This is a genomic window from Bradyrhizobium sp. AUGA SZCCT0177 (genome assembly GCF_018130125.1).
Taxonomy (GTDB): domain Bacteria; phylum Pseudomonadota; class Alphaproteobacteria; order Rhizobiales; family Xanthobacteraceae; genus Bradyrhizobium.
The window spans coordinates 1-174,555 of record NZ_JAFCMA010000015.1; the positions used below are offsets into that span (position 1 = coordinate 1).

A 174,555-nucleotide genomic window follows, 5' to 3' on the forward strand; every position below is an offset into this window, starting at 1 on the left:
CCCCTCGTCATGACGACGGCCGACGCCCCTCTGAGTGGGACGGGATGGCTATTGATGTGCAGGTGATTTGGGGTGGAGGGAAAGGGAAATATTTTTGATTTTCGGAAATTCTGGACTTGACATGATTTCTGACAATCGGAAGTGATTTGCCCGTCGTGCCGTTTTGTCGCAGTCCGATGTCGTCCCGGCGAAGGCCGGGACCCATACTCCGTGTCGCTTATTGTTGCAGAAGGTCTCCAACGTCAGTGCTCTTGCCGACAGGCCGCGGCGTATGGGTCCCGGCCTTCGCCGGGACGACAACGGGACGACGACACAAGACAGGACGACGACTAAAGCAGATGCGACAGATCGCTCCAGTCGGGATTCTCTTCTTCGATCAACCGTACCTTCCAGTCGCGATGCCAGTTCTTCAACTGCTTCTCGCGCGCTATGGCTTCCTGCGGCGAGGCATACGTCTCCATGTAGACCAGGCGCGTAACGCCGTACTTCTTGACGAACTCCGACCCGCGTCCGGCGCGATGCAGCGTAAGGCGATTGCTGAGATCGTTGCAGACGCCGATGTAGAGCGTTCCGTGGCGGGCAGAGGCGAGGATGTAGACGTAGTAGGTGCGGGGGGTGGTCATGGTGTCAGCAACTGGCTGTTATGGAGTCGTCGTCCCGGCGAAGGCCGGGACCCATACGCCGCGGCGGGTGTTGTGAAAAATACTGTTCGACGATTGTGCCCAAAATCCAATCCTGTGGTTATGGGTCCCGGCCTTCGCCGGGACGACGCAAGATGTTAGGCCTCACACTTCCGCCGGCATCTCCACCGCTTCCGCCTTCACCGGCATCGGCCACGTCTCGTATCTCTCCGGCAGGTTCACCGGCCGATAATCCTTCACGTCAGCCATCCGCTTCACCACCGACTCATGCACAACCGCGCCTTCCGGAATCACCCTTGGCTCCGCATCCGGAATGTAAAACCCAAAATACACCTGCCGCTTCGGCCACTCCCTGTACTTCGCGCTCTTCGGCAAGAATTCGAGCAGCCACCACGCGCCCGTCAGCGACGTATGCACCTCGCCGCGCACATCAGGCGCGACATAGGAGAACGGGCTGTTCTTGCGCGGAATCCCCCAGGCGAGCTGGTTGACATTGGCGTGGTTGAACTTGAGGCCGGCTTTTTCGGCCTCGTCGATCATCCAGAGCAGCGGATATTTGGAGAGGCCGGATTGCTTTTCGGGATAGCCGCCGCCGATATCGGCGTGCACGCCTGAAAACCACACCTGCAAGATATCCTGCGGCGCGTTCTTGATGTCGTTGAAGCGGACTGGCTTGTAGGTCTGCGGCGCGTCCCACTTCTTTAACCGGAACATGCAGCGCCGCTCGTCGATCGAGATCGCCTGCCGGAATGTCTGCACGCTCGGGTTCTGCAGCGTCCAGGCCAGTTCCTCCAGACTCGGGAGATAGAACCGGTCGGGCCGCGGCACGATCACGCTCGCCACCGTATCCCAGACGCCGACGAAGCGGATGACAGGCCAGCGCGCCGAGGTGATGCGCGCGAACTGCGCGGCGTTGTCGAACGGCGAGGGCGGCTCGGCATCCTCGGCGGCGGCGGCGTCGACGCGCCCCCTGAATTTTTCGCGCAGCTTCGGCGCCTCGTCGCTGGAGAACGCCTTGTAGGCGATCAGGCCCGAGCCTGCGAGATTGGCCTGCTCTTCCGTGATCAGGCCGATCTTGTGGATCAGCCCCGCCAGCACCCGCACGGTGTAGGCGCCGCGGGAAAAGCCGAACAGGTAGATCTGGTCGCCCTCGCGCCAGTTCTGCACCAGGAAGCAATAGGCCGCCAGCACGTTGTCATCGAGCCCATAGCCGGTGGCGAGCCCCAGGATGGCGTTGAAATTCTGCCTGAGCCGGTGCCACGTGTTCGGCCGCGCCAGCGTGCCGACCCCGGGATCGTAAAACACCAGCTGCCGCGGCTCGGTCTTCTCGGTCTTGCGCAGGCAGCGATAGAGCTTCAGCACATTGGAGATGTTTTCGGAAATCTCGTTGCCGGTGCCGTCGCAGCAGATGACGATGTTTCTGGATTCCATGAAGGGTGCCCCGGAGAGATGCAGCCGGAAGTTTAGCCGGGGATTCGCGGGGAGGCGAGGGGACTGGTGGGCGGTCGAAGGAGATTTCATACGCTACCACGGGCGGACTTAGTCTTTAGTCATGAGTCGGAGCGCGAGAACGTGCGATGATAAGCGGGAGCTTGACCCTCCACCCATGGTTGCGCTTTGATGAGGGTTGCTGGAGGAATTGATGACCCAATACGAGATAATAATGGGGGCCACGCTAGAGCCATCAGAAGATGAGATTGTTGCTGTCATCGAAGCTGCCCGACGCGACGTGCGTTATCTGGTCACGGACTATCCTGTCGAGCTTCTAGTTTCAAAGTTCAAAGAGGAACCGAAGCAGGAAGGGGACATTTACATTCCGGAGTACCAACGCAAGCTTCGCTGGACCGATCAAGCTCAGTCGTACTTCATTGAAAGCGTCATCTTACGCATCCCTGTCCCGCCGATTTTTTTCTACGACGTCAAAGGACGACTTGAAATAGTCGATGGCTCGCAACGAGTTCGAACTCTTGCTCGTTTTGTGAATGATGAGTTCACTCTAGGTGAACTAGAAAAGCTCGATATATTGTCCGGGCTAAAGTATTCGGAGCTCCCAAGTACGATCCAAAAGCGCTTATTCAACACTCCTATTCGATCGTTCGTTCTTGACGAAGGCACGGACGAAAGCACTCGGATCGAACTGTTCAGACGATTGAACACGACCGGCAAGACGCTGCATGATGCTGAGATTAGAAAAGGGGCGTTTCGTGGCGATTTTCTGGATTTGATTCTTGAGTGTGCTGCCACGCCACTATTTAAGTCCCTTTCACCGAGAATCTCAAAATCGGCTGACCCGGAAAGCGAGCGACAAGAACTTGTTACTCGATTCTTCGTGTATTCCGATCATTACTTAGAATTCAAGCACGACGTCCGTCGCTTTCTTGATCTTGAGGTCATCCGTCAGAACAAGACAATTTCCGCAGGCGAAGTGCAGCAGAAGCGCGTCGAGTTCAACAATACAATGACGTTTATTGAAGCGAACTATCCCACTGCCTTCTATCGAGGTGGAAAGGGCGGGACTTTGCCACGGGTTCGGTTTGAAGCGGTAGCCGTTGGGACCTGTTTGGCACTCCGCGAAAAGCCTGACCTTGCCTTCGATGGCAACGCGGATTGGATGTTCGGCGACGAACTGAATGCGCTGGTCCGAACTCACGCGAGTAATAGCGGTCCACGATTGCGCGATCGCATTGAGTATGTGAAAAAACAACTGTTGGCGATCGAATGATCGAGTCTGATTTTCGTGCTCGCATCTCCGGCGTTTCGTACTACCTCCGCTCTCTACGAGAGTTGGAATTGAGTCATCGAACTCCGGGGCGCGGCTTTTATCGCGCGGCTGCTACGCTTGCGGCGTCAAGAGCTGCATCATTCATCATGATCTATAATTGCGTTGAATTTGCCACGCGAGAGACTGTGATCAATGTCCGAAAAAAGATGCAAGCCGAGTCCGCGCTATTCCACGAGCTTAACGGATACTGGCAGCAAGAGATCGTCCACGCCCACTTTAGGAGCAAATTACAGGATGGTGTCAATCACACCTCGCTCATGAGCGAATTCGTTCAGTTCGTTCCGGGTAAGGTCACTTGGCTAAACAAAGGCGATGCGATTCCATTTTCTGGAAACATCGATCATGAAAAGCTTATCAAGTTTGCTCGCGATATCGGCGATCGTCGATGGCGGCCGCCAAGAGATACGCTTGGAGGGTCCGACCTTCTGACAGTGAAGACTGCGCGCAATAACTTGGCTCACGGGGAAGAGACATTTGAGGCCGTTGGAGGCAATTACTCGGTTGCAGATATTGCCGATAAGCTGCAGCGTGTTAAATCGTTCATGTGCTCTTACATTCAAATGATGGAGCGGTACGCGACGAGACGTACTTATATCAGCTAACAAAGTCGCGCAGGTCGGGGATAAAGCGTGGATGTGTTTTTAGGGAGCTCTTTTCAATCCGTGACAAAAACCCTGCGGCCGCCCGTAACGACAATTCCGATGCATCGCTAAGCTTAAAGTCTTTTAGGCTGCCAACGGTGGGTGCATCTGGTCCCTCAGAATTGAAAGAGAAAAAGGATGGTTCGCTCCCTTGCTCTCCAAATGCAGCGGTTGGCATTTTTGGAATCTGACGAATCGGTTTTGCCTTAACGTCGACTGTCGCTTGCTCGATCAAGCAGCGCCCGATCCACTCGACCACAGGAACGCTTACCGCATTGCCGATCAGTTTCCAGCGATTGCGTTTTCTCTCCTTCTTCAATGGGCCAACAGCAGTCCAATTAGCAGGAAACCCTTGCATTCGTTCGGCGTCCGATATGCCGGGCGTTATGAAGGCCCGAGTTTCCTTTTTCCAAATTGCGGGTGGCGAGGGTATCGAGAGGGCGGAGCCACCCTTTAAGGGAGGGACGGCTTCCGGTGACCATCCCAAGCCTGTATTCCCCTCAGTCCAATAAAAGCCAAACGATACGGGTGAGGAAGTATCTTCCGAGCTTGTGTTGTCGCTGCCACGAAAGAGAATCGATTGCGGAGAAAGATTACGCGATCCGAGTATGAAAACGCGGCGGCGTCTTTGGGGGACACCAAACTGGCGACTATCTAGAATACGATAGGCCCACTTATAACCAAGGCGCTCAAGATTCGACGTAACGAATTTGAGCGCTGCGCCTCCTTGCAAATGAAGAGCAAATGCAACGTTCTCCAGCAATACAAACTCGGGCTTTTCGCTGGCCGCTTCAAGAATTCGGAAAACCTCTGAGATAAGACCCGATCTATGTCCCTCAATTCCGGCCGTCCTACCGGCTTGACTAAGGTCCTGGCATGGCCAGCCCGCCGTTAGGATATCGCACTTCGGAAGGCGCCTTATTTTTGTGACGTCGCCACGAATTGGAATACGTGGAAATCTACGAAGTAGTACGGAGCGAGCGAGTGGATCGTTCTCGCACATCATCACGGTTTCAAAACCGGCGCGCGATAGACCGAGTTCAAAGCCTCCGATGCCACTAAAGAGACTTGCGACGCGCATGCAGTGTTCGCCCTTTTCCGAATCGTAGCATCCTTTTTGTCAAAACTCGAGCTTTTGTTCTAGCCGCCAAAGCTACGGTATTCGCGACGTCCCGAGCCGCATTGATGCTCTTAACCTCGCACTCCCATACGACAAAAACCTTCCATCCCGCGGCTCGAAGCGAGGCTTGTGCCCGACGATCCCGAGCAACGTTCTTCTCGAATTTATCAAGCCAAAACTCGGCCCTGGTAGCCGGGGTGGTGGTCTTTGGGCATCCGGCATGCCGATGCCAAAAGCAGCCATGCACGAAGACAGCGACGCGCGAAGGGGCAATTACAATGTCGGGTGTCCCGGGTAGGTCACGCCGGTGTAATCGGTAACGGAGGCCTGCTCGGTGAAGGGCTCTCCGAAGGTTGAGCTCTGGCTCCGTCCCTTTCTGTCGAACGGCCGCCATCATCGACGAGCGTTTTTCCTTGGAGACAATATCGGACACTTGAAACTCCGGTCATGAATATTGAGTCCAGATGGGGCCGACAATTCGGGACTGCACGGGCCATCCAAAAACAAAAACGGCCGGGTCCTTCGACCCAGCCGTTCAAAACTCTAAAGCCCGCCAATGAAGCGGAGCTAACCCCTCAGCTCGCCTTCTTCACGTATTCCGGCTTGCCGACCTTCTTCTGGATCGCGCGCTTGAGATCCAGCGCGCGGGGCGACAGCACGTCGGCCTTGGCCTTGAGAAGGTAGCCGTCGAGGCCGCCATTGTGGTCGACGCTCTTCAGCGCGTTGGTCGAGACGCGCAGGCGCACGTTGCGGCCGAGCGCGTCGGAGATGAAGGTGACGTTGACCAGGTTCGGCAGGAAGCGCCGCTTGGTCTTGATGTTCGAGTGGCTCACCTTGTTACCCACCAGCGGGCCCTTGGCCGTCAGTTCGCAGCGCCGAGACATCGCACAAAATCCTCTTCCATCCCCGCAATCAGCAAGCGCATCATGGCGCCGCGCGGGGGTCCAAAATCATGTCCATTTCCAGGAACCGCGGACGTATAGGGCGGCAGGCCCTAGGCGTCAAGGTTTTGCGGGGTTTCGCTTAAGATTTTGCGCACTCCTAAGAGGGCGGCATTGCCGGTTTGGAAGCCATTACAAGGGTTTAAGGATATCAAGACGTTAGGACCATATAAAGGGCGCAATCCCCGCCGACATGAGTGTTCCCCGCGGATTGAGCCGCCGCGAGGAGGCCATTACGCGTTGTTTGCCGGATATTTCTGACTACATAAGCAAGAGCTCACGCCAGCAGGACCGTCAGTTACGTGACCACACGTGCCATTTCGCATCGTTTCGGCCTGGTGGGCAGTCTTGCGGCCGGCGTCCTGCTGTGGCTGGCGCCGCTGGAAGCCTCCGCGCAGGGCCGGCTCGATGCCCATTACGAGGCGTCGCTGGCCGGCATTCCTGTCGGCAAGGGCACCTGGACCATCGAAATCGGCGATGATGCGTTTTCCGCGTCCGCGCAGGGCGGTTCCACCGGCCTGTTGCAGGCGTTTTCGGGCGGCAAGGGTTCCGGCGCCTCCCAGGGCCGCGTCGTGGGTGGCGCGCTGGTCGCCAACGCCTATACCGCGACCACCACGAGTTCGAAGAAATCCGAGACCATCCGCCTCGTGATCGCGAACGGGGGAGTGAAGGATTTTTCCATCGATCCGGAACCGCCTGTTGATCCCGACCGCATCGTCGTGACCGAAGCGCATCGCAAAAACGTGCTCGATCCGATGACGGGCGCGATGATCCGCGTGCCTGGAACGGGCGATCCGCTGTCGCCGGAGGCCTGCCGCACCGGCACCGGCATCTTCGACGGCCGGCTGCGCTACGACCTCAAGCTCGATTACAAGCGCATGGAAAATGTGAAGGCCGAGCGCGGTTATCATGGGCCGGCGGTGGTCTGCGCGGTCTATTTCACGCCGGTCGCGGGCTATATCCCCGATCGTCCGGTGATCAAGCACCTCGCCGCCCAGCGCAACATCGAGATCGCCTTCGTGCCGATCGCCGGCACCCGCATCCTGGTTCCATTCCGCATGACGATTCCGACCCCGTTCGGGCCTGCGATGCTGGAAGCCACGAGTTTTGTCACAACGGCGGCGCCGCCAAGGGTGGCGAAGACGCAGTAACGGCCGTCGTCCCGGCGAAGGCCGGGACCCATAACCACAGGCATTCATTGTTGCAGCAGGTGCAACTTCGACCGGCTCAAAACGGCACGGCCGCGGCGTATGGGTCCCGGCGTTCGCCGGGACGACGAGAGAATGAATCCCATTGACTCTTCACCCTTTCTGATTCGACTCCGAGCCCTCTCAACCTTTAAGGAATTCGCCTGAAAACCCCGCCTTGTGGAGCCCAGGCAAACTTGATCTAGTGCCGCATCATGAGCGCTAACGCTGGATGTTGCGGTGAACGAAGCCAGTTTAAGTAAGAGTCAGCGATTCGGGCGCGATTCGTTCTAGACTCGTTCCATAGCTTAAGCCGCGACCGCATCACCGTCGCAAACTGACACACATAGCAAGCCGCGCGGCGCCGCTGAGAATCAAAGAAACACCTGCAAATTATGGCTTTCTCCTACTCGTCCACGTTTGGACATGAACGCGCTCCCGGCGCCGGCGTTACCGCGGTGCTGGGGCCGACCAACACCGGCAAGACGCATCTGGCGATCGAGCGGATGCTCGGGCATTCGTCGGGGATCATCGGCCTGCCGCTGCGGCTGCTCGCGCGCGAGGTCTACAACAAGATCGCCGCGCGCGCGGGAGCAGATAGCGTCGCGCTGATCACCGGCGAGGAGAAGATCAAGCCGAAGAACCCGCGCTACTGGGTCTCGACGGTGGAAGCGATGCCGCGCGACATCGACGTGTCGTTTCTCGCGGTCGATGAAATCCAGATCGCGGCGGATCTCGAACGCGGGCATGTGTTCACCGATCGCATCCTGCACCGCCGCGGCCGCGACGAGACGCTGCTGCTTGGCGCTGCGACCATGCGCCCCATTATCGAGCGGCTGCTGCCGGGCGCGTCGATCGTCACGCGGCCCAGATTGTCGCAGCTTGAATTCGCCGGCGACCGCAAGATCACGCGGCAACCGCGAAGGACCGCGATCGTCGCGTTCTCGGCCGATGAAGTCTACGCGATCGCCGAGTTGATCCGCCGCCAGCATGGCGGCGCGGCCGTCGTGCTGGGCTCGCTGTCACCGCGCACACGCAATGCGCAGGTCGAGATGTTCCAGAACGGCGACGTCGATTATCTCGTCGCGACAGACGCTGTGGGAATGGGCCTCAACCTCGACGTCGATCACGTCGCGTTTGCGTCCGACCGCAAATATGACGGCTACCAGTTCCGCCGCCTCAACCCTTCCGAGTTTGCACAGATTGCCGGCCGCGCCGGCCGCGCCACGCGCAACGGCACCTTCGGCACCACGGGCCGCTGCGCGCCGTTCGAGCCGGAACTGGTGAACGCGCTGCAGAACCACACGTTCGACAGCGTCAAAATGCTGCAGTGGCGCAATTCCAAGCTGGATTTCGCCTCGCTCGGCAGCCTGCAGGTCTCGCTGGCGCTCTCGCCGCAGCACGAAGTGCTGACCCGCGCGCCGATTGCCGAGGATTTGCGCGTGCTCGATCATGCGGCACGCGACGCCGAGGTCCGGGAAATGGCCCACGGGCCGGCCGCCGTGGAACGGCTGTGGGACGCCTGCCAGATCCCGGATTATCGGCGCCTGGCACCCGCCGCCCATGCCGAACTCGTGACCACGCTGTACGGATTCCTGATGAAAAAGGGCCGGATTCCCGACGAATGGTTCGCCGCCCAGGTCGACCAGGCCGACCGCGTCACCGGCGATATCGACACGCTGTCGGGCCGGATCGCGCAAATCCGCACCTGGACCTTCGTCGCCAACCGGCCGGACTGGCTGGGTGACCCCGATCATTGGCAGGGGATCACGCGCGAGGTCGAAAATAAATTGTCCGATGCGCTGCATGAACGGCTAACGGAGCGTTTCGTTGACCGCCGTACCAGTGTATTGATGCGCCGCCTGCGGGAGAACAGTGTTTTGAATACGGAAATCGGCAAGACCGGCGAAGTGATCGTTGAAGGCCATGTGATCGGCCGCCTCGACGGATTCACCTTTGCACCAGATGCGGCGGAGGCCGGAAGCGACGCCAAGGCGTTGCAGGCGGCAGCACAGCAGGTGCTGGCCGGCGAGATCGACACGCGCGCCGAGAAACTCGCCGCAGCGCCCGACGACGCGTTCGTGCTGACGTCAGACGGCACCATCCGCTGGACCGGCGATGCGGTGGCGAAACTGGTCGCGGCCGACGACGCGCTGCATCCGCGCCTGCGCATCATTTCCGACGATCGCCTCAATGGCGCCGCGCGCGAAGCCGTGCAAACGCGGCTCGATTTGTGGCTCAAAACGCATATCGAAAAGCTGCTGGGCCCGCTGTTCGGCCTTGCCAAGGCCGAGGACATCACCGGCATTGCGCGCGGCATCGCGTTCCAGTTGATCGAGGCGCTCGGCGTGCTCGAGCGTTCGAAGATCACGGCCGAGATGAAGGATCTCGACCAGCCCTCGCGCGCGACGCTGCGCAAGTACGGCGTGCGCTTCGGCGCCTATCACATCTATTTCCCGGGCCTGTTGAAGCCTGCCGCGCGCTCTCTCGCCTCGCTGCTGTGGGCCGAGAAGCAGGACAATGTCGATATGTCGGCGCTGTCAGGCGCGCAGCATCTGGCGAGTAGCGGCCGGACCTCGTTCGCGGTCGACAAGGCACTGGCGCGCGATGCCTATCGCGTGCTCGGCTATCGCCAGTGCGGCGAGCGCGCGGTGCGCGTCGATATTCTGGAGCGTCTTGCCGATCTCGTTCGGCCCGCTTTGGCCTGGCGCGAGAGTTCGCCGGGCGAAAAGCCCGCCGGCGCGTTCGATGGCCGCAGCTTTGTGGTGACGCAGGCGATGACCTCGCTGACGGGATCAGCCGGCGAAGATTTCGCCTCGATCCTGCGCGCGCTCGGCTATCGCTCCGAGCGCCGCGCGCCGCTGCCGCCGAAGCCGGTCGCGGCGACTGAGCCGATCGTTGCAGCGGAAGCCGCGCCGGTTGAGGGCACTGATGCTGTGACCGATGCGGCCGCGCCGACCGAAGCCGCGGCAGACGCTCCGGTGGAAGCCGCGGCTGAAGCGTCGGCTGAAGCGCCCGCGCAAACCGCTGACGAGACCGTGGCCCAGCCGGTCTCCGGCGACCCCGCGCCATCGGCCGCCTTGCTGCCCGAGGTCACGCTCGCGCCGGCGCCGGCCGAGGAGCCCGCGGTGGAAGCTGAACCCGTTGTCGAGGCCGCCGCAGAGCCCGCGCCGGCCGAAACGCCAGCCGAGGTGCTGAGCGCACCCGAGGTGCCCACCGCGGCCGACGTGACGGCCGCTGTCGAGGCGGCCACGGCGCCCGACGCAATTGCTCCTGAAGCCATAACAGAAGCTGTCGCCGGCGATGCCGCAGCGACGGAAGCCGCCGCCGAAGCCAAGCCCGATGCGCCTGTCGTGCCCGAAATGGTCGAAGTCTGGCGGCCCGGTGGCCGTTCGGAAGAACGCCGTCCGCACCACGACCGCAACCGCCAGCGTCATCGCGGCCATCAGCAGAACAGGAGCGCCGACGGTGCTACGCCCGCGGCGGGTGCCGCCGGTGAAGGCGGCGAGGCTGCAGCGCCCGGACGCGAGCAGCGGCATCGCCGCGGCCGCCGTCACAACGAGTTCCGCAAGCCGCGCGAGGGCGCACCCGCTGATGCCAACGCCACGCCGCCGGCAGAGGGCGCACCGCAAGAAGCCCGTGCCGACAGCCGTCCGCCGCGCGAGCGCTTTGAAGGCAAGGGCCGCGACAATGACAACCGCCGCGACAACAAGGGCGGTGGTCGTCCGGAGAAATTCGGCGGCGATCGCAACAAGGGTGACCGCAACAAGGGCGGCGGGCGCGATAAAGGTGGCCGCGATTTCGGTGGGCGTGACAAGGGCGGCCGCGACAAGCGCGACTCTGGTCCGTCGCATCGGCAATACGCCACCAGCGCCGCGCCGCGCGAGCGCGACCGGCCGATCGATCCCAATTCGCCATTTGCAAAACTGGCGGCGCTGAAGGAACAGCTCGCCGGCAACAAGGATCGCTGATTCATCATTTTTTGACGCGTTTTCTTTACGCGAACCGGTACCCACTTCGCTTGAAAACGCTACGTTCGAGCAGGTTGATTGGATCGACAGCGTCTCGATAAATGGCTGTGGCATGCGCGGGTGGTGAAGGCCCGCACAAGTGCTGCCGCATTGGTCGAAGCCGGCCACGTCCGCATCAACGGCGTGCGCGAGAAAGCTCCGGGACATGCCGTGAAGCTCGGCGACGTCGTCACCATCGGGCTCGACAATTCGGTGCGGGTGCTGAAAGTAGCCGGCTTCTCCGAGCGGCGGGGCGATGCCGCGGCCGCGCGCGTGCTGTACGAGGATTTGCAGAACCGCAGGGAATGACTATCTGCAAACGAGCCCGTCGGGCGCTTGAAAACCCAAGCTCTCCGGCGCTGCGCCCTGCTTGTTGTTGCCTTGCTCTTCCCTTGCGGCTGCGCAGTTCATGCGCTACGCAAACCCCGGAAAAAGTTGACCGTTTCGGAGCCCTGGATGACTTACGTCGTCACTGATGCCTGCATCAAATGCAAATATACCGACTGCGTAGAGGTCTGCCCCGTGGACTGCTTCTACGAGGGCGAGAACATGCTGGTCATCCATCCCGACGAGTGCATCGACTGCGGCGTCTGCGAACCCGAATGTCCCGCCGACGCCATCAAGCCGGACACCGAGCCGGGCCTGGAGAAGTGGCTCGAGGTCAACACCGAATACGCCAAGGCCTGGCCCAACATCACCCAGAAGAAGGACCAGCCGCCCGACGCGAAAGAATTCGAGGGTGTGGAAGGCAAGTTCGAGAAATATTTTTCCAAGGAACCCGGTAGCGGGGACTGATTCGGATCGCCCCTTCCAGACCAGTTGAGACCGCTCCGGACCTAATTTGAACCTAATTCGGAGCCACCAGACCCATACACAGCCTGCCGATTTAACCTTGTTGACGGACTTATGACCGAAAGGTCCCTGCGAAGGTCCGAAACAGGGCGTAAATCATTGATTTTTGCGGAAAATGTGCTATATTGGGCACATTACAAGCCGGATTCGGCCTTGCGTAACTTTGGCCCTCCCGGTGGTTCCGTAAAAACATCGAACAGGGGCGTGGCAGTTCCGCGCGCAGGCTGTGTCACAGAAAACGCGTAAAAAGAGTGTTTCAAAGACTTCGAAAAAAGCCGCCGCGGCCAGCCGCAGCGCAACCAAAGGCCGTGCCAAGGCGTCTGTAAAGGAAGCCAAGAAGGCTGCAGCCACAAAGTCCTCGAAAAACAAAAGAAGCTCAATGCCAGATAAGACAAAAACCGCCGCGAAAGCGACGGCTTCGAAGGCCACTGCCTCGAAGGTCGCCGCCAAGACTGCCCCCAAGGCTGCCGCTGCTGCTCCCAAGGCTGCCGTTGCTGCGCCCAAGGCCGCTGTTGTGGCTCCGAAGGCCGCCGTGGTGGCCCCGAAGGCTGCCGCCCCGCGCGTGGAGGAGCCGAAGAAGGTCGTGACCCAGCGTCAGGGCTTCAAGGCCAATGAATTCGTGGTCTATCCCGCTCACGGTGTCGGCCAGATCCTGGCGATCGAGGAGCAGGAGATCGCAGGCGCCAAGCTTGAGCTGTTCGTGATCAATTTCATGAAGGACAAGATGACGCTGCGGGTGCCGACCGCCAAGGTCGCCAATGTCGGCATGCGCAAGCTGTCCGATCCGGCGCTGGTCAAGAAGGCCCTTGAGACGCTCAAAGGCCGCGCGCGCGTAAAACGCACGATGTGGTCGCGCCGGGCGCAGGAATACGAAGCAAAGATCAATTCGGGCGACATCGTTGCGATCGCCGAAGTGGTGCGCGACCTCTATCGCTCGGAATCGCAGCCCGAACAGTCCTACAGCGAACGCCAGCTCTATGAAGCGGCGCTCGATCGCCTGTCGCGCGAAATCGCCGTCGTCCAGCATTCGACGGAGACCGAAGCGGTCAAGGAAATCGAGAGCCAGCTCGCCAAGAGCCCGCGCCGCGGCGCCAAGACCGAAGCCGGTAGCGAAGCTGACGGTGAAGGTGATGAGGCCGACGCCGACGGTGACGATGCTGCCGTTGCGGACGAGGCGGCGTAAGCTACGCTACACAGATTGAATTGCGAAAAGCCCGGTCGAGAGACCGGGCTTTTTGTTTTGGGGCGATATCTAACCCCACGTCGTCCCCGCGAAGGCGGGGACCCATAACCACGAATGCGTGTTGTTAGAATTCGCCGTGGCTCCAGCTTCGCGGGATAATAACCATCGGTGGCTATGGGTCCGCCGATGCGCAATTGCGCATCTGAGATCGCACTCGTTACGCTCGCTTGTCCGGGACGACGGAGATCTTACGCAGTCTGCGGTGCAGGCCTATTGCGTGCGCATTTGACGCGATGTCGATGCCGACGCCGGCATTTCTTTGCGGAAACCCTATGTTCGCTCTGGCGTTGTCAATCAACGCAACTGATTGGAGCAAGAATGGCCACGGAACTCACACCGCAAGTTCCCCACAACGCGCTTATCTTGGTCGGCGACGGTCAAAAGGCGCTCTTCCTGCGCAACAAAGGCACCGCGCATCAAGTCCACCTTGTCGTCGAACGCATTATCGAGCGCGACAATCCGCCGACCCGCGAGCAGGGTACCGATCGTCCGGGGCGCTCCAACGCAAGTGTTGGTGTGGCGCGCAGCGCCATGGAAGAAACAGACTGGCACCACATTGCCGAGGAGCGATTTGCCGGCGAGCTTGCCGACGCGCTCTATCGCCATGCCCACGCCAATCTTTTCGAGAAGCTTGTCATTATCGCCCCGCCGAAAGTGCTGGGCAATCTTCGCAAGGCCCTCCACGCGGAGGTCATCGCGCGCGTGATTGCGGAAATTCCAAAGGAACTGACATCGCATCCGGTTGCCGAAATCGAGCGGCTTGTCGCTGCTTGAGCCGCTTGCACCGTATTCGGCAGGCTCGCGATCAGGAGCGAACGTGTCCTGAAATTTACCGTGAGAAGCCGGAACGTTTTCAGCGCGGATTCATTCGAGGCATGTGGCCGGCAACATTCAGAGCTTTGGCTGCACCCCGATCCACGATCGCACGCCCGGGAACGAATTGGATTTGCCTTGCCCTTGCCTTGGGCTTGTCCGATGCACGCGGGAACAGACAGGAGGGGAACACACCCAGACAGGGCAAAATCGCGCACCAACAAAATCGCGCACTAGATGGAGCAGATCATGAAGTTGAGCTCGACACAGGTTAAACAAACCCTGAGCCAGTTCCAGGCCGAGGTTCTTCCCGACGATCATCCGGCGGTCCCGCAGCTGAACAATCTGTTCGGGAACCACACGTTCTTTCTGGATACCCGCGGCCTCAAGGTTCTCGAACCTACCGGGGCGCCGGAGACGGAGGCTCAGAGCGGCGAAGTCGTCAGTCTCGCCGACTGGAGCGATGCGACGCTCACCAGTCTGAGGCCGCATGAACCGGAAATGACGGGTGTGGTCGTGGTGCTTGAGCCGAGCAGGCACTGAGGCGCAATTGTCCTCGGGTGAGCGAGTAGACCGCAGCGCTTGCCATACATTGATGCGTCGTCCCGGCGAAGGCCGGGACCCATAGCCACCAATGCGCATGGTCGGATCGGCTGTGGCTACAGCGTCGTGCAACAACGCACATTTGTGGCTATGGGTCCCCTGATGCGCAATTGCGCATCTGAGATCGCGCTTCGCTTGTCCGGGACGACGCTTGAGAGGAGGCCAGACTCGTCGCACGAGATCCCGGATTCGCGCTAAAGCGCGCTCCCAGATGCGCAATTGCGCATCAGGGATGACGCGCTTTTCGCGCGTCAATCCACCACGATCTTGACGCGGTCGCGGGTTTTGACCTGGGCGTTGGCGTCGAGGCCGTTGAGGATGCGGAAGCGCTGGGCCGGGCGGTCGACGCCGGCCATGCGGTGCGAGAGCGATTCCACGGTGTCGCCAGGTTGCACGGTGATGACTTTTATGCGCAACGGACGTGCCGCCTGAATCTCCTCGAGCGTCAGGCGGCGGAACGAGTTGACGGTCTCGCGCGCGTTGCGCTCGCTTTCGGTGGTCTTCTGCTTGGCGGCAAAAATGAAGCGGTAGACGTCGCTGCCGAAGCGCAGCGCGTAGACCTTGAACTGCCACTGGTCGCCACTCGCCGAGGCCGACGCCGCCGGGAAGCCGTTGATGGTGAGGTCCTCGGTCGAGGCCTTCTCGACGCCTTCCATCCAGCCGGAATTGAGGTAATCGCCGAGCGTCTGCTCGGCCGGCACCCGCACCACGTCGAAGCGCATCGCCTGCGAGCCGCCCTCGCGGACGCCGATCACGGCCTGCGCGGTGTTGTCGAGCGTGAAGGTATCGGGGGCGGCAAACGTGAAGCCGAGCTTGGGATGCAGGAAGCGCCGCCCGCGCACAAAACCTTCGCTGGGGTCTTCGCCATAGACGATGTTGTCGATCGCGGCGAGATAAGTCTCGCGGTCGCGCTCGCCGCCTTCCGGCGACGAGAATTGCCGGGCCGAGTTCTGCGCATTCTGCACGCGCTCCGGGGTTGCCGGGTGCGACGATAAAAAGTCCTGCGCGCGGGGATCGAGCGAGGTCTTGCCGGCCTTCAGCGCGGCGTTGCGCTCCATCGCGCTCAGGAAGCGTGAGGCGCCATAGGGATCGAAATGCGCGCGCGCCGAAATGCCGACGCCGATGCCGTCGGCCTCGAACTCCTGGGCGCGGGAGAAGCTCGCCATCGTCAGTTTTGTTTTCGCAAGCGCCAGCGCGGTCAGATCCGGATCGTTGCTCATGTCGGTGACGACGCGGGTGACGACAGCGGCCTGCCTTGCCTTGTCGTCGCGGATCGAGGCGTGCTTGGCCAGCACATGCGCCATTTCGTGGCTCAGCACCGAGGACAATTCCGAGGTGTCGCTGGCGAGCGCGATCAGGCCGCGCGTCACATAGAGCTGGCCGGTCGGCAGTGCGAACGCGTTGACCGCGCCGGAGTTCAGGATCGTCACCCGATAGGCCTGGTCGGGACGGTCGGAGGCCGCGACCAGCCGATCGACGGTTTTGCTGATCAGCGCTTCCAGCTTCGGATCGTCATAGGCGCCGCCATAGGAGGAGAGGATGCGCTCATGCTCGCGCTCGCTCGCCGGTGTCTGCGCCACGGTGCGGTTCGGTTTGGCAGGCGACGTGGCCGTCGGCGCTGCTGTCTCGAACCGGCCGCCGACGCTGCCGCAGCCCGACAGCGTCAAAGCAGCGCACAGCACGGCCGACGCAGCCAAAAGGCGGCGGCCTGTACTTCCCTCGCGCCGTCCTGAACGCTTCGTCACGTCAGTCCACTCTTCTCTTCTGAAACGAGGGCACGGTCCGATTGGATGCAATCAGCTCGTGCAGCCCGTGCCCAATTCCTTCTTTGACGCGTTTTCTTCACGCGAACCGGTACCCACTTCGCTCGAAAACGCTTCAGTTCCCACCCAGCACTTCAATTTGCCCCACCCGCAGCAAGTCGATCCGTGGCCCACCCCGCGCCTCGACATAGCCGCGGACACGAATCCGTCGATTTTCGAAGGACTTAGGCGACAGTCCGGCCGCCTCGAACGCCGGCATCATGCGCCTTGAAATAGTCACAGCAAAGTCCCGTGTCCAGTTCCGGCCAAAATTCAGATAGGTCGTTGCCCCTGCCTGCCGCACGGACAAAACCTTGCCCTCGACCACCGAAAAGCGCCCAATCCCGGCCAAAATATCGCCGGGACTTTCCGCGTTTTTTATGGCCGCCGGGTCGGCCCAGGTTCCCCTTTTGGCCCGCCGCGCGTCGGCCTCGGCGGCGGCCAGTTCCGCGGCGCAGTCCTTGTCGGCCATTTCGGTCGAAACCAGCGCCTCGCCACGGCGCAGCAGCTCGCTTTGTACCGGCGTCTCGGAACCCGGCAGGAATACGAAGGCGGACTGGCGGCCATAACGGTCCGGCGCGTCGTCGTCGCCGCGCAGCGTCACGTCGCGCCCGGTGACGATCGATGCCAGGGCTGCCGCGCCGTTCGCCTTGTCCGTGACTGACGGCACGATGCCGGCGAGGCGGATTTCGCGGCCGTCATCGAGGCGAAAGCTGCGCGCGTCGATCACGGCGGCGACGCGGCCTTCGCCTTGCGGTTCGAAGATGCAGCCGGCGGCGTTGACGGGAGAGGAGGTCATGACGACAAAGCCACATGTCAGCATGGCTGCGATGTGCGAACTGTGATGGTTTTGGTCCACGCGTCTCATACCGTTGGTGTCGGCTCCTTGTGATAGCATCATACCGCATCATCAATCCTCATGGTGAGGAGGCGCCCATGCGCCGTCTCGAACCATGGAGGCCCCAGTGGTCGCTCCTGGCCTTTATCCTTCGAGACTTGCTTTGTAGGCCCCTCAGAGTCTCTCTCAAAAAGAGATCCATGAAATCGCGCGTTGGTACCGAGCGTCGTCATGCCCGGCCTTGTGCCGGGCATCCACGTCTTTGCTTTAGTTGAACGCGAAAGAAGACGTGGATGGCCGGGACAAGCCCGGCCATGACGAGCTTCTCCCATCATCTCCATTCCGCTTAACGGAAAAACGCATGCGAGACACGCTTCGCACGCGCCTTGCCGCTATGGGTGCCATGCGGCATGATCGCGCCGAGTAAATTTCAAAGCCGCAGGTAATGCGGCAGCCAAGAAAAGGGAGGCCTTCATGAAGCGGGTTGTCACGGGCATTTTCGCCGCTGTTCTGGCGATGTCCAGCACGGCTGCGCTGGCGCAAGCCAAGCCGCCGCTCAAGCTTGGCGGCATCCTCGACATGTCGAGCCTGTACGCCGACATCACCGGGCCCGGCAGCGAATATGCGGCGAAGCTGGCGGTGGAGGATTTCGGCGGCGAGGTGCTCGGCCGCAAGATCGAGATCATCGCGGCCGACCACCAGAACAAGGCCGACCTTTCCGCCAACATCGCCCGTGACATGTTCGACAATCAGGGCGTCGAAATGCTGTTCGACGTGGCGGCGTCCGCGACCGCGCTGGCCGCCGGCGAGATCGCCAAGACGCGCAACAAGATCGTGATCTTCAACGGCCCCGGCTCGATCCGGCTCACCAACGAAGCCTGCGGTCCCCTGACCGTCCACTACGTGTTCGATACGTTCGGCCAAGCCAATGTGACCGGTTTGGCCTCCGTCAAGCAGGGCCTCGACAGCTGGTATTTCCTGACAGCTGACTACGCCTTCGGACATGATCTGGAAAAGGACACCGCCAATGTCGTGACGAAGTCCGGCGGCAAGGTCGTTGGCAGCGTGCGCCATCCGCTCAACACGTCCGACTTCTCCTCGTTCCTGCTGCAGGCGCAGTCTTCCAAGGCCAAGGTGATTGGCCTCGCCAATGCCGGCGGCGACACCATCAACGCCATCAAGCAGGCATCCGAGTTCGGATTGATGAAGAGCGGCCAGAAGGTCGCGCCGCTGCTCGCCTTTGTCACCGATATCGACAGCATCGGGCTCGAGACCGCACAGGGCCTGCTGCTTGCCGAAGCCTTTTACTGGGATCTCAACGACGATACCCGCGCGTTCTCAAAACGTTTCATGGACCGCATCAAGCGCGTGCCGACGTCGGCGCAGGCCGGCGTCTACTCCTCCGTCACGCATTACCTCAAGGCGGTGAAGGCCGCAGGTACCACCGATTCGGCGGCCGTCATGAAAGTCATGAAGGAGACGCCGATCAACGACATGTTCGCCAAGAACGGCAAGATCCGTGAAGACGGCCGCATGGTGCACGACATGTATCTGTTCGAGGTCAAGAAGCCGTCGGAATCGAAAGGCCGCTGGGACGACTACAAGCTGCTGGCGACCATTCCCGGCAATGAGGCGTTCCAGTCGCTGGAATTGTCGCGCTGCCCGCTTGTCAAAAAGTAGCCCCCTCATTGCCTGCAACAAACGCGAAGCGTTTGTGCAAGGGAGCGTAAGCGACGAAGCAATCCATCTATCCGTTATGCCGAGACATGGATTGCTTCGCTACGCTCGCAATGACGTCGAGAGAGCCAACCAATAACCACGAAAGAACCCGCAAATGAGCCAGAACGAAATGGTCCTCCAGCAGCTCGACCAGGGCTTGCTCACCATCATCATGAACCGTCCCGACCGGCGCAATGCGCTCAATCCCGACATGACGCGTGGTCTCGTCGAGGCGGCGCGGCGCGCGGCCGAGGATCACGAGGTGCGCGCGGTGCTGCTGAAGGGCGCCGGCGGCACGTTCTGCGTCGGCGGCGACGTCAAATCGATGGCGGAGGGCCGGGCGCCGCTGTCGTTCGAAGCCAAGATGGTCAATCTCCGCCGCGGCATGGAAGTCTCACGCATCCTGCACCAGATGCAAAAGCCCGTGGTGGCGCAGGTCGATGGCGCCGCCGCCGGCGCCGGGCTCTCGATCGCGCTTGCCTGCGATCTCCGTGTTGCCAGCGCGTCTTGCAAGATCACGACGGCGTTTGCAAAAGTCGGACTGTCCGGTGACTACGGCGGCACGTATTTTCTCACCCAAATGCTTGGGAGCGCCAAGGCGCGCGAATTGTACCTGACCTCGCCGGTGCTCAGCGCGCAGGAGGCCTACAATCTCGGCATGGTGACCAAGGTGGTGCCCGACGCGGAAGTCGAGGCGGTCGCGCATGATCTGGCGCTGTCGCTGGCGCAGGGCCCGTCGATCACGCTCGGCTACATCAAGCGCAACATCAACAACGCCGAGACGATGTCGCTGGAAGAATGTTTTGACGCCGAGGCGATCCACCATTCGCGTTCGGGCGAGACCCTCGATCACAAGGAAGCGGCAAAGGCGTTCGTCGAGAAGCGCAAGCCCGTATTCCAGAATCACTGAGAGGGTCGCGATATGGCCGGCTATATGAGGCTGCGGCAGATCTGCCTGGTGGCGCCGCATCTGGAGCCCGTGATTTCGGACATTGCCGCCATCATGGGCCTGAACGAGTGCTTCCGCGACGGCAATGTCGCCAAATACGGCCTCGAGAACGCGCTGCTGCCGGTCGATACGATCCTGCTGGAAGTGGTGGCGCCGTTCCAGCCGGGCACCGCGGCGGGGCGTTTCATCGACAAGAATGGCGGCCGCGGCGGCTATATGGCGATCTTCTGCTGCGATGATCCCGATGCCTATGGCAAGCGCGCGAACGAGATGGGCGTGCGCACCGCAAACGTGATCACGCACGCGCCGTACCACGGCGTGCAACTGCACCCGCGCGATTGCCGCGCCGCCTTCATCGAGTTCAACCACACCGAAGGCAGCGACGACATTCTGGGAACCTATCCGCCGGCCGGTCCCGACTGGCAAAAGTCGATCGCTAAGGATGTGACGCTGGCCTTGCTCGGGGTCGAGATGGAAAGCCCGGAACCGGAGGTGCTGGCCGCGCATTGGGGCAAGATCATCGGCGTCGCCGTCAGCAAGAACGCGAAGGGCGAGCCGGAGCTGAAACTGCCCAATGCCAGCTTCCGCTTCGTCAACGGGCCTGCCGATCTGATGAGCGGGCTGACGTTCAGGGTCGCCGATATCGCCAAGGTGCGCGATGCAGCCAGGGCGAAGGGTTGCAAGGTGACCGGGGACGGGTTTGATCTGTGCGGGGTGAGGTTTAGCCTTACCGCGTGATTGACGCGCTTTCTCCCAGTCGTCATGCCCGGGCTTGTCCCGGGCATCCACGTCTTTAAGGTCCAGCGCATCAGGAAGACGTGGATGGCCGGGTCAAGCCCGGCCATGACGGAGTTGAATCATGCCGCATCCGCTCGACAGCTTCTTCGCGCCCGGCAGCATCGCGCTGATCGGCGCCTCGCGCGATCATGAGAAAATTCCGGGGCGGCTGCTATCGATGCTGCGCAAGAACGAATATCCGGGCAGGATCTATCCGATCAACCCGAACTACCCCGATATCGACGGGCTGAAATGCTACAAGACCATCGCCGAGGTCGGCGCGCCGGTCGATCTCGCCATCATCATCATTCCCGCCCGCGCCGTGGTGGGCGCGCTGGAGGAATGTGCCGCGGTCGGCGTGAAGAATGCCGTCATCATCTCCTCGGGCTTTGCGGAGGAAGGCGGCGACAGCGCCGCGATGCAGGACAAGATCGTAGCGATTGCGAAGCGCACCGGCATGCGGATTTCAGGTCCCAATGCCGAAGGTTTCCTGAGCGAAGTGCAGAAGGTCGCGGCCACCTTCAGCCCGACGGTCGACGTCAAGCCGGGTCATGTGCCGCTGGTCGCGACCACAAGGCGGGTCGCCATTGTCGCGCAATCCGGCGGCATCGGCTTTGCCATCAAGCATCGCGCCAAGGCGCTCGGTGTTGCGATCAGCTATTGCGTCAGCGCCGGCAATGAAAGCGATCTCGGCGCCGGCGAATTTCTGGATTACATGGTGCAGGACCCTTCCACCGATGTGATCCTGCTGTTCATCGAAGGCATCCGCGACGTCGACAAATTTCTCGCCGCCGCGCGCCGCGCCGCGGAAATGCGAAAGCCCGTGATCGTCACAAAAGTCGGCCGTTCCGGCGCGGGCGAGCGCGCCGCGGCCTCGCACACCGCCAGCATGGCCGGATGGTCGGCCGCCTATGACGCGGTGTTCGCCAAATATGGCTTTATCGTCTCCAACGATCTCGATGAGGCGGTGACGATCGCATCCGTGCTGGCGACGAATCCGCTGCCGAAGGGCGACCGCGTCGCGGTGCTGACCGTGTCCGGTGGCGGCGGGATCTGGGGCGCCGATACCGTCTCGATGCAGGGGCTGAAGGTTCCGGAGCTGTCGCCTTCGATCCAAAGCGAAATCAGGAAGTGGATGCCGTCCTATGGCGCCGCGGGCAATCCGATCGACGTCACCGCGCAAGGCGCCAGCAGCGGCGGATTGCAAAAGAGCATCGATCTGCTCGCCGCCTCCGACGAGGTCGACGCCATCCTGGTGGTGCTGTCGCTGTCGAGCGAGGTGCGGATGGCGTTCAAGGAGGCCGAGCTGAAGCCGGTGATAGCGGCGCAGAACAAGCCGATCGTGTTTTATTCCTACACGCTGCCGTCGACGTTCGCGCGGACGGAGCTTGCGAAATCCGGCGTCGTGGTGTTTTCGGGCCTCACGCATGTCGGCGTCGCGATGCGGCGGCTGGTTGAAGTTGCGAATTTCAGACTGGCGCCAGCGGCGGATGTGGCGGCCTTGCCCGCGCGCGATCTCTCCGCATATCTGAAATCACTGGCGCTGTCGGAGTTCGACAGCAAGTCTTTGCTGCGTGGCGCTGGCATCGCGCTGCCGGACGAGATGCTGGTGACTGATCGAGGCGAACTGGATGCCGCGATCGCACGCGCGGGCTTTCCGCTGGTCATGAAAATCCAGTCGCGCGACATCCCGCACAAGAGCGAGGTCGGCGGCGTCCGCGTCAACATCGCGACCAAGGGCGAAGCGTTTACGGCCTATGGCATGCTGCTCGACAACGCGCGAAAACACCGGCCGGACGCCGCGATCCAGGGCGTGCTGGTCGGCCCGATGGCCAGAAAGGGCGTCGAGATCATCGTCGGCACGCTGACGGACAAGGTGTTCGGGCCGGTCATCATGGTCGGCCTCGGCGGCATCACCACGGAATTGTTTCGCGACGTGATCTACCGGCCGGCGCCGGTGAGTGCGGAAGAGGCGACGGTGATGCTGGGAGCTCTGAAAGCCGCGCCGCTGCTGAACGGGTTTCGTGGCGCGGCGAAGGCCGATGTCGCCGCGCTGTCGCGATTGATTTCAGAGCTGTCGGTGCTGGCCGCGCAATATGCCGAGAAAATTTCGGAGATCGAGATCAATCCGGTGCTGGTGCACCCGGAGGGGCAGGGCGTGACGGTTGTCGATGCGTTGGTCGTGGGGAAGGCGTAGTGTCTCTGCTCCCTCGCCCCGCTCTTCGCGGGGAGAGGGTTGGGGTGAGGGGCTCTATCCGCAAAGTTGGTGCATGTTGATAGACCGGTACCCCCTCACCCGGATCGCAAGGGCGATCCGACCTCTCCCCGCAGGCGGGGAGAGGTAAGAAGACCTCACCGCCCCTTGAAATTCGCGACCCTTCGCTCGGCCGTCGCCTTGACGCCTTCCTTGAAGTCCTCGGTGGCACGCAGGCGGGACTGTTCGGCGAGTTCGTGATTGGTCGCGGCCAGCACGCGGTCGGCGAGGCCAGCGCGCATGGTGGCGCGGGTCGAGAGCAGGCCGAGCGGTGAGCATTCGGCGATTTCAGCTGCGAGCTTCATGGCCTCGGTGCGCACCTGATCCTGCGGCACGCAAATATTGGCGAGGCCCATTTTGGTGGCCTCCTCGCCGGTAACGCGGCGGCTGGTGTAGAAGATCAGTTCGGCGTTGTTCTTGCCGACCAGTTCGGGAAGCGTCGTCGTCAGCCCGAAGCCCGGATGAAAACCGAGTTTGGTGAAGTTGGCGGCAAAGCGCGCCTCCGGGCAGGTGACGCGGAAATCAGCCGATACCGCAAGACCGAGGCCGCCGCCGATGGCCGCGCCCTGCACGGCTGCCACGATCGGCTTTTTGGCGCGGAAGATGCGCACCGCGTGCAGGTAAAGACTGTTGATCGAACCGAGGCTGTCGGCGGGATCGCCCTTTTTGGCTGCTGCCGCCTCGGCGGCTTCCTGCTCCTGCCGCTTTGGATCGCTGAAATTGGCGCCGGCGCAGAACGCCTTGCCCTGGGCTGCGAGAACCGACGCGCGGATTTCGATATCCTGGTCGAACTCCTCGAGCGCATCCGCGATCTGGTTGATCAGCGAAATGTCGAAGAAGTTCAGCGGCGGCCGCTGGATTTCGATCAGGCCGACATGGCCGTGCTTCTCGACGCCGATATCCGTGTATTTTGTCATTTTGTTTCCTCGTTGAATGAGCGCAAGCCGGGCCGCGCGCTAGCGCAAACCGAGCCCACGGGCGATGATGCCGCGCAGCACTTCGGTGGTGCCACCCTGGATCGTCAGTTTTGGTGCGGTCTTGATCGCAAATGAAAGCTGGTTTTCCAGCGTCTCGCGGTTGGTTGCGGTTTCCTCGACGAACGCCGCAAGGTCGCGCACCCGGTGCGGCAGCGCCTGCTCCCACACCGTGCCGATATCCTTGACGATGGAAGCTTCCACCACCGGCTCCTTGCCGGCCTGCAGCATGCCCGCCACCGACACCGACATGCGCCGCATCGTGTGCAACTGCGCGACCAGGCGGCCGATGCCCTCGGCGCTCCGGGTGTCCGGGTTCTTGCCGACGGCGCGGACCAGTTCGGTCAGCACGTAATAGGTCTCGAGAAAACGTTCGGGGCCCGAGCGTTCATAGGCGAGCTCCGAGGTCGCCTGCTTCCAGGCGCCGTCGACTTCGCCGAGCACGTGATCTTCGGGGACGAAGAAGTCGGTGAAAACAACTTCGTTGAATTCGTACTGGCCGGTGATCTGCTGGATCGGGTTCACCTCGATGCCCGGCTGCTTCATCTTGACCAGGAACTGGGTCAGGCCGTGGCGGCGGTTCTCTTTCGTGGGCGGTGACGTCCGGAAGATCGCGATCATGTAGTCGGCGATATGGGCCGAGGAGGTCCAGATCTTGGTGCCGTTGATCAGGTAGCCGCCGTCGGTCTTGGTGGCGCGGGTCTTGGCCGCGAACAAATCGGAGCCGGAGTTGGGCTCGCTCATGCCGATCGCAAAGCAGACCTCGCCGCGGCAGATGCGCGGCAGGATGTCCATCTTGATGTTCTCGGGCGCGTATTTCAGCAGCACCGGGCCGCTCTGGCGGTCGGCGACGAAGAAGCGCCGCGTCGGCGCGTTGGCGACGCGCATCTCTTCGGTGACCACATAACGCTCGAGGAACGAACGCTCATGGCCGCCATATTTCTTCGGCCAGGTCATGCCGAGCCAGCCCTTGGCGCCGACCCGGCGGGAAAATTCCGGCGCGTCGGTGTCTTCGCGGTTGGGCTGGTGCGGATCGAAGGTGCCGGCGGCGATCTCTTCGGCAAGGAAGGCGCGCACTTCCTTGCGAAGCTGTTCGCATTCGGGCGGCAGGCGGATCGGATCGAAACGGAGGGCTGCGGTCATGGTGCGTCTCTATGCAGGCAAACGGTTATGAAAAATCAGCGCGAGGCCACCAGCGGCCACAATTCATCGGCGCCGCGGTTAGCCACAAGCTTGCCGAGCTCGACCGCCCAGTAGCTTTCGGAGCCGAAATCGTCGCGCCATCCCAGCGCCCGCAGCGAGTAGCGATGCAGGATGTGTTCGATAGTGAAGCCGATCGCGCCATGCACCTGATGGGCGATGCCGCCGCCCTTTTCGGCCGCTTCCGAACAGCGGATTTTGGCGGATACCGCTTCGAGGAACACTTCGTCGTTGAATGAAGTGGCGTTGGCGATGGCATCTGCGGCCGAGGTCGCTGCGGCAAGCGCCGCTGCCGACTCGCCCGCGAGCCGCGCCAAATTGTGCTGCACCGCCTGGAATTTCGAAATCTTCTTCTCGAAGGCGACGCGCTCGTTGGAATAGCGCACGGAAATTTCCAGCATCGATTCCAGCGCACCCGCGATCTGCAGGGAGCGGGCGACGCCGCCCATCAGCATCAGATGGGTTTGCTCAAAACCTTTCGGCGCCGGCCGGGTCGTGATCGGCTGCGCCTTGTCGAAGGTCACGGTGTCGCTGTGGTCACCGCCGAGGCCGAGGCCGGCATCGATCCGGCATTTGGCTGCCTCAACGAGCGCGATCGAGAGCCCCTTGGCATCGCTTACGACGACCGCGATATGTTTGGCGGCTTTCGCAAACGGCACGCCGCGGGCCTTGCCCGACAGGCTGCCATCGGCGTTGAGCGTGATGCGGTCTTTCGGGCTTGCGGGCGCGACCGTCATTTCGCCGTCGGGCGAGGAGATTTTCGCCTGCGCCAGCAGCCATCCCGCCAGCATGGTTTCGGCCAGCGGTACCGCGACCGCAAAACGTCCGGCGGCGCTGAGAACGGAAAAGCCTTCGGCAAGACTCGCGCCCGAACCGCCGCAATCCTCCGGCACCCAGGACAGCGGCAGGCCGGACTCGCTCAGCGCCTGCCAAAGCGGGGCCTTCCACGCGCCGTCCTTGTCGCGATTGATGGTTTGTGCGTCGGCGAGATCGGCGAAGATCTTCTCCGCGGTCTCGGCAACGATGTTCTCACTCTCCGCCACAGCGTTCCTCATCTTGATTGGCACAGCTTATTGGCACTGGGCCCGGCTGTTCCGCCAAGCTTGGGTGCGGTCTTTTCTTGCGCTTTATGATGCGGAAAAGCCATAGCCCTGACAAGCGCTGCCCGCAGGGCTGCCTGCGGCGGCGGCATGCGGAGCGACAGGCGAAGAATAAATTCCGCGCAACGGATTTCCCGATTTGCAGGGACTTTGCCGCGCGATATGGTAGACGCGGAAATAGGTTCGAACAAAGTTTCAAAACAAAAAGAGGAAATGCGGATGTCGAAGGATGGTTTGTGCGCGATCATAACGGGTTCGGCATCCGGCCTTGGGGCTGCGACCGCGGCCATTCTGGCCAAGGGCGGTGCGCGTATCGTCGTCAATTATTCCAACAGCAAGGCCGAGGCCGAAGCGACTGCTGACCTTTGCCGCACGGCGGGCGCCGAAGTCATCGTGGTGCAGGGCGACGTCTCGCGCGACGAGGATTGCAAGAAGATCGCCGCGGCTGCCGCATCCTGGGGACGGCTCGATGTGCTGGTCAACAATGCCGGCACCACCAAGCATGTGCCGCACGACAAGATGGATGATCTGACGGCGGAAGATTTCCAGCGCATCTATGCCGTCAACACCATCGGCCCGTTCCAGATGATCCGCGCCGCGCGTGCGCAGCTCGAAGCGGGCGCCAAGGCCTCCGGGCGGGCGTCCGCCGTGGTCAACGTGTCGTCGGTGGCCGGCATTTCCGGCGGCGGCTCGTCGGTCGCCTATGCCGCGAGCAAGGGCGCGCTCAACACCATGACGCAATCGCTGGGGCGCGCGTTGGCGCCGTTGATCCGCGTCAATACGGTATGCCCGGGCTACATCGATACGCCCTGGTTCACCAAGGGCCGCGGCGAGGCCGGCGCCAAGGCGGTACGGGATTCGGTGATTGCAAAAGTGCCGCTGAAGACGGCCTCAACGGCTGACGATATCGCGCAGCTCGTCTGCTTCCTCGCCTCGCCGGCGTCGGGACAGATGACCGGCGAGTTCGTGCGCATGGATGCGGGGATGCATTTGGTTTTGTGAGGCTCGTGCAATTATTCGTCGTCCCGGCGTTCGCCGGGACGACGGGATAGTTACCGATTACCCGGATCCGAAATCACGCGGCTGGCCACCAGCCGGTTCCAGATGAACAGCACGATCAGCGCGCCGATGGTGGCGGTGACGAAGCCGGCGCCCTGACTGGCACTGTAATAGCCCATCGCCTGGCCGATGAAGGTTGCGAGAAACGCGCCGGCGATGCCGAGCACCGTGGTCAGGATGAAGCCGCTCGGATTGTTGGGGCCGGGCGAAAGCAGGCGCGCGATAATTCCGGCGACAAAGCCGACGACGATGACCCAGATAATGCCACCCATGGTGATGGTCCTTTGCAATGTTCTATGAGGGAGAATGCGGCGCGCGAGCGCGCCGCGGTATCAAAGCCGGCCTGAGATTTCGTTCTCGTCCGGCAGCCTTCCGTCCGGCGTCAGGTGATTGATCACGTCGGGCAGATACTGGCTGAGACCCTGCAGCAGATCATCGCGCGACATACCGGTCTGCGAGGACAGCGATTCGATCTGGTCGGCGCCGAGCGCACTGGCGAGATCGCCCGGTGCGATCTCCTTGTTGGGGCCGTTGCTGACCCATGAACTCGCCGCGTCGCCCTGGCCCTTCTCCTGAAACTGCTTGAGCAGGTCGCCGAGACCGCCACTGAGGATGCTGCCGGCGGCGCCGCCAGCGAGCAAGCCGCCGAGGCCGCCCTTCATCAGATCGCTGAGGCCGCCTCCGCCCAAAGCACCACCTAAGCCGCCGGGCAGGCCCGCAGTCACGTTACCGGGCAGTTTCGGCGGGGCAGAAGGCGCCGAGGGCGCTGCACCGGGCTGACTGCCGCCGAAATGTTTCATGGCTTTCCAGGCCAGCAGAGCCAGGATCGCCATGGTCATCGGCGACATGCCCTCCTTGCTGTCCGATTGCGCGTTCGGGTTGCCGGGGCCGCGCGGGCCGTTCTGCATGCCGTTGAGTATGTCGAGTAAACCCATGGTAGTCTCCTGCAGCGTGTCAGCCCCCGGGCGAAACATAACGGTGGCCCATGACGGTTACAAGGCGCGCCCGGATAAGCGTTTGCGCCTTCGATAGGCACCGGGCGCCGGTTCTGCTATCGAACGGCCGGCAATAGAGGCAATTGAAGATGAACGCAGGCCGAACGATTGGCGTGGCGGGCGCGGGCAGCATCGGCTGCTTCGTCGGCGGCATGCTGGCGGCCGGCGGCCGCCGTGTCGCCTTGCTGGCACGCCCGCGCGTGATCGCCGAGATCGAGGCCAAAGGCCTGCGGCCGACGAGCTTTGAAGGCTTCGATCAAACGCTTGATGCCAGGAAGCTCACGCTGTCGGATAATCCCGCAATCCTTGGGGATGCCGGCGTGGTGCTGGTGTCAGTCAAAAGCGCCGATACCGCTGACATGGCGGATATCATCGCACGGCACGCTCCATCAGATGTCATTGTCGTCAGCCTGCAGAACGGCGTCGGCAATGTTGCGGTGCTGCGCAATCGCTTGCCCGGCCGGCGCGTGCTCGGCGGCATGGTGCCGTTCAATGTGATCACGGCAGGCGAGGGGCGGTTTCATCGCGCGACGTCGGGCGACATCGTGATCGAACAGGACGCCGCCGGTACCGCCGAAAAGCTTTCAGTGCCCGGATTGAACATGCGTCCGACCGGCAACATCGACGGCGTGCAATGGGGCAAGCTGCTGCTCAATCTGAACAACGCACTCAATGCGCTGGCCGATCTGCCGCTGCGCCGCCAACTCGCGCAACGGCCTTGGCGGCGATTGTTTGCCGACCAGGTGACGGAAGGATTGGCGGCGATGCGCGCAGAGGGCATCAGGCCGGTTTCGCCGACGCCGCTGCCGGCGGGCTGGATGCCGCATTTATTGCGTTTGCCGGATATGATCTTCGAAGCCGTGCTGGGGCGGACGATGAAGATCGATCCCGAAGCGCGCTCCTCGATGTGGGAGGATCTGCAACGCGGCCGCCGCACCGAGATCGACTATTTTCAGGGCGTCATCACCGAGATCGCCGAGCGGCGCGGGCTGGATGTGCCGCTGTCGCGCCGGGTCGTCGAACTGATCCGCAAAGCCGAGGCCGCCGGCCAGGGCTCGCCGGGGCTGACACCGGACCAGATCCGCAGCTGAAGCGGTCGGTTGCCTTGAAATGGCGCCGATGCTGCGCGAGTTTTGCTTGGGAGCGTTCACTGGGAGAAGCGGCATGAAACCGACACGCGCAGCACCTCTGGCGATCGCCGCCTTTCTCGGCTGGGTATCCGTGCTTCCCGCTTATGCCGTGCCGCCCGTTGCGACGCCGTCGCCGGGCTATGAGGCACGGCTGCAGGAGCAGCGGGCCGCCTCGACGCGGCTCCATAGACCGGTCGCGCCAGTGACAAAGCCTCCGCGCCGGACCAAGCGCGTGCCTGCGAACTGATCCTGTTGATGCTGACGGTATCTACGGCGCGATGGTGAAGACGGATTGACGTTGTCGTCCCGGCGAAGGCCGGGACCCATACGCCGCGGCCACGATTGTGGGAAGGGGAAGACAACAACCAGCGTGCAAAACGATGACCGCTGGTGGTTATGGGTCCCGGCCTTCGCCGGGACGACGGAAGAAATCAGCTTCGCTTCGGCTTGGTCGGCGGCGGGTTGAACAGCTTCTTCAAATCGTCGATGCTTTGCGACAGCCGCGGCCATTCGCAGGAGAAGGAATTTTTTGCGCAGTTGGAAGCCTTGATGCGCGCGGCCTGCTTGACCGGGCTTGCCACCGGCACCGGGATTTTTTCGACCTCGGTTCGCAGCGCCACCTGCTGCACGTCGCGTTGCGGTTCCGGTTGCTGCTGCTGTTGTTTGGCCGTGAAGGCCGCCGCGATGCTGCTGCGGCGCTGGCTTTCCAGATAGGCGGTATATTGCTGGTCGATCTTCTTCTGCTCTTCCGGCGTCGGGTTGGGCCCCGCGATGTCGAAGGTTCGGTCCTGCATGAAGTCGTAATAGGTGTAGCCGCCGCCAGGCTTGCGGCGGCCGGCGAACTTCGCGTTGCATTCGGCAAGCGCTGACGTCTTGTCTTCCTTGGTCTTCGCCTTCTCGGCGGCGTCAGCGCAAGATTCGAAGTCGACCGGCGTGCCGCGCCACCACTGCGCATGCGCATGCACCGGGCTCAGCACGACGAGGCCGGCGACGGCTGCGATAGCGAGCAGCGATGATGGTAACGCAATCACGGACGAAGTTTCCTCAACGTGAGTTCCAAAGTTGATTTGCGGTCATGGATTAAACCGATTGTCGCCATTTTGAGAGGCCTTGTCACCCCCGGAACCCGGCGATTCTCCAGCGCTGATTTCTTGCCTGTGAATGATGGAACCCACCGGCGGTTCATTGGAATTTATTCTGGAAATTCAACGCGAAAGGGGTTTGGACCCAATTGGGCGGAAGCCGGTCGGAGGCGGCTGCGCCGCAGTCAGCCTGTTGACGCATTGTGGCAGGACTTTGCCATTTATTCCCTGTGCGGGTCCGGTGCGGTTTCGCCGAACAGCGTGCACAACGAAGGGGCGCGAGCTCACATCTGATGAAAATCCGTTCGACCGGCTGCCGATTTCCCGGCGAGCTCACGCGATCCCGATTCCAATACAGCCCAATGGAATAGAATTTTGGCATATCAATCTGTGCAAAAAGGTATTTGATTGCCCGGGTTTGGCGCTATCAAAGATGTCCGCGAACAAGAAGAAGCATCAGGGGAAACCAACTGCATGAGCGTCACCATTGCCATGGATAGCGTGCCAAAGCCGGCGTCTGAGTTGATCGAGGCATTCAGGAGCGCGTCGACATCGATCATCAGCGACAACCTTGCCCGGCTGTCGGGCGCCGTGGGGCTGCGGCCGTTCCATCGCAGCGGCAGGCTGGTGGGCGTTGCCTTTACCGTCCGCACCCGGCCGGGCGACAATCTGGCCATTCACAAGGCGCTTGAGCTGGTTGGACCCGGCGACGTGATCGTGGTCGATGGCGGCGGCGACGAGAGCAGGGCGCTGGTCGGCGAGATCATGAAGAACATTGCCGAGTATCGTGGCGCTGCCGGCTATGTGATCGACGGCGCGATCCGCGACGTCGCCGCGTTTGCCGCGTCCGACTTTCCATGCTTTGCCCGCTCGGTCATTCACCGCGGCCCCTACAAGAGCGGCCCCGGCGAAATCAACGTGCCGGTCTCGATCGGCGGCTCGGTGATATCGCCGGGCGATATCGTGGTGGGGGACGAGGACGGCGTGGTGTCCTTTCCGGCCGCGATCGCACCCTCGTTGCTCGAGGCGGTGCGCGCCCAGACCAGGCGAGAAGAGGAAACGTTGGTGGCGATCCGCGAAGGCCGCTATCAGGGCTCCTACGGCAAATCATGATCGAGACGCAACGGACATTGGGACAACTGACGTTGAGGAAGCGACGATGAGTCAGAGGGACGAGTTTCACAATCTGGACAACCCGGATGACGGCCTGTTTCGCGATCTCGCGCCGGGTCTCACCACGCGCATTTTCGCCGGCGAGCAGGCCATGCTGTCGGTGGTGACGCTGGCGCCGCATTCGCAAGGCACCCTGCATCATCACCCCGAGGAGCAATGGGGCGTGCTGCTCGAAGGTTCGGCCGTGCGGGTGCAGGGCGATGAGGAAATCACGGTGAAGCAGGGCGATTTCTGGCGCACGCCGGGAAACGTGCCGCACACCATGCGCGCCGGACCGGAGGGCGCCCGCGTGCTCGATATCTTCAGTCCGCCGCGGCCGGAATACAAAAAGCCGGGATCGGGCTTCGGTAATCAATAGACCTGCGAAACAAAAAACAAACGCAGCAACAATCGGGGGGATAGAAATGAAGAAGATCACGCGACGGTCGATGCTGGCGGCGTCGGCCGCATTCACTTTCGCGCCGTCGCTGGCCTTGGGGCAAGCGGCGAAGAACATGACGCTGGTGGTGCCATTCCCGCCGGGAGGCTCCACTGACGCGCTGGCGCGGCTGCTGCAGTCTCATTTGCAAACCAAGCTCGGCCGTATCGTACTGGTGGAGAACAAGTCGGGCGCCGCCGGTTCGCTCGGCGCGGCGGCGGTCGCGAAAAGCCCGCCGGATGGTTCGTCGTTTCTGGTGACCTTCGATTCTCACGCGGTGATCCCTGCCATCCTCGAAAAGCCGCAGGTCGACGTCGAGCAGGACCTGATGCCGGTGTTTCTCGTCGGCACCGCGCCCTATGTGATCGCGGCGAACGCCGGCCGGCCGTTCAAGACGTTTGCCGATATCGTTGCCGCGTCGAAAAAAGAGCCCGGCTCGATCAAATACGCATCCGTCGGCATCGGCACGCTCGGTCATCTCGCGATGACGATGCTGGCGAAGCAGGCCGGCGTGGAAATCACGCATGTGCCGTATCGCGGCGGCGGTCCGGCCATGAACGACGTGCTCGGCGGACACGTCGACCTGATCGCGGGATCGGCGGCGCTGATCATGGCGCAGCTGGGGACCAATACGCTACGTCCCATCCTGCAGCTGGGGCGCGAGCGGATGCCATCGCTGCCGGACACGCAGACGGGGATCGAAGCAGGCTATCCCGATTCCGAGACGCTGGCCTGGTGGGGCATTTTTGCGCCCAAGGGTACGCCGCCTGATGTAATCGACGGCCTCGCAAAGCCGGTCCGCGAAATTCTGAGCGACCCCGCGGTCGCGGCGCAGCTGCGCGAGACGCAGCAAATGACGCTGCTGCTGGCCGACGCCAAGGATTTCGGCACGTTCTTCGCCAAGCAGGTCAGCGCATGGGGCAAGGTCGTGCGCGAGAACAACATCAAGGCGTAGGGACCGGTTCTCATCCTCCTGATTTTTCGGGACGCAGTCCGGCGGCCGCCCGGCAGGTCGGCTGCGGCGCCTGCCGCAACGTGCCCGTATGATTCCGGACCTATCCCAAAGACGCATAGGAAAAACGGCCGACTCGTGGCGAAGTTCCGGGAACCGCGCCCAACCTTTATGACTTCCGCGCGTTGTCAGACTACGAAAAGTCACCGTTTCGGAGATCGTTGTGAACAGCACACTCACGTTGAAGCCCCGTCCCAGCAATACGGCCCTGATCGCCTGGCGGTTCACCGGGCAGCCGCTCTACGAATGGCCGAGCTGGGTGCAGTCGAGCTGCTCGCTTCAACGCAGCGACGACGGACAGCTCGAGCTTCGACACGAGCGGCGGAGCGGCGCGCAGATCGTCTATCTCGGTGAGTGGCTGGTCCACGATCTCGACGGCGGCATCTGCTTCTACACCGACGCCGAAATCCGCAAAGAGTTCGAGATCGCCTGAGCGCTATTGACCCTGAGCGCTATTGCCGCAGTCAAGTTCGCGGCGAAGTGTGAACCACGCAACAATCTGCCGCAATCTATAGGTTTATAGCTGTTGTCATTCACCCAGAGGGGCAATGCTGAAATTTCGAATCGTATTTTAAGGAACTGAGACGACTCAACTGGCGCCCCTCTCCTCATGGTATTTCTTGATTGGAGAAAGCGATGGCAACAGAAGTGAATGTCCAGCCCGGCCATGGCAAAGCTGGCCGTCATCCGACCCGACAATTTCTCGATACGCTTTCCGGGCACGACGATCCCGGCATGTTCGGTCGGATGTTTCCGAACCTCGATCCGCTGGCGGTCGATGACACGCCGCTGCAGGAACTCGCCGACGCGATGAAAGACCCGAACCCCGGCGATCCCGCCGGGAACAATACCAAGGTGCCGGCCGGCTTCACCTATCTCGGGCAGTTCGTCGACCACGACATCACGCTGGATCTGACGTCGTTCGGTGAAAAGGAAGCCGATCCCAACGCGGTCGAGAATTTCCGTACGCCCGCGCTCGATCTGGACAACGTCTATGGCCTCGGTCCGGATGGCAGCCGGCATCTTTACGCGCGCAATCCTGGCGATCCCGATGGCAAGGGTCCTGGTCCGAAACTGTTGATAGGCAAGACCATCAGCGTGCCGGCCGGCAATGTAACCATCACCCCTCGCAATGATCTGCCGCGCAGTCCCGAAGGCTTCGCGCTGATCGGCGATCATCGCAACGACGAAAACCTCGTGGTCGCGCAGACGCATCTGGCGATGCTGAAATTCCACAACAAGGTGTGCGATCAGCTGGCTGCGGCGGGCACGCCCGCCGACGAGATATTCGTGCAGGCCCGCCAGATCGTGACCTGGCACTATCAGTGGATGGTGCTGCACGATTTCGTCGAGCGCATCACCGAAAAGGGGATCGTTGCGAAAATCCTCGAACAGGGCCGCCGCTTCTATCGCTTCAAGAAGACGCCCTACATGCCCGTCGAGTTTTCCGGGGCCGCGTACCGGCTCGGCCACAGCATGGTGCGCGAGGTCTATAGCCACAATCGCATCTTCACGCCCGGTCCCGGCGGACTAATCCCGGCCTCGCTCGACCTGCTGTTCAAGTTCACCGGTTTGTCCGGCGGCATTGTCGGCGATCTCGCGCCGAATCCTGTCGTGCCTCCGCTGCCGATTCCATTGCTTTCCAGCAACTGGATCATCGACTGGCGGCGCTACTTTGAAGTGCTGGCCACCAATCCGGCTGACGTCAGGCTCAATCCCTCGCGCAAGCTCGATCCGTTCGTGGTGCCGCAATTGCATACGCTCCCGGGCGGCGGCCCCGCCGCCACCCGCAGCCTGCCGTTCCGCAATTTGAAGCGCGGCGTGCTGCTCGGATTGCCGTCGGGACAGGATGTCGCCAAGGCGATGCGGATCAAAAACCCGCTGACTTCGGCCGAGATCGCCAAGGGCACCGACGGCGCGGTGGCGAAGAAGCATGGCCTGCACGAGCACACCCCGCTCTGGTACTACATCCTCAAAGAGGCCGAGCAACGCGGCGGCGGCGAAAAACTCGGCCCGGTGGGCGCCACGATTATTTCGGAAGTGTTCGTCGGCCTCGTGCATGGCGACCGCCAGTCGTATCTCTGGCTCAAGGGCAAGAACTGGAAGCCGACGCTGCCCTCCAAGACACCGGGCGATTTCACCATGGCCGACTTGCTGCGGTTCGTCGGCGATGTCAGCCCGATCGACGGGATTTCGACGGTGTAGAGCGTTTTCCAGCGAAGTGTCCGGTTCGCGCGTCAAGAAAACGCGTCAAAACAAGAATCTGGAGCCCCGTTTCGACTCCCTCGGAACGGTGCTCCAGGTGGCAGAATCACCAGAAATCCTGCGGTTGCGCGTTCCAGATCACGGCGCAATCGCAGGCTGGCGATCAGGCTTCCGCTCTGGTATGGAATCGCGAAGCCTGCCTGTTCGGTGGGTTCGCGGTCCCGTAGCTCAGCCGGATAGAGCGACGGTTTCCTAAACCGTAGGTCGCATGTTCGAGTCATGCCGGGATCGCCAGTTTCAGAATCCAACAACCCAGATAAAGACGGGCATATCTCACCGTACGCGCTCCGGTGCATGCCGCGTTTGGGGTGTGAACGGGCCTTCCGGCGGTGACGTCATCAATGCGACCAGCATAAGCCCCAGAAGCGCAGCCCAGAACGTCAGCCAGAACCCGTCGATGTAGGCGAGAACATTGGCTTCGCGCCGGACCAAAGCAGCCAAGGTGCTGAGCCCCCGAGCTGTTGCAATATCCGATCCATGGCTGAGGAACGGCGCGGTGATCCGAGAGAGGGCCTGCGTTACACCGGCGTCACCGGCGACGACGTGTTGACCGAGCAGGTTTGAGTACGTCTGTTCGCGGACACGCAGCCAGGTCGTGATCAGCGCAACGCCGATTTCCGCGCCGCCGAGGCGCAAGACCTGGATATAGGCCGAGAACGCCGTCGCGCGAGCCGGATCGGCATTGGCGAAGGCATACACCATGATCGCAAGGAACGTCAGGCCGTAACCGGCAGACTGAAAAAGTGCGACGGGCACGAAGGCCGCGGGATCCCAGTCGCTGGTCAGCTTTGTGCCGAGCAAGCCTGCGGCTGCAAATGCCGAGAGACCGAGGACCAGCACGAACCGGGCGTCGATCCGTCGCAGCAGGACGACGGCAATCGGAACCAGCAGCACGAGCGGCAGTGCGACGTAATTCAGCAGCAGCGGGCCGATTTGTTCGGACCTCAACTGCCGAACGGTCGTGAGGAAGTTGGGTATCAGCGCGACGTTGGACAGGCTGGTCACGATGAAGCAAAGAGCAGCGAGCAGCATCAGTCCGATGTTGCGCGAAAAGATCACGCTCGCTTGGGCCCAAGGCTCCGGCACGACGGCCTCGTTCACCAGGAATGCCGCGATCAGCGCCGCGCCGCCGCACAGAAGGGCGAGGACCGTGCCGGAGGAGAGCCAGCCGAGCCGATTTCCCTGATCGAGTCCTGCGAACAGCAAAGTAAGTCCTGCGCCGAACAGCAGCATGCCGCCCCAGTCCGCCCGGCGCAGCAGATCGTAATTGATCGGCTCGGAACGGGCGCCCAGACAGGCGCACAGGGCCATCAGGGGAGCGAGCAGCGCGTCGCCCCAATAGACCCATTGCCAGCCGAGGGCCTGAACATACACGTCAACCAGCGAGATCCCGGCATTTGCCGTGAATGCCAGGCGAAACGCATAGAGCGCCATGGCTGGCAGCCACCATCGGGGTGGCAGGCTGCGCAGTATCACCATCATGGTGGCCGGCACGAAGACGCCGAGACACAGCCCGTGAACGATGTGCAGCGCAAGCAGCACATCGTACGAGCGCACGAAGGGGATGGCGAGCGAGACGATGGTGTAGAGCAGCGTCGGGGCAACGAACAGCCGTCGGATGCCGACCGTGGATGCGAGCCAGGCGACGGCCGGCGCGATCATGATCTGTGACGCGGTTCCGGCCGTGCTGAGCCAGGCGCCCTCGTCGAAGCTCAGGCTCAGCGCGCCTTTGATGTCGGCGAGCCCGATCGCGAAGAAGCGGCTGTGAAAGCTGACGATGAACGGGCCCAACAGGACGGCGGCCACCGCGAAGAGTGGGCGGTACTGCGAAGCAGGCTTGTCGGCGGGGCCGGTATCGGCTGTCTCCGCGGAATCGCTCACGGTTGTGCCCGCTGATTTCGGGGCGCTTCGGTATGGATACGCGTCGTGACCGACATGCCCGAGCGCAGGCGTTCAAGCAGCTTCTGGTCCGGCGCAAAGCCGATCCGCACCGGAATCCGCTGGACCACTTTGGTGAAATTGCCCGTCGCATTGTCGGGAGGCAGCAGCGCGAACTGCGAGCCGCTCGCGGGAGAGAGGCGCTCGACATACCCGCGCAGCAACTCGCCGGGGAACGTATCGACGGCGATGTCGACGGCCTGTCCCTCGGTCACCCGCGTCAATTGGGTTTCCTTGTAATTGGCGATCACATGGAGTTTGGGGAGCGCCGTAACCGCGATCAGCAGGCTGCCGACGTTCACATAGTCGCCCTGCTGCACCTGGCGTTCGCCGACGACGCCATCGAATGGCGCGGTGATCCTTGTATAGCCGAGGCGCAGCTGCGCTGCCGCGAGAGCGGCCTCGGCGGCCTGCAGGTCAGACGCGCGTTGCGCCTTTGTGCCGGTCAGCACGTCGAGCTGTCGTCGCTGCGCGTCCACGGCAGCTTCGCTCGCCCGCAGGTCATTCTGGGCCTTGACGTGCTCGGCTATGACCGTTTCGATTTTTTGCTGCGTGCTGAAGCCTGACTGTGCGAGCTTCTCTTGCCGCTCGCGTTCCTGGCGTGCCTGAATTTCGTACGCCACCGCAGATGCCTGTTGCGATTCGGCCTGGGAAATCGTGGCGCGCTGCAGCGCGATCTGGTTATTGAGGTTGTCATGCGCCGTTCTGGCTGCGGCAACGGCGGCCTCGGCCTGTGCGACCTGGACGGCATAATCAGCGGGATCGATTTCCGCCAGCAGGTCGCCCGCCTTGACACGCTGGAAGTCTCTGACCGCGACCGTGCGCACCATGCCTGCGACCCTGCTCGCGAGGCGCGTCATCTCCGTTCGAACGTATGCGTTGTCGGTTTCCTGAACCGCAGCCTGGCCGGTCCACCGGTCCCATCGCGTGATCGCGATGGTGACAAAGCCCAGAACCATCGCAAGCGCGAACAGCGGGATGCCAAATCGTCCGAGCGCGCCCCACGAGGTGGGCGCCTTTGTCTGTTCCGCTTTCGGATGCGACGTGTGCTCGGATGGCGGCGGCTGCACCTCGGCGGACTGTGCGGGAAGCTGGGGCAGGGGCGTAGACATTTTTTGCGCCGATCATCCGCCGCTGATGGTGCCGGCTCGCGTGGCGGGCGCATGGCGATCCACGAGAAAGGCAACCAGGGTGGAGGGACGAATGGCCTTGATGGCCGGAAGCGGGGTCTCGTCGTCGGCGAGTGCATCTCCCTTCAAAAGATGTGCGGTGCCGGCATTGATCTCTCCGTCGAAGACATACAGCAGCTGATCCATGCCATCGGCCCGGGGGATCTCGATCTCGCGGCCGGCCGGCAGGTGCGCGTCATAGACCGTGACCTGCTGGCGGACCTTGAGCGGCGCGTCGCTTGCCTCCGGCGCGGCGATGAGATGCCAGCTGCCGTCGGCAAGAGTGTCGTCGCGGTCGTGGAACTGAACTTCGCCGGGCAGATCCGCCTCGCGGGGGCGGATGAAGATCGGAAGCATTTCGATGGGGTCTGAAGGCGCGGATTCCTCATGCCAGAAGCTCCGGCCCGCGTTCATCATCATCAGCCTGTCCGGCGATAGCGCCACGCGGTTGCCCGACGAGTCCTCATGCACCATGGTGCCGCGCCTCATGTAGCTCAGGATCTCGTCGTTGACGTGCTCGTGGAAGCGCACCACGGTGCCGACGCCAAGATTGGCGTGATCGAGGACCGCGAGCGGCCCGAAGGCCGGATCGGCGTTCGATCCGAGGACAAGGCCAGGCCGCACGCGCCGGATCTTGAACGATCCGTGCTCGAAGCCGCGGCTGCGCTCTGCGCGTAGAATTTTCAACATTCGGCAACTCCATGCTGAGACTCGTGGACAGGGGTCCCGGCGTTGTTTGAGCCGGGATCATGTCGAATGAGCCGTCCTGATTTCGTGCGACCTCAACGGTGGTTACGACTGGATGGCCGGGCGCCGGTGGTGGTCAGTCGAGGGGCGGGCCGACGAATTCGACGCTGTATTTCGCAGCGATCTCGTTCACCCGGTCCATTCCGTCCTTCGATGACAGCCCTTCTTTCTCGACCTCGCGGAAGAAGCCTTCGCCTTTTCCCGGGGACAGCATGACGAGCACGCGGGAAGTGCCGGGGCCGATGCCCTTGAAGGCGTGGCACGCGCCGGGCGGGATCAACGCGGTCGTCCCCGCCTCAGCCACGGCTTCCGTCCCGTCGCAGTGAAACTTCACCGACCCGGACAGCACCGTGAACATCTCGTGCTCGACATGGTGGATGTGCAAAGGAGGGCCTGCCCCTTCTTCGACTTCCTCCTCGAACACGCAGAACGCGCCGCCGGTATCTTCGGGTGTGATGCGAAAATAGCGTTTGAATCCGAAAGCGCTGTTGGCCTCACCTGCGGCGGGCGCATGGACGATCGGCGTCTGTTTTTGGGTCATGTTCCGTTCAGCCTTCTTGATCTGTGGTGGGATCGAGACGCGCGTTCTTTGACAAACACGTCTCGTCACCGGTTACGACTGGATCGGCGGAAGCACCTCGGTGAACAGCAACTGGATCAGCTGTTGACCGTGGGGCGTGCCCCAGTTCTGGGCCAGTTCCGCGAGCATGGTGTTGGTGGCGGTCAGGACGACGCCGGCGTCCTGCATGCGGCGGCGCGACATGTCCTCGGACAATTCGAACGGCGATCCCGAAGCGTCCATCACGGCCTGCACGTTGTAGCCTTCGGTCACCGCATCGATGGCGGGGAAGACGAGGCAGACGTCGGTGGTCACGCCGGCCATGATCAGGTTCTTCCGCCCCGTTGCTTCCACAGCCGCCTTGAAGTTGGCGTCGGTCCAGGCGTTGACGACGCCTTCGCGCTTGACGCGCTTCTCGAAGGCGTCCGGCAGAATGTCCTTCAGTTCCGGCAGCAGCGGCCCCTGCAAACGATCCTCCTGGCTGGAGGTCAGCACGGTCGGGATGCCAAGGATTTTGGCGGCCTTGGCCAGCACGAGCGACATGCGCTTGGCCCGCGCGACGTCGATATTCTTGATGAGCTGCATGGTGCCGACCTGGTGGTCGATCAGCAGAAGCGCCGAGTTCTTCGGGTGAATGTCGTGGTCATAACCAGTCTCCGGTGCCCGTTGCGAGCCTTATTGCTCGCATGGAGGCTACATTTGGAACGAATTGCTGAGGAGACTTGATGTTTGCTACCTTATGTTCCAAAAATGAAACATGAAAACCTTCGGTGATTTTGACGGCCTCGCGCTGTTCATCCGCATCGTGCAAGCTGGCGGCTTCGCCTCAGCTGAACGCGCGACGGGCATCCCGAAGGCCACGCTCTCGCGCCGGCTGTCGGCGCTGGAAGAGACCCTGAATGTCAGGCTTGCGCGCCGGACCAAGAAGGGCGTGATACTCACCGAACAGGGGCAGCAGCTGTTCGAGCGCGGCCGGTCTGCCTTCATGCTGGCTGAGCAGGCTGTCGCCGAGGTTCAGGACGAGCGCGTCGCGCTGTCGGGCACCGTTCGCTTGTCGCTTCCCCCTGATATGGCGACCGCGGTTCTTGGCCCCGCACTGATCGGCTTCAAGACCAGATATCCCGACGTTACCATCGAGATGACGCTCACGGATCGCAGGGTCTCGCTGATCGAGGAAGGCTACGATCTCGTGGTTCGCATGGGGCCGGTGGCAGACTCCGAATTGATGTTCCGTAGAATCGCCGATTTGCCGCGCGCCTTGGTCGCAAGCCCCGCCTTCCTCGCTGCACATCCCGATCTCTGCACGCCACAAGATCTGGAAATGCTGCCGGCGCTCGCGATCCGCCGCGATCTCATCGAATGGGATCTGAAAGATGCTCAGGGGATGCGCGCCATCATACGTCCCGCGATCGGCTTTGCCGCAAACCGCCAGACCATTCTCGTCGACGCTGCCCGCGCCGGTCTCGGCATCGCCAATCTGCCGAAATTCCTGATCGAGGATGCCATGGCAACCGGCGCACTCGTTCCCGTCCTGCCGGATTGGGAGCCGTCACCCGTAGAGATGACTGCGCTGTGGCAGAAGGACAGGATCAGCGGACGTCTGATCAAGGCCATCGTCAGCGCATTTGAGGAAGCGCTACGCGCCAAACCGATCGAGGTCTAGAGTGTGGCGCTGTGCGTAGGCGGACCTTCACGGGACCGCAATCCACGGCGCTTCTTCCCGGCCGCCGTCAACGCTCGTAGCTTGCCGGGTCCGCGCTGTCAGACGGATTTGCGAATGCGTTGCGCAAAACCACCGGCATCGGATTGCGAAAATTGAGGCCGCTCGGCGGCACCGGTGATTCGAACCACTTCTTGTAGATCACCTCGATCTCGGGGCTGCGGTACAGGTTAGCGGTCGCGCGATCCGCTACGGTCTTGAACGGTGCATCATCCTTGCGCAGCATGATCCCGTAGGGTTCGGCCTTCGAAAATGCCTCTTCGCTGATGATGTAGGCCGACGGGTCTTTCGATCGCGCGATCGCGACGGCGAGTTGCACGTCATCGAGGACGTAGGCGGCGGCGCGGCCGGTCTCCAGCATCAGAAACGCCTCCGCCTGGTCCTTGGCGGCCAGTACCGCAACGCCGAGATTTCGTGTGGTACTGGCCTGGGTGAGCTGCACCATATTGGTCGAGCCTGAGATCGCGACGACAGGCTTGCCTTTCAGCGCGTCGATCGTGGTGATGTTGTCGGCCTTCCTCGCCGCAAAGCGTGTCGCCGACAGGAAATGCGAGTTTGTGAACGCCACCTGGCGCTGGCGCTCCGCATTGTTGGTGGTGGACGAGCAGACCAAATCAACCGTTCCATTCATCATCAGCGGAATGCGATTGGACGACGTTACCGGGCTTGTCTCGACCTTCAGGCTGGAAAGCTTGAGCTCCTGCTTCACCGCGTCCACGATTTTCATGCAGATATCGACGGCGTATCCAATCACCTTCTGGTCGCCGTCCAGATAGCTGAACGGCACCGAGGCTTCCTGGATGCCAAGCACGACCCGGTTGGTCTCCTTGATCTTCTGCAGCGTCCCGGTCAGCTCGCTCGCATTTGCTGAGACGGTCATCAGAATAGCTGCAACCATGATCGCTGGCAGTCGCATCGGGTTTACTCCATGGATATCGACAAGTCGGGAAGGACGTGATGCGGGGTGAAAACCGAGTGCATCAACCCATCGTGTACTTCTAGCCGACACCGCCCGATCGGGATACCGAAGCCTGCACATAGCAGCTATAGAGCTATTCTATCGTGGAGTTGCGGCCAGGAACGATACGGTGGTGGGCAAGGTCGCTGCTGCCGGGACCGTGCGCCGATCCGCTGCCGGGCTCGCGCCAACGGATAATCCGGCCAGGCCTCGCCACGCGGCCCAATTTGCTGGCGATGGTCGTTTCGACCCCGCGGGATCAGTATCTGATGACGGCTATGATGGCGGCGACAATGAATGCCGCGACAAGCGAAAGCGCGCGATCGAGTGTTTTCGATCGGGGCGTTGCGGGCGAGTCGGGCGGTTTCATGACGTTACGCCGGCGGTCGCAGTTCGCCAACGAGCCAGCCAACATCGCCGGACTTCATGGGATCTGACGCGATAACGATTTTTTCGACGTTGCCGCATCTGGAACAGTCGAACGTGCGAAGCTCAAACCCGGTGGGTCCAGGCGATATCTGCGCAAGGTTCATGCGCGTTTGACATGTTTGGCAGCGGAGGCGCTGTATGGCGAGCAGCGGAATTGCGGCTGGGTAAGCGGTCATTGCAATCCACCCTTTGAGTCAGGCGGGAGCGCAAAGCTCTCAGTCACCGGAAGATGCCGAGGCGGGCGGTGATGGAACCAGCATGCTCGCCTTGTATTGGGAGCGCTGGTCAATATCGCTCAGGTTCCGAAATAAATTAAACGCAAACCATGTTCCGTTTCGAAGCCGAGGCCATGGCCCCGACTTCGGTCATCGCAAACGCCGGCCAGGAAATTTGCCCGCATGATCAAAATTGAACAGACAGTTTAGATCCCACCGCCGAAGATGGATTTGGCGGCGGGTAGGCGCAATGAGGAAGAGATGGACACCGCCAACGCGCCATCTGCATAGCACTGAGACGGCCCCAAAGTGCAACCGGGCAAGACAGACTGCCGCCAGTGTCTTGTCAGGCCTACGAGGGAGTCCTGCATTCACCTGCAGGACTCCCTCTGGCCGCTTAAATCCCGCTCGTTTCCGTTGGTGGTGGCCCTAGGTGCCATGCTGCCGGTAATCGAAAGCGGTCAGGTCATGGATCGCACGCGCGCATATTTTGTCGGCGTCGCGCTCGCCACTCTCGGCGGCCTGCAAAACCTTTCGGGCGATGATCTCACGATCCACTTCGAGCTGACCGATGTTCTGAAGCGTTTGACATGCAAGGTCGTACGCCTGGTTCACGGCCAAGACCTCCTCTGGATCGAGCGAGCGATTCCGGGAACGTGGATTGGATATGGTCATGATGCTCCTCGTGACAGCTGCGAGCGCAGTCTCTCGCATGCTGGAAAAATGAACGAATTGAGGGGCATCGGAAAAGGTCCCGCGATGCACAGGCGACGTTGCTCTGACATCGCGGGGCAAGATCTTTCGATTTGCAGTGATCTAACGAATTACAAGAACTATCGGTTCGTCGAATTGGTCCCAACGCCGAAGCCGCCGAATGGCTTGTAGGACTGCTTGGCAAGATCGCCGTACAGCGCGCCAATCTTCTGCGACTCGGTTACGAATGTTTCGTAAGCCGTCTTCGCGTACTCGGTTTGAATTTCAATCGCCTTCTCGAACGACTTCACGCCCGAGAGCTTCTCGACGAACGACCTGGTGTCTTCAAACGATTTCTTGGTGTAGTCGCCGTACGCCGTGGCAAGCGCCTGAAAGCCGGCGGGGAAGGTAGTGGATGAAGCGGTCGCTACGTCGACCCGTTCTTTATCAGCTTCTTGCGTAGAGTTCTGATTCGAGTTGTTGCGGTTTACATTCGACATTTTTGATGTCCCTTCGTTTCCTTGACAGCGAACCAATGGCTCGCATCGGCAATGGTTGCCCCAAAGCAGCAGTTCCCGCTTGGTCATTGGGCGTTGCTTCTGTGTTCGTATGATGATTCCGGAACCCTCGTGCATGCGGGCCGCGTCGCACCAGGGCAATCGCCGCTCAATCCGGGGCAATCGCAGAACGCGGCAAAACGAACGGAAGCGACAAACGCGAATGCGCCCGCCTCGCCGTCACATCGTGGCGGCAACGCGAACTGCGGATTTTCTTTGATCGGAACGTCGCGGGCTTCGATCCGTTGTTACGACGTTCCCATGAAAGGAAACGACATGACGAACCAAAACCAACCCGGTCAGCAGAATCAAACGCCGGGTCAGAAGCCTGGTCAACAGCAGGGCGGCGGTCAGAATCCGGGCCAGCAGAGTCAGGCTCCCGGCAAGGGTGACAAAGATCCCAAGCTGGCGCCCGATCAAACCAGCGACACCGATACCTAACTGAGACTGAAACACTGAGACTGAAACGGCCCGCCTCGGCGGGCCGTTTTCGTTTGGCTGAGCCAAATGTCGTTGCGCAGTATTGCGCGCCCTCACGCTCGCGGCTCGGCGCACTCCCGTAATTATACCGTTCGTCCATTAAGCCCGCCTTAGCCCCTGTTTGCGTATTTTGGCGGTCTCCACGGCAACGGAAACAGAACATGCGAATCGGTCGGCTCTTTGCGGTATCAATGCTCTCGGTGACGGCCCTGTCGGTGATCCTTGGTGCAGGGGTTCTCGTTCCGCAATATCGTACCTTTGCAAGCAAGAATGAAGCGATCAAGGCCGTGGAGGCATTCGGCGCGGTTCTGGCTGTTGGTCAACAGGTCGCGGCCTATCGTGCGCCGTATCTCAGTCCGCTGTTCCAGGATGGGACCGCAACCCCGGCTCAGCTCGAAGCGATTGCAAAGGCCGTGCATCAGGCCGATGCCGCTTTCGCGAACGCCCGGACGGCGGTCGGCGCCCTCAGCGATGGCGCCACGATCGTTGCGGGCCTCAACCAGGCGGCGACCAAGCTTGCCGATATTCGCGCCGCGAACGATCGCGCGCTTGTCGTACCCATGGCTGCGCGTGATGCGGCGGTGGTCAAGGGCTTCCTGCCCGGCGTTGCCCAGGTCGTCGCGATTGTCGAACCGCTCTTGAACCGCCTTGAAAATCAGGTGGCCACCGCCGACGCGTCGCTGACGGCGCTGATGAGCATCGCTCGTACAGCCCAGGATATGCGGATCTCCGCCGGCGGCCGCGCCGCTTCGATGTCTCCTGCGATCAGCGCGCGCCGCCCAATGACAGTGGCCGAAATCTCTTCGTTCGACCGTGCCCAGGGCCGCGTGGACCTGAATCGCGAGCGAATCGAAGCCGGCGTGGATCAGATCGGCAGCCCGGCAAGGCTCGTCAAACCGCTGAAGGATGCGATCGATCTCTATTTCGGCAAGGCCGCGCCCTGGCTTGAGAAAGAGATGTCGGCCGCGCGCGGCGACGGCAACTATGGAATCAAATCCGATGTTGAACTCGCCGCCACGATTGTGCCGGCGGTGCAAAGCTTCTTTGCCGTGCGCGACGCGGCATTGGCTGAAGCCGCCGAACGCGCCGGCGCCGCGCGCGATGGGGCGCTGACGATGCTGGCGCTGGCAGGCCTTGCCGTTGTGGCACTGCTCGGCGTGCTCGCCGGCGTCACAATGATGCTGCGCCGCCGGGTGATTACGCCGCTCGCCAATCTGACCGACGTCGTCGGTGACCTCGCCGCCGGCCGCCATGATGTCACTATCCCGACGATCGAGCGCGCCGATGAGATCGGCGCGATGGCAGGTTCATTGCAGGTCTTCAAGGAAGCCCTGATCGCCAAGAAGGCCGCCGATGAGGCGGCGGCGGTGGAGGCCGATGCCAAGATCCAGCGTGGCCAGCGCGTCGACACGATTACCCGCGACTTCGAATCGATGATCGGCGAGATCGTCGAGATCGTCTCGACGGCCTCGAGCGAGCTCGAAGTATCGGCCGGCACGCTGACCTCGAACGCGGACCGTTCGGAGAAACTGGCCACCACGGTGGCGGCAGCCTCCGAAGAAGCCTCCACCAACGTGCAATCGGTCGCCTCCGCCACCGAAGAGATGGCATCGTCGGTCAACGAGATCAGCCGTCAGGTGCAGGATTCGGCGCGGATCGCCTCTGAAGCGGTGGAGCAGGCGCAGCGAACCAACGATCGCGTCGGCGAGCTGGCGAAAGCGGCGGCCCGGATCGGCGATGTGGTCGAGTTGATCAACACCATCGCCGGCCAAACCAATCTGCTGGCGCTGAACGCCACCATCGAGGCGGCGCGGGCGGGCGAGGCGGGACGCGGTTTTGCCGTCGTGGCCTCGGAAGTGAAGGCGCTGGCCGAGCAAACGGCCAAGGCGACCGGCGAGATCAGCCAGCAGATCAACGGCATCCAGGCCGCGACGCAGGAATCGGTCGGCGCCATCAAGGAAATCGGCGATACCATCGGGCGGATGTCCGAAATTGCGTCCGCGATCGCGGCTGCGGTCGAGCAGCAGGGCGCGGCGACGCAGGAAATTGCCCGCAACGTGCAGCAGGCCGCGCACGGCACCCAGCAGGTCTCCTCCAACATTGCCGATGTGCAGCAAGGCGCCAGCGAGACCGGATCGGCCTCGTCCCAGGTGCTCGCTGCGGCAAAATCGCTGTCCGGTGAAAGCAGCCGCCTCAAGCGCGAGGTCGGCCAGTTCCTGAGTTCGGTCCGGGCGGCCTGAAGACGCGACGGCCTCAGGACTTTTCGCCGAGCCGCGCGCCGCGGGCGATGGCCGCGGCCGTCTCCAGGCCGACGTGACGGACAAGTGGATCGGCATGGCGATGGACCAGCTGCCATTCCGAACCGTGCTTGCGATAGACCTGGGTGACGCGGAGTGACCAGTCCTGATCGGGCAGGCCGCCGACCTCGCCATGCTGGCGCTCGATCATCACGAGAACCACCAGATCGTGGGATGCGTAGCTCTGCACAAGCTCGAGTTTCGCATCGCCATTTCTGAAGTACTTGGCGAGCTGTGTCAGGCGTTCGGGGCTGGCATCAAAGCCGTGGCTGGCCGGTCCGCCGAACGGCTGCATCAGCGTGAAGTCATCGGCGATACGAACCATCCTGGACCATTCGTCCATCTCGCCGCGCATGAAGGCGACCGCTTGCGCTTCGGTGCGCTGGATCAGCTCAACGGGCGGGTGTCCCGCGCTGGCGGCTGAATTGGCCAGGCATTCCGACGGCCGGAAAGACAGCGATGCGCTCAGCGCGGCCGTCATCGCCGCGCGCCTCGACATGCCGGCGAGCGGGCAAGCAGAAGGTTTACCTTGGTCCAATGGCCGTCGTGTCCTGCGCAAGAATCCGAACATGTGAGCACTCCCTTTGATTTCGGCCGGATCCTGGACGTCCGGCGGGGTGCATTTGCCACTTCATCGCAGATGAATAAAATGATATGATTTCACCGATATGATGAACAAAACTGATCTATCCAGGGCCGACCTGAACCTGCTGGTGCTGTTCGAAATCCTGATGGAGGAGCGCCACGCCGGGCGATCCGCCGAGCGGCTGAACCTGTCGCCATCGGCGGTCAGCCATGGCCTTGGACGCCTGCGTAAACTGCTTGCTGATCCCTTGTTTCTCAGGACGCCCAAGGGCGTGGTGCCGACCGCGCGGGCCAGCGAACTCGCGGCGCCCGTTGCCGAAATCCTGACCCGCATCCGGGGCGTGGTGTCGAGCGGTGCGCCGTTCGATCCGGCGCGCTCGACGCGCCGCTTCGTCATCGGCGCGCCGGACGGAACGTCGGCGGTGTTCCTGCCGCCATTGCTCGAAGCGTTACGGAAGACCGCGCCGGGAATCGACATCGGCATCCGCCAGATTCTGCCGACGCAGGGCCAGCCCACGCCCGACCTCGCCTGGAAGGAAGCGCTGGCCGATCTCGAAGCGCGCGACATGGATATCGCCGTGATCCCGTTCGACGATGTCCCGGTGCGCTTCCACAAGCAAACGCTCTATGAGGAAGAGTTTGTCATCGCGGCGCGCGCGGGCCACCCGTTTCAGAAAGCACCGCGCTTGCGGAATTACTGCGAGATGCAGCATCTCGTCGTCTCGCATACCGGGGATGCCTATGGCTTTGTCGATGTCGAACTCGCCCGGCAAGGGTTGTCGCGCCGCGTCGCATTGACGGTGCCAAACTTCATCTTTGCCCTCGGCGTGCTGGCTGAAACCGATCTGGTCTCGGCGTTGCCGCGACGGTTCGTCGAGATGCACGGTCCGCGTTTTGGAATCGTCGCCACCAAGGCGCCGATCGCGCTGCCGCACTTCGCCATCAATGCGGTTCTCCCAAAGGTTGCAATGATGGATGCTGGCGTTGCCTGGCTTGTCACGGAGCTTGAGCAGATCAAGGCGCCCAGGACACGCAAGCCGAAGCACTCCATTTGAGCGATCGGGCGCGAAAACACGTCCTCATACCTGGCTGCCTGCGCGAGATGGCAACGGCGGCCGGGTATTCAGGTGTTCCAGGTCCACTACAAAGCTCAACAATATCAATACAACCGAGTCCCCGGTCCAACCAGCGCATACTTAAAACTTCGCTAACAAGTCCCGGCTATGTTGAAGCGGTTATTTTCCGTCCCAGGCCAGGATTTGACCCGATGTTCTTTTCCCGCATCAGCTTCAAGCTTGCCGTCATGATTGGTCTCAGTCTTGCCGGCATGGTCGTGATGGCCCCGATCGCGCTCTACACGATGCGCGGGCAGATGATGACGGACCGCCAGGTCAAGACGCAGCAGATGGTCGACATCGGAAATGGAATCCTGACCCATTACCAGAAGCTGGAAACCGACGGAAAGCTGTCGCGCGACGACGCGCAGAAGGCGGCGATCCAGGAAATCAAAAGCCTGCGCTACGACAAGGTCGAGTATTTCTGGATCAACGACATGTCGCCGAAGATGATCATGCATCCGATCAGGCCCGAGCTTGACGGCAAGGACCTCGGCGAGATGAAGGATCCGAACGGCAACCGGCTATTCATCGGATTCGTCGACGTCGTGAAGTCGAAGGGCGCCGGCTTCTACAGCTATCTCTGGCCAAAACCCGGCTTCGATCAACCGGTGCCGAAGATTTCCTATGTGAAAGGCTTCGCGCCCTGGGGCTGGATCATCGGCACCGGCATCTATCTCGACGACGTCGATGCGGTGTTCCGGCAGACCGCCCAGATGTTCGCGCTGGTTTGCCTGGCCGTGTTTGCGCTGGTGCTGATCAGCTCGTTCTTCATTGGCCGCAGCGTGACGCGGCCGCTCACGACCATCACCAACCTGACCGACCGGCTGGCGTCCGGCGATACCGCTTTCGAGGTGCCCTATACGCAGCGCAAGGATGAGGTCGGCGCGCTCGCCAAATCGCTGCGCGTCTTCAAGGACAATGCCGAGGCGGTCACCAAGATGCACGCCGAGCAGGCGCAGCTGAAGACCGAGGCCGATGCCGAGAAGCGCAAATCGATGATGGATCTGGCCAGCAAGTTCGAAGCCAGCGTCCAGGCCGTCGTCGGTGACGTCATCAAGGATGCGAGCGAAATGCAGGGCACCGCGCAAGGGATGTCCCATACCGCGAGTCAGGCCAGCGACCGCTCCAAGGCGGTGGCGATGGCTTCCCAGGAGGCGTCGTCGAACGTGCAGACCGTGGCGTCGGCCGCCGAAGAACTTTCCGCGTCGATTTCCGAGATCACCCAGCGCGTCGGTCACGCCGCCCAGATCGCCGACAAGGCCGCCGCCGACGGCCAGCGCACCAACGAGACCGTCCAGGGTCTCGCGATTGCCGCCCACAAGATCGGCGAAGTGATCGGCCTGATCAACGACATCGCGTCGCAGACCAATCTGCTGGCGCTCAACGCCACCATCGAGGCGGCGCGTGCCGGCGAGGCCGGCAAGGGCTTTGCGGTGGTCGCCAGCGAGGTCAAGTCGCTCGCCAGCCAGACCGCCAAGGCCACCGAAGAGATCAGCGCGCAGATCAACGCCATTCAGGCCGAGACCCAGCAGGTGGTCGAAAACATCCAGAGCATTCGCTCGACGATCATGGAAGTGAACGAGATCTCGTCCTCGATTGCGGCCGCTGTCGAACAGCAGGGCGCCGCGACGCAGGAAATCGCCTCGAGCGTGCAGAAGGCCGCGGCCGGCACCAATCAGGTCTCGCAGAACATCTCCGACGTCACAGCGGCGACGACGGAAACCGGCGCGAAGGCGCAGATGGTGTTGGAGTCCGGCGACCGGCTCGGCCGCAAGCTAAAGGCGCTGCAGGACGAAGTGTCGAGCTTCCTGGCCGGCGTAAGAGCGGCGTAGGCGGCGCTCACGCCGCCGCTCATTCCTTCGCGCGCGGTTTCGATCGCGCGCGGTTCGGCGGCGATTTCCGCTTTGGCTTCGCGGCGGCTTTCGTCGCTTCGATCTCGGGTTCGATCGATCCCAGGCTCTGATAGATTTCGCGGAACACGATCTTGAGGCGCGCGACTTCGGCTTCCGAATAGTTTGATACCGCAACCTCTTCAAAATGGACGGCAATCGGCATCAGCTCCTCCAGCAAGAGCTTGCCCTTTGCGGTGAGATTGATCGCAACCGTGCGGCCGTTGTCTTCCAGACGGCTGCGCGAGACCAAGCCCCGGCGCTTCATGTCGCCGACAAGCCGCGACAGTGTCGAAATCTCAGTCGTGGTCACGGTGGAAAGATCGCTCAAGCGCTGGTCGCCATTTTCCCAAAGTGCCGCCATCACCCGGTACATCGGCAGCGTCACGTCGTATGGCGCGATGCGCCGCGAGAACAGCTCGCCCATCCGCACGCCGACCCGGTTGAGCAGATACGGAAACGAATTCGAAAGTCTGTACAAGGCTTTGGCTCCGACATGCCGCAACAATTGCGCGCTGAGAAGTAGCCGAAATGTCCCGATTCCAGCAAGTGAATTGCATTCGTAATTTTTGGTTGACAAACATTTGCGTTTGCAAATATTGTTATTGAAATCATCCGACACAGAAGCGGATCCTTTTGAAAAATTGGGAGGGGACCATGTCCCTGGATGCCGCAACCGACGACCTCCGTTCATCGTTCAAACTTGCGATGCGCCGCTTCCCCGCGGCCGTCACCGTCATCACGTCGGCCGACCAGACCCGCCGTCACGGCATGACGGCGACCGCGGTGACCTCGCTGTCGATGGACCCGCCGTCGCTGGTGGTCTGTGTCAATCAGTCGAGCCTGCTTCACGACATCATGCTGCTGGCGCGCCGGTTCTGCGTGAATCTGCTGCGCCGGGACCAGACGGCGCTGTCGGCCGCCTTCAGCGGCGCGCTGCCGCCGGAAACCCGCTTCGGCCTCGGCGACTGGGCGATTTCGCCCGATGGCATCAGCTATCTCGAGAGCGCCCAGATCAACATCTTCTGCCGAAAAGCCGCCGCCGTTCCCTACGGCACGCACACCGTATTCATCGGCGAGGTCGAGCGCGTCAACGTGCACGATCCCGTCGATCCCCTGATCTATCAGGACGCGACCTACTGCTTTTCCGTGCCGACCGAAACCAAAGCCGCCTAGCCGAGCGGCCTAACGCCGCCTGAAAACCATGGACTACGGAGGAACCGACATGAACGTTGCCGCGCAGACCATCGAAAGGCGTCCGAGCCAGCCGCTCGGAAAACGCCCGACCGTCGCCGAACTCAAAGCCCGCGTTCAGGGCGTCAGCCCGCAAATCAAGGCGCGGGCGCACACAACGGAAAAAAGCGGACGGGTGCCGGCGGAGAACATGCTGGCGCTGAAGAACATCGGCTATTTCGAGATCGTCAAGCCGCGCGCCTTCGGCGGCTACGAATATGATTTCGACGTGCTGGTCGATCTGAACATCGAACTCGCCAAAGTATGCGCATCGACCGCCTGGGTTGGCGGGCTGCTCGCGGCGCATCAATGGCTGATCGCGAGCTTCCCCGAACAGGCCCAGCGCGACGTATGGGATGCGAATCCCGAAGCGCTGGCGTGCGGCTCGTACGCGCCCGCGACCAAGGCCGTCTCTTCCGACGGTGGCTACACCTTATCTGGACGTTGGTCGTTCGCCAGCGGCTGCGACAACGCGCAATGGTCGCTGTGCGCCGCGCTGCTGCCGTCGCGGACCGAAGCGGACCGGTTCACGCCGGCGTTCCTGCTGGTGCCGGCATCGGATTATACCATCGACGACAACTGGAACGTGGTCGGCCTCGGCGGCACCGGGAGCAAGACGCTGCAATTGAAAGACGTGTTCGTTCCCGAGCACCGCGTCCTGACGTTTCAGGAGACGACATCGGGCAAGACGCCGGGCGCGTCGCTGTATGCGGACAATTCCACCTTTTCGATCCCGATGCTGTGCAACATTCCGTCCTGTCTGGCCTCAGTCGCGGTCGGTACCGCCGCGGGCGCGCTCGAGGATTATCTTGAAGTCACCAGCAAGCGCGTCACGCGCGGCGCAGTGGCTGGCAGTAACAACCGGATGGCGGAATTCCCGACCATCCAGCTCCGCGTCGCCGAAGCCGCTGCCTCCACCGATGCCGCCCGGGAAATCCTGCTGCGCGATCTGCGCGATCGCGCGACGGCGGTTCGCGCCCACAAGCCGGTCTCGATCGAAGACCGGATCACCAGCCGCCGCGGCCAGGCGTTTGCGGTATCACTGGCGATCCGGGCCAGCGAAGCGCTCAATGCGTCGACCGGCGGGCAGGGGCTTGATCTTGCGAATCCGGTGCAACGCGCCTGGCGCGATGCGAACGCGGTCGGGCGCCACATCAGCATGAACTGGGATGCCGTGGGCACCATGTACGGCCAGCTCGCTTTGGGCCTGCCGCCGCAAGGTCAGTACTGAAAGAAACCGAAAGGGAGAATGGCAATGCAAGGCAAGATCGCGCTTGAGGAACACTTTGCAATCCCGGAAACGCTGATGGATTCGGCGGGCTTCGTGCCGGAAAGCTACTGGCCCGAGCTGAAAGACCGTTTGCTGGATATCCAGGACAAGCGGCTGAAGCAGATGGACGAGCAGGGCGTCGAGATGATGATCCTCTCGCTCAATGCGCCGGCGGTGCAGGCGATTCCCAACGCCAAGAAGGCGAACGAAATCGCGGTTCGCGCCAACGACTATCTGGCCGAACAGGTCGCCAAGCGTCCCGATCGCTTTCAGGCGTTTGCGGCGCTTCCGATGCAGGATCCCGATCTTGCCATCGTCGAACTGGAGCGCGCGGTCAATACGCTCGGCTTCAAGGGCGCGCTGGTCAACGGCTTCTCGCAGGTCGGCGACGCCAGGAACGCCGTCTATTACGATCTCGACCGCTATTTGCCGTTCTGGGCCAAGATCGAGGCACTCGACGTGCCCTTCTATCTGCACCCGCGCAATCCTCTGCCCGAGGATTGCAAGATTTATGAAGGCCACGAATGGCTGCTCGGGCCGACCTGGGCCTTCGGCCAGGAAACCGCCGTCCATGCCTTGCGCCTGATGGGCTCCGGATTGTTTGATCGCCATCCCGGCTTGCGCATTATTATCGGCCATATGGGAGAAGGGCTGCCCTACAGCATGTGGCGCATCGACCATCGCAACGGCTGGGTCAAGACGCCGCCGCGCCACAAGGCGAAGAAGAAGATCTGCGAGTACTTCCACGAGCATTTCTACCTGACCACGTCGGGCAACTTCCGCACCCAGACACTGATCGATGCGCTGCTCGAAGTCGGCTCCGACAAGATCCTGTTCTCGGCGGACTGGCCGTTCGAAAACGTCGATCACGCCGCGCAATGGTTCGACAGCGCCAGCATCAGCGAGGCGGACCGCAAGAAGATCGGACGCGACAACGCGCGCAAGCTGTTCAAGCTCGACGACAATCTTTCGCAGCAATCCAGCAAGGTCGCTCAAGCCGCAGAATAGCCGGCAGGCGTCTTTCAAGAGTCAAAACGACATCGGGAGGGTAATATGAGTTCGCAAGCAATCGACGTTCACGAGGAACTGGCGGACGCCAAGGTGGGGGCTTTCCACTGGCGTCTCGGCGCCATCATGGGGTTGCTGACCCTGTTCGACGGCTACGACACCTTCAATCCGGCTTACGTCATCCACTATGTCGCGGGGCCCTGGGGCCTCAAGGCAGGACAAGCCGGCCTTCTGATCTCCAGCGGTCTGGTCGGCTTCCTGCTCGGTGCGGCCCTGCACGGGGTCGCGGCGGACAAATTCGGGCGCCGCGGCACGCTATTGGCGGGACTCTGGATCACCAGCATCTTCACGCTGTTGACGGCGGTGCTGGCGAACTCGTTCATATCCTTCTGCGCGTTGCGGCTGCTCACCGGCCTCGGTCTCGGTGTGCTGTTGCCGCTGGCGACCACCTACATCAATGAACTCGCGCCGCGCCGGGTGGCCAACACCTTCGCGCTATGGGGCGTCGCCCTGGGCTGGGCGGCCGGCGGCACACTGGCCGGCGTCGTCGGCGTGTTCGCGACGCCGACGCTCGGGTGGACCAGCCTGTACTGGATCGGGTCGCTCTCGTTCCTGTTGCTGCCGTTCATGCATGTGATGCTGCCGGAGTCGCCGAAGTTCCTGGCAATCCAGGGACGGGTGACGGAGATCCGCGAAATGCTGGCCAAGCTGCGTCCCGAGCGCGCCCATGTCTATGCGTCGGCGACCATTGCCGCCGACAAGAGCCAGGCCTCGGGCAATTCGATCCTCGAATTGCTGCAACCGAAATATCGCAGGACCACCATCGCGATCTGGGCCACCGCCTTCCTCAGCCTGTTCTGCATCTTCGGGCTGTCAGGATGGATCCCGACCGTCATGATCCAGCGCGGCGAGACCTTTGCGGCGAGCTTCGGCTTCGGCGCGCTGATGCAGATCATGTCGTTCGTCGGCGGCATCGTCCTGGGGCATCTCGTCGATCGCTTCGGCCATAGCAGAGGCCTGCTCGGCCTGTGGTGGGCGTTCGGCGGCGGCGCGGTGCTGACGCTTGTGTTCCTCAATGATCATGTCGTGAACGTGACTTGCGTGGCCGCAGCCGGCTTCTTCATCATCGGCGCGCAGTTCGTGCTCAACAATTTCACGGCGGCTGCCTATGAGACCAATGTGCGGGCGACCGCCGTCGGAATGGAATTGGGCGTCGGCCGTGTCGGCGCTATCCTGGGGCCGTTCGTGGCGGGCGCGCTGCAACAGAATTACCAGAGCTCGCTGCCGATGTTCGTCTCGATCGGTCTTGCGGCGCTCGCCGCGGGCGGGATCATCCTGCTGGCCAACCGCTCGAGCGCAAAGGCAAGCACCGAACGCCTGGCAACGTCCACGGCGGCGTAGTCGGACACGCTAACGGGTGCGGGCGTCCGTCGTTCATCGGGCGTCCGCCCAGCTTCCGCAAGGAACGATCCGATGCAAAACTTCACGTACCAGGCCGCCCCGATGCGGGTGATATTTGGAACGGGAACGCTTCGTGAGCTTCCAGCCGAGCTGGCGCGCCTTGGAATTGGGCGCGCGCTGATCCTTGCAACGCCTCATCAGGCGCGGCAGGCCGAGGGGATCGCGGCCATGATCGGCCAGCGCGCCGTCGGGACATTTGCGCAAGCCGAAATGCATACGCCGGTGCATGTGACCGAGCGCGCGCTGCTCCGCGTCAATGAGCTCGACGCCGATGGCGTGGTGGCGATCGGCGGCGGATCGACCACGGGGCTCGGCAAGGCGATCGCGCGGCGCACCGACCTGCCGCAGATCGTGGTACCGACCAGCTACGCCGGCTCGGAGATGACGCCGATCCTCGGCGAAACACAGGACGGATTGAAGACCACGCAATCCAGTCCGAAGGTGTTGCCGGAGACGGTCATCTACGACGTCGACCTCACCCTGACCATGCCGCCATCGCTGTCGGCGACGTCAGGGCTCAATGCAATCGCGCACGCGGTCGAAGCGCTCTACGCCCGAGATCGGAATCCGATCATTTCGCTGATGGCGGAGGAAGGCATCAGCAGCCTGGCCCGGGCGCTACCGAAGATCCACGTTGACGCCGCCGACGTCGAAGCGCGCACCGATGCGCTCTATGGCGCCTGGCTATGCGGCTGCTGCCTCGGCGCGGTCGGGATGGCTTTGCATCACAAGCTTTGCCACACGCTCGGCGGCACCTTCAATCTGCCGCACGCCGAAACGCATGCGGCGGTGCTGCCGCACGCGCTCGCCTATAACGCACCGGCCGCACCGCAAGCGATGGCACGGATTGCGCGGGCGATCGGCCGGGAGGATGCGGCCGGCGGGCTGTTTGAACTTGCCGGAGCGATCGGCGTTCAAAGGTCGCTGCGCGAACTCGGCATGCGGGAACAGGATATCGACCGGGCAGCCGGCCTCGCCGTCACCAATCCCTACTGGAATCCGCGCCCCGTGGAGCGCGAGGCAATCCGCGGGTTGATCGCGCGCGCCTGGGCTGGAACAGCACCGGTCGACGACGCCAGGCATTCCTGACCGTTAGCTTGGGGGAAGACAACAAGTGCGCAACTTTGATGAGTTCACGATCACGGAAGCCGTGCTGCAGCGCGTGGCCGCGGCAAAAGACCTGCGTACCCGGCAGATCAGCGAAGCGCTGGTCCGGCACCTGCATGCCTTCGTCCGCGAAATCGGACCGACGCAGGGCGAATGGGAAACCGCGATCGATTTCCTGACGCGAACCGGCCAGATGTGCGACGACAAGCGGCAGGAGTTTATCCTGCTATCGGATACGCTCGGCGTCTCCATGCTGGTGGATGCGATCAACCATCGGATGCCGGAACAGGCGACCGAGACGACGGTGCTCGGTCCGTTCTTTGTCAAGGACGCGCCTGAACTCGCCTGTGGCGCCGATATCTCCGGCGGAATGAATGGTGAGCCCATGCTCGTCACCGGATCGGTGGCCGACGCCCGCGGCAAGCCGATTGCCGGTGCTGTCGTCGACGTCTGGCACTCCGACGATGATGGCTATTACGACGTGCAGCGCAAGGACGCCGTGGCGGCCGCGATGCGCGGAAGATTCCATACCAACAGCGACGGCCGGTTCTGGTTCTGGTCGATCAAGCCGGCGGCCTATCCCGTTCCGCATGACGGGCCGGTCGGCGAGATGCTCGAAGCCCAGGGCCGTCATCCCTGGCGGCCTGCCCATGTGCATTTCATGATCGGCGCACCCGGCTGCGAGCAGCTGGTGACGCATCTGTTCGTGGCCGGCGACCAGTATCTCGATTCAGACGTAGTGTTCGGCGTCAAGGACAGCCTGATCCGCGAGTTCAAGGACATGCCCGCCGGCATCGCCGCCGATGGCCGGAAGATGGATCAGCCGCATTGCCATCTCCGGCACGTCTTCAGACTCAAGGCGCGCGCGTCCATGCGCCCTGCGCAAGCGGCGTCTTCCTAACCGTCGCTCGATAATCCCTATTTTTCGAAAGCGCCGTAGACGATATTTTTCAGAGCGATGCGGAGCCTGCCGCGGTGCACGACCGTCTGCGACATGAAGACGACGAACATGTTTTCCTTCGGATCGACCCAGAAGGTCGTGCCGCCGGCGCCTGACCAATTCATCTCGCCGACCGATCCCTCGATCGGACTGACGCCAGCGTCGGTGCGGACGGCAAAACCCAATCCAAATCCGAAGCCGGGTCCCGGCGAATAGACGGGTCCCGGGGTCACGCCTGATCCCGGCCCGATGTGGTTCGAGCCCATATAGGTGACAGTCTTCGGGCTGAGATATCGCTTGCCAACGAGCGTGCCGCCATTGGCCAGCATCGCGGCGAAGCGCGAATAATCGCCGATGGTTGACATCAGGCCGCCGCCGCCGGACTCGTACCTTCGCACGACGCGCGGGTCGCCCATTTCCGCACCGGGACCGATCTTGCGGTCGCTCGGAAAGGGTTCGGCGATCAGGGATTGCTTGGCCGTATCGGTGACGTAGAAGGTCGTATTGGTCATGCCGAGCGGATCGAGCAGGCGCTCCTTCATGAACTGAAGGAGCGATTTTCCGGAGACCACCTCAATGACGCGGCCGAGGATATCGGTCGATTGGCTGTATTCCCATGTCGTGCCGGGCTGATAGACCAAGGGCAATTTGGCCAGCCGTTCGGCAAACAGGGCGTTGTCAGGATCGCCCTCGGACAGGTTTGCCTCGCGATAGAGCTTCTTGACGGCGCCGTCACCGAAGACCCCGTAGGTCAGGCCAGAGGTGTGGCGCATCAAATCCTGAATCGTCATCGGTCGCCTGGGAGCGACCAGATCGAGTCCGATCTTGCCGTCTTCGCCCTTCTTTTCGACGCCGACCTTCACGTCGGCGAAAGCCGGGATGTATTTGGACACGGGCTCGTCGAGCTGGAGTTTGCCTTCTTCGACCAGCATCATCGCAGCGACCGTGGTGATCGGCTTCGTCATCGAATAGATGCGGAAGATGGTGTCAGGCGTCATCGGCGCCTTGGTGCCGGGATCGCGCACGCCAAAACTGTTGAAATAGGCGGTCTTGCCGTTGCGCTGGATCATCATGATCGCGCCGGGAATCTTGTCCGTGGCAATTTCGTTCTTGAGATAGGCATCGATGCGCGCGAGCCCCACGCTCGAAAACCCCGTCTCCTCAGGCTTGGCGGTGATGGGGCCTTCGGCGTATGCGCCAAAGATGGATGCGAGCAACAATGCGGCGACGGCAACGCCGCGCAAGCGGATGGATGCGAGCATGTCTATCCTCCCTGGTCGGATCTTGACGTCCGAACGCCCCCGGCCGCACCTGACGGTGGCCCGATGATGCGGGATAGTTGCCTAGCTCGATGGCGCTGACAAGGGCCCGCCGTGTTTATGCGCCTGCTTCCAGCAGCGTCTTGAAATCGGCGCGGGCGCGTTGCGCTTCGCGTCGGGCCGCCTCGGAGGCCTCCCCGAGCCCGAAATAGCCGTGGATCAGGCCTGGGCCGTCATAGTATTTGGTGGCGACGCCGGCGGCGATGAGCGCATCCGCATAGGCCTTGCCCTCGTCGCGGAGCGGATCGAACCATGCCGTGGTGACGATCGCGGGCGCCAGCCCGGCGAGGCTTTTTGCGCGGAGCGGCGAGACGCGCCAGTCGGCGCCATCAGCGGCGCTCTCAAGATAATGGCCGCAGAACCATTCCATGACGGCGCGCGACAGGAAGTAGCCCTCGGCGTTTTCAGCGCGGGAGGGAAAGCGCGCGTTCTCTTTGCTATCCGCGAAATTGCCGAAAACATCGGTGACGGGATAGACCAGCAATTGCGCTGCGAGCCTGATGCCGGCATCGCGGCAGGCGATTGCGGTCACCGCCGCCAGATTGCCGCCGGCGCTGTCACCGGCGACGCCGACGCGCTTGATGTCGCCGCCGAACTCGGCGATGCGCTCGATGATGTCCCTGATGGCGGCGAACGCGTCCTCGAACGCGCCGGGGAAGCGCACCTCCGGCGGCCGCCGGTAGTCGACTGAAATGACGACGGCGCCGGTCTCGATCGCAAGCAGGCGGGCTTGCCGGTCATGCGTTTCGAGATCGCCGGCGACCCAGCCGCCGCCATGGAAGAACACCACCGTCGGCGATTTTTCGTCTGTGTTGCGATAGACCCGCGCGGCAAGGAAACCGGCAGCACCCTTGACCTTGATGTTTTCAGCAGCTGCGACCGGAGGCGGCGGCACCGCGGCCCGGGCATCCGCCAGCGCGCGAAGCGCATCGCGCGCGCTCTGCGGCGTCATCGTCGTGGGATCGCGCAGCGGCAACAGCGGAATGATCTGGGCGATGACGGGATCGAGCGGCGTAACCATGCAGACTGCCTCGCGTTGGACAGGCCGCACCTTAGGTCGCGCGCAAAGCTGCCGCAATTACGTTTGCCGCATGGCCGGACGCCGAACTGCCGCGCCCGCTCATTTTGGCGACGCAGCATCGAATGGAAATGCTGCCGAGTTTGCTAAATTGCGAAGAATTCCATCAAGCAGAATTTGCGCGCGCCTTGGTAGGCTGGTTCCCCGTTTACCGCTGATTATCCATCAGGCCTGAGCACGAGGAACGCTCGGTCCTGCCGTTCATTGCTCCTCTGAAGGAGACGCGCGATGAAGGAAGTTGCCGCGATAGACCGTGCGATCGATGAATTGCTGGTGCAGCTCGGGCAAATGGTTCTGAGGCTCTCCAGCCCGCAGGTGACGAAACGGGCGGACGACCGGCGCGCGCTGGTGCGTTCGGTCAATCAATACTCGGTGTGTGCCGCGCGTTCCGACGATCCGCGCGTGCACGAGCTCAAGGCCGAACTCGACGAGACGATCAAGCCGCGATTGCGGCTGGTGGTCTCCAGGTAAGCGCTCCAAAGTAAGCGCCTCAAACCACGGGTACGCGCCGGGCGGCGACCGCCGCGGGCGAAATGACGTCGATGTCGAGCGGGACGCGCCAGCGCTCGGTCAGCCGCACGCGCGGTGCTTCGTTGCGCGGGTCGGCACCGTCGATCACAAAACCCTCAAAACCGTTGCTCATGACCTCGTTGCATTTCTGCACGTAGATCGGAAAGCCGCCGATATAGGGCATGAAGACGCGCGGCCGGCCGGGGATGTTGGCGCCGACATACCAGGAACTGCAGGTCGAGCGCAGCGAGATTTTTGACACTTCGTTGACGTGCTCGACCCATTCATCCTGATATTGCTCGATGGGCTCGATTGTATCAGCACCGATGTCGCGGATATGCGCCATGCAGTCGGCCATCCAGTCGACATGCTGTTCGATAGCCTGGATCATGCTCGCCAGCACCGACGGGCTGCCCGGCCCGGTGATGGTGAACAGGTTGGGAAAGCCCACGGTCGCGACGCCGAGATAGGCGCGGGGGCCGGCGCGCCATTTCTCTGATAGCGTCTGCCCGTTGCGCCCGGTGATGCGGATCTTGTCGAACGAGCCGGTCATGGCCGCAAAGCCGGTCGCGGAGACGATGGCGTCGAATTGATATTCTGACCCGTCGACCTCGATGCCTTTGCTCGTAAAACGTTCGATCGGCGTCCTGGACACGTCGACCAGTTTCACATGCGGCAAATTATAGGTTTCGAAATAGCCGGTATCGACGCACAAACGCTTGCAGCCGAACACGTTGGAAGGGCACAGCAGCCCGGCGGTCGCGGGATCCTTGACGATGCCGCGGATCTTGTTGCGCGCGAATTCGGCGATGGTGTCGTTGGCCTCCTTCTCGAACAAGAGGTCGCCGAAGGCGCCGAGAAACGGCAGTCCGCCGCGTTCCCAGGCTTCTTCATATTGCCGCTCGCGTTCCTCCGGTGAGGCTTCCAGCGCCGGCTTCATGTTGAACGGGAAATAGAAGCCGGTCGGCCGCGCCCGCGCTTTCGCCCGAAGCGCCGGATAATCCGCCTTGATCGATTGGCGGTATTCCGGCGTCAGTTTCGCGTTCCAGGCCGGCACGGAATAGGTCGCGGTGCGCTGGAATACGGTAAGCGCGGAGGCCTGCTGCGCGATGATCGGAATCGACTGGATCGCCGATGAACCGGTGCCGATGATGCCGACGCGAAGCCCGGTGAAATCGACCCCTTCATGCGGCCATTCGCCGGTGTGATAAACCGGTCCCCTGAAATCCTCGCGTCCTTTGAAGGGCGGATGGTTTGCCGCCGACAGGCAGCCGATCGCCATGATGCAGAATTTGGCGAACACCCTGTCGCCGCGGTCGGTTTCGATGCGCCAGCCTTTGGCGGCTTCGTCAAAACTTGTGGAGGTGACGCGGGTGTCGAACAGGATGTGTTGGCGCAGATCGAAGCGGTCGGCGACATGGTTGGCGTAGGCGAGGATTTCCGGCTGCGGCGCGTATTTCTCCGACCAGTCCCATTGCTGGTCGAGTTCTTCCGAGAACGAAAACGAATACTGCATGCTCTCGACGTCGCAGCGCGCGCCGGGATAGCGGTTCCAGTACCAGGTGCCGCCGACGCCGCCACCGGCCTCATAGACCCGCGCGGTAAAGCCAAGCCCGCGCAGGCGGTGCAGCATGTACATGCCGGCAAAACCGGCGCCGACGATGACGGCGTCAAACACCGCGTCAACCTCGGCCGGACGTTGTTGTTGATCTTGCTTGCCCGCAACCATGCGCTTTTCCCGGTGAAGACGAAAGCTGCGCCTACATCAGACCAAAGCGCTGGAAGCGTCAATCGCGCCACCGCATGGGCGGGTTGCGCACGGTCGCGGCCGTTCGTTTCCGCAAGCGTGTTGCAGCGCGGCCGGAGTCGGTCCGGCCTGCGCGGCATCATGTCTCAGAGCGTCTTAAGGTACTCGATGATCGCCTTGCGCTCGTCGGGAGCCAGTTTCTTGCCGATCACGCCCTTGGTTTTCGGTGGCTTGTCAGCGAATTCGTGGCCTGTGTTCCAGTTTCCGCGGATCGAGGTGTCGAATTCGAAGCCGTTGGTGAGCTTGTCGTATTTGTAGCCGAGATTCACCGGGTCGTACTCGCGGTTGCCGAGATAGAATTTCTTCGGCCTTTCGTCGACCGGAGACAGCAGCGCGTAGACGTTTGGAACCGAACCGTTGTGGAGATAGGGCGGGGTCGCCCAAACGCCGTTCAGCGGACGGACCTTGTATTCAAGCTTGCCCTGGATTTCGTTGGGCATGTTGCCGTTCAGGGCATTGCGTTGCTTCTCGTCCAGTTTCCGCTGGTCATAAATGACGTCGACGGTCTTCTGGACCAGTTTGCCGAGCGCGAATCCGAATCCGGTCTCGGTGATTCCGAGATGCGGTGGGGTCGCGACCGTCCGGGCGATCATATCCGCCGCCTGGGCCGGATCAGTGCCGATGTGCTCGATCGGGATGTTTTCGATCTTCAGGACTGGCTGGCCGACCTCGTTCTTGGTCCACCAATCCTTGTTGTTGAAATCGAAGAACGCCTTGGTCGAAACCGGCGGACGGTGACATTCCTGACAATGCACCTTGTAGAGTTCGCCGCCCTGGGCCGCGAGCTTCTCGTCGATCGGCGGCAGGATGTCGCTCGGCCAGCGCGGTGACTTCAGGCCCGAGAAGCCTTTTTCCAGGCTCGGCGGATCGCCTGCGATCATTTGCTCCATTTCGTTGAGGCTGTCGACGTTGACGCTCGATTTGAACAGGCCCTTCGACGGGTCGAGCAGATTGAGCTCCGCCGATACGCCCAGCGATTCGCCGGCATTGCGTACCATCGGCTGCATGATGGAGCCGTTATACTGCACCCAATCGAACCAAGGCGTGTTCCAGATCCGCGGGTAATGCACCGGCGCCGAGGAGCCCGCGTAGTTTTCCGGCTTCTTCAGGTCGATTGAAAACACCTGATTGCCGATCCGGTTCAGCGCGTCCAACCGGCCATAGCCTTCGAGGACGCTCTGGGAAGCGACGGCCTCCTCGAGATTCTTGACGGCCTTCAATTGCGTGAGGACCTGGTCGATCTGGTATTTCAGGATCTCGCGATCCGCGACCGCCGAGTCCGGCCCCAGGATCCGTTCGGCGAATCGATCGAAGCGCGTGGGGATCAGTCGCGTAAAGAGCAGCGCCACGCCCATTCCCTGCTTCAGCTTGAACAGATCGGTCAGCGCCGGCCCGCCATCGATGATGACAGCCGTATCCTTGTAGGTGAACCGCCCGGTATGGCAGGCCGCGCAGGTCAGGCCGACGCCGGTCATGTCCTGCTTGCTGCGTGGATTGCGCCATGGCGCGCCCGACGGGTCGAGCATCGGACCGCCCTGCGCAATGCCGATCGGAAGCGCCTTCTTGCCGGGGATGATGGTGTCCGGAATGAAGCCGTAGCGATCGAGATAGGCCGGGTCGCTCAACGGGTCAGCCTCGGTGAAGACAAGCCACGGAATCGTCGGCTGCTCCAGGGCCATGAACCATTCAAAGGGCATGCCGAAGGTCCGCGTTCCCTGGTCGGCGTGATAGAACCAGCTGAGTTTTTCTTTGCTGATGCCCTGGTCGAGCCAGACGGTCTTCTTCGGCTGCGGGTACTCCGCGATCCTGACGTGAAGGTTTTCCCAGAGTTTCGCGATGTCGTCCTTGAAGGCGACGTAACCGGCGGCGGCGATCAAGGCTGCGATAACAATTTTTGTCCTGCCCCGCATGATCAGCCCCTTGTTCAATTGCGCCGCCTGAGCGCGAAATATGCGTATCTCATTAAAAAATCGCCAAACACGTACTCAGCCTTGGCGTGCGATCAAGTATTGCACCATCTTATAGTAGCATAACTCGGCTGTCCATAAAGCCGGTTTCGCGGGTCGTTCCATTTTGCGGGAGCGGAAGGGCGCCGTTTTCGAATCCGCCGGGTGGGTTCGCGCGTTTGCACGCGCCGCCCCCGAATGTAGAATCAAGCGATAGCATAACCCGGGATCGCCGATTTGAAAGCCGCCACAGCGCAACCGCTCAAAATCGAAATCACCTCTGCGGACCCGGTGTCCGCGTTGCTGATCCATCCGCCGCAGGCGCGCGCGTGTTACGTGTTCGCGCATGGGGCAGGCGCCGGCATGGCCCATGCCTCGATGGAGACGATTGCGACAGGTCTTGCCGACCGCGGCATCGCGACGCTGCGCTATCTGTTCCCCTATATGGAAAAGGGCAGCAAACGGCCGGATGCGCCTGGTGTGGCGCACGCGGCCGTGCGGGCCGCGGTGGCGGAAGCGGCGCGACGTTACATCGGGTTGCCGCTGATCGCGGGCGGAAAATCGTTCGGCGGGCGCATGACCTCGCAGGCGCAGGCGATCGATGCCTTGCCGGGCGTTCGCGGGCTCGCCTTCTTTGCCTTTCCGCTGCATCCGGCGGGAAAGCCGTCCAGCGACCGCGCCAAACATCTCGCCGCGGTCGATATACCCATGCTGTTCCTGCAGGGAACGCGCGATGCGCTGGCCGAATTGAGCCTGCTCGAACCCGTGGTCAAGAAGCTGGGCAAGCCGGCGACGCTGCATCTCGTGAAGGAAGCCGATCATTCCTTCCACGTGTTGAAGAGTTCAGGCCGCAACGACCGCGAGGTGATGACCGAGGTGCTGGATGCGTTCGCGGCGTGGGCCGGCAAGATCGACGCAGGATAGCATTGGCAGAACGGCGCAGCGGATGCTAATCAGGCCGAATGGCCAAGATCCTCATCGTTAATCCCAACACGACCGCGTCGATGACGAAAACCATCGGCGAGGCTGCGCGCGCGGTCGCGGCATCAGGCACCGAGATCGTCGACGTGACGTCGGCGATGGGGCCGGTCTCGATCGAGGGATTTTATGACGAGGCCTTCGCCGTTCCCGGCTTGATCCAGGCGCTGTTGAATGCAAGGGATGCCGATGCCGGCATCATCGCCTGCTTCGACGACACCGGCCTCGATGCGGCGCGATCGGTCGCACCGTTTCCAGTGGTCGGGATTTGCGAGGCCGCCTTGGTGACAGCGGGGCAACTGGCAAAACGCATCGGAATAGTGACCACGCTGCCGCGCTCGATCGTGCCGCTGGAAGAGCTGGTGCGGCGTTACGGCTTTGCGGAACGCGCGCAGGTCACCGCCTGCAATGTCGCGGTGCTCGATCTCGAAAAGCCCGGCTCCGGCGCGGAAGAGAAGCTCGACGCCGAGATTGCGCGGGCGCTGGACAGGGGCGCGGAAGCCATTGTGCTCGGTTGCGCCGGGATGGCCGATCTCGCCGCAAAACTTTCGCAAAAATTCGGTGTTCCCGTCGTCGACGGCGTCGCGGCCGCGGTGAAGCAGGCCGAAGCGCTGGTCGGCCTGAAGCTCAAGACATCGCGGCGCGGTTCCTACGCGCTGCCGGGCGCCAAGGACTATACCGGCCTGCTGGCGCCGTTTGCGCCCAAGAGTTGAGAAGGCTTCAGGCCGATTGCGGCGGGCCGTAGATCTTGTCTCGCAGCCGCCGCATGCCGGCCAGCCAGCGCTCCCGGCTGGAAGTCTTGCGCAGCATGTATTCGGCGACCTGCGGGTGCGACAGAATCAAAAACCGTTCGGCCTCCATCGCCTCGATCACCATGCGTGCGACTTCGGGCGCCTGCAGCACGCCATCGACCCGCGCGGCGCTGGGGCCGGGCGTCGTCATGCCTGTTTGTACCGACTGCGGGCAAAGCACCGACACGCGGATGCCGCGGTCGCCATATTGAATGGCGAGATGTTCGGCGAGCGCCACCGCGGCATTCTTGGTGACGCCGTAGGGCATCGAGTTCAGCGACGCCAACAAGCCCGCGGCAGATGCGGTGTTGAGCAGATAGCCTGATCCTCGCGCCAGCATGGCCGGCACCAGCACGCGCGCCGCGAACACGTGGCCCATGACATGGACCCGCCAGCTGACGTCCCAGTCCGCATCGGACGCGCCTTCCTGTCCCTTGCGTGACAGGCCGGCGTTGGAGAAGAACACATCCACGGGTCCATATTTGTCCTCGGCGGCTGCGATCAGCGCCTTGACGTCTTCTTCAAGGCCGACGTCGGCGGTGACAGCCAATCCGTCGATGTCGCCGGCGACTTTCGCCAGCCGGTCGCGCGAGGTTTTCAGGTCGGCGACGACAACGCCGCGCGCGCCGGCCTCGGCATAAGCACGCGCGACCGCTTCACCAATGCCGCTCGCGGCGCCGGTAACGACACAGACCTTGCCTTTGACGTTCATGTTGAAGCCCTCTTTGTTCGGCGTGTTCCGCGCGTGGTGTTCAAGTCCGGTAAAGCCCCTTGTCGCGCGCCTGGCGAATCGCGAGTCCCGCCATCAAATCGAGCATCGGCGTCGAAAGCCCGGCCGCCCGCGCGAATGTGGCGGGTGCGCGGACCAGCACGTCGATCTCCATGGCGCGGCCGAGCTCAAAGTCCTGCAGGATCGACGGCTTGTGGGCGGGCGCGGGGCCGGAGCGCGTGACGCGCTTGACCTCGGGGTAACAGCTCTGGGCGATGCTGTTGGCTTCATCCAGCAAACGCGGGATCACCTCGGCGAGCGCCGGCTCGTCCCGGACGCCGCGGGCGGTCTGGCCGGTGAGCAGACACAGCACCGACATCGACATGTTGGTCAGGAGCTTGGACCAGATCGCTTCCCTGATCTCGGCGACATCTGGCGATTCGACACCAGCTTCATTGAGCGCTGTGCGAAGCCGCGCGATCCGCTCGCTGTGGCGGTCGTCGCATTCGCCGATCAGGAGCCGGTTCCGATCAGGCGAGAGATTCGCGACCACACCAGGCGCGATGATCTCATTGGATGAATAGATCACGCCGCCGATGATCCGTTCCCAGGGTATCGCGGCACGCAGCTGGCTGTTCGCGTCGAGGAAGCCAAGATCGGGCGTCGGCGGATGTTTTGCGGGAAGCCCGATATCGTACCACCAGGGAATTCCGTTCTGGGCCAAAACCACGGCGGTATTATCGCGCAACAGCGGTTGCAGACCGGCGGCAAGCGCACTCACCCCCGTCGCCTTCAGCGTGCTGATCACGACATCCTGCGGACCTAGATCAGCCGCGACGTCGGAGGCGGTCACCTTGGCTTTGAACTCGGCCTCGCCGACACGCAGCGTCAGGCCGTTGGCCCTCACGGCTTCGAGGTGCGGGCCGCGCATCACGCAGGAAACGTCGTGTCCGGCCAGCGCCAACCGCACCGCGAAATGGCTGCCGACGGCGCCCGCACCGAAAACGCATATCCGCATCGAGTTGATGTCCTGCTGAGGGGAACCGTAAGGTGCCAGTTTCCACAAGCTGGCACCGCAGCGCAACCGCCGATGCCGTTTGCATCGCAGGCATCACGGAAAGGGATAGATCAATCGCCGGTGGGTCGGCATATTGCCTGACGACAACTGCAACCAAAAAAGGACCGTCAATGTCTGCCAATCCGGTTTTGTGGGATCTCGATCAACGCGGCGTCGCGACGGTCACGCTGAATCGCCCGGAAGTGAACAACGCCTACGACGCCGGCCTCATCAATGGCGTGCTGGCGGCGATGGATGAACTGGGCAAAAAGCCCAACCTTCGCGTCGTGGTGCTGAAGGGCAACGGCAAGCATTTTCAGGCCGGTGCCGACCTGAAATGGATCAATGGCGTACGGCCGAAATCGCCTGAAGAGAACGAGGCGGTGTCGCAGGCCACATTCGAGGTGGTGCAGCGGCTCAATACGCTGCCGATCCCGACGGTGGCACTGGTGCAGGGCGGCTGTTTCGGCGGCGGCACCGGCGTGATTTCGGCTTGCGACGTGGTGATTGCCGCCGACAACGCGCTGTTCTCGATCACGGAAGTTCGCTGGGGGCTGACGGCCGCGATCATCATTCCGCAGCTCTGCGATTCCATCGGTGTCCGTCAGGTGCGCCGCTACGCGCTGACCGGCGAGCGGTTCGGCGCCGAAGACGCGCGCCGTATTGGTCTGGTGCATGAGGTGGTGCCGCTGGCGGAGCTTGAAGCGTCGGGCGCAAAGGTCGTGGAGCAATTGCTGGCCAACGGCCCCGAGGCGCTGGCCGAAACCAAGACGCTGGCGCTGGAGAGTTCATTCGGCGGCATGAGCGTCGATGACGACGCTTATGCGCGGCTGGTCAAAATGCATTCGGACCGGCGGCGGACATCGGAGGCGTCCGAAGGGCTGGCCTCGTTCGCCGAAAAGCGCGCGGCTAAATGGGCTGGTCGGATATAGACGGCAATATCGCTGCGCATTCCAAAAGGGTGCATAGCCGTTCGGCTCAACCTTGAATTTTATCGGACCGCCGTGCACACTCATTTGCGCCGGGACGCATTCGCCGTCCGAGAAGGCCGGAGGAAACAGCCATGAGAGCATCGTCCCTCTTCCTAGCGGGATTAGCCGCCGCAATCATCTCAAGCGCACCGGCGAATGCCCAGGACGCGAAGAAACCGGCTGCTGTGTCGCAGGCAGACTCCAGGACATGGAAGCAGCTCACCAACTATGTTGACTGCAAGGATTTTGCGAGGGGAAGGGGTTGGACCGACTTGGAAGGTTGGTACGGCTGCACCGCGCGCAAGTTCAAAAACTGACCGAGCCGCGTCGCCGGGGTTGCTCAACAGCCCCGGCAGATGCCGTTCACACTCCGGTACACCTCGGCATCGTCGCGCCGCATCTGCTGCAGCGATTCGATCATCCGAGCGTCCGTGCTGCGTGTGTCGATGGCGCTTGGCTCGGGCTTGCGCTTGGCCGCCAGCGCCGCTTCCTGCCGCGTGTAGCAGGCTTCGCGCTCGGGCTTGGCCTGGATAAACCGGCATTGCTCCACTTCCGCCAGCGCAGGTGCCGCGCCGAATATGAGTCCGAGCAGGAGGGAAGGGAGGATTCTCAAACCGGTCAGTCCTTTCGTCCCCACTTTCTCAATTCCGCGCGGCGGGAGCAATGTCTTCCGTCACTATTTCAACCGTTAGACACGTAGCCAAAATCGCCCGTGAAGGGCATGATGCCGGCGCTTCAGCCGGGAACCCCAAATTGCCCTCCAAAACCATCACCGAGCCTGCGCGCCAAATTCCGCTCTATGGTGAATATGACGTCGTCGTGCTGGGCGGCGGTCCGGCCGGCATCGCGGCTGCGGTCGCCGCCGCGCGCGCGGGCCGCCGTACCCTGTTGATCGAACGCTATGGCTTCCTCGGCGGCATGGGCACGGCGGCGGGCGTCACCAATTTCTGCGGACTGCATGCCAATGTCCATGGCGAGATGCATCGGGTGGTGCAGGGGATTGCGACCGAACTGCTGGATCGGATCGACCGGCTCGGCGGGCTCAACGCGCCGCATCTGATCCTGGGCAAGATCTTCGCACAGGCCTATGACACCGCGGCCTACAAGATCGCGGCCGACGATCTGCTCGCCGCCCACAAGGTGGACATTCTCTTTCATGCGCTCGGTGCCGGCGTGGTGATGCATGACGAGAGGCACATCGACGGGCTGATGGTCGAGACCAAGGCAGGCCGGCAGGCGGTGCGCGCGGGCATCTACATCGATTGCTCCGGCGACGGCGATCTCGCGGCCTGGGCCGGCGCGCCGTTCGAGGTCGGCGATAATGCCGGCAGCATGCTCTACCCATCGATGATGTTCCGTCTCAACGGCATCGACCCCGAAAGAGCCGGCAATGCCTGGCAGACCATTCCGGCGCTGATGGAAAAGGCCGAGGCCGCAGGTACGCACAAGTTTCCGCGCAAGGCCGCGATCGTCCGGCCACAGCGCCACGCCGTCGAATGGCGGGTGAACTTTACCCAGCTCGCGCGCGAGGACGGCACGGCGGTGAATGGCCTTGAGCCTGACGATATGACCCGCGGCGAGATCGAGGGGCGCCGCCAGGCGGTGCGGGCGTTCGAGTTCCTGCGCACCGTGCCTGGCTTCGAAAAATCCTACATCGTCGATCTGCCGCCGCAGCTCGGCATTCGCGAGACCCGCCGCGTTGTCGGCGGCTACATGCTCTCCGGAGAGGACGTGCTGGCCTGCGCCTCGTTCGAGGATTCCATCGGTGTCAATGGCTGGCCGATGGAATCCCATGTCGCGGGTGACGTGGTCTTCAAGTTCCCGCCGATCCCGGAATCACGTGGCTTCAACGAGCTGCCGTATCGGATGCTGGTGCCCGAGGGCATCGACAATCTGCTGATGGCCGGGCGCTGCGCCTCGATGACCCATGACGGCCAGTCGGCGGCGAGGGTTTCCGGTGCCTGCTTTGTGATGGGCGAGGCGGTTGGGATCGCTGCCGACCTGGCGCTATCGGGCAACACGATTCCACGCGACATTGCCGTTGAAAAGTTGCAACAAGCATTGCAACAACAGGGCGCTTTTATTGGCCGCGGCCAGAACGTGCCCGAAGGGCTGTAAGAGAAGTTACGGAGGAAACGGAATGACGGGATTTGCACGGCTTGCTGTGGCTGCCCTGCTGGCGATCGCGGCAAGCGGCATCGCGCGGGCCGATGATGCGCTGAAGGCCAAGATCGGCGTGCTCAGGCTGTCTTCGTCGGCGCCGGTGTTCATCGCGCAGGACAAGGGCTATTTTCGCGAGGCCGGCCTCGACATCGAACTGAAATTCTTCGACGCGGCACAGCCGATCGCGGTGGCGACCACGTCGGGCGACGTCGATTTCGGCGTCACCGCGGTCACCGCAGGGCTCTATAATCTCGCCGGCAAGGGCATGCTGAAAGTGATCGGCGGCATGAGCCGCGAGAAGGCCGGCTATCCCCTGATCGGCTACTTCGCCAGCAACAACGCCTATGCCGCCGGGCTGAAGACACCGAAGGATCTTGCGGGAAAGCGCATCGCGGTGACCCAGGTCGGTTCCAGCTTCCATTATTCGTTGGGCCTGCTCGCCGACAAATACGGCTTCAAGCTCGCGGACATCAAGGTGCTGCCGCTGCAGTCGCTGTCGAATGCCGCCGCCGCGCTGAAGGGCGAGACCGTCGATGCGGCATTGCTGCCGGTGTCCACCGCGCGCACGCTGATGGATTCCGATGGCGCCAAATTGCTCGGCTGGGTCGGCGACGAAACGCCGTGGCAGCTCGGTGCTGTGTTCGCTTCCCCGAAGACACTGTCCAATACTGCGCTGGTGACGAAATTGCTGGGCGCCCTGGTCCGCGCCGACCGCGAATATCATGACGTGATCCTGGCCTCCGTGAAGGACGGCAAGGCAGGGATCACCGACAAGACAAAACCGCTGCTGGAGATCATCGCCAAGTACACCAATCTGCCGGTCGAGCAGGTGGTCGGCAATTGCGCCTATATCGATCCCGACGGCAAACTCGACGTCAAGAACGTCGCCAACCAGATCAGCTGGCTGCAGGAACAGGGTTTCGTCGACAAGGGATTCGGCGTGGATGCGATCATCGCCAAGGAATATGTAAAGGCGGATTGATTTGAGGTTACCTCTACCGCTTGCGGGGGAGCATAGGCCGCCGTTGGCGGCCGTGCTTAGATAAGAACGCCGAAGCTGTGCTTCGGCTATGGCGCTCGCTAGAGCGCGGCGGGTGGGGGAAGGTCTATCCACTCGGCGAGCCTGCCGTGGGGAGAGACCCCCACCCCAGCCCTCCCCCGCAAGCGGGAGAGGGAGCGCAGTGGTGCAAGGATTCGAACGGGCAGCCAAATGGACCTGATCGCCGACCATATCAGCCACCGCTTCGGTACGCTGGACGTGCTCGATCAGGTCTCGTTCACCGTGCGCGCGGGCGAGGTGGTGGCGATCGTCGGGCCCTCCGGTTGCGGCAAGAGTACGCTGCTGTCGATATTGGGCGGCCTGTTGCGGCCGAGCGAGGGCCGGGCCGAACTGCGCGGCGCGCCGCCGGCGGGCAGCCTCAACCCGCTGACCTTCGTGTTCCAGGATTTTGCGCTGCTGCCGTGGTGTACCGTGGAAGCGAATGTGGAATTTCCGCTGGTGCATACGGCGCTCGGGATAAGCGAGCGCCGCGCCGTGGTCGACGACGCGCTGCGCCGCACGGGGCTCACCGATTTTCGCGGCGCCTACCCGAAGCAATTGTCCGGCGGCATGCGCCAGCGTGTCGGCATTGCGCGGGCGCTCGCGGTGCGACCCGCGATCCTGCTGATGGACGAGCCGCTGTCGGCGCTGGATTCGCAGACCCGCGAACTGCTGATGGAGGATTTTATCCGCCTGCTCGCCGATGGTTCGATGGGCGCGGTCTACGTGACGCATAATCTCGAAGAAGCCGTGCGGCTCGCCGACCGCATCGTGGTGCTGTCGCGTCGTCCCGGCCGCGTCCGCGAGGTCGTGACCATCCCGATGACGCGCGATGAACGCGGCGACATCAATGCCCGCGGAAAACTGCTCGCGATACAAAATGATCTGTGGTCGCTGATCCGTGAGGAGGCGATCGACGCCGAGCGTGAGGTCCAGCATGCTTGACCGCGCGCCGCAGGGGACGCAGGACGAGACCAGGCCGCGGCCGGTGGCGTTTCGCGGCGCGGGCTTTACGCCGAGCGCGGGGCGTTATTCGGGCTGGATCGCGCTGGCGCTGGTGATCGGGTTCTGGCAACTCGCGGGCAGCGCCGGCTGGGTCAATGCGCTGTTCCTGCCGCCGCCCTCGGCGATCGTTGCGGCGATCTACAAGCTCGCGCTGTCGGGCGCGCTCTGGCAGCATCTGTCCTGGTCGGTGATGCGGATTGGATCGGGCTGGATCCTTGGCACGGCTGCCGGTATCATCGTCGGTTTCGGGATCGGGTTATCCACGCTGGCGCGCGGCGTCGGCATCACCTTCATCTCGGCGCTGTTTCCGATTCCCAAAATCGCGTTGCTGCCGCTGCTGATCCTGTGGCTCGGGATCGGCGAGGAGCCGAAGATCGCGACCATCGCGCTCGGCGTGTTCTTCTCCACCGCCATCTCGGTCTATAGCGGCGTCGATGCGGTGCCGCGCAATCTGATCCGGATGGCGCAGAGTTTTAATGTGCCGTTCCACCTGATCGTGCGCCGCGTGATCTGGCCGGGCGCGCTGCCCTCGATCCTCGCCGGTTTTCGCATCACGGCGTCGGTCGCGCTGCTGCTGGTGGTGAGCGCCGAGATGATCGGCGCCCAATACGGCATCGGCGCCTTCGTGCTGCAGGCCGGCAATCTGATGCAAACCGATCAGCTGCTGGCCGGCGTTGTGATCTTGTCGGTGTTCGGGCTGGTGGTGGGGAAGGGGATCAATCTGCTGGAGGCAAGACTGCTGCACTGGCGGTAGGTGTCGTCGTTACAAACAAAGTAGCAAACCTGTCGTCCCGGCCTTGAGCCGGGACCCATACCGCGTGATCTATCGATGGGACGAGGTAGCCAACGCCTTCCGCCAAACGAAGGTCGGTGGCTATGGGTCCCCCGATGCGCAATTGCGCATCCGAGCTCAAGGCCGGGACGACAGCGGTGGTTCCCTCACGCATTCCCGCGGTCTTCGCGGAAAAGATCCAGCTTCTGCTGCACCGGACGATCGGAGAAGCTGAACAGCACGGAATCGACGTCGGCCTCGTGGGTGACCCACTGCCAGCTAGGCACCACGAACAGATCGCGCGCGCCCCATTCAAACGTCTGGTCGCCGACCCGCGTGCGGCCCTTGCCCTCGATCGCCGCGAACACGGTCGCGTCGGTGGAGCGATAGCGCGCCGTTTTAAAACCCTTCGGCAGCATCTGGATGAAGGTGCCGATGGTCGGCATCGCGAATTCGCCGGTTTCGGGGTTGGAGAATTTCAGCTTCAGCCCGTGGCAGGCGTCCCATTCGTTGCGGATCTTGGCCTGCTCCAGCGCCTCGCGGGTGTAGCTGTAGGGATAGTTGAAGATCGGTGAGGTCTTCGACTTTCGCTTCTCGTCGACGGGGAGGAGGTTGCGCCCGTAGCGGGCAAAGCTGTCGCCGGAGGGGCGGGTGATCTTCTGCTGGTCCTCGTTCGAGCCTTCGGCAAAGGACGCATCGAAGAACTGCACCATCGGAATGTCGAGTCCGTCGAGCCAGAACATCGGCTCGGAGGTTTCGTTGGAATGATCATGCCAGGTCATCGACGGCGTGATGACGAAATCGCCGGGCTCCATCAGCGTCTTCTCGCCGTCGACCGCGGTTGCCGCCCCCTTGCCTTCGAGCACGAAACGAAGCGCCGACTGGCTGTGGCGGTGCGCCGGTGCGACGTCGCCGGGGACCACCATCTGCACGCCGGCAAACAGCGAGGTCGTGATCTTCGCCTGGCCGCGCAGGCCCGGATTTTCCAAGACCAGCACCCGCCGCTCAGCTTCCTTGGCGGTGATCAGTTTGCCGGCCTCGGTCATGTAGTCGCGGATCTGGTCGAACTTCCACAGATGCGGCCGGCAGGCGCTGCGTGGTTCGGGCGTGATCAGATCGCCCATCACATTCCAGAGTGCGGAGAGGTTCTCGCCATCGATCTTCTTGTAGAACGCCTCGCGTTCCGGGGTCTTCTGCACGGCTTCCATGGATAGCCTCCCGTTAGTCTTGTTCGTCCGGTTCTTGTCATCTCGCTTGATTGACAGCATACTTACAATATGGATAGCGTCAATGCGGCCTTCGGGCCCACATGACAAAATGACGGGAGGTTCCGATGAAGCTGCATGGCTACTTCCGCAGCAGCGCGTCCTACCGGGTCAGGATCGCGCTCAATCTCAAGGGCCTGAGCACTGAGCACCTGCCGCATCACCTTCGCAACGGCGAACAACGCGCGCCCACCTATCTCGCGATCAATCCGCAAGGACTGGTCCCGACCCTGGAAGATGACGCCGGCACCGTGCTGACCCAGTCGCTCGCCATCATCGAATGGCTCGACGAGACCCATCCCACGCCACCGCTGCTGCCAAAGGATCCGCTGCGCCGCGCCAAAGTGCGCGCCTTTGCGCAGGCGCTGGCCTGCGACACCCACCCGGTTCAAAACCTCAAAGTGCTGGCCCGGCTGCGCCAGCTCGGCCTGGCGGAAGAGAAAGTGACGGAGTGGGCGGCGTGGGCCAACCGCGAGGGGCTTTCGGCCTGCGAAACGCTGATAGCGGGCGAGCCCGGGCCGTTCTGCTTTGGATCTGCGCCGACGCTCGCCGATCTCTGCCTGGTGCCGCAGCTTGCCAATGCGCGGCGCTTCGGCGTCGACGTCGCGGCCTATCCGCGCCTGCTCCAGGCCGAAGCCGCGGCAAAGGAAATCAAGGCGTTCGCCGACGCCGCACCGGACAAGCAGCCCGATGCCGAGTAAGCCCACGCCCATCACCATGGACGCCGTCTACGCGGCGCCCGGCTATTTGTTCCGGCGGATGCAGCAGATCGCGGTCGCGATCTTTGTCGAGGAATGCAAAGCCTTCGACCTGACGCCGGTGCAATATGCCGCGCTGGTTTCGATCCACACCCATCCCGGCATCGACGCGACGCGGCTCTCGGCGGTGATCGCGTTCGACCGCTCGACGCTCGGCAACGTGATCGAGCGGCTGGAATCCAAGGCCCTGGTCGAGCGCAAGCCCGGGCGAGAAGACAAGAGGGTAAAACTGCTTTATCTGACCAGGGCGGGCGCCGCCACGCTGCGCGAGATCATGCCATCGGTCGAGCGCGCGCAGGCGCGGATGCTGCAGCCGCTGAAGGCCGCCGACCGCAAGGTGTTGCTGACGCTGATGACACAGCTCGTCGATCTCAACAACGAGGCCTCGCGGGTGCCGCTGCGCGCCGAGGACGCGCTCGAGCACCTGGGCAAGTCGGGTTAAGGGAGCGTCAGGCCGACGGCGCATCGTCCTGCGGTTCGAAACCCGGGTAAATCTTGAACCGGGGCAGCACGTCGGCGATATCGTACCACGGCGCCTTCGAAGCCACGAAGACATGCCGCTCGAGCCGCGTGTGCGGGTCACCATCGACGGTGCCGAGGGTGACGACCGTGGACTCTGGATGGTCGAGGCGCCGGATGAACAGCTGCGAACCGCATTTTGAGCAGAAGCACTTTTCGCGGTTAGGCGACGATTGGTATTTTGAGATGAACTCTGCACCGGACGTCAGGATCAGTGCTTCCGTCGGAACCAGCGCGTTGGTGGAGAACGCCGCACCGTGCGCCTTGCGGCACATCGAACAATGGCAATGTTCGGCGATTCCGAGTTGCGCGCTGATCTCATAACGAACCGAACCGCAGAGACAACCGCCGTGGAGCGGGGTGTTTTCCATGGGGTTTAGCCTTTTCAACCTCGTCGTCCCGGACAAGCGAAGCGCGATCCGGGACCCATAACCACCAGTGTCTGTGCTGCGCGAAAGTCGTCCGGCACCTTTTTTAAACGATAGGCCGCGGCGTATGGGTCCCCGCCTTCGCGGGGACGACACTGAGGGTGTTGCTACATCCTCAACAGCGCCTGCCGGTCGATCTTGCCCGTACCGGTCTTCGGCAACTCCTCGATGAATCGCACCTCGCGCGGATATTTGTAAGGCAACAGCTTTGCCTTGACGAAATCCTGCAGCCGCTTCGTTGCATCGCTGGCATCGAAGCCGCTGCGATTCATCACCACCACCGCCTTCAGCGTCATACGCCGGTCCGGCAGCTCGGCGGCGAAGACGGCGCATTCCCGCACGTCGGGGTGTTCGGCAAGGCACAGTTCGACTTCGAGCGGATAGACCCATTGGCCGGAAATCTTGATCAGGTCGTCGGCGCGGCCGCGAAAAAAATGAAAGCCGTCGGCATCGCGGACGAAGCGGTCGCCGGTGTAGATCCAGCCGCCTTCGCGGATCGTCTCCGCTGATTTGTCCGGCCGGTTCCAGTACAGCGGCGTGTTGGAATCGCCGCGCACCCACATGATCCCTTCCTCGTCGTCATCGACGTCGCGACCGTCCTTGTCCCTGAGCGCGATTTCATAACCGGGGACGCGCAGCCCTGCCGCACCGAGCTTCTTGTGATCGGGCCGGTTGGAAAGGTAGATGTGCAGTGCCTCGGTCGAACCCAGGCCTTCAATGATCTCAAGGCCGGTCAGCGCCTTCCAGCCGTTGAACACTTCACCCGACAGCACCTCGGCGGCGGACAGCGCCATCCGCAACGACGAAAAGTCCGCGGCCGCTGCGCCCTCGGCCTTGGTCAATGACGTATAAAGCGTCGGCAATCCGAAAAACACGCTCGGACGGTATCGCCCGATCGCCTCGAAGATCGCGGCGGGCTTTGGCTGGCCGGGCAGCAACAGCGTGGCGGCGCCGACCGAGAAGGGGAAAGTGATGGAATTGCCGAAGCCATAGGCGAAGAAGATCTTGGGCACCGAGAAGCAGATGTCGTCGGTTCCGAGCTTGAGCACGTTGCGCGCAAACGCAGCTTCGCTGTAGGCCATGTCGTGCTGCAGATGCACGATGCCCTTGGGGCGTCCGGTCGAGCCCGACGAATACATCCAGAACGCCATCTCGTTGCGGTGTGTATCAGCCTCCGCGAGTTCGGTGGGCAAGGCCTTCAGCCAGGTATCGGCAGCAAGCGTCTTCGGAACGGCGTGTTCGCCGGCGGTGCCGTTGACCACGATCAGCGTGTGCAGCGGCGTGTCCTTGCAGGCGACAGCGTCGAATCGGGAAGTGAACTCGGCATCGGTGACCGCGACGGCGGCGCCAGCGTCCGAGAGATAAAACTGCAGCAGGTCCGGCGGCGTCAGGGTGTTGATCAACAGCGGCACGAAGCCGGAGCGTACCGCGCCGAAGAATGCGGCCGGATAAGCCGGCGTATCGTCGAGGAACATGAGGATGCGGTCGCCGCGCTTCAGCCCCAGTGACTGGAAGCCGTGGCCCCATTGCGAGGCCTCGCGGCACAGCTCGGCATAGCTGCGCGTGCCGGCAGGTCCGGTCAGGGCCAGGCGTTCGCCGCGGCCGTGCACGAGATTGTCGAACAGGATGCGGCTGGCGTTGTAGCGCTCCGGGATCGCGAAACCGATTTCGCGCGCGCCGGGATTTTCCAGAGGTACCTGATCGTCGATCATCATGACCGGCTCCCGCTGTTCTTTGCTGCCTCGTAACGCTCCATGAAGGCCGGCGACATCGCGCGCAGGCGCGCATCGTCGATCCGTCCGGAGCGGGTGATGTAGCTGTAGGCAAAATCCATAAGATCGAGCTTCATGTGTTCGGGGAAATGTTCGTACCAGTCGGCGCTGGTGCGCGCCGCCGTCACCAGCTTTTTCACGATCGGCTTGCGTTCGCTCTGGTAACGGGCGAGGCCCGCGGGAATGTCCGCTTCCGCCTCCAGCGCCTTGGTCAGCGCGATGGCGTCCTCGATCGCGAGCCTTGTTCCCGAGCCGATCGAGAAGTGCGCCGAGTGCAGGGCATCACCGATCAGCGCCATGTTGCCGTGCGACCAGTTCTCGTTCCAGATCCAGGGGAAATTGCGCCACACCGATTTGTTCGACACCAGCGAATGGCCGTCGAGCGTATCGGCAAATATTTCTTCACAGATCGCCTGAGATTGTTCGATGGTCTTGTGCTCGAAACCGTACGCCTGCCAGGTCGCTGCGTCGCATTCGACCAGGAAGGTGCTCATGGCAGGCGCATAGCGGTAGTGATGCGCGTTGAACGATCCGAGGTCGGTTTTGACGAAGGTCTGCGACAGCGTGGCGAAACGTTTGCTGGTGCCGTACCAGGCGAATTTGTTGGTCGAATGCGAGACCGAGGCGCCGAATTCCTTCTCGAAGCTGCGGCGCACCAGCGAGTTCAATCCGTCGGCGGCGACGATCAGGTCATAACCCTTGAGTTCATCCAGCGACTGGATGATGGTGTCGTAGCGCGGCGTGATGCCGGCGGCGCGCACGCGCTGCTGCAAAATGGTCAGCAATTCGAGCCGGCCGATCGAGGAAAAGCCGACGCCGTCGATCTCGACGCTCTCGCCCCGCAAATTGAGCGTGATGTTCTTCCAGCTTTCCATCCGCGGCGTAATCGCATCGACCGTCTCGGGGTCGTCGGCGCGCAGGAATTCCAGCGCCTGTTCGGAGAACACGACGCCAAAACCCCAGGTCGCGCCTTCGGGGTTCTGCTCGAACAGGTCGATCTCTGCGTCCGGATGACGCCGCTTCCAGAGATAGGCGAAGTAGAGACCGCCGGGGCCTCCGCCGATGACGGCGATACGCACGGGTTCCCCTCCCTAATTGACAGTATACTTACTAGTTGGAGCCACCCTAAACCGGACCGGGGAATGGCGCTACCAAAAATTTTGCCGGAATTGGTCCGGGTCAACCCTGTCCGTGGGGCCGCCCGGAACTAGTTCTGCTTCGCCGGCCCTTCCGCCAGCATCTGCCGGCGGCGATAGATCGAATCTTCCAGCCGATGCGCCATTGAAACCAGCGTCGAGATATCCTGCGCGTTCTCGCTTTTGATCGCGCTCGCCATCTCGGCATCCAGTGCCTGGTCGACCTGGTTTTCGATCTCGGTCAGTTCGGCCTCGCTCTTCACTTCCCTGATCCGCCGCGGCAAGGCGAACAGGCTGCGCAACGTCGTCTCGGCCGGTTCCTGCCGGCCGCCAAGAAACCGCCATGCGGTTGCGAAGATCGAGGCCAGTGCGCCCAGCACCATCGGCGTCAGGTAAATCCAGTTGCCGTACTTATCCATGAAGCTTTGCTGGGTCCCGTTATAGTAGGCCGCGGCCCCCGGATGGACCGGGATATAGGCGCCGGGATCGGTATCGGGCGCCGTCAGCCCGGCCAGCAGCGGCTGGTCGCGCACGAGATCGTTGCGGGCAGTGACCAGCGCCTGGGTCAGCGTCGTGATCGTGTCCGGGTCGATCTTCTTGTTGGCGACCAGATACGTCGCGACGCGCAGCGTGGTCAGGTCGGCATCCGGTACCGGCGGGCTGCCGCGCAGCGTGCCTTGCGGAATATCGAAGCTCTCATAGGCGCCTTCGACATCGGCGATGGCGCCGGCCGATTCAACCGGGATCAGGGTGGGTAAGGAATTATGCCCGCCCCGGAAGAAGCGCCTCACCAGCGAGAGGTACTTTTCGCTGAGCGGGACGACCAGCACGAACGCGCTCGCCGCTTTCGACTGGATCGCGCCGGGCGTATCCGCCGGCGCCATGTTCCTGAAGATCACCCTGTCGCCGAGGTCATATTCCTTTTTCAGGGCCTCGACGATCTTCTGGTTGATCTCGCCACCGACCACGCCGACCGTGTGGCCCTTCATCTTCTCGATGCTGGTCACCTGCGATCCCGGCAGGGCCAGGATCATCAGGACCGATTTGGTGACCAGCGCCACGCTCCGCGCCAGCGAGAGATCGCCGACATCGGCGCGCACGATGGCAAGGTCGGTCTTTCCCTCGGCAAAGATTTTTGCGGAATCGAGCGCGTTGTCCGTCGGAACGATCTTCAAACGGACCGTGGATTTGGTGGCTTCCAGCCGGGCGGCGATGACGGACGCGACTTTGGCCGCTTCGCCGTCGAACGAGCCCACCGCGACGCTCAGCACCGTCGGCCTGTCGTAGAAGCGATAGGCGATGAGGCCGGCGCCGAGGACGATGCCGGCAACGCCCGCCAGCAGGAGCACCCGGGCCCAGACTGGCAATGCGATTGAATAATTCTTCATCCCGGATTCATGGCCATCGATAGCTTCGAGGCCGTCGATGCTGGCACATCAATCGCGATCCCGCAAAACAGGAATCGGCAAAAGCCGGCCGCTGCGCCGCCAATGATGGCAGGCAGCGGCCGGCAGGTGCAGATGTCTTCGGTTTTGAGCCGGATCAGCTTCGATCAGGTGCAGCGGCGAACCTTCACGCCGTTCACGATCACGGTGCGGCACACGACCGCCGGCTTTGGCTTTTTGACGACGACCGCGCCTCGAGGTCCCGCGCAGCCGGCGCGAACGACGCCGTCCGCGCAGACAGCCGCGTTGGCAACGGTCGACTCGAAGGTCATGGCGGTACCAATGGCAAGCAGGGCGGCGGCAATGAACAGAAATGAACGCATATTTCTCCCCGGACGTATCTTGGTTGGTGTTCAGGTTTCTTCTGGAAGGTGCTGCGGATGCGTCTCAGACCGCGCGTCTATTTCTTCTCCGCCGCCTGCAATACCTTCTTGCAAGCAGGTGTGAGCTTGTCGCTCTCCTTGGAGAGACAGGCGATGATCCGCCCGCCGCCTGGCGTGACGCTTTTGCAATATTTCTGGTAATCGCCCATGCAGGCGTCGCGCTGTGCGGCAGTCAGCTCCTGCGCGAACGCTTGCGACGCGCACAACAGGGTGGTTGCAGTCAGGATGACACGTAGCATCTGTTTTTCCTCTCCTGGTGATTGAAGATTATCGCTCTCAAAGGTCAGACAGGTCGCCTGCTTGCTTCCCGGTCGCTGACCCGCTGTATTGGAGCTCCCATTTTTATTGCGAGCTGAGGAGAACCCATGGCGGAGATCAGAGCCAGATGGCTGTCATTCTATGCCGATCGTATCGAGCCGGCTTCCAGGGAAATATTTTCGCACGTCGAAAAAATGATCGTAGGAACGTTGATCGTGCGGCCGGCGCGCACGTTTCGAGTAATGAGCCGGCGATCGTCCTGTTCAGCTATTTACGCCATGACTTTTAAGCAGTGGCCTCGTCGGGCGCGGCGTCGAGTTGTTCGGGGTGATACTCCTGCTCCTGAATTTTATCGACGGCCTGTACAAGCTGGCAAAGGTCAACTGGCACGTCGCGTACCAGATCGCGATGACGATTTGTTATGTCGCCCTGTCGGTACGGTTGGTTCAATTGATCCTGGCGTTTCGCGGCGAGTAGCTGGCCGCAACCCTGCATGGAATGGCGGGATGTGTATCATTTGGGCGTGAAGTTGTCATCCGGAGTGCCGTACCGCAGGCTAATTCCGAGGCAGGCGATGACAAAATAAGGAGCAACGCGGGGCATTGCCTGATCGTTGAGCATCGGGCAGGGTCCCGCACTGCGAAGGGGATCCGAAGACATTGGCCAAACCGACCGGCGATGTCGCGATGCACAGGGGACATAGGATGTTGAGGAAATCGATGCTTGCCGCGGCTTTCGCGCTCGCCACCGCCGCGCTGACCACGCCGGCCCATGCCGACGCGCTGGACTCGATCATGGCGGCCAAGGTCATCAAGGTTGCAGTGCCGCAGGATTTTGCGCCGTTCGGCTCCGCCGGGCTCGATCTCAAGCCGCAGGGCTACGACATCGACATGGCCAACCTGATCGGCAAGGCGCTCGGGGTAAAGGTCGAGATCATCGCCGTCACCAGCGCCAACCGGATTCCCTATCTGCAGACCAAGAAAGCCGACATCGTCATTTCCAGCCTCGGCAAGAATGCCGAGCGCGAGAAGGTGATCGACTTTTCCGTCGCCTATGCGCCGTTCTTCTCCGGCGTGTTCGGTACCAAGGAAATCAAGTTAGCATCGGCCGACGAGCTCAAGGGCAAGACGATCGGCGCCACCCGCGGTGCTATCGAGGAGCAGGAACTGACGAAGCTCGCGCCGGCTGACACTACCATCAAGCGTTTCGAGGATAACAACGCCACCATTGCCGCCTTCGTATCCGGGCAGGTCGACCTGATCGCGACCGGCAATACGGTCGCCGCCGCCATCGCCGAGAAGGTCCCGGCCCGGGCGCCCGCGCTCAAATTCGTGATCAAGGACAGCCCGTGCTTCATCGGGCTCAACAAGGAAGAGCCGAAGCTGCTGGCCAAGCTCAACGAGATCATCGCGCAGGCCAAGACGTCCGGCGACATCGCCAAACTGTCCGAGAAGTGGCTGAAGGCACCCTTGCCGCCGGGCTTTTGACCTGGTCGCGGGGGCCAACCCGTCATGAACTACAAGCTCCAATTCGGCGAGTTGCTGCCCCACTGGGATGTGCTGCTGTGGGGGTTGCTGTTCACCGTCGTACTGACGGTCGTATCGACCGTCGCCGGTATCGCCGTCGGCACCGCCGGCGCATCGGCGCGCACCTTCGGGCCGAAATGGCTCGGCAGCCTGGTCGCCGGCTATGTCGAGGTGATCCGCAACACGCCGTTCATCGTTCAGTTGTTTTTTATCTTCTTCGGCCTGCCGGCTGCCGGGCTGAAGCTCAGCGAATCGACCGCGGCATTCCTCGCCATGACCATCAATCTCGGCGCCTATTCGACCGAGATCATCCGCGCCGGCATCGAGGCGGTGCCGAAAGGCCATATCGAGGCCGGTATCAGCCTTGCCATGACCAAATGGGAAGTGCTGCGCCACATCGTCCTCAAGCAGGCGTTTGAGAAAATCTATCCGGCGCTGTCGTCGCAGATCATCATCGTCATGCTGGGCTCGGCCGTGGTGTCGCAGATCTCGGCGCAGGACCTGACCTACGCCGCCAACCTGATCGCCTCGCGCAACTTCCGCAACTTCGAGGTCTATCTGCTGGTGGCTTTGGCCTATCTCTTGCTCGCCATGCTGACGCGTTCGCTGCTGCGCGGCCTCGGCCGCATCCTGTTCAAGGCGAAGTGAGCCATGTTGCAGTTCAGCCTCTGGGACATCCTGTCGAACCTCCTGATCGCCACGCAGTGGACCATCGTGCTGTCGCTGATCGCCTTTGTCTGCGGCGGCGTTGTCGGGCTGATCCTGCTGTTCATGCGGACCTCCAGGATCCCGGCGCTGGAATGGTCCACCAAGATCTACATCGAGCTGTTCCAGGGCACGCCGCTGCTGATGCAGCTGTTTCTGTTCTTCTTCGGCATCGCGCTGTTCGGCGTCGAGGTGAGCCCGTGGATGGCCGCGACCCTGGCGCTGACGTTCTGGACCAGCGCCTTTCTCGCCGAGATCTGGCGTGGCTGCGTCGAGTCGATTCCGAAGGGCCAGTGGGAAGCCTCCTCCAGCCTCGCCATGAGCTACATCGAGCAGATGCGTTACGTCATCCTGCCGCAGGCCTCGCGGATCGCGGTTGCGCCGACCGTCGGTTTCTCGGTGCAGGTGGTCAAAGGCACCGCGCTGGCCTCGATCATCGGCTTCGTCGAGCTGACCAAGGCCGGCACCATGCTCAACAACGCGACGTTCCGCCCCTTCGTGGTCTATTCGCTGGTCGCGCTGATCTATTTCTGCCTGTGTTTCCCGCTGTCCTGGTGGGCGAAAAAAATCGAGAGCCGCCTCAATGTCGCTCGTTAGCATTCGTGACGTCAGAAAGAGTTTTGGTCCGAACGAGGTGCTGAAGGGCGTCTCGCTCGAGGTCGCCAAGGGCGATGTGGTCGCCATCATCGGCCGCTCCGGATCGGGCAAGAGCACGCTGCTCCGCTGCATCAATGGCCTGGAGACCTGTCAGTCCGGCGCGATCATCGCCGACGGCATCGAGGTCGGCGGCTCCACCACCAATCTGCGCGAGCTGCGCCGCCATGTCGGCATGGTGTTCCAGCAGTTCAATCTGTTTCCGCACCTGACCGCCGCCGAGAACGTGATGCTGGCGCCGACCGTCGTCAACAAGGTGTCGGCCAAGGAGGCGCGCGCCACCGCGGCCGAGGTGCTGGCGAAGGTCGGGCTGTCCGAGAAGATGGATGCCTATCCGAACCAGCTTTCCGGCGGCCAGCAGCAGCGCGTCGCGATCGCGCGTTCGCTGGCGATGCGGCCGAAAGTATTGCTGTGCGATGAAATCACCTCGGCGCTCGACCCGGAACTGGTCAACGAGGTGCTGCGCGTGGTCGAGCAACTGGCGCGCGAGGGCATGACGCTGATTCTGGTCACGCATGAGATGCGTTTCGCCCGCGACGTCGGCACCAAGCTCGTCTTCATGCACCACGGCAGGGTGCATGAAGAGGGCGTTCCGAAAGAGGTGTTTGCCGCGCCGCGGACGCCGGAACTGCAGCAGTTCGTCGGGACCGTCTCGCACGCATAGTCCGATCGCGCCGTTTTCACGGCGCGAACCGGGTAGCGCGGCCTGCTACTGCGCCTTGAACTGGGCCAGCACGTCCTGGCAGGCTGGCGACAGCCTGCCCGCGTTGGTGGCGAGGCACTGCACGATGCGGCCACCGCCCGGCTGAACGCCACCGCAGATCGTGCGGACATCGGCGCCGCAGGCCGACCGCAGCACCATCAGCTCTTCGCGCGGCCGCATCGGTCGCAGCACGATCACGGTGGGCGCGGCCGGTGCAGCAGCAGCGCCTGCCGCTGCCGGAGCTGCCGCCGCCGCGGGAGCGGCGCCCGCTGCCGGTGCGGCACCACCGCCGACGGCCGCCGTGACCGCCTTCTCGCAAGCCGGCGAAAGTTTTGCCTTGTTCTTGTCCAGGCACTGCAGCGCCGGGGCGCCGCCGGTCGGCACGCCAGCGCAGACTTTTGGATAGTCGGAGCGGCAGGCGCTGCGGACCGCGGAGATCTGCGCGCTGGACGGCTGCCCCGCGGCTGCAGGCTTGGTATCGGCCTTGGGCGCCGCGGTGGTGGTGGCAGGCTGTGCGCCGGCCGCGGCCGGAGCGGTTTCGGGCTTGGCCGCGGGCGCGGCGGCAGCCGGCGCTTGCACGGCGCGCACCGCGCTTTGACAGCTCGATGACAGGCTCGACATATTCTTCTGCAGGCATTGCAGCGAAGCTTCGCCGCCCGGCGGAATACTGGAGCAATGCGCGATATAATCCGAGCGGCATTGGGTCTTGATCGCGTCGCGTTGCGCCTGGCTCGGCGCTTGCGCAGATAACGGTGCTGCACTTGCGAATATCACTGCCGTCATCAACGCCCCGAGCGTTGCCGCACGTGTCAACGTGTTGATCATTTGAATAAATCCTTTTTGTCGTCGCTGGAGCCGCCGCTTCAACAGAAGTAAAATCATGAACGAGAAAGCGAAGAAAATTTCGCGCGCGGCATCATTTTCGGTTTCCGGTTCCCCTGCAAGTGGATTGTTGCTATTTTTATGGGATGGTCGAACGCCATAATTTGAATAGAACGCGCTTTGCAAGAACAAACGTATTGAGGCACGCAGATGAAGTCTGAGCGTTCGCTGGCATGCAGCAGACCACATGACACCTTCAGACAGAGAGGCGCCATTGCGTGTCGTGCGGTCTTCGCCATTGCCGCATTCGGCGTCTTAAGTGCCTGCGAACAAAATACTTTTGTGCCGCCGCCGCCGCCGAAAGTTGAGGTCGCCGTGCCGGTGCAGCGCAGCATCACGCGCTATCTGGAGGCGACCGGCAACACCGCGCCGATCAAGAACGTCGATCTGGTCGCGCGCGTGCAGGGCTTCCTGCAATCGATCAACTACAAGGACGGTACCTTCGTGAAAGAAGGCACCACGCTGTTCACGATCGAGCCGGAAACCTACAAACTGAAGCTCGATCAGGCGCAGGCCGCTCAAACCGGCATGGAGGCCTCGATGAAGCAGGCCGAAGCCGATTTCAAGCGGCAGTCGGAGCTGGTGCAAAGACAGGCGGTCTCGCAGGCCACGCTCGATACTTCGACGGCGGCGCGCGAAAACGCGCAGGCAAACCTGCAGCAGGCCCAGGTCAACACCAAGATTGCGGCCGTCAACTACGGCTATACCAACGTCACGGCGCCGTTCGACGGGATCGTCAGCGCGCATCTGGTCTCGGTCGGCGAACTGGTCGGCGTCTCGTCGCCGACCCAGCTTGCCACCATCGTGGCGCTCGACCCGATCTATGTGAATTTCAACGTCAACGAACAGGACGTGCTGCGGATCCGGGAAGAGGCAAGGCGGCGGGGAATGACCGTCGACGAAATCCGGCAGTTGCCGGTCGAGGTCGGATTGCAGACCGAGAGCGGCTTCCCGCACAAGGGCAAGCTCGACTACGTCTCGCCGACCCTCAATCAAGGGACCGGCACGCTCGCGGTGCGCGGCGTATTGCCGAATCCTGATCGGGCGTTGCTGCCGGGATTCTTCGTCCGGGTCCGCGTGCCCTTCGACGAGCAGTCGAATGCGCTGCTGGTGCCTGATGTGGCGCTCGGCAGCGACCAGGCCGGTCGCTACGTGCTGGTCGTCAACGGCGAGAACGTGGTCGAACAGCGCAAGGTACAGACCGGGCCGCTCGAGCGCACGCTACGCGTCATCGAAAGCGGTTTGAAGGGCGATGATCGCGTCGTCACCGCCGGGCTGCTCCGTGCGATCCCCGGTCAGAAGGTCGACCCGCAGGTCAAGAAAATCGAAGCGTCGCCGGCGTCAGCCAAATAAGGACCGGCCATGATTTCGAAATTCTTCATCGAGCGGCCCGTCCTTTCCAACGTCATCGCGATCCTGATGATCCTGATCGGCGGGGTGTGCCTGTTCCGCCTCGCGGTGGCGCAATATCCTGATGTGGTACCGCCGACGGTGCAGGTGACGACGCGCTATCCCGGCGCCAGCGCCAAGACCGTGATCGATACCGTGGCGCTGCCGATCGAACAGCAGGTCAACGGCGTTGAGGACATGCTGTACATGCAGTCCTACAGCGGCGCCGACGGCACCTATTCGCTGACGGTGACGTTCAAGATCGGCACCGACCTCAACTTCGCGCAGGTGCTGGTGCAAAACCGGGTGTCGAGCGCGCTGGCGCAGCTGCCGCAGTCGGTGCAGAACCAGGGCGTCACCGTGCAGAAGAAGTCGACGGCGGTCCTGCTGTTCGTGACGTTGACGTCGCCGAATGCGACCTATGACAGCCTGTTCCTGAGCAACTACGCCACCATCAACATCAGGGACGAACTGTCGCGCCTGCCCGGCGTCGGCAACGTCACGGTGTTTGGCGCCGGCCAGTATTCGATGCGGGTCTGGCTTGATCCGAACAAGCTGCAGGTGCGCAACCTGATGCCGCAGGATGTCGTCTCCTCGATTCAGCAGCAGAGCCAGCAGGTCACGGCAGGCCAGGTCGGCGCCCCGCCGGCGCCTGCGGGACAGGCGTTCCAGTACACGCTGAACGTCAATGGGCGGCTCAGCGACAAGAGCGAGTTCGAGGACATCATCGTCAAGGTCGGCAGCAATGGCGACGTCACCCGTGTCCGCGACGTCGGCTGGGTCGAGCTCGGCGCCCAGACCTACAGCCAGGCGTTCTCGCTCAACAACAAGCCCGCCACCGGCATCGGCGTGTTCCAGTCGCCCGGCGCCAACGCGCTCGAGGTCGAGAAGGCCGTCAGGGAAAAGATGGTGGTGCTCGCCAAGGCGTTTCCGCATGACGTGAAACATGATACGCCGTTCGACACCACGAAATTCGTCTCGGAATCGATCAAGGAGGTCTACAAGACGCTGATCGAGGCCGGCTTCCTCGTCCTGATCGTAATCCTGATCTTCCTGCAGGATTGGCGGGCAATGCTGGTGCCGGCGACGACAGTGCCGGTGACGATCATCGGCGCCTTCGCCGCGATGGCGGCGCTCGGCTTCACCGTCAACATTTCGACCCTGTTCGCCATCGTGCTCGCGATCGGCATCGTGGTCGACGACGCCATCGTCGTGGTCGAGGGCGCGGCGCATAATATCGAGAAGGGCATGTCCGGCCATGACGCCGCGATATCGGCGATGGACGCGCTGTTCGCGCCGATCGTCGGCATCACGCTGGTGCTGATCTCGGTGTTCCTGCCGTCGGCCTTCCTGCCGGGACTGACGGGGCGGATGTATTCGCAATTCGCGCTGGTGATCGCGGCGACCGCGCTGCTCAGCGCCATCAATGCCGCGACGCTGAAGCCGACGCAATGCGCGCTGTGGCTGCGCCGGCCGGCGCCGCCGGAACAGCGCAATTTCTTCTACCGCGGCTTCAACGCGGTCTATGACCGGGTCGAACGCGCATATGCCCGGCTGATCGGCCGCCTGGTCGCGCACAGCAATATCTCCGTGATTTTTGCCCTCATCCTGATCTGCGGCGCCGGTTACGGCCTGTCGCGGGTGCCGACCGGGTTTATTCCCATTGAAGATCAGGGCTATCTCTTGGTCGCCGTGCAACTGCCCGACGGCGCCTCGCTCGATCGCACCCAGCAAGTGCTCACCCGGGTCAGCGAAATCGCCGGCAAGCACCCGGGCGTCGATCAGGTCATCAGCATTTCCGGCATCTCGGCGCTGGATAGTTCTTCCAGCCTGGCCAATGCCGGCGTCGCCTATCTGATCCTCAAGGAGTGGAGTGCGCGCGGTGAGGGCGAGGACCTGCGGTCGCTGTTCGTCGGCCTGAACGAGAAGATGTCTGCCATCGAGGAGGCGCGAATCCTGGTGGTTCCGCCGCCGCCGATCCAGGGCATCGGCAACGCCGCCGGTTTTGCGATGCAGGTTCAGTTGCGCGACGGCAATGCCGACTACGGCAAGCTGCAGGCGATTGCCGGCGCCATCGTCTCCAACGCGCAGACGCAAAGCGCGCTGCAGCGCGTCAGCTCGTCGTTCCGTTCGATGGTGCCGCAATTCGACGTCGAGGTGGACCGGGTCAAGACCCAGACCCTGCATGTCACGACCGACCAGATATTCTCGACGCTGTCGTCCTATATGGGATCGACCTACGTCAACCAGTTCAACAAGTTCGGTCGCACCTTCCAGGTCTATGCCCAGGCGGATGCGCAATATCGCCTGACCTTGCGCGACATGGCGAACATGATGGTGCGCAACAGCAATGGCGACATGATCCCGCTCGGCACGGTCGCCAAGATCACGCCTTCGGTCGGCCCCTCGCTGATCAGCCTGTACAATCTCTATCCGTCCGCGAGCATCATCGGCCTGCCGGCCACGGGCTACAGTTCGGGCCAGTCGATGAAACTGATGGAGGAGATCGCCGGAAAGACCCTGCCGCAGGGCACCGGCTTTGAATGGACGGCCATGTCGTACCAGGAGAAGGTCGTCGGCGGCCAGATCTACTGGGCGTTCGGGCTCGCGCTGTTGCTGGTCTATCTCGTGCTGGCCGGACAATATGAAAGCTGGTTTGCGCCGATCTCGGTGATATTAGCGGTGCCGTTGTCGCTGCTCGGTCCGATGATCGTGCTGACGGGCCTGCGGATCGAGAACAACCTCTATACCCAGATCGGCATCATCCTGCTGATAGCGCTGTCGGCCAAGAACGCCATTCTGATCGTCGAGGTCGCGCTCGAACTGCATGTGCGCGACCGCAAGCCGCTGCTGGAATCCGCCGTTGAGGCGGCGCGAGCCCGGTTCCGGCCGATCCTGATGACGTCGTTTGCCTTCATCCTCGGCGTGGTGCCGCTGGTGCTGGCGACCGGCGCCGGCGCCAACGCCCGCAAATCGATCGGCATCACCGTGTTCTCGGGCATGCTGGCCTCGACCTGTCTGGCGGTGCTGTTCGTGCCGACGTTCTTTGTCGTGGTGCAGCGGTTCGAGAACTGGCTCAGCGAGCGGAAGCGGAAGAAAGCGGGCGGGCAGGTGGCGCCGCAGGCACCGGCGGCGCATTAGATCTGTTTGCTCCCTCGCCCCGCTCTTGCGGGGAGAGGGTTGGGGTGAGGGGCTCTCTCCGCGAAATTGGTGCGAGTTGATAAACCTGTACCCCCTCACCCGGATCACATCTGCGATGTGATCCGACCTCTCCCCGCAAGCGGGGCGAGGTGAAACGAGAGCCCTACACCTTCACCATCCGCTTGCCGCGGTTCTCGCCGGCCAATAGTCCGATCAGCGCCTGCGGTGTGTTTTCCAGGCCGTTGATGACATCTTCCTGCACTTTCAGTTTGCCGGAAGCGACCCAGGACTGCAGGTCCTTCAGGGCCTGATCGCGCTCGTTCATGTAGTCCATCACGATGAAGCCCTGCATGATCAGGCGCTTCACCACGATCAGGCCGGGCACCCCGCGCGGGCCAGTCGCCGACGGCACGCCGTCATATTGCGAGATCGCGCCGCAGCAGGAGATGCGGCCGCGGTTGTTCATCAGCGCGATGCAGGCCTCCAGAATGTCGCCGCCGACATTGTCGAAATAGACGTCGATGCCCTTCGGCGCCGCTGCCCGCAGCGCCTTGTAGGTCGCGCCGTCCTTGTAATCGACCGCGGCGTCGAAGCCGAGTTCGCTGGTGAGCCAGTTACATTTATCCTTGCCGCCGGCGATGCCGACGACGTGGCATCCCTTGATTTTTGCAATCTGGCCGACGATCGAGCCGACCGAGCCGGCCGCGGCCGAGACCACGACGGTTTCACCTTCCTTGGGCTTGCCGACATGGAGCAGGCCGAAATAGGCGGTAAGGCCGGCGATGCCATAGACGCTGAGCAGATGCGTCATCGGCTCCATCCGGGGCATTTTTGTCAAATGCTTTGCGGGCACCGCCGCGTAATCCTGCCAGCCGGTATCGCCGAACACGATGTCGCCGGGGCTGAGGCCAGGTGCCTTCGAGGACACGACCTCGGCGATGCCGCCGCCGGCCATCACGGTGTTGGCCTCGACCGCGGCGCGATAGGTGGCGCCGTGCATCCAGGCGCGGTTGGCGGCGTCGAGCGAGATATAGCGCGCCCGCACCAGCACCTCGCCGTCCTTCGGCTCCGGCACCGCGCCCTCCGACATCTTGAAATGCTCGGGCCCGAGTTTTCCGGTCGGCTTTTCCACCAGCAGGATCTGGCGATTGACGGTAGCGTTCATGGCGTTCCTTCCCTCGGATTGATCGTTCTTGATGCAGTTGATCGCATATCAGGCGACCGATTGCACATGTTGTGCGCTGCACCGAACGCTAGTCGCCGTGCGCGTGATCCACAACGGAAACATTTCGGCAAGTGTGTAAATTGTCGCAAGTTTGTTGCGCCGCCCTCCAAATCTGCCAAACTTAAGGTTGCCGGAAAAACGGGGGTCAGAAAAAATGTCGAGCAGGTTCACACAATACATCCTGATCGCGATGGCGCTTGGCATCGTGATGGGGACCGTCGTTTTCAATTACATGCCCGACAATCGGGTGGCGATCGCGGCTGATGTAAATCTGGTCGCAATGCTGTTCCTGCGCCTGATCAAGATGATCATCGCGCCATTGGTGTTCGCCACGCTGGTCGGCGGCATCGCCCATATGGGCTCCGGCTCGAGGCTCGGCCGGATTTTTGCGAAGACCATGGGCTGGTTCGTCACCGCCTCGTTCGTCTCGTTGCTGCTCGGCCTTGTCATGGTCAACCTGCTGGAGCCCGGAGCGAACTTCCCCGGCACGCTGCCCGACAAGTCGCAGTCGACCGGACTGCCGGTGTCGGCGTTCTCGTTCGAAAAATTCCTGATGCATCTGATCCCGACCTCGATCGCCGATGCGATGGCGCAGAATGAAATCCTGCAGATCGTGGTGTTTGCGGTGTTCTTCGCCGTCGCCCTCGGCGCGATGCCGGAGGAACGCTCCAAGCCGATCCTGTCGCTGATCGACGATCTCGCCCACATCATGCTCAAGGTCACCGGCTATGTGATGCTGTTCGCGCCGCTGGCGGTATGGGCGGCGATCATGGCGACGGTGGCGAAGAACGGCCTCGGCGTCCTGTGGAAGCTGATCGTCTTCATGGGCGGCTTCTATCTGTCGCTGGCGATCCTCTGGATCATCCTGATCGTCGTCGGCTTCATCGTGATCGGGCCGAGATACAAGAACCTGCTGCGGCTGATCCGCGAGCCGCTGATGATCGCGTTCTCGACCGCGTCGTCGGAGGCCGCCTATCCGAAGACGCTCGAAGGGCTCAACCGGTTCGGGGCGTCGTCGCGCATCTCGAGCTTCGTGCTGCCGCTGGGTTACTCGTTCAACCTCGACGGCACCATGATGTACTGCACCTTCGCGAGCGTGTTTATCGCGCAGACCTATCACATCGACATGCCGCTCGGGACCCAGCTTGCGATGCTGGCAACGCTGATGATCACCTCGAAGGGGGTCGCAGGCGTTCCCCGCGCGTCCCTGGTGGTGATCGCCTCGACGCTCAGCCAGTTCGGCATTCCCGAGGCGGGCCTGTTGATGATCATGGGTATCGATACGTTCCTCGACATGGGACGCAGCGCCACCAACGTGATCGGCAATTCGCTCGCCACCGCCGTGGTTGCGAAATGGGAAGGCGAGCTCAAACCCGAGCACGAGCTTGGCCCCGATGACGTGGTCCCGACGGATGCCGTTCCCGGCGAGCCCATCCCGGCCACGCATTGACGGGAGAGATGCATGCATCAGTTCCCAAGAGGGCTTGCGCGTAGGCCGATAGCGGCTGCGGGTCTGTTGCTGGCAGCATGTCTGCTGGCAACGCCGGCGGCGGCCCAGACCGCGAGCGAGGGGCTCAGCCCCACGCTCGCCAACATCAAGCGGACGCATGTGGTGCGGCTCGGCTATCGCGAGAGCTCGCCGCCGTTCTCGTTCCTCGACCACTCCAACCGGCCGATCGGCTACAGTCTCGAATTGTGCGAGGCGATCGTCGAGGAAATCGGGGTCGAGGTCGACGATGCGAACCTCAAGATCGAATACGTCAAGGTCACCTCGGACGACCGCATTCCCGCAGTGACGGAAAACAAGATCGACCTCGAATGCGGGTCGACCACGGCCAATGCCGAACGCGCCAAACTGGTGGCGTTCTCGCCGCTGATGTTCGTGGCCGGCACCAAGCTGATGGTGCCAAAAGCCTCGACGATCTCGGCGCCGACGGACCTGAAGGGCAAGACGGTGGTGGTCACCAAAGGCACCACCAACGAGCAGGCGATGCATAATGTCGACAAGAAGTTCTCGCTCGGCCTGAACATCCTGACCTCGCCCGACCACGAGCAATCCTACCAGATGCTGGTGGACGGCAAGGCCGACGCGTTTGCCACCGACGACATCCTGCTCTACGGCCTGATCGCGCGGCACAAGGCCCAGGCCCAGTTCAAGGTCACGGGCGAGTATCTGTCCTACGATCCCTACGGCATCATGTTCCGCAAGGGCGAGCCGCAGCTCAAGGCGGTGGTCGAGCGCACCTTCCGCAAGCTCGGCTCGGGCCGCGATCTGGTGCCGCTCTACAATAAATGGTTCGTGGGGCGGCTGCCGACCGGCGAGAAGCTGGGTGTTTCGATCTCGCCGCAGCTCGAAGAGGCTTTTAAGGTGCTCGACGACTCGGCCGGGGGAGCCAACTAAGGCTGACGTCATTGCGAACGAAGCGAAGCAATCCATCTAGCCGTGTAAAGAAAGAATGGATTGCTTCGTCGCAAGGGCTCCTCGCAATGACGGCGGGGAGACGGAACTAAAAAAACCGCAAATCCTGCGCGCGGCCACCACGGACGGTCGTGGCGTATTCGATCGCCAGGAACAGTCCGCCCGCGACATATAGTTTGCGCTTTCGTGATGCTGCCAACGCATCGGCGAGCCGCACAGCGTCCTCGATCGTTGTGGCAACATGAATATCCGCCGCGGGATTGGCGAGCCGCGCCGCGGCGGCGATGTCGTGCGGGTCCGCGCCCTTGTGGTACGCCGCCGTGCAGATGATCGTATCGAACGCCGGCGCCAGCGCGCCGACGATCTCGCCGGCCTTCTTGTCTCCGGAGGCGCCGGTGACGAGGATCCAGTCGTCGGCGCCGTGGATCGCCTTGAGACTTGCGAGCGATTGTCGGATGCCGTCGGGGGTGTGACCGACATCGATCACCGTGAGCGGATCCTGCGCGATGATTTCGAGACGGCCGGGCCATCGCGTATCGCGCAGGCCTGATCGCACCGCGTCCTCGATCCGGTCGGGCGCCTTGAGGGGGTTGGCGCGTTGCAGCCACAGCAAGAACAGCGCGACGGCAATCGCGGCATTGTTGAACTGAACCGTGCCGAGCAGGTTCGCCTCCAATCCCTGATATTCGTAATCACCGAACCGGAAATCGAACTGCTGCCCTGAGGCCGATGCCAGCTCACCGCCGATATCGATCTGGTGGCGGACGAACAGCGATGTGACATCCCGATACCGGTTATGTTCGTAGAGATGCCGCTGCAACGGTAGGCAATTCTCGCCGTAAATGATGGTGCCGCCGGCGGCACAGGCGTCACTCTTGTCGGAGGCGATCAGTTCGAGCGAGTTGCCGAGCAGTTCGACATGTTCGTAATCGACCGAGGTCACGCAGGTCTCGCGCGCGCCAACCAGGCGGACCGGATCATAGCGGCCGCCGATCCCGGCCTCGAACACGATGAATTCACAATTCGCCTCCGAGAAATGTAGGCAGGCGAGCGCGAACAGCGCCTCGAAGGCACCGAAGCGGTCGCTGCGCCGGTCTGCAACCGCGGCAATGGCCGCGTCGACGCGTTGCTTCAAGCGCGCAAAGGCATCGTTGCTGATCTCGGCCCCGTTGATCCGGATCCGCTCGTTGAAACGCTCAAGATGCGGCGAGGTGAAGAGGCCGGTTCGCAGGCCATAGGCGCGACCGATCGCGGCGCACATCGCGGCCGTGCTGCCCTTGCCGTTCGAGCCGGTCACCACGACCGAACTGCGCTGCAGCCGTGCGCGATCGATCCCGAGCGCGTCGAGCAATTCGGCCAGGCGCGCGAGGCAGATGCCGTCGCCATATTTCGGCAGGTCAAACACCGAGCAGTCCCATCGCGTGAAACGTGTGATGCCAGATTTTGAGAATCAGATCGCCGCGATCGGATTCTTCCAGCAGCCGGATCGACGGATTGGAATTGACCTCGATCACGGCTGCCGCGCCGGGCTCGCCGCCAATGCCGGCGAACAGATCGACGGCTGCGACACGAAGCCCGAGCGCGCGGGCGGCGTTTTTCGCCAGCGTAACCGCTGCTTCGGAAGGCGCTGCTTCCAGCACCATCGTTCCGCCTGCGCTCAGATTCATCCGGCCGGGAATGTCGCGGCGTTCGCCCTTTGCCAGCACGGCGTCGAGCGAGGAGTCGCTATCCCCGGGCGACACCGGCGAAAGGCCGCGGGCGCGAAGGGCATCGTTATGGGCAGCGAACAATTCGCGCAACGTGTGTACGCCGTCGCCGCGGACGAAGGGCGGATATTTGCGCGCGCAATACAGTGCATCATCGTCGAGCAGGAATATCCGGAACTCGACGCCTTCGACGATCGGCTGGATCAGGACCGCGTCGTAATATTTCGCGACGTCGTCGAGATGCTGGATCAGCGAAGCCTCGTCGTGGATCCTTTGTGCGAAATCGCCGCGCGATCCCGTCAGCGGTTTGGCGAAGGCGGATCCGCCCAGCTTGCGAAAATACGCCAGCGCGTCGGCGCGCTCATGGCCCAATGGTCGATGCGCACGATAGCGATCGTGCAGGAAGAAATATTCACCGCCGATCGTTCGCACGCCGGCTTCGTCAAGGATTCTGCCGGTGAAGTATTTGTCGGAAGCCAGCGTCGAGGCGGTGGCGTTGTTCTGCGGATACCATGAGCAGCGCCCCGCGCCGAAATGCAGGGATTTTGCCTCTGAAGCCACGCTGAAGATCAGTCCCGAGCCGCCGTCGAGATCGCGAAAAGTTAATCCGAATTCGGCGCAGGCGAATTCGGCATAGATCGACTGGTCCGGATAAAAGCCCGGTCTACCTTGTCGAAATTCTCTCACGCTTCGCATGCGGGCTCTTTTGACGCGTTCTAAGATTGCGTAGCAATTTATTGCCAGATTGGTGCCGATTTCAGCAAGTTAATTGCGTGCGTGATCTTTGTTAACGAAGACCAATCGAACCTTTCTGCAAAATAAACCGACTGCCATTCCGAGTTCTCAATTGTACGCCAATTGATCTTGACTATCTCTGTCATTGGCGCAATTGAAGCGACAAATCGCCAATGATTTCGGGGGGTTTTCGTCGTTTCGAGACCCGAAAAACCGGATTGTTCTACACCAAGACGTCAGGAAAAACGAAAACACATGAGCGCGTTCTATAGAGAGAAAGTTCTTTCTGTCCGTCATTGGACCGATACACTTTTCAGCTTCACCGCCACCCGCGATTCCGGCTTCCGTTTCCAGAATGGGCAGTTCGCGATGATCGGCCTCGAGGTCGAGGGCCGTCCGCTGCTGCGTGCCTACAGCATGGCGAGCGCCAATCACGAGGAGGAACTCGAGTTCTTCTCGATCAAGGTCGCGGACGGGCCGCTGACCTCGAAGCTGCAGAAGATCCGCGAAGGCGACACGATCCTGGTCGGCCGCAAGGCGACGGGAACGCTGATCACCGACAATCTGATTCCGGGCAAGCGCCTGCTGCTGCTGTCGACCGGCACCGGGCTCGCGCCGTTCGCGAGCCTGATCAAGGACCCTGATGTCTATGAGCGCTATGAAACCATTGTTCTGGTTCATGGCTGCCGGCAGGTTTCCGAACTCGCTTATGGCGAGGAACTGGTCGCGAAGCTGCGCGACGACGAATTGTTCGGACCGCTATTGTCCGAGAAGCTGCTGTATTATCCGACCGTGACCCGCGAGCCGTTCCGCAACCGGGGCCGCATCACCGACCTGATCACCTCGGAACAGCTGTTCAACGACATCCACCAGCCGCCGCTCGATATCGCGACCGACCGCATCATGATGTGCGGCAGCCCGGGCATGCTGGAAGAACTGCGCCAGCTGTTCGAGACGCGCGACTTCCTCGAAGGCAGCCACAACCAGCCCGGTCACTTCGTGATCGAAAAGGCGTTTGTGGAACGCTGAGGTTTCCATCGGTTGCCGTCCCCGCGAACGCGGGGACCCATAACCACCGGCCTCGTGGTTATGGCGAGCTGTTGCTCCAGTTGTTCCTCACAACCCAGATCGGTGGCTATGGGTCCCGGATCGCGCTTCGCTTGTCCGGGACGACGTGGGGATAGAGCGTCGCGCCCCCAGTAGCCCATCCCCTTCCCCCACTGCTATAATCCTCCCAACGCCTTGCGGCCTGTGCCGACGCGGCGATCGGGGAGTTCACGTGTTGTCGGTACGCGATCAGATCGGCCCGGTGAAGACCGCCTTTGTGTTCGCCGGCGGCGGCAGCTTTGGCGCCATCCAGGTCGGCATGTTGCATTCGCTCGCCGCCCACGGAATTTCCGCCGATATGGTGGTCGGCTCCAGCGTCGGCGCCCTCAACGGCGCCTTCTATGCCGGCGATCCGACGCTCAAGGGCGTGGAGCGGCTGGGCGACATCTGGCGCGGACTAACGCGGCATGACGTGTTTCCGATGAATTGGCGCACGGTGCTGAGCTTTCTGTGGCGCCGCGATTTCCTGATTTCCCACGACGGCATCCGCAAGCTGATCGACGACCACATTCCCTATCGCAATCTGCAGGACGCCAAGGTGCCGGTGCATATCGTCACCACCGACATCATTTCCGGCGACAGCGTTGTGCTGTCGGAAGGCTCGACCTCGGAGGCGATCGTCGCTTCGACCGCGATCCCCGGCGCTTTCGCGCCGATCCCCTACAAGAATTACTATCTCGCCGATGGTGCGATCTCCAGCAACACGCCGATCCAGGTCGCCGTTCAGAAAGGCGCCAAACGGCTGATCATCCTGCCGACCGGGCACGCCTGCGCCACGCAGGCACCTCCCGTCGGCGCGGTCGCCAATGCGCTGCACGCGCTGACGCTGCTGATCGCGCGACAATTGGTCATTGAGCTGGAGGGCCTCGACCCCGGCATCGAATATTTCGTGGTGCCGCCGCTGTGCCCGCTGGTGGGATCACCTTACGATTTTTCGCGCACCGCCGATCACATCGACCGCGCGATTGCCACGACAGATGCGTGGCTGGCCCACCATGGCCCGCAACAGGGCAAGATTCCCGGGGAAATGCGGCTGCACAGCCACTGAGACACGACGGTTACGCTGCACTGCAAAAGCAGCTTCCGATCAATTGATTCAACCACCGCCGGCTTCGGCAAATCTTTTGCGATCCCCTGTTCACGTCCGTGACGGCTAGGCCGTATATCGTATGGTGCTTATTCCAATGGTTGGATTAAGCTACTGGCGAACAAGAATATTCCGCAAGAATATTCCGGCTGAGGGGATGTCATGGAAACGCTGTTGATGCCGTTCTCGCCACGCTACATCGTGCTGACGATCTGCGCGGTCGTCACGGCACTGCTGATCGGCATCGGCATCTTCGATCAAAATTTGAAGGTGTGGGAAATATTGCTGATTCCCATCGTGGTCTTCGGCGGGCTTACCCTTCTCGGCATTCGCGACCTCACGCAAGAGAGCCACGCAGTGCTGCGGAATTATCCGATCTCCGCGCATATCCGTTTTCTGCTGGAGGAGATCCGGCCGGAGATGCGGCAGTATTTCTTCGAGAGCGAGAAGGACGGCATGCCGTTCTCCCGCGATACCCGCGCGCTGGTCTATCAGCGCGCCAAGATGCAGCTCGACAAGCGGCCGTTCGGCACCCAGGAAGACGTCTATCGCGACGGTTATGAATGGATGCATCATTCGATGGCGCCGAAGGCTCGCGCCGTCGAGCAGTTTCGCGTCACCATCGGCGGTCCGGATTGCACCAAGCCGTATTCGGCCTCGGTGTTCAACATTTCGGCGATGAGTTTTGGCGCGCTTAGTCCAAATGCCGTACGCGCGTTGAATGCAGGCGCCAGGAAAGGCGACTTCGCGCATGACACCGGCGAGGGCGGCGTCAGTCCCTACCACCGGGAGAACGGCGGCGACATCATCTGGGAAATCGGATCCGGCTATTTCGGTTGCCGCAACCGCGACGGCAGCTTCAATCCCGAATTGTTCGCGCGCATTGCTTCCGACGACCAGATCAAGATGGTCGAACTCAAGATCAGCCAGGGCGCCAAGCCCGGACACGGCGGCGTGTTGCCGGCGGCCAAGGTCTCGGAAGAGATTTCAAAGATCCGGGGCGTGCCGATGGGCGAAGATTGCATCTCGCCGGCCACTCACCGCGCGTTTTCGACGCCGCTCGAAATGATGACCTTCATCGGTGAAATGCGGCGGTTGTCCGGCGGCAAGCCTGCGGGCTTCAAGCTGTGCATCGGCCACCCCTGGGAGTTCCTGGCCATCTGCAAGGCGATGCTGCAGACCGGGATCTACCCTGATTTCATCGTGGTCGACGGCAATGAAGGCGGCACCGGCGCAGCACCGCTGGAATTCATGGACCATCTGGGCATGCCGATGCGCGAGGGTGTCAATTTCGTCCATAATGCGCTGGTCGGCATCAATGCCCGCGACCGCATCCGCATTGGTGCCGCCGGCAAGATTGCGACCGCCTTCGACATGGCGCGCGCGATGGCGATCGGCGCCGACTGGTGCAATTCGGCGCGCGGCTTCATGTTCGCGCTGGGCTGCATCCAGTCGCTGAGCTGCCATACCGACCGTTGTCCGACGGGGGTGACCACCCAGGACCCGCTCCGCGCCCGCGCGTTGGTGGTGCCACTCAAGAGCGAGCGGGTCTACAGCTACCATCACGCCACCCTGCACGCCCTGTCCGAACTTCTCGCCGCCGCTGGCCTCGACCATCCGCAGCAGCTACGGCCGATCCACTTCTCGCAGCGATCCTCCACGAACGACACATTGACGTTCGCGAAACTTTATCCGCCGTTGCGCCCGGGCGAGCTGATCGACGGCACCAGCGACCCACGCTTCCGCGACGCCTGGGATATGGCCCGGGCGGATTCGTTCCGGCCGGTGGGGTGAGGGTACTACTCGTGTCGTCCCTGCGAACGCAGGGACCCATACGCCGCGGCCCAACGGTTGAGCGACGGAGCTAAACACACCTCCCTTCAGCAACAACCGCCTGTGGTTATGGGTCCCTGCGTTCGCAGGGACGACGACGGAGATTGGCTTCGGGACGACAGCTATAACTCGCCGCAGGCCCGCTGCTCTGATAAAGCCTCTCTCCATGTTGGAATGACCACCCGTAAAAAGGGAGACAATGCTTTATCTGGAACTCGGGATCGTGACGGTCCTGATCATCACCAATGGCCTGCTTTCAATGTCGGAGCTTGCCATTGTCTCGTCGCGGCCGGCACGGCTCGCCGCGCTGGTCGAAAAGAACGTCACGGGTTCCCGTCGTGCACTTGCGCTGGCGTCTGATCCCGGCAAGTTCCTGTCGACGGTGCAGATCGGGATCACGCTGATCGGCGTGCTGTCAGGTGCGATTTCCGGCGCCACGCTGGGCCAGCGCCTGACCAGCCTGCTGGTCGAATCCGGATTGTCGAAAGGCCTGGCTGACGCGATGGGCGTCGGCGTCGTGGTGAGCGTCATCACCTACGCCTCACTCATCATTGGCGAACTGGTGCCCAAGCAAATCGCCCTGCGTGACCCGGAATCGGTGGCGGTGCGCGTGGCGCCCTACATGATGCTGCTCTCGAAAATTTCGTCGCCCCTGGTGTGGCTGCTGGACCGCTCGGGCAAGGGGCTGTTGTGGCTGCTCGGTCACCGCGGTGAAGCCGAAGAAAAGGTCAGCGAAGACGAAATCCGCACCCTGGTGGTCGAGGCCGAGAACGCCGGCGTGCTCGAGCCCGGCGAGAAGGAAATGATCGCGGGCGTCATGCGTCTCGGCGATCTTCCGGTCGGCGCCGTCATGACTCCCCGCCCGGAAGTCAGCATGATCAATCTGGCGGATACGCCTGACGTCATTTTCGCGGCGCTCGCCGGCCGCAACCATTCCCGTTTTGTGGTGTTCGACGGGGATCCGGATGCGGCGCTCGGCATTGTCCAGGCCAAGGACATGCTGGACAGCTATCTGTCTGGGCAAGCACCGGACATTCGGAAGCTGGTCCGGGATGCGCCGATCATTCCCGAATTCCTGGATGCCAGGGATGTCGTTGCCATCCTGCGCGACTCCGCGGTGCATATGGGATTGGTGCATGACGAATACGGCGTCTTCCAGGGCGTGGTAACCAGCGCCGATATTCTCGAATCGATCGTCGGTGGTTTTCATACGGAGGAGGGGCCTCCCGAAGCGGCGGTCGTGAAGCGGGATGACGGCTCCTACCTGATCTCGGGCTGGATGCCTGCCGTCGAATTTGCGAATTTGCTCCAGATCGTTCTGCCGTCGTCGCGGCAGTATCAGACCATGGCCGGTTTCCTGCTCCAGCAGTTCGGCGCAATTCCGACTGTCGGTGAGCAGGTCGAGGCGCAGGGTTGGCGCTTCGAGATCGTGGATCTCGACGGCCGGCGTATCGATAAGACATTGGCGACACGAATCGACGATGGGGCCGCCGACGAGCAGGCGTGATGGCGCGATGCCGATTTTTCTGACGTCGGGGCTCAGAACTCGCCGTGCAAACGGCCCGAGAAGATCGAGACCGGGCCACGGTCGCCATTATAGGCGGGGTTTGCGATCAGCTGATAGTCGGCGGTGAAGGTGAAGGTCTTGTCGAGCGCGAACGCGTAGTAGGTCTCGAAGATGCTTTCATTGCGGTAGTTGAGCCGGCCGTCGCCGATGAGGAGGCCGAGGCCGCCCGCCGCCAGGAAGTCGCGATGGTCAGATGAAAGTCCATTGACGGCGCCCCCGATGGCGAACGTGTCGTTTGGACGGCCCCAATAGCTGCCCTTGACCGACAACCCGGCGGAGACGCTGCGATCCACATCGGTGAAGGACAGGATTTCGTTGCGCCCGTCGTTCCAGCTCGCGCGAGCGAATATCCCGACATCCCTGATGATCTGCTGTTCGGCGTTGATGTAGAATCCGTACTTGGTGTTTTCGCGCCGGATGCCGACGATGACGTCGTTGATATCGAGCGTTGGGTCCGCCGCTGCTATCCCCAGCGCGTTTCGGTAGCTGCCGGTGTTGCCGCGATTGCCGAAAATGCCGAGCCGGAGCTTGCCGGGCTGATCGAAGATCGTGTGACGTTCCTCGAATTCAACCACCGCGCCGCCGGACTTGAACACGAGGACGTCGCTGTTGGGCGCGTTGGGGACCTGGAACAGGCCGGCCCGGATCGCCCAGTCCTTGCGGTTGAGTTCGACCACCGCGCCGCGGGTGAAGCCTGGAAGGTCGGCAGGGAAGTCGTAAGCCGCGGCCGACCACATCGCCCAGTTCATGAAGTCGACGCGGGGATCCTTGGCGTAGGAATTGCCGTCGAAATAGTCGCCGACCGCAAAACGGCCGACCGTGACCGTGACGCGGTCGATGTCGCGCTTGCCCGCGAGTTGCATCGGAGCGTCGGCGACATCTTCCTGTTCGCCGCCGAGGCCGAAGGTCTGGCGAAAGACGTAGCGCTGCGGACGATATTTTGGATAGGGCGCGCCACCTTTCTGGGCCTCACCGTTGGGAAAGCCTGCAAGGCCCAGCGTGCTGTTGAGGCCAAAACCCTGCGCCAGTTCGGGGTTGAAATAGAACTCGCCGCCCTGCCACAGCCGCCAGCCAATGAATGCATCCGCAGTCCATGTCTGGCGGCCCTGGCCGCCGCCCGGAAGACTGTTGGTGCCCTCATAGGGCGAGCGCATGCGGGGATAGGCTTGCGCGATGACCGTGGTCTGCCCGTGTACGTTCCAGTTTTTCGGCTCGGCAAGCGCGGTGCGTCCATCGACCGGAGTGGGGCCCGCCCAGGGCGGCGTCTCCCACAGCCGGTAATTCAGTCCGAGCTTGATCAAGTGAATGTTGGGATCGACGTTGACGCGCGGCAATCCGACGTCGGTCAGGTCGTAGGTCCGCCGCGCCAGGTCGACGTAGTTGTATTCGGCCTTGGCGGTCCAGTTGCCGCCGACGGCCACCTCGATGCCCAGCCCGGCGGTCCAGCCGCCATGCGTGAGGTACCGCTTCGGCGGGATGATGATCCCGAGGTCGTTTAGGCTGACATGGGTGCTCCCCCATGCGAGGCCGCCCGTGACGTAAGGCATCCACGTTCCCATCGCGTAGCCGACCCGGCCGCGCGCGGTTGCGACATAATCAATGGTGGCGTCGAACGGAGCCGGCGCGAGCCGCGGAATGTCCACCGGGCTGCCGAACGATATGTCGGCCTCGATACCCAGCACCAGATTGTTGGCGAGTTGCCTGACATAACCGGCCTGGTAGCCGCCGGTCAGCCCCGTGACGCTGTGGGGAAGGAACACGCCCTGCAAGGGCTCGGTGTTGGTGCCCGGGCCGAGGCTGCCGCCGCCGTAGCCGACATGGCCGCCCACATAGAACCCGGTCCAGTTATAGACGGCCTTGAGCGCGGGCGCCTTGAGAGACAGATCGGCCGCCAGGACGGGACTGGCGAGCGTCATGGCGCCGACGGCGGCGCCAGCCAAAACATGCTGCAGGGATTGGCGGTACGAACCCATGGTGCGGCCTGTTCCAGCGCGAAGCGGGCTGCGGTCTCGCGCCATCACTGCAGATTTGAACGTCAGCCGCCACCCAAGAAATGAAGTCATCAACCCCGCCGCCCCCGGTCGGCTTCTTCCCGATTCGTCCGCTCAAAGCCAGATCGGGAAAACGCACCATACACCCCCAATCCCAGTTGCAATTAATTCGCAACAATAAGGCGATGGAGTCCGTCTTGGATGGCATTGCTACATGACAGTTTTGCAACAGCGGTGGCGCAGGGATGGTTGGCCCAAAAAAAAGTGACCCGCCCGGGGGGACAGCCGGGCGGGTCGGGTTCGGCACAGGGTGGATGAGGCGCCATGCCGGACACAGGAACCACGAGAGCAGCCGTAAGGCGGTCATCGTGGTCCGCACCCAGTTGGACGGAGCCATCCCGATTCCGGTTCGAACGAAGCTTCGGGAATCCGGACCTGAGATTATTCGGCAGTTAATACAGCCGCTTAGAGGATATAATCCGGCCCGCTCGCCAGCCTCTTCACGTCGAATTTATCGACCTCTTCAAGCAATTCGCAGAACGCGCGGGCGCCGTGATCGAGCAGCTTCTCGCCCTTTTCGGCGGAGGCCTGGGTAGCGTCCCCGACGGCGCCGCTGCCGTGCAGGTCCTGCGCCTGCCAGGCGAATGGCGCGGGCCGATGCGCCGACAGCCAGCGGTGATCCTTTTCCATCGCGATGCTGCTCGGGCGAAAATCGATGATCGCCTCCTGGCGCACGGTTTGCGGATATCGCGCCAGCATGATCGAGGTCTCAATCGCGCCGCCATGGATGCCGTGACGCAGTTCTTCCGCCGGGAACAGTCCGTCCGGGACGCCGAAGCGCGACCAGCTGGTGGTGACCACGAGCAGTCCATGTTGTGCGCGAAGATCCTGCGCGACCAGCGTCATCGCCGCGCTGTTGCCGCCATGGCTCGTCACCATTACGAGCTTCCTGACGCCGGCGCGCGCGACGCTTTCGCCAAGCGCCATCCAGCTCTTCAGCGCGATTTCAGTGGGTAGCGTCAGTGTGCCCGGATAGTCGATATGCTCGGTGGAAATCCCGACCGGCTGCAGCGGCAGGAACGTGACCGGAACGCTCGCCGGCAGCAGCTCGCGGACCCGCGCCAGATAGGCCTCGCCGATCATGACGTCGGTGCCGAGAGGCAAATGCGGGCCGTGCTGTTCGGTTGCCGCCAGCGGCAGCACCGCGATCCAGCGCTCGGGGCCGCTGGCTGCGATATCGGGCCAGTGGATGTCGGTCCAGTTGCGGGGCGGAACAGGCGAAGTCATCGAGCCAAGCGTTTCTTTGAATGGATTTGCAGGGTAGTTTGTTAGTCAACCAGGGACGATATCTCCCTCCTTGGGGGCGTGATCCACGTCCACACCCTCCTTATCATGGGCCAGAACGATCGACGGAGTCCAACCATGAACCCGGCCTTTTTGCCGCGAACGTTAACCGCAGCCCTGTTAACGCTGGTGGCCGCGCTGGTGCCTGCGCGCGGGCAGACCCTCGATAAGGTCTCGTTTGGAACCAACTGGGTCGCGGAAGCCGAGCATGGCGGCTTTTTCCAGGCGGTCGCCGACGGCACCTACAAGAATTACGGGCTTGATGTCACCATCGTGCCGGGCGGCCCCAACACCAACAACCGCATGCTACTGATCGCCGGCAAGCTCGACTTCTTCATGAGCGCGAACACGCTGCAGTCCTTCGATGCGGTCACCAACAAGGTGCCGCTGGTGGCGGTCGCCGCCATCTTCCAGAAGGATCCGCAGGTCTTTCTGACCCACCCGGAATTCAAGATCAGCAAACTGGAGGATCTCAAACCGCTGACGCTGCTGGTGTCGAAGGAAGGCGTCGCAAGCTATTTCCAGTGGCTGAAGTCCGAGTATGGGTTTAGCGAGAGCAAGGTCAAACCCTACACCTTCAATTCGCAGCCTTTCATCGTGAACAAGCAAAGCGCGATGCAGGGGTATGTCACCTCCGAGCCGTACGCGGTCGAAAAGGCCGCCGGCTTCAAGCCGAACGTCGTGTTGCTGGCCGATTACGGCTTCAACGCCTATTCGACCCTGATCGAGACCCGCACCGAGATCGTCGACAAGAAGCCCGACCTGGTGCAGCGCTTCGTCGATGCGTCCATGATCGGCTGGTACAACTATCTCTACGGCGACAACACGCCGGGCAATGCCATGATCAAGAAGCTCAATCCGGAAATGACCGATGAACTGCTGAAATATTCCACGGCCAAGATGAAGGAATACGGCATCGTCGATTCCGGCGACGCCTTGAAGGACGGCATCGGCGCCATGACCGATGCCCGCGTCGCCAGCTTCTTCGACAAGATGGTGCGCGCCGGCGTGGTTCGCCGCGATATCGATTACCGCCAGGCCTATACGCTGCGCTTCATCAACAAGGGCGTCGGCCTCAATCTGCGGCCGAAGAACTAGGCGTGATGGCCGGACCCGCTTTGTCTGAAGCCGACGCGATGGCGGTGCGCCTTGGTGACGTCACCAAGGTCTATGACAACGGCGTGGCCGCGCTTGGACCGCTCGACCTCGACGTCAAGCGTGGCGAATTCGTCTCCTTGCTTGGTCCCTCCGGTTGCGGCAAATCCACCGCCTTGCGGCTGATTGCGGGACTGACCACGCCGAGTTCAGGTGTGGTCGGCGTTTCGCAACCCGCGAACGAAACCCGCGCGGGTCATGCGATCGGCTTTGTGTTTCAGGAGCCGACCCTGATGCCGTGGGCCAGCGTGCGGGACAATGTCCGGCTGCCGCTGAAGCTTGCCGGCATGCCGCCGACGGAAGCGGACAGGCGGATCAGCGAGGCGCTGGCGCAGGTGGCCCTGTCGGAGTTCGCCGCTGCATACCCGCGCGAATTGTCCGGCGGCATGAAGATGCGGGTATCGCTGGCGCGGGCGCTGGTCACCCGTCCGGATATCCTGCTGATGGACGAGCCGTTCGCCGCACTCGACGAGATCACGCGCTTCCGTCTCAACAACGATCTCCTGGAGCTGTGGCGCAAGCTGAATATGACGGTCATCTTCGTCACCCATTCGGTGTTCGAGTCGGTGTATCTGTCGCAGCGCGTTGTCGTGATGTCGTCACGGCCCGGGCGCGTCAGCGCCGAATTTCGTATCGACACGCCGGAGCCGCGGGTCGAGGACTTCCGGATGTCGGCCAGCTATGCCGCCTATTGCCGCGAGGTCTCACAAGCGCTGGTGCCCTCCTATTCGGGGCTAACAAGCGCATGAGTTCTTCACGGGATTTTGTTCGCTTTTTGCTACCCGTCGTGGTGCTCGCCGCCGGCATCGCGCTGTGGGAACTGGTGGTGCGCGTCAACGACATCCAGCCCTATGTGCTGCCGGGGCCGTCAGCGGTGTTCCAGACGCTGGTCGCGGACTGGCCGGTGCTGTCGGAATCCCTCGGCGTCACCTTGCTGACCACGCTGGAAGGCTTCGTCGCCGCCGCGATCGGCGGCGTCGCGTTGGCGCTGTTGTTCAATCAATCGAAATGGCTGGAATATTCGCTGTTTCCCTATGCGGTGATCCTGCAGGTCACGCCTGTGATCGCGATCGCACCATTGCTGCTGATCTATCTGCAACAACAGACTGCGGTGGTTGTTTGCGCCTGGATCGTCGCCTTCTTTCCGGTGCTGTCCAACACCACGCTCGGGCTCAATTCGGTGGACCGCAATCTGGCCGGCCTGTTCAGCCTCTATGGCGCGTCGCGGCTGCAGACGCTGCGGTACCTGAAATTGCCGGCAGCATTGCCCTATATTCTCGGTGGATTGCGGATCGCGGGCGGACTATCCCTGATTGGCGCCGTGGTCGCCGAAATCGCGGCCGGCACGGCGGGCGCAGGCTCGGGCCTTGCGTTCCGTATTGCCGAGTCCGGTTACCGTCTCAACATTCCCCGAATGTTCGCCGCTCTGCTGTTGCTCTCCGTCGCCGGGATTGTCATCTATGGCCTGCTGGCGCTAATTTCGCATCTGGTACTGCGGCGCTGGCATGAAAGCGCGCTTCGAAAGGAAAACTGATGGCTGCCGGGAATATTTCGTCCGAAAAGATCGATTTGCTGGTCTATGGGCCAATCAGGCCGATCCTCGAAAACGGCTTCTCCGACCAATATGTACTGCACAAGGCGGAGAGCCGGGCGGATCTCGAACGGTTGACGCCGGACGTGCTGGCCAAGACCCGCGGCATGGCGGTCACCTATCATTCGGTGCCGGCCGACGCCAAGGCGTTGTCGCATTTTCCCAAGCTCGAGATCATCGCCAGCTTCGGCGTTGGCTACGACCACGTCGATTGCAACTATTCGCGTGAACACAATGTGGTGGTCACCAACACGCCCGACGTGCTGACCGAAGAGGTCGCCGACGTCGCGATGGGTTTGTTGATCTCGACCTTGCGCGAATTCGTCAAGGCCGATCGCTATCTGCGTTCGGGCCTGTGGCAGACGCAGAATTATCCGCTCAGCGTCGGCTCGCTGCGCGACCGCAAGGTCGGCATCGTCGGCATGGGCCGCATCGGCCAGGCGATCGGCCGCCGGCTGGAGGCTTCGCTGGTGCCGGTCTCCTATCATTCGCGCAATCCGTCATCGGCCGTCTCTTACAAGCATTACCCCGACCTGATGGAAATGGCGAAGGCGGTCGACACGCTGATCGTGATCGTGCCGGGCGGCGCCTCTACCGCGAAGATGATCAATGCCCACGTCCTCAAGGCGCTTGGGCCGCGCGGTGTATTGATCAACGTGGCGCGCGGCTCGGTCGTCGACGAAGAGGCGCTGGTCGCGGCGCTGAAGTCGGGGACGATCCTGGCGGCGGGGCTCGACGTGTTTGCCAACGAGCCGAGCGTGCCGGACGACTTGAAAGCCATGCAAAATGTCGTGCTGCTGCCACATATCGGCTCAGCCTCGGTGGTAACGCGCAATGCGATGGATCAGCTCGTGGTCGATAACATCAAGAACTGGTTTGCCGGCAAGGCGCCGCTGACGCCTGTGCCGGAAACACCGGTGAAGGGGCGCTGATGCAAGCTGGCTGCCGCCCGGGCGTCGCAGTCGCCGCGTTATCGGCGCTGCTCGCCGTTCTGCTTGACCCTGGATCGCCGGCGCGGTCGCAGGCGGCTCCAGGCCTGCAGAAAGAGATGGTCGGCCAGTGGGAGCTCGCAACCACCGAACGCAGCAAGACCTGCGTCGTCACGCTCAAATCCGATACGACGCCGCAGGGCATGAAGCTCGAACTCGAGCCGAGCTGCGCGGCGGCGCTGCCCTTCACCAAGGATATCACCGCCTGGAATATCAAGGGCCTCGGCGACATCGTGCGGCTGCAGGACGCCGCCGGCCAGCCGGTGATCGACTTCACCGAAGTCGAGAGCGGCATTTTCGAAGGGCTGCGGACCGGCGAAGGCGTCTACATCCTGCAGAATCTGGCGGCCGCCCGCTCGCTCGCCAAATCGATGGACCAGATGATCGGCGACTGGTCGATGGTGCGCGGCAATGGCAAGGCCATCTGCGGCCTGACCCTCACCAACACCGAGGCAACAGGCGACAATTTCCAGGTGTTTTTGAAGCCGCGCTGCGATCCCGCGGTGGCTGCGTTCGCGCCTAACCAGTGGCGGCTCGATCACGGCCGGATGATATTGATGTCGGCCAGCGGCCAGACCTGGCAGTTCGAGGCCGACGACAATGCGCAATGGCGGCGGGTGCCCGACAGCGCCGATCCCCTGATTATGATCCGGGGGCAGTAGGCACCATCCGCCGGCCCCGACGACAGGAGGGTCCGGCGGAACCTTTTCGCTGTCGCCGCCTTTCTTCGAACCACTATGCCACAGCGATCACCAATTGGTCGCCTCCCGCGCACGCGGTCCAATCGTGTGGAAGCTGAACCGCGGCGGGCCGGGAACCGTAGGGATCAGTCATGTCGCTCTTCCGCTATGTCAGGCGCATGTTGATGGCGCCCATTACGCTGCTGGTTTTGACGGCCGCTGGATCGGCATCGGCGCAGTCATCGGTTCCGCCCCACCTTGCGGGCTGGTGGATCGCGGTCGACAACGTCGCCTTTCCGCCGCTGTGGCGGGACGGCACCATCGTGCCGATGGAGGAGCTTCTCATCATCGAGAGCGACGGGCGGTTCGAGAACCGCATGATGGGATTCTATGGTGTCGACCCCGGCTATTGCGCCAAGGAAAATCTCTGCAGCGATGCACCGCTGGTGGCTACCGGACGGCTCGCGCTTTCCGGTTCGGCCCCCGCCACCGGCAAGGAACAGATCCTTGCGTCCGGAAGCAAACTCCTTTTCAGCGACGTCCGTACCGCCGCGAACCGAATCGACTCGCCGCGCGGCGATCCGATCATCCGCGCGCGCAGCGTGAGCGCAACCAGTGCCTGGATGGTCGAGGGTCGGCTGGATGTGGACGACGGCATGCTTTTGTTGCGTCGGACCGCAGGCGAGGAGCCGCGTGCCTTTGTCACGATTGCACCCGAGAAATTGCGCCGGCTGCGCGCGGGCCTCATGGCGTCCGATCTCTCCGCCCTGCAGCATTGGCGCTGCTATCTCGCTTCGGCCACCGGCGGAGACGTCAGGTTGATGCCGCTGCGCAATGACAAGCCGATGCCGCCCGCGGTCCGCGACTACATCGCCGCTGCGCACTATTATTTGACCGCACTGACCTACGCGAACCGCCCAATGGTCGATGATCCCGATCCCGCCCAGCGCCGGCTTGCCGGGGTCGCGCTCGAGAACCTGATGGTCGGTTCGCCGGCAAAGCTGCCGCAGCCCAGGACCGTTCAGGAGCGGCGCGAGGTCAAGGCGGTTGCAAGATATCTCACCGTGGTGATCAAGGGCGAGCAGCCCGAGGCGGCAAAGGCCATGATGGCGCGGGAATTCCCCGGCGTCCCCTTGCGCCAGGATTTGACCGAACCGGAAATACTGGCGTTGACGACCTATTTGCGCGGCGGCGCAGATCGAAACCGGCTGTTTTGCACCGGGTGAGACCGGTATTATGGCCGGGCTTGCGCTGATCCCGGATCGGCGCGTCCATTAGTCCCCTCGAAAAATTGTCAAAACCCCTGTCGATTCCCGGCAATCCCGTTCGTCGTCTCAAATAGCGGGACAGTTCCGCGGGCTGGGTGCCTGCGGCTCGCCTCAAACAGGAGTTTTTCATGCGCTTCATGTCGATCGTCATGTCGTCCCATCCGCCCGCAGAGCCGCCGGCAGCAATGATGGAGGCGATGAACAAGCTCGCCGACAGGGAAATCAAGGCCGGCCGCATGCTGGACACCGGCGGGTTGATGCCGCTCGCGATGGGCGCGCAGGTGCGCATCACCGACGGCAAGCTCAGCGTCGTCGATGGCCCGTTCGTGGAGGCCAAGGAGGTGATCGGCGGCTACGCGATATCAGAACTGCGCAGCAAGGAAGAGGCGGTGGCGCTGGCGAAGGAATTCATGCAGCTCCACGTCGATCATATGCCGGGCTGGGAAGGGACCTGCGAGATTCGCGCGTTCTTCGACGGCGCGCCGGGCGAGTGTTCCTGATCATCGCCGTTCGCTATCCCGGCCGCCGCTAACCAGCGATAGCGGTGGCTAACTCACAAGGGAGTTCTTCACATGCGCTTCATGTATATCGTTACGCCTGTCCACCCCACACCGCCGACGCCCGAATTGATGGCGGCCGTGCACAAGCTCGCCGAACGCGAAATCAAGGCCGGCCGCATGGTCACCAGCGGTGCGCTACAACCTCGGACATTGGGCGCGCAGGTACGGATCACGGATGGCAGGCTTGGTGTCGTCGACGGGCCGTTCGTGGAAGCCAAGGAAGTGATCGGCGGCTATGCGATCTTCGAACTCCGCGACAAGCAGGAAGCGATCGAGAAGGCGGTCGAGTTCATGCAGGTTCACCGCGACTACATGCCGGGTTGGGAAGGGACATGCGAAGTCCGCGCTTTTGTGACGGCGGATTGGGAGGCGGCCTGCTCGGTCAGTGCGCGGGCCGCCTCTTGAAGCGGGTGCGGCGCGGACGGTGTTGGCGGCGATGACCGCCGCCGACATCCATCGCACCGTCGTCGCGGTCTGGCGCATCGAGCAGCCGCGGCTGCTCACCAGCCTGTCGCGGATGCTGCGCGACGTGCCGCTGGCCGAGGACCTGACGCAGGAAGCGCTGCTGGCGGCGATCGAGCACTGGCCTGTCACGGGCGTTCCGGAAAAGCCCGGGGCCTGGCTGATGGCGATCGCCAAGCGGCGGGCGCTGGATCAGCTGCGCCGCCGCCAGATGCTCACCCGCAAGCACGAGATCGTGGCGCGGGACATGGAGCAGGAACAGCAGGCCATGCCCGATTTCGACAGCGCGCTCGACGACGATATCGGCGATGAATTGCTGCGCCTGATCTTCACGGCCTGCCATCCGCGCCTGTCGCGCGAAGCCCGCGCCGCGCTGGCGCTGCGGATGATCTGCGGCCTGACAACGGACGAGATCGCGCGTGCCTTCCTGCTGCCGGAGGCGACCATTTCTCAAAGGATCGTGCGCGCGAAGCGGACGCTGTCGGAATCAGGTCTCGCTTACGAGACACCGCGCGGCGAGGAGCTTTCCGAAAGGCTCGCTTCCGTGCTGGAGGTCGTCTACCTCATCTTCAACGAGGGCTATACGGCGGCCCGCGGCGACGAATGGCTGCGGCCGCAGCTTTGCAACGATGCGCTGCGCATGGGGCGCGTGCTCACCTCGATCGCACCGCAGGAATCCGAGGCGCACGGCCTGCTGGCGCTGATGGAGTTGAACGGCTCGCGCACCGCCGCGCGCACCGACAAAGCCGGCGATCCGATCCTGCTGATGGACCAGAACCGCGGACTGTGGGACCAGCTCCAGATTCGCCGGGGCATGTTGGCGCTGGCGCGGGCGCGCGATCTCGGCGGCGCCGGTGGTTTCTATGCCCTGCAGGCGGCGATCATCGCCTGCCACGCGCAGGCGTCGGCGCCCAATGAAACCCCCTGGTCGCGCATTGCAGAACTTTATGCTGACCTCGCCGCGTTGGTGCGCTCGCCCATCATCGAACTCAACCGCGCCGTTGCGGTCGGTATGGCCGAGGGACCGGCGGCAGCGCTCGTGATCGTGGACCGTCTTGCGCACGAGCCCGCGCTGAAGACCTATCATCTGCTGGGAAGCGTTCGCGGCGATCTCCTGCACAAGCTCGGCCGCTTCGAAGAAGCGCGCGCCGCGTTCGAGGCCGCTGCCAGTCTCGCCGGCAACAAACGCGAACAGGAATTGTTGAAGCGGCGCGCCGCGAGAGCGGGCGCAACAGCGGCTTCCTGACTCCGAAGCGGGCACGCAAATCGCATCTCCGATGGTCCGGAATGGAATTCCATCCGGAGAGCGGTATTTAGCCGCTGCGGGCATAATCGACTTGACGCAATCTCCGGAAGTAGCAACTATTAATTGTTGTTTTCATATCTAATTACCTTCAGGGAGAGCACAATGCGCGCGCGTTATCATGGCGAACCAATCTCATCCTTAGAAGCGAAGTCCCTGCCCAAGGCGCTGCCAGGTGCGCCGGTGAAACCCACCGTTGGATTCATGTTCGGCGATCTCGCCGGCGATCCTGCCAACCGACTGCCGGAAGGTCCGAGCACCATCGATGCACTGTCCAAGCTGGGATTCGCGATGGCGGAGGACCCGTCGAACGAGCAGAGCCAGATTCCCGCCGCCTATACCTATTTCGGGCAGTTCATCGATCACGACATCACCAAGACAGTTTTCGATCCGGCGATCCAGGCGCCGGGCGTGTCCGACATCATCGAGGCATCGACCTTCATCCCTCTTTCGCAGGGCGACGCGATCGCCAGGGTTAGCAACGTCCGCACGGCGATCCTCGACCTCGACAGTGTTTACGGCGGGTTGGCGCAGGATGCCACGCAAGAGAACGGCGAGATGGAGCTTGGCGACGTATCGCCGGCGCCGTTTGGCACGATCCGCACCGCGAGCAAGAAGCACGACCTGCCGCGGCGGCCACTGATTCCAAATCCGGCCACGGATGACGAAAAGGATCTGGATCGCCAGGCGCTGATCGGCGATCCGCGCAACGACGAGAACCTGCTGGTCGCCCAATTGCATGTCGGGATATTGCGCTCACACAACGAACTGATGCAGCGGGGCGCGGACGGCGCGTCGGCGAGAACCAAGATCCGGCGCCGGTATCAATGGGCCGTGTTGCACGATTTCCTGCCACGCGTCTGCGACGCAACCGTCGTCAAGGATGTCCTCGACAACGGACCAAAGCTCTGGAAGGTGGCAAGTGCCCAGGATCTGTTCATGCCGCTTGAATTTTCCACCGCGGCATATCGGTTTGGGCATTCGATGATCCGGGCCGATTACTCGCACAACTCGACCTTCAATCCCGATGGAATCCCGGCAACCTTCAACTTCCTCTTCACCTTCACCGCGCTGTCCGGCGATCTCCAACCGGGTCCCGGGCAGGACGGCGAGTTTCCGACATTGCCGGATAATTGGATCATCGAGTGGCCACGCTTCTTCGGCACCGACGCCAACAAGGCATCGATCAATCCGGCGCGCCGGATCGACGCCAACCTGACCCCAGAACTCGGCAGTTTGCGCGACGTCCAGGGCAACCCGATTGCCACCCTGATGGGAAAACTCGCGGCGCGGAACCTGCTTCGTGGCTATCTGCTGGGGCTGCCGACCGGGCAGGCGGTCGCCAACCGCATGGGCGTCCCGCCGCTCTCGCGCGACGTGATCAAGAGCGCAACTCCGTCCGGACTGAGCGCGACGATCGAAGCGGCGGGTCTCTTCGAGAGGACCCCGTTATGGTTCTATATCCTCGCTGAGGCAGGCGCCCCGAAACCAGGCGGACCTGACGGCCAGCATCTGGGCCCTGTTGGCAGCCGTATTGTGGCCGAGACACTTTTTAATCTTGCTAAGTTTGCGACCGACAGCGTGATCGCTTCCCCGCCGACCAAGGAAGAGTTGGCGACCGGCGAGTTCACGCTCAAAGGCCTTATCAAGATCGGCCAGGATCCCATGATGGCTCCGCTTGCATAGTAGCAGGCGGCCGTCGCTCTGAGCGGGGGAGGTGTTGATGCGCGCGGCTGCTCGGCTGCAGCCGCGCCTGTTGAGAGCAAGGGGCGATACGAATGCCGGAAATTGACAAGGCGATCATTACCAACCGCGCCGCCGTCGTTGCCAAGTATGGCGTCGCCGGCGCCGCTTCGGTCCGACAGACCATTGAGCGCCTGATTGCGGCTGACGCGGCGCGAGGTCTGACCTCCGTGGTCTTTGAGATCGACGATGCGGCTCAAATGGCGGCGGTGAACGGAAATGCAGTCATCAACGCCAGCGACGAGCGCGGCGCCAAGCAAGCGGTCGACGCGATCTACGTCCGCGAGACCCCGGATTATATCCTGCTGCTGGATGGTCCGGACGTGGTTCCGCATATCACGCTGAATCCAGTCGCCGGCATCACCGACGCCGATCAATCGATCGCAAGCGATTTGCCGTTCGCATGCGCCGCCGCCTTCGGCAAAAAGGCCCAGGCCTATCTCGGCGTGACGCGTGTGGTGGGCCGTCTGCCCGCAGCATTGGGCGAGACCGATCCTCAGCGACTGATCGAACTGATCGATCACAGCATCCGGCACACCGGCCGGCCGGGCGCCGATTACTCCCGCTATTTCTCGATCAGCACCGAAGTCTGGCAGCAATCGACCCAACTCAGCCTGTCGTCCCTTTTTGGCGATCACACGTCGCTGTTTCTGGCGCCCGCGCACGGTCATCCCGCGATCGATCCATCGCTCGCCCATCTGGTTCATTTCATCAATTGCCACGGGGCGACCGCAAATTCACGGTTCTACGGTGAGGGCGCCGGCCCACTACCGACCGCCATGGAAAGCCAGCTTTTGCAGGCCCAGGGCGTTACGGCCGGGACCGTGGTGGCGGCGGAGTGCTGTTATGGCGCGCAGCTCTACGACTATCGAATGGTGGGGGATCATCAGCCGATTTGCATGACGTATCTCGGCAAGGGAGCCGCGGCCTTCATGGGGTCCACCAACATTTCCTACGGTCCGCCCAAATCGAACGCGCAAGCGGACCTGATGACGCAATATTTTCTCGAGGAGATCCTGGCGGGCGCCTCGACCGGCCGCGCGATGTTGCAGGCCCGGCAACGCTTTGTGCAGACCCAGACCATGGCCAGCCCCGTCAATCTCAAAACCCTGGCGCAGTTCGTGCTTTATGGGGATCCTTCCTTGCATCCCGTGCTCGACGCAGAGCCTGCACGGAAGTCGGTATCGGGCCTTGTTGCAGCAGCCCCGGCAGAGCTGGCCGTGGACGCGGCGAGCCAGCGCAAATTCCGGCGGATCGCGCTCGCAACCGAGGGAAAGACGATCGCGTCGTCGGCCTCGATGCCGGGGAAGAAGATCGATCCAAAGGAAGGACTGGAGGTGCTCGACCGATTTCGTGATATCGCTGCCGGCAAAGGCTATAACGATCCGCCCGATGTCCTGTCCGTGACCGGAGGCGCACAGTTCAGGAGCACCGGCAAGACGATGGAGAACGAGCGGCGCGTGGTGATTGCCACGAAGGAAAAGGACGGCCCGAAGGCTGTTTCGGGCGAACAATTCCCCTCGTATGAGATCATTGTTGGTCATATATTGGGGAGCGGCATCATCGCCGTCGAAGAATGCGAAAGCCGGTAGTATGGAGCCTAAACAGGTCGAGCTCTCTGGCCAGGTGGTGCGGGAGCGTGTCGACGCCGGATCGAAGAGCGAGCGCGAGACCGTCGTTCTGAAAGCAGAGGACGGTGCGACCTATGTGCTGCGGCAGCGCGGGGGACCGGCGTATGGGGACAACAGTTTGGACTCTCTCGTGGGTTCCTCGATCACCACCAAAGCATTTAAGATTGACCAGACCCTGATCATGCAAGACTGGCACCTGAATAAATAGCCCTGCCTGCCCGCCGCAGGCCCGTTCCACGCGTGGATAGCGGGCCCTGGCCCGGCCAGCCCCTGCGGCAGGAAATCTTTCAGTAGATTCGCGACCGCCGCTTCCTCGCCCGGATTGACCTCCCAGAACGCGGTGACGACCAGGCTTTGGTTGGCGTTGTCGATTTGCTGCCGTGTTGTTCTCCTTTGAAAACATCAGCGCCGCTTCCGGCATCTGTCATTCATCCTAATCGGGATCACGACATCAATGCTTCGTCGTTCATCGAATTATCATATCAAAGCGGGATTTGGAACCGGCGCGAGGATCCATGCGTTTGGTCCGCGAGCGCTTCACCCGATATGGAACCAACGCATGGCGAAAAAGACCGTGCTCGCGATCGGCATCGAGCCTTCCTTTGTGAACTTCAGCGCATTTCCGGGGCTGACACCCGAACTCGTCAGGAATTTCATCGAGGCACAAATCGAAATACTGCGCGCGCTCGGCTACGACGCGGAGGGCTGTCTGATCGATCCCGGCGAAACCGCGGAGGCAGTGACCGTTGCTGGCATTCTTGTCGGCCTCGTTCGAAAGCCGGGTGAAATACCGCTTCAGGCGCGGCGCGGCGAAATCGACAAAGGCCCGCACCTTCGGCACCGACAAACGCCCCTGCGGCGCCAGCAAATGAACCGGCAGCGGCGGGTGTTCGTCCTTGCCGAGCAGCAGTTGCAGCCGGCCGTCGCGGATTTCGTCGGCGATGTGATAGGAAAACAGCCGCGTGACCCCGTGCCCTTCCGTCACGGAGGCGATCGCCGCGCGAACCGTGTTGACGACCAGCCGCGGCGCGAACTGGACCACCCGTGGAACCGAGGATCCCTTCAACGGCGGGAAGCTCCAGGAATCCAGCCCGAAATGGGTCATGGCGACAATCCGGTGCTTTGCCAGATCGGCCGGTTCGCGGATGACGGGATGCCGCGCCAGATATCCCGGTGACGCCGCGATCACGCGGCGAACTTCGCCGACACGGACTGCGACGAAATTCGAATCGGCGAGATGCGCGATGCGGAGCGCGACGTCGATGCCCTCGTCGATCAAGTTCACCGGCCGGTCGAGCAGAACGAGCCGCGCCGACACCGCCTGATATTCGTTCATGAAGGCTTCGAGAATCGATCTCAAAATGTCCTCGCCGGTGATGATGGGCGCGGTGAGGGTCAGCGTGCCGCGTGGCGCCGAGCGTTCGCTGCCGGCGACGAGATCGGCCTCCTCGAGCTCGACGAGAACGCGGCGGCACGCCGCGACGTAGCGCTCGCCGGCCTCGCTCAGCTTCAGCGAGCGCGTAGTGCGATGAAGCAGTTCAGCCCCGACATGGTTCTTGAGGAAGGCGATCGCGCGGCTCACGGCGGCCGGTGACCGGCGCAGGCGTCTGCCGGCACCGGCAAGGCTGCCCTCGTCGACGGCGGAGACAAAGACTTTCATCGCGTCGATGCGGTCCATTTGTTCTTCCGCCCAGGGGAACACTGGCCGTCCGGTCATAGGCATTCTTCCGCAGATCGGCAAGGTGGGTAACCGGCTGACGAAATGTAGCTCCGGTGCCGACCTCGGTTGCGGTGCGCAACGGCGATTGACATTCCGATCCCAGGTCGCAAATGATTGGGCCCACAATCAAGCGGCGAAGCGCTCATGCCAAACATACGATCTGCCGTTTCAGGGACCGCGCTCGGCATGCTCGCTCTGGCGGCCCTGATCTGCGGCCCCGCAGCATTTGCTCAAGCGGCAGCAGAAGGCGTCTGGCCAACCCGGCAATGGCAAACATCCACGCCTGAAGAGCAGGGCATGGATTCGATGGCGCTCGTCAATCTGCTCGATTTCGGAAAAACTCGCAGCCTCGACAGCCTCCTGCTGGTTCGGCATGGACGTATCGTGCTGGATGCCTATTACGCGCCCTATACATCAGACATTCCGCACCGGATAAACTCTTCGACCAAGGCGGTCGTCGGGACGCTGGCGGCGATTGCCCACAAGGATGGTCTGCTTGATAGCTTCGACCATCCGGTGCTGGATTTCTTTGGCGATCGCAGCGTCGCAGATGCCGACGACAGAAAGAAAGCCATCACGGTTCAGCACCTGTTGGATATGACATCGGGAATCGACTGGAAGGAGCCGCTGGACGGGCGTCCGGAGTCGGTCATCGAAATGAGCCGCCAGCGGGACTGGATCAAATTCATTCTCGATCGTCCGATGTCGAGCGCGCCGGGAGAGGCCTTCAACTACAACAGCGGCGGCACGCACCTATTGTCCGGCATCATCACCAAGCTCACCGGCATGAGCGCGGCGGACTATGCGAAGGCCAAGCTGTTCGGTCCGCTCGGCATCACCGTCTCGAACTGGTGGCGCGATCCCCAGGGTAACTCGACCGGCGGATATGGTCTGGCCTTGCTGCCGCGCGACATGGCGAAGATTGGCTATCTGTATTTGCGCAACGGCCAATGGGAGGACAAATCGCTGCTCCCGCCGGGCTGGATCGACAAGGTGAGCCACGCCACCGTGAACATGAATATGCCGAGATCGCCTGAACTGCGGTACTCCAATTTGTTCTGGGCGCTTCCCGACAAGCACGTCTACATGGCGAACGGATACCATTGCCAGCTCATCATGGTTTTCCCCCGGCTTGATATCGTCGCGGTGACGACGGCCAGGGACTTTTGTCCGTTAGGCAGGCTGGCTGATCTGATTTCTGGCGCCGTCAAATCCGAAACGGCATTGCCCCCTGACACCACCGCCTCGAATCGGCTCGCGGACAAGATTCGCGAGATATCGACCGAGAAGGCGACGGAAACTGGCGAAACGCCGGGGACCGCAGCCGCGGTCTCGGGACGCTCCTACAAGTTTTCGGCCAATGCGCTGAACGTGAAATCGATATCGCTGATCCTCACTCATCCGAGCCCGCACTACGACCTCGAGTTATACGCATCCGATCCGAGCCAGCCGTCACGCCGGTTTATCGGTCCGATTGGACTTGATGGTCTGTATCGCAAGGCAGACTCGATCGCCGGCGGCGTATTTGCGACCAAGGGGAAGTGGTTGAACGGCTCCACGTTTGAGATTGAGCGGCAGGCGGTGGGGATGGACGAGCTACAAAAGTGGACCCTGTCGTTCGACGGCGACAGGCTTCACCTTCGTGGCAAGGACAGGGCCGGCCGCGAAGTTTCCGCCGATGGCGAAGCCGGCGGTTAGTCGGCGAAAAGCCGTTTGTGCGGCACGCGCTTCGCCCAAGGCTCGATCTGGCCAGGTAGAAACTATTCGGCAGCGCTGATCGCGATGACGATCGCATCCGACGGGACGCCGCTGACCTGCAGCGTGAATGGGGTGGCACCAAGCTCCAGGCGCAGGCTCTTGCGCAATCCCGGGCAATCGCTTCGCCCGGTGCTGCCGACGGAGCGCGCGTAGCGTCCGTCCTGGACGATGTCGATCCACGCGTCTTCAGAGAGGGTCACCTGATAGATGCCCGGCCGTTCAGTCGCCGGAAATCGAACGGAGCCGCCGAACCACTTTTCGATCCGCGGCTTCCTCTCAGGAGGCAGTTCGAATGCTGCCTCACCGGCCGGCTGCAGACGAATCGCAATGGCGGCCTTCGGAAATGCGGCGAGCGTTACACCGGACGCGACGCTCGTTTTGTCGGATGCCGCAAACCATGCCCGCTCGCGCGCCAGCGACCACGCGAATTTTTCGCAGCCGTCGTCGGCCGCGGCCGCGGGTGCAACCAGAGCAAGGAGCGTGATGCCGAGCAGGCCGATACGGCGCATCCTCAATCCATCCGCTATGGTGCCGCACCCGGCGCCGCAAATCCGTGCTTTGCGAGCAGTTGCTGGCCCTCGGTCGAAAGAATGAACAGCGCAAATTTGTAGGCAGGCGCCGACGCGTCGTTGATCACGGTCAGTCCGTAATCGGCGCCGACCGCCAGCGCGTCGGGAAGGCCGACGATCTGCTGCTGCGGATTTTCCTTCTGCGCGGCCAGCGCGCCGGTGCAATAGGTCAGGAAGATGTCGGCGGCGCCCTGTGCGAGCAAATTGCCATAGATCGTGCGGTCCGGAGGTGCCGGAGGGCTGGTCGGGCCACCGGTGAGCTGCAGCGCTTTCTTGTCGAGCAGGGCGTAGGCGCCGGGTTTGATCTTGTCGGCCTTGCGAAACACCTCCCAGGCATAGTCGCCTGACGGGTCCGCGCGCGGCGTCGAGGTGCCAAGCTTGATCTCGGCGTCGAGCATCCGGTCGAGCAGCGTCGCGGGCTCGATCGCGAGACCCGGCCTCACCAGCGCGCAGAGCTTGTTGCGTGCGAACAGCACCACCGGGCCGCTGCGTTTGGCGAGCGCCAATGCGCGCGGGTGCTCCATGTTGGCGGAAGCGAACACCTCAGCCTTGGCGCCGCCGGCGATCTCGTCCTTCAGCAAACCGGATGCGCCGAACTTTGCCTTTACCTTGGTCCCGGTTGCAGCCTCGAAACTGGCCGCAACGTCGCTCAGCGCGCCGCGCAGGCTGCCGGCGGCATGAAGCAGCACCAGATCTTCCGCAATGGCTGGTGCTGACATCAACGCGAGAACCGCAAGGCTTGCAAAAAAGCGAATGCGCATCAGGCGCCCGGATCGCTGGCATTGGGATAGAACAGCTGCTCGCCGTTGATCTTGAAATCGGCGATCGCCTTCTGGCCCTCGGACGAAACCAGCCAGTCGATGAATTGCTGGCCGAAATCCTTCTTGACGTTCGGATGCTTCGCCGGGTTCACCAGCATGACGCCATACTGGTTGAACAGCCGCTTGTCGCCTTCGACCTCGATGACGAGTTCGCCCTTGTTCTTGAACGAAAGCCAGGTGGCGCGATCGGTCAGCACATAGGCGTTTGAAGCCGCCGCGGTGTTGAGCGCGGCGCCCATGCCCTGGCCGATCTCCTTGTACCAGGGGCCTTTGTCCGTCGCGATGTCGATGCCGGCGACCTTCCAGAGATTGAGCTCGGCCTGGTGCGTGCCGGACTTGTCGCCGCGCGAAATGAAGTCGATGCCCTTGTCCTTGAGCGTCTTGAACGCGGCGACGATGTCCTTTGACCCCTTGATGCCTGCAGGATCGCTTTTCGGGCCGACCAGGACGAAGTCGTTGTACATGACAGGGTAACGCTTGACGCCAAAGCCTTCGCTGAGGAATTTTTCTTCCGCCGCCTTGGCGTGGACGAACAGCACGTCGGCGTCGCCGCGGCGGCCGGTATCGATCGCCTGGCCGGTGCCCTGTGCAACCACTTTCACGTCGATGCCCGTCTTGGCCTTGAACATCGGCAATAGGTGACCGAACAGGCCGGAATCCTGCGTCGAGGTGGTCGACGCCACCAGGATCGATTTGTCCTGCGCGAAAGCGGAGCCAGCGAAAACGGCGCTGACGGCGATCGCCATCAGCAAGCGGCGAGTAAACATGTCATGTCCTCCAAAAGATCAGTCAAACGAGCAGTTCGCCGGCGAGGAACGTTTTCGCTTCGCCGGTTTGCGGTGTGTTGAAGAACGATGCGGCCGGACCAGTTTCGATCAGGCGGCCGCGGTGAAGCATCACGATGTCGCCCGCCAGCCGCCGGGCTTCGCCGAGGTCATGGGTCGCCATGACTATCTTGATGCCGCGCTGGCTCACCGCCTGGACGATGTCCTCGATCGCCTTGGTGGCGGCGGGATCGAGGCTCGCGGTCGGCTCGTCCAGCAAGAGTATGGCGGGATCGCGGGCGAGCGCGCGCGCCAGCGCAAGCCGCTGCTGTTCGCCGCCCGACAGCCGCCGCGCGGGACGATCGGCCAGTTGTCCGAGGCCGACCAGTGCCAGCAGCTCATCGATCCGGCTTTGCTGCTCCGTCCGTCCGACGCCCGAGGCGCGCAGGGCGTAGCGGATATTGCCGCTTGCGCTACGCCGCAGCATGGCCGGGCGCTGCAGCACGATGGCACGCCGCGTCGGCGGGACATCTTCCCGACCGCCCCACGTCACGCGCCCCTGTGATGGCCGCACCAGTCCCATCGCCGTGCGCAGCAGCGTGCTCTTCCCGGAGCCGTTCGGGCCGATCAGGATGGTCGGCGTCCCCGGGTTCAGCGTGAGGCTGATGCCATCGAGGATCGTCACCGCCCCGGCGGTGACGGTGACGTTCTCGAAGCTGATTGGCAGATCGGAAACTGGCGCGCGCATGGTCACCCCGCCATTCGCTCGCCCGCGCGGCGGGCGGTCCAGGCGAGCGCGTTGACCGCGATCACGATCACGATCAGCACTATGCCGAGTCCGACGGCCAGCGGCAGGTCGCCCTTGGACGTTTCCAGCGCGATTGCGGTCGTCATGGTGCGGGTGAAGCCGTCGATATTGCCGCCGACAATGATGATGGCGCCGACCTCGGCTGCTGCCCGGCCAAACCCGGCAAGCAATGCGGTGACGAGACTGAAGCGCGCATCCCAGATCAGCGTTGCTACCCGGCCGACCGGGCCGACATTCATCGCGTTGAGTTCGTCGCGGTATTCGAGCCACAGATCTTCGATGGTCTGGCGCGTGAGGGCCGCGATGATCGGGGCCACCAGCACCGTTTGTGCGATGATCATCGCCTTCGGCGTGAACAGCAGGCCCCATGAGCCGAGCGGACCCGCACGCGACAGCGCCAGGAAAACCGCCAGCCCGACCACCACCGGCGGCAGGCCCATCAGCGCGTTGAGCACGACGATGACGGCCTGACGGCCGGGAAACTGGATCAGCGCCAGCGCGGCGCCGAACGGGATCCCAATAAGGGCGGCAAGGACGACGGCGGAAAGGCTCACGATCAGCGATAGCCGCACGATGGCCAGCAACGCCGGGTCACCGGTCAGCACGAGCTGAAGTGCAGAAGCATCACCAATCATCCCAAATCCATCCTTTGCGCATCTTGTGCAGAAGCCGCGATTATGGTCAAACTTCGTAATAGATTCATATACATGCATGTTCATGCTGGTTCGTAATGGCCGATCTACTCACCACTGACGAGGCCGCGACCTACCTGCGGCTGTCCGAACGCAAGCTCTATGAACTGGTCGCGCAGGGCGCGGTGCCGTGCACCAAGGTGACCGGCCGATGGCTGTTTCCGCGCGCGGCCCTCGACCGCTGGGTGACGGCTGGCCTGATCGCGCCTGCCGCGCTCAGCCACGTCGCTGCGCCCCCGATCGTTGGCGGCAGTCATGATCCCCTGCTGGAATGGGCGCTGCGCGAGAGCCGCTGCGGCCTCGCGAGCCTGCCGGAAGGAAGCGAAGAAGGATTGCGGCGGCTGACCCGCGGCGAGGTGATGGCCGCGGCGATTCATTTGCACGCCCAGGGAAATGGTGAGGATGATGAGCAGGTCAACATCGCAACCGTTGCCGGCGCGCCAGGATTGCACGATGCCGTCGTGATTTCGTTTGCACGGCGTGAGCAAGGCATCCTGGTCGCACCAGGCAATCCACTCGGGCTGAGCGACATCGCCTCGGTCGCGCGGTCCGGCGCGCGGATGGCGCAGCGTCCGCTCGGCGCCGGCGCGCAATTGCTGTTGCTCGCCTTGCTGGCCCGCGCCGGCCTTGCAGCGCATGATCTCACTTTGTTGAAGCCGGCTTGCCCGACCGGAACCGACGTCGCGCAGGCGGTGCGCTCCGGCCGCGCCGATTGCGGGATCGCAACAAGGTCGGTCGCGCTGGCCGCCGCGCTCGAATTCCTGCCGCTGACATGGGAGAATTTTGATCTCGTGCTGCGGCAGCGCGATTACTTCCTGCCCGGGCCGCAGCGCCTGTTCGGCTTCCTGCGGTCGGCGGCGTTCCGCGAGCATGCGACAGAACTTGCCGGCTACGACATCGACCGTGTCGGCGAAGTTCTGCTGGTGAATTAGGCCGTGGACTCATAAATCGAGTTTCACTAGCGCGGCGTAAGCGAAAGCATCTCTCGATTTATGGTGTGGAGAGAATGCTATGTGATCCGGATAAACTTCGCCTCGCCGAACCAGTCGGACCAACAAAGCCCGTCGATTTCATTCTCGGCAGCACGAAACCGGACCTGAGCGCGTTCACCCCGCGGTACCTCTGCGGCTGCTATTGCCGGCCAAGCCATGGCATCGCGATCACCCTGGTATTCCAAGCTCAAATCGGAATAGCGAACCAGCGGCCCGTCAAAGCCAGACAATCCATCGATCCGAAACCACAGATGATCGTTTCTCGGCTCGATATGCAGAGAACCAAAACCTTCGTGCTGGTAGTTGCCAATGAAGTCGTCCAGCCTCCAACGAGATGTGGAAACCGGCTCCTCGAATCTTTCCTTGTCGAAGCGGGCGATACGCTCGTTCAACTCGCCTTTTGCCATTTCGTCAAAATGCGCGATCCAGTCGGTAACGGCTTCTCCACGTATGGCTTGAATTATACGATTGGTGATCGCGAATTGAGCGAAGCCGGAACCGAGATTGGTCGTGACGAATATGCCGAGGCCACCCGCCAGATCACACCAGATGTTGGTGCGAAATCCACGAACGGCTCCGTCGTGCTGGATGCGCCGGTTGCGAACATGCCAGCCAAAGCCATATCCGTCGTTCGCAGCTTGATCTCTGCGCGCAACCTGCAAAAGGTGCGTTTCCCGTAGCTGTTGCGGAGAAACGAGCCGGGTGTCTTGGCGCGTCCCCTCATCAAGGTGAAACGCGAGCCATCTGGCTGCATCGCGCGCGCTCATAGCCTGGCCAATCGCTCCCGACAGGTTGTCCGTGGACATGGGCGGGACCACCTGAACCTTGCCGGCGACCTTGTAGTGCGGGGCCGCAACATTGCTGGTTGCCGTGCTCTGCACTTCGGAGACGGTGCTGGGCGTCACCCCAAGTGGCCTCCGAAGGTATTCGTCCATCACATGATCAAAGGGATGGCCAGCCGTCAGCGCCATGGCCTCGGCGGCAGCGGCGTAACCGACATTGCAGTAGGTGAACTGATCGCGAAAGCCGGCGATCGGCTGGATGTAGCGGGCCTGATGCAACAGCTCTGCACGGCTCAGGTCGGACCCATATTCTCCAACGCTTGCGCGCGACAATCCTGTCCGATTGGCCAACAAATCTCGGAGCGTTACGCGGTCGCTGATCCAGGGGTCATACAACTGGAATGATGGCAGATACTTCCGGATTGGATCGTCCCAATCGATCTTACCGGCATCTACCAATGCTGCGGCCAACCCGGAAGTGAAAGCCTTTGAACATGATCCGATCGCAAAGGTCGTATCGACATCCGCGGGAGCGGAACTGGTGACGCTACTTACGCCGTAGGCATGCACGTGCAGTGGCCCATCGCGCCGCACTATCGCTACCGCGACGCCAGGTACCTCCCAACGCTCTCTCACTTCCGCAACGAAGGCATCGACGTGTGAAGACAGTGAACTCAATTGGCAAACCTCCGAATGTCGGCATGACAAGATTTACATAACGACCGGTTATCGCACCGCCTGGCACTTCTCGAAGTGATGGCTACCCAGACTTCCCTTCCAGGTTAGTTCCTGCCGGGCCGTGCCCAATGCTCCCTTGTCAGCATCAGGCGCATCAGTTCGGCCTGACGCGTCGTGCCGGTTTTCGCAAAGATGCGATGAAGATGGGTCCGCGCCGTCGCAATCTTGATACCGAGCCGGCCCGCGGCGGTCTGAAGGCTGCTGCCCCCGGTCAATTCGCGGATGAGGCCGACTTCCGCCGGGGTAAGCCCGAACTTCTTCTGCAATTGCTTGTCGTCGGGCAACACCACTTTGTCCGGATCGGTGACGAAGATGATCGCCGCCCGGTTATATCTCGCGATTGCCTCGATCTCGGATCGGAGGGGAATGACGAGCAGCGACAACGCGCTCTTGAACTCGCCTCGCGAAATCGACACCGAGTCCCGTGCGTCATCCTCGCCAGTCTGTGCGCTGGCCGCAATCGCCAGATGCAGGCCGGCGGTCTCTGCCGAGGAGGCGCCGCAAAGCACGCCGTCGTCGAGGCGCAGGCCATCGGCGAACGCGCTGTCGCAGGCCCGGTTGGCAAACAGGACGCGCGCCCGGGAGTCGACGACAAGCACGCCCTGACCGATGCTGTCGAGCGCGGCGAACGAATAATGGCGATCGAGCGCCAGGGCTTGCAGGCGATGGTTGAGCTGCACCGCCCGTTTCAAATGCGGCGCAATCGCCTCATAAAGCTTCAGCTGCTCCGGCCCAAATTCGTCTCTGCCGGGAACGACGAACTCGACGCGCCAGTCGTCGTCGGCCAGCAGGGTTGCTCCCATCACCGAGAGATACCCTTGCGGCCGCGACCATTCGTTGAAGAACGGGCTGGAACGCAGCGTCTCCTTTGGCAGCACCATGCGGTCGGTGACGATAGTTCCGACCGGCAGGCTCGCCGCCCGCTGCCAGAACAGATTCAGCGGGTGGTAGTACGCGCCATAGCTTTGCAGGAACGCCGGATCGGTGCGGGGAGCCACCAGCCACGGGACGTCCCGCTGCGAGACCGCACTGAGCGAGGCATCGCCGGCGCCAAACGCATCGGCGATGGTCTGCAGCACCACGGGCCAGCGGTCGATGTCCGCCGCCGCGCCATAGATCTGGTCGATCAGGGCGAGCAACTCGTCCTGGTTCATCGGCCCCCCGTGCCGCCATGGCGGCGGTCGCAATCGGACCAAAGCTTAGAGCCTGCAAGACGGCTGGCAAGGGCCCGCATCACAATTTGGCTGGATGCCGGAAATGAGATTTCGGCCGTTCGTGACGATCATACTCGATCACGATTCTGCGTTTCGCGCCCGCTTGGCGGATTGAACGATGATGTGCAATGTTCGGTCGGCGCAGCTTGAGTAACGGGCGAGACACGTAAGGCGTTGCATCGAGAAAATCATCCGGAGTGTTTTCGGTCGTGGGCAGCAGCGGTCTCTTGTCGATCGACCTCGGTCTTCGTGGCGCGGCGGCGGGGTTAGCGTTGCTGATCGCGGCTGTGGGGCTGCGGGATCTCCGTGACAGCACGGTCGCACGCCTCGGCGCGGCGGTCGCGATCAGCGCCGCCGCTTCCGCAATCTGTTCGGCGCCGAATTTTCCGCGGCCCTGGCAATGGTGGGGTCTGTTTCTGCTGGCGTTGGCGGCCGGCAGCTCGGTCTTGTTCTGGCTTTGGGCGCGTGCGGCCTTCGATGACGACTTCGTGCTGCGGCGCTGGCATGGCGCCCTGTGGGTCGCGATGGCCGGCACCGAAGTGCTCGTCGCCGGCGGGGCCATCGAGTGGCCCATGCCCGGACAGGCGCTCGACCGTGCGGTGCAGGTCGCGTCTCTTGGCCTGGCTCTGTTGGCCGTGGCGCAGACGCTTGCGACATGGCCAGCGGACATGGTGGAGGGACGGCGGCGGCAGCGGCTGGTGGTCCTGATCGGGGCGTCGGTCTATATCGCCATTGTGACATTACTGAACATTTTTCCGTCGCCATTGGCTTCCGGTGCGTCGATAGCGAGCGTCGGTAAAGCTTTCGGCCTCTGCGTGCTGATGGGCCTCTATGGCTGGTTTCTGTTACGGGCGGTCGGAATGCCGGAAGGCCCCCGGCCTCTCCCGGCGACGGGTATCCTCGGCGATATCAACGCCGTCGCATCTGACGCGGAGGACAAACCTCCCGTCGTCGAGCCGGCCTTGTTGCGCCGGCTGCAGCAACTGATGATGGTCGATCGCGCCTATCGGCGCGAGGGGTTGACCATTGGCGTGCTGTCCGCCGAGCTTGCCGTGCCGGAATACCGCCTGCGGCAGCTCATCAATGAAGGCATGGGTCACCGCAACTTCAATGCGTTCCTCAACCGCTACCGGATCGAGGAAGCCAAGGCGGCGCTGGCCGACCCCGGACAAAAGGAAGTACCGGTCTTGACGATCGCGATGGACACCGGCTTCCAGTCGATCGGGCCATTCAATCGGGCCTTCAAGGCCGCCACCGACCTGACCCCAACCGAATTCCGGCATCTTGCCATGGCGCGAAATGCATTGATCCCGTTGAATGCGGGCGCCAGTTCAGCAATCGGCAAGCCGGACTGAGGAATCGGCTAACCGCATTTCAGGATTTGGCGAGAAGGAACCAAAACGATCGGGCAGGCTCTCCGGGCGAAGTATGGGAATCCCGGTTTGGGATCGTCTGAAAGGCTCCCCAATGAAAATCATCCAGGCATCCTGCGTGGCCGCGCTCACACTCTGTCTGGTGGGTACGGCGCTTGCTGACGATCTGCAGACCGTCGGCGATCCCGACGCTACAGGCTTTTCGGCGCGGCGACTGGCGCGCATGACCTCCTGGTTTGAGGCGCAGACCAAGAATGGCGATCCCTCCGGTTTTGTCGTGGCGATCGCCCGCGGCGGCAAGCTCGCCTATCTGCAGCCCACCGGCTTTGCGGACCACGACAGGAAAATTCCGATGCGGCCGGATTCGATCTTCCGCATCGGCTCGATGTCCAAGCAGATCACCAGCGTCGCCACCATGATCCTGGTCGATGACGGCAAGCTCGAGCTTGATGCTCCCGTGGCGCAATATTTGCCGGAGCTGAGGGATATGCAGGTCGTCAAGAAGGATCCGGCGACCGGAGATGCAACCATGATCGAGCTTGAACCGGCCAGGCGGGCGATGACCATCCGCGATCTCCTGCGCAACACGTCCGGCCTTGTCTATGCAAGCCCCGACTATGCCGATCCCGGATTTGGCAATGCGGCGATACATGCGCTTTACGGCATCAAGGCGCCGATGCGGCGCGACAAGACGATCGCACCCTTTGTCGCGAGTATCGGCACTCTTCCGCTTGTGCACCAGCCGGGCGAAGTCTGGGAATATTCTTTGGGATATGATGTTCTCGGCCGTGTCATCGAAGTCGTGTCGGGCCAGCCATTCGACCAGTTTCTGCAAAGCCGCCTGTTCGCGCCGCTCCATATGGTCGATACCGGCTTCCACGTGCCGGAAGATAAACTCTCCCGCCTCGTCGCCCTGCCGGGCGCGCAGCCCGCACCCCTGACGGATGGCGACGTCGGCAAGCCGCAAACGTTCTTCTCGGGTGGTGGCGGGATCGTTTCGACGGTGCCGGACTTCCTGCGCTTCTGCCAGATGCTGCTCAATGGCGGCGAGCTCGACGGCGCGCGTATCCTGAAGCCCGAAACGGTCCGGCTGATGACGACAAATTCGCTGCCACCGGACATTCACCTCGCGGGGCACGAAGCCGGTCCAGCGTTTGGGACGGGGTGGGGGCACGGTTTCGCGGTTCGCACCAACCCGGATTTCAGTTGGATTCCGGGCGCGGTCGGCAGCTACAACTGGCAGGGAAGCTGGGGTACGTTTTTCTCGGTCGACCCGGCCCAGAAGCTGATCCTTGTCATGATGATGCAGCGACGGCAGTACAGTCTAAACGGATTCTATTTCAACGCGATCCGCCGTCTGCCCTATGCGGCGTTGAAGGTTCCGGAAGTTTCCGCACCCACCGCGTCAACGCAATTGAATCCGCGCGAGCTTACGGAATATGCCGGCCGCTACGACTTCGGCGGATCCGCAAGTTCATTGGACAAACAGACCTCGCTTCTCGTCGATGGCTACGGCTGGACCGGTCTTGAGTCCGTTGTCGCTGAGACGGATGGCCTGAGGGTGATCAAACCGGCCAATGGGGGCCCCGCTGCGAGAGCCGGCGTGGTGGCGGGAGATCTCATCACCGCGATCGACGACCGGTCGATCAAGGGCCTGGCCCTGGAAGCAGCTTTTCGACGGATTTCGGGTCCGTTCAACGCCCCGATCAAGCTCAAGATCATCCGTCAGAAAGAGACCGATCCACTCGTGATCGCCTTTGCCCGGGAGGCGGCGTCGTCGCACAGTGTCGAGCTCCAGGTCCGTGTCGCCGGCGGCAAGCTTGTGGTTGAAGCGACCGGCACCTGGTCGATCCTTGATTTCGACAAGGGCCATGCGACGCCGGTGGCGGTCCGTTCAAAGGATGAATTCCAGGTCGAGAGTGGCGATCATACGCGGATCGCCTTCGTCAGAGACGCCGCCGGCAAAGTTAGCGGCGCGGTTCTCAATCCGGGACCATGGGAGCAACGCGGCGCGCCCGCCCAATAGGGTCACACTGCGAGCTGACGACATGACGCATCGCCGCGAGCTTGCGGGCTCAGATCAGCCGCATCCCCTTCAAGCTCGAGTGTCCGTTCTTGCCCACGATGATGTGGTCGTGCACGGAGATGCCGAGCGGGGCGGCGATGTCGACGATTGCCTTGGTCATCTGGATGTCCGCCTGCGAGGGTGTCGGATCGCCGGAGGGGTGGTTGTGCACCAGGATCAGCGCGGTCGCGGATAATTCCAGCGCGCGCTTGATCACCTCGCGCGGATAGACCGGGGTGTGGTCGACGGTGCCGGTCTGCTGCACCTCGTCCGCAATCAGCTGGTTGCGTTTGTCGAGGAACAGCAGGCGAAACTGTTCCTTGTCGGCGAATGCCATGCTGCTGCGGCAATAGCCGATCACGTCGTTCCAGGACGACAGCGCGATGCTGCGCTTGATCTCGCCTTTTGCCACCCGGCTCGCGGCGGCCGCGAGCAGCTTGATCTGGTGGACAGACGCATCGCCGATCCCCTCGACTTCGCGCAGCCGCGCTTCCGGCGCGTGGACGACTTCGGCAAAGGAGCCGAACTTCTTCAGCAGCAATTTGGCCAGCGGCTTGGTGTCGCGCCGGGGCAGGGCGGGGAATAGCGCCATCTCCAGCAGCTCATAATCGCTGAGCGCGTCCGGCCCGGCGCTGTAGAAGCGCTCGCGCAGCCGCTCGCGATGGCCGTGGTAATGCGGCGTTTCGTCGGGTTCGGGATTTGGGTCACGCGGCTTGGCGGGCATCGGCGTCAAGCATGCCGTGCCGGCCAGCTTTTGCAACTCTGAAGTGCGGGGCGGCGGCGGATTTCGGATAGAGAAAAGGCGCCGCACGACATGCGGCGCCTTTCATTTTTTTCGGACCAGCCCGCGATCAGGCCTTCACGGCCGCGAACGCATAGCCATTGCCATCCTTCGACAGGGTGCCGACATTCGGGAAGCCGAAATGATAGCCGGCGATCATGCCCTTTTCGGCAATGACGCGATCGAAGAAAGCGCGGCGCGTGGCTTCCGCTTTCGGCCCGTCTGCATCGAAGCTGGAGAACCAGCCGGGATTCCTGACGAACAGCTGGTGCATGCCGGTGACGTCGCTCTGGATATAGAGCTGCTGTCCGCCGGATGCCACCAGGAACGACATGTGTCCGACGGTGTGACCAGGCGTGGCGATCGCCTTGACGCCGGGCGCGAGGTCGGCGCCGTCGTTGTATTGCTTGACGTTCTTCCAGGTCGGGAACGTCGCCTGGATGCGCTTGACCATCGGACGGTTGGCTTCCGGCACCTTCTCCACCAGCGCCGGATCGGTCCAGTACTTGAACTCGACCTCGGGCATCATGATTTCCGCGTTCGGGAACACCGGCGCGCTCGTCTCCTTCACCCACAGGCCGGAGATGTGGTCGCCATGGAAATGCGAGATCACGACGGTGGAGACGGTCGCGGGATCGAGGCCGGCGGCCTTCATGTTGTCGGCGAGCTTGCCGACCGTGGCCGGACCGTTGCCGCCAAAGCCGGTATCGAACAGCACGACCTTGCCGCCGGTCCGGATCGCCGTGACGGTAAAGGGGTTGTCGATCTTGTCAGGCCCGATGCCGGCCGCGCTCAGCGCCTTCTTGACGTCGTCGAGCGAGGCATTCTTGACCATGGCTTCGGTGACGGTGCGCTCGACGGAGCCCTCATGCAGGCTGAACACCTCGATATCCCCGACCTTGTATTTGAGGCTGTCCGCGGCGCGCTGCGCGTGCGCCGCATCGATGAACGAAACCGGTCCCTTGAGGCCGAAAACGAGCGCGGCCCCCGTGCTCCCGAGAATCAGATCGCGACGTGAAATCTCGAACATTGTTCTTGCTCCCTTGGTTGATCGCCCGTCGGAGGCTCGACCGAGAGCGTCCGCGTGAGTTCTACACCGTCGCGCGCGGCGTATTCCGCAGGGATTCAAGTTAAAGGACCGGCATCTTGCCGCAGGATATTGAGAACGATTTGCAACTGGGATTTTGGCCATCGTCCTCATGGCATCGGCATCCAGAATTTCGTGCTGTTGCAATCATCAATTGCCGCAACGGCAGGAAATCAGTTGGCCGGGGTTTCCATCCACCCGATGATCTCCCCGACCTGATGCAGGTCGATGGCCACGCCGATGCAAAGCGCCGCAATCTCCGGCGTCGGCGCTACCACATCCGGCACCATGATCACCATGGCGCCGGTGGCGTGTGCCGCGCGAACGCCGTTGAAGGAATCTTCGAGGACCAGGCAATCGCGAGGCTCGAACCCCAGCGCCGACATCGCCTTCAGGTGAACGTCCGGGTGCGGCTTGCCGCGGGCCGCGTCGTCTCGCGCGGCGACGCTGCGGAAGAAGTGTTCGACCTCGCAGTGGTTCAGATGATGAAGCGCTTCCTTCCGCGTCATCGAGGTCCCGACCGCCATTGGCATTTCTGCCCTTGCCAGTGCTTCCAGCAATTCTGATGCGCCGGCCTTCAAGGGAACGCCGGCATCCAGGATCGGACCAAGCCGTGCCGAGACTGCGGCCATATAGGCAGGGAGCGGAAATGCCGTGCCATGATCGGTGCGAAGCTGCGCTTCCAGCTCAAGGCCGAGCAGCCCGACCAGCGACAGCACATCGTCTTTCGAGACGACGTGTCCGACATCATGGCCGGCCTCGACCATGGCGCTGACATAGGCGGGAATAGTGTCGATCAGCAGGCCGTCCATATCGAAGACGACGGCCTTGGGCTTGCGGGGCAGGGTTACGCGCCGGTCCAATTACGCCTTGGCCAGCGGCTTCTCGGCGTGGCGCTGCGACAGCGTGAAGATTTCGACGCCATCAGCGGTCACGCCGACCGAATGCTCGAACTGCGCCGACAGCGAGCGGTCGCGCGTCACCGCGGTCCAGCCGTCGGACAGGATCTTCACATGCGGCTTGCCGAGATTGATCATCGGCTCGATGGTGAAGAACATGCCGGGCTTCAGCGCCACGCCTTCGCCGGGCCGGCCGATATGGATGATGTTCGGCTCGTCGTGGAACATGCGTCCCAAACCGTGGCCGCAGAAATCGCGCACCACGCTCATGCCTTGCGGTTCCACAAAGCTCTGGATGGCGTGGCCGATGTCGCCGGTGGTGGCGCCGGGTTTTACGGCGGCGATGCCGCGCATCATCGCCTCATAGGTGACCTCGATCAGCCGCTCGGCCTTGCGGGCGATCGGGCCGATCACATACATGCGGCTGGAATCGCCGTACCAGCCGTCGACGATGAAGGTGACGTCGATATTGACGATGTCGCCTTCCTTCAGCGCGCGATCGCCGGGCATGCCGTGGCAGACCACGTGATTGATCGAGGTGCAGGTCGAATAGCGGTAGCCGCGATACATCAGCGTTGCCGGGTAGGCGCCGTGGCTGAAAGCGAAATCGCGGACGAATTCGTCGATCCGCGAGGTGGGAATGCCTTCCTTGACGATGTCGGTGAGCTCGTCGAGGCATTTGGCGACCAGGGCGCCCGCCTTGCGCATGCCGGCGAAACCGCTCGCGCCATGCAGCTTGATCTGTCCGGTCTTTCGCAAGGAGGTATCTGTTGCTTCGATATAGCTCATGGGCGGGTCATGCTTCGGAATTGAGGGCGTTAAAGGCTGATTTGCCGCCTAATTTAATGATCGCAGCTAGCAGTGCAAGCCAAGGTTGGTGGGCTGGGGGGCATCTAAACGCTTGATTTCAGCTGGAAACCTCAACCACGGATTCGACCGGCAGCGCGCCGCCCCGGACCCGGATTTCACGCACCGGATAGGGAACCCGGATGCCCTCCCGTTTGAAGGCGTCCCACAGCGTCAGCATCACGTCGCTCTTCACGGTGTCCATGCCGTCGGGGTCTGATATCCAGAAGGTCAGGGAGAATTTCATCCCGGCCTCGGCGAATTCGGTCAGGATGCAGTTCGGCGGCTTGTTCTTGATGGCGCGGGGCGCGGCCGCGGCGATCTCGACGGCCAGCTTGCAGACCAGCCGCGGATCGGCGTCGTAATTGGTGCCGAACAGCACCTTCACCAGCGTGTTCTTGTCGGTATAGGTCCAGTTCACCACCTTCTGGGTCACCAGATCCTCGTTCGGGATCAGGAATTCGCGGCCGTCGCCGGCGGCGACCGAAATGTAGCGCGTCTTCATCGCGCTGATGCGGCCCGAACTGTCGCCGATGGTGACGAGATCGCCGGGTTTTACGGATTTGTCCGCCAGCAGGATGATACCCGAGATGAAGTTGGCGACGATCTTCTGCAGGCCGATACCGATACCGACGCCGACCGCACCGGAGAATACCGCGAGCGCGGACAAATTGATGCCGACGGCGCTGAGCGCGATGATGATCGCCAGCACCATCAGGCCCATGCGGATCATCTTCACCAGCAGCACCTGGATCGACGGCGTCAGGTCCGCGGAGCGGGTGATGCGGCTTTCGACGAAATTGCTGGCGATGTTGGTCAGCCACAGCGCCACGATCAAGAGGGCGCCGAGCTTGATCAGGACCAGCGGCGTCAGCCGTAATCCGCCGAGCACGATCGAGGCCGCATCCGAATCCAGCAAGTCCAGGGTCGGTTGAAGCTGGCCGACGACGCTGAGCGCCGCGACCAGCCATGCCGACAGCGACACCAGGCGGACGATGAACTCGTTGCGAATGACCGACGTCACCAGGCGAATGACCAGCCAGGCCAGCGCCAGCTTGGCGCAGACCGCCAGCAGATAGCTGCGGCTCGGCCAGGTCGAATGGTACATCGTGATGCGGGCGGCGATCATCAGAACGGCGAACACCGCGGTGGAGGCGCTAAAGACCAGCACGCGGGCGAAGTGCCTGAGCGGCAGCGGCAAGCCCATCGCGAACGTGGTCATGTCGACGCGCGAACGAATGGCCGCGTCGCTCGCATAGGCGATGCCTGCGCCGGCGAGGATCAGGCCAAACTGCAGATAGAACCAGGGCGAGGTGACCTCCGCGCCGAGCGACCGCGCGGTGGTGTGCAGCAACTCGATAATCTCTTTCGGATCCATCGGCAAAATCTCGTTCGGGGCCAGGTCGCTTATCAAGCTGCCCCATCATGCAAAATTGATTCGAAGCGCAGGCAGACTCCCACAAGCGCGCTGCGGATGCCATCGATACGAGGCGTCCGCAAGGGCAAGTCAGGCCGATAAACCGGGCACATTGCCGCTATCTGGAGAAATGGGTTGGCGTTCAACTGTGGCGACGATAAGGATGCAATTGCAAGTATTTGCCCAACGTTGCAGAGCTGCAAATCTTCTCTAGATTCGAGGCTTCCCTAAATTTATGGCTTCTCTCGATTCAGTAAGTCTGGCGATTTTGCTCGGAGCCGTCCTGATAATGGCCGGAATTCTCTCGAGCCTGCTGGCGCTGCGCTTTGGCGCGCCGTTGCTGCTGGTCTTCCTGCTGATCGGCATGCTGGCGGGCGATTCCGGGCCCGGCCAGCTGAGCTTCGACGACGTGCGCTCGACCTATCTGGTGGGATCGGTGGCGCTGGCGCTGATCCTGTTCGACGGCGGTCTGAAAACGCGGTTTCAAAGTATCCGTGCGGTGCTGGCGCCGTCCACGGTGCTGGCGACGGTCGGCGTATTGCTCACCGCCCTGGTCACCGCGCCGTTCGCCAAATACGTGCTCGATCTGAACTGGAGCGAGTCGCTGCTGGTCGGCGCCGTCGTCGCCTCGACCGATGCGGCGGCGGTGTTCCTGCTGGTGCATGCGCAGGGCCTGCGGCTGCGCCCCCGGGTGGGTGCGACACTGGAAGCCGAATCCGGCACCAACGATCCCTTCGCGGTCTTCCTCACGCTGATGCTGGTCCAATACATTTCGCTCGGTCAAAGCTCGGCCGTGCATATCGCGCTGGAATTCATCCGTGAAGCCGGGCTCGGTGCCGTCGTCGGCGTGATCGGTGGCCGTCTGGTGGTGGTGGGGCTCAATCGCGTGGCGCTGCCGCAAGGCCTGCATGCGCCCTTTGTCGCCACCGCGGCGCTGGTGATTTTCGGGGCGGCGCAGATCGCGCACGCCAGCGGCTTTCTCGCGGTCTATCTTGCCGGCATCATCATCGGCAACCGGCCGACGCGCGCGCATAATTCGGTGGTGACGTTCCTCGATGCCGCGACCTGGCTGGCGCAGATCGTGATGTTCGTCATGCTCGGCCTGCTGGTCTCCCCACAGCGGCTGGTGAGCAGCATCGGTCCGGCCGTGCTGGTGGCGCTGGTGCTGATGCTGCTGGCGCGGCCGCTGGCGGTGTTTCTCTGTCTCGCGCCGTTTCGCTTCAACTGGCGGGAAAAGCTCTTCATCGCCTGGACCGGCCTGCGCGGCGCGGTGGCGATCTTCCTGGCATCGATCCCGATGCTGGTGGGGCTGTCGAAAGCCTATCTCTATTTCGACGTCGCCTTTGTCGTCGTCTTCATCTCGCTGCTGCTGCAGGGCTGGACGCTGGCGCCGGCGGCGCGGCTGCTGCATGTGGCGTTGCCCCGTGCGGACCGTGGCCCGCGCCGCGTCGAGCTCGATCTGCCCGGCCAGCTCGAGCAGCAACTGGTCGGCTATCCCGTGCGCTCAAAGAGCCTGTATTTCCGGCGCGGGCTGATCCCGTCCTGGTCGAAGCCGACGCTGGTGATCCGCGACGAGCGGATCCTATCGCCCACCGAGGCCGACCCGATCGCGCCCGGCGATTACATCTACCTGCTGGCGCCACCGGAAAAGGCCGAGGCGCTGGATCGGTTCTTTGTCGATATGGCGCCGAGCACGACGCCCGATCCGCATCTGCTCGGCGATTTCACGGTGTCGGGCGAGCACACGCTGGGCGAACTCGCCGAGATCTACGGCGTTGCGGTCGGTGAAGAGCAGGCCAAGCTGACGCTGGCGGATTATTTCGACATCCATCTCGACCACGCGCCAAAGGAAGGCGCGGAGCTGGTGCTGGATCCCATCGTCCTGGTCGCGCGCAGCCTTGGCGGCGGCCGGGTCAACGTCATCGGCCTTCGGCTGCCCGAGGAAGAGGAAGTGGCCGTGCCCTTGACGCGCATGCAGCGGTTCAGGCGCAAGCTTGCCGAGATATGGTCGCAGGTCGCGGGGGTTTAGCGGTAGTTTGTAGGGCCGATTGAGCCGAAGGCGATATCCGCCGATTGTGGCCCTCAAGACGGCGGATTACGCCTTCGGCTCCAGTCCGCCCTACGAACTGGGGAGCCATCACATTTCCGCTGTTGAGGAATAGGCGGACACTCATTAGCTTGGGCCCAACGCTTGGGGAAACGCAGGAGACACAACAATGTCCGGCCCGTCCGACGATCAACTGGGCTTTGCGCCCGACTACGATGCTCCGGTCCCCTATATGCAGCGGACCCGCGATTATTACGCCGCGATCGGCTACACCACGGCCTACCGCTGGGCGCATTACATCGATGCGCCATTCCAGCCGCTGAAAAAGCCGCTGGCGCAATCGCGGGTGACCATCGTTACGACCGCTGCGCAATATGACCCCACCAAGGGCGATCAGGGTCCGGGTGCGGCGTATAATGGCGGCGCGAAATTCTACACTGTCTATGACGGCGATACTTCGAAACAGCACGATCTGCGGATCTCGCATATCGGCTATGACCGCAAGCACACGTCGGCAATCGACAGCGGCACCTGGTTTCCGTTGCCGCAGCTTCTGAAGGCGCAAGCCGCGGGGCGGGTCGGCGAGGTGGCGCCGCGCTTCTTCGGCGCGCCGACCAATCGCAGCCATCGCGTCACCATCGACACCGACGCGCCGGAGATTCTTGAGCGTTGCCTCGCCGACAAGGTCGATGTCGCAGTGCTGGTGCCGAACTGCCCGGTGTGCCACCAGACCTCGGCACTGGTCGCGCGCCACCTCGAAGCCAACGGCATTGCCACGGTGGTGATGGGCTGCGCCAAGGACATCGTCGAGCACGCCGCCGTGCCGCGCTTCCTGTTCTCGGACTTTCCGCTCGGCAACTCCGCCGGCAAGCCGCAGGATGTGGCCTCGCAGGCGCAGACGCTCGAACTGGCGCTGCGCCTGTTGGAAACCGCGCCCGGCGCGCGCACCACGATGCAGTCGCCACTGCGCTGGAGCGAGGACGCTTCCTGGAAGCTCGACTACAACAACATCGCGCAGATGAGCCCGGAAGAACTGGCGCGGCGCCGCGCCGAGTTCGACAAGCAAAAAGAAATCGCGCGCGGCAATCGGGCGGCGTGACGCGGTCTTCCTTCTCCCCTTGTGGGAGAAGGTGGCGCGAAGCGCCGGATGAGGGGTCTTTATCCGCACGTTCGGTGTTCGCCAAGACAAACCCCTCACCCGTCCGCGATGCTCCGCATCGCGTCCACCCTCTCCCACAAGGGGAGAGGGCAAGAAGAGCCAGGGAGAACGCTGCGTGACCCGACCGTTCGAAGGCGTGAAGATTCTCGACTTCACGCAGGTGCTGGCCGGCCCCTATGCGAGCTACCAGCTCGCGCTGCTCGGCGCCGACGTCATCAAGGTGGAGCGGCGCGAGGGCGAGGACATGCGCCGCACGCCGCTCTCCCGCGAATGGGCCGAGCGCGGACTTGCGCCGGGCTGGCAGGCGGTCAACGGCAACAAGCGCAGCCTGACGCTCGACCTGCAAAAGCCGGAAGCGATCGCGATCGTCAAGCAGCTCGCGGCGCAAGCCGACGTGGTGATGGAGAATTTCCGTCCCGGCGTGATGGACAAGCTCGGCATCGGCTATGCGGCGCTCTCGGCGATCAATCCGCGGCTGATTTATTGCGCGGTTTCGGGCTTTGGCCAGACCGGTCCGGCGCGGCTTGGCGCCGGCTATGACGGCAAGATCCAGGCTCTATCAGGCATCATGTCCATTACGGGCCATGCCGAGACCGGACCGACCCGCGCCGGCTTTGCGGTCTGCGACGTGTTGTCCGGTTCGACCGCGGCGTTCGGTGTCTCCAGTGCGCTGTTCCAGCGCACCCATACCGGCAAGGGACAGATGGTCGACGTCTCCATGCTGGAGGCTACGCTGGCGTTTCTTTCAGGTCAGGTGGCGGATTACGCGGTTGCCGGTCATCGCCAGCAACTCTCCGGCAATCAGGCCGTCAGCCGCCGGCCGACCGCCAACCTGTTCAAGGCTGGCGATGGCTATCTCTTGCTCGCCGTCAACAGCGAGAAGCAATACCAGTCGCTGATGAAGGCGCTCGGCCGCGCTGATGTGCTGGAGGACCCGCGCTTCGTCGACTGGTTCGCGCGGCAGGAAAACGAGCCGGCGCTACGAGCCATCATCGAGGACGCGCTGTCTAAGAAGGATCCGCGCGAGTGGGAGACCATCCTGGAAGCGGCCGGCGCGCCCTGCGCCAGCATCTGGAAGGTCGAGGAAGTGATCGATCATCCGCAGATTGCAGCGCGCGGCGCCATTCAGGAGATCGACACGCCCTATGGCCGGCTTCGTTTCGCCGGCAGCGGATTTCAGCTCGCCCATGGTGGCGGCAAACTCGACCGCATGGCGCCCGAACTCAGCGCCCATACCGACGAGGTGCTGGCCTCGCTCGGCTACGACGCGGCCGCGATCGCAGATTTGCGCGCGCGCGAAATCGTCTAGGTGGCGGCCTCGATGATGATGAAGTCGGCATCCGCGTTCGCCTGGCGGATCGCCTTTGCCTTCTGATATTCGTCGCTGCGGTAGCAGGCGGTCGCCGTCGCGAAATCGGCGAACTCGACGACGACGTTGCGTTCCCGCGCCTGTCCCTCCATCAGTTCGAACGCGCCGCCGCGTACGACAAACCGGGCGCCGAATTTTTCGAAGGCCGGACGCGCTGCGGCGAGATAATCCGGGTATTGCGCTGGCTGATGAACGCTGACACGCACGATCCAGTATGCTTTGGGCATGGTAGTTTCTCCGTTCCAGGGGTTAAGCGGCTGCAGCGATGAGAACTCAGATCAGTCCGGTTGACTTGGTCGGCCGCGCGTAGCGCTTGGCGGAAAGGCGTACCTGTTCGTCGATGTAGCTTCTCGCGATACCGATATCTCTCAGCGAGTAGTCGCTCAGGCTGTGCAGCTCCGAGGCCGCCAGCCGCTGCTGCCGCCAACGCCAAAGTCTGGCGCAGACCGTTCGCAGGGCACGAAAGGCGTCCGCGGCAAGAGAGCCTGTGTTGAGCCGAGCCGGCTTCATGATGGTGATCAGCATGGTCGCGTCTCTTTCGGAGTTTGCGCCGGTGGTGGCGTCGGGGTCACTGATGGTGATTGGGATGGTGCGTTCGGCTGCCTTCACGCGCCGGCATGAGGGTGTCGCGCAAGGCGAACGCGGTGCGGACCACCGACACCAGCACGCGCACGCCGCGCACTGCCCCCGTGAACGTTCGAACGACAGCGTCACCGATCGCCGCGGCCCGAGCGGTCCGCGCCTCTCGGGCGATCCGCTCTGTCAGCAAGAGAAACTCGGCTGGCGAGGCCCGGCGGATGTCGGACGGGCCGCCCTGCATTCCATGTCCTGCTGGCATCGTGACCTCCATCGATCGCGATTGGCGCCTCCATACTTCCGGGCGTTGCGACGGGGTCTCTTTACGACGTGGCAATGATCACATAAAATGAATAATAAAGATGATTATGATCCCGTGGAGAGATGTATGGATCTGTCCGATTTGAAGATTTTCAGCGCGGTTGTCCGCGAGGGTGGCGTGACGCGGGCCGCGGAGCATTTGCATCGCGTTCAATCCAATGTCACGACGCGCATCCAGCAGCTCGAGGACGACATCGGCGTTCCGCTCTTTATTCGCGAGGGCAAGCGCCTGCATCTTTCACCGGCGGGGCAGGTGCTGCTCGACTACGCGGACCGGCTGCTCGCGCTGGCCGACGAGGCGCGCAACGCGGTGCAGGATCCGAGGCCACGCGGAATCTTTCGGCTGGGGGCGATGGAGAGCACCGCGGCCGTCCGCTTGCCGGGACCGGTCAGCGAGTATCATCGCCTTTATCCGGAAGTGGAGCTCGAACTTCGCACCGGCAATCCCCCGACGCTTTCAAAGGCGATCCTGGCCGGCGAGCTCGATGCTGCGCTGGTGACGTTGCCGATTGCGGATGCGTTGTTTGAAAAGGTTGCGGTGTTCGAGGAAGAACCCGTGATCGTGTCCGCTGCCGGCACGCCGGCGATCGGCCAAGGCAGGAGTAAAGGCAAGAAGGAGTATTTCCCGCGAACCATCATTGCCTTCGAGCATGGTTGTCCGCATCGCAAACGGCTGGAGGATTGGTACGCGCTTCGCGACCAGATGCCGGAGCGCACGATTGAGCTCGGCTCCTATCACGCGATGCTCGGATGCGTCGCTGCAGGAATGGGCGTCGCGCTGCTGCCCAAAAGTGTTCTCACCACGTTTCCGGAGAGCAAACGCTTGCGGGTGCACCGGTTGCCGCCGGGCGAGAACAGGGCGGATACCTACCTGATCTGGCGCAAGGGCGCGGGTTCGCCGAAGATTCAGGCGCTGCGCGACTTGCTGGGTGAGCATCCTGCGGGCAAACGCACGAGCTAGGATGTCGCTTCGCCAGACTTCGTCACGGCGAGCGCTGCAAAAGGGAGAAGGCCCCAGCCTTCGGCTGAGGCCTTCTTGCGATGGCCGTCAGCTTACAGATAGCGACCGCAGACGTAGATGCGACGCGGTCCGAAGTCGGACCACACCGTCTTCCAGCAGCTTCCGCCGATGTAGAACGATCCGAAGTGATGATGACCGTGGTGATGATGGCCGTGATGGTGATGATGGCCATGACCGTGATGATGATGACCATGATGATGGCCGTGATGGCCATGACCGTGATGCCCACCATGACCGTGGCCACCCTTACCACCGGCCGAAGCCGGGGCAACAGCAGCAGCGGTCAGAGCGATCGCGGCAGCAGCTGCAAGAGCGATTTTACGGAACATAGTTGTAGTCTCCATTGTGCTAGGCGTGATTGCCTGATGCGTTCATGAGACGCGTCGCCCGCGAAAATAGTTCGAAAGATTTTTCTGAACGGGTGTTCAGGAAGTGCTTATAAACACTGGATTTCTTGAATTTCGCGCCGATCGAACGTGATCTGGATCACGGACGAAATCAGGCAGGCGTGCTGCTCGTCAGCACCTTGACGCCGCCGAGCGCGGTGACGCGTCCGTTGCGCAGCATCACGATCTGCGTTGCGAGCTGGCGCAGCTCCGCGGCATCGTGGCTGACATAGACCATCGGGATGCCTTCGTCGCGCAGTCGGATCAGATAGGGCAGGATTTCGATCTTGCGTCCCTCATCAAGCGATCCCAGCGGTTCATCGAGCAGCAGCAATCGCGGCTTCGACAATAGCGCGCGGCCGAGCGCGACGCGCTGACGCTCGCCGCCGGAGAGTTTTCCGGGCCGGCGATCCAGCAGGCCGCCGATGTCGAGCAGGTCGGTGATGCGCGCATGCTGCGCCGGATCCTCGGCGAGGCTGTTCATGCGCCGGCCGTAGTCGAGATTTTGCCGCACGTCGAGATGCGGAAACAGCCGGGCATCCTGGAACACGTAGCCGATGCGGCGGCGGTGCGGCGGCACGTGCGCGCCCGTCGAGGTGTCGTCGAGCGTTTCGCCGTCGAGAATGATGACGCCGCGGTCGGGCCGCAGCAAGCCCGCGATCATGTTGATCAGCGAGGTCTTGCCGGCGCCGGACGCGCCGAACAGGCCGGTGACGCGGCCCTCGCTGGTGAACGAGGCCTCCAGCGAGAACTCGCCAAGCTGCTTTGTGACCTCGACGCGCAGCATGGTCAGTTCCCGTGCAGACGCTGCGTGGCGCGCCGTGCGAACCACTCGGATGCGATCAGCGCGCCCATCGCGATCACGATGGAGATCAGCACCAGCCGCCCCGCCGCGCGGTCGCCATCGGGCGTCTGGATCAGCGAATAGATCGCCGAGGAAATCGTCTGGGTCTCGCCGGGAATATTCGACACGAACGTAATGGTGGCGCCGAACTCGCCGATCGCCTTGGCAAAGCCGAGCACCATGCCGGCCAGTATGCCCGGCAGCGCCAGCGGCAGGGTCACGGTGGCAAACACATGCCATGGTGCCGCGCCGAGCGTGCTCGATGCCTGTTCCAGCCGCCGGTCGATCGCCTCGATCGACAGCCGGATCGGCCGCACCAGAAGCGGAAACGACATCACGCCGCAGGCCAGCGCAGCTCCGGTCCAGCGAAACGCGAACACGATGCCGAGATTGTCGGCCAGCCACGCGCCGACCATGCCGCGGCGGCCGAAGGTGAGCAGCAGCAGATAGCCTGTGACGACCGGCGGCAGCACCAGCGGCAGATGGACCAGTGCGTCGAGAATGGATTTGCCCCAGAAATTGTGCCGCGCCAGCAGCCACGCCAGCGCGATGCCGAACGGCGTCGCCACCAGCGTTGCGATGATGGCGACCCGCAGTGAGAGCAGGATCGCCGTCCATTCCGTCGGCGAGATATCGAACATCAGGTCGAGGGACTGACCAGGAACTTGAAGCCGTATTTTTCAAGGATGTTCTTGGCCGCGGTCGAGCGCAGGAAGGCAAGATAATCCGACGTCTCCGGCCTGGCGGTCGTGGTCGCTGCGAGGGGGTAGATGATCGCTGGATGGGAATCGCCCGGGAAGGTGCCGACGACCTTGACGCCGGGCTCGACCCTGGCGTCGGTGGAGTAGACGATGCCGAGTGTGGCTTCACCGCGCGCCACCAGCGTCAGCGCCGCGCGCACGCTGTCGGCCATCGCGAATTTCGGCTCGGCCGCCTGCCAGGAGCCGAGTTTCTCCAGTGCGGCCTTGGCGTATTTTCCGACCGGCACGGATTTGACGTCGCCGGTCGCGATCCTACCGTCACCCGCGAGCTTGGCGAGGTCGAAGCCCGCGCCGATGTTCACGCTGTCGATCTTGGAATCCTTCGGCGCGATCAGCACGATGGAATTGCCGAGCAGGTTGACCCGGGTCGGCTCGTTGATGGTTTTCTTTCCGATCGCGTAATCCATCCAGTCGGTGTCGGCGGAGATGAAGACGTCGGCCGGCGCGCCCTGTTCGATCTGTTTTGCCATTGCCGAGCTCGCGGCATAGCTTACCGTGACCTTGACGCCGGTCTTGGCCGTATAGGCGGCGTCGATGTCGTCGAGCGCATTCTTCATCGAGGCGGCGGCGAACACCGTGATGGTCTTGTCCTGCGCCGCAGCGGGCGAATGGATCGCGCCAAACAGAATGAAAAAGGCGGCAAAAATTCCGGCGGGACGATACATGTTGGCGCTCCGTGCGAGTCTGCGGCGCGGTTGGCGCGCGCAAATCAGGCATTGGTTGGGTCAGGGATGCGACAGGCGGAAGCGCCGTTCCGGCAATCCCGATGACTTACGGTCGGTCGGGATATCGCTGACCGGAACAATAGCAGGCTGACCGGCCGGGTAAAGAGACCTCAAAGGGACTTCTCGTCTCACCTTGGCCTATTCGGTCGGCAGGATCGCGATCGAGATCGAATTCTCCCTGGTCCCGCTGATCTGCAGCACGAACGGGTTCGCCGACAGCTCGAATTTCATGGTCTTGCGGATGCCGTCGCAGTCGGTCGCGCCGCTGTGCGCCTTCGGTTTCAGGAATCTGCCGTTTTGCATCACGTCGACCCAGCCGCCCGAGGACAGGCTGATGCTGTAGAGGCCCGCTTTCGGCGGCGCCTTCACGCTGACGAAGCCGGCAAAGCTGCCTTCCTTCGGCGCGCGCTCCGGCGGCGTCGGCAGCCTGGCGTCCGCGGGCGCGACCATGGCGAGTGTCAGGCCCGTTGACGGCAATGTCCCGAGTTCAACGCCTGACGCAAGCGTGGCGCGATCCGGCGCGGTCAGCATCGCGCGTTCGCGTTCGATCGGCCATTTGAACTTGTCGCAGCCGCTCGGCTCTTCGGCGGCAAGAGCGGGCGCGGCGCCGAACAGCAGCGTCACCAGCAGGATTACGCGCATGTCAGTCCACCGCGATCATGACATCCGAGGCCTTGATCACAACGATGGCCTTGCCACCCGTCTTGATGCCGAGGTCATCGACGGCTTCGTTGGTGATCGAGGAGGTGATGATCTGGCCATTGCCGATATCGACGCGGACATGCGAGGTGGTCGCGCCTTTCCTGACTTCGACGACGGTGCCCTTGATCTGGTTGCGTGCACTGATGCGCATGACGGTCCTCACGAATTGATGCTGCGCGCAGCTTGGCCGCGCACAGGGTGGCTATCGGTTGAGATGTGAAGCTAAGGACCGTCGTCCCAGGAAGTCCGCCCGCGCTTACGGCGTGAGGCGCTTCAACACTAGCGCATTGCGGGCGAGAATGAAATGGCGGCTATTGCTTTGCATCCGGTGCGGTCAGCACCGCTTTGCAGGCCGGGGGGAGCTGCGCCATCGTCATCGGCGGCTTTGGTTTCGGCGGGATGAGCGGCGGCTTCGGATGGAGCACGGAATCCTTGAACCAGAAGGCGAGGTCGCCGGCGCTGCAGCCTTCGCCTTCGGTCGGATCGGGCTGGCTCTCGCATTCACCGGCGCCGGGCGGGCATTTGATCCGGATGTGGAAATGATAGTCGTGGCCGTACATCGGCCGCACCTTGTGCAGCCAGCTGCGATCGCCCTTGGCCTCGCGGCACAGCGCCTTCTTGATCGCGGCATTGACGAAGATGCGCTGCACCGTCGGCTCCTGCGCGGCGGCGCGGATCACCACCAGATGGCTTGGTGTGAACACTTTGGGATCGATGTCGAGCCGGTCGGAGCGCACCATCATGACCGCCGACGTTTCCTCGCGTTCGTTGCGCGAAAAGCGGCGGTTCGGCATCGGCGTCAGCCAGATGTCGGCGTCCAGCCCCACTTGATGGCTGGCATGGCCTGTCAACATCGGGCCGCCGCGCGGCTGCGACATGTCGCCGATCAGAATGCCGGGCCAGCCGGCATCCTTGTGCGCCTTGTTGGCCAGCCGCTTCACCAGCGCGACCATGTCCGGATGCCCCCAGTAGCGGTTGCGCGACAGCCGCATCACCTGCCAGGTGTCGCCGTTGATCGGCAGTCCCTCCGCGCCCGCGATGCAGCCATGGGCGTAAAAGCCGAGCACCCGCGTCGGCGCCGCCGCCGGCAGCAGCTTGCGGCCGAACAATTCCTTGGCGCCGATGTTGGGGTCGTTGGGGTTGGCCAGCGGCGGCAGCGGCTTGGGGTCGACGCTGCCCTTGTCCTGCGCCCATGCCATGGTGGCATTGGCGAGACCGATCAAGACCAGGAGCGGGATCAGAATCAGGCGGGGTGTCATCGGATCACTCTAGCTGCCCAAGACGTAACATGGAATCGGCAGCGCGGGACAACCGCGCCAATCGCAATTGTTTGATCTCCCACAGCATCTGCTCGCGGCATTTCCACGCTATCCCGGTTGCCCCGGTTAAGATTAATTCGGACCCTTTGCGCCCGGCCGGGCCGCCGCTCTTTACAAAGGCGCGTTTCCAAAACACATCATGCCGCCATTAGAGAGTTTTCTGGGCGGCAGGGCTCATTATGAAATTTCGGTTGGGTATGCGGCTGTCATTTGCGGCCGCGATTTTCATGTCGGCATTGGCACTGAGCCCGGCACGCGCCGCTGTCGTGGTCCAGATCGATAAATCGTCCCAGCGCATGGCTGTCAGTATCGACGGCGCGACGCGGTACAGCTGGCCGGTCTCGACCGGCCGCAGCGGCTATGGCACGCCGAGCGGCGTATTCCGTCCGCAATCGATGCATCGAAGTTATTTCTCGCGCAAATATTACAATTCGCCGATGCCGCACGCGATCTTCTTCTATTACGGATTCGCCATCCACGGCACCACGGATATCAAGCGGCTCGGCGGCCGCGCCTCGCATGGCTGCATCAGGCTGCACCCGTCGCATGCGGCGGCGCTGTTCGCGCTGGTCCAGCGTAACGGCCAGCGCAATACGCGGATTCAAATCAACTAGGGCCGTGACCTGGGCCGCCAGCGCGCCACTCGTTTGATGTCTTATTGCAGCTGGATGTTGGCCGACTTGATCACCGCGGCCCATCGATCGACTTCCTCCCGCATGTATCTGGATGTCTTGTCGACGGATCCGCCGAAAATATCGGCGGACAGTTTCCGCAACTGCTCCTGTACTTCGGGTTGACGCAGTACCTCGTTCACATCGGCATTGATCTTGTCAGTGATGTTCTTCGGGGTGTCCGGCGGCGCCACGATGCCATACCAGGCGACCGCCTCGAAACCAGGCAGCGTTTCGGCGATCGTCGGCACGTCGGGCAGCGCCGGCAAGCGGGCGGGCGAGGCGACCGCCAGCAATTTCAGCTTGCCGGCCTGGACCAGCGGCAGCGAGACGCCGAGATTGTCGAACATCACGTCGACGTCGCCGGCGAGCAGGCCCTGCAATGCCGGCGCCGAACCGCGATAGGGAATATGGCGCAGTTTCACCCCGGTCATGAGTTGAAACAGTTCGGACGTCAGATGCGAGGTCGTGCCGTTGCCTTGCGTGGCGCAGGTAAGCTTGTCGGGATTGTTGCGCAGATATTCGATCAACTCGGTCACGCTCGACGCCTTGACCTTGTCCGGATTGACGATCAGCGCGTTTGGCACCTGCGCCATCACGATAACAGGCTCGAACCTGGTCGGATCGAAGCCGAGCTTCGGGTACAGGCTTTGGTTGATCACCAGCGGTGGCGGCGGTGACGAGAGCAGCGTGTAGCCGTCCGGCGCCGAACGATAGGCAGTTTCGGAGCCGATGTTTCCGGCCGCACCCGTTCGGTTCTCGATCACGACCGGCTGGCCCCATTTTCGTGACAGCCATTCCCCGACAATCCGGGGAACGGCGTCAGCGGTCCCTCCGGCGGGAAAGGGCACGACGATCTTGACAGTGCGATCCGGATAATCTCCGGCCAATGCCGGTGCGTGAACATGCGCGGATAAAGCCAGTAGCAATGGCAGCACCGCCAAATGCCGGCCGTTCGGGGCCAGAGCCATAAAGCCGTGCATTGAAATGCTCCCGCTGTCGCTTCTCTTCCGCCGGTCTGCGCTGCCGGCGATGGCGCTTGGTGTTTCCTGCAGGGAAGGATAGCCTGAACGGACAGGCTTCCGAAGCCTTTTCGGTTTCGGAGCCGAAGGATAATACGATGCAACGAAAACGGCTCAGGGTTGTCATCGTTGGCGGTGGAATCGGCGGGTTGTTCGCGGCGAACGCGCTGATCGCGCGCGGTTTCGATGTCTCAGTCTACGAGCAGGCGTCCGCGCTCGGTGAAATCGGGGCAGGCGTGTTTCTGACGCCAAACAGTGTTCGCCAGCTGCAACGGGTGGGCCTCGGGCCATCGGTGGAGAAGTTCGGCGCCAGGGTCGGCTCCGGTTCGCATTATTTCCGTCATGACGGAGCGCCCATAGCGCCGGTTCAGGTGACCGACTCTTCCGGCTGGAACGCGACATTCGGCATGCACCGCGCCGACATGGTCGAGCTGCTGGCGGCCGCGCTGCCTGAAGGTATCGTGCGCACCGGACACCGCGGCGTTGGCCTTGAGCAAACCGGCGACGTCGCGCGTGTATCGTTTGCCAATGGCGCAACTGTCGAAGGCGACATCGTCATCGCGGCGGATGGCATCCACTCCGATCTCCGCCACTACGCCGCGCCGCCGTCGCGCCCGGTGTTTCATGGATCCGTCGCCTATCGCGGCGTGCTTCCGCATCACCTCATTCCGCACTGGCCGTCCGATAGCTGGTTGATGTGGCTCGGCAAGGCGAAACACTTTCTCACCTTTCCGGTGCGATCAGGCGAACTCATCAACTATGTAGGCTTCGTGCCGGCCGACGCGGAGATGAAGGAATCGTGGTCGGCGCCGGGTGACCCTGACATGCTCCGCCGCGAATTCGAGGGCTGGGACCCGCGGATCGGGACGCTGCTCAGCCAGGTTCAAAAAACATTCCGCTGGGCTCTGTACGATCGCGAGCCGTTGCCGGCGTGGACCAAGGGTCGGCTGACGCTGCTCGGCGATGCCGCGCACCCGATGCTGCCGCATCTCGGGCAGGGCGCCAACCAGTCGATCGAGGACGGCATGGCGCTGGCGACCATTCTGGCGCGTGCCGAGCCCGTCAACGTTCCGGCGGCACTGCTGGCCTATGAGCGCCTGCGGCGCGAGCGGGTGGCGGCGGTTCAGCGCGGCGCGCGTGAGAACGGTATGCGCTACAACTCCTCCTACGCTGATCTCGGCGTACGCGACGCCGAGATAACGGCGCATGCGGCGTTTCGCAGACAGCTCTACGATCATGATGTCGTACCGGAGGCGGAAGCCGCAGCAACCGCGCTGACGCCAATCGCTGGCGCCTCACCGGCATCTTAACCCTTCGATAACCTTGCCGGTCACCGCAAGAATTTCGGACACTTGTCGCTGATCCGCGCAAGTGACGATTCTGCTTTGGGTATTTCCTGGGTAGCTGGTCGATCGCCTTGTGCGGCCATAGGTGCAACCCGGCCGTGAACCTCGCCTCGATTCAGCAACCGTACAAATACGCACCGGTCAAATCATTAATCTGTTCTGAAGCTATCGGGTGCACAATCGCAACGCAGTGTTGCTGTGTCGTCATGCCAGCGATGACCCGAGCCAGCAGATCCGTTCGACCATTACACCCGCCAAAGGACAATTCATATGCGAGCTACTCCGTTCAACGCCTTCCTTGCTGCGTCGGCTGTTCTCCTCGCGACGAGCATTCCCGCATCCGCCGAAAACGGCGTGTCGGCTGACAAGATCGTGTTTGGTCAAGCCGCGGCGCTTGACGGTCCGGCCTCGGCCTTGGGCCAGGGCATGAAGATCGGGCTGGAAGCTGCCTTCGCCGAGATCAACAAGGCCGGCGGCGTCAAGGGCCGCAAGCTCGAACTCAAGAGCGTCGACGACGGCTATGAGCCGACCAAGTCGATCGAAGCGGCCAAGAAGCTGCTGGAGGAAGATAAGGTGTTCGCGCTCGTCGGTGCGGTTGGCACCCCGACATCCGCCGCCACCCAGCCGATCGCAACGGCGGCAGGCGCGCCTTTCATCGGTGCCTTCACCGGCGCCGAATTCCTGCGCGAGCCGCACAAGCCGCTGGTGATGAATATTCGCGCCAGCTACTTCCAGGAAACCGAAGCCATGGTCGAACGGGTGACCAAGGACCTCGGCGCGACCAGGATCGCGATCATGTACCAGGACGACGCTTTCGGTCAGGCCGGCCTTGCCGGCGTCAAGAAGGCGCTCGAAAAGCGGCAGATGCAGCTTGCCGGCGAAGGCACCTTCGAACGCAACACGGTGGCCGTGAAAGCCGCGCTGCTGGCCATCAAGAAGGCCGAGCCCCAGGCCGTGATCATGATCAGCCCCTACAAGCCCGCGGCTGAGTTCATCAAGCTGGCCAAGCAGATCAAGCTCGACGCCACTTTCGTGAACATCTCCTTTGTCGGGTCCGATGCGCTTGCAAAGGAACTTGGCGCGGCCGGCACCGGCGTCGTGATCACGCAGGTCGTTCCGTTCCCGAAGGATGCGGCGATCCCGGTGGTCGGGCGCTACCATGCTTCACTCAAGGCCAGCGCGCCCGACGCGCAGCCCGGCTTCGTTTCGCTCGAGGGTTACCTCGTCGGCCGTGCGATTGCCGCCGCGCTCGAAAAGGTTGATGGCGACCTCACCCGCCAGGCCATGATCGACGCCGTGCAAAAAGCCGGCAGCCTCGATCTCGGCGGCTTCAAGCTCTCCTACAGCCCCACCAGCAACCGCGGCTCGAATGAAGTGTTCCTGACCGTGATCCAGGCGGACGGCAGCTTCAAGGCAGTCGAGCGGCTCGAGAAGACCGGATCGTAAGTTCAGAAAGCCGCGAGCACCGGGGTAACGCCCGGCTGCTCGCGGCACTATTTTATTTTGCCGTTGTTATTTGGAGTTTTGCGATGAACGCTGGCATGTCGTGGTATCGCCTCGGCCTTCGCGGTCGCTTGTTTATGGCCTTTGGCGTCGTCGCTGCGCTCACGGTGCTCGCAAGCGGCAGCGCGATCATCTCCTACGACAGCCTCGGGCGTTCGCTGGGCGCGATCTCCGAGAAGAGCCTGCCTGAGATCACGCGGGCCTCCGAGGTCGCCAGGGCCGCCGGCGACGTCGCCGCCGCGGCACCCCGTCTTCTCGCCGCGACCGATCAGGCCGAGCGCGATCACGCCTCCAAAGTTTTGACCGCCGCGCGGCAGGAGCTCAAGCAGAGCATCGGCGCGCTCGCTCCCGATGACGTTGCCAAAGTCAGCAAGACCGCCGATCGCATCCTGGTCAATCTCGACCGGCTGCTGCAATCCGTCACCGAGCGCCAGACCATTGCCGCCTCGCGCGACGGGCTGGTCGCGAGCCTGCGCAAATCGCATCAGAAGCTTGCCGAAAAACTGTCGCCGATGGCCGATGACGCCGGGTTCAGCCTGACGATGGGCCTGCAGACCGCGGCGGACAACAAGGATCTGGAAGTCGTTCAGAAGACGCTGTCGGCGCTGGCCGACAACGAACTGGCGTCGCTGCAGGCCATTCTGGAGTTGCGCGCGGAATCCAATTTGATACTGGGCATCCTGGTGGAGGCCGCCGACCTGCCGTCCGCCGACTTGCTGCCGCCGGTCAAGGACCGCTTCACGGCGACCGCAGGCCGCCTTGGCAAGGCAGCCGCGGCCTTCAAGAATCCCGAGGCGTCGAAACTGGTCGATGAGCTGGTCAAGACCGGCAAGGACGCCGGCAATATTTTCGAGCTCAAGCAACGCGAACTGGTGGCCGCGAAGGCCGGCGCCAATGTGGTGACGGAGAACCGCACGCTCGCCCAGGAGTTCGAGAAGGAAGTCGCCAGCTTGCGAAAGCGCAGCGAAGCGGGCGCTGCCACCGCGGTCCGTGAATCGGAGGCGGAGATCGGGCAGGGACGTATCATCCTGATCAGTCTTGCGCTCGTCAGCCTTTTAACGGCGCTGGTCATTGGCTGGTACTATGTCGGGCGCGGCGTCGTGCGCCGTCTGGTGCACCTGCAGAACAGCATGAAGTCGATTGCCGCGGGCGATCTGGCGACCAATATCGCGACCGGCGGCTCGGACGAAATCGCCGACATGGCGGGCGCGCTGCAGGTCTTCAAGGACAACATGCTGGAATCGAACCGGCTGCGCGCGGAACGTTCGGAAACCGAAAAGCACGCGCATGCCCAGCGAAGGGCGGAAATGCAAAAACTCGCGGCCGAGTTCGAGGCCGCGGTCGGCGAGATCGTGCAGACCGTATCCTCGGCCTCAACGGAGCTGGAAGCCTCGGCGACCAGTCTGAGCCGGACCGCCGAAGAGACGCAGCAGCTCTCCGGCAGGGTGGAGGCGGCGTCTGAGGAGGCCTCCTCAAACGTCAGATCGGTCGCCGCCGCGACGGAAGAAATGACCGCCTCGGTTGCCGAAATCAGCCGCCAGGTCCAGGAGTCGAACCGGATCGCCGGCGAAGCCGTCAATCAGGCTGAAATGACCGACGCCCGCATCAACGAGCTGTCGAAGGCAGCCTTGCGGATCGGCGACGTCGTCAACCTGATCACCACGATCGCCGAACAGACCAATCTCCTGGCGCTGAACGCCACCATCGAGGCGGCGCGCGCGGGCGATTCGGGACGGGGCTTTGCGGTGGTCGCCCAGGAAGTGAAGGCGCTCGCCGCGCAGACCGCCGGGGCCACCAAGGAAATCAGCTGCCAGATTGCCGGGATGCAGGTGGCGACCCAGGAATCGGTCGTGGCGATCAAGCAGATCGGCGCCACCATTGGCCGGATCTCGCAAATCGCGGCGACGATCTCGACCTCGGTGGAGCAGCAAGGCGGCGCCACGCAGGAGATCGCGCGCAATGTCGAGCAGGCTGCAGTGGGCACTTCCGATGTCGCCACCAACATTGTCGATGTGAACCAGGGTGCCCGCCGGACCGGCTCCGCTTCGGCGCAGGTTCTTTCCTCGGCTCAGTCGCTGTCCGGCGAAAGCAACCGCCTCCGGCTGGAAGTCGGCAAATTCCTCGACACGGTGCGCGCCGCCTGAGCGTTTTAGACGGCTTGCACTGTGCGACGATCAGCTCCGGCTTAACGCTTCAATAACCTTGTCGACCATTGGCGCATATTGATGCGCCAGCGCGAGATTTCGCGCATTCCGTGTGCAATCCGAATGCGTGTCGCGTGTTCTTCGTGCGCTGGCTGAGATTCTGCGTGTGCATTTGCGTTTGGTCTCGCGCGCCTGTTGCAGCAACACACGCATAGCGTGAACCAGCCTTTTTAGCGGGCACCAGGGAGCCGGGCACGGGGCGCTTCGAATCGGCAAGAGATACCATTTTTTCAGACACTTATCGGAGAACATTGCACGCAGAAGGCGGGTGAGGCGCAGCAATGCCGAAGATAAGGCCAAAGACAATCAAGAAACCAAAGCGGACCTCGATTGCTCGCCTTTTCGGTCGACCGGTAAAACCCAGCCCAAAGCTTTCAGGTAATCGCCGCCATGGCCCCGCCGAGCGCAGCGAAATCGTGCGCACGCGCGCCGAGGCGGAGGCTGCGATTGCGGACGCGCGTAAATCGCATGAACGGCTGCGCGAAGCGATCGACATCCTGCCCCAGGGCATCGTGTTTCTCGACGCCGAAGGCCGCTACATTCTCTGGAACAAGAAATATGCGGAGATCTACACCCGCAGCGCGGATCTGTTCAGGCCGGGTGCGCGGCTGGAGGACACCATCCGCGTCGGCGTCGAGCGCGGCGATTATCCGGAAGCGATTGGCCGCGAGGAGGAATGGCTCACCGAGCGTCTGACCAGGCTTCACCAGCCCGGCGATCGTCACGAGCAGACGCTGGCCGATGGCCGCGTGATCCTGATCGACGAGCGGCTCACCGAAGACGGCGGCGTCATCGGTCTGCGCGTCGATATTACCGAGCTGAAACAGCGCGAGGCGTCGTTCCGCCTGCTGTTCGACAGCAACCCGGTGCCGATGATCGTTTGTTCGCTGGATGGCGAGCGCATTCTCGGCGTCAACGACGCCGCGCTCCAGCACTATGGCTATAGCCGCTCCGAGTTCGAGCGACTGACGATCCGGAGCCTGCAGGCGTTCGATCCGGAATTGCCGTGGGCGGGCGATCGCAGCAGTGACGAACAGGCGGCACGGACCTGGAAGCATGTCAGGGCCGACGGCGCGCTGATCGATCTGGCGATCTATTCGCGCCAGTTGGTTTACGGCGACCAGCCAGCCGTGCTGCTGGCGTTGATGGACATCACCGAACGCAAACGTGCCGAAGCGCGGCTTGCCTTCATGGCCCAGCACGACGGCCTGACCGGATTGCCGAACCGTACCCTGCTGCGTCAGCAGATGGACGACCTCCTGCTGCATACGCGGCGCAGCGCCGAGAAGGTGGCGGTGCTGGTGCTCGGCCTCGACAATTTCAAGGCGGTCAACGATACGCTCGGCCATGGCATCGGCGACAAGTTGCTGCGCGGCGTCGCCAAGCGCCTGCGATCGACGCTGCGCGAGGAAGACGTGCTGGCGCGCCTCAACTCCGACGAGTTCGCGATCGTCCAGAGTGGGGTGACGCGCCCCGAAGACGCCGTGCTGCTGGCCAGGCGCCTGCTGGAGGCGATCGGCGACCCCTATCTGCTCGACGGCCATTCGGTGGTGATCGGCGCCAGCATTGGCATCGCGATGTCGCCGAGCGACGGCGACGAGTCCGAGAGATTGCTGAAGAACGCCGACATGGCGCTGTCGCGCGCCAAGAACGAGTTCCGTGGCACGTTCAGCTTCTTCGAAGCCGAAATGGACGCCCGCGCCCAGTCCCGCCGCAAGATCGAGATCGAGCTGCGCCACGCGATCGAGAACGATTTGCTGCGGCCGCATTATCAGCCGCTGGTCGACCTTTCGACCGGTCGCGTCACCGGTTTCGAGGCGCTGGTGCGCTGGCCGCATCCCGAACGCGGCATGGTCTCGCCCGGCGAGTTCATCCCCGTTGCCGAAGAGACCGGCCTGATCAACGCCGTCGGCGGCTTGATGCTGCGCCGCGCCTGCATGGATGCGGCGCAATGGCCCGACGACGTCCGCGTCGCGGTCAACCTGTCGCCGCTGCAGTTCCGCGTCGGCAATCTGCTGTCGATGGTGATGGAAACGTTGAAACAAACCGGTCTGGCGGCGACGCGGCTCGAACTCGAGATCACCGAGACGCTGGTGCTGGAAAAGAGCAGCCAGGTGCTGGCGACGCTGCATGCGCTGCGCTCGCTCGGCGTCCGCATCTCGATGGACGATTTCGGCACCGGCTATTCCAGCCTGAGTTATCTCCGCAGCTTTCCGTTCGACAAGATCAAGATCGACCAGTCGTTCGTGCGCGATCTCGGCTCCAACCGCGACGCGCAGGCGATCGTGCGTTCGATCATCAGCCTCGGCAAGGGCCTCGGCGTCACCATCACCGCCGAAGGCGTCGAGACCGAAGCCGAACTGAGCTGCCTGCGCAACGAAGGCTGCCACGAAGGCCAGGGTTTTCTGTTCAGTCGCGCCCGCCCCAATGCCGAGATCATCAGCCTGCTGAAGGCGCAGCGCGGCGAGGCCCCTGGGGAGGATGCCGCGCTGGTGGCGTGAGGGACGCGCCATCCACGCGAACGGTCGGCTCCCTCGCACTGCGACAAATTAACCCGACGGGCAAAATTCCGCTTTCCTCGTCGGGCAAATCAGCGGTTTGAATTGTCGCGTCCCGCCCGACAAGAGGGGCGTTGCGCACGTCACGAACGCGCGGCGGGATGCGGTGGACGCTGGTTCACGCCTGACGATGGGCGTGGACTTGGCGTACGGCAAAACCGTGTGGTCCTGGCGCCCGTTGCCGGCGTCAAGCTGTCGGAGAAGCGCAAGCGGAAACGATAGCGACGGAGTCAACCAAGAACTCGTCTCCGGGGAGATCACGGCATAAGCCGTAAAGCCATTGCGCAGGGAAGGCCGGGTGTTCACCGCTGCCCTGTATGCTCGTGTGCAGCTTTCTTAGCACAGATCGCACACGAGACCGCGGGTGCAGCGCGCACCCGGTCTTCCCTGCGCCCTCTCATGATGAAAGGGCGGGAGGTTTCTGGCAAAGCTCGGGCGCAATGCGCCGCGAGATTGCGAAGTCACATCTGCTCTTTGAAATTTGAATCAGAACTCACCCGCCGCTTGGGATGGGCAAGGCAAAAATGCCCCACCACTGTCATTGCGAGCGAAGCGAACCAATCCATGGCTCCGCAGCTAAGGTATGGATTGCTTCGTTCTTGGCAACAGTGGGATACACGGGGTACGGCGAACCAACTCTCAATCCGTGGGCAGCGGGAAGATTATGCGTGTAGAATTCTACGGACTGAGGCTCGACCTTCCAGCAGCTTGGGCGGATGTAACTGAAGGCCTTCCAGGTGGGTCGCCCCCCAGCTTGGCTCGACCTACGGGCGCGGGTGCGATTCAATTTTCAATCGCCAAATACCGTAGCGGTGAAGAACCTAACGTGACAACCGATAGCTTGCGGGCACTTCTTGAGGAATTTTGCCAACGTAACGACATGCCACGCGGCACTATGGTGGATTGCGAAGGAAAATTGATCTCAGTTGAGGCGTCGGCTGTCACGAATGGTGAATTGATTCGTGCGAGATATTTCTCGAATGGAAGGGATATCGTTCTGGGAACTTATGTTTGCTCTGATGTTGATAATTATGAAATGAAAGAGGATTTGAGAGATTACGAAAGAATTATGAATTCCGTAGATTTCTAAAACTCGTTTCATTTCTTGGAAGTTTAGCTTCGGCAATTCGACCTGACGTAGGGAATAGGAGCGCCGATCTGGCTGTCGCGTACGAACGCGCTGTTCGGATTGTACAGCCCGATGGATTGCTTCGCTTCGCTCGCAATGACGGTAGAGGGAGCTACTTGCTCGAAGCGCCCTTCCGTTTCCCCAAATGATACGTCAGCGCCAGCGCCACGCAGTGGCGCAACTCGGCTTCGGGCACCTTGTCATCCGCGCCAAGAAGGATGGCCCGGTTTCCTTCGTAGCGCAGCTCCGGATAAAGCTCGCGAAACGTCTCGATCAGATTGGTCTGGCAATGGAAGTAAACCGCGTACTGGCCGGCCTCAGCCTTGACCTGATCGATCCGGATCGTGCTGCCGCTTTTGGTCTCCGGCGTGAGATAACTCGGCTGCCCCCATTTCAGCGTCTCTTCCAGCGCGCCGACGCCCTTGGTGGCTTTTGCGGTGTCGAAGATCAGCCGCCGCAGCGCCAGCAATTTTTCCCTCACCGGCTTGGGGTAAGCGTCGAAGACGGCGTCGACGGCGGAAGCCGGGTTTTTCGTAGGCTGCTTTTTCGTCGCGCTCTTTCCAGCCATTCTAGTTGCCGCTCCCCATCAGCGTGCCGTCGGCGGCGTGTCGAGATTGGCGAACAGTATAGCCTTGCCGGCATCCTCGTAATGGGTGTCGCGGGCCTGGATCTGCTGGGCGATGGCGTGCATGTCGCGAAACCGCCGTTCGAACTTGTTGGCGCTGAAGACGGCGGTGGCGCCGGCCATGTGATAGGCGGTGTCGACCACGGAGGCCGATTGATGGATGGTCCAGGTCGCGGCGATCCGCAGCGCGATGCGGTGCTGCTCGGTGAGGGCGTCGCCGCGCGCCAGGTCGCGCCAGACCTCGGCCGCGGTGGTGTAGAGATAGGCGCGCGCGGCGCGCAAGGTCGCCTCGGTGCGCCCGATCAGGCCCTGCACGGCGTTGTTGTCGCGCATCGCCTTGAGGCCTTGCGGCGTCTTGCCGCGCGCCAGGTCGGTGGCGGCATCGAGCGTCGCGCGCGCGACGCCGAGCGAGGTCGCGGCAAAGCCCATGCTGAACACCATGTTGGTGGAGAGCTTGTAGAGCGGGCCGTTTTCGCGGAGCGCCGCAGGGTCGTCGCGCAGCGCCGCGAATTTGTCCGGGATGAAGAGATTATCGACCGAATAGGAGTCGGTGCCGGTGCCGCGCAGACCGATGACGTCCCAGACGTCGTACATCGTGGCATCCGCCACCGGAAACAGGATGGTGCGGATCTCCGGCGAACCATCCGCCTTGTGGCGCGGACTGCCGTCGGCCTCGACGATCCGGACATGGGCGCCGAGCCAGCTCGCCTGCCGGGAGCCGCTGGCAAAATCCCAGCGCGCGCTGGCCTTGTAGCCGCCGGGCACGGCCTGCACTTCATGCTTGATCGCGCCCCAGGCAAGGATGCCGGGCGCGACGTTGAAAATCTCGCTGGCGGCATCGGCATCGAGATAGGCGGCGGTCATGGCGCAGACGCTGCATTGGCCGAGGCACCAGGCGGTGGAGGCATCGGCCTTGGCGATTTCCTCCTGCATCTGCATGAAGATCTCGAGCGGCAATTCGGCGCCGCCGAGGCTCTGCGGCAGCAACGAACGATAAAGCCCGTTCTCGATCAGGGCGGCGGTCACATCCGGCGTCAGCCGCCGCGTTCGCTCGATTTCGTCGGCGTCGCGCGCGATCAATGGCTGCAGCATGCGCGCGCGCTCGACGAGGTCGAGGCCGGGGTGCTTGTTCATGCGCTTCCTCGCATTGTCTTGTTTTGTTTGCGCGAGGGGCGATGGTGGCCCATCCGCCGCCCCCGATCAAGGCGGCGGAGAATACGCATCTCAGGCTGCGGCGCGTCCGAGATCGAGCGACGGCTGCGATGGCCGCTTCGCCGACGGGAAACTCAGCGCCACCGCGACCGCGGTAATGCCGATCGCGAAGGAGCCGACATAGAGCCAGTTGTAGGCGTGGAAAGTGTCGAACACCCATCCGCCGGCCAATGGCCCCAGCGCCATGCCGAGGCTGGCAAAGGCGGAGACCGCGCCGAACACCGTGCCCATGATACGCGCGCCGAAATATTCGCGCACCAGCACCGCATAGAGCGGCATCACGCCGCCATAGGCGAGCCCGAAAATGACGGAGAGCGCATAGAACTCGCCGAGCTGGCCGACCGCGAGATACGTCGCGACCGACATCGCCTGCACGAACAGCCCGCCGACCAGCACCGGCTTGGCGCCGAGGCGGTCGGCCATGACGCCCAGCAGCAGCCGCCCGCCGAGGCCGGAGAATCCGGCAAGGCTGTAAACGGTGACGGCGGTCAGCGGCGCGATGCCGCAGATCATCGCGTAGCTCACCATGTGGAAGATCGGTCCCGAATGCGCCGCGCAGCAGGCGAAATGTGCCAGCGCCAGCGTGATGAATTGCGGGGTGCGCAACGCCTGCCCGACGGACCACTGCACTTCCGGCGCGTCCGTCCCGCCGCTCGCAGGTGGTGCGGCTTCCGGCGCCGGACGCACCAGGAACGATGCCGGGATCAACAGTGCCCAGGATGCGATGCCGATCACCAGCATCGCCGTGCGCCAGTCATAGGTCGTGATCAAGTAGCTTGCGAATGGTGCGATCGTCAGCGGCGACACGCCCATGCCGGCCGACACCAGCGCCACCGCAAGGCTGCGGCGATGTTCAATCCAGGCGCTCGCGACCGCGACCATCGGCGCATAGAAACTCCCCGCCGCAATCCCGATCAGTACGCCGAAGAAAAACTGGAATTGCCAGAGACCTGTGGCCTGGCTCGCACCGACGAGACCGATGCCCAGCAGCACCGCGCCGGCCAAAACCACGATGCGGGTTCCGAACCGGTCGGACAATGCGCCCCAGAAGAACGCCGCAAATCCCATGGCAAGGAAATCGATCGTCGCCGCCGCCGAGACGCCGCTGACCGACCAGCCCGTATCCGTCGCAATCGGCTGCAGGAACACCGCCAGCGACAGCATCGTGCCGAAGCCGACACAGGTCATCAGCGCGCCTGCACCGACGACGATCCAGCCATAAGAGAAACCGGCGGGCTTGCTCATGCGTTTCCTCGCGCTTGTAATATTTTTTGTGTGCGCGGGACGATGGTGACCTATCCGCCGCGGCAGAGCAAGGCGGCGGATGAATGGCCGGTCACAGGTTTTCGCAACTCACCGCCAGGGTCGGGCGGCGCAAGTCGTTGAGCCAGCGGGCAAAGTGCGCGAAGCGCGCCTCAGCTATCCACCTTCAGCGCGGCAATGAAGGCTTCCTGCGGGATGTCGACCTTGCCGAACTGCCGCATCTTCTTCTTGCCTTCCTTCTGCTTCTCCAGAAGCTTGCGCTTGCGCGTGATGTCGCCGCCGTAGCATTTCGCGGTGACGTCCTTGCGCAGCGCGCGGACGGTTTCGCGGGCGATCACCTTGCCGCCGATCGCAGCCTGGATCGGAATCACGAACATGTGCGGCGGGATCAGTTCCTTCATCCGCTCGACCATGGCGCGGCCGCGGCCTTCGGCGCGGGTGCGATGCACCAGCATCGACAAGGCGTCCACCGGCTCGAGGTTGACGAGGATCTGCATCTTGACGAGATCCGCGGGCTTGTAGTCGGTCAGATGGTAATCGAACGAGGCGTAGCCCTTCGAGACCGATTTGAGCCGGTCGTAGAAATCGAACACGACCTCGTTGAGCGGCAGATCATACTTCACCATCGCGCGCGAGCCGACATACGTCAGCTCCTTCTGCGAACCACGGCGGTCCTGGCAAAGCTTCAGCACGCTGCCGAGATATTCGTCCGGCGTCAGGATGGTGGCTTCGATCCATGGCTCCTGGATCTCGGCGATCTTGACCACGTCGGGCATGTCGACGGGATTGTGGATTTCGATCTCCTGACCGTCAGTCAGGTGCATCTTGTAGATCACGCTCGGCGCGGTCGCGATCAGGTTGAGATCGAATTCGCGCGACAGCCGCTCCTGGATGATCTCCAAATGCAACAGCCCGAGGAAGCCGCAGCGGAAGCCGAAGCCGAGCGCCGCCGACGTCTCCATCTCGAACGAGAAGCTTGCATCGTTGAGGCGCAGTTTGCCCATCGCCGCGCGCAACGTTTCGAAGTCGTCGGCATCGACCGGGAACAGGCCGCAGAACACCACGGGTATCGCGGGCTTGAAGCCCGGCAACATGTCGGTGATCGGCTTGCGGTCGTCGGTGATGGTATCGCCGACGCGGGTGTCGGCGACTTCCTTGATCGCGGCGGTGATGAAACCGATCTCGCCGGGGCCGAGTTCGTCGATCTGCGTCATCTTCGGCGTGAAGAAGCCGACGCGCTCGACGTCATAGGCGGCGTTGGTGCCCATCATTCGGATGCGGCTGCCCTTCTTCATCACGCCATCGACGACGCGAATGAGAACGACGACGCCGAGATAGACGTCGTACCAGCTATCGACCAGAAGCGCCTTCAGCGTCGCGTTGCGGTCGCCCTTCGGCGGCGGCAGGCGGGTGACGATGGCTTCCAGCACGTCGGGAATGCCAAGCCCGGTCTTGGCCGAGATCATCACCGCGTCAGCGGCGCTGATGCCGATTACGTCCTCGATCTGCTGCCTGACCTTTTCGGGTTCGGCCGCAGGCAGGTCGACCTTGTTGAGGACCGGCACGATCTCATGACCCGCGTCGAGCGCGTGGTAGACGTTGGCGAGCGTCTGCGCCTCGACGCCCTGGCTGGCGTCGACCACCAGCAGCGATCCTTCACAGGCCGCCAGCGAGCGCGAGACTTCGTAGGCGAAGTCGACATGGCCCGGCGTGTCCATCAGGTTGAAGATGTAATCCTTGCCGTCCTTGGCGCGGTAGTTCAGCCGGACGGTCTGCGCCTTGATGGTGATGCCGCGCTCGCGCTCGATATCCATGGAATCGAGCACCTGCTCCTTGCCCGCCATTTCGCGATCGGTCAGCCCGCCGGTGGTCTGGATCAGGCGGTCGGCCAGCGTCGATTTGCCATGGTCGATATGGGCGACGATGGAGAAGTTGCGGATGTTGGAAATCGGGGCAGTTGTCATGGGGCGCGGGATAGCATTCACATCCCCGTGCGGCAACCATATTGCTGTATTTTAAGGGGCATTCTTCACGCCAAGCTGATTCCACGCGCGCCAAAAACGCGCTACGCACTCCTCCATGTCGACTGCATCAATTTTACCCGCCGCCGCGCGTTCCCGGCGCAGATTGTCCGTCCGGCGGCTGGCGGCATGGCTGGCCTCATGCGCCAGCGACCCCAAGGGCGCTTTGTGGCTGGTGAGCGGCTTTGCCGTGGTCCATGCCGCGCTCTGGACGCTGATCCTGGTCAATCTGAAGACCGGCCAGGACATCCATATGGACGTCGCCGAGGCGTTCGGCTGGGGCCAGAAGTTCCTGTTCGGCTATGGCAAGCATCCGCCGCTGTCGGGATGGGTGGCGGGCGCCTGGTTCAGGCTGTTTCCGGTCACCGATTGGGCGACCTATGCGCTGGCGATGGCGACGCTGGGCCTGGGGCTCGTGATCTGCTGGCTGCTGGCGCTGCGCGTGGTCGATCACCGCCGCGCCTTCCTCGTCGTGGTGATGCTCGCGCTCTATCCGATCTTCAACTTCAAGGGCTTCAAGTACAATCCGGACCTGCTGCAGCTGGTGACGCTGCCGCTTCTGGTGCTGGCCTATCTCGACGCATTCGAGAAGCGCAGCGTGAAATCCGGATGGTTGCTTGGGATCGCCGGCGCGCTGGCGCTGATGACCAAATACTGGGCGCTGACCATGATCGGCGCCATCGGCCTCGCCGCGCTGATCCACCCGCAGCGCCTGCAATTCCTGCGCTCGCCGGCGCCGTGGGTGGCCATCTTCGTGCTCGTCGTGGCGATGGTCCCGCACTTCCTCTGGCTCCGGGACGTGAATTTCGTCCCGTTCACCTATGCCGGCGAGATCTATTCGATCAGCGACCGCCGCATGATCGACAACCTCGCGCTCGGTTATGTCGGCCATAATCTGGCGCTGCTGGCGTTGCCGGTGGTGCTGGCGGGAGTAGCGCTGGCGTGGCCGTCGCGCTGGCGCAAGCCGTCTTTTGCGTTCTGGTCGCGCGGCGCGAATGCCAGCGTAAACACCACGCAGGCGCTCAATGTCTGGCTGATCCAGGCGGTGGTCGCGATCGGGCCGCCGCTCGGCGCGGTGCTGTTCCAGATCTACATCAAGACCGATTGGGGCATCCCGCTGTTCTTCCTGGTGCCGCTGGCGTTGATCGCGATCCCGGCGCTGCGGGTGCGGCAGTTGGCGCTGCTTCGGCTGACCGCGACCTGGCTGGTGCTGTCGGTAGCGGTGTTGATCGCATCGCCGCAGATCGCTGCCTATGATGCCGGCCAGCATCGCAACGAGGGGGCAAGCTACCGGGCGCGCTCCGAACTCGCCCGCGAACTGACGGAAGTCTGGCACCGGCGGTTTTTCTCAGCCTTGCCGGTGGTTGCGGCCTATAGCGATATCGGCCACCCCGTTACATTCTACAGCGCCGATCATCCGGCGGTCCTGACGCCGTACGAGCCGTGGTCGTCCGGGCTGACCTCGCTCGAAGAGGCCAAGCGATCCGGCTTTATCGGGATCTGCGAAACCGGCGACTGGAAGCTGGAAAAATGCGAGGCATGGATGAATGCCCATGCTGCCAATGGCGAGCGTATGGTGGTCACCACGCGCAGGTTTTTCTCAGGGGGGCCGGGCCCCGCCACGATCTGGAACGTGATTGTGGTGCCGCCGGAAAAGAAATAGGCGGCGAACAAGAAGATTTGGGCAAGAAAATTTGAGGGAACGCATGAATCTCGATTTGACTGGAAAGACCGCGCTCGTCACCGGCTCGACGCGCGGCATCGGTCTCGCAACCGCCATCGGGCTCGCGCGGATGGGTGCGGAAGTCATCGTCAATGGCCGCGAGCAAGCTGCTGTCACTGAAGCAATGACAAAAGTCCGGCAGGCAGCGCCTGCCGCCGAGGTGCACTCGGCGGCGGTCGATCTCGGAGGCGCCGAAGGCTGCGCCGCGCTTACAGCGCAATTTCCCGAAGTCGACATCCTCGTCAACAATCTCGGCATCTACGAGCCGAAAGGATTCTTCGATATCGAGGATCCCGACTGGACCAGGATGTTCGAAGTCAACGTGATGAGCGGCGTGCGGCTCACCCGGCATTATCTGAAGCGGATGCTGGACAACAAGGATTGGGGCCGCGTCGTGTTCGTCTCCAGCGAATCCGGCGTCTTCATTCCCAAGGAGATGGTTCACTACGGCTTCTCCAAGGCCGCCCAGCTCGTGGTGGCGCGCGGCGCCGCCGAACTCACCAAGGGGACCAACGTGACCGTCAATTCGGTCATGCCGGGGCCGACCTGGGTCGAGATGGCGCCGGTGCGGCTGGCCGCGCGTGCCAAGGGCATGGGAACGACCGTCGACGACCTCGTGGCGCGTACCTTCAGCGAACGGCGGCCGGCCTCGCTGTTGCAGCGCTATGCCGAGCCCGAGGAGATCGCCAATCTGATCTGCTACGTCTGCTCGAAGGCCTCCAGCGCCACCAACGGCGCCGCGCTGCGCGCCGACGGCGGCATCGTCACCAATCCGTTTTGAGATGGCGATGATCTGGATGGGTGGTGGGCACGGCGCAGCTGCGCCTTTGCCCACCCTACCAGAGCGCAGCGCTACGAGCGTCTAGCGCTCAAACGCCTTCTTCGTTGAACTTGTCGGCGACGAGACCCGCGATCGCATCCACCGCGGCCTGCGCCTCGGGGCCGGTGGCGGAAACCGTCACTGTCGTGCCGGGGCCTGCGGCCAGCATCATCAATCCCATGATCGAGGTGCCGCCGACGGTCTCGTTGCCGCGCGTCACCCAGACCTCGGCGTTGAAACGCTCGACCATCTGGACGAATTTGGCCGACGCGCGCGCGTGCAGTCCGCGTTTGTTGATGATGAGAAGTTCGCGGGAAATGGCGCCGGCCGGCACGCTCGGCCCGACGTCGTTTCCGGGCGCGGCCTCGTCGCTCATTTGCCGGCGAGCACGCGGCTGGCGATGGTGACGTATTTGCGACCGGCTTCCTGGGCCATCGCGATGGCGTCCGGAAGCGAGCGCTCTTCGCGCACCTTGGCAAGCTTCACCAGCATGGGAAGGTTGATACCTGCGAGTACTTCCACCTTGGGGCGGCTCATACAGGAGATCGCCAGGTTGGAGGGTGTGCCACCGAACATGTCGGTAAGGATAGCAACCCCATCGCCACTGTCGACGCGATTCACCGCTTCGATAATGTCGCTTCGACACAAATCGGAGTCGTCCTCGGCTCCGATCGTAATCGCTTCAATTTGTTTCTGCGGACCCATGACATGTTCGAGCGCCGCCCTGAACTCGTCGGCAAGGCGCCCATGGGTCACAAGCACTAGACCAATCATCGGAAACTCCTCGCGGGTGCTTTTGGTGCACCGCACGAACGCGCCACTTTGACCATCCAGAGGCCCCGCGCAAGAGGGCATCTTGGCTATTCTCCCGGAAATCGGTGGCAAGAGAGGGGAGCCTGCGCCGGTCTTATTCGGTCGCGATAGTGGGGCTTATATGGTTACCAAACCCCTTCACACAATCGGCCGTATTATTACCGGAAGGTGAACTTTCAGTTGTCGTCAGCGCGGCGACAACCAGCGGAAGGGGCTGAAAGCCGGTTCCGACAGGGATTCTTGGTATCAAAACACCATTAAGGCTGACTACAAGGGCTTCGGGCGGTGGCAGCCGTTCCGCGTCGTCAGCCGCGAGATCGACAACCAGACCGACTACCGCCTCGCTGACGCAATCACAGCTACGAATCCCGAGGCCCCGGATTTCGATCAGGCCGGCCAACTCAGCCGCCGGGCGGACCCACAATTCTCCGGCCAGTGTGTCGAGATGGACACGGTCATCGCCCACCAAAATGGCCGGTGGAACCTGGCCGGTACGGCCGGCCAGAATCAGGTCGAAGGCCAGCCGTGACTTGCCGGAACCCGACGGCCCGCGGATCAGGACGGCGCGGTCGCCAACCAGCACGGCGGAGGCGTGCACGCTGGCATTCTCGGTCATGGCGTCGGCAGCCTGACCACGAAGCGCGCGCCCGATACCGTCGGGTTGCCGTCGGCGTCGGCCGGACCGGCGCGGTTTTCCGCCCAGATACGCCCGCCATGGGCCTCGATGATCTGCTTGGAGATCGACAGCCCGAGGCCGGAATTCTGGCCAAAACCCTGATGCGGCCGGTCGGTGTAAAAGCGCTCGAAGATGCGCTCGAGCGCATCCTCGCCGATGCCCGGGCCGTCGTCATCGACCACGATTTCGACTTCCGAACGGACGCGGCGGCAGACGATGCGCACCTTGCCGCCGGCGTGGGAGAACGATTGAGCGTTCGACAGGAGGTTGGAGATGACCTGGCCGAGCCGCGAATCATGGCCGGGCACCGAGAAGGTATCGGTCGGGGTGCGGCCCTCGAAGCGCGCCTCGACGGAGACGTCGTGGCCGAGCTTGGTTTCATTGGCGACCGAGGTCAGCGTCGTCAGCAAGCGCCTGAAATCGACCGGCGCCATATCCTGCCGCTGCAGTTCGGCATCGAGGCGGCTGGCGTCGGAAATGTCTGATATCAGCCGGTCGAGCCGCCTGACGTCGTGTTCGATGACGGCGAGCAGGCGCGCGCGGCTGTTTTCATTGCGCGCCAGCGGCAGCGTTTCCACCGCCGAGCGCAGCGAGGTCAGCGGGTTCTTCAGTTCATGGGCGACGTCGGCGGCAAACATCTCGATTGCCTCGATGCGGCTATAGAGCGCGTTGGTCATGTCGCGCAGCGCGCCGGAAAGATGGCCGATCTCGTCGCGGCGGCGGGTGAAGTCGGGAATTTCGACACGGGTCTGGATGCGGCGGCGAACGCGCTCGGCGCCGTCGGCCAGTCGCCGCACCGGACCTGCGATCGTGCTCGCCAGCAGCAGCGACAATACGATCATGACGGCGGAGGCGACGCCGCCGATTTTCAGGATCGCCCAGCGCTCGGCGCCTACCATCTGGTCGATGTCGTCGCCCTGGGTCGTGAGCATCAGCGCGCCACGCACCGCGCGGAAGTGCTGCACCGGCACGGCGACCGACACGATGACCGCGCCGCGCTCATTGACGCGGACCATGCTGCTCTTCTGACCGCCCAGCGATTGCGCGACTTCCTGATAGCCTTTGCCGCCCTCGGGGCCGAGTTCGCGATAGATCGGCAGATCGCCGCGATTGAACCAGGTGCGGATCGCGGTCAGCGTCCGCTCCGCAATATTGGGCTTGTCGGCCGACGGTGGCGGCAATTCGAACCGCAGCACGTCGCCGCGGGCAAACAGATTGCGGCTGTCCAGGATAAGCCCGCCTTCGCGGTCAAAAATACGTGCGCGCGTCTTGGTCGGCGCGATCAGGCGGCGCAACACCGGCGCGACGCGCTCCGGGTTGATCGGAAAGTCGGAATACTCGTCCGGTATGCCATAGCTTTCCCCGGGCTTCAGATCGAGCAGGCGGTCGGGATCGACGGTGATGGTGCCGCCCTCGACGGTGGCCGAGGTCGCGATCGCTTCGGAGATGATCTCGGCATACACCAGCAAGCTCTGCGCGCGCGCCTCGATCAGGCCGGCGCGGAATTGCGACAGATAGAGGATGCTCGCCACCAGCGCGACGAGGCCCGCCAGATTGAGCGAGACGATACGGCGGGTGAGACTGGAGAAAGAGAGTGCAAAGAAGAATTGTCCGGCGCGACGCAACCAGCCCAGCGGCCGCCGCCAGCCCTGGCTCTGCGCCTTGTCGTCGGCAACGTAATCCCGATCGAGGGACGCAGATGCATCCTCGTTGTTCCGGCCCCGATCAGGCTGCGTTCGATCTAGCAATGGCTAAAACTGCCGGTTGTCTCGACTGTCCCTGCAAGCGCTGCTCGCGCGCTCAATCCTACCCCAGACGCGCCAAGGCGTCAGTTAACGAGCCGCTCGAGCATGATCCGGAAAAGTGGACACCGGTTTTCCGAAAAGATCATGCTCAAACAAAAAAGACCAGAAGTGCAGATCAGGCTTCCTTGAAGCGATAGCCGACGCCGTAGAGCGTCTCGATCATCTCGAAATCGTCGTCCACCACCTTGAACTTCTTGCGCAGCCGCTTGATGTGGCTGTCGATGGTGCGGTCGTCGACATAAACCTGATCGTCATAGGCCGCGTCCATCAGCGCGTTGCGGCTTTTCACCACACCGGGCCGCGTCGCCAACGCCTGCAGGATCAGGAACTCGGTCACGGTCAGCGTCACCGGCTCGTTCTTCCAGGTGCAGGTGTGACGCTCCGGATCCATTCGCAGCAGGCCGCGGTCGAGTGCACGTGCATCCGGCTCCTTCGGTGCGGCGGTCGGATCCTTGGGCTGTCCCCGGCGCAGCACGGCCTTGACGCGCTCGACCAGCAGGCGCTGGGAGAACGGCTTGCGGATGAAATCGTCGGCGCCCATCTTGAGGCCGAACAATTCGTCGATCTCTTCATCCTTGGAGGTGAGGAAGATGACCGGCAGATCGGACTTCTGCCGCAGCCGCCGCAGCGTCTCCATGCCGTCCATGCGCGGCATCTTGATGTCGAGGATCGCAAGGTCCGGCGGCGAGGTGCGGAAACCATCGAGCGCCGACGCACCATCCGTATAGGTCATGATGCGATAGCCTTCGGCTTCGAGCGCGATCGAGACGGAAGTGAGAATGTTGCGGTCGTCATCGACCAAGGCGATTGTGGGCATGAGCCTGCTTTCGAAAGAGAAGTGGCTTAAACGGCGGGCAATCCAGCCATGCGCCGTATAAATGGGCTTCGTATTCGGTCTACGAGCAATGCAAGCTGGGCTGAAGTGTGACCGAGTTCCGCAAAAACATTCCGCGGACGATGCGTAGCACCCATATAGCACCCTCAAGGCCTGAGCAAAGGGCCTTTTTGCAGTAAAATGGCTGGAAAAACCCATGCAACCGACGGCTGATTTTAACCCTTCCAAACTGGCCCGCTCGCTGCTGCGGCGCAGCCGGCAGGGCGCGTTGGGAACCCTGATGGCCGGCAGCGGCGATCCCTATTGCTCGCTGGTCAATATCGCCTGTCATTTTGACGCCTCGCCGATCCTGCTGATCTCTCGGCTGGCGCTGCACACCAGGAATATCCTGGCCGATAACAGGGTCTCGCTGATGCTGGACGAGCGCGCCGCGGGCGACCCGCTGGAGGGCGCCCGGATCATGCTGGCGGGGCGGGCCGAGGAGGCCGCGGGCGACCAGGCTGAGATCCTGCGCCGGCGCTACCTCAACGCCCATCCATCCGCGGAAGTCTTTGTAGACTTTAAGGATTTTTCGTTCTTCCGGATCGCACCCATAGGCGCCCATCTGGTCGCCGGCTTTGGCCGCATCATCGACCTGACACCCCAGCAGTTCCTGACCGATATCAGCGATGCGGAGGGGCTGCTGGAGGCCGAGCAGGGCGCCGTGGAACACATGAACGAGGACCACCGCGAGGCGATGAACCTCTACGCCACGCGCCTGCTCGGGGCCGACAGCGCCGACTGGGCCTGCACCGGCTGCGACCCCGATGGCATGGACATGCAGGCAGGCTCCGCCACGCTGCGGCTGGATTTCCCGGAACGGGTCACCAACGGGACTGCCCTGCGCAAGATGCTGGTCCGGTTGGCGGGCGAGGCGCGGGCCCAAGAGCCCGCCAAGCCCTAGGCAGCCACGCGAAAGCGGAATTTGAACGGCGGCGGCTATTCGCGCGACCTAATCGACGCCCGCGTCGAGATGGCCAAAGGTCAAGTCCGCATCATGAATTCCCGCAATCGATTGGTATTTTCGCTGTGCCTCGCGCTGCTGGCGACAACTTGCCTCAGTGCGCCGTCCTCGGCGCAAAAGAGCGAGACCGCGGCGGTCAGCGCCAAAATCAACGAGCTCAGCCGCGCCGGAAAATATGCCGAAGCTGTTGCGCTGGCGCAGGGGCAGGTCGAATCCCTGGAAAAGAAATACGGCCCTGCGCATCGCGACGTCGGAGCCGCGCTGAACAATCTGGCGCAGCTCTATGGCAGTCAGGGCCGGGACGCTGAAGCGGAGCCGCTGTCCAGGCGGGCCATTGCGATCCTGGAGAAGACGGCTGGCGCCGAGTCGCCGGAGATCGCCGCCGCGCTAAACAATCTCGCCGCGCTCTATCAGCGCCAGGAGCGCTACGCCGAAGCTGAGCCGCTGTTCAAGCGGGCACTGGCGATCCGCGAGCGGTCGCTGGGATCCGGGCATCCCGACGTCGCGCAGTCCCTGAACAATCTCGGCACCCATTACGAGAAGCAGGGCCGCCACGACGACTCCAAGCCGTTGTTCCGGCGCGCGCTGGCGATCTATGAGAAAGCGGCGGGTCCGGAGCATCCGGCGGTCGCGACGCTTCTGAACAATCTGGGTCAGGTCGAGAAGGTCGAGGGCCACTTTGCCAAAGCGGAGCCGCTGATCAAGCGCTCGCTGGCGATCCGCGAGAAAGTACTCGGCCCCGATCATCCCGACGTGGCGCGTTCGCTCAACAATCTGGCGGAGCTTTACGATGGGCCGACAGACCGTGTCCGTGATGCCGAGCGGCTGTTCGAGCGGGCGTTGGCGATCCGTGAACGCGCGGTCGGCCCCGATCATCCGGATACCGCCAGATCCATGAACAATCTGGCGCTGTTCCAAGCAAATACAGGTTACCCGGAAAAGGCGTTGCCGCTGGCGCTGCGGCTGATCGCGAGCGGGCGCGGGGAGCTCCGCGCCGTTCTTCCCGTGCTCGCGGACGCGGAGCGCAACAAACTGATACCGACCGACCAAGCGCTGGATGCGATGCTCAATGCGATCCAGCGCGGCACCCAGTCGTCGGCGGCGTCGGCCGTCAACAAGCTGGCGGTGCGGCTCGCCGCCGGCAACGACCGGCTCGCCGAACTGGTTCGCCGGGATCAGGATCTCGCCGCGGAAACGGAAGCGCTGGACAGGGCTCTGGTGGCGGCGGTCTCGAAAGAGCGATCGAAGCGAGACCTTGCTGCCGAGCAGCGGACCAAGGCCAGGCTTGCCGCCATTTCGACCGAACGCTCGTCGTTGCAAAAGACCTTGTCTGCGGAATTTCCCGATTACGCCGCGCTGTCGAATCCACTGCCAATGACGGTGAAGGAGATTCAGTCGCTGTTATCGGGCGATGAGGCGATGGTGCTGCTCACGGTCACGGTAAAGGACAGCTACGTCATTGCGATCACGCGCGAGGGATTTGACTGGTCCCCGATCGGGCGTGGCTCGGAAGGGCTGCATGAGTTGGTCGCCGATTTCCGCCGTGGACTGGATATCGCCAATGCCGGCGATTCGTCGGGAAAATCCACGCTGTTCAATCTCGAATCCGCCCATTGGCTGTACAACCACCTGCTGGGCCGCGTCGAGTCACGGCTGAAGGACAAGCGCAGCCTTCTGATTGTTCCCACGGGCGCGTTGACGGCGCTGCCGTTTCATTTGCTGGTGACGGAGAAGCCGCCGGCCGCGATCCCGGAAAAACTCGACGGTTATCGCGATGCCGCCTGGCTGCTCAAGCGTCACGCGGTGTCGGTGTTGCCGTCGGTCGCAAGCCTGAAGGCGCTGCGGGCGATTGCCCGCAAGGATCAAACCACCAAACCGATGACCGGTTTCGGCGATCCGCTGTTCAATCCGTTGCAGGATAGCACTGGCGACAAGCGCGGCGCAGCCAAGCCGGCGGCGATCAAGTCCGCGGCGCGCGGCGTCACCAACGTCGCCTATACCGACTTCTGGCAAGGCGCCGGGGTCGATCGCGCGCGGCTCTCTCGCGTGCTGTCGCAACTGCCTGATACCGCCGACGAGCTCAATGCGGTCGCAAAGGATCTCGGCGTTTCCGAGAGCGATATTCATCTCGGCGAGAACGCCAGCGAAACCACGGTCAAGCGCGCCCGGCTCGCCGATTACAGCATCGTCTATTTCGCGACCCACGGTCTCGTCGCCGGGGACGTGAAGGGGATCGCCGAGCCCTCGCTGGTGCTCAGTATTCCGAAGCAGCCGTCCGAACTCGACGACGGCCTGCTCACGTCGAGCGAAGTGGCGCAGCTGAAACTCAACGCCGATTGGGTGGTGCTATCAGCCTGCAACACGATCGCCGGCGACAAGCCCGGCGCCGAAGCGCTGTCGGGATTGGCGCGATCGTTCTTCTATGCCGGCGCGCGTGCATTGCTGGTGTCGCACTGGGCGGTGGATTCAGCGGCCGCGACGCGGCTGACGACATCGACCTTCGATCGCCTCAAGGCTGACCCGAAGCTTGGCCGGGCCGAGGCGCTGCGCCAGTCGATGCTGGCCTACCTCAACGATACTTCGTCGCCCCGAAATGCCTATCCGGCATTCTGGGCGCCGTTTGCGCTGATCGGCGAGGGTGCGCCGCGCTGAGCTTTACCGTGGATTGTGCGGCGCAAACCAAATGGTAGCGCTATCGCGCGGCTGATGGTCGCGTGTTGAGCGCTGCAAAACGCCCCGCGCCGCAACAAGTGTTTGATCCAGATCAAAGCCTTGGCTGGAATAAACCAAAATGCGCGGGATCGGCTTGGCAAGCACGGCGTTGCCAAGTATTAGGTCGCCGGACCGGAGCCGGAAGGCTATATTCAGTGGTCACCGCGACAGAAGCGCGTTTAGCGGCATTCGCGCGATCGAGATACGCGGGTTCGAGGAGGTTCTTCGTGCAAGAGACGGGTCTACGTAACGGTGCCTTTGGCGCCGATAAATTTGGCTTAAAGAAACTCAAAGAGGTGCATTGGAACCTCGGAGCGCCGCAGCTCTACCAATATTCGCTGTCATCCGGCGAAGCCGTGCTGTCCGCCGATGGCGCACTGTGCGCCGACACTGGCGAGTTCACCGGCCGCAGCCCGAAGGACAAGTTCACGGTGCGTGACACCTCCACCGAGAAGATGTGGTGGGCCGGCAACCAGTCGATCACGTCGGAGCAGTTCGACGCGCTCTATGCTGATTTCCTGAAGCACGCCGAAGGCATGACGCTGTTCGCGCAGGACCTCCATGGCGGCGCCGATCCGAGCTTTCAGATCAAGACCCGCG

General features: G+C 62.7%; 162 protein-coding genes, 1 tRNA gene and 1 pseudogene. 87 read left to right on the forward strand and 77 right to left on the reverse strand.

Features of this window, described 5'->3' with window-relative positions; all coding sequences use genetic code 11:
- Positions 1 to 329: 329 nt before the first annotated feature.
- On the reverse strand, positions 330 to 623 hold the full coding sequence (locus JQ597_RS18555) for a GIY-YIG nuclease family protein (protein ID WP_212265678.1): 294 nt from the start codon (positions 621 to 623) through the stop codon (positions 330 to 332).
- Positions 624 to 785: 162 nt separating this feature from the next.
- On the reverse strand, positions 786 to 2,072 hold the full coding sequence (locus tag JQ597_RS18560; RefSeq protein WP_212265679.1) for a T6SS phospholipase effector Tle1-like catalytic domain-containing protein: 1,287 nt from the start codon (positions 2,070 to 2,072) through the stop codon (positions 786 to 788).
- A gap of 211 nt (positions 2,073 to 2,283) precedes the next feature.
- On the opposite strand from JQ597_RS18560, the gene JQ597_RS18565 reads away from it, so the two are divergent.
- Both JQ597_RS18565 and JQ597_RS18570 read left to right on the forward strand, forming a co-directional pair.
- A complete protein-coding gene (locus JQ597_RS18565) occupies positions 2,284 to 3,363 on the forward strand; it encodes a DUF262 domain-containing protein (protein ID WP_249147999.1) in 1,080 nt (359 codons plus the stop codon).
- Positions 3,360 to 4,025 (forward strand): MAE_28990/MAE_18760 family HEPN-like nuclease, encoded by a 666-nt coding sequence (locus JQ597_RS18570; protein ID WP_212265680.1) that lies wholly within the window; start codon positions 3,360 to 3,362, stop codon positions 4,023 to 4,025. The genes JQ597_RS18565 and JQ597_RS18570 overlap by 4 nt, the downstream gene beginning before the upstream one ends.
- Here the strand turns inward: JQ597_RS18570 and JQ597_RS18575 are convergent.
- The 3 genes from JQ597_RS18575 to rpmB all read right to left on the reverse strand — a co-directional run bounded on the left by JQ597_RS18575 (position 4,018) and on the right by rpmB (position 6,068).
- On the reverse strand, positions 4,018 to 5,145 hold the full coding sequence (locus JQ597_RS18575) for a DNA cytosine methyltransferase (RefSeq protein ID WP_212265681.1): 1,128 nt from the start codon (positions 5,143 to 5,145) through the stop codon (positions 4,018 to 4,020). The genes JQ597_RS18570 and JQ597_RS18575 overlap by 8 nt on opposite strands.
- Positions 5,123 to 5,617, reverse strand: coding sequence for a very short patch repair endonuclease (locus JQ597_RS18580; RefSeq protein WP_212265682.1), 495 nt, complete (start codon positions 5,615 to 5,617; stop codon positions 5,123 to 5,125). The genes JQ597_RS18575 and JQ597_RS18580 overlap by 23 nt, the downstream gene beginning before the upstream one ends.
- 142 nt (positions 5,618 to 5,759) lie before the next feature.
- On the reverse strand, positions 5,760 to 6,068 hold the full coding sequence (gene rpmB / locus JQ597_RS18585; RefSeq protein ID WP_192736494.1) for a 50S ribosomal protein L28: 309 nt from the start codon (positions 6,066 to 6,068) through the stop codon (positions 5,760 to 5,762).
- Positions 6,069 to 6,463: 395 nt separating this feature from the next.
- Between rpmB and JQ597_RS18590 the strand changes: the two genes are divergently transcribed.
- The 7 genes from JQ597_RS18590 to JQ597_RS18620 all read left to right on the forward strand — a co-directional run bounded on the left by JQ597_RS18590 (position 6,464) and on the right by JQ597_RS18620 (position 14,773).
- Positions 6,464 to 7,276, forward strand: a complete 813-nt coding sequence (locus JQ597_RS18590) for a DUF3108 domain-containing protein (RefSeq protein WP_349628853.1) — start codon at positions 6,464 to 6,466, stop codon at positions 7,274 to 7,276.
- 431 nt (positions 7,277 to 7,707) lie between these two features.
- Positions 7,708 to 11,283, forward strand: coding sequence for a helicase-related protein (locus JQ597_RS18595; protein WP_212265683.1), 3,576 nt, complete (start codon positions 7,708 to 7,710; stop codon positions 11,281 to 11,283).
- Positions 11,284 to 11,361: 78 nt separating this feature from the next.
- Complete coding sequence (locus JQ597_RS18600; protein WP_212265684.1) at positions 11,362 to 11,631, forward strand: RNA-binding S4 domain-containing protein; 270 nt, start codon at positions 11,362 to 11,364, stop codon at positions 11,629 to 11,631.
- A 147-nt stretch (positions 11,632 to 11,778) separates the two neighbouring features.
- Positions 11,779 to 12,117: a ferredoxin FdxA gene (gene fdxA / locus JQ597_RS18605; RefSeq protein WP_192736497.1), complete on the forward strand. Its 339-nt coding sequence runs from the start codon at positions 11,779 to 11,781 to the stop codon at positions 12,115 to 12,117.
- Positions 12,118 to 12,553: 436 nt separating this feature from the next.
- The gene (locus tag JQ597_RS18610; protein WP_249148000.1) at positions 12,554 to 13,357 is read left to right on the forward strand and encodes a CarD family transcriptional regulator; all 804 of its coding nucleotides are present in this window, start codon (positions 12,554 to 12,556) and stop codon (positions 13,355 to 13,357) included.
- Between the two features lie 378 nt (positions 13,358 to 13,735).
- On the forward strand, positions 13,736 to 14,191 hold the full coding sequence (locus tag JQ597_RS18615; RefSeq protein WP_212265686.1) for a host attachment family protein: 456 nt from the start codon (positions 13,736 to 13,738) through the stop codon (positions 14,189 to 14,191).
- A gap of 288 nt (positions 14,192 to 14,479) precedes the next feature.
- The gene (locus JQ597_RS18620; protein ID WP_212265687.1) at positions 14,480 to 14,773 is read left to right on the forward strand and encodes a hypothetical protein; all 294 of its coding nucleotides are present in this window, start codon (positions 14,480 to 14,482) and stop codon (positions 14,771 to 14,773) included.
- A 311-nt stretch (positions 14,774 to 15,084) separates the two neighbouring features.
- Here JQ597_RS18620 and JQ597_RS18625 read toward each other — a convergent pair whose 3' ends face one another.
- Together JQ597_RS18625 and JQ597_RS18630 are read right to left on the reverse strand one after the other, a co-directional pair.
- Positions 15,085 to 16,578, reverse strand: coding sequence for a M48 family metalloprotease (locus JQ597_RS18625; RefSeq protein ID WP_212265688.1), 1,494 nt, complete (start codon positions 16,576 to 16,578; stop codon positions 15,085 to 15,087).
- 133 nt (positions 16,579 to 16,711) lie between these two features.
- Positions 16,712 to 17,458: a thermonuclease family protein gene (locus JQ597_RS18630; RefSeq protein WP_249148015.1), complete on the reverse strand. Its 747-nt coding sequence runs from the start codon at positions 17,456 to 17,458 to the stop codon at positions 16,712 to 16,714.
- 489 nt (positions 17,459 to 17,947) lie between these two features.
- Here JQ597_RS18630 and JQ597_RS18635 point away from each other — a divergent pair, with 489 nt between their 5' ends.
- The 4 genes from JQ597_RS18635 to JQ597_RS18650 all read left to right on the forward strand — a co-directional run bounded on the left by JQ597_RS18635 (position 17,948) and on the right by JQ597_RS18650 (position 23,115).
- The gene (locus JQ597_RS18635; protein ID WP_212265690.1) at positions 17,948 to 19,153 is read left to right on the forward strand and encodes an ABC transporter substrate-binding protein; all 1,206 of its coding nucleotides are present in this window, start codon (positions 17,948 to 17,950) and stop codon (positions 19,151 to 19,153) included.
- A 154-nt stretch (positions 19,154 to 19,307) separates the two neighbouring features.
- Positions 19,308 to 20,102 carry an enoyl-CoA hydratase gene (locus JQ597_RS18640; RefSeq protein ID WP_212265691.1) on the forward strand — a complete coding sequence of 265 codons (795 nt, stop codon included), beginning with the start codon at positions 19,308 to 19,310 and terminating at the stop codon, positions 20,100 to 20,102.
- Between the two features lie 12 nt (positions 20,103 to 20,114).
- Positions 20,115 to 20,879 (forward strand): VOC family protein, encoded by a 765-nt coding sequence (locus JQ597_RS18645; RefSeq protein ID WP_212265692.1) that lies wholly within the window; start codon positions 20,115 to 20,117, stop codon positions 20,877 to 20,879.
- A 121-nt stretch (positions 20,880 to 21,000) separates the two neighbouring features.
- A complete protein-coding gene (locus JQ597_RS18650) occupies positions 21,001 to 23,115 on the forward strand; it encodes an acetate--CoA ligase family protein (RefSeq protein ID WP_212265693.1) in 2,115 nt (704 codons plus the stop codon).
- A gap of 155 nt (positions 23,116 to 23,270) precedes the next feature.
- Here the strand turns inward: JQ597_RS18650 and JQ597_RS18655 are convergent, their stop codons facing one another.
- Genes JQ597_RS18655 through JQ597_RS18665 form a run of 3 tightly spaced genes read right to left on the reverse strand, consistent with a single transcriptional unit; the run spans position 23,271 to position 26,389 of the window.
- Positions 23,271 to 24,089: an enoyl-CoA hydratase/isomerase family protein gene (locus JQ597_RS18655; protein ID WP_212265694.1), complete on the reverse strand. Its 819-nt coding sequence runs from the start codon at positions 24,087 to 24,089 to the stop codon at positions 23,271 to 23,273.
- Positions 24,090 to 24,128: 39 nt separating this feature from the next.
- Positions 24,129 to 25,289, reverse strand: a complete 1,161-nt coding sequence (locus JQ597_RS18660) for an acyl-CoA dehydrogenase family protein (RefSeq protein WP_192736508.1) — start codon at positions 25,287 to 25,289, stop codon at positions 24,129 to 24,131.
- Positions 25,290 to 25,324: 35 nt separating this feature from the next.
- A complete protein-coding gene (locus tag JQ597_RS18665; protein WP_212265695.1) occupies positions 25,325 to 26,389 on the reverse strand; it encodes an acyl-CoA dehydrogenase family protein in 1,065 nt (354 codons plus the stop codon).
- A gap of 276 nt (positions 26,390 to 26,665) precedes the next feature.
- Here JQ597_RS18665 and JQ597_RS18670 point away from each other — a divergent pair, with 276 nt between their 5' ends.
- The gene (locus JQ597_RS18670; protein ID WP_212265696.1) at positions 26,666 to 27,448 is read left to right on the forward strand and encodes an SDR family NAD(P)-dependent oxidoreductase; all 783 of its coding nucleotides are present in this window, start codon (positions 26,666 to 26,668) and stop codon (positions 27,446 to 27,448) included.
- Between the two features lie 50 nt (positions 27,449 to 27,498).
- On the opposite strand, the gene JQ597_RS18675 is transcribed toward JQ597_RS18670, so the two are convergent.
- Both JQ597_RS18675 and JQ597_RS18680 read right to left on the reverse strand, forming a co-directional pair.
- A complete protein-coding gene (locus JQ597_RS18675; protein WP_192736510.1) occupies positions 27,499 to 27,777 on the reverse strand; it encodes a GlsB/YeaQ/YmgE family stress response membrane protein in 279 nt (92 codons plus the stop codon).
- 60 nt (positions 27,778 to 27,837) lie between these two features.
- Entirely contained in the window at positions 27,838 to 28,440 is a 603-nt protein-coding gene (locus tag JQ597_RS18680; RefSeq protein WP_212265697.1) for a YidB family protein, read from the reverse strand.
- 149 nt (positions 28,441 to 28,589) lie between these two features.
- On the opposite strand from JQ597_RS18680, the gene JQ597_RS18685 reads away from it, so the two are divergent.
- A complete protein-coding gene (locus JQ597_RS18685) occupies positions 28,590 to 29,591 on the forward strand; it encodes a 2-dehydropantoate 2-reductase (protein ID WP_212265698.1) in 1,002 nt (333 codons plus the stop codon).
- A 73-nt stretch (positions 29,592 to 29,664) separates the two neighbouring features.
- Positions 29,665 to 29,877, forward strand: coding sequence for a protein-tyrosine phosphatase family protein (locus JQ597_RS18690; RefSeq protein WP_212265825.1), 213 nt, complete (start codon positions 29,665 to 29,667; stop codon positions 29,875 to 29,877).
- Positions 29,878 to 30,061: 184 nt separating this feature from the next.
- Here the strand turns inward: JQ597_RS18690 and JQ597_RS18695 are convergent, their stop codons facing one another.
- On the reverse strand, positions 30,062 to 30,658 hold the full coding sequence (locus JQ597_RS18695; RefSeq protein ID WP_502754523.1) for a hypothetical protein: 597 nt from the start codon (positions 30,656 to 30,658) through the stop codon (positions 30,062 to 30,064).
- A gap of 528 nt (positions 30,659 to 31,186) precedes the next feature.
- Here JQ597_RS18695 and JQ597_RS18700 point away from each other — a divergent pair.
- From JQ597_RS18700 to JQ597_RS18725, 6 genes are all read left to right on the forward strand, one after another.
- Positions 31,187 to 31,825 (forward strand): RraA family protein, encoded by a 639-nt coding sequence (locus JQ597_RS18700; RefSeq protein ID WP_212265700.1) that lies wholly within the window; start codon positions 31,187 to 31,189, stop codon positions 31,823 to 31,825.
- 46 nt (positions 31,826 to 31,871) lie between these two features.
- Positions 31,872 to 32,243, forward strand: coding sequence for a cupin domain-containing protein (locus JQ597_RS18705; RefSeq protein WP_212265701.1), 372 nt, complete (start codon positions 31,872 to 31,874; stop codon positions 32,241 to 32,243).
- A 46-nt stretch (positions 32,244 to 32,289) separates the two neighbouring features.
- Positions 32,290 to 33,258 (forward strand): tripartite tricarboxylate transporter substrate-binding protein, encoded by a 969-nt coding sequence (locus JQ597_RS18710; protein ID WP_212265702.1) that lies wholly within the window; start codon positions 32,290 to 32,292, stop codon positions 33,256 to 33,258.
- A gap of 220 nt (positions 33,259 to 33,478) precedes the next feature.
- Positions 33,479 to 33,748, forward strand: a complete 270-nt coding sequence (locus tag JQ597_RS18715) for a hypothetical protein (protein WP_212265703.1) — start codon at positions 33,479 to 33,481, stop codon at positions 33,746 to 33,748.
- A gap of 203 nt (positions 33,749 to 33,951) precedes the next feature.
- Complete coding sequence (locus JQ597_RS18720) at positions 33,952 to 35,520, forward strand: peroxidase family protein (RefSeq protein ID WP_212265704.1); 1,569 nt, start codon at positions 33,952 to 33,954, stop codon at positions 35,518 to 35,520.
- Between the two features lie 217 nt (positions 35,521 to 35,737).
- Positions 35,738 to 35,814 (forward strand) — tRNA-Arg (locus JQ597_RS18725).
- 39 nt (positions 35,815 to 35,853) lie between these two features.
- Here JQ597_RS18725 and JQ597_RS18730 read toward each other — a convergent pair.
- From JQ597_RS18730 to JQ597_RS18750, 5 genes are all read right to left on the reverse strand, one after another.
- Positions 35,854 to 37,461: an MFS transporter gene (locus tag JQ597_RS18730; protein WP_212265705.1), complete on the reverse strand. Its 1,608-nt coding sequence runs from the start codon at positions 37,459 to 37,461 to the stop codon at positions 35,854 to 35,856.
- Complete coding sequence (locus tag JQ597_RS18735) at positions 37,458 to 38,630, reverse strand: HlyD family secretion protein (protein ID WP_212265706.1); 1,173 nt, start codon at positions 38,628 to 38,630, stop codon at positions 37,458 to 37,460. Before JQ597_RS18735 ends, JQ597_RS18730 begins: the two co-directional genes overlap by 4 nt.
- Positions 38,631 to 38,642: 12 nt before the next feature.
- On the reverse strand, positions 38,643 to 39,377 hold the full coding sequence (locus JQ597_RS18740; protein ID WP_212265707.1) for a pirin family protein: 735 nt from the start codon (positions 39,375 to 39,377) through the stop codon (positions 38,643 to 38,645).
- 133 nt (positions 39,378 to 39,510) lie between these two features.
- Positions 39,511 to 39,975, reverse strand: a complete 465-nt coding sequence (locus tag JQ597_RS18745) for a cupin domain-containing protein (RefSeq protein ID WP_212265708.1) — start codon at positions 39,973 to 39,975, stop codon at positions 39,511 to 39,513.
- 72 nt (positions 39,976 to 40,047) lie between these two features.
- Positions 40,048 to 40,578, reverse strand: coding sequence for an isochorismatase family protein (locus JQ597_RS18750; protein ID WP_249148003.1), 531 nt, complete (start codon positions 40,576 to 40,578; stop codon positions 40,048 to 40,050).
- Positions 40,579 to 40,750: 172 nt separating this feature from the next.
- Here JQ597_RS18750 and JQ597_RS18755 point away from each other — a divergent pair, with 172 nt between their 5' ends.
- Positions 40,751 to 41,656 (forward strand): LysR family transcriptional regulator, encoded by a 906-nt coding sequence (locus JQ597_RS18755; protein WP_212265709.1) that lies wholly within the window; start codon positions 40,751 to 40,753, stop codon positions 41,654 to 41,656.
- Between the two features lie 67 nt (positions 41,657 to 41,723).
- Here JQ597_RS18755 and JQ597_RS18760 read toward each other — a convergent pair whose 3' ends face one another.
- From JQ597_RS18760 to JQ597_RS18770, 3 genes are all read right to left on the reverse strand, one after another.
- Entirely contained in the window at positions 41,724 to 42,629 is a 906-nt protein-coding gene (locus tag JQ597_RS18760) for an amino acid ABC transporter substrate-binding protein (protein WP_212265710.1), read from the reverse strand.
- 1,115 nt (positions 42,630 to 43,744) lie between these two features.
- Entirely contained in the window at positions 43,745 to 43,990 is a 246-nt protein-coding gene (locus JQ597_RS18765; protein WP_212265711.1) for a hypothetical protein, read from the reverse strand.
- Between the two features lie 158 nt (positions 43,991 to 44,148).
- On the reverse strand, positions 44,149 to 44,508 hold the full coding sequence (locus tag JQ597_RS18770; protein ID WP_212265818.1) for a phasin family protein: 360 nt from the start codon (positions 44,506 to 44,508) through the stop codon (positions 44,149 to 44,151).
- Between the two features lie 129 nt (positions 44,509 to 44,637).
- Between JQ597_RS18770 and JQ597_RS18775 the strand changes: the two genes are divergently transcribed.
- Positions 44,638 to 45,006, forward strand: coding sequence for a hypothetical protein (locus tag JQ597_RS18775; RefSeq protein WP_212265826.1), 369 nt, complete (start codon positions 44,638 to 44,640; stop codon positions 45,004 to 45,006).
- A 200-nt stretch (positions 45,007 to 45,206) separates the two neighbouring features.
- Positions 45,207 to 47,285, forward strand: a complete 2,079-nt coding sequence (locus tag JQ597_RS18780; RefSeq protein ID WP_212265712.1) for a methyl-accepting chemotaxis protein — start codon at positions 45,207 to 45,209, stop codon at positions 47,283 to 47,285.
- Positions 47,286 to 47,298: 13 nt separating this feature from the next.
- Here JQ597_RS18780 and JQ597_RS18785 read toward each other — a convergent pair whose 3' ends face one another.
- The gene (locus JQ597_RS18785; protein ID WP_249148005.1) at positions 47,299 to 47,823 is read right to left on the reverse strand and encodes a YybH family protein; all 525 of its coding nucleotides are present in this window, start codon (positions 47,821 to 47,823) and stop codon (positions 47,299 to 47,301) included.
- Positions 47,824 to 48,010: 187 nt separating this feature from the next.
- Here JQ597_RS18785 and JQ597_RS18790 point away from each other — a divergent pair, with 187 nt between their 5' ends.
- Positions 48,011 to 48,982, forward strand: a complete 972-nt coding sequence (locus tag JQ597_RS18790) for a LysR family transcriptional regulator (RefSeq protein ID WP_212265713.1) — start codon at positions 48,011 to 48,013, stop codon at positions 48,980 to 48,982.
- A gap of 212 nt (positions 48,983 to 49,194) precedes the next feature.
- A complete protein-coding gene (locus tag JQ597_RS18795; protein ID WP_212265714.1) occupies positions 49,195 to 50,877 on the forward strand; it encodes a methyl-accepting chemotaxis protein in 1,683 nt (560 codons plus the stop codon).
- A 19-nt stretch (positions 50,878 to 50,896) separates the two neighbouring features.
- Here the strand turns inward: JQ597_RS18795 and JQ597_RS18800 are convergent, their stop codons facing one another.
- On the reverse strand, positions 50,897 to 51,415 hold the full coding sequence (locus tag JQ597_RS18800; RefSeq protein WP_212265715.1) for a MarR family winged helix-turn-helix transcriptional regulator: 519 nt from the start codon (positions 51,413 to 51,415) through the stop codon (positions 50,897 to 50,899).
- A 176-nt stretch (positions 51,416 to 51,591) separates the two neighbouring features.
- Here JQ597_RS18800 and JQ597_RS18805 point away from each other — a divergent pair, with 176 nt between their 5' ends.
- The 6 genes from JQ597_RS18805 (at position 51,592) to JQ597_RS18830 (ending at position 57,914) form a co-directional block, all read left to right on the forward strand.
- A complete protein-coding gene (locus tag JQ597_RS18805) occupies positions 51,592 to 52,110 on the forward strand; it encodes a flavin reductase family protein (protein ID WP_212265716.1) in 519 nt (172 codons plus the stop codon).
- A 49-nt stretch (positions 52,111 to 52,159) separates the two neighbouring features.
- Positions 52,160 to 53,398, forward strand: coding sequence for an acyl-CoA dehydrogenase family protein (locus JQ597_RS18810; RefSeq protein WP_212265717.1), 1,239 nt, complete (start codon positions 52,160 to 52,162; stop codon positions 53,396 to 53,398).
- 24 nt (positions 53,399 to 53,422) lie between these two features.
- Complete coding sequence (locus JQ597_RS18815; protein ID WP_212265718.1) at positions 53,423 to 54,445, forward strand: amidohydrolase family protein; 1,023 nt, start codon at positions 53,423 to 53,425, stop codon at positions 54,443 to 54,445.
- A gap of 45 nt (positions 54,446 to 54,490) precedes the next feature.
- Entirely contained in the window at positions 54,491 to 55,846 is a 1,356-nt protein-coding gene (locus JQ597_RS18820) for an MFS transporter (RefSeq protein ID WP_212265719.1), read from the forward strand.
- A 72-nt stretch (positions 55,847 to 55,918) separates the two neighbouring features.
- Positions 55,919 to 56,995 (forward strand): maleylacetate reductase, encoded by a 1,077-nt coding sequence (locus JQ597_RS18825; protein ID WP_212265720.1) that lies wholly within the window; start codon positions 55,919 to 55,921, stop codon positions 56,993 to 56,995.
- A 25-nt stretch (positions 56,996 to 57,020) separates the two neighbouring features.
- Positions 57,021 to 57,914 carry an intradiol ring-cleavage dioxygenase gene (locus tag JQ597_RS18830; RefSeq protein ID WP_212265721.1) on the forward strand — a complete coding sequence of 298 codons (894 nt, stop codon included), beginning with the start codon at positions 57,021 to 57,023 and terminating at the stop codon, positions 57,912 to 57,914.
- A 17-nt stretch (positions 57,915 to 57,931) separates the two neighbouring features.
- On the opposite strand, the gene JQ597_RS18835 is transcribed toward JQ597_RS18830, so the two are convergent.
- Both JQ597_RS18835 and JQ597_RS18840 read right to left on the reverse strand, forming a co-directional pair.
- Positions 57,932 to 59,215, reverse strand: a complete 1,284-nt coding sequence (locus tag JQ597_RS18835) for a serine hydrolase domain-containing protein (RefSeq protein ID WP_212265722.1) — start codon at positions 59,213 to 59,215, stop codon at positions 57,932 to 57,934.
- A gap of 115 nt (positions 59,216 to 59,330) precedes the next feature.
- Complete coding sequence (locus tag JQ597_RS18840) at positions 59,331 to 60,293, reverse strand: alpha/beta hydrolase (RefSeq protein ID WP_212265723.1); 963 nt, start codon at positions 60,291 to 60,293, stop codon at positions 59,331 to 59,333.
- A gap of 285 nt (positions 60,294 to 60,578) precedes the next feature.
- Between JQ597_RS18840 and JQ597_RS18845 the strand changes: the two genes are divergently transcribed.
- Positions 60,579 to 60,821 carry a hypothetical protein gene (locus tag JQ597_RS18845; RefSeq protein WP_212265724.1) on the forward strand — a complete coding sequence of 81 codons (243 nt, stop codon included), beginning with the start codon at positions 60,579 to 60,581 and terminating at the stop codon, positions 60,819 to 60,821.
- A gap of 19 nt (positions 60,822 to 60,840) precedes the next feature.
- Here JQ597_RS18845 and JQ597_RS18850 read toward each other — a convergent pair whose 3' ends face one another.
- Positions 60,841 to 62,589 carry a flavin-containing monooxygenase gene (locus JQ597_RS18850; RefSeq protein ID WP_212265725.1) on the reverse strand — a complete coding sequence of 583 codons (1,749 nt, stop codon included), beginning with the start codon at positions 62,587 to 62,589 and terminating at the stop codon, positions 60,841 to 60,843.
- A 164-nt stretch (positions 62,590 to 62,753) separates the two neighbouring features.
- On the reverse strand, positions 62,754 to 64,595 hold the full coding sequence (locus JQ597_RS18855) for a di-heme-cytochrome C peroxidase (protein ID WP_249148007.1): 1,842 nt from the start codon (positions 64,593 to 64,595) through the stop codon (positions 62,754 to 62,756).
- A gap of 255 nt (positions 64,596 to 64,850) precedes the next feature.
- Between JQ597_RS18855 and JQ597_RS18860 the strand changes: the two genes are divergently transcribed.
- Complete coding sequence (locus JQ597_RS18860) at positions 64,851 to 65,537, forward strand: alpha/beta hydrolase family protein (RefSeq protein ID WP_212265726.1); 687 nt, start codon at positions 64,851 to 64,853, stop codon at positions 65,535 to 65,537.
- Positions 65,538 to 65,575: 38 nt separating this feature from the next.
- On the forward strand, positions 65,576 to 66,304 hold the full coding sequence (locus tag JQ597_RS18865; RefSeq protein WP_212265727.1) for an aspartate/glutamate racemase family protein: 729 nt from the start codon (positions 65,576 to 65,578) through the stop codon (positions 66,302 to 66,304).
- Positions 66,305 to 66,311: 7 nt separating this feature from the next.
- Here JQ597_RS18865 and JQ597_RS18870 read toward each other — a convergent pair whose 3' ends face one another.
- Entirely contained in the window at positions 66,312 to 67,094 is a 783-nt protein-coding gene (locus tag JQ597_RS18870; RefSeq protein ID WP_212265728.1) for an SDR family oxidoreductase, read from the reverse strand.
- 40 nt (positions 67,095 to 67,134) lie between these two features.
- Entirely contained in the window at positions 67,135 to 68,109 is a 975-nt protein-coding gene (locus JQ597_RS18875) for a ketopantoate reductase family protein (RefSeq protein ID WP_212265729.1), read from the reverse strand.
- Between the two features lie 170 nt (positions 68,110 to 68,279).
- On the opposite strand from JQ597_RS18875, the gene JQ597_RS18880 reads away from it, so the two are divergent.
- Entirely contained in the window at positions 68,280 to 69,080 is an 801-nt protein-coding gene (locus tag JQ597_RS18880; RefSeq protein ID WP_212265730.1) for an enoyl-CoA hydratase-related protein, read from the forward strand.
- A gap of 379 nt (positions 69,081 to 69,459) precedes the next feature.
- On the opposite strand, the gene JQ597_RS18885 is transcribed toward JQ597_RS18880, so the two are convergent.
- Positions 69,460 to 69,756 (reverse strand): hypothetical protein, encoded by a 297-nt coding sequence (locus tag JQ597_RS18885; protein WP_312010902.1) that lies wholly within the window; start codon positions 69,754 to 69,756, stop codon positions 69,460 to 69,462.
- A gap of 116 nt (positions 69,757 to 69,872) precedes the next feature.
- On the opposite strand from JQ597_RS18885, the gene JQ597_RS18890 reads away from it, so the two are divergent.
- From JQ597_RS18890 to JQ597_RS18905, 4 genes are all read left to right on the forward strand, one after another.
- On the forward strand, positions 69,873 to 71,237 hold the full coding sequence (locus JQ597_RS18890) for an FAD-dependent oxidoreductase (protein ID WP_212265731.1): 1,365 nt from the start codon (positions 69,873 to 69,875) through the stop codon (positions 71,235 to 71,237).
- Between the two features lie 22 nt (positions 71,238 to 71,259).
- Positions 71,260 to 72,264: an ABC transporter substrate-binding protein gene (locus tag JQ597_RS18895; protein WP_212265732.1), complete on the forward strand. Its 1,005-nt coding sequence runs from the start codon at positions 71,260 to 71,262 to the stop codon at positions 72,262 to 72,264.
- A gap of 228 nt (positions 72,265 to 72,492) precedes the next feature.
- Entirely contained in the window at positions 72,493 to 73,266 is a 774-nt protein-coding gene (locus tag JQ597_RS18900; protein ID WP_212265733.1) for an ABC transporter ATP-binding protein, read from the forward strand.
- On the forward strand, positions 73,259 to 74,080 hold the full coding sequence (locus JQ597_RS18905; RefSeq protein ID WP_212265734.1) for an ABC transporter permease: 822 nt from the start codon (positions 73,259 to 73,261) through the stop codon (positions 74,078 to 74,080). Before JQ597_RS18900 ends, JQ597_RS18905 begins: the two co-directional genes overlap by 8 nt.
- Positions 74,081 to 74,265: 185 nt before the next feature.
- Here JQ597_RS18905 and gtdA read toward each other — a convergent pair whose 3' ends face one another.
- Positions 74,266 to 75,306 carry a gentisate 1,2-dioxygenase gene (gene gtdA / locus JQ597_RS18910; RefSeq protein ID WP_212265735.1) on the reverse strand — a complete coding sequence of 347 codons (1,041 nt, stop codon included), beginning with the start codon at positions 75,304 to 75,306 and terminating at the stop codon, positions 74,266 to 74,268.
- 125 nt (positions 75,307 to 75,431) lie between these two features.
- On the opposite strand from gtdA, the gene maiA reads away from it, so the two are divergent.
- Both maiA and JQ597_RS18920 read left to right on the forward strand, forming a co-directional pair.
- A complete protein-coding gene (maiA, locus tag JQ597_RS18915; protein ID WP_212265736.1) occupies positions 75,432 to 76,064 on the forward strand; it encodes a maleylacetoacetate isomerase in 633 nt (210 codons plus the stop codon).
- On the forward strand, positions 76,054 to 76,563 hold the full coding sequence (locus tag JQ597_RS18920; RefSeq protein ID WP_212265737.1) for a MarR family winged helix-turn-helix transcriptional regulator: 510 nt from the start codon (positions 76,054 to 76,056) through the stop codon (positions 76,561 to 76,563). The genes maiA and JQ597_RS18920 overlap by 11 nt, the downstream gene beginning before the upstream one ends.
- A 7-nt stretch (positions 76,564 to 76,570) precedes the next feature.
- Here JQ597_RS18920 and JQ597_RS18925 read toward each other — a convergent pair whose 3' ends face one another.
- From JQ597_RS18925 to JQ597_RS18950, 6 genes are all read right to left on the reverse strand, one after another.
- Entirely contained in the window at positions 76,571 to 77,047 is a 477-nt protein-coding gene (locus tag JQ597_RS18925; protein WP_212265738.1) for a GFA family protein, read from the reverse strand.
- Positions 77,048 to 77,175: 128 nt separating this feature from the next.
- Positions 77,176 to 78,783, reverse strand: coding sequence for a benzoate-CoA ligase family protein (locus JQ597_RS18930; RefSeq protein WP_212265739.1), 1,608 nt, complete (start codon positions 78,781 to 78,783; stop codon positions 77,176 to 77,178).
- Positions 78,780 to 79,919, reverse strand: coding sequence for an FAD-dependent monooxygenase (locus tag JQ597_RS18935; RefSeq protein WP_212265740.1), 1,140 nt, complete (start codon positions 79,917 to 79,919; stop codon positions 78,780 to 78,782). Before JQ597_RS18935 ends, JQ597_RS18930 begins: the two co-directional genes overlap by 4 nt.
- Before the next feature lie 128 nt (positions 79,920 to 80,047).
- On the reverse strand, positions 80,048 to 81,364 hold the full coding sequence (locus tag JQ597_RS18940; RefSeq protein ID WP_212265741.1) for a TAXI family TRAP transporter solute-binding subunit: 1,317 nt from the start codon (positions 81,362 to 81,364) through the stop codon (positions 80,048 to 80,050).
- Between the two features lie 164 nt (positions 81,365 to 81,528).
- Positions 81,529 to 81,744, reverse strand: coding sequence for a hypothetical protein (locus tag JQ597_RS18945; RefSeq protein ID WP_212265742.1), 216 nt, complete (start codon positions 81,742 to 81,744; stop codon positions 81,529 to 81,531).
- 77 nt (positions 81,745 to 81,821) lie between these two features.
- The gene (locus tag JQ597_RS18950; RefSeq protein WP_212265743.1) at positions 81,822 to 82,043 is read right to left on the reverse strand and encodes a cysteine rich repeat-containing protein; all 222 of its coding nucleotides are present in this window, start codon (positions 82,041 to 82,043) and stop codon (positions 81,822 to 81,824) included.
- A gap of 346 nt (positions 82,044 to 82,389) precedes the next feature.
- On the opposite strand from JQ597_RS18950, the gene JQ597_RS37680 reads away from it, so the two are divergent.
- The 5 genes from JQ597_RS37680 to JQ597_RS18975 all read left to right on the forward strand — a co-directional run bounded on the left by JQ597_RS37680 (position 82,390) and on the right by JQ597_RS18975 (position 85,611).
- Positions 82,390 to 82,539 carry a hypothetical protein gene (locus JQ597_RS37680; RefSeq protein WP_249133304.1) on the forward strand — a complete coding sequence of 50 codons (150 nt, stop codon included), beginning with the start codon at positions 82,390 to 82,392 and terminating at the stop codon, positions 82,537 to 82,539.
- A gap of 227 nt (positions 82,540 to 82,766) precedes the next feature.
- Entirely contained in the window at positions 82,767 to 83,549 is a 783-nt protein-coding gene (locus JQ597_RS18960; RefSeq protein WP_212265744.1) for a transporter substrate-binding domain-containing protein, read from the forward strand.
- A gap of 24 nt (positions 83,550 to 83,573) precedes the next feature.
- The gene (locus tag JQ597_RS18965) at positions 83,574 to 84,236 is read left to right on the forward strand and encodes an amino acid ABC transporter permease (RefSeq protein ID WP_211998316.1); all 663 of its coding nucleotides are present in this window, start codon (positions 83,574 to 83,576) and stop codon (positions 84,234 to 84,236) included.
- Positions 84,237 to 84,239: 3 nt separating this feature from the next.
- The gene (locus JQ597_RS18970) at positions 84,240 to 84,890 is read left to right on the forward strand and encodes an amino acid ABC transporter permease (RefSeq protein WP_212265745.1); all 651 of its coding nucleotides are present in this window, start codon (positions 84,240 to 84,242) and stop codon (positions 84,888 to 84,890) included.
- Entirely contained in the window at positions 84,877 to 85,611 is a 735-nt protein-coding gene (locus tag JQ597_RS18975) for an amino acid ABC transporter ATP-binding protein (protein WP_212265746.1), read from the forward strand. Before JQ597_RS18970 ends, JQ597_RS18975 begins: the two co-directional genes overlap by 14 nt.
- Before the next feature lie 45 nt (positions 85,612 to 85,656).
- On the opposite strand, the gene JQ597_RS18980 is transcribed toward JQ597_RS18975, so the two are convergent.
- Positions 85,657 to 86,475, reverse strand: a complete 819-nt coding sequence (locus tag JQ597_RS18980) for a hypothetical protein (RefSeq protein ID WP_212265747.1) — start codon at positions 86,473 to 86,475, stop codon at positions 85,657 to 85,659.
- A 53-nt stretch (positions 86,476 to 86,528) separates the two neighbouring features.
- Positions 86,529 to 86,867: a hypothetical protein gene (locus JQ597_RS38295; RefSeq protein ID WP_312012058.1), complete on the reverse strand. Its 339-nt coding sequence runs from the start codon at positions 86,865 to 86,867 to the stop codon at positions 86,529 to 86,531.
- On the opposite strand from JQ597_RS38295, the gene JQ597_RS18985 reads away from it, so the two are divergent.
- Both JQ597_RS18985 and JQ597_RS18990 read left to right on the forward strand, forming a co-directional pair.
- A complete protein-coding gene (locus tag JQ597_RS18985; RefSeq protein ID WP_349628854.1) occupies positions 86,770 to 87,885 on the forward strand; it encodes an efflux RND transporter periplasmic adaptor subunit in 1,116 nt (371 codons plus the stop codon). The two genes, JQ597_RS38295 and JQ597_RS18985, sit on opposite strands and share 98 nt — an antisense overlap.
- A gap of 9 nt (positions 87,886 to 87,894) precedes the next feature.
- Positions 87,895 to 91,062 (forward strand): efflux RND transporter permease subunit, encoded by a 3,168-nt coding sequence (locus JQ597_RS18990; protein WP_212265749.1) that lies wholly within the window; start codon positions 87,895 to 87,897, stop codon positions 91,060 to 91,062.
- Between the two features lie 163 nt (positions 91,063 to 91,225).
- Here JQ597_RS18990 and JQ597_RS18995 read toward each other — a convergent pair whose 3' ends face one another.
- Entirely contained in the window at positions 91,226 to 92,227 is a 1,002-nt protein-coding gene (locus tag JQ597_RS18995; protein ID WP_211998328.1) for an NADP-dependent oxidoreductase, read from the reverse strand.
- A 214-nt stretch (positions 92,228 to 92,441) separates the two neighbouring features.
- Between JQ597_RS18995 and JQ597_RS19000 the strand changes: the two genes are divergently transcribed.
- Positions 92,442 to 93,737: a dicarboxylate/amino acid:cation symporter gene (locus tag JQ597_RS19000; protein ID WP_212265750.1), complete on the forward strand. Its 1,296-nt coding sequence runs from the start codon at positions 92,442 to 92,444 to the stop codon at positions 93,735 to 93,737.
- A 12-nt stretch (positions 93,738 to 93,749) separates the two neighbouring features.
- Entirely contained in the window at positions 93,750 to 94,688 is a 939-nt protein-coding gene (locus tag JQ597_RS19005; RefSeq protein ID WP_212265751.1) for an amino acid ABC transporter substrate-binding protein, read from the forward strand.
- Positions 94,689 to 94,794: 106 nt separating this feature from the next.
- Here JQ597_RS19005 and JQ597_RS19010 read toward each other — a convergent pair whose 3' ends face one another.
- Positions 94,795 to 96,111, reverse strand: coding sequence for a bifunctional folylpolyglutamate synthase/dihydrofolate synthase (locus JQ597_RS19010; RefSeq protein WP_212265752.1), 1,317 nt, complete (start codon positions 96,109 to 96,111; stop codon positions 94,795 to 94,797).
- Entirely contained in the window at positions 96,104 to 97,108 is a 1,005-nt protein-coding gene (locus JQ597_RS19015) for a hypothetical protein (protein WP_212265753.1), read from the reverse strand. Before JQ597_RS19015 ends, JQ597_RS19010 begins: the two co-directional genes overlap by 8 nt.
- A gap of 294 nt (positions 97,109 to 97,402) precedes the next feature.
- Between JQ597_RS19015 and JQ597_RS19020 the strand changes: the two genes are divergently transcribed.
- From JQ597_RS19020 to JQ597_RS19035, 4 genes are all read left to right on the forward strand, one after another.
- Positions 97,403 to 98,176: a ferredoxin--NADP reductase gene (locus JQ597_RS19020; protein ID WP_212265754.1), complete on the forward strand. Its 774-nt coding sequence runs from the start codon at positions 97,403 to 97,405 to the stop codon at positions 98,174 to 98,176.
- Between the two features lie 253 nt (positions 98,177 to 98,429).
- Positions 98,430 to 99,302 (forward strand): patatin-like phospholipase family protein, encoded by an 873-nt coding sequence (locus JQ597_RS19025; RefSeq protein WP_212265755.1) that lies wholly within the window; start codon positions 98,430 to 98,432, stop codon positions 99,300 to 99,302.
- A 201-nt stretch (positions 99,303 to 99,503) separates the two neighbouring features.
- Positions 99,504 to 101,135: an FMN-binding glutamate synthase family protein gene (locus tag JQ597_RS19030; protein WP_212265756.1), complete on the forward strand. Its 1,632-nt coding sequence runs from the start codon at positions 99,504 to 99,506 to the stop codon at positions 101,133 to 101,135.
- Between the two features lie 238 nt (positions 101,136 to 101,373).
- Positions 101,374 to 102,681, forward strand: coding sequence for a hemolysin family protein (locus JQ597_RS19035; protein ID WP_212265757.1), 1,308 nt, complete (start codon positions 101,374 to 101,376; stop codon positions 102,679 to 102,681).
- A 32-nt stretch (positions 102,682 to 102,713) separates the two neighbouring features.
- Here the strand turns inward: JQ597_RS19035 and JQ597_RS19040 are convergent, their stop codons facing one another.
- Together JQ597_RS19040 and JQ597_RS19045 are read right to left on the reverse strand one after the other, a co-directional pair.
- On the reverse strand, positions 102,714 to 104,714 hold the full coding sequence (locus JQ597_RS19040) for a carbohydrate porin (protein WP_212265822.1): 2,001 nt from the start codon (positions 104,712 to 104,714) through the stop codon (positions 102,714 to 102,716).
- Between the two features lie 483 nt (positions 104,715 to 105,197).
- Complete coding sequence (locus JQ597_RS19045) at positions 105,198 to 106,019, reverse strand: creatininase family protein (RefSeq protein WP_212265758.1); 822 nt, start codon at positions 106,017 to 106,019, stop codon at positions 105,198 to 105,200.
- 135 nt (positions 106,020 to 106,154) lie between these two features.
- Here JQ597_RS19045 and JQ597_RS19050 point away from each other — a divergent pair, with 135 nt between their 5' ends.
- The 12 genes from JQ597_RS19050 to JQ597_RS19105 all read left to right on the forward strand — a co-directional run bounded on the left by JQ597_RS19050 (position 106,155) and on the right by JQ597_RS19105 (position 117,666).
- Entirely contained in the window at positions 106,155 to 107,174 is a 1,020-nt protein-coding gene (locus tag JQ597_RS19050) for an ABC transporter substrate-binding protein (RefSeq protein ID WP_212265759.1), read from the forward strand.
- A gap of 5 nt (positions 107,175 to 107,179) precedes the next feature.
- The gene (locus JQ597_RS19055; protein WP_212265760.1) at positions 107,180 to 107,980 is read left to right on the forward strand and encodes an ABC transporter ATP-binding protein; all 801 of its coding nucleotides are present in this window, start codon (positions 107,180 to 107,182) and stop codon (positions 107,978 to 107,980) included.
- Positions 107,977 to 108,765, forward strand: a complete 789-nt coding sequence (locus JQ597_RS19060) for an ABC transporter permease (RefSeq protein ID WP_212265761.1) — start codon at positions 107,977 to 107,979, stop codon at positions 108,763 to 108,765. The genes JQ597_RS19055 and JQ597_RS19060 overlap by 4 nt, the downstream gene beginning before the upstream one ends.
- Positions 108,765 to 109,754, forward strand: a complete 990-nt coding sequence (locus JQ597_RS19065; protein ID WP_212265762.1) for a 2-hydroxyacid dehydrogenase — start codon at positions 108,765 to 108,767, stop codon at positions 109,752 to 109,754. Before JQ597_RS19060 ends, JQ597_RS19065 begins: the two co-directional genes overlap by 1 nt.
- The gene (locus tag JQ597_RS19070; RefSeq protein WP_212265763.1) at positions 109,754 to 110,473 is read left to right on the forward strand and encodes an AprI/Inh family metalloprotease inhibitor; all 720 of its coding nucleotides are present in this window, start codon (positions 109,754 to 109,756) and stop codon (positions 110,471 to 110,473) included. The genes JQ597_RS19065 and JQ597_RS19070 overlap by 1 nt, the downstream gene beginning before the upstream one ends.
- Before the next feature lie 170 nt (positions 110,474 to 110,643).
- Positions 110,644 to 111,717, forward strand: coding sequence for a hypothetical protein (locus tag JQ597_RS19075; RefSeq protein WP_212265764.1), 1,074 nt, complete (start codon positions 110,644 to 110,646; stop codon positions 111,715 to 111,717).
- Positions 111,718 to 111,887: 170 nt separating this feature from the next.
- Complete coding sequence (locus tag JQ597_RS19080) at positions 111,888 to 112,259, forward strand: YciI family protein (protein WP_192739251.1); 372 nt, start codon at positions 111,888 to 111,890, stop codon at positions 112,257 to 112,259.
- 72 nt (positions 112,260 to 112,331) lie between these two features.
- Positions 112,332 to 112,724 carry a YciI family protein gene (locus tag JQ597_RS19085; RefSeq protein WP_192739250.1) on the forward strand — a complete coding sequence of 131 codons (393 nt, stop codon included), beginning with the start codon at positions 112,332 to 112,334 and terminating at the stop codon, positions 112,722 to 112,724.
- A 31-nt stretch (positions 112,725 to 112,755) separates the two neighbouring features.
- A complete protein-coding gene (locus JQ597_RS19090) occupies positions 112,756 to 114,027 on the forward strand; it encodes an RNA polymerase sigma factor (RefSeq protein WP_212265765.1) in 1,272 nt (423 codons plus the stop codon).
- Between the two features lie 240 nt (positions 114,028 to 114,267).
- On the forward strand, positions 114,268 to 115,770 hold the full coding sequence (locus tag JQ597_RS19095; protein ID WP_212265766.1) for a peroxidase family protein: 1,503 nt from the start codon (positions 114,268 to 114,270) through the stop codon (positions 115,768 to 115,770).
- Between the two features lie 92 nt (positions 115,771 to 115,862).
- Positions 115,863 to 117,419, forward strand: a complete 1,557-nt coding sequence (locus JQ597_RS19100) for a C25 family cysteine peptidase (RefSeq protein WP_212265767.1) — start codon at positions 115,863 to 115,865, stop codon at positions 117,417 to 117,419.
- A gap of 1 nt (position 117,420) precedes the next feature.
- Complete coding sequence (locus JQ597_RS19105; RefSeq protein ID WP_212265768.1) at positions 117,421 to 117,666, forward strand: hypothetical protein; 246 nt, start codon at positions 117,421 to 117,423, stop codon at positions 117,664 to 117,666.
- 555 nt (positions 117,667 to 118,221) lie between these two features.
- On the opposite strand, the pseudogene JQ597_RS19110 reads toward JQ597_RS19105, so the two are convergent.
- Positions 118,222 to 119,136: pseudogene (locus tag JQ597_RS19110) on the reverse strand (LysR family transcriptional regulator); the annotation flags it as partial.
- Between the two features lie 339 nt (positions 119,137 to 119,475).
- Here JQ597_RS19110 and JQ597_RS19115 point away from each other — a divergent pair.
- Entirely contained in the window at positions 119,476 to 120,876 is a 1,401-nt protein-coding gene (locus JQ597_RS19115; RefSeq protein WP_249148009.1) for a serine hydrolase domain-containing protein, read from the forward strand.
- A 62-nt stretch (positions 120,877 to 120,938) separates the two neighbouring features.
- Here JQ597_RS19115 and JQ597_RS19120 read toward each other — a convergent pair whose 3' ends face one another.
- From JQ597_RS19120 to JQ597_RS19140, 5 genes are read right to left on the reverse strand one after another with little or no spacing between them, the layout of a single operon-like run.
- Positions 120,939 to 121,445 carry a hypothetical protein gene (locus JQ597_RS19120; protein WP_212265770.1) on the reverse strand — a complete coding sequence of 169 codons (507 nt, stop codon included), beginning with the start codon at positions 121,443 to 121,445 and terminating at the stop codon, positions 120,939 to 120,941.
- Positions 121,446 to 121,459: 14 nt separating this feature from the next.
- Positions 121,460 to 122,266, reverse strand: coding sequence for a molybdate ABC transporter substrate-binding protein (locus JQ597_RS19125; protein ID WP_283813437.1), 807 nt, complete (start codon positions 122,264 to 122,266; stop codon positions 121,460 to 121,462).
- Positions 122,266 to 123,093: an extracellular solute-binding protein gene (locus JQ597_RS19130; RefSeq protein ID WP_212265772.1), complete on the reverse strand. Its 828-nt coding sequence runs from the start codon at positions 123,091 to 123,093 to the stop codon at positions 122,266 to 122,268. The genes JQ597_RS19125 and JQ597_RS19130 overlap by 1 nt, the downstream gene beginning before the upstream one ends.
- A 22-nt stretch (positions 123,094 to 123,115) precedes the next feature.
- Entirely contained in the window at positions 123,116 to 123,838 is a 723-nt protein-coding gene (locus JQ597_RS19135; RefSeq protein WP_212265773.1) for an ABC transporter ATP-binding protein, read from the reverse strand.
- Positions 123,839 to 123,840: 2 nt separating this feature from the next.
- Positions 123,841 to 124,533 carry an ABC transporter permease gene (locus JQ597_RS19140; RefSeq protein WP_212265774.1) on the reverse strand — a complete coding sequence of 231 codons (693 nt, stop codon included), beginning with the start codon at positions 124,531 to 124,533 and terminating at the stop codon, positions 123,841 to 123,843.
- A 95-nt stretch (positions 124,534 to 124,628) separates the two neighbouring features.
- Between JQ597_RS19140 and JQ597_RS19145 the strand changes: the two genes are divergently transcribed.
- Positions 124,629 to 125,522 carry a substrate-binding domain-containing protein gene (locus JQ597_RS19145; protein ID WP_212265775.1) on the forward strand — a complete coding sequence of 298 codons (894 nt, stop codon included), beginning with the start codon at positions 124,629 to 124,631 and terminating at the stop codon, positions 125,520 to 125,522.
- 77 nt (positions 125,523 to 125,599) lie between these two features.
- Here the strand turns inward: JQ597_RS19145 and JQ597_RS19150 are convergent, their stop codons facing one another.
- Both JQ597_RS19150 and JQ597_RS19155 read right to left on the reverse strand, forming a co-directional pair.
- The gene (locus JQ597_RS19150) at positions 125,600 to 127,042 is read right to left on the reverse strand and encodes a serine hydrolase (protein ID WP_212265776.1); all 1,443 of its coding nucleotides are present in this window, start codon (positions 127,040 to 127,042) and stop codon (positions 125,600 to 125,602) included.
- 104 nt (positions 127,043 to 127,146) lie between these two features.
- Positions 127,147 to 128,256 carry a helix-turn-helix transcriptional regulator gene (locus JQ597_RS19155; RefSeq protein WP_212265777.1) on the reverse strand — a complete coding sequence of 370 codons (1,110 nt, stop codon included), beginning with the start codon at positions 128,254 to 128,256 and terminating at the stop codon, positions 127,147 to 127,149.
- A 287-nt stretch (positions 128,257 to 128,543) separates the two neighbouring features.
- Between JQ597_RS19155 and JQ597_RS19160 the strand changes: the two genes are divergently transcribed.
- Together JQ597_RS19160 and JQ597_RS19165 are read left to right on the forward strand one after the other, a co-directional pair.
- Positions 128,544 to 129,671, forward strand: a complete 1,128-nt coding sequence (locus JQ597_RS19160; RefSeq protein ID WP_249148012.1) for an AraC family transcriptional regulator — start codon at positions 128,544 to 128,546, stop codon at positions 129,669 to 129,671.
- A 112-nt stretch (positions 129,672 to 129,783) separates the two neighbouring features.
- Entirely contained in the window at positions 129,784 to 131,715 is a 1,932-nt protein-coding gene (locus JQ597_RS19165) for a serine hydrolase domain-containing protein (RefSeq protein WP_212265779.1), read from the forward strand.
- Between the two features lie 49 nt (positions 131,716 to 131,764).
- Here the strand turns inward: JQ597_RS19165 and radC are convergent, their stop codons facing one another.
- From radC to JQ597_RS19190, 5 genes are all read right to left on the reverse strand, one after another.
- Entirely contained in the window at positions 131,765 to 132,478 is a 714-nt protein-coding gene (radC, locus tag JQ597_RS19170; RefSeq protein ID WP_212265823.1) for a RadC family protein, read from the reverse strand.
- A 127-nt stretch (positions 132,479 to 132,605) separates the two neighbouring features.
- Entirely contained in the window at positions 132,606 to 133,565 is a 960-nt protein-coding gene (locus JQ597_RS19175; protein ID WP_212265780.1) for an MBL fold metallo-hydrolase, read from the reverse strand.
- 230 nt (positions 133,566 to 133,795) lie between these two features.
- A complete protein-coding gene (locus tag JQ597_RS19180) occupies positions 133,796 to 134,485 on the reverse strand; it encodes an HAD family hydrolase (protein ID WP_212265781.1) in 690 nt (229 codons plus the stop codon).
- Positions 134,486 to 135,310: a type I methionyl aminopeptidase gene (gene map, locus JQ597_RS19185; protein WP_211998364.1), complete on the reverse strand. Its 825-nt coding sequence runs from the start codon at positions 135,308 to 135,310 to the stop codon at positions 134,486 to 134,488.
- Between the two features lie 118 nt (positions 135,311 to 135,428).
- Positions 135,429 to 136,745 carry a mechanosensitive ion channel domain-containing protein gene (locus JQ597_RS19190; RefSeq protein ID WP_212265782.1) on the reverse strand — a complete coding sequence of 439 codons (1,317 nt, stop codon included), beginning with the start codon at positions 136,743 to 136,745 and terminating at the stop codon, positions 135,429 to 135,431.
- Between the two features lie 274 nt (positions 136,746 to 137,019).
- Between JQ597_RS19190 and JQ597_RS19195 the strand changes: the two genes are divergently transcribed.
- The 3 genes from JQ597_RS19195 (at position 137,020) to JQ597_RS19205 (ending at position 141,299) form a co-directional block, all read left to right on the forward strand.
- Positions 137,020 to 138,813 (forward strand): potassium/proton antiporter, encoded by a 1,794-nt coding sequence (locus tag JQ597_RS19195; RefSeq protein WP_212265783.1) that lies wholly within the window; start codon positions 137,020 to 137,022, stop codon positions 138,811 to 138,813.
- A 187-nt stretch (positions 138,814 to 139,000) separates the two neighbouring features.
- Entirely contained in the window at positions 139,001 to 139,930 is a 930-nt protein-coding gene (locus tag JQ597_RS19200) for a glycine reductase (protein ID WP_212265784.1), read from the forward strand.
- Positions 139,931 to 140,105: 175 nt separating this feature from the next.
- A complete protein-coding gene (locus JQ597_RS19205; protein ID WP_212265785.1) occupies positions 140,106 to 141,299 on the forward strand; it encodes a CaiB/BaiF CoA transferase family protein in 1,194 nt (397 codons plus the stop codon).
- Here the strand turns inward: JQ597_RS19205 and JQ597_RS19210 are convergent.
- Genes JQ597_RS19210 through JQ597_RS19220 form a run of 3 tightly spaced genes read right to left on the reverse strand, consistent with a single transcriptional unit; the run spans position 141,296 to position 142,197 of the window.
- A complete protein-coding gene (locus JQ597_RS19210) occupies positions 141,296 to 141,586 on the reverse strand; it encodes a DUF1330 domain-containing protein (protein ID WP_212265786.1) in 291 nt (96 codons plus the stop codon). The two genes, JQ597_RS19205 and JQ597_RS19210, sit on opposite strands and share 4 nt — an antisense overlap.
- Positions 141,587 to 141,632: 46 nt before the next feature.
- Positions 141,633 to 141,884 carry a DUF1127 domain-containing protein gene (locus JQ597_RS19215; protein WP_212265787.1) on the reverse strand — a complete coding sequence of 84 codons (252 nt, stop codon included), beginning with the start codon at positions 141,882 to 141,884 and terminating at the stop codon, positions 141,633 to 141,635.
- A gap of 43 nt (positions 141,885 to 141,927) precedes the next feature.
- A complete protein-coding gene (locus JQ597_RS19220; RefSeq protein WP_212265788.1) occupies positions 141,928 to 142,197 on the reverse strand; it encodes a hypothetical protein in 270 nt (89 codons plus the stop codon).
- A gap of 126 nt (positions 142,198 to 142,323) precedes the next feature.
- Between JQ597_RS19220 and JQ597_RS19225 the strand changes: the two genes are divergently transcribed.
- Positions 142,324 to 143,217: a LysR family transcriptional regulator gene (locus tag JQ597_RS19225; RefSeq protein ID WP_212265789.1), complete on the forward strand. Its 894-nt coding sequence runs from the start codon at positions 142,324 to 142,326 to the stop codon at positions 143,215 to 143,217.
- Between the two features lie 22 nt (positions 143,218 to 143,239).
- On the opposite strand, the gene JQ597_RS19230 is transcribed toward JQ597_RS19225, so the two are convergent.
- The 7 genes from JQ597_RS19230 to mepA all read right to left on the reverse strand — a co-directional run bounded on the left by JQ597_RS19230 (position 143,240) and on the right by mepA (position 147,954).
- Positions 143,240 to 143,521, reverse strand: a complete 282-nt coding sequence (locus JQ597_RS19230) for a hypothetical protein (protein ID WP_212265790.1) — start codon at positions 143,519 to 143,521, stop codon at positions 143,240 to 143,242.
- 254 nt (positions 143,522 to 143,775) lie between these two features.
- On the reverse strand, positions 143,776 to 144,450 hold the full coding sequence (gene modC / locus JQ597_RS19235; RefSeq protein ID WP_212265791.1) for a molybdenum ABC transporter ATP-binding protein: 675 nt from the start codon (positions 144,448 to 144,450) through the stop codon (positions 143,776 to 143,778).
- A gap of 2 nt (positions 144,451 to 144,452) precedes the next feature.
- Complete coding sequence (gene modB, locus JQ597_RS19240) at positions 144,453 to 145,148, reverse strand: molybdate ABC transporter permease subunit (RefSeq protein ID WP_212265792.1); 696 nt, start codon at positions 145,146 to 145,148, stop codon at positions 144,453 to 144,455.
- A complete protein-coding gene (gene modA / locus JQ597_RS19245) occupies positions 145,148 to 145,933 on the reverse strand; it encodes a molybdate ABC transporter substrate-binding protein (protein ID WP_212265793.1) in 786 nt (261 codons plus the stop codon). Before modA ends, modB begins: the two co-directional genes overlap by 1 nt.
- A gap of 198 nt (positions 145,934 to 146,131) precedes the next feature.
- A complete protein-coding gene (locus tag JQ597_RS19250) occupies positions 146,132 to 146,635 on the reverse strand; it encodes a hypothetical protein (protein ID WP_212265794.1) in 504 nt (167 codons plus the stop codon).
- Position 146,636: 1 nt separating this feature from the next.
- Positions 146,637 to 146,846 carry a TOBE domain-containing protein gene (locus JQ597_RS19255; RefSeq protein ID WP_212265795.1) on the reverse strand — a complete coding sequence of 70 codons (210 nt, stop codon included), beginning with the start codon at positions 146,844 to 146,846 and terminating at the stop codon, positions 146,637 to 146,639.
- Between the two features lie 160 nt (positions 146,847 to 147,006).
- Positions 147,007 to 147,954, reverse strand: a complete 948-nt coding sequence (mepA, locus tag JQ597_RS19260) for a penicillin-insensitive murein endopeptidase (protein ID WP_212265796.1) — start codon at positions 147,952 to 147,954, stop codon at positions 147,007 to 147,009.
- 239 nt (positions 147,955 to 148,193) lie between these two features.
- On the opposite strand from mepA, the gene JQ597_RS19265 reads away from it, so the two are divergent.
- On the forward strand, positions 148,194 to 148,628 hold the full coding sequence (locus JQ597_RS19265; RefSeq protein WP_212265797.1) for a L,D-transpeptidase: 435 nt from the start codon (positions 148,194 to 148,196) through the stop codon (positions 148,626 to 148,628).
- A gap of 41 nt (positions 148,629 to 148,669) precedes the next feature.
- On the opposite strand, the gene JQ597_RS19270 is transcribed toward JQ597_RS19265, so the two are convergent.
- Positions 148,670 to 149,668 carry a Bug family tripartite tricarboxylate transporter substrate binding protein gene (locus JQ597_RS19270; RefSeq protein ID WP_212265798.1) on the reverse strand — a complete coding sequence of 333 codons (999 nt, stop codon included), beginning with the start codon at positions 149,666 to 149,668 and terminating at the stop codon, positions 148,670 to 148,672.
- A gap of 137 nt (positions 149,669 to 149,805) precedes the next feature.
- On the opposite strand from JQ597_RS19270, the gene JQ597_RS19275 reads away from it, so the two are divergent.
- The 5 genes from JQ597_RS19275 (at position 149,806) to JQ597_RS19295 (ending at position 158,408) form a co-directional block, all read left to right on the forward strand.
- Complete coding sequence (locus JQ597_RS19275) at positions 149,806 to 151,017, forward strand: FAD-dependent monooxygenase (RefSeq protein WP_212265799.1); 1,212 nt, start codon at positions 149,806 to 149,808, stop codon at positions 151,015 to 151,017.
- A 306-nt stretch (positions 151,018 to 151,323) separates the two neighbouring features.
- A complete protein-coding gene (locus tag JQ597_RS19280; protein ID WP_212265800.1) occupies positions 151,324 to 152,499 on the forward strand; it encodes an ABC transporter substrate-binding protein in 1,176 nt (391 codons plus the stop codon).
- A gap of 83 nt (positions 152,500 to 152,582) precedes the next feature.
- Positions 152,583 to 154,700, forward strand: a complete 2,118-nt coding sequence (locus tag JQ597_RS19285) for a methyl-accepting chemotaxis protein (RefSeq protein WP_249148013.1) — start codon at positions 152,583 to 152,585, stop codon at positions 154,698 to 154,700.
- A 341-nt stretch (positions 154,701 to 155,041) separates the two neighbouring features.
- Positions 155,042 to 157,261: a putative bifunctional diguanylate cyclase/phosphodiesterase gene (locus tag JQ597_RS19290; protein WP_212265801.1), complete on the forward strand. Its 2,220-nt coding sequence runs from the start codon at positions 155,042 to 155,044 to the stop codon at positions 157,259 to 157,261.
- Between the two features lie 721 nt (positions 157,262 to 157,982).
- Positions 157,983 to 158,408, forward strand: coding sequence for a hypothetical protein (locus JQ597_RS19295; protein ID WP_212265802.1), 426 nt, complete (start codon positions 157,983 to 157,985; stop codon positions 158,406 to 158,408).
- A gap of 151 nt (positions 158,409 to 158,559) precedes the next feature.
- On the opposite strand, the gene JQ597_RS19300 is transcribed toward JQ597_RS19295, so the two are convergent.
- The 4 genes from JQ597_RS19300 to lepA all read right to left on the reverse strand — a co-directional run bounded on the left by JQ597_RS19300 (position 158,560) and on the right by lepA (position 163,511).
- Positions 158,560 to 159,015 carry a DUF1801 domain-containing protein gene (locus JQ597_RS19300; RefSeq protein WP_212265803.1) on the reverse strand — a complete coding sequence of 152 codons (456 nt, stop codon included), beginning with the start codon at positions 159,013 to 159,015 and terminating at the stop codon, positions 158,560 to 158,562.
- A gap of 18 nt (positions 159,016 to 159,033) precedes the next feature.
- Entirely contained in the window at positions 159,034 to 160,206 is a 1,173-nt protein-coding gene (locus JQ597_RS19305) for an acyl-CoA dehydrogenase family protein (protein ID WP_212265804.1), read from the reverse strand.
- A 90-nt stretch (positions 160,207 to 160,296) separates the two neighbouring features.
- Positions 160,297 to 161,529 (reverse strand): MFS transporter, encoded by a 1,233-nt coding sequence (locus JQ597_RS19310; RefSeq protein ID WP_212265805.1) that lies wholly within the window; start codon positions 161,527 to 161,529, stop codon positions 160,297 to 160,299.
- A 170-nt stretch (positions 161,530 to 161,699) separates the two neighbouring features.
- Positions 161,700 to 163,511, reverse strand: coding sequence for a translation elongation factor 4 (gene lepA, locus JQ597_RS19315; RefSeq protein WP_212265806.1), 1,812 nt, complete (start codon positions 163,509 to 163,511; stop codon positions 161,700 to 161,702).
- A 115-nt stretch (positions 163,512 to 163,626) separates the two neighbouring features.
- Here lepA and JQ597_RS19320 point away from each other — a divergent pair, with 115 nt between their 5' ends.
- Together JQ597_RS19320 and JQ597_RS19325 are read left to right on the forward strand one after the other, a co-directional pair.
- Positions 163,627 to 165,231 carry a glycosyltransferase family 39 protein gene (locus JQ597_RS19320; protein ID WP_212265807.1) on the forward strand — a complete coding sequence of 535 codons (1,605 nt, stop codon included), beginning with the start codon at positions 163,627 to 163,629 and terminating at the stop codon, positions 165,229 to 165,231.
- A gap of 43 nt (positions 165,232 to 165,274) precedes the next feature.
- Positions 165,275 to 166,072, forward strand: coding sequence for an SDR family NAD(P)-dependent oxidoreductase (locus tag JQ597_RS19325; RefSeq protein ID WP_212265808.1), 798 nt, complete (start codon positions 165,275 to 165,277; stop codon positions 166,070 to 166,072).
- A gap of 88 nt (positions 166,073 to 166,160) precedes the next feature.
- Here the strand turns inward: JQ597_RS19325 and JQ597_RS19330 are convergent, their stop codons facing one another.
- From JQ597_RS19330 to JQ597_RS19350, 5 genes are all read right to left on the reverse strand, one after another.
- Positions 166,161 to 166,487, reverse strand: coding sequence for an HPr family phosphocarrier protein (locus JQ597_RS19330; RefSeq protein WP_212265809.1), 327 nt, complete (start codon positions 166,485 to 166,487; stop codon positions 166,161 to 166,163).
- Positions 166,484 to 166,885 carry a PTS sugar transporter subunit IIA gene (locus JQ597_RS19335; RefSeq protein WP_021076632.1) on the reverse strand — a complete coding sequence of 134 codons (402 nt, stop codon included), beginning with the start codon at positions 166,883 to 166,885 and terminating at the stop codon, positions 166,484 to 166,486. Before JQ597_RS19335 ends, JQ597_RS19330 begins: the two co-directional genes overlap by 4 nt.
- 133 nt (positions 166,886 to 167,018) lie before the next feature.
- A complete protein-coding gene (locus JQ597_RS19340; RefSeq protein WP_212265810.1) occupies positions 167,019 to 167,540 on the reverse strand; it encodes an HPr kinase/phosphorylase in 522 nt (173 codons plus the stop codon).
- Positions 167,537 to 169,348, reverse strand: a complete 1,812-nt coding sequence (locus JQ597_RS19345) for a sensor histidine kinase (RefSeq protein WP_212265811.1) — start codon at positions 169,346 to 169,348, stop codon at positions 167,537 to 167,539. The genes JQ597_RS19340 and JQ597_RS19345 overlap by 4 nt, the downstream gene beginning before the upstream one ends.
- A 172-nt stretch (positions 169,349 to 169,520) precedes the next feature.
- A complete protein-coding gene (locus tag JQ597_RS19350; protein WP_016843287.1) occupies positions 169,521 to 170,222 on the reverse strand; it encodes a response regulator transcription factor in 702 nt (233 codons plus the stop codon).
- Positions 170,223 to 170,436: 214 nt separating this feature from the next.
- On the opposite strand from JQ597_RS19350, the gene JQ597_RS19355 reads away from it, so the two are divergent.
- The 3 genes from JQ597_RS19355 to JQ597_RS19365 all read left to right on the forward strand — a co-directional run.
- The gene (locus JQ597_RS19355; protein ID WP_212265812.1) at positions 170,437 to 171,183 is read left to right on the forward strand and encodes a HugZ family pyridoxamine 5'-phosphate oxidase; all 747 of its coding nucleotides are present in this window, start codon (positions 170,437 to 170,439) and stop codon (positions 171,181 to 171,183) included.
- 93 nt (positions 171,184 to 171,276) lie between these two features.
- Positions 171,277 to 173,895 carry a CHAT domain-containing tetratricopeptide repeat protein gene (locus JQ597_RS19360; RefSeq protein WP_212265813.1) on the forward strand — a complete coding sequence of 873 codons (2,619 nt, stop codon included), beginning with the start codon at positions 171,277 to 171,279 and terminating at the stop codon, positions 173,893 to 173,895.
- Positions 173,896 to 174,182: 287 nt separating this feature from the next.
- A partial coding sequence (locus tag JQ597_RS19365) for a phosphoenolpyruvate carboxykinase (ATP) (protein ID WP_212265814.1) occupies positions 174,183 to 174,555 on the forward strand: 373 nt, incomplete at its 3' end.

Bases quoted from the DNA above. Each gene is read 5' to 3' on its own strand.
- JQ597_RS18555 (WP_212265678.1), bottom strand. From the start codon at position 623: ATGACCACCCCCCGCACCTACTACGTCTACATCCTCGCCTCTGCCCGC.
- JQ597_RS18560 (WP_212265679.1), bottom strand. From the start codon at position 2,072: ATGGAATCCAGAAACATCGTCATCTGCTGCGACGGCACCGGCAACGAG.
- JQ597_RS18565 (WP_249147999.1), top strand. From the start codon at position 2,284: ATGACCCAATACGAGATAATAATGGGGGCCACGCTAGAGCCATCAGAA.
- JQ597_RS18570 (WP_212265680.1), top strand. From the start codon at position 3,360: ATGATCGAGTCTGATTTTCGTGCTCGCATCTCCGGCGTTTCGTACTAC.
- JQ597_RS18575 (WP_212265681.1), bottom strand. From the start codon at position 5,145: ATGCGCGTCGCAAGTCTCTTTAGTGGCATCGGAGGCTTTGAACTCGGT.
- rpmB (WP_192736494.1), bottom strand. From the start codon at position 6,068: ATGTCTCGGCGCTGCGAACTGACGGCCAAGGGCCCGCTGGTGGGTAAC.
- JQ597_RS18595 (WP_212265683.1), top strand. From the start codon at position 7,708: ATGGCTTTCTCCTACTCGTCCACGTTTGGACATGAACGCGCTCCCGGC.
- fdxA (WP_192736497.1), top strand. From the start codon at position 11,779: ATGACTTACGTCGTCACTGATGCCTGCATCAAATGCAAATATACCGAC.
- JQ597_RS18610 (WP_249148000.1), top strand. From the start codon at position 12,554: ATGCCAGATAAGACAAAAACCGCCGCGAAAGCGACGGCTTCGAAGGCC.
- JQ597_RS18615 (WP_212265686.1), top strand. From the start codon at position 13,736: ATGGCCACGGAACTCACACCGCAAGTTCCCCACAACGCGCTTATCTTG.
- JQ597_RS18620 (WP_212265687.1), top strand. From the start codon at position 14,480: ATGAAGTTGAGCTCGACACAGGTTAAACAAACCCTGAGCCAGTTCCAG.
- JQ597_RS18630 (WP_249148015.1), bottom strand. From the start codon at position 17,458: ATGCTGACATGTGGCTTTGTCGTCATGACCTCCTCTCCCGTCAACGCC.
- JQ597_RS18635 (WP_212265690.1), top strand. From the start codon at position 17,948: ATGAAGCGGGTTGTCACGGGCATTTTCGCCGCTGTTCTGGCGATGTCC.
- JQ597_RS18640 (WP_212265691.1), top strand. From the start codon at position 19,308: ATGAGCCAGAACGAAATGGTCCTCCAGCAGCTCGACCAGGGCTTGCTC.
- JQ597_RS18645 (WP_212265692.1), top strand. From the start codon at position 20,115: ATGGCCGGCTATATGAGGCTGCGGCAGATCTGCCTGGTGGCGCCGCAT.
- JQ597_RS18650 (WP_212265693.1), top strand. From the start codon at position 21,001: ATGCCGCATCCGCTCGACAGCTTCTTCGCGCCCGGCAGCATCGCGCTG.
- JQ597_RS18655 (WP_212265694.1), bottom strand. From the start codon at position 24,089: ATGACAAAATACACGGATATCGGCGTCGAGAAGCACGGCCATGTCGGC.
- JQ597_RS18660 (WP_192736508.1), bottom strand. From the start codon at position 25,289: ATGACCGCAGCCCTCCGTTTCGATCCGATCCGCCTGCCGCCCGAATGC.
- JQ597_RS18670 (WP_212265696.1), top strand. From the start codon at position 26,666: ATGTCGAAGGATGGTTTGTGCGCGATCATAACGGGTTCGGCATCCGGC.
- JQ597_RS18675 (WP_192736510.1), bottom strand. From the start codon at position 27,777: ATGGGTGGCATTATCTGGGTCATCGTCGTCGGCTTTGTCGCCGGAATT.
- JQ597_RS18680 (WP_212265697.1), bottom strand. From the start codon at position 28,440: ATGGGTTTACTCGACATACTCAACGGCATGCAGAACGGCCCGCGCGGC.
- JQ597_RS18685 (WP_212265698.1), top strand. From the start codon at position 28,590: ATGAACGCAGGCCGAACGATTGGCGTGGCGGGCGCGGGCAGCATCGGC.
- JQ597_RS18690 (WP_212265825.1), top strand. From the start codon at position 29,665: ATGAAACCGACACGCGCAGCACCTCTGGCGATCGCCGCCTTTCTCGGC.
- JQ597_RS18700 (WP_212265700.1), top strand. From the start codon at position 31,187: ATGAGCGTCACCATTGCCATGGATAGCGTGCCAAAGCCGGCGTCTGAG.
- JQ597_RS18705 (WP_212265701.1), top strand. From the start codon at position 31,872: ATGAGTCAGAGGGACGAGTTTCACAATCTGGACAACCCGGATGACGGC.
- JQ597_RS18710 (WP_212265702.1), top strand. From the start codon at position 32,290: ATGAAGAAGATCACGCGACGGTCGATGCTGGCGGCGTCGGCCGCATTC.
- JQ597_RS18720 (WP_212265704.1), top strand. From the start codon at position 33,952: ATGGCAACAGAAGTGAATGTCCAGCCCGGCCATGGCAAAGCTGGCCGT.
- JQ597_RS18735 (WP_212265706.1), bottom strand. From the start codon at position 38,630: ATGTCTACGCCCCTGCCCCAGCTTCCCGCACAGTCCGCCGAGGTGCAG.
- JQ597_RS18740 (WP_212265707.1), bottom strand. From the start codon at position 39,377: ATGTTGAAAATTCTACGCGCAGAGCGCAGCCGCGGCTTCGAGCACGGA.
- JQ597_RS18745 (WP_212265708.1), bottom strand. From the start codon at position 39,975: ATGACCCAAAAACAGACGCCGATCGTCCATGCGCCCGCCGCAGGTGAG.
- JQ597_RS18750 (WP_249148003.1), bottom strand. From the start codon at position 40,578: ATGCAGCTCATCAAGAATATCGACGTCGCGCGGGCCAAGCGCATGTCG.
- JQ597_RS18755 (WP_212265709.1), top strand. From the start codon at position 40,751: ATGAAAACCTTCGGTGATTTTGACGGCCTCGCGCTGTTCATCCGCATC.
- JQ597_RS18760 (WP_212265710.1), bottom strand. From the start codon at position 42,629: ATGCGACTGCCAGCGATCATGGTTGCAGCTATTCTGATGACCGTCTCA.
- JQ597_RS18765 (WP_212265711.1), bottom strand. From the start codon at position 43,990: ATGACCATATCCAATCCACGTTCCCGGAATCGCTCGCTCGATCCAGAG.
- JQ597_RS18770 (WP_212265818.1), bottom strand. From the start codon at position 44,508: ATGTCGAATGTAAACCGCAACAACTCGAATCAGAACTCTACGCAAGAA.
- JQ597_RS18780 (WP_212265712.1), top strand. From the start codon at position 45,207: ATGCGAATCGGTCGGCTCTTTGCGGTATCAATGCTCTCGGTGACGGCC.
- JQ597_RS18785 (WP_249148005.1), bottom strand. From the start codon at position 47,823: ATGACGGCCGCGCTGAGCGCATCGCTGTCTTTCCGGCCGTCGGAATGC.
- JQ597_RS18790 (WP_212265713.1), top strand. From the start codon at position 48,011: ATGATGAACAAAACTGATCTATCCAGGGCCGACCTGAACCTGCTGGTG.
- JQ597_RS18795 (WP_212265714.1), top strand. From the start codon at position 49,195: ATGTTCTTTTCCCGCATCAGCTTCAAGCTTGCCGTCATGATTGGTCTC.
- JQ597_RS18805 (WP_212265716.1), top strand. From the start codon at position 51,592: ATGTCCCTGGATGCCGCAACCGACGACCTCCGTTCATCGTTCAAACTT.
- JQ597_RS18810 (WP_212265717.1), top strand. From the start codon at position 52,160: ATGAACGTTGCCGCGCAGACCATCGAAAGGCGTCCGAGCCAGCCGCTC.
- JQ597_RS18815 (WP_212265718.1), top strand. From the start codon at position 53,423: ATGCAAGGCAAGATCGCGCTTGAGGAACACTTTGCAATCCCGGAAACG.
- JQ597_RS18820 (WP_212265719.1), top strand. From the start codon at position 54,491: ATGAGTTCGCAAGCAATCGACGTTCACGAGGAACTGGCGGACGCCAAG.
- JQ597_RS18825 (WP_212265720.1), top strand. From the start codon at position 55,919: ATGCAAAACTTCACGTACCAGGCCGCCCCGATGCGGGTGATATTTGGA.
- JQ597_RS18835 (WP_212265722.1), bottom strand. From the start codon at position 59,215: ATGCTCGCATCCATCCGCTTGCGCGGCGTTGCCGTCGCCGCATTGTTG.
- JQ597_RS18840 (WP_212265723.1), bottom strand. From the start codon at position 60,293: ATGGTTACGCCGCTCGATCCCGTCATCGCCCAGATCATTCCGCTGTTG.
- JQ597_RS18845 (WP_212265724.1), top strand. From the start codon at position 60,579: ATGAAGGAAGTTGCCGCGATAGACCGTGCGATCGATGAATTGCTGGTG.
- JQ597_RS18850 (WP_212265725.1), bottom strand. From the start codon at position 62,589: ATGGTTGCGGGCAAGCAAGATCAACAACAACGTCCGGCCGAGGTTGAC.
- JQ597_RS18865 (WP_212265727.1), top strand. From the start codon at position 65,576: ATGGCCAAGATCCTCATCGTTAATCCCAACACGACCGCGTCGATGACG.
- JQ597_RS18870 (WP_212265728.1), bottom strand. From the start codon at position 67,094: ATGAACGTCAAAGGCAAGGTCTGTGTCGTTACCGGCGCCGCGAGCGGC.
- JQ597_RS18875 (WP_212265729.1), bottom strand. From the start codon at position 68,109: ATGCGGATATGCGTTTTCGGTGCGGGCGCCGTCGGCAGCCATTTCGCG.
- JQ597_RS18880 (WP_212265730.1), top strand. From the start codon at position 68,280: ATGTCTGCCAATCCGGTTTTGTGGGATCTCGATCAACGCGGCGTCGCG.
- JQ597_RS18895 (WP_212265732.1), top strand. From the start codon at position 71,260: ATGACGGGATTTGCACGGCTTGCTGTGGCTGCCCTGCTGGCGATCGCG.
- JQ597_RS18900 (WP_212265733.1), top strand. From the start codon at position 72,493: ATGGACCTGATCGCCGACCATATCAGCCACCGCTTCGGTACGCTGGAC.
- JQ597_RS18905 (WP_212265734.1), top strand. From the start codon at position 73,259: ATGCTTGACCGCGCGCCGCAGGGGACGCAGGACGAGACCAGGCCGCGG.
- gtdA (WP_212265735.1), bottom strand. From the start codon at position 75,306: ATGGAAGCCGTGCAGAAGACCCCGGAACGCGAGGCGTTCTACAAGAAG.
- maiA (WP_212265736.1), top strand. From the start codon at position 75,432: ATGAAGCTGCATGGCTACTTCCGCAGCAGCGCGTCCTACCGGGTCAGG.
- JQ597_RS18920 (WP_212265737.1), top strand. From the start codon at position 76,054: ATGCCGAGTAAGCCCACGCCCATCACCATGGACGCCGTCTACGCGGCG.
- JQ597_RS18930 (WP_212265739.1), bottom strand. From the start codon at position 78,783: ATGATGATCGACGATCAGGTACCTCTGGAAAATCCCGGCGCGCGCGAA.
- JQ597_RS18940 (WP_212265741.1), bottom strand. From the start codon at position 81,364: ATGAAGAATTATTCAATCGCATTGCCAGTCTGGGCCCGGGTGCTCCTG.
- JQ597_RS18945 (WP_212265742.1), bottom strand. From the start codon at position 81,744: ATGCGTTCATTTCTGTTCATTGCCGCCGCCCTGCTTGCCATTGGTACC.
- JQ597_RS18950 (WP_212265743.1), bottom strand. From the start codon at position 82,043: ATGCTACGTGTCATCCTGACTGCAACCACCCTGTTGTGCGCGTCGCAA.
- JQ597_RS18960 (WP_212265744.1), top strand. From the start codon at position 82,767: ATGTTGAGGAAATCGATGCTTGCCGCGGCTTTCGCGCTCGCCACCGCC.
- JQ597_RS18965 (WP_211998316.1), top strand. From the start codon at position 83,574: ATGAACTACAAGCTCCAATTCGGCGAGTTGCTGCCCCACTGGGATGTG.
- JQ597_RS18970 (WP_212265745.1), top strand. From the start codon at position 84,240: ATGTTGCAGTTCAGCCTCTGGGACATCCTGTCGAACCTCCTGATCGCC.
- JQ597_RS18975 (WP_212265746.1), top strand. From the start codon at position 84,877: ATGTCGCTCGTTAGCATTCGTGACGTCAGAAAGAGTTTTGGTCCGAAC.
- JQ597_RS18980 (WP_212265747.1), bottom strand. From the start codon at position 86,475: ATGATCAACACGTTGACACGTGCGGCAACGCTCGGGGCGTTGATGACG.
- JQ597_RS38295 (WP_312012058.1), bottom strand. From the start codon at position 86,867: ATGCTGCGCTGCACCGGCACGGCGACCTCAACTTTCGGCGGCGGCGGC.
- JQ597_RS18990 (WP_212265749.1), top strand. From the start codon at position 87,895: ATGATTTCGAAATTCTTCATCGAGCGGCCCGTCCTTTCCAACGTCATC.
- JQ597_RS18995 (WP_211998328.1), bottom strand. From the start codon at position 92,227: ATGAACGCTACCGTCAATCGCCAGATCCTGCTGGTGGAAAAGCCGACC.
- JQ597_RS19000 (WP_212265750.1), top strand. From the start codon at position 92,442: ATGTCGAGCAGGTTCACACAATACATCCTGATCGCGATGGCGCTTGGC.
- JQ597_RS19005 (WP_212265751.1), top strand. From the start codon at position 93,750: ATGCATCAGTTCCCAAGAGGGCTTGCGCGTAGGCCGATAGCGGCTGCG.
- JQ597_RS19015 (WP_212265753.1), bottom strand. From the start codon at position 97,108: ATGCGAAGCGTGAGAGAATTTCGACAAGGTAGACCGGGCTTTTATCCG.
- JQ597_RS19020 (WP_212265754.1), top strand. From the start codon at position 97,403: ATGAGCGCGTTCTATAGAGAGAAAGTTCTTTCTGTCCGTCATTGGACC.
- JQ597_RS19030 (WP_212265756.1), top strand. From the start codon at position 99,504: ATGGAAACGCTGTTGATGCCGTTCTCGCCACGCTACATCGTGCTGACG.
- JQ597_RS19035 (WP_212265757.1), top strand. From the start codon at position 101,374: ATGCTTTATCTGGAACTCGGGATCGTGACGGTCCTGATCATCACCAAT.
- JQ597_RS19040 (WP_212265822.1), bottom strand. From the start codon at position 104,714: ATGGGTTCGTACCGCCAATCCCTGCAGCATGTTTTGGCTGGCGCCGCC.
- JQ597_RS19045 (WP_212265758.1), bottom strand. From the start codon at position 106,019: ATGACTTCGCCTGTTCCGCCCCGCAACTGGACCGACATCCACTGGCCC.
- JQ597_RS19050 (WP_212265759.1), top strand. From the start codon at position 106,155: ATGAACCCGGCCTTTTTGCCGCGAACGTTAACCGCAGCCCTGTTAACG.
- JQ597_RS19055 (WP_212265760.1), top strand. From the start codon at position 107,180: ATGGCCGGACCCGCTTTGTCTGAAGCCGACGCGATGGCGGTGCGCCTT.
- JQ597_RS19060 (WP_212265761.1), top strand. From the start codon at position 107,977: ATGAGTTCTTCACGGGATTTTGTTCGCTTTTTGCTACCCGTCGTGGTG.
- JQ597_RS19065 (WP_212265762.1), top strand. From the start codon at position 108,765: ATGGCTGCCGGGAATATTTCGTCCGAAAAGATCGATTTGCTGGTCTAT.
- JQ597_RS19070 (WP_212265763.1), top strand. From the start codon at position 109,754: ATGCAAGCTGGCTGCCGCCCGGGCGTCGCAGTCGCCGCGTTATCGGCG.
- JQ597_RS19075 (WP_212265764.1), top strand. From the start codon at position 110,644: ATGTCGCTCTTCCGCTATGTCAGGCGCATGTTGATGGCGCCCATTACG.
- JQ597_RS19080 (WP_192739251.1), top strand. From the start codon at position 111,888: ATGCGCTTCATGTCGATCGTCATGTCGTCCCATCCGCCCGCAGAGCCG.
- JQ597_RS19085 (WP_192739250.1), top strand. From the start codon at position 112,332: ATGCGCTTCATGTATATCGTTACGCCTGTCCACCCCACACCGCCGACG.
- JQ597_RS19090 (WP_212265765.1), top strand. From the start codon at position 112,756: ATGACCGCCGCCGACATCCATCGCACCGTCGTCGCGGTCTGGCGCATC.
- JQ597_RS19100 (WP_212265767.1), top strand. From the start codon at position 115,863: ATGCCGGAAATTGACAAGGCGATCATTACCAACCGCGCCGCCGTCGTT.
- JQ597_RS19105 (WP_212265768.1), top strand. From the start codon at position 117,421: ATGGAGCCTAAACAGGTCGAGCTCTCTGGCCAGGTGGTGCGGGAGCGT.
- JQ597_RS19115 (WP_249148009.1), top strand. From the start codon at position 119,476: ATGGATTCGATGGCGCTCGTCAATCTGCTCGATTTCGGAAAAACTCGC.
- JQ597_RS19120 (WP_212265770.1), bottom strand. From the start codon at position 121,445: ATGCGCCGTATCGGCCTGCTCGGCATCACGCTCCTTGCTCTGGTTGCA.
- JQ597_RS19125 (WP_283813437.1), bottom strand. From the start codon at position 122,266: ATGCGCATTCGCTTTTTTGCAAGCCTTGCGGTTCTCGCGTTGATGTCA.
- JQ597_RS19130 (WP_212265772.1), bottom strand. From the start codon at position 123,093: ATGTTTACTCGCCGCTTGCTGATGGCGATCGCCGTCAGCGCCGTTTTC.
- JQ597_RS19135 (WP_212265773.1), bottom strand. From the start codon at position 123,838: ATGCGCGCGCCAGTTTCCGATCTGCCAATCAGCTTCGAGAACGTCACC.
- JQ597_RS19140 (WP_212265774.1), bottom strand. From the start codon at position 124,533: ATGATTGGTGATGCTTCTGCACTTCAGCTCGTGCTGACCGGTGACCCG.
- JQ597_RS19145 (WP_212265775.1), top strand. From the start codon at position 124,629: ATGGCCGATCTACTCACCACTGACGAGGCCGCGACCTACCTGCGGCTG.
- JQ597_RS19155 (WP_212265777.1), bottom strand. From the start codon at position 128,256: ATGAACCAGGACGAGTTGCTCGCCCTGATCGACCAGATCTATGGCGCG.
- JQ597_RS19165 (WP_212265779.1), top strand. From the start codon at position 129,784: ATGAAAATCATCCAGGCATCCTGCGTGGCCGCGCTCACACTCTGTCTG.
- radC (WP_212265823.1), bottom strand. From the start codon at position 132,478: ATGCCCGCCAAGCCGCGTGACCCAAATCCCGAACCCGACGAAACGCCG.
- JQ597_RS19175 (WP_212265780.1), bottom strand. From the start codon at position 133,565: ATGTTCGAGATTTCACGTCGCGATCTGATTCTCGGGAGCACGGGGGCC.
- map (WP_211998364.1), bottom strand. From the start codon at position 135,310: ATGAGCTATATCGAAGCAACAGATACCTCCTTGCGAAAGACCGGACAG.
- JQ597_RS19190 (WP_212265782.1), bottom strand. From the start codon at position 136,745: ATGGATCCGAAAGAGATTATCGAGTTGCTGCACACCACCGCGCGGTCG.
- JQ597_RS19195 (WP_212265783.1), top strand. From the start codon at position 137,020: ATGGCTTCTCTCGATTCAGTAAGTCTGGCGATTTTGCTCGGAGCCGTC.
- JQ597_RS19200 (WP_212265784.1), top strand. From the start codon at position 139,001: ATGTCCGGCCCGTCCGACGATCAACTGGGCTTTGCGCCCGACTACGAT.
- JQ597_RS19210 (WP_212265786.1), bottom strand. From the start codon at position 141,586: ATGCCCAAAGCATACTGGATCGTGCGTGTCAGCGTTCATCAGCCAGCG.
- JQ597_RS19215 (WP_212265787.1), bottom strand. From the start codon at position 141,884: ATGCTGATCACCATCATGAAGCCGGCTCGGCTCAACACAGGCTCTCTT.
- JQ597_RS19220 (WP_212265788.1), bottom strand. From the start codon at position 142,197: ATGCCAGCAGGACATGGAATGCAGGGCGGCCCGTCCGACATCCGCCGG.
- JQ597_RS19225 (WP_212265789.1), top strand. From the start codon at position 142,324: ATGGATCTGTCCGATTTGAAGATTTTCAGCGCGGTTGTCCGCGAGGGT.
- modC (WP_212265791.1), bottom strand. From the start codon at position 144,450: ATGCTGCGCGTCGAGGTCACAAAGCAGCTTGGCGAGTTCTCGCTGGAG.
- modB (WP_212265792.1), bottom strand. From the start codon at position 145,148: ATGTTCGATATCTCGCCGACGGAATGGACGGCGATCCTGCTCTCACTG.
- modA (WP_212265793.1), bottom strand. From the start codon at position 145,933: ATGTATCGTCCCGCCGGAATTTTTGCCGCCTTTTTCATTCTGTTTGGC.
- JQ597_RS19250 (WP_212265794.1), bottom strand. From the start codon at position 146,635: ATGCGCGTAATCCTGCTGGTGACGCTGCTGTTCGGCGCCGCGCCCGCT.
- JQ597_RS19255 (WP_212265795.1), bottom strand. From the start codon at position 146,846: ATGCGCATCAGTGCACGCAACCAGATCAAGGGCACCGTCGTCGAAGTC.
- mepA (WP_212265796.1), bottom strand. From the start codon at position 147,954: ATGACACCCCGCCTGATTCTGATCCCGCTCCTGGTCTTGATCGGTCTC.
- JQ597_RS19265 (WP_212265797.1), top strand. From the start codon at position 148,194: ATGAAATTTCGGTTGGGTATGCGGCTGTCATTTGCGGCCGCGATTTTC.
- JQ597_RS19270 (WP_212265798.1), bottom strand. From the start codon at position 149,668: ATGCACGGCTTTATGGCTCTGGCCCCGAACGGCCGGCATTTGGCGGTG.
- JQ597_RS19275 (WP_212265799.1), top strand. From the start codon at position 149,806: ATGCAACGAAAACGGCTCAGGGTTGTCATCGTTGGCGGTGGAATCGGC.
- JQ597_RS19280 (WP_212265800.1), top strand. From the start codon at position 151,324: ATGCGAGCTACTCCGTTCAACGCCTTCCTTGCTGCGTCGGCTGTTCTC.
- JQ597_RS19285 (WP_249148013.1), top strand. From the start codon at position 152,583: ATGAACGCTGGCATGTCGTGGTATCGCCTCGGCCTTCGCGGTCGCTTG.
- JQ597_RS19290 (WP_212265801.1), top strand. From the start codon at position 155,042: ATGCCGAAGATAAGGCCAAAGACAATCAAGAAACCAAAGCGGACCTCG.
- JQ597_RS19295 (WP_212265802.1), top strand. From the start codon at position 157,983: ATGCGTGTAGAATTCTACGGACTGAGGCTCGACCTTCCAGCAGCTTGG.
- JQ597_RS19300 (WP_212265803.1), bottom strand. From the start codon at position 159,015: ATGGCTGGAAAGAGCGCGACGAAAAAGCAGCCTACGAAAAACCCGGCT.
- JQ597_RS19305 (WP_212265804.1), bottom strand. From the start codon at position 160,206: ATGAACAAGCACCCCGGCCTCGACCTCGTCGAGCGCGCGCGCATGCTG.
- JQ597_RS19310 (WP_212265805.1), bottom strand. From the start codon at position 161,529: ATGAGCAAGCCCGCCGGTTTCTCTTATGGCTGGATCGTCGTCGGTGCA.
- lepA (WP_212265806.1), bottom strand. From the start codon at position 163,511: ATGACAACTGCCCCGATTTCCAACATCCGCAACTTCTCCATCGTCGCC.
- JQ597_RS19320 (WP_212265807.1), top strand. From the start codon at position 163,627: ATGTCGACTGCATCAATTTTACCCGCCGCCGCGCGTTCCCGGCGCAGA.
- JQ597_RS19325 (WP_212265808.1), top strand. From the start codon at position 165,275: ATGAATCTCGATTTGACTGGAAAGACCGCGCTCGTCACCGGCTCGACG.
- JQ597_RS19330 (WP_212265809.1), bottom strand. From the start codon at position 166,487: ATGAGCGACGAGGCCGCGCCCGGAAACGACGTCGGGCCGAGCGTGCCG.
- JQ597_RS19335 (WP_021076632.1), bottom strand. From the start codon at position 166,885: ATGATTGGTCTAGTGCTTGTGACCCATGGGCGCCTTGCCGACGAGTTC.
- JQ597_RS19340 (WP_212265810.1), bottom strand. From the start codon at position 167,540: ATGACCGAGAATGCCAGCGTGCACGCCTCCGCCGTGCTGGTTGGCGAC.
- JQ597_RS19350 (WP_016843287.1), bottom strand. From the start codon at position 170,222: ATGCCCACAATCGCCTTGGTCGATGACGACCGCAACATTCTCACTTCC.
- JQ597_RS19355 (WP_212265812.1), top strand. From the start codon at position 170,437: ATGCAACCGACGGCTGATTTTAACCCTTCCAAACTGGCCCGCTCGCTG.
- JQ597_RS19360 (WP_212265813.1), top strand. From the start codon at position 171,277: ATGAATTCCCGCAATCGATTGGTATTTTCGCTGTGCCTCGCGCTGCTG.